The sequence below is a fragment of the Streptomyces sp. NPDC057900 genome (assembly GCF_042887885.1).
GTDB lineage: Bacteria > Actinomycetota > Actinomycetes > Streptomycetales > Streptomycetaceae > Streptomyces.
Genome location: NZ_JBHVOI010000004.1, coordinates 55,195 through 280,989, shown reverse-complemented (window position 1 = coordinate 280,989; position 225,795 = coordinate 55,195). Strand labels below are relative to the sequence as shown.

206 protein-coding genes, 3 tRNA genes and 2 pseudogenes (2 of these 211 cut by a window edge) are annotated in these 225,795 nt (G+C 71.4%); 93 read left to right on the top strand and 118 right to left on the bottom strand.

Going from position 1 to position 225,795, the window contains the following annotated elements; all coding sequences use genetic code 11:
- The 10 genes from ACFVQ0_RS18810 to ACFVQ0_RS18765 all read right to left on the bottom strand — a co-directional run.
- Positions 1-1,102, bottom strand: partial view of an amino acid adenylation domain-containing protein gene (locus tag ACFVQ0_RS18810; protein WP_390089337.1) — the start only. Its footprint begins 2,186 nt before the window's first position; 1,102 of the gene's 3,288 nt are visible here — the first part of the coding sequence; the start codon lies at positions 1,100-1,102; the stop codon falls past the left edge of the window.
- 111 nt (positions 1,103-1,213) lie between these two features.
- The gene (locus tag ACFVQ0_RS18805; protein WP_390089335.1) at positions 1,214-5,929 is read right to left on the bottom strand and encodes an amino acid adenylation domain-containing protein; all 4,716 of its coding nucleotides are present in this window, start codon (positions 5,927-5,929) and stop codon (positions 1,214-1,216) included.
- On the bottom strand, positions 5,926-9,831 hold the full coding sequence (locus ACFVQ0_RS18800; RefSeq protein ID WP_390089334.1) for an amino acid adenylation domain-containing protein: 3,906 nt from the start codon (positions 9,829-9,831) through the stop codon (positions 5,926-5,928). Before ACFVQ0_RS18800 ends, ACFVQ0_RS18805 begins: the two co-directional genes overlap by 4 nt.
- Positions 9,824-15,445: a condensation domain-containing protein gene (locus tag ACFVQ0_RS18795; protein WP_390089332.1), complete on the bottom strand. Its 5,622-nt coding sequence runs from the start codon at positions 15,443-15,445 to the stop codon at positions 9,824-9,826. The genes ACFVQ0_RS18800 and ACFVQ0_RS18795 overlap by 8 nt, the downstream gene beginning before the upstream one ends.
- A 22-nt stretch (positions 15,446-15,467) precedes the next feature.
- Positions 15,468-17,357 (bottom strand): amino acid adenylation domain-containing protein, encoded by a 1,890-nt coding sequence (locus tag ACFVQ0_RS18790; RefSeq protein WP_390089330.1) that lies wholly within the window; start codon positions 17,355-17,357, stop codon positions 15,468-15,470.
- Positions 17,358-17,392: 35 nt separating this feature from the next.
- Positions 17,393-18,442: an HAD-IIIC family phosphatase gene (locus tag ACFVQ0_RS18785; RefSeq protein ID WP_390089328.1), complete on the bottom strand. Its 1,050-nt coding sequence runs from the start codon at positions 18,440-18,442 to the stop codon at positions 17,393-17,395.
- A complete protein-coding gene (locus ACFVQ0_RS18780; RefSeq protein WP_390089326.1) occupies positions 18,439-19,620 on the bottom strand; it encodes an acyl-CoA dehydrogenase family protein in 1,182 nt (393 codons plus the stop codon). Before ACFVQ0_RS18780 ends, ACFVQ0_RS18785 begins: the two co-directional genes overlap by 4 nt.
- Positions 19,604-19,876, bottom strand: coding sequence for an acyl carrier protein (locus ACFVQ0_RS18775; RefSeq protein WP_390089324.1), 273 nt, complete (start codon positions 19,874-19,876; stop codon positions 19,604-19,606). Before ACFVQ0_RS18775 ends, ACFVQ0_RS18780 begins: the two co-directional genes overlap by 17 nt.
- Positions 19,873-20,883, bottom strand: a complete 1,011-nt coding sequence (locus ACFVQ0_RS18770; RefSeq protein ID WP_390089323.1) for a 3-oxoacyl-ACP synthase — start codon at positions 20,881-20,883, stop codon at positions 19,873-19,875. Before ACFVQ0_RS18770 ends, ACFVQ0_RS18775 begins: the two co-directional genes overlap by 4 nt.
- A gap of 70 nt (positions 20,884-20,953) precedes the next feature.
- A complete protein-coding gene (locus ACFVQ0_RS18765; RefSeq protein WP_390089321.1) occupies positions 20,954-22,366 on the bottom strand; it encodes a class II 3-deoxy-7-phosphoheptulonate synthase in 1,413 nt (470 codons plus the stop codon).
- Between the two features lie 263 nt (positions 22,367-22,629).
- Between ACFVQ0_RS18765 and ACFVQ0_RS18760 the strand changes: the two genes are divergently transcribed.
- Both ACFVQ0_RS18760 and ACFVQ0_RS18755 read left to right on the top strand, forming a co-directional pair.
- Positions 22,630-24,120: an anthranilate synthase component I family protein gene (locus ACFVQ0_RS18760; protein WP_390089319.1), complete on the top strand. Its 1,491-nt coding sequence runs from the start codon at positions 22,630-22,632 to the stop codon at positions 24,118-24,120.
- 29 nt (positions 24,121-24,149) lie between these two features.
- Positions 24,150-24,746: an anthranilate synthase component II gene (locus ACFVQ0_RS18755; protein ID WP_390089804.1), complete on the top strand. Its 597-nt coding sequence runs from the start codon at positions 24,150-24,152 to the stop codon at positions 24,744-24,746.
- Here ACFVQ0_RS18755 and ACFVQ0_RS18750 read toward each other — a convergent pair.
- Complete coding sequence (locus ACFVQ0_RS18750; RefSeq protein WP_390089317.1) at positions 24,720-26,123, bottom strand: PLP-dependent aminotransferase family protein; 1,404 nt, start codon at positions 26,121-26,123, stop codon at positions 24,720-24,722. The genes ACFVQ0_RS18755 and ACFVQ0_RS18750 overlap by 27 nt on opposite strands.
- Positions 26,124-26,242: 119 nt before the next feature.
- On the opposite strand from ACFVQ0_RS18750, the gene trpD reads away from it, so the two are divergent.
- Complete coding sequence (trpD, locus tag ACFVQ0_RS18745; protein ID WP_390089315.1) at positions 26,243-27,301, top strand: anthranilate phosphoribosyltransferase; 1,059 nt, start codon at positions 26,243-26,245, stop codon at positions 27,299-27,301.
- 24 nt (positions 27,302-27,325) lie between these two features.
- Here the strand turns inward: trpD and ACFVQ0_RS18740 are convergent, their stop codons facing one another.
- From ACFVQ0_RS18740 to ACFVQ0_RS18725, 4 genes are read right to left on the bottom strand one after another with little or no spacing between them, the layout of a single operon-like run.
- Positions 27,326-27,619, bottom strand: coding sequence for an acyl carrier protein (locus ACFVQ0_RS18740; protein ID WP_390089314.1), 294 nt, complete (start codon positions 27,617-27,619; stop codon positions 27,326-27,328).
- 35 nt (positions 27,620-27,654) lie between these two features.
- Complete coding sequence (locus ACFVQ0_RS18735; protein ID WP_390089312.1) at positions 27,655-29,430, bottom strand: fatty acyl-AMP ligase; 1,776 nt, start codon at positions 29,428-29,430, stop codon at positions 27,655-27,657.
- Positions 29,431-29,443: 13 nt separating this feature from the next.
- Positions 29,444-29,986, bottom strand: coding sequence for a hypothetical protein (locus ACFVQ0_RS18730; protein ID WP_390089310.1), 543 nt, complete (start codon positions 29,984-29,986; stop codon positions 29,444-29,446).
- Positions 29,983-30,831 carry a hypothetical protein gene (locus tag ACFVQ0_RS18725; RefSeq protein ID WP_390089308.1) on the bottom strand — a complete coding sequence of 283 codons (849 nt, stop codon included), beginning with the start codon at positions 30,829-30,831 and terminating at the stop codon, positions 29,983-29,985. The genes ACFVQ0_RS18730 and ACFVQ0_RS18725 overlap by 4 nt, the downstream gene beginning before the upstream one ends.
- 324 nt (positions 30,832-31,155) lie before the next feature.
- Here ACFVQ0_RS18725 and ACFVQ0_RS18720 point away from each other — a divergent pair, with 324 nt between their 5' ends.
- The 4 genes from ACFVQ0_RS18720 (at position 31,156) to ACFVQ0_RS18705 (ending at position 33,942) form a co-directional block, all read left to right on the top strand.
- Positions 31,156-31,821, top strand: a complete 666-nt coding sequence (locus ACFVQ0_RS18720; protein WP_390089307.1) for a hypothetical protein — start codon at positions 31,156-31,158, stop codon at positions 31,819-31,821.
- Positions 31,822-32,120: 299 nt separating this feature from the next.
- A complete protein-coding gene (locus ACFVQ0_RS18715; protein WP_390089305.1) occupies positions 32,121-32,894 on the top strand; it encodes a hypothetical protein in 774 nt (257 codons plus the stop codon).
- Entirely contained in the window at positions 32,891-33,547 is a 657-nt protein-coding gene (locus ACFVQ0_RS18710; protein ID WP_390089303.1) for a Fic family protein, read from the top strand. Before ACFVQ0_RS18715 ends, ACFVQ0_RS18710 begins: the two co-directional genes overlap by 4 nt.
- Positions 33,544-33,942, top strand: coding sequence for a DUF5958 family protein (locus ACFVQ0_RS18705; protein WP_390089302.1), 399 nt, complete (start codon positions 33,544-33,546; stop codon positions 33,940-33,942). The genes ACFVQ0_RS18710 and ACFVQ0_RS18705 overlap by 4 nt, the downstream gene beginning before the upstream one ends.
- Before the next feature lie 58 nt (positions 33,943-34,000).
- Here ACFVQ0_RS18705 and ACFVQ0_RS18700 read toward each other — a convergent pair whose 3' ends face one another.
- Both ACFVQ0_RS18700 and ACFVQ0_RS18695 read right to left on the bottom strand, forming a co-directional pair.
- Complete coding sequence (locus tag ACFVQ0_RS18700; protein WP_390089301.1) at positions 34,001-34,564, bottom strand: DUF4253 domain-containing protein; 564 nt, start codon at positions 34,562-34,564, stop codon at positions 34,001-34,003.
- Between the two features lie 554 nt (positions 34,565-35,118).
- Positions 35,119-35,298: pseudogene (locus ACFVQ0_RS18695) on the bottom strand (DUF4259 domain-containing protein); the annotation flags it as partial.
- A 294-nt stretch (positions 35,299-35,592) separates the two neighbouring features.
- Between ACFVQ0_RS18695 and ACFVQ0_RS18690 the strand changes: the two are divergent.
- From ACFVQ0_RS18690 to ACFVQ0_RS18675, 4 genes are all read left to right on the top strand, one after another.
- Positions 35,593-35,985, top strand: coding sequence for a DUF4265 domain-containing protein (locus ACFVQ0_RS18690; protein ID WP_390089299.1), 393 nt, complete (start codon positions 35,593-35,595; stop codon positions 35,983-35,985).
- Between the two features lie 225 nt (positions 35,986-36,210).
- Complete coding sequence (locus tag ACFVQ0_RS18685; RefSeq protein ID WP_390089297.1) at positions 36,211-36,918, top strand: YwqG family protein; 708 nt, start codon at positions 36,211-36,213, stop codon at positions 36,916-36,918.
- Positions 36,918-38,153 carry a hypothetical protein gene (locus ACFVQ0_RS18680; RefSeq protein WP_390089296.1) on the top strand — a complete coding sequence of 412 codons (1,236 nt, stop codon included), beginning with the start codon at positions 36,918-36,920 and terminating at the stop codon, positions 38,151-38,153. The genes ACFVQ0_RS18685 and ACFVQ0_RS18680 overlap by 1 nt, the downstream gene beginning before the upstream one ends.
- 558 nt (positions 38,154-38,711) lie before the next feature.
- A complete protein-coding gene (locus ACFVQ0_RS18675; protein WP_390089294.1) occupies positions 38,712-39,107 on the top strand; it encodes a hypothetical protein in 396 nt (131 codons plus the stop codon).
- 19 nt (positions 39,108-39,126) lie between these two features.
- Here ACFVQ0_RS18675 and ACFVQ0_RS18670 read toward each other — a convergent pair.
- From ACFVQ0_RS18670 to galU, 7 genes are all read right to left on the bottom strand, one after another.
- Positions 39,127-39,200 (bottom strand) — tRNA-Ala (locus ACFVQ0_RS18670).
- A gap of 96 nt (positions 39,201-39,296) precedes the next feature.
- Positions 39,297-40,460, bottom strand: a complete 1,164-nt coding sequence (gene glpR / locus ACFVQ0_RS18665) for a gephyrin-like molybdotransferase receptor GlpR (RefSeq protein ID WP_390089292.1) — start codon at positions 40,458-40,460, stop codon at positions 39,297-39,299.
- Positions 40,461-40,623: 163 nt separating this feature from the next.
- Entirely contained in the window at positions 40,624-41,238 is a 615-nt protein-coding gene (locus ACFVQ0_RS18660; protein WP_390089290.1) for a GNAT family N-acetyltransferase, read from the bottom strand.
- A gap of 17 nt (positions 41,239-41,255) precedes the next feature.
- Positions 41,256-41,774, bottom strand: a complete 519-nt coding sequence (locus ACFVQ0_RS18655; RefSeq protein ID WP_390089288.1) for a molybdenum cofactor biosynthesis protein B — start codon at positions 41,772-41,774, stop codon at positions 41,256-41,258.
- A complete protein-coding gene (gene moaC / locus ACFVQ0_RS18650; RefSeq protein ID WP_390089286.1) occupies positions 41,771-42,271 on the bottom strand; it encodes a cyclic pyranopterin monophosphate synthase MoaC in 501 nt (166 codons plus the stop codon). Before moaC ends, ACFVQ0_RS18655 begins: the two co-directional genes overlap by 4 nt.
- A gap of 122 nt (positions 42,272-42,393) precedes the next feature.
- On the bottom strand, positions 42,394-43,704 hold the full coding sequence (gene glp / locus ACFVQ0_RS18645) for a gephyrin-like molybdotransferase Glp (protein ID WP_390089284.1): 1,311 nt from the start codon (positions 43,702-43,704) through the stop codon (positions 42,394-42,396).
- Between the two features lie 4 nt (positions 43,705-43,708).
- Positions 43,709-44,611, bottom strand: coding sequence for a UTP--glucose-1-phosphate uridylyltransferase GalU (gene galU, locus ACFVQ0_RS18640; protein WP_390089282.1), 903 nt, complete (start codon positions 44,609-44,611; stop codon positions 43,709-43,711).
- A 107-nt stretch (positions 44,612-44,718) separates the two neighbouring features.
- Between galU and ACFVQ0_RS18635 the strand changes: the two genes are divergently transcribed.
- Positions 44,719-45,303, top strand: a complete 585-nt coding sequence (locus ACFVQ0_RS18635; RefSeq protein WP_390089280.1) for a 5-formyltetrahydrofolate cyclo-ligase — start codon at positions 44,719-44,721, stop codon at positions 45,301-45,303.
- A 22-nt stretch (positions 45,304-45,325) separates the two neighbouring features.
- Here the strand turns inward: ACFVQ0_RS18635 and ACFVQ0_RS18630 are convergent, their stop codons facing one another.
- Positions 45,326-48,079: a penicillin acylase family protein gene (locus tag ACFVQ0_RS18630; RefSeq protein WP_390089278.1), complete on the bottom strand. Its 2,754-nt coding sequence runs from the start codon at positions 48,077-48,079 to the stop codon at positions 45,326-45,328.
- A gap of 276 nt (positions 48,080-48,355) precedes the next feature.
- Here ACFVQ0_RS18630 and ACFVQ0_RS18625 point away from each other — a divergent pair, with 276 nt between their 5' ends.
- The 5 genes from ACFVQ0_RS18625 (at position 48,356) to ACFVQ0_RS18605 (ending at position 53,830) form a co-directional block, all read left to right on the top strand.
- The gene (locus ACFVQ0_RS18625) at positions 48,356-50,041 is read left to right on the top strand and encodes a potassium/proton antiporter (RefSeq protein WP_390089276.1); all 1,686 of its coding nucleotides are present in this window, start codon (positions 48,356-48,358) and stop codon (positions 50,039-50,041) included.
- A 381-nt stretch (positions 50,042-50,422) separates the two neighbouring features.
- Entirely contained in the window at positions 50,423-51,712 is a 1,290-nt protein-coding gene (locus ACFVQ0_RS18620) for an MFS transporter (protein WP_390089274.1), read from the top strand.
- A gap of 66 nt (positions 51,713-51,778) precedes the next feature.
- The gene (locus ACFVQ0_RS18615; protein WP_390089272.1) at positions 51,779-52,153 is read left to right on the top strand and encodes an FmdB family zinc ribbon protein; all 375 of its coding nucleotides are present in this window, start codon (positions 51,779-51,781) and stop codon (positions 52,151-52,153) included.
- 87 nt (positions 52,154-52,240) lie between these two features.
- Positions 52,241-53,074: an S-methyl-5'-thioadenosine phosphorylase gene (locus ACFVQ0_RS18610; RefSeq protein WP_390089270.1), complete on the top strand. Its 834-nt coding sequence runs from the start codon at positions 52,241-52,243 to the stop codon at positions 53,072-53,074.
- Between the two features lie 165 nt (positions 53,075-53,239).
- Entirely contained in the window at positions 53,240-53,830 is a 591-nt protein-coding gene (locus ACFVQ0_RS18605) for a hypothetical protein (RefSeq protein WP_390089269.1), read from the top strand.
- Between the two features lie 57 nt (positions 53,831-53,887).
- Here ACFVQ0_RS18605 and ACFVQ0_RS18600 read toward each other — a convergent pair whose 3' ends face one another.
- From ACFVQ0_RS18600 to ACFVQ0_RS18575, 6 genes are all read right to left on the bottom strand, one after another.
- Positions 53,888-54,091 (bottom strand): hypothetical protein, encoded by a 204-nt coding sequence (locus tag ACFVQ0_RS18600; RefSeq protein ID WP_390089267.1) that lies wholly within the window; start codon positions 54,089-54,091, stop codon positions 53,888-53,890.
- 91 nt (positions 54,092-54,182) lie between these two features.
- The gene (locus tag ACFVQ0_RS18595; protein ID WP_390089266.1) at positions 54,183-54,563 is read right to left on the bottom strand and encodes a hypothetical protein; all 381 of its coding nucleotides are present in this window, start codon (positions 54,561-54,563) and stop codon (positions 54,183-54,185) included.
- The gene (locus tag ACFVQ0_RS18590; RefSeq protein ID WP_390089264.1) at positions 54,560-55,285 is read right to left on the bottom strand and encodes a ubiquinol-cytochrome c reductase iron-sulfur subunit; all 726 of its coding nucleotides are present in this window, start codon (positions 55,283-55,285) and stop codon (positions 54,560-54,562) included. Before ACFVQ0_RS18590 ends, ACFVQ0_RS18595 begins: the two co-directional genes overlap by 4 nt.
- Complete coding sequence (locus ACFVQ0_RS18585) at positions 55,282-55,884, bottom strand: 4Fe-4S dicluster domain-containing protein (RefSeq protein WP_390089262.1); 603 nt, start codon at positions 55,882-55,884, stop codon at positions 55,282-55,284. Before ACFVQ0_RS18585 ends, ACFVQ0_RS18590 begins: the two co-directional genes overlap by 4 nt.
- 7 nt (positions 55,885-55,891) lie before the next feature.
- On the bottom strand, positions 55,892-58,231 hold the full coding sequence (locus ACFVQ0_RS18580) for a molybdopterin oxidoreductase family protein (RefSeq protein WP_390089261.1): 2,340 nt from the start codon (positions 58,229-58,231) through the stop codon (positions 55,892-55,894).
- On the bottom strand, positions 58,228-59,310 hold the full coding sequence (locus ACFVQ0_RS18575; protein ID WP_390089259.1) for an MFS transporter: 1,083 nt from the start codon (positions 59,308-59,310) through the stop codon (positions 58,228-58,230). Before ACFVQ0_RS18575 ends, ACFVQ0_RS18580 begins: the two co-directional genes overlap by 4 nt.
- Before the next feature lie 221 nt (positions 59,311-59,531).
- Here ACFVQ0_RS18575 and ACFVQ0_RS18570 point away from each other — a divergent pair, with 221 nt between their 5' ends.
- Positions 59,532-60,569: a P1 family peptidase gene (locus tag ACFVQ0_RS18570; RefSeq protein WP_390089257.1), complete on the top strand. Its 1,038-nt coding sequence runs from the start codon at positions 59,532-59,534 to the stop codon at positions 60,567-60,569.
- A gap of 214 nt (positions 60,570-60,783) precedes the next feature.
- Positions 60,784-61,554, top strand: coding sequence for a DUF6227 family protein (locus tag ACFVQ0_RS18565; RefSeq protein WP_390089255.1), 771 nt, complete (start codon positions 60,784-60,786; stop codon positions 61,552-61,554).
- A 70-nt stretch (positions 61,555-61,624) separates the two neighbouring features.
- Here ACFVQ0_RS18565 and ACFVQ0_RS18560 read toward each other — a convergent pair whose 3' ends face one another.
- Positions 61,625-63,181, bottom strand: a complete 1,557-nt coding sequence (locus tag ACFVQ0_RS18560) for an MFS transporter (protein WP_390089253.1) — start codon at positions 63,179-63,181, stop codon at positions 61,625-61,627.
- Positions 63,182-63,243: 62 nt separating this feature from the next.
- On the opposite strand from ACFVQ0_RS18560, the gene ACFVQ0_RS18555 reads away from it, so the two are divergent.
- A complete protein-coding gene (locus tag ACFVQ0_RS18555; protein ID WP_390089251.1) occupies positions 63,244-64,218 on the top strand; it encodes a helix-turn-helix transcriptional regulator in 975 nt (324 codons plus the stop codon).
- A 124-nt stretch (positions 64,219-64,342) separates the two neighbouring features.
- On the opposite strand, the gene ACFVQ0_RS18550 is transcribed toward ACFVQ0_RS18555, so the two are convergent.
- A complete protein-coding gene (locus ACFVQ0_RS18550) occupies positions 64,343-65,341 on the bottom strand; it encodes an RNA polymerase sigma factor RpoD/SigA (protein ID WP_073737264.1) in 999 nt (332 codons plus the stop codon).
- Between the two features lie 147 nt (positions 65,342-65,488).
- Between ACFVQ0_RS18550 and ACFVQ0_RS18545 the strand changes: the two genes are divergently transcribed.
- Together ACFVQ0_RS18545 and ACFVQ0_RS18540 are read left to right on the top strand one after the other, a co-directional pair.
- Positions 65,489-66,049, top strand: a complete 561-nt coding sequence (locus ACFVQ0_RS18545) for a GNAT family N-acetyltransferase (RefSeq protein ID WP_390089249.1) — start codon at positions 65,489-65,491, stop codon at positions 66,047-66,049.
- Between the two features lie 119 nt (positions 66,050-66,168).
- Positions 66,169-67,269, top strand: a complete 1,101-nt coding sequence (locus ACFVQ0_RS18540; RefSeq protein ID WP_390089247.1) for a questin oxidase family protein — start codon at positions 66,169-66,171, stop codon at positions 67,267-67,269.
- Positions 67,270-67,338: 69 nt separating this feature from the next.
- Here the strand turns inward: ACFVQ0_RS18540 and ACFVQ0_RS18535 are convergent, their stop codons facing one another.
- Complete coding sequence (locus tag ACFVQ0_RS18535; protein ID WP_390089246.1) at positions 67,339-68,121, bottom strand: dioxygenase; 783 nt, start codon at positions 68,119-68,121, stop codon at positions 67,339-67,341.
- A 135-nt stretch (positions 68,122-68,256) separates the two neighbouring features.
- On the opposite strand from ACFVQ0_RS18535, the gene ACFVQ0_RS18530 reads away from it, so the two are divergent.
- On the top strand, positions 68,257-68,772 hold the full coding sequence (locus ACFVQ0_RS18530) for a MarR family winged helix-turn-helix transcriptional regulator (RefSeq protein ID WP_390089244.1): 516 nt from the start codon (positions 68,257-68,259) through the stop codon (positions 68,770-68,772).
- A 126-nt stretch (positions 68,773-68,898) separates the two neighbouring features.
- Here the strand turns inward: ACFVQ0_RS18530 and ACFVQ0_RS18525 are convergent, their stop codons facing one another.
- Both ACFVQ0_RS18525 and ACFVQ0_RS18520 read right to left on the bottom strand, forming a co-directional pair.
- Positions 68,899-70,443 (bottom strand): MFS transporter, encoded by a 1,545-nt coding sequence (locus ACFVQ0_RS18525; protein WP_390089242.1) that lies wholly within the window; start codon positions 70,441-70,443, stop codon positions 68,899-68,901.
- Between the two features lie 200 nt (positions 70,444-70,643).
- Positions 70,644-71,306: a TetR/AcrR family transcriptional regulator gene (locus ACFVQ0_RS18520; protein ID WP_390089241.1), complete on the bottom strand. Its 663-nt coding sequence runs from the start codon at positions 71,304-71,306 to the stop codon at positions 70,644-70,646.
- Positions 71,307-71,640: 334 nt separating this feature from the next.
- Between ACFVQ0_RS18520 and ACFVQ0_RS18515 the strand changes: the two genes are divergently transcribed.
- Complete coding sequence (locus ACFVQ0_RS18515) at positions 71,641-72,918, top strand: M6 family metalloprotease domain-containing protein (protein ID WP_390089239.1); 1,278 nt, start codon at positions 71,641-71,643, stop codon at positions 72,916-72,918.
- Here ACFVQ0_RS18515 and ACFVQ0_RS18510 read toward each other — a convergent pair.
- Complete coding sequence (locus tag ACFVQ0_RS18510) at positions 72,905-74,692, bottom strand: class I adenylate-forming enzyme family protein (protein ID WP_390089237.1); 1,788 nt, start codon at positions 74,690-74,692, stop codon at positions 72,905-72,907. The genes ACFVQ0_RS18515 and ACFVQ0_RS18510 overlap by 14 nt on opposite strands.
- 407 nt (positions 74,693-75,099) lie before the next feature.
- Between ACFVQ0_RS18510 and ACFVQ0_RS18505 the strand changes: the two genes are divergently transcribed.
- Positions 75,100-75,172: transfer RNA gene (locus ACFVQ0_RS18505), tRNA-Arg, on the top strand.
- Positions 75,173-75,260: 88 nt separating this feature from the next.
- Here ACFVQ0_RS18505 and ACFVQ0_RS18500 read toward each other — a convergent pair.
- The 6 genes from ACFVQ0_RS18500 to ACFVQ0_RS18475 form a co-directional block, all read right to left on the bottom strand.
- Positions 75,261-75,956 carry a response regulator gene (locus ACFVQ0_RS18500; RefSeq protein WP_390089235.1) on the bottom strand — a complete coding sequence of 232 codons (696 nt, stop codon included), beginning with the start codon at positions 75,954-75,956 and terminating at the stop codon, positions 75,261-75,263.
- Positions 75,957-75,958: 2 nt separating this feature from the next.
- Positions 75,959-77,113: a sensor histidine kinase gene (locus ACFVQ0_RS18495; protein ID WP_390089234.1), complete on the bottom strand. Its 1,155-nt coding sequence runs from the start codon at positions 77,111-77,113 to the stop codon at positions 75,959-75,961.
- 27 nt (positions 77,114-77,140) lie between these two features.
- The gene (locus ACFVQ0_RS18490) at positions 77,141-77,929 is read right to left on the bottom strand and encodes a hypothetical protein (protein WP_390089232.1); all 789 of its coding nucleotides are present in this window, start codon (positions 77,927-77,929) and stop codon (positions 77,141-77,143) included.
- A gap of 157 nt (positions 77,930-78,086) precedes the next feature.
- Positions 78,087-79,421 carry an NAD-dependent succinate-semialdehyde dehydrogenase gene (locus tag ACFVQ0_RS18485; RefSeq protein ID WP_390089230.1) on the bottom strand — a complete coding sequence of 445 codons (1,335 nt, stop codon included), beginning with the start codon at positions 79,419-79,421 and terminating at the stop codon, positions 78,087-78,089.
- A 261-nt stretch (positions 79,422-79,682) separates the two neighbouring features.
- On the bottom strand, positions 79,683-80,813 hold the full coding sequence (locus ACFVQ0_RS18480; protein WP_390089228.1) for an alcohol dehydrogenase catalytic domain-containing protein: 1,131 nt from the start codon (positions 80,811-80,813) through the stop codon (positions 79,683-79,685).
- On the bottom strand, positions 80,813-82,294 hold the full coding sequence (locus ACFVQ0_RS18475) for an APC family permease (protein WP_390089226.1): 1,482 nt from the start codon (positions 82,292-82,294) through the stop codon (positions 80,813-80,815). Before ACFVQ0_RS18475 ends, ACFVQ0_RS18480 begins: the two co-directional genes overlap by 1 nt.
- A 179-nt stretch (positions 82,295-82,473) precedes the next feature.
- Here ACFVQ0_RS18475 and ACFVQ0_RS18470 point away from each other — a divergent pair, with 179 nt between their 5' ends.
- A complete protein-coding gene (locus ACFVQ0_RS18470) occupies positions 82,474-83,115 on the top strand; it encodes a TetR/AcrR family transcriptional regulator (RefSeq protein WP_390089224.1) in 642 nt (213 codons plus the stop codon).
- A 154-nt stretch (positions 83,116-83,269) separates the two neighbouring features.
- On the opposite strand, the gene ACFVQ0_RS18465 is transcribed toward ACFVQ0_RS18470, so the two are convergent.
- A tRNA-Trp gene (locus tag ACFVQ0_RS18465) sits at positions 83,270-83,344 on the bottom strand.
- 275 nt (positions 83,345-83,619) lie between these two features.
- Between ACFVQ0_RS18465 and ACFVQ0_RS18460 the strand changes: the two genes are divergently transcribed.
- Positions 83,620-83,748, top strand: a complete 129-nt coding sequence (locus ACFVQ0_RS18460; protein ID WP_390089223.1) for a hypothetical protein — start codon at positions 83,620-83,622, stop codon at positions 83,746-83,748.
- A gap of 181 nt (positions 83,749-83,929) precedes the next feature.
- Positions 83,930-86,647, top strand: coding sequence for an FG-GAP-like repeat-containing protein (locus ACFVQ0_RS18455; RefSeq protein WP_390089221.1), 2,718 nt, complete (start codon positions 83,930-83,932; stop codon positions 86,645-86,647).
- Positions 86,648-86,809: 162 nt separating this feature from the next.
- Here the strand turns inward: ACFVQ0_RS18455 and ACFVQ0_RS18450 are convergent, their stop codons facing one another.
- The 4 genes from ACFVQ0_RS18450 to ACFVQ0_RS18435 form a co-directional block, all read right to left on the bottom strand.
- Complete coding sequence (locus tag ACFVQ0_RS18450) at positions 86,810-87,208, bottom strand: winged helix-turn-helix domain-containing protein (protein WP_390089219.1); 399 nt, start codon at positions 87,206-87,208, stop codon at positions 86,810-86,812.
- Entirely contained in the window at positions 87,205-87,723 is a 519-nt protein-coding gene (locus ACFVQ0_RS18445) for a hypothetical protein (protein WP_390089218.1), read from the bottom strand. The genes ACFVQ0_RS18450 and ACFVQ0_RS18445 overlap by 4 nt, the downstream gene beginning before the upstream one ends.
- 148 nt (positions 87,724-87,871) lie before the next feature.
- Positions 87,872-89,680: an MFS transporter gene (locus tag ACFVQ0_RS18440; protein WP_390089216.1), complete on the bottom strand. Its 1,809-nt coding sequence runs from the start codon at positions 89,678-89,680 to the stop codon at positions 87,872-87,874.
- 247 nt (positions 89,681-89,927) lie between these two features.
- Positions 89,928-92,414, bottom strand: a complete 2,487-nt coding sequence (locus ACFVQ0_RS18435) for a D-alanyl-D-alanine carboxypeptidase (RefSeq protein ID WP_390089802.1) — start codon at positions 92,412-92,414, stop codon at positions 89,928-89,930.
- Between the two features lie 194 nt (positions 92,415-92,608).
- On the opposite strand from ACFVQ0_RS18435, the gene ACFVQ0_RS18430 reads away from it, so the two are divergent.
- From ACFVQ0_RS18430 to ACFVQ0_RS18420, 3 genes are all read left to right on the top strand, one after another.
- Positions 92,609-93,331, top strand: a complete 723-nt coding sequence (locus ACFVQ0_RS18430) for a GPP34 family phosphoprotein (protein ID WP_390089215.1) — start codon at positions 92,609-92,611, stop codon at positions 93,329-93,331.
- A 249-nt stretch (positions 93,332-93,580) separates the two neighbouring features.
- Positions 93,581-94,450, top strand: a complete 870-nt coding sequence (locus tag ACFVQ0_RS18425) for a helix-turn-helix domain-containing protein (RefSeq protein WP_390089213.1) — start codon at positions 93,581-93,583, stop codon at positions 94,448-94,450.
- A gap of 206 nt (positions 94,451-94,656) precedes the next feature.
- Entirely contained in the window at positions 94,657-94,863 is a 207-nt protein-coding gene (locus ACFVQ0_RS18420; RefSeq protein ID WP_024491268.1) for a DUF397 domain-containing protein, read from the top strand.
- 143 nt (positions 94,864-95,006) lie between these two features.
- Here the strand turns inward: ACFVQ0_RS18420 and ACFVQ0_RS18415 are convergent, their stop codons facing one another.
- A complete protein-coding gene (locus ACFVQ0_RS18415) occupies positions 95,007-95,888 on the bottom strand; it encodes a hypothetical protein (protein ID WP_390089211.1) in 882 nt (293 codons plus the stop codon).
- A gap of 79 nt (positions 95,889-95,967) precedes the next feature.
- Here ACFVQ0_RS18415 and ACFVQ0_RS18410 point away from each other — a divergent pair, with 79 nt between their 5' ends.
- Entirely contained in the window at positions 95,968-96,750 is a 783-nt protein-coding gene (locus ACFVQ0_RS18410; RefSeq protein WP_390089209.1) for an SDR family oxidoreductase, read from the top strand.
- A gap of 355 nt (positions 96,751-97,105) precedes the next feature.
- On the top strand, positions 97,106-98,713 hold the full coding sequence (locus ACFVQ0_RS18405; RefSeq protein ID WP_390089207.1) for a sodium:solute symporter family protein: 1,608 nt from the start codon (positions 97,106-97,108) through the stop codon (positions 98,711-98,713).
- Between the two features lie 95 nt (positions 98,714-98,808).
- Here the strand turns inward: ACFVQ0_RS18405 and ACFVQ0_RS18400 are convergent, their stop codons facing one another.
- Positions 98,809-99,924 (bottom strand): ADP-ribosylglycohydrolase family protein, encoded by a 1,116-nt coding sequence (locus ACFVQ0_RS18400; protein WP_390089205.1) that lies wholly within the window; start codon positions 99,922-99,924, stop codon positions 98,809-98,811.
- A gap of 116 nt (positions 99,925-100,040) precedes the next feature.
- Entirely contained in the window at positions 100,041-100,349 is a 309-nt protein-coding gene (locus ACFVQ0_RS18395) for a hypothetical protein (protein ID WP_390089204.1), read from the bottom strand.
- A gap of 136 nt (positions 100,350-100,485) precedes the next feature.
- On the opposite strand from ACFVQ0_RS18395, the gene ACFVQ0_RS18390 reads away from it, so the two are divergent.
- From ACFVQ0_RS18390 to ACFVQ0_RS18380, 3 genes are read left to right on the top strand one after another with little or no spacing between them, the layout of a single operon-like run.
- Entirely contained in the window at positions 100,486-101,310 is an 825-nt protein-coding gene (locus ACFVQ0_RS18390) for a helix-turn-helix domain-containing protein (protein ID WP_390089202.1), read from the top strand.
- Positions 101,307-101,516 (top strand): DUF397 domain-containing protein, encoded by a 210-nt coding sequence (locus tag ACFVQ0_RS18385; protein WP_390089201.1) that lies wholly within the window; start codon positions 101,307-101,309, stop codon positions 101,514-101,516. Before ACFVQ0_RS18390 ends, ACFVQ0_RS18385 begins: the two co-directional genes overlap by 4 nt.
- A gap of 60 nt (positions 101,517-101,576) precedes the next feature.
- Positions 101,577-102,485: an aminoglycoside phosphotransferase family protein gene (locus ACFVQ0_RS18380; protein ID WP_390089199.1), complete on the top strand. Its 909-nt coding sequence runs from the start codon at positions 101,577-101,579 to the stop codon at positions 102,483-102,485.
- A gap of 20 nt (positions 102,486-102,505) precedes the next feature.
- Here the strand turns inward: ACFVQ0_RS18380 and ACFVQ0_RS18375 are convergent, their stop codons facing one another.
- Together ACFVQ0_RS18375 and ACFVQ0_RS18370 are read right to left on the bottom strand one after the other, a co-directional pair.
- Positions 102,506-103,534 (bottom strand): aldo/keto reductase, encoded by a 1,029-nt coding sequence (locus ACFVQ0_RS18375; RefSeq protein WP_390089197.1) that lies wholly within the window; start codon positions 103,532-103,534, stop codon positions 102,506-102,508.
- An 81-nt stretch (positions 103,535-103,615) separates the two neighbouring features.
- Positions 103,616-104,911 carry an MFS transporter gene (locus tag ACFVQ0_RS18370; protein ID WP_390089195.1) on the bottom strand — a complete coding sequence of 432 codons (1,296 nt, stop codon included), beginning with the start codon at positions 104,909-104,911 and terminating at the stop codon, positions 103,616-103,618.
- Positions 104,912-104,988: 77 nt separating this feature from the next.
- On the opposite strand from ACFVQ0_RS18370, the gene ACFVQ0_RS18365 reads away from it, so the two are divergent.
- Positions 104,989-105,438, top strand: coding sequence for a MerR family transcriptional regulator (locus ACFVQ0_RS18365; protein WP_390089193.1), 450 nt, complete (start codon positions 104,989-104,991; stop codon positions 105,436-105,438).
- Positions 105,439-105,481: 43 nt separating this feature from the next.
- On the opposite strand, the gene eccD is transcribed toward ACFVQ0_RS18365, so the two are convergent.
- Positions 105,482-106,951, bottom strand: a complete 1,470-nt coding sequence (gene eccD / locus ACFVQ0_RS18360; RefSeq protein WP_390089192.1) for a type VII secretion integral membrane protein EccD — start codon at positions 106,949-106,951, stop codon at positions 105,482-105,484.
- A gap of 170 nt (positions 106,952-107,121) precedes the next feature.
- On the opposite strand from eccD, the gene eccCa reads away from it, so the two are divergent.
- Positions 107,122-111,087: a type VII secretion protein EccCa gene (gene eccCa / locus ACFVQ0_RS18355; RefSeq protein WP_390089190.1), complete on the top strand. Its 3,966-nt coding sequence runs from the start codon at positions 107,122-107,124 to the stop codon at positions 111,085-111,087.
- 114 nt (positions 111,088-111,201) lie between these two features.
- The gene (locus ACFVQ0_RS18350) at positions 111,202-111,810 is read left to right on the top strand and encodes a TetR/AcrR family transcriptional regulator (protein WP_390089189.1); all 609 of its coding nucleotides are present in this window, start codon (positions 111,202-111,204) and stop codon (positions 111,808-111,810) included.
- Between the two features lie 37 nt (positions 111,811-111,847).
- Here ACFVQ0_RS18350 and ACFVQ0_RS18345 read toward each other — a convergent pair whose 3' ends face one another.
- The 13 genes from ACFVQ0_RS18345 to eccB form a co-directional block, all read right to left on the bottom strand.
- Positions 111,848-112,609, bottom strand: a complete 762-nt coding sequence (locus ACFVQ0_RS18345) for an SDR family NAD(P)-dependent oxidoreductase (protein WP_390089187.1) — start codon at positions 112,607-112,609, stop codon at positions 111,848-111,850.
- A 170-nt stretch (positions 112,610-112,779) separates the two neighbouring features.
- On the bottom strand, positions 112,780-113,340 hold the full coding sequence (locus ACFVQ0_RS18340; RefSeq protein ID WP_390089185.1) for a PH domain-containing protein: 561 nt from the start codon (positions 113,338-113,340) through the stop codon (positions 112,780-112,782).
- A 47-nt stretch (positions 113,341-113,387) separates the two neighbouring features.
- Positions 113,388-113,723, bottom strand: coding sequence for a hypothetical protein (locus ACFVQ0_RS18335; RefSeq protein WP_390089184.1), 336 nt, complete (start codon positions 113,721-113,723; stop codon positions 113,388-113,390).
- 96 nt (positions 113,724-113,819) lie between these two features.
- Positions 113,820-114,557, bottom strand: coding sequence for a hypothetical protein (locus tag ACFVQ0_RS18330; RefSeq protein WP_390089183.1), 738 nt, complete (start codon positions 114,555-114,557; stop codon positions 113,820-113,822).
- 15 nt (positions 114,558-114,572) lie between these two features.
- A complete protein-coding gene (locus tag ACFVQ0_RS18325) occupies positions 114,573-114,872 on the bottom strand; it encodes a hypothetical protein (RefSeq protein WP_390089181.1) in 300 nt (99 codons plus the stop codon).
- Between the two features lie 20 nt (positions 114,873-114,892).
- A complete protein-coding gene (locus tag ACFVQ0_RS18320; RefSeq protein WP_390089179.1) occupies positions 114,893-115,639 on the bottom strand; it encodes a hypothetical protein in 747 nt (248 codons plus the stop codon).
- 79 nt (positions 115,640-115,718) lie between these two features.
- Positions 115,719-116,933 carry a S8 family serine peptidase gene (locus ACFVQ0_RS18315; RefSeq protein WP_390089177.1) on the bottom strand — a complete coding sequence of 405 codons (1,215 nt, stop codon included), beginning with the start codon at positions 116,931-116,933 and terminating at the stop codon, positions 115,719-115,721.
- Between the two features lie 98 nt (positions 116,934-117,031).
- The gene (locus ACFVQ0_RS18310; protein WP_390089175.1) at positions 117,032-118,630 is read right to left on the bottom strand and encodes a WXG100 family type VII secretion target; all 1,599 of its coding nucleotides are present in this window, start codon (positions 118,628-118,630) and stop codon (positions 117,032-117,034) included.
- Between the two features lie 32 nt (positions 118,631-118,662).
- Positions 118,663-119,130: a hypothetical protein gene (locus tag ACFVQ0_RS18305; RefSeq protein WP_390089173.1), complete on the bottom strand. Its 468-nt coding sequence runs from the start codon at positions 119,128-119,130 to the stop codon at positions 118,663-118,665.
- 111 nt (positions 119,131-119,241) lie between these two features.
- Positions 119,242-119,523 carry a WXG100 family type VII secretion target gene (locus ACFVQ0_RS18300; RefSeq protein ID WP_389211518.1) on the bottom strand — a complete coding sequence of 94 codons (282 nt, stop codon included), beginning with the start codon at positions 119,521-119,523 and terminating at the stop codon, positions 119,242-119,244.
- 56 nt (positions 119,524-119,579) lie between these two features.
- The gene (locus tag ACFVQ0_RS18295; protein WP_390089171.1) at positions 119,580-119,930 is read right to left on the bottom strand and encodes a WXG100 family type VII secretion target; all 351 of its coding nucleotides are present in this window, start codon (positions 119,928-119,930) and stop codon (positions 119,580-119,582) included.
- A 146-nt stretch (positions 119,931-120,076) separates the two neighbouring features.
- Positions 120,077-121,219 (bottom strand): type VII secretion-associated serine protease mycosin, encoded by a 1,143-nt coding sequence (mycP, locus tag ACFVQ0_RS18290; RefSeq protein WP_390089800.1) that lies wholly within the window; start codon positions 121,217-121,219, stop codon positions 120,077-120,079.
- A 206-nt stretch (positions 121,220-121,425) separates the two neighbouring features.
- Complete coding sequence (eccB, locus tag ACFVQ0_RS18285) at positions 121,426-122,976, bottom strand: type VII secretion protein EccB (RefSeq protein WP_390089169.1); 1,551 nt, start codon at positions 122,974-122,976, stop codon at positions 121,426-121,428.
- A 256-nt stretch (positions 122,977-123,232) separates the two neighbouring features.
- Between eccB and eccE the strand changes: the two genes are divergently transcribed.
- The 3 genes from eccE (at position 123,233) to ACFVQ0_RS18270 (ending at position 126,657) form a co-directional block, all read left to right on the top strand.
- Positions 123,233-124,471 carry a type VII secretion protein EccE gene (gene eccE / locus ACFVQ0_RS18280; protein WP_390089167.1) on the top strand — a complete coding sequence of 413 codons (1,239 nt, stop codon included), beginning with the start codon at positions 123,233-123,235 and terminating at the stop codon, positions 124,469-124,471.
- Positions 124,468-125,238: a hypothetical protein gene (locus ACFVQ0_RS18275; protein WP_390089165.1), complete on the top strand. Its 771-nt coding sequence runs from the start codon at positions 124,468-124,470 to the stop codon at positions 125,236-125,238. Before eccE ends, ACFVQ0_RS18275 begins: the two co-directional genes overlap by 4 nt.
- A 135-nt stretch (positions 125,239-125,373) precedes the next feature.
- Complete coding sequence (locus ACFVQ0_RS18270; RefSeq protein ID WP_390089163.1) at positions 125,374-126,657, top strand: choice-of-anchor A family protein; 1,284 nt, start codon at positions 125,374-125,376, stop codon at positions 126,655-126,657.
- Between the two features lie 71 nt (positions 126,658-126,728).
- Here the strand turns inward: ACFVQ0_RS18270 and ACFVQ0_RS18265 are convergent, their stop codons facing one another.
- Entirely contained in the window at positions 126,729-129,311 is a 2,583-nt protein-coding gene (locus ACFVQ0_RS18265) for a bifunctional FO biosynthesis protein CofGH (RefSeq protein WP_390089161.1), read from the bottom strand.
- Between the two features lie 116 nt (positions 129,312-129,427).
- Here ACFVQ0_RS18265 and ACFVQ0_RS18260 point away from each other — a divergent pair, with 116 nt between their 5' ends.
- Complete coding sequence (locus ACFVQ0_RS18260) at positions 129,428-130,105, top strand: HAD family hydrolase (RefSeq protein ID WP_390089798.1); 678 nt, start codon at positions 129,428-129,430, stop codon at positions 130,103-130,105.
- 269 nt (positions 130,106-130,374) lie between these two features.
- Positions 130,375-131,910 (top strand): right-handed parallel beta-helix repeat-containing protein, encoded by a 1,536-nt coding sequence (locus tag ACFVQ0_RS18255; protein WP_390089159.1) that lies wholly within the window; start codon positions 130,375-130,377, stop codon positions 131,908-131,910.
- Here the strand turns inward: ACFVQ0_RS18255 and ACFVQ0_RS18250 are convergent.
- Together ACFVQ0_RS18250 and ACFVQ0_RS18245 are read right to left on the bottom strand one after the other, a co-directional pair.
- Complete coding sequence (locus tag ACFVQ0_RS18250; RefSeq protein WP_390089157.1) at positions 131,898-132,527, bottom strand: RraA family protein; 630 nt, start codon at positions 132,525-132,527, stop codon at positions 131,898-131,900. The genes ACFVQ0_RS18255 and ACFVQ0_RS18250 overlap by 13 nt on opposite strands.
- Before the next feature lie 88 nt (positions 132,528-132,615).
- The gene (locus ACFVQ0_RS18245) at positions 132,616-133,179 is read right to left on the bottom strand and encodes an NAD(P)H-dependent oxidoreductase (RefSeq protein WP_390089155.1); all 564 of its coding nucleotides are present in this window, start codon (positions 133,177-133,179) and stop codon (positions 132,616-132,618) included.
- A gap of 150 nt (positions 133,180-133,329) precedes the next feature.
- On the opposite strand from ACFVQ0_RS18245, the gene ACFVQ0_RS18240 reads away from it, so the two are divergent.
- A complete protein-coding gene (locus ACFVQ0_RS18240; protein WP_390089153.1) occupies positions 133,330-134,007 on the top strand; it encodes a TetR/AcrR family transcriptional regulator in 678 nt (225 codons plus the stop codon).
- A gap of 55 nt (positions 134,008-134,062) precedes the next feature.
- Here the strand turns inward: ACFVQ0_RS18240 and ACFVQ0_RS18235 are convergent, their stop codons facing one another.
- From ACFVQ0_RS18235 to ACFVQ0_RS18225, 3 genes are all read right to left on the bottom strand, one after another.
- On the bottom strand, positions 134,063-134,719 hold the full coding sequence (locus ACFVQ0_RS18235; RefSeq protein WP_390089151.1) for a maleylpyruvate isomerase N-terminal domain-containing protein: 657 nt from the start codon (positions 134,717-134,719) through the stop codon (positions 134,063-134,065).
- A gap of 106 nt (positions 134,720-134,825) precedes the next feature.
- Positions 134,826-135,419 carry a DUF4333 domain-containing protein gene (locus ACFVQ0_RS18230; protein ID WP_390089149.1) on the bottom strand — a complete coding sequence of 198 codons (594 nt, stop codon included), beginning with the start codon at positions 135,417-135,419 and terminating at the stop codon, positions 134,826-134,828.
- A gap of 184 nt (positions 135,420-135,603) precedes the next feature.
- Positions 135,604-136,659 (bottom strand): NlpC/P60 family protein, encoded by a 1,056-nt coding sequence (locus ACFVQ0_RS18225; protein WP_390089147.1) that lies wholly within the window; start codon positions 136,657-136,659, stop codon positions 135,604-135,606.
- 399 nt (positions 136,660-137,058) lie between these two features.
- Between ACFVQ0_RS18225 and ACFVQ0_RS18220 the strand changes: the two genes are divergently transcribed.
- A complete protein-coding gene (locus ACFVQ0_RS18220; RefSeq protein ID WP_390089145.1) occupies positions 137,059-137,706 on the top strand; it encodes a class I SAM-dependent DNA methyltransferase in 648 nt (215 codons plus the stop codon).
- A 144-nt stretch (positions 137,707-137,850) separates the two neighbouring features.
- On the top strand, positions 137,851-138,537 hold the full coding sequence (locus tag ACFVQ0_RS18215) for a DUF4232 domain-containing protein (protein ID WP_390089143.1): 687 nt from the start codon (positions 137,851-137,853) through the stop codon (positions 138,535-138,537).
- Between the two features lie 6 nt (positions 138,538-138,543).
- Here ACFVQ0_RS18215 and ACFVQ0_RS18210 read toward each other — a convergent pair whose 3' ends face one another.
- Together ACFVQ0_RS18210 and ACFVQ0_RS18205 are read right to left on the bottom strand one after the other, a co-directional pair.
- Positions 138,544-139,389: an LLM class F420-dependent oxidoreductase gene (locus ACFVQ0_RS18210; protein ID WP_390089141.1), complete on the bottom strand. Its 846-nt coding sequence runs from the start codon at positions 139,387-139,389 to the stop codon at positions 138,544-138,546.
- A gap of 95 nt (positions 139,390-139,484) precedes the next feature.
- Positions 139,485-140,126, bottom strand: a complete 642-nt coding sequence (locus ACFVQ0_RS18205) for a DinB family protein (protein WP_390089139.1) — start codon at positions 140,124-140,126, stop codon at positions 139,485-139,487.
- 242 nt (positions 140,127-140,368) lie between these two features.
- On the opposite strand from ACFVQ0_RS18205, the gene ACFVQ0_RS18200 reads away from it, so the two are divergent.
- Complete coding sequence (locus ACFVQ0_RS18200) at positions 140,369-141,880, top strand: CehA/McbA family metallohydrolase (RefSeq protein ID WP_390089797.1); 1,512 nt, start codon at positions 140,369-140,371, stop codon at positions 141,878-141,880.
- A gap of 18 nt (positions 141,881-141,898) precedes the next feature.
- On the opposite strand, the gene ACFVQ0_RS18195 is transcribed toward ACFVQ0_RS18200, so the two are convergent.
- Together ACFVQ0_RS18195 and ACFVQ0_RS18190 are read right to left on the bottom strand one after the other, a co-directional pair.
- Entirely contained in the window at positions 141,899-143,224 is a 1,326-nt protein-coding gene (locus ACFVQ0_RS18195) for a DUF4157 domain-containing protein (RefSeq protein WP_390089137.1), read from the bottom strand.
- Between the two features lie 127 nt (positions 143,225-143,351).
- Positions 143,352-144,716 (bottom strand): MFS transporter, encoded by a 1,365-nt coding sequence (locus ACFVQ0_RS18190; protein ID WP_390089135.1) that lies wholly within the window; start codon positions 144,714-144,716, stop codon positions 143,352-143,354.
- 228 nt (positions 144,717-144,944) lie between these two features.
- On the opposite strand from ACFVQ0_RS18190, the gene ACFVQ0_RS18185 reads away from it, so the two are divergent.
- The 3 genes from ACFVQ0_RS18185 to ACFVQ0_RS18175 are packed head-to-tail and all read left to right on the top strand — an operon-like array spanning position 144,945 to position 146,420.
- On the top strand, positions 144,945-145,430 hold the full coding sequence (locus tag ACFVQ0_RS18185; RefSeq protein WP_390089133.1) for a DUF3995 domain-containing protein: 486 nt from the start codon (positions 144,945-144,947) through the stop codon (positions 145,428-145,430).
- Entirely contained in the window at positions 145,420-145,932 is a 513-nt protein-coding gene (locus ACFVQ0_RS18180) for an RNA polymerase sigma factor (protein WP_390089131.1), read from the top strand. Before ACFVQ0_RS18185 ends, ACFVQ0_RS18180 begins: the two co-directional genes overlap by 11 nt.
- Positions 145,929-146,420: a hypothetical protein gene (locus ACFVQ0_RS18175; RefSeq protein WP_390089129.1), complete on the top strand. Its 492-nt coding sequence runs from the start codon at positions 145,929-145,931 to the stop codon at positions 146,418-146,420. Before ACFVQ0_RS18180 ends, ACFVQ0_RS18175 begins: the two co-directional genes overlap by 4 nt.
- 31 nt (positions 146,421-146,451) lie before the next feature.
- On the opposite strand, the gene ACFVQ0_RS18170 is transcribed toward ACFVQ0_RS18175, so the two are convergent.
- From ACFVQ0_RS18170 to ACFVQ0_RS18135, 8 genes are all read right to left on the bottom strand, one after another.
- Positions 146,452-147,915, bottom strand: a complete 1,464-nt coding sequence (locus ACFVQ0_RS18170) for an aldehyde dehydrogenase family protein (protein ID WP_390089127.1) — start codon at positions 147,913-147,915, stop codon at positions 146,452-146,454.
- Complete coding sequence (locus ACFVQ0_RS18165) at positions 147,912-149,651, bottom strand: amidohydrolase family protein (RefSeq protein WP_390089125.1); 1,740 nt, start codon at positions 149,649-149,651, stop codon at positions 147,912-147,914. The genes ACFVQ0_RS18170 and ACFVQ0_RS18165 overlap by 4 nt, the downstream gene beginning before the upstream one ends.
- Positions 149,652-149,800: 149 nt before the next feature.
- Positions 149,801-150,922 carry an LLM class flavin-dependent oxidoreductase gene (locus tag ACFVQ0_RS18160; RefSeq protein WP_390089123.1) on the bottom strand — a complete coding sequence of 374 codons (1,122 nt, stop codon included), beginning with the start codon at positions 150,920-150,922 and terminating at the stop codon, positions 149,801-149,803.
- A gap of 120 nt (positions 150,923-151,042) precedes the next feature.
- Positions 151,043-151,828 carry an SDR family NAD(P)-dependent oxidoreductase gene (locus tag ACFVQ0_RS18155; RefSeq protein WP_390089120.1) on the bottom strand — a complete coding sequence of 262 codons (786 nt, stop codon included), beginning with the start codon at positions 151,826-151,828 and terminating at the stop codon, positions 151,043-151,045.
- A gap of 10 nt (positions 151,829-151,838) precedes the next feature.
- Positions 151,839-152,783 carry an LLM class F420-dependent oxidoreductase gene (locus ACFVQ0_RS18150; RefSeq protein ID WP_390089119.1) on the bottom strand — a complete coding sequence of 315 codons (945 nt, stop codon included), beginning with the start codon at positions 152,781-152,783 and terminating at the stop codon, positions 151,839-151,841.
- 39 nt (positions 152,784-152,822) lie between these two features.
- The gene (locus ACFVQ0_RS18145) at positions 152,823-153,884 is read right to left on the bottom strand and encodes a hypothetical protein (RefSeq protein ID WP_390089118.1); all 1,062 of its coding nucleotides are present in this window, start codon (positions 153,882-153,884) and stop codon (positions 152,823-152,825) included.
- 292 nt (positions 153,885-154,176) lie between these two features.
- On the bottom strand, positions 154,177-156,099 hold the full coding sequence (locus ACFVQ0_RS18140; protein ID WP_390089116.1) for an AMP-dependent synthetase/ligase: 1,923 nt from the start codon (positions 156,097-156,099) through the stop codon (positions 154,177-154,179).
- Between the two features lie 111 nt (positions 156,100-156,210).
- Positions 156,211-157,488 (bottom strand): acetyl-CoA C-acetyltransferase, encoded by a 1,278-nt coding sequence (locus tag ACFVQ0_RS18135; RefSeq protein WP_390089114.1) that lies wholly within the window; start codon positions 157,486-157,488, stop codon positions 156,211-156,213.
- Between the two features lie 76 nt (positions 157,489-157,564).
- On the opposite strand from ACFVQ0_RS18135, the gene ACFVQ0_RS18130 reads away from it, so the two are divergent.
- Together ACFVQ0_RS18130 and ACFVQ0_RS18125 are read left to right on the top strand one after the other, a co-directional pair.
- Complete coding sequence (locus ACFVQ0_RS18130) at positions 157,565-158,884, top strand: 3-oxoacyl-ACP reductase (protein ID WP_390089112.1); 1,320 nt, start codon at positions 157,565-157,567, stop codon at positions 158,882-158,884.
- Positions 158,885-158,888: 4 nt separating this feature from the next.
- Positions 158,889-159,707: a MaoC family dehydratase gene (locus ACFVQ0_RS18125; protein ID WP_390089110.1), complete on the top strand. Its 819-nt coding sequence runs from the start codon at positions 158,889-158,891 to the stop codon at positions 159,705-159,707.
- A 30-nt stretch (positions 159,708-159,737) separates the two neighbouring features.
- Here ACFVQ0_RS18125 and ACFVQ0_RS18120 read toward each other — a convergent pair whose 3' ends face one another.
- From ACFVQ0_RS18120 to ACFVQ0_RS18105, 4 genes are all read right to left on the bottom strand, one after another.
- On the bottom strand, positions 159,738-160,322 hold the full coding sequence (locus tag ACFVQ0_RS18120; protein ID WP_390089108.1) for a hypothetical protein: 585 nt from the start codon (positions 160,320-160,322) through the stop codon (positions 159,738-159,740).
- A complete protein-coding gene (locus tag ACFVQ0_RS18115) occupies positions 160,319-161,317 on the bottom strand; it encodes a DUF6286 domain-containing protein (RefSeq protein WP_390089106.1) in 999 nt (332 codons plus the stop codon). The genes ACFVQ0_RS18120 and ACFVQ0_RS18115 overlap by 4 nt, the downstream gene beginning before the upstream one ends.
- A complete protein-coding gene (locus ACFVQ0_RS18110) occupies positions 161,314-161,499 on the bottom strand; it encodes a hypothetical protein (protein WP_390089104.1) in 186 nt (61 codons plus the stop codon). Before ACFVQ0_RS18110 ends, ACFVQ0_RS18115 begins: the two co-directional genes overlap by 4 nt.
- 125 nt (positions 161,500-161,624) lie before the next feature.
- Positions 161,625-162,125: an Asp23/Gls24 family envelope stress response protein gene (locus ACFVQ0_RS18105; protein WP_389211458.1), complete on the bottom strand. Its 501-nt coding sequence runs from the start codon at positions 162,123-162,125 to the stop codon at positions 161,625-161,627.
- A gap of 256 nt (positions 162,126-162,381) precedes the next feature.
- On the opposite strand from ACFVQ0_RS18105, the gene ACFVQ0_RS18100 reads away from it, so the two are divergent.
- From ACFVQ0_RS18100 to ACFVQ0_RS18090, 3 genes are read left to right on the top strand one after another with little or no spacing between them, the layout of a single operon-like run.
- On the top strand, positions 162,382-162,972 hold the full coding sequence (locus ACFVQ0_RS18100) for an RNA polymerase sigma factor (RefSeq protein WP_390089102.1): 591 nt from the start codon (positions 162,382-162,384) through the stop codon (positions 162,970-162,972).
- Entirely contained in the window at positions 162,969-163,601 is a 633-nt protein-coding gene (locus ACFVQ0_RS18095) for an Asp23/Gls24 family envelope stress response protein (RefSeq protein WP_390089101.1), read from the top strand. The genes ACFVQ0_RS18100 and ACFVQ0_RS18095 overlap by 4 nt, the downstream gene beginning before the upstream one ends.
- Positions 163,598-163,954, top strand: a complete 357-nt coding sequence (locus ACFVQ0_RS18090; protein WP_390089099.1) for a hypothetical protein — start codon at positions 163,598-163,600, stop codon at positions 163,952-163,954. The genes ACFVQ0_RS18095 and ACFVQ0_RS18090 overlap by 4 nt, the downstream gene beginning before the upstream one ends.
- Before the next feature lie 67 nt (positions 163,955-164,021).
- On the opposite strand, the gene ACFVQ0_RS18085 is transcribed toward ACFVQ0_RS18090, so the two are convergent.
- From ACFVQ0_RS18085 to ACFVQ0_RS18060, 6 genes are all read right to left on the bottom strand, one after another.
- Positions 164,022-164,684, bottom strand: coding sequence for a TetR/AcrR family transcriptional regulator (locus ACFVQ0_RS18085; RefSeq protein ID WP_390089097.1), 663 nt, complete (start codon positions 164,682-164,684; stop codon positions 164,022-164,024).
- A gap of 124 nt (positions 164,685-164,808) precedes the next feature.
- Positions 164,809-166,155, bottom strand: a complete 1,347-nt coding sequence (locus ACFVQ0_RS18080) for a dicarboxylate/amino acid:cation symporter (RefSeq protein ID WP_390089095.1) — start codon at positions 166,153-166,155, stop codon at positions 164,809-164,811.
- A gap of 439 nt (positions 166,156-166,594) precedes the next feature.
- Positions 166,595-166,849: a DUF4229 domain-containing protein gene (locus tag ACFVQ0_RS18075; RefSeq protein ID WP_390089093.1), complete on the bottom strand. Its 255-nt coding sequence runs from the start codon at positions 166,847-166,849 to the stop codon at positions 166,595-166,597.
- A 155-nt stretch (positions 166,850-167,004) separates the two neighbouring features.
- The gene (locus ACFVQ0_RS18070; RefSeq protein WP_390089091.1) at positions 167,005-167,529 is read right to left on the bottom strand and encodes a GNAT family N-acetyltransferase; all 525 of its coding nucleotides are present in this window, start codon (positions 167,527-167,529) and stop codon (positions 167,005-167,007) included.
- A gap of 143 nt (positions 167,530-167,672) precedes the next feature.
- Positions 167,673-168,836: an aminofutalosine synthase MqnE gene (gene mqnE / locus ACFVQ0_RS18065; protein WP_073737183.1), complete on the bottom strand. Its 1,164-nt coding sequence runs from the start codon at positions 168,834-168,836 to the stop codon at positions 167,673-167,675.
- Between the two features lie 90 nt (positions 168,837-168,926).
- The gene (locus ACFVQ0_RS18060; protein ID WP_390089795.1) at positions 168,927-169,382 is read right to left on the bottom strand and encodes an Lrp/AsnC family transcriptional regulator; all 456 of its coding nucleotides are present in this window, start codon (positions 169,380-169,382) and stop codon (positions 168,927-168,929) included.
- A gap of 132 nt (positions 169,383-169,514) precedes the next feature.
- On the opposite strand from ACFVQ0_RS18060, the gene ACFVQ0_RS18055 reads away from it, so the two are divergent.
- Complete coding sequence (locus ACFVQ0_RS18055; RefSeq protein ID WP_260255715.1) at positions 169,515-169,649, top strand: hypothetical protein; 135 nt, start codon at positions 169,515-169,517, stop codon at positions 169,647-169,649.
- A gap of 11 nt (positions 169,650-169,660) precedes the next feature.
- Here the strand turns inward: ACFVQ0_RS18055 and ACFVQ0_RS18050 are convergent, their stop codons facing one another.
- A complete protein-coding gene (locus ACFVQ0_RS18050; RefSeq protein WP_073737181.1) occupies positions 169,661-170,326 on the bottom strand; it encodes a UbiX family flavin prenyltransferase in 666 nt (221 codons plus the stop codon).
- A 117-nt stretch (positions 170,327-170,443) separates the two neighbouring features.
- Here ACFVQ0_RS18050 and ACFVQ0_RS18045 point away from each other — a divergent pair, with 117 nt between their 5' ends.
- On the top strand, positions 170,444-171,085 hold the full coding sequence (locus ACFVQ0_RS18045; RefSeq protein WP_390089088.1) for a rhomboid family intramembrane serine protease: 642 nt from the start codon (positions 170,444-170,446) through the stop codon (positions 171,083-171,085).
- On the opposite strand, the gene mqnP is transcribed toward ACFVQ0_RS18045, so the two are convergent.
- The 4 genes from mqnP to ACFVQ0_RS18025 form a co-directional block, all read right to left on the bottom strand.
- Positions 171,021-171,860, bottom strand: a complete 840-nt coding sequence (gene mqnP, locus ACFVQ0_RS18040) for a menaquinone biosynthesis prenyltransferase MqnP (RefSeq protein ID WP_242436796.1) — start codon at positions 171,858-171,860, stop codon at positions 171,021-171,023. The two genes, ACFVQ0_RS18045 and mqnP, sit on opposite strands and share 65 nt — an antisense overlap.
- A 62-nt stretch (positions 171,861-171,922) precedes the next feature.
- Positions 171,923-173,380 carry a menaquinone biosynthesis decarboxylase gene (locus ACFVQ0_RS18035; RefSeq protein WP_390089087.1) on the bottom strand — a complete coding sequence of 486 codons (1,458 nt, stop codon included), beginning with the start codon at positions 173,378-173,380 and terminating at the stop codon, positions 171,923-171,925.
- A gap of 51 nt (positions 173,381-173,431) precedes the next feature.
- On the bottom strand, positions 173,432-174,679 hold the full coding sequence (locus ACFVQ0_RS18030) for an RNA-guided endonuclease InsQ/TnpB family protein (RefSeq protein ID WP_390089085.1): 1,248 nt from the start codon (positions 174,677-174,679) through the stop codon (positions 173,432-173,434).
- A gap of 365 nt (positions 174,680-175,044) precedes the next feature.
- Positions 175,045-175,779, bottom strand: a complete 735-nt coding sequence (locus ACFVQ0_RS18025) for a GntR family transcriptional regulator (RefSeq protein ID WP_390089083.1) — start codon at positions 175,777-175,779, stop codon at positions 175,045-175,047.
- A gap of 89 nt (positions 175,780-175,868) precedes the next feature.
- Here ACFVQ0_RS18025 and ACFVQ0_RS18020 point away from each other — a divergent pair, with 89 nt between their 5' ends.
- Positions 175,869-176,678, top strand: coding sequence for a class I SAM-dependent methyltransferase (locus tag ACFVQ0_RS18020; protein ID WP_390089081.1), 810 nt, complete (start codon positions 175,869-175,871; stop codon positions 176,676-176,678).
- A 73-nt stretch (positions 176,679-176,751) separates the two neighbouring features.
- Positions 176,752-177,156 carry a PLD nuclease N-terminal domain-containing protein gene (locus ACFVQ0_RS18015; protein WP_311304998.1) on the top strand — a complete coding sequence of 135 codons (405 nt, stop codon included), beginning with the start codon at positions 176,752-176,754 and terminating at the stop codon, positions 177,154-177,156.
- Positions 177,157-177,168: 12 nt separating this feature from the next.
- On the opposite strand, the gene ACFVQ0_RS18010 is transcribed toward ACFVQ0_RS18015, so the two are convergent.
- Complete coding sequence (locus tag ACFVQ0_RS18010; RefSeq protein ID WP_390089079.1) at positions 177,169-177,636, bottom strand: MarR family winged helix-turn-helix transcriptional regulator; 468 nt, start codon at positions 177,634-177,636, stop codon at positions 177,169-177,171.
- 136 nt (positions 177,637-177,772) lie between these two features.
- On the opposite strand from ACFVQ0_RS18010, the pseudogene ACFVQ0_RS18005 reads away from it, so the two are divergent.
- Together ACFVQ0_RS18005 and ACFVQ0_RS18000 are read left to right on the top strand one after the other, a co-directional pair.
- Positions 177,773-178,465 (top strand): annotated as a pseudogene (locus ACFVQ0_RS18005) (type 1 glutamine amidotransferase domain-containing protein); the annotation flags it as partial.
- Positions 178,454-179,776 carry an aldehyde dehydrogenase family protein gene (locus ACFVQ0_RS18000; RefSeq protein ID WP_390089793.1) on the top strand — a complete coding sequence of 441 codons (1,323 nt, stop codon included), beginning with the start codon at positions 178,454-178,456 and terminating at the stop codon, positions 179,774-179,776. The pseudogene ACFVQ0_RS18005 and the gene ACFVQ0_RS18000, both read left to right, overlap by 12 nt.
- 67 nt (positions 179,777-179,843) lie before the next feature.
- On the opposite strand, the gene ccsB is transcribed toward ACFVQ0_RS18000, so the two are convergent.
- From ccsB to hemL, 7 genes are all read right to left on the bottom strand, one after another.
- Complete coding sequence (gene ccsB, locus ACFVQ0_RS17995; protein WP_390089077.1) at positions 179,844-180,926, bottom strand: c-type cytochrome biogenesis protein CcsB; 1,083 nt, start codon at positions 180,924-180,926, stop codon at positions 179,844-179,846.
- Positions 180,923-182,704 (bottom strand): cytochrome c biogenesis protein ResB, encoded by a 1,782-nt coding sequence (locus ACFVQ0_RS17990; protein WP_390089075.1) that lies wholly within the window; start codon positions 182,702-182,704, stop codon positions 180,923-180,925. The genes ccsB and ACFVQ0_RS17990 overlap by 4 nt, the downstream gene beginning before the upstream one ends.
- 7 nt (positions 182,705-182,711) lie before the next feature.
- The gene (locus ACFVQ0_RS17985) at positions 182,712-183,473 is read right to left on the bottom strand and encodes a cytochrome c biogenesis CcdA family protein (RefSeq protein WP_390089073.1); all 762 of its coding nucleotides are present in this window, start codon (positions 183,471-183,473) and stop codon (positions 182,712-182,714) included.
- Between the two features lie 4 nt (positions 183,474-183,477).
- Complete coding sequence (locus ACFVQ0_RS17980) at positions 183,478-184,086, bottom strand: TlpA family protein disulfide reductase (RefSeq protein WP_390089071.1); 609 nt, start codon at positions 184,084-184,086, stop codon at positions 183,478-183,480.
- Positions 184,087-184,153: 67 nt separating this feature from the next.
- Positions 184,154-185,407, bottom strand: a complete 1,254-nt coding sequence (locus ACFVQ0_RS17975) for a hypothetical protein (RefSeq protein WP_390089069.1) — start codon at positions 185,405-185,407, stop codon at positions 184,154-184,156.
- Positions 185,408-185,686: 279 nt separating this feature from the next.
- Positions 185,687-186,400 (bottom strand): histidine phosphatase family protein, encoded by a 714-nt coding sequence (locus ACFVQ0_RS17970; protein ID WP_390089067.1) that lies wholly within the window; start codon positions 186,398-186,400, stop codon positions 185,687-185,689.
- The gene (gene hemL, locus ACFVQ0_RS17965) at positions 186,397-187,713 is read right to left on the bottom strand and encodes a glutamate-1-semialdehyde 2,1-aminomutase (protein WP_390089065.1); all 1,317 of its coding nucleotides are present in this window, start codon (positions 187,711-187,713) and stop codon (positions 186,397-186,399) included. The genes ACFVQ0_RS17970 and hemL overlap by 4 nt, the downstream gene beginning before the upstream one ends.
- 130 nt (positions 187,714-187,843) lie before the next feature.
- On the opposite strand from hemL, the gene ACFVQ0_RS17960 reads away from it, so the two are divergent.
- The 4 genes from ACFVQ0_RS17960 to ACFVQ0_RS17945 all read left to right on the top strand — a co-directional run bounded on the left by ACFVQ0_RS17960 (position 187,844) and on the right by ACFVQ0_RS17945 (position 189,979).
- Positions 187,844-188,437 (top strand): hypothetical protein, encoded by a 594-nt coding sequence (locus ACFVQ0_RS17960; RefSeq protein WP_390089063.1) that lies wholly within the window; start codon positions 187,844-187,846, stop codon positions 188,435-188,437.
- A 158-nt stretch (positions 188,438-188,595) separates the two neighbouring features.
- The gene (locus tag ACFVQ0_RS17955) at positions 188,596-189,204 is read left to right on the top strand and encodes a hypothetical protein (RefSeq protein ID WP_390089061.1); all 609 of its coding nucleotides are present in this window, start codon (positions 188,596-188,598) and stop codon (positions 189,202-189,204) included.
- Positions 189,205-189,354: 150 nt separating this feature from the next.
- A complete protein-coding gene (locus tag ACFVQ0_RS17950) occupies positions 189,355-189,600 on the top strand; it encodes a hypothetical protein (protein ID WP_390089059.1) in 246 nt (81 codons plus the stop codon).
- Positions 189,601-189,661: 61 nt separating this feature from the next.
- Positions 189,662-189,979, top strand: coding sequence for a hypothetical protein (locus tag ACFVQ0_RS17945; protein WP_390089057.1), 318 nt, complete (start codon positions 189,662-189,664; stop codon positions 189,977-189,979).
- Here ACFVQ0_RS17945 and ACFVQ0_RS17940 read toward each other — a convergent pair.
- Positions 189,912-190,484, bottom strand: a complete 573-nt coding sequence (locus tag ACFVQ0_RS17940) for a TIGR03086 family metal-binding protein (RefSeq protein ID WP_390089056.1) — start codon at positions 190,482-190,484, stop codon at positions 189,912-189,914. The genes ACFVQ0_RS17945 and ACFVQ0_RS17940 overlap by 68 nt on opposite strands.
- 104 nt (positions 190,485-190,588) lie before the next feature.
- Here ACFVQ0_RS17940 and ACFVQ0_RS17935 point away from each other — a divergent pair, with 104 nt between their 5' ends.
- From ACFVQ0_RS17935 to ACFVQ0_RS17920, 4 genes are all read left to right on the top strand, one after another.
- The gene (locus ACFVQ0_RS17935; RefSeq protein WP_390089054.1) at positions 190,589-191,410 is read left to right on the top strand and encodes a DUF6597 domain-containing transcriptional factor; all 822 of its coding nucleotides are present in this window, start codon (positions 190,589-190,591) and stop codon (positions 191,408-191,410) included.
- A gap of 29 nt (positions 191,411-191,439) precedes the next feature.
- On the top strand, positions 191,440-191,970 hold the full coding sequence (locus ACFVQ0_RS17930) for a GNAT family N-acetyltransferase (protein ID WP_390089052.1): 531 nt from the start codon (positions 191,440-191,442) through the stop codon (positions 191,968-191,970).
- Between the two features lie 139 nt (positions 191,971-192,109).
- Positions 192,110-192,949, top strand: a complete 840-nt coding sequence (locus ACFVQ0_RS17925; protein WP_390089050.1) for an SDR family oxidoreductase — start codon at positions 192,110-192,112, stop codon at positions 192,947-192,949.
- Positions 192,950-193,027: 78 nt separating this feature from the next.
- A complete protein-coding gene (locus ACFVQ0_RS17920) occupies positions 193,028-193,786 on the top strand; it encodes a Mut7-C RNAse domain-containing protein (RefSeq protein ID WP_390089048.1) in 759 nt (252 codons plus the stop codon).
- Positions 193,787-193,820: 34 nt separating this feature from the next.
- Here ACFVQ0_RS17920 and ACFVQ0_RS17915 read toward each other — a convergent pair whose 3' ends face one another.
- The gene (locus tag ACFVQ0_RS17915) at positions 193,821-194,312 is read right to left on the bottom strand and encodes a MarR family winged helix-turn-helix transcriptional regulator (protein ID WP_390089046.1); all 492 of its coding nucleotides are present in this window, start codon (positions 194,310-194,312) and stop codon (positions 193,821-193,823) included.
- A gap of 63 nt (positions 194,313-194,375) precedes the next feature.
- Positions 194,376-194,885, bottom strand: coding sequence for a hypothetical protein (locus ACFVQ0_RS17910; RefSeq protein ID WP_390089044.1), 510 nt, complete (start codon positions 194,883-194,885; stop codon positions 194,376-194,378).
- 113 nt (positions 194,886-194,998) lie between these two features.
- On the opposite strand from ACFVQ0_RS17910, the gene ACFVQ0_RS17905 reads away from it, so the two are divergent.
- Complete coding sequence (locus ACFVQ0_RS17905; protein WP_073737160.1) at positions 194,999-195,334, top strand: YnfA family protein; 336 nt, start codon at positions 194,999-195,001, stop codon at positions 195,332-195,334.
- A 56-nt stretch (positions 195,335-195,390) separates the two neighbouring features.
- A complete protein-coding gene (locus ACFVQ0_RS17900) occupies positions 195,391-196,149 on the top strand; it encodes an SDR family NAD(P)-dependent oxidoreductase (protein WP_390089042.1) in 759 nt (252 codons plus the stop codon).
- Between the two features lie 42 nt (positions 196,150-196,191).
- Here the strand turns inward: ACFVQ0_RS17900 and ACFVQ0_RS17895 are convergent, their stop codons facing one another.
- Complete coding sequence (locus tag ACFVQ0_RS17895; RefSeq protein WP_390089040.1) at positions 196,192-197,385, bottom strand: RtcB family protein; 1,194 nt, start codon at positions 197,383-197,385, stop codon at positions 196,192-196,194.
- Positions 197,386-197,555: 170 nt separating this feature from the next.
- On the opposite strand from ACFVQ0_RS17895, the gene ACFVQ0_RS17890 reads away from it, so the two are divergent.
- The 13 genes from ACFVQ0_RS17890 (at position 197,556) to ACFVQ0_RS17830 (ending at position 211,568) form a co-directional block, all read left to right on the top strand.
- A complete protein-coding gene (locus ACFVQ0_RS17890) occupies positions 197,556-198,428 on the top strand; it encodes a DUF3558 domain-containing protein (RefSeq protein WP_390089791.1) in 873 nt (290 codons plus the stop codon).
- 169 nt (positions 198,429-198,597) lie between these two features.
- Entirely contained in the window at positions 198,598-199,404 is an 807-nt protein-coding gene (locus ACFVQ0_RS17885; RefSeq protein ID WP_390089038.1) for a DUF3558 family protein, read from the top strand.
- Between the two features lie 220 nt (positions 199,405-199,624).
- A complete protein-coding gene (locus ACFVQ0_RS17880) occupies positions 199,625-201,097 on the top strand; it encodes a DUF2637 domain-containing protein (protein ID WP_390089036.1) in 1,473 nt (490 codons plus the stop codon).
- 436 nt (positions 201,098-201,533) lie between these two features.
- Positions 201,534-202,628, top strand: coding sequence for an SMP-30/gluconolactonase/LRE family protein (locus ACFVQ0_RS17875; RefSeq protein ID WP_390089034.1), 1,095 nt, complete (start codon positions 201,534-201,536; stop codon positions 202,626-202,628).
- The gene (locus ACFVQ0_RS17870) at positions 202,625-204,079 is read left to right on the top strand and encodes an MFS transporter (protein WP_390089032.1); all 1,455 of its coding nucleotides are present in this window, start codon (positions 202,625-202,627) and stop codon (positions 204,077-204,079) included. Before ACFVQ0_RS17875 ends, ACFVQ0_RS17870 begins: the two co-directional genes overlap by 4 nt.
- Before the next feature lie 98 nt (positions 204,080-204,177).
- The gene (locus ACFVQ0_RS17865) at positions 204,178-205,215 is read left to right on the top strand and encodes an AfsA-related hotdog domain-containing protein (RefSeq protein WP_390089030.1); all 1,038 of its coding nucleotides are present in this window, start codon (positions 204,178-204,180) and stop codon (positions 205,213-205,215) included.
- Positions 205,216-205,224: 9 nt separating this feature from the next.
- Complete coding sequence (locus ACFVQ0_RS17860; protein WP_390089028.1) at positions 205,225-205,893, top strand: HAD family hydrolase; 669 nt, start codon at positions 205,225-205,227, stop codon at positions 205,891-205,893.
- Positions 205,890-206,594, top strand: a complete 705-nt coding sequence (fabG, locus tag ACFVQ0_RS17855; protein WP_390089026.1) for a 3-oxoacyl-ACP reductase FabG — start codon at positions 205,890-205,892, stop codon at positions 206,592-206,594. Before ACFVQ0_RS17860 ends, fabG begins: the two co-directional genes overlap by 4 nt.
- Positions 206,595-206,657: 63 nt before the next feature.
- Complete coding sequence (locus ACFVQ0_RS17850) at positions 206,658-207,092, top strand: ester cyclase (protein ID WP_390089024.1); 435 nt, start codon at positions 206,658-206,660, stop codon at positions 207,090-207,092.
- A 147-nt stretch (positions 207,093-207,239) separates the two neighbouring features.
- Entirely contained in the window at positions 207,240-207,506 is a 267-nt protein-coding gene (locus ACFVQ0_RS17845) for an acyl carrier protein (RefSeq protein ID WP_311304967.1), read from the top strand.
- Positions 207,499-208,722 carry a beta-ketoacyl-[acyl-carrier-protein] synthase family protein gene (locus tag ACFVQ0_RS17840; RefSeq protein ID WP_390089022.1) on the top strand — a complete coding sequence of 408 codons (1,224 nt, stop codon included), beginning with the start codon at positions 207,499-207,501 and terminating at the stop codon, positions 208,720-208,722. The genes ACFVQ0_RS17845 and ACFVQ0_RS17840 overlap by 8 nt, the downstream gene beginning before the upstream one ends.
- Complete coding sequence (locus ACFVQ0_RS17835; protein WP_390089020.1) at positions 208,719-209,858, top strand: beta-ketoacyl synthase N-terminal-like domain-containing protein; 1,140 nt, start codon at positions 208,719-208,721, stop codon at positions 209,856-209,858. The genes ACFVQ0_RS17840 and ACFVQ0_RS17835 overlap by 4 nt, the downstream gene beginning before the upstream one ends.
- Before the next feature lie 33 nt (positions 209,859-209,891).
- A complete protein-coding gene (locus ACFVQ0_RS17830; RefSeq protein ID WP_390089017.1) occupies positions 209,892-211,568 on the top strand; it encodes a phytoene desaturase family protein in 1,677 nt (558 codons plus the stop codon).
- 74 nt (positions 211,569-211,642) lie between these two features.
- On the opposite strand, the gene ACFVQ0_RS17825 is transcribed toward ACFVQ0_RS17830, so the two are convergent.
- Complete coding sequence (locus ACFVQ0_RS17825; protein WP_390089015.1) at positions 211,643-212,413, bottom strand: 3-oxoacyl-ACP reductase family protein; 771 nt, start codon at positions 212,411-212,413, stop codon at positions 211,643-211,645.
- A 314-nt stretch (positions 212,414-212,727) separates the two neighbouring features.
- Between ACFVQ0_RS17825 and ACFVQ0_RS17820 the strand changes: the two genes are divergently transcribed.
- From ACFVQ0_RS17820 to ACFVQ0_RS17785, 8 genes are all read left to right on the top strand, one after another.
- Positions 212,728-213,744, top strand: a complete 1,017-nt coding sequence (locus tag ACFVQ0_RS17820; protein ID WP_390089013.1) for a Gfo/Idh/MocA family protein — start codon at positions 212,728-212,730, stop codon at positions 213,742-213,744.
- Complete coding sequence (locus tag ACFVQ0_RS17815; RefSeq protein ID WP_390089011.1) at positions 213,741-214,952, top strand: ATP-grasp domain-containing protein; 1,212 nt, start codon at positions 213,741-213,743, stop codon at positions 214,950-214,952. Before ACFVQ0_RS17820 ends, ACFVQ0_RS17815 begins: the two co-directional genes overlap by 4 nt.
- 37 nt (positions 214,953-214,989) lie before the next feature.
- A complete protein-coding gene (locus ACFVQ0_RS17810; RefSeq protein ID WP_390089009.1) occupies positions 214,990-216,267 on the top strand; it encodes an acetyl-CoA carboxylase biotin carboxylase subunit family protein in 1,278 nt (425 codons plus the stop codon).
- Positions 216,254-217,528, top strand: a complete 1,275-nt coding sequence (locus ACFVQ0_RS17805) for an MFS transporter (RefSeq protein WP_390089007.1) — start codon at positions 216,254-216,256, stop codon at positions 217,526-217,528. Before ACFVQ0_RS17810 ends, ACFVQ0_RS17805 begins: the two co-directional genes overlap by 14 nt.
- A gap of 67 nt (positions 217,529-217,595) precedes the next feature.
- A complete protein-coding gene (locus tag ACFVQ0_RS17800) occupies positions 217,596-218,195 on the top strand; it encodes a phosphoribosylanthranilate isomerase (RefSeq protein WP_390089005.1) in 600 nt (199 codons plus the stop codon).
- 190 nt (positions 218,196-218,385) lie between these two features.
- On the top strand, positions 218,386-219,798 hold the full coding sequence (locus ACFVQ0_RS17795) for a phenylacetate--CoA ligase family protein (RefSeq protein WP_390089003.1): 1,413 nt from the start codon (positions 218,386-218,388) through the stop codon (positions 219,796-219,798).
- Positions 219,795-220,517: a hypothetical protein gene (locus ACFVQ0_RS17790; protein ID WP_389211360.1), complete on the top strand. Its 723-nt coding sequence runs from the start codon at positions 219,795-219,797 to the stop codon at positions 220,515-220,517. Before ACFVQ0_RS17795 ends, ACFVQ0_RS17790 begins: the two co-directional genes overlap by 4 nt.
- Before the next feature lie 2 nt (positions 220,518-220,519).
- Positions 220,520-221,791 carry an amidohydrolase family protein gene (locus ACFVQ0_RS17785; RefSeq protein WP_390089001.1) on the top strand — a complete coding sequence of 424 codons (1,272 nt, stop codon included), beginning with the start codon at positions 220,520-220,522 and terminating at the stop codon, positions 221,789-221,791.
- A gap of 22 nt (positions 221,792-221,813) precedes the next feature.
- Here the strand turns inward: ACFVQ0_RS17785 and ACFVQ0_RS17780 are convergent, their stop codons facing one another.
- From ACFVQ0_RS17780 to ACFVQ0_RS17760, 5 genes are all read right to left on the bottom strand, one after another.
- The gene (locus tag ACFVQ0_RS17780) at positions 221,814-222,479 is read right to left on the bottom strand and encodes a flavodoxin family protein (RefSeq protein ID WP_390088999.1); all 666 of its coding nucleotides are present in this window, start codon (positions 222,477-222,479) and stop codon (positions 221,814-221,816) included.
- The gene (locus tag ACFVQ0_RS17775) at positions 222,476-223,048 is read right to left on the bottom strand and encodes an anthranilate synthase component II (protein ID WP_390088998.1); all 573 of its coding nucleotides are present in this window, start codon (positions 223,046-223,048) and stop codon (positions 222,476-222,478) included. The genes ACFVQ0_RS17780 and ACFVQ0_RS17775 overlap by 4 nt, the downstream gene beginning before the upstream one ends.
- Positions 223,045-224,547, bottom strand: a complete 1,503-nt coding sequence (locus ACFVQ0_RS17770) for an anthranilate synthase component I family protein (RefSeq protein ID WP_390088996.1) — start codon at positions 224,545-224,547, stop codon at positions 223,045-223,047. The genes ACFVQ0_RS17775 and ACFVQ0_RS17770 overlap by 4 nt, the downstream gene beginning before the upstream one ends.
- 121 nt (positions 224,548-224,668) lie before the next feature.
- The gene (locus ACFVQ0_RS17765; protein WP_390088994.1) at positions 224,669-225,349 is read right to left on the bottom strand and encodes a phenylalanine--tRNA ligase beta subunit-related protein; all 681 of its coding nucleotides are present in this window, start codon (positions 225,347-225,349) and stop codon (positions 224,669-224,671) included.
- Positions 225,346-225,795, bottom strand: the 3' portion of a protein-coding gene (locus tag ACFVQ0_RS17760) for a Gfo/Idh/MocA family protein (RefSeq protein ID WP_390088991.1). It continues 864 nt past the right edge of the window; only the last 450 of its 1,314 coding nucleotides appear in the window; its start codon lies off the right edge, out of view — the gene reads right to left on this strand; the stop codon is at positions 225,346-225,348. The genes ACFVQ0_RS17765 and ACFVQ0_RS17760 overlap by 4 nt, the downstream gene beginning before the upstream one ends.

Sequence of the window (225,795 nt, the reverse complement as noted above, 5' to 3'; positions counted from 1 at the left end):
CCCCGTCGCACAGGGCCGCGGCGTCCAGCGTGCGGCGCGCGCTCCCGCCGGGGGCGGCGGCGTCCGGATGCTCACCGGTACCCAGCACGAACCGGCAGTCGGCCGTGTCGAGTTGGGCGGCGATCCGGGCCGCCGGGAAGTCCGGCTGCACGGGCAGGTAGCAGCCGCCCGCCTTGAGCACGCCGAGGGTGGCCGCCGCCCACTCCAGGCCGCGCTCCATGACGACGGCCACCACGTCCTCCGCGTCGAGTCCGTCCGACAGCAGCGCGTGGGCGATCCGGTTGGCGCACGCGTTGAGCGTGCCGTAGGTCCACGACCGGCCCCGGTGCGAGGCGGCGACCGCGTCCGGGTGCTGCCGTACCCGTGCCTCGAACCGCTCGACGAACAGCCGTCCGTCCCAGGGCTCGTCCGCACCCGCCACCGCTTCCAGCTGGTAGCGCCGCTCGTCCTCGGAGAGCAGCTCCCCTTCGCTCACCGGGGCGTCCGGATCCGCGGCCAGCAGTTCCAGGGCCCGGACGTGGTAGCCGGTGATCCTGGTCAGGTGTTCGCCGGTCATCACGTCGGAACGGGACCCGGCCCGGATCGTGACGCGGCCCGCGCGGACGCCGATGCCCACCCACAGCGCCGAGGTCTCCCGGTACGGTGCCGAGTCGGCAGAGGACAGGTCCAGCACGCACTCGTACGGGGGTCCGGCCGCGCCGCCCGGACCTTCGGTCCACTGGTTCGGCCGCTCGATCCGGGCCATAAGTTCGCGCCAGCTGCCGTCGAGCACCCCGTTCGCGGTCACGGTGTGCGGGGCGGTCGTGGCGCCGTCGGAGGGCACGAACGCGGTGCGCAGCCCCTGCTGGGACGTGAGCGCGGAGACCACTATCAGGTGGGCCGCCAGGAACACGCTGTCCAACGAGGCGGTATCGCCCCCGGCGGCCGCGCGGAGGCCGTCCGTCAGCCCCGGCGGCAGGACGGTCTCCGCCGTCACCGGCGTCACCGCCGTACCGGGCTCCGCCCATCTCGGAACGGGGACGGTCGTACCCGCACCGTCGTCGCCAGAGGTCTGCTCGCCTGCCAATTCGGCCATGACCGTGCGGCCCGGAATCTTCGACACGTGATCGCCAACCTACGGAGGGAAAGTACTGTCCGGTATCCAGCGTGACCATGCTGTCGGGAAGCGCTGACAGGCCGCTGACGTACCGTTTTCGGGCCGCCGACGGGCCGGTCAGCGGGCATTCGGCCCCGGCAGTCCGATCGCGTGGACCGGGATGTCGGGAGCGGCGGCGACCGTGCGCAGCAGCAGCGTGAGGCGGGCGCCGAGGGCCTCGGCGGTGGACCGGTCGAACAGGTCCGTCCGGTACTCGATGCGCCCGTCGAGTCCCCGGCAGGTGCCGTCGGCGTCCCGCCGCTCGAACAGCCCGAAGGTCAGCTCGAACCCGGCGGCTCCCCCGCCGACCAGGTCCACCGCGGCGGACCCGTCCGGCAGTTCCAGCCGCTCGGGGAGGGACGGGGTGAGCACCAGCATCACCTGGAACGGGGACCGGCCGAACACCGCCTGCCCGCTCGCCGCCCGCCGTGGCCCCTGCGCCTCCATGACGAGGTCGAAGGGCACGTCCTGATGGGCGAAGGCGGCCAGATCGGCCTGTCCGACCCGGCCGAGCAGCTCCCGGAAGGTCGGCTCCCCCGAGGTGTCGGTGCGCAGGAGGAGCGTGTTCACGAAGAAGCCGACGAGGCCGTCGAGCTCCGCGTCCGCGCGGTCGGAGACCGCCGTGCCGATCGGGATGTCCGTACCCGCGCCGAGGCGGGTGAGCAGCGCGGCCAGTGCGGCGTGCGCCACGAGGAAGAGGCTGGACTGCTCGGCCGAGGCCAGCTCCAGGAGCCGCCGGTGCAGCTCGGCGGGGACGGTGAAGGCGACCGTGTCGCCGGTGGGGTGCGCCGTCCGCCCGGACGGCGTCGGCTCCGGTCGGTCTGCGGGCAGCGGGATGCGTTCCGGCAGGCCCGCCAAGGTCTTGTTCCAGTAGGCGAGTTGACCGGAGCGCAGGGCGCTGGGCTCGCTGTCGGTGCCGAGCAGTTCACGCTGCCACCCGGTGTAGTCGGCGTACTGGGTGGGCAACGGTGACCAGCCGGGGGCGCCGCCGGCTGCACGTGCCCGGTACGCGGTGGCGAGGTCGTCCAGCAGCCTCGGCAGCGAGCCCCGGTCGCAGGCGATGTGGTGGAGCAGCAGGAGCAGTGTCTGCCCGCGTGCGCCGTCGTCGGTGAACAGGACCGTGCGCAGGGGGAGTTCGCTCTCCAGCCGGAAGGGCCGGCCGGCCGCGGCGCGGAGCGCGTCCGCCGACCGCTCGTGGCCGACGGCTTCGACCGTGAGCGCCGGGGTCGCGGCCTCGGCGGGCAGGATGTGCTGGACCGCCTGACCGTCCCGCTGCCGGATGAGGGTGCGCAGGGTTTCGTGCCGGGCCGTGAGGTCGCCCAGGGCGGCGCGGAGCACCTCCGGGTCCAGTTCGCCCTCGCAGCGCAGCACCAGGGGGACGTTGTAGGTGCTGTCGGGCCCCGCGAGCTTGTACAGGAACCAGAAGCGGCGCTGGCCGTAGGAGAGCGGGACCGGCTCGGGTCCTCTGTCGCGGGCCCGCGGCAGCCGGGGGACGGGCCTCGGCCCGGTTGATCCGGAGGCGCTGCCCGGTTGGTCCGGACGGCTCAGGTGGGCGGCGAGCTCGGCGACGGTCGGGTGGGCGAAGACGTCCCTGACGTCCAGCTCCGCCCGTGCGCCGAGACCGGCCCGGCGCACCATGCCGGTCAGCCGCGTCGCCAGCAGGCTGTCGCCCCCGAGGTGGAAGAAGTCGTCGTCCGCGCCGACCCGTTCCACGGCGAGCAGATCGGCGTACAGCTGGGCCAGTTCGGCTTCCAGCGGCAGGTCGGGGGCGCGTGACGGCGTGGGGGCGTGGGCGTGCGGGGCGGGCAGCGCCGCCCGGTCCAGCTTTCCGTTCGGGGTGAGCGGCAGTCTGTCGAGCGGGACGAACAGGGACGGCACCAGATGCGCCGGGAGCCGTTCGCGCAGCCATTCCCGCAGCCGGGCGAGAGCGGGCCCCGGATCGTCGCCCGCCGCCTCGGGGGTGAGGACGACATGGGCCACCAACCGTGCGGCCCCCTCCGCTCCCGGACCGCTGTCCGCCCCGGCATCGGCCGGGCCGGGCGGCGGTCCTGAGCTCGCCAGCACGGCGCCGCCCGCCACACCCGGTGCGGCGAGCAACGCCGCCTCGACCTCGGCCGGTTCGATGCGGTAGCCGCGGATCTTGACCTGGTCGTCGGCCCTGCCCAGATACTCCAGCGAACCGTCCCGGCGGGCCCGCACGAGGTCGCCCGAGCGGTACAGCCTGGATCCGGCGGGCCCGAAGGGGTCGGCCACGAAGCGTCGCGCCGTCAGCGCGGGGCGGTGCAGATAGCCCAGGGCCACCCCGGCACCCGCGATGTACAGCTCACCGACCACCCCCGGCGGGACCGGGCGCAGTCCGTTGTCCAGTGCGTACAGCCGGGTACCGGCGACGGCCTCGCCGATCGGGACGACCCGCGCCGCGTCATGGTCCTGCTCCTGGGCGTGGTCCAGGACGAGCCGGGTCGACTGGACCGAGGTCTCGGTGATGCCGTACATGTTGACCAGCGCGGGCACGGGGCCCCGGTGCCGCCCGTACCAGGAGCGCACGACGCCGTAGGACAGCGCCTCACCGCCGAAGATGATCCAGCGCAGGGCCAGCTCCCGTCCTCGTTCCGGTTCCTCCGCGTCCACCCGGTCCAGCGACCGGAACGCGGACGGCGTCTGGTTGAGGACCGTCACGCGCTCCCGCACCAGCAGGTCGAGAAACGCCCCGGGGGACCGGCTCACCTCGCGCGGGACGATCACCAGCCGGCCGCCGTGCGCGAGGGCGCCCCACATCTCCCAGACGGAGAAGTCGAAGGCGCAGGAGTGGAACATCGTCCAGGTGTCCTCCGGTCCGAAGCCGAACTCGGCGGCTCCGTCGCGCAGCAGTGCCACCGGACCGCGATGCGGGACCACCACGCCCTTGGGGCGGCCGGTGGTTCCGGAGGTGTAGATGACGTACGCCGCCCGGTCGGGCACCATCGGCCCCCCGCGCTCCACGTCGGTCAGGTCCGCGTCGCTGTCCGCCGGTTCCGCGTCGCCCGCAGCCCACGCGGTCGTGGCGGCTCCCGTCGGGTCCGTTCCGGAGAGCACGCAGACCGGTCGGGCGTCGGCGAGAATCCCCTCCCTGTGCTCGGACGGCCATTCCGGGTCGAGCGGGAGGTAGGCCGCGCCGGTCTTCGACACCGCCAGGATCGCGGTGATCAGCTCCGCGGAGCGGGGCAGCACGACGGCGACCCTGGCTCCGGGTCCCGCGCCGCGCCGGATCAGGGACCTGGCCAGCCGGTTGGCGCGGGCGTTGAGCTCCCCGTAGGTGAGCCGGCGGTCACCGTCACAGAGCGCCGGGGCCTGTGGCGTCAGCGCGGCCCAGTGTTCGAACAGCTCGGGGAGCGTACGGGAAGGGGCGGGCGTGCCGATCCCCGGCACGAGCAGCCCGCGCTCCCGCGGGGTCAGCAGGTCCAGCTCTCCGACGGGGCGCCGGGGTTCGTCGATCAGCTGGTCGAGCAGGCGTACGCAGCGGTGGGCCTCGGCCTCGACCTCCTCGGGTTCGTACCTGCCGGCCTCCGCGTGCACTTCCACCATCAGGCCGGACCTGCCGTGGGCCGGCCTGATCATGACGGAGAGGTCCTCCACCACGCCGGTGCTGAGCTGGCGGAGGGTCATCGGCCGGCCGGCGAACGCGCGCCCGAAGCTGAAGGGGACGATGTTCGCCGTCAGTTGGTAGGGCGCGTGCGCGGACCCGGTGAAGCCGAGATCGCGGCGGAGGTCCTCGTACCGGTAGCGCTGGTGGCCGAGGGCGAGCGCGGTCTCCTCGCCGACGGTCCGGATCAGCTCGGCGGTCGACCGGCGCGGGTCGACCGGTACCCGCAGCGGGACCACGTTCGACGCCGCACCGGCCACGGCGCCCATCGTCCTGGACGTGCGGCCGCCGACCGGGAACCCCACGACGACCTCGTCGCCCCCGCCGGTACGGGCATGGTCCAGCAGGACGGCGGAGGCGGTCGCCACCGCCGTCCAGGGGACGTCGAGCGCGGACGCGCGGGCGCGGAGGGCGGCCACCCGGTCCTCGGGCAGCCGGGCGGCGACGCGCACCGGTGCCCCGCCCGTCCGGCCGGTGCCGGTCCGGCCGGGTACGGCGGGCCGGGACGTACCCGGTCCGCCGGCCGGCTGCCAGCCCGCCATCTTCGCCGTCCAGAACTCGCGGTCGGCCTCGAACCCGGGTGAGCCGCGATAGGCCCGTTCGGCGTCCAGCAACGTGTCCAACGGCACCTGATGGCCCGGCTCAGGGGCCTCGCCGCGCTCCAGCGCCCCGTAGATCTCGCCGAGCCGCCGGGCGAACAGCGCCAGGCCGAAGCCGTCCACCACCAGGTGGTGGACGAGCAGGTACCAGCAGACCCGGTCCTCGGAGACCCGCAGGAACGCGGTCCGGAACGCCGGGCCGTTCGCCAGGTCGAGCGGGCGCGGGATGTCCTCCCGCATCCAGTCCAGGGCGGCGGCCATCGGCGCGGGATCCCGGCTGAAGTCGACGACCGGAATGTGCCAGTCGGGCAAGGGCCCGGCGCACTGCCTCGGCTCCCCGGAGGCCGTGACAGCGAACCGGGAGCTGAACGGCTCGGTCTCCGCCACGGCGAACCGGAAGGCCGCCTCGTACAGCTCCGGATCGAGGTCGCCAGCAACGTCGAACGCGCTCGCCAGCTGGTACCGGGCCGCGGGCGCCAGCTGCTGCGCCATCCAGATGCCGTGCTGCGTCGTGGTGAGCGGCATCGACGCGTGATCCGCCGTGTGCCCGTGCTGCTCCGGCTCGTTCCTCACGGAGTGTTCACCGACCCCTTCTGTGCTGCCTCTGAGTCCCACCGTCCGACGAGTACGCGGCCGATGTCGCCGAGCACCGCGGGGCTGCCCATTTCGCTGTGCGCGCAGTCGACCGGCAGGGCTTCGAGCGCCCCCTCGACCAGCGGGCGCCACAGGCAGAGCGCGGTCCCCGGCGCGTGCTCCCGCGCGGTGAACAGCACCGCGTCGCCGCCGAACGGGCGCGGCTCGTGCAGACCGGCGATCCGCGTGCTGTTGGTGAAGGTCCGGGCCAGCGCGGCGACCCGCTCCTCGTCGAAGGAGGACAGCAGCCCGCCCTGCGCACGGGCGATCTCCACGAACCTTGGATACGTCAGCGACTCGCCCGCCCACCCGGTGGGGTCATGGCCGAAGAGCTCCAGGAGCATCCCGAGGATGTCCTGCCCGGCGACCGAACCCGGCGCGGCCTCCGCGGAGGCCGCGGCGTCGACGGTGCCCCCGTCCAGGGGGTAGGCGTCCAGGATCGCCAGCGTCTCCACCGACTCGCCGCTCTCCTCCAGCTGCACCGCCATCTCGTGGGCGATCACCCCGCCGAAGGACCAGCCGAGAAGGTGGTACGGGCCCGTGGGCCGGACGGACCTGATCTGGTCCAGGTAGTCCGCCGCCATCTCCCGCAGGGACGCCGGCAGGGCGTCGGGGCCGTCCAGTCCACGGGCCTGGAGGCCGTACACCGGACGATCGGCGCCGAGCGGCGAGGTGAGTCCGGCGTAGCACCAGGGGAAGCCGGCCGCCGGGTGCACGCAGAACAGGGGGGCCAGATCGCCCGACTCCCGCAGCGGCAGCAGGACGGTGGTGCCGGATTCCGCCGGCCTCTCCCGGATGCCCCGCTGTCCGCCGTCGGCGGGACCGGCGGTCGCGGCCGGTGCCTCCGTACGGTCCGTCCCGCGCGCCGTCCGGGCCAGCGCCGCGACCGACTGGTGCTCGAAGATGTCCTGCGGTGTCAGGACAAGGCCCGCCCGCCGCAGCCCGTGCAGCAGCCGGACCGACATGATGCTGTCGCCGCCGAGGTCGAAGAAGCTGACGTCCGTGGGGACTTCCGGGACCCCGAGCACCTCGCGGAACACCCGCGCCACGCGCTCCTCCCCCGGCCCGTCGGCGGTCGGCGGACCGCCCTCCCGGTGCCGTACCTCCGTCGGCGTCCGCCCCCGGTCCAGCTTGCCGCCGCCCGTACGCGGCAGCGCGGCGGCCTCCTTCAGCTCGGCCGGTACCAGATGGGCCGGCAGGCGCTCGGCCGCCCAGTCCCGCAGCGCGTGGCCGCCGGGGAGGCGGGCCCCCTCCGAGGGCACCAGATGGGCCACGAGCCGCGCGCCGTGATTCGTTCCCTCCCCGGTCACGAGACGGACCATGGCTTCGCCGACGTCGGGGTGCCGGGCGAGGACCGCCTCCACCTCTCCGGGTTCCACCCGGAAGCCGTTGACCTTGACCTGGGCGTCGGCACGGCCGAGGAATTCGAGCTGCCCGTCGGGGCGCAGCGCGGCCAGGTCACCGGTCCGGTACATCCGCTCGCCGGGCGGCCCGAAGGGGTCGGCGACGAAACGTTCCGCGCTGGGCCCCGGACGGCGCAGATAGCCCCGGGCGAGGCCGCTCCCCGCCAGGTACAACTCGCCCTGACCGCCCGCCTCCACCCGCTGGAGCGAGCTGTCGAGCACATAGGCCCGCATATGGCCCAACGGCCGTCCGATGGGCGGTGGCCCCTCCGGCACCCGGACGGTGGCCGAGGTGGCATAGACGGTCGCTTCGGTGGGGCCGTACATGTTGAGCAGCCGCGTACCGGGCATGACCTCCCGGATGCGCGCGGCGAGGGCGGCGGGAAGCGGTTCGCCGCACATCGCGACCGTGGTGGCCGACACCTGGAGACCGCCGCTCTCCATCAGTTTGGAGAGCACGGAGGGTACGGCGCACAGCAGCCCGCCCGACCAGCGCGGCGGGTCCTCGTCGAGCAGCGACAGGAGGCTGCCGACCACCTCCACGCAGCCGCCGGCCGCCAGCGCCGGGAAGATCTCGGCCACCGACATGTCGAAGCCGAAGGAGGTCGCCGCCAGCGAGTGCGCCAACGAATCGGCCCCGAACTCGGCGGTCGCAGAGCCCACCAGCTCCACCGCGCCGAGGTGCGGCACCACGACCCCCTTGGGCGTTCCGGTGGAGCCCGAGGTGTGGATGACGTACGCGGGATGCGCGGGCCGCAGCGGCTCGGGGCGGTCGGCGTCGGACGGTGCGGTGGGCGAGAGGCGTTCCAGCTCCCTGACGACCGAGGGGTCGTCGAGCCGGACGAACGTGTCCGGCAGGCTCGCGCCGTTCGTGCCGTGGGCGGTGTACGGGGCGGTGGCGGTGTCGGTCAGCACGCACCGGGGTTCCGCGTCCTCGATCATGAGGCGGAGCCGCTCGGCCGGGTAGCCGGGGTCGAGCGGCAGGTACGCGGCACCGGCCTTGAGCACCGCGAGCATCGCCACGAGTGTCCCGGCGGACCTGGGGAGCAGCAGCCCCACCACCGATTCGGGTCCGGCTCCCCGGTCGAGCAGCAGCCGGGCCAGCCGGTTGGCCCGCTCGTGGAGTTCCCGGTAGCTGAGCCTGCCGTCGGCGCCGATGACGGCGACCGCGTCGGGGTGGCTGCGGGCGGCGCTCTCCAGCAGCTCGGTGAGCGTGTGCGCGGGCGCTCGGGAGGGCTGGTCCGGGGCGGCCACGGACCGTGCGAGGAGGCGGCCGAAACGCTGTGCGTGCTCGTCGAGTTCGGCCGGGGTGTAGCGGTCCGCCGCGCCGCTGAAGACGATCCGCAGGGGGCCCGCGGGACCGTCCTCAAGCACGACGCGTACGTCGTGGACCGGCTCGGGCACCAGCTCGTGGACCACCGAGGACAGCTCACCGAACCGCACGGGAGCCCCGGCGGCGCGGAAGTCGGCGACCGGACCGTACGACGGGGACCGGTCGTCCGGAGCCCCGGCCGCACGGCACAGCTCCCGGTGGCCCAGCCGCTGGTGGCTGATCGCCTCGCGCGACTCGCGGGCGACGTCCCGGACGAGTCCGGCGAAGGTGTCGGCGGGCCGTACCGTCAGCCGGAGCGGCACGGTGTACTCGCTCGTGCCGGGAACGCGTCGGCCCACCCGGCTCGGCCTGCCGTCCACCGGCAGGCCGATCACCAGGTCCGTGACGCCGCTCAGCCGGTGGGCGTAGGCCGCGACGGCGGCGGACAGCACGGCCCGTGCCGGTACGCCCGCGTCGCGGGCGGTGGCACGCAGGCGTTCCGTGACGGTGGCGGAGAGCTCCACCGGGCGGGAGTCCACCGCCGCGCGCGGCCCGTCGGCGTCCCGGACCGGGGCACGCGCGAAGGTCACCGGCTCGGGAAGGCCGGTCAACCGCCCCCGCCAGTGGGCGCGATCGGCCTCCTGCGCGGGAGATCCGGCGTATCCGGCTGTGGCCGCGGCCAGTTGGGCCCGGGTGGCCAGGGCGCCGTGGGCGGGCGGGCGGCCCTGGGTGAGCGCCGTGTACACCTCGGAGACCCGGCGGGTGATCAGCGCGCAGCCGAAGCGGTCGACGACGGCCCGGTCGTGCCGGTGGAACCAGTGGTGACGGTCCGGGCCGAGCCGCAGCAACGCCTGGTCCGGCCCGGATCCCTCACCGTTCCGCCCAAGTGCGGCGCGCACCCAGGCGTCGGCCGCGCCCGGCGGGTCCGGCTCGGTGCTCAGGTCCACCACCGGCAGCGGCGGGTCCTCGGGGCCCTCGCCAGTGCGGCGTGACCTCGGTGCGGCGGCCTCGGCCGCGACCTGTGCGGCCGCCTCAAGCAGCACGGCGCGGTCCAGGTCGCCGTGGATCTCCACGAGCTGGGCGATGTGACTGTCGGGGGCGCCGTGCGCGCCCTGGCGGTCAGCCACGGTCGGCTCCTCCCCGCGCGGTCGCGTGCTGTGGCCCGTACGCGTAGAAGCCACTGCCCGACTTGCGTCCCACCTTGCCCTCCGCGACGAGACGGGCCAGCAGGGGGCAGGGCCGGAAGCGTTCCTCGCCGGTGTGCCGGCGGAGCACCTCCAGCGAGTCGGCGATGGTGTCGAGGCCGATCAGGTCGGCCGTGCGCAGCGGCCCCATGGGGTGGCCGAAGCAGTCCTGGAAGATGCGGTCCACGGTCTCGGCGTCGGCGGTTCCCTCGCCCAGCACCGCGGCGGCCTCGTTGAGCGTCAGCATCAGCACCCGGTTCGTCACGAAGCCGGGGGCGTCGCGCACCACGAGGGCGTGCTTTCCGGTGCGGGCGAGAAAGCCTTCCGTGCGCTCCAGGGTGAGATCGCTGGTCTCCGGGGCGCGGATGACCTCGACCCCGGCCTTGAGCGGCGCCGGGTTCATGAAGTGGGTGCCGATGACCCGGTCGGGGCGGCCGGTGAAGGACCCGAGGCGGGCGACCGGAATGCAGGAGGTGTTGGACGCGAAGATCGCCTCGGGCCCGCAGATCCGGTCGAGCTCGCGCAGGATCCCCTCCTTGACGCCCTCGTCCTCACGGGCGCACTCCACCACCAGGAGGGCGTCGGCCAGGTCCGCGAGCTCCGCGGACCAGCGCACGAGGGACTCGGTCCGGGGTGCGGGCGCGCCCGCCTGTTCCGGCGCCCCGGCCCGTCGGCCCAGCAGCCTGGCGGTTCTGATCCCGGCGCGGAGCCGGGCCGGCGCGGAGGCCAGCGCGGCGGGGTCGTTGTCGACGACGACCACGGGGTGGCCGGCCGCCGCGAAGCACTGCGCCACGCCGACCCCCATCGTGCCCGCGCCGACGACGCCCACGAGTGCCCCGGCCAAAACGGTCCGGTCGGCCGGGGCGCCGGCCGGCTTCGCAGGTATGTCCCCCTCGCCGCTCGTGCGCAGAGGCCACAGGCTGGACAGCGGGACGTCCGGGGAGCCGGTGGCCGCACGCAGCAACAGGACCAGCTCGTCGACGAACGCCTGGGCGGTCGACGCGTCGAAGAGCTCGGTGCGGTACTCCAGCGAGAGGGACAGCTCCCCGGGCTCCGGTCCTTCGACGACGGACCAGGAGAGGTCCGGCTCACCGCGGCCCGGTGGCTGCGGGAGCGGCCCCGTCTCCGTGCCGGGCGCCGTCGTCAGCGCCCGGTGGCTGTACGCGACATCGAAGAGCGGTGCTCTGCCGGGCTCGTCGGGCAGTCCGGCCGCGCGCACGAGGTCGGCGAACGACACGGACCGGTGCTGTTGCGCGCCGCTGACGGTGCGCCGCACCCGCTCCGCGAGCTCCTCGAAGGACGGGTCACCGGTCAGGTCCAGACGGAGCGGCAGGCTGTCCGTGGCGGCCTCCGCCCCGGCGCGCGGAGCCGGGAGGCCGGTCAGCCCGATGAGGGCTTCGTCCGTCTCCGCTTGACGGGCGAGCAGGGCGGCGAGGGCCGCCAGCACGGTCTCCCCGGCGCCGGAACGGCCCACCGCGCGGGCCAGTTCGTCGGGGATCCGGGACCCGAGGGTGGCGGTGGCGTGGGTGCCGGCGGCGGGCCTGGCCCGGTCCGGCGGCGGGGCGCTCTCGGCCAGCCCCGTCAGTGTCCGCGCCCAGTAGGCGAGCGGGTCCTCGGGGGCCCCGTCCTGGGCGGGAGCGGGGTCCGGCCGGTCCACGACGGGAACGGCCCGGTCGTCCGCCACGGCGTGCAGCAGCTCCACGAACGCCTCGGACATGGCGGAGATCGTGGAGGCGTCGAAGAGCTGCGTCGCGTACTCCATCATGACCACCAGCCCGTCTTCGTCCGCCTGCTCGCCGACGACCATCGAGAGGTCGTACTTGGCGGTGCCGGGGGGCAGTCCGGGGAAGTGCCTGCCGCTCTCCGGGTCGTACGCGGGTGTCACGGCGATCTCGCCGAAGCCGGTAGCCGGTGGCAGCGTCTGGTGCACGTACATCACGTCGAAGAGGGGGCTGCGGCCCGGATCACGCTCTGCCGCGACCTCGCGCACGACCTTGGCGAACGGGACCTCCTGGTGGTCGAGCGCGCCGAGCACCACCCCGCGCACCTGGCGCAGCAGCTCGCGGAAGCCCGGTTCGCCCGACAGGTCGCAGCGCAGTGCGACGGTGTTGTTGAAGTAGCCGAGCAGGTTCCAGAGTTCGGGGCGGCCGCGGCCGAGGGTCGGGGTGCCGACGACGATGTCCCGCTGGCCCGACAAGCGGGCGAGCAGCACGTTGAGCGCGGTGAGCAGCACCATGAACAGCGTGGCCGTCTCCCGGCCGCCGACCTCGCGCAGCCGCTGCACCAGCGGTCCCGGGACGGCGAACCAGTGGGTCGCCCCCGCGAAGTCCCGCCGGTCCGGGCGCGGCCGGTCCGTGGGCAGCTCCAGGGCGGGCGGGCCGCTCAGCCGCTCGCGCCAGTAGCTGAGTTCACCGTCGAGGCGGGAGTCCGCCATCAGCTCGCGCTGCCAGCGCGCGTAGTCCGCGTACCGCACCGGCAGCGGCTCGACGACGGGTTCACGGTTCTCCAGCCGGGCCGTGTAGAACTCCAGCAGCTCCCGCGTCTGGATCTGCGGCGCCCAGCCGTCGTTCACCGCGTGGTGCGTGCACGTGCAGACGATGTGGTCGTCCTCCCCGATCCGCACCACGGTCACCCGTACGAGCGGTTCGTCGGCGATGTCGAAGATCCAGCGCTTGGCGGCGGTGATGACCGGGCCCGCCGCGGCCTCAGGGGCGTCCTCGTCCGAGAGGTCCAGATAGGTGAAGAAGTCACCGAGTTCGGGCCTGATCACCAGCCCCGGCCTGCCGTCGTCCTCGACGAGATTGGACCGCAGCACCTCGTGGCGCCGCGCCAGGTCCTCCCAGGCGAGCCGGTACGTGTCGACGTCCAGGGGGCCTCGGTACCGGGCGGCGCCGGGGAGGTTGTAGAGCGTGGTCTTCGGGTCGAGCTGGTGGTGGAACCACATGCCCTCCTGCCCGTACGACAGCACCGGCTCGCGGCCCGGGACGATCGGCGGCAACTCGGTCCCGTGCGTTTCGGGGGCGGCCGGGGCGGACGGTGTCCCGGCGGCGTCCGGCGATTGCGGCGCGGGCACGTCGGGCGCCCGGTCCTGGATGGCACGCGCGAGCGAGCTGACGACGGGGTGGTCGTAGATGTCCGCCATCTTGAGCCGGACCCCGTACCCCACCCTCACCCGCTCCAGGAGCTGGAGAGCGATGACGGAGTTGCCGCCGATGGAGAAGTAGTCCGCGTCGGCCGGGACCTCGTCCGCGTGCAGCAGCTCGACGAGGGTGCCGCGCAGCCAGTCCAGTACGGTCCGGGGTTCCTCGGCGGCAGCCACCGGAACCGGAGCGGGGACGGGAACCGGAGCGGGAGCGGCGGCCGGGGGCCGGTGGGACGGTTCGTCCGGGGGCGCCGTCTCGCTCGCCGGCCCCGCCCAGCAGCGGACACCGGTGAACGGATGTCCCGGCAGCGGGACCCGGACCGCCGACGGGTCGTCCCGCAGCGCCTGCCAGTCGAGGCCGACGCCTTCCTCGTACAGCCGGCCCAGCAGCTCCAGTACGGCGGTGGCGTTGTCGGCCGCGCCGGCCTCCAGCCGGAGCACGCGGGCGTCGGCGCGGTCGTGGAGGTGAGCCGTCAGGCGGTCGCCGATCTCGCCGCGGGCGGCCAGCTCCACGAACACCACCGGGCCTTCGGCGAGTTGTTCCTCCGCCGCCGCGTAGAGCTGCTCCACCCGCAGCGGGTCACCCGCCACCGCCGGGTCCTGCCCGCTGTCCGCCCGCCGCAGCGCGGCGGTGTCCTCTGCGCTCAGATCGCCCCGCAGGTACCGGGCGGTGTAGCGGGAGATCCCCGAGCTCATCAGCCCGTCCGGTGAGACGCCCGCCCGGACCAGCCCCTGATACGTCGCGAGCTGACCGGCGGCCGTCGCGGCGCGGTCGGCCGGTACGGGCAACGCGTCCGGCAGCTCGTCGCCCGGCTCCACGGGGGTGGCGTCCGGGGAGAGCAGGAAGACCACCCGGGGCGCGGCCGGGCAGCCGCCGTCGGCCGCGCCGTTCTCCTCGCCCCGGCGCCAGATGACCTCGGCGGCCAGCCGCGCCGCGAGCTCGGAGGTGTCCCGGGCGACCACGGACGCCCGGTGGGGGCCGTGGTCCCGGCCCTCGTTCAGCGTCCGCGCGATATCGGCCAACGGGTGCGCGGCACGGCGCAGTTCGAGCGACAGCCGTTCGCACTGGGCGAGCAGGTCTGCCCGGCTGCGGGCGGACACCGCGACCAGTCGCGGACGTCCGGCGGCGGGGCGCACCGGGGCGGTCACCGGGGGCTGCTCCACCACGCAGTGCGCGTTGACGCCGCCGAGGCTGAACGAGCTCACGCCCGCCCGGCGCGGCTCGTCGCCCCACTCTTCGAGCGAGGTGACGACCTCCAGGCGGGCGCCTTCGAGGTCGACCTCGTCGGCGGGCTCCTCGAAGTGCAGCGAGGGGTAGAGCTCGCCGTGGCGCACGCTGAGGACCGTCTTGATCAGCCCGGCGATCCCCGCGGCGTGGTCCAGGTGCCCGATGTTGGTCTTGACCGAGCCCACCTTCACCGTGCGGTCGCCGTCCGGGCGGGCGAGGGCCAGCCCCTCGGCCTCGACCGCGTCGCCGAGCCGGGTGCCAGAACCGTGCGTCTCGATGTATCCGGCGGCCGCCGGGTCCAGCGAGGCGGTGCGCCACGCCTTGGTGATGACCCCGGCCTGCGAGCGGGCGCTCGGGGTGCTGATGGTCGCGGAGTGCCGTCCGTTGTGCGCCACGGCACTGCCCCGGATCACGGCGTGGATGAACGCGCCCTCCGCCAACGCCCGCTCCAGCGTGGTGAGGAGCACCACCCCGCCGCCCTCGCCGGCGCCCGCGCCGTCCGCCCGACGGTCGAACGCGCGGGAGCGGGCGGTGGGCGAGGCGATGCCGGGGAAGTCGGCCACCGCGGCGACGGGCGGCACGACGTGGCGGAGCTGCACCCCGCCCACGACGGCGTAGTCCGCCTCGTCGTCCGCGAGTTCACGGCAGGCCTGGTGAACGGCGACGAGCGAGCCGTTGCAGCCGGTGTCCACGCCGTAGCAGGGTCCGGTGAATCCGAAGAGGTGGGAGATCCTGGAGGGCAGGGCGCAGGGGATGTTCCCGGTCATACCGAGAGTGCCGTGCTCGCGCACCAGGGGTGCGTAACCGCTGCTCGGCGAGCTGAAGATCACCGCTGTCCGGCTGTCCCGGAGTCCGGAGGGGGCGTATCCGGCGTTCTCCAGCGCCTCCTGGGTGAGCTGGAGCGCGAGCCGGTGCTGCGGGTCCGTCACCTCCGCCTCGCGCCGGGAGAGACCGAAGAACTTGTGGTCGAAGAGGTCGATCCGCTCCAGGTAGCCCATCTCCGGGTAGTCGTGCCGGGGATCGAGCCCGGTGCCGCGCGCCCGTTCCTCCGGGATCGGGCGCACCGAGTCCCGACCCGCCCGCAGATTCGCGTGGAAGGCGGTGAGGGAATCCGCCTGCGGGAATCTCGTGGCGATGCCGATCACCGCGACGGCCGGCCTGCCGTGTGTCACACCCGTACCGCTCATATCGCCTCTCCGTTCATGCGTGTCAGAGCTCGTAGCTGGCCGGTGCGGCGGGTTTCCCGTCCTGGGTGCGCCCGCCCAGGCGCTCCGCGATCAGCTGCGCCTGGGCGGCGATGGTGATGTAGTCGAACAGCTCGCCCACCCGCAGCGCCCCCGGCCAGAGCCCGTCCAGCCGGTCGTACAGGTCGATGACCTTGATCGAACTCCCGCCGACGGCGAAGAAGTTGTCGTCCGGGGTGGCGCGGGAGTGCCCGAGGACCTCCGCCCAGATCCGGCCGACGGCGGGGCGGTGGCCGCTCCACTCCCCGTCCGCGCCACCCTCCGAGCCCTGCCGGTCCGTCGGGATCAGCGTGCGGAGCGCGGCCCGGTCCGCCTTGGTGCTGCGGTCCAGCGGGATGTGGTCGACCCGTACGAACAGGGTCGGTGTGGCCTGCTCGACCAGCCGGTCCCGGCAGTGTCCGCGCAGCTCAGCGGCGTCCGGCGGGGTGCCGCCCGGTGCCGGCAGCACGAAGGCGATCACCTGCGGCTCGCCCTGCCCTGCGGGCTCGCAGAGCACCACGGCCTGCTCCACGCCCGCGTGGCGTTCCAGCACGCTCTCGATCTCGCCGAGTTCGATCCGCATGCCGCGGATCTTTGTTTGGCTGTCCGTTCTGCCGTGGTAGTGCAGCGCGCCCCGTTCGTCGACGCTGGCGATGTCCCCGGTGCGGTAGAGGCGTCCGCCCGGCCGCCGCCCGTACGGGTCGGCGACGAACCGCTCGGCCGTGCGGGCCGGCTGGTTCGCGTAGCCGATCGCCACCAGGGAGCCGCCGACGTAGAGCTCGCCCCGCTCCCCGGCGGGAACCTCGCGCAGCCGCTCGTCCAGCACCAGGGTCCGCACTCCCGGCCAGGGCCGCCCGATGGGGACACGGTCCCCGGCCGGGTCGGGATCGGTCTCCACCGTGCAGGCGATGGTCGTCTCTGTGGGCCCGTACTCGTTGACGATCGGGACCTGCGGCAGCCGCTCGTGATGGGCGGCCACCAGCTGGGGTGTGCACGCCTCACCCCCCACGACCACGCGGCGCAGGGTGTCGGGCAGACCGCCCGGGTCCTGGAGGACGGCCCGGTAGTAGGAGGGAATGTTGAACAGGTGGGTCACCCGGTGTTCCCTGGCCAGCCGGACGAACTCCGCGACCCGCACGAGCTGCCGGGAGTCGGGGAGCACCAGCGTGTGACCGCCGGTGAGCGACCAGAACATTCCGCCGAGGATCCCGTCGAAGGACAGCCGCAGCGCGATCAGGAAGACGGAGCGCTCCGTGCCGTACACCGGCCCCCGGCAGCCGATGGACGCCGCGAGCTGGTCCCGGCCGACCAGCACGCCCTTCGGCTCGCCGGTGGACCCCGAGGTGTAGGCGACGTAGGCGGGGCTCGTCTCCGGGACCTGCGGGTACGGCTCCGGGGACAGCGCCCGGCCCTCCTCGACGAGCCGCGCCGGCCGGAGGTCCGCCGCGTCCACGACCACCGGCGGGTCGGCCATCGCCGCGAGCGCGGAGGCCGGGACCGCGTCCTCGCCCCCGCTCAGTACCACCGCGCAGTCGACGTCCCGGCAGAGCGCCTCGAACCTCCCCACGGGGAGGTCGGGTTCCAGGACCGCCCAGGTGGCTCCGGTGCGCAGTGCGGCGAGCATGGCCACCACGGACAGGGCGCTCTGCTCCGTCCGGACGCAGACGACCCGTCCCGGCCGCAGCCCGTGCCGCCACAGCAGCCGCGCCAGAGCGGCCGTGGCGTGGTCGAGCTCGCGGTACGTCAGGGAGTCCCCGCCGATCACGAGCGCGGTCGCCTCCGGTACGGCGGCCACCTGGTCCCGGAAGGCGTCCCAGACGGGCCGAACCTCCGCAGGGGCCTCCGTTCGCGCGAACTCGCCGGGGTGCCGGGTCATCGCGGCCTCGCTTCCTGTGTCGTTCCCCGTGCCGGTCATGGCGCGCCGTCGATCACGCGGGTGTGGCCCGGGGCCTTGCCCGGCGGGCGCTGCGGGTCGACGGCAAGCACCAGGCGGTCCGGTTCCTCCGCCGTCGTCGCGTAGCCGGCGAAGCGCATGGTGACCAGCAGATTCCGGTTGGCCTCCGTCGGGGTGAAGTGCGCGACCGGGCGCCGGCCGTCCGCCAGGGCCCGCTGGATCAGGTGGTGCAGCAGCACGCTCCCCGCACCGCGCGAGGCGACCCGGCAGGACATCAGCATCAGCCGCAGGACCGAGTCCCGCCCGACGAGTTCGGTGACAGCCAGGCCGATGATCCCGTAGTCGCCGAAGCGGTCCCGGAGCCCGGCCAGCCGCACCTGGTGGTCCGGGGACGCGCTCAGCCGCCGCAGTTCGTCGATGCCGTAGGTCAGCCCCGTGCTGTTGAGCTGATGGGTGCGGACGGTCAGCTCGCTCGCCCGGGACAGGTCCTCCTCCGTGGCCGGACGCACCTCCATGACCAGCCCGAGCGAGTCGAGGAACGCCTGGCGCCCTTCGGTGAACTCCTCCTCCGCCTCATGGCGTTGCCACTCCGTCTGGTACAGCCGGCGCCGCCCGGCGGCCTCCGCCGTGATGTGCTCGGGCCGGAACTCCGGTAACTCCGGGAGCTGTCCGGCCTCCGACGCCGGGTAGCAGCGGACCATGGGGAGTTCGGCGGCGACCTCGGCCCGCTCCACCGGGTCGTTGTCGACGAACGCGATGGTGTCCAGGCCGATGTTGAGGGCCTTCGCGATCCGGCGCACCGAGGCGGACTTGGCGCCCCAGCCCACCCGTACCGCGCAGAACCACTCGGCCAGCCCGCGTTCCGTCAGATGCCGGTGGGTGACGCTCCGTTCGCCGCGACTGGCGGCGGCGTGCAGGATGCCGCGACGGTCCAGCTCGGCCAGGGTCTCCAGCGCGGCGGGGAACGGCTCGGGGTCATCGCCCTCCAGCACCACGCCGTTCCACAGCGTGTCGTCCAGGTCCCACACGAGGCACTTGACGGTCGGCGCGCCGTCCACCCCCGTCACGACGCGGCCCCGAAACGACGTAACAACCGCTCGGCTATCTGTAGTTCGGCCACCTGTGGTGCTCCTTCGATGATCTCCATGACCTTGGCGTCCCGGAAGTGACGGCCCGCCCTGCTGTCGGGTGCGCAGCCGGCGGAGCCGAGCACCTGGACGGCGTCGCGGCTCGCCGTCGCCGCCGCGGCGGCCGCGGCGTACTTGGCCATGAGCGTCTCGGGCACCCCGTGTCCGGGGCCCGGGGCCCGTGCCTCCGCGGCCCTGCGGGCGAGCTCGCGGGCCCCGGCGGCGTCCACCGCGGCCCTGGCCAGCATCGACCGGACCAGCTGGTGATCGCCCAGGAGGGCGCCGCCCTGGCGGCGGGAAGCCGCGTGGGTGGCGGCTTCCTCGACGCACGCCTCCGCCATCCCCACGCATCCCCAGCCGACCGTGAAGCGGCCGTGGTCGAGCGCGGTGCCGACGACGTGGGAGAGCCCCAGGCCGGGAGGGGCGATCAGCCGGGTCCGGGGCACCCGCACACCGTCGAAGGACAGATGGGCGATCCGGGCGGCCCGCATGCCGAGCTGGCCGCGCACCGGCTCCCGCTCGACACCGGCCCGGTCCGCGTCCACGAGCACGGCCGCGGGCTTTCCCCCGTACCGGCCGAGCACCAGGAACACGTCGGCGACCTCGCCGAAGGTGATCCACCGCTTGCGGCCGCTCACCACCACTTCCTGGGAGCCGGACCCGCCCGGTGCCTCGATACGGGTCTCCACGGCGCCCAGCGCGCTGCCGGCGGACTGCTCGGTCACCGCGAAGCCGGCGGTCAGTTCGCCACCCGCCAGCCGGGGCAGCCAGTCGTCCCGCTGCTCCGCCGTTCCCCAGCGCAGCAGCGCCGCCGCGACCATGCCCTGGACGGTCAGCAGCCCGCGCAGGGCGCTGCACTCGCCGCCGATCCGTGCGGTGATCTCCCCGAGCGCGAGCGGACCGAGGCCCGCGCCCCCGTACCGCACGGGCAGGTCCGCGGCGAGCAGTCCCGACGCGGCGAACTCCCGGCGCACCGTATCGGGCAGCCCGCCGTCCTGGTCCCAGCGAGAGGCGCGGGCGCGTGCTTCGGCCGCCACGTCCTCCGCCGCCCGGAACAGGTCCGGGGACGGCGAATCCACCGTCGCGGCGCCGGGACCACCTTCAGGACCCCTCGGCATGCGCCACTCCCCGTCCGGGGGCACCGGCCTTGCGCCTCACGACCTCCGTGATGCGGTTGGCGGTCCTGAAGTTGTCGAGATCCAGGTCCTCGACCTCGATGGTGAGGCCGAAGCGGTTCTCCACGAACGTCACCAGCTCCAGCGCGAACAGGGAGTCGGCGAAACCCTGGTCGAAGTAGTCGTCGTCCGGCTCGATCCTCCGCCGGAGCGCCGCGCTCAGGAACTCGGTGATCTGCTCCGTGATGTCGTCGTTCATGCCACGCCCTCCTGTGGATCTGTCTCGACCAGCAGCAGGCTCCAGGCGGCCACCGGGCTGACGTTGATCAGGACCGTGAGGCCGCCGGGGGCCATCTCCCCCCGGTCCAGTGCGGTGCGGAGATTGAGGAACACGTCGATGGGGCCGAGGTGTCCGTACCTCCGCAGGTTCTGCCGGCACGCCGGCAGCAGTTCGATGCCCAGGGAGTCCTCAAGGAAGGTGAAGCCCCCGGCGGACAGGTTCTGGCTGACGAAGCCGCCGATGTCCTCGCGGCCGACTTCGTTGCGCCGCAGCAGGTCGTCCAGCATCCCGGAGAGGCGGTTGCGCGTCTCCATGGCCAGGCGGAAGGAGTAGGTGCTCGGTTCCGTGCACTGCTCGCGCCACTGAGTGGTGGGGCGGTCCCGGTAGTCGACGTGGAAGAGATCCCAGTAACGCCCGTTGCTCAGCTGCGCGATGTCACGTATCCGTATGCTCCCGCCGCGGGAGAGCAGCAGCGCCTGCCCGGCGTCGCCGTTCACCGTGACGGGGTGGCGGTAGCGCAGGGCGGCGGCCGGCTTGCTGCCGTGCACGACCAGGACATGGTCCAGCTCCGGGTCTGCGGCCAGCAGTCCGCGGGCCGTCAGCAGGGCGGGGGTGATCGAGACGCAGCCGAGCCCGCCCACCGTGAAGGTGAGGGCGTTGCCGGCGCCGAGCCGCTCCTGGAGCTGGGTCGCCTCCGAGCTGAGGAACGTCTCCTGGACCCGCGACTCCACCATCACCAGGGCGCCGACGTCCCCGGCGTCGAGCCCCGCCTGTTCGAGGGCCCGGCGCGCGGCGCGTTCCGCGAGGGCGACCGAGCTCAGCCGGTCGTCAGCCCGGACGGTGTCGATGCCCAGCGCGTCGCGGGTGGCCCGCTCGGTCTCGTCGAGCGTCCGCACCCCGGCGATCGGCAGGGTGTGCTCGGGGAGATACCAGGCCGCACTGCGGATGGCGACGGGTGCTGCCTGCTGAAGGGCCTGCTGGGACACGCTCGTTCCCTCTCGTCCGAGAGCCGAATGGCCTCAGCCTGCCCCTGCGGTCCCTGGAGCCACCAGGTCTTTAAGCGGACGGCAAATGCGCCGGGCGGGCGTCGCTCCCTGCCGACCGGCCGGGGAGTTCGCGGTACATCTCGGCGAGCAGGAACGCCAGGTCCAGGGACTGCGTGTGGTTCAGGCGCGGGTCGCAGGCCGTTTCGTAGCGCTGGTGCAGGTGCTCGGGCAGAACCGTGTTGCCGCCGCCGATGCACTCGGTGACGTCGTCCCCGGTCAACTCCACGTGGATGCCGCCGGGGTGGCTCCCCAGCTCGCGGTGGACCTCGACGAAGCCACGCACCTCGTCCAGGATCGTGTCGAACCTGCGGGTCTTGTGGCCGCTCGCCGCGGTGATGGTGTTGCCGTGCATCGGGTCGCTGACCCAGCAGACCAGCGCGCCCTCCGCCTCGACCTTCTGCACCAGGGTGGGCAGCACATCGCGGATCCGCTCCGCGCCGGCCCTGACCACGAAGGTCAGCCGGCCGGGCTCGCGGTCCGGGTCGAGCCGGTCGAGCAGGGCCATGACGGAGTCGGGGCTCGCCGTGGGGCCGATCTTCACCGCGATGGGGTTGGCCACCCGGGAGAAGTACTCGACGTGCGCCCCGTCCAGGTCACGGGTCCGCTCCCCCATCCAGAGCAGATGGCCGCTGGTGGCGTACGACCGGCCCGTACCGGGATCGGCGCGGGTGAGGGCCGCCTCGTACTCCAGCAGCAGGCCCTCGTGGCTGACGAAGAACTCGGTGGTGCCGAGCTCCCGGGTGTCGACCCCGCAGGCCTGCATGAAGGCCAGGCTGCGGTCGATCGCGTCGGCCAGCCGCTCGTAGCGCTCACCGGCCCGCGAATCCGCCACGAACCCCTGGTTCCAGGCGTGCACCTGGCGCAGGTCGGCGAATCCGCCGGTGGTCAGGGCCCGGACGAGATTGAGCGTGATGGCCGACGACTCGTACATCCGGCGCAGTCGGTCCGGGTCGGGCCGCCTGGCCTCCGCGGTGAACTCCGCGCCGTTCACCGCGTCGCCCCGGTAGGAGGGCAGCTCGATCCCGCCGCGCCGCTCCACGGCACTGGAGCGCGGCTTCGCGTACTGACCGGCCAGCCGGCCGACCTTGACGACGGGCAGGGCGGTGGCATGGGTGAGCACCACGGCCATCTGCAACAGGGTCTTGAGCTTTCCGTGGATGGACTCGGCCGTCGTCCTGGCGAAGGTCTCCGCGCAGTCGCCGCCCTGGAGGAGAACGGCCTCCCCGCGCGCCACCGCGGCCATCCTGCGACGCAGCAGGTCGCATTCGGCGGCGAAGACCAGGGGCGGGGCGAGCTCCAGCTGCTCCGTCGCCACCCGCAGTTCGGCCCGGTCGGGCCAGTCCGGCTGCTGGGCCGCGGGGAGCCCGCGCCAGGAGTCGCGGGCGTCCTTCATCGTTTCGGGTTCCCTCTTGCTGACTCTCATTGCAGCCTTCCGTGCGGACGGCGGACAGGGAGGAAGTACTCAATGGGGCACGGTGGGGACGACTGGGAATTCCTGTCCCCGATTCAGACGTGCACCAGCTCAATCCACCGAGCCGGTCCGGGTCAAGCAAATCAGGAATGGACCGCATCCGGGGGTGCGGATTGGTCTGGCTCCACCGGCACACCACTGTTTTGCTGACCGCGGCCGAGTAGAAGTGGACCGGCCGATACTGCCATCGGCACCGAATTCACAAGGAGTTCACCATGCCGAAAACGAGCAAGATCGGTATCGAGGTCACCGATACCGATGTGCCGCACCATGATCCTCTCGATCTGTACGTACACCTACTGGAGCTCCTCCCCGTTCAGGACGTATTCCTCTTCGAGAGCGTCGACGGTGCCGACCGGGACCGCCGCTCGGCCGTCGTCGGCTTCGGCCGGCTGGCCGAGATCCGGGTGTTCGACGGCTACGTCGAGATCGACGGGGCCGCTCCCCTCGCCCTGGCCCTGGCCCGGGAGGCGGAGTCGCTGGGGATGACCGCCGCGCACCCGGCCGGCGCCGAGGTGTACAGCTACCGCTTCACCGGCCCCGACCGGATGTGGGGCCTGCTCTCGCGCGCGCAGGGCCTCTTCGACGTGGACACCCGCATCCCGGCGACGTCGTACGCCTTCGGCTTCCTGACCACGCTCGCGTACGAGTCCGCCTGGCACATGGAGGAGCTCCCGGACCGCACCAAGGTTCCGCGCGGACCGGACATCACCCTCACGCTCTTCCGGGACACCGTCTGGTACGACCTGCCGTCGGGCCGGGTCCGGCGGCTGAGCGCCCGGAGCGACGCCTTCGGCGACGCGCGGGTCGTGGTGGACGTCGCCGCCCTGGCGCACCGAGCCGCCCCCGCCGTTCCCGAGGCGCCCGCGCCCCTGTCGGTGCGCGACAGCGTGAGCCGGGAGACCTTCCTGGACTGGGCCGACCGGTGCCTGGCGCACATCGGGGTCGGGGACATCTACCAGATCCAGATAGGCCACCGCATCGATGTGCGTTCCGCGTTGACCCCCGTCGATGTCTACCGACGGCTGCGGGAGCGCAACCCGTCGCCCTACATGTATCTGATGCCCCGCGCGGACAGCGTGCTGATCGGCGCCAGCCCCGAACTGTTCTTCCGGGTCGAGGGTGACACGGTCGAGATGCGCCCCATCGCGGGCACCGCGCGGCGCGGCACGGACGAGGAGGAGAACCAGCGGCGCATCAAGGAGATGCGGGAGAGCACCAAGGAGCAGGCGGAGCACATCATGCTGGTCGACCTGTGCCGCAACGACATCGGCCGGGTGGCACGCCCCAGCACCCAGCCGGTGGAGCGGCTGATGGCGGTGGAGAGCTTCTCGCACGTCTTCCATCTCGTCTCCACCGTCACCGGCCGGCTCCAGGAAGGCCTGGACACCTGGCAGGTGGTGCGCGCGACCTTCCCCGCCGGGACGATGACCGGCGCGCCCAAGGTCCGCGCCATGGAGATCATCGACGGGCTCGAAGAGCAGCGGCGCGGGAGCTACGCGGGCGCAGTGGGCCTGGTCGACGTGCGCGGCTGGAGCGAACTGGCGCTGTGCATCCGCACCATCGAGTACGACGGGAGCACGTACTCGACCCAGAGCTCGGCGGGCATCGTGGCGCAGTCGGAACCCGCGGCCGAGTGGCGGGAGACCCTGGCCAAGATGGGGGCCGCCTACTGGGCGCTCACCGGTGAGGAGCTGCTGTCGTGAACACCCCAGACCCCAAGGGCGTACCGGACATGAAGGTCCTGCTGATCGACGCGTACGACAGCTTCGTGCACATCATCGACCAGTACCTGCGCACCCTGGGCGCGCGTACCGAGGTCGTACGGTCCCTGACCCGCTCCCCCGACGAGCTGGCCGCCTCCCGCCCGGACGCGGTGGTGCTCGGCCCCGGCCCCGGGCACCCCGCCGAGTCCGGTCACGTCGAGCTGGTGCACCGGTTCGCCGGGACGGTGCCGCTGCTCGGCGTCTGCCTCGGGCACCAGGCCATCGCCCTGGCTCACGGCGGCACGATCGAGGTGGCGGACCAGGTGATGCACGGGCGGACGAGCATGGTGCGGCACGACGGGGAAGGCCTGTTCCAGGGGCTCGGCAACACCCTCGAAGTGACCCGCTACCACTCGCTGATCGTCTCCGAACCCCTCCCCGAGCAGCTGGTCACCACCGCCGTCGCCATCGACCACGGCTATGTGATGGGACTGCGGCACCGCACGCTGCCCATCGAGTCGGTGCAGTTCCACCCGGAGAGCATCACCACGACCGGCGGGCTCGCCATGATGCGTAACTTCCTCACCGACGCCGCCGGTTCACGGGAGCAGAGCGTCGGCGTCTGACCGCACACCCATCGCCCGGATGGCCTCGGCCACCCCGGAACAGGGCAGATGCGCATGGCCCACCACCAGGGCCGGGGCGTCCCGGCGCGGCCAGGCGTGGAACGCGGCGGCCCCGCGCACCAGGACGGAACGGCGCAGCGCCCCGGCCACCAACGCCCCCTCGTCGGTGTGCCGGGGCAGTCGCACGTAGGCGTGCAGCCCCGCACCCCGGCCCAGCACCACGGCACCGGGCAGATACCTGAAGACCGCTTCGTCCAGGGCGTCCCGGCGCCTGCGGCCCAGGGCGTTCAGACGGCGCAGATGACGGTCGAACAGTCCGGTACGCAGGAGCTCGGCGAAAGCCAGCTGGGTGAGGGTCTCGGTGCCCAGGTCGTGCCGGGCACGCGCCCGCAGCAGCTCGTCGAGCATCGGCCGGGGCGCGGCGAGCCAGCCCAGGCGGAGCCCCGGGGACAGCGTCTTGCTGGCGGTGCCCGCGTAGACGACCCGGCCCGGCATCATGCGCTGCAACGCCAGCGGCCGGGGGGATCGTTCGTACCACAGACCCCCGTCGTAATCGTCCTCGATCACCCAGCCGTCGACGTCCCGGGCCCAGCGCGCCAAGGCCTCACGGCGCTCCGGGGACAGGGTGACGCCGGTGGGGAACTGGTGGGCGGGCGCGACCAGGACGGCGCGCGCCCCGGACGCGGCCAGCGCCTCGACGTCGATGCCCTGGCCGTCGACCCGAACCGGCACCGCCCGCACTCCGCTCTCCCGGACGAACTGCCGCTGTCCCGGGTGGCCCGGGTCCTCGATCGCGAGCTCGTCGATGCCCAGGCGCGGCAGGACCTCGCAGACCAGGCTGAGCGTCTGGGCGAATCCGGCGACCACCATGAGGTGGTCGGGCGAGGTGCGCAGCCCCCGCAGACGGCCCAGGTAGCAGGCGAGTTCGTAGCGCAGCGCGGGGTCACCGGCCGGTGGCGGGTAGCCGTGATGCACCGAGTCGGTCTCCTGGAGGACCCGCTGGTAGCAGCGCAGCCACTCGCGCCTCGGAAAGGCCGGAGTGTTGCCGCCTCCGGGGCGCAGGTCCCAGCGGACCCGCGGCACCTGTCCCTCGTCCAGCAGGGCGGGCGCGGCGGGCTCGGCCTCAAGATGGCCCACCACCCTGGTACCGGCGCCCTGGGCCGCCTCCAGATATCCCTCGGCGACGAGCTGCCCGTACGCCTCCACGACGACGCTGCGCGATACGTCCAGATCACCGGCGAGCCGGCGGCTGGACGGCAGCCGGGTGCCCGGCTGGAGAATTCCCTCGGATATCTCCCTCTTGATGAATTCCTGGATCTGCGTGGTCAGAGAATTCCTGGAATCCCTGACCACCTCTACCGCTATGTGCAAGGCCACGGTCCTGTCCCTCCTGAAGTGGTCCGTACCGGTCGCCCGACAGTGGTCTGGAAATAAGCCGCCGCCATTCGCAGACTGAACAGCGACACGTCCGCTTGCGCCGTTCAAGGAGAATTCCCGTGACTGCCGAGCCACAGGGTCGTACCTGGCCGCACCTGCTCAATACGCTGCTGGATCGCAGAGATCTGACCGCCGACGACACGGCCTGGGCGATGGACCAGGTGATGTCGGGCAGCGCCGGGGCGGCCGGCGTGGCCGGTCTCCTGGTGGCGCTGCGCGCCAAGGGGGAGACCGTCGACGAGATCGAGGGCATGGTGCGCGCCATGTACCGGCACGCCGTGCCCCTTCACATACCGGGCCCCGCGCTGGACATCGTCGGGACCGGTGGCGACGGCTCCAACAGCGTCAACGTGTCCACGATGTCGGCGGTCGTGGCCGCCGCGGCGGGCGCCCGCGTGGTCAAGCACGGTAACCGCTCGGCCTCCTCCGCCTGCGGCTCTGCCGATGTGCTGGAGGAGCTGGGGGTGGCGTTGACCCTGGCTCCGCGGGAGGTCGCGGCGGTCGCAGAGGAGACCGGCATCACCTTCTGCTTCGCCCCTGCGTTCCATCCGGCGATGCGGCACGCGGCCGGGCCGCGCCGGGAGCTCGGCATCCGTACCGTCTTCAACGTGCTGGGCCCGCTGGCCAATCCGGCATCGCCCACCGCGCAGGCGGTGGGTGTCGCGGACCGGCGCCTCGCGCCACTGCTCGCGGGGGTGCTGGCCCGCCGCGGGGTCTCCGCGCTGGTCTTCCGCGGGGACGACGGAATGGACGAACTGACGGTCACCACTACCTCCACGGTCTGGTCGGTCCTCGGGGGCGAGGTACGCACCGAGTCCTTCGACCCCAGGGACATCGGGATCGAGTACGCGCCGGCCGCCGCACTGCGCGGCGGGGACCGCGCTCACAACGCACGGGTGGCCCACGAGGTGTTCGCCGGGGCCCGGGGGCCGGTCCGGGACGCGGTACTGCTGTCGGCCGCGGCAGGCCTCGCGGCCCTGGAGCCCAGCGGACGCCCCGTCACCGAGCGGCTCGCGGCCGGGGTGGAACTGGCCGCGGAGGCCGTCGACTCGGGTGGCGCGGCGGACGTCCTCGAACACTGGGCGGCGGTCACGGTCAAGTACGCCCAGGCCGGCTGATCCGGGAGGGCGGGCGGGCCCTGATCAGGCCCGGTCGCGCTCGGGCTGCCCGCGCAGCACCGCCATCACGTCCTCGGAGAGCTCGGCCACACTCGGCCGGCCGAGCAGCAGTTCCCGCTCCAGCGGGATGCCGCACCAGCTCGACAGCTCACCCGCGAGCCAGGTGCTGGTCGCCGAGTCGACTCCGTACGCGCTGAGGGGCACGTCGGGGTCGATGGCCTCGGGCGCCAGTTCCAGCAGCTCGGCGAGCAACTGGACGACGTGGTCGGCCACTTCGCGCTCGGATATGTTCCGGGGACCGGTTCGTCGGCTGTCCATCTTCACGTCTCCTCCTCGACTTCATCTGCTGGAGCTCATCGGCTGGACCACTGGGCGAGCGGCCGCAGCTGTCCGGCCGCCACCTGCTCGGCACAGGCCCGACGGCGGATCTTGCCGCTGGTGGTACGGGGCACCTTGTTCCTGGCCACCGCGAAGACGCTCACCGGGGTGGGCAGCGCCCTGGCAACCGCGATACCGGCCGCCCGTACGGCCCCGGCCAGCACCTCCTGGTCGCGCTCGGCCGTCTCGATCACGACGGCGACCCCGTTCCGCTCCTCGTCCAGCGGCCAGGCAGCGGCGCGCTGGTACGCGAAGGCGGCGTGGGCTTCGCCGGCCACCGCCTCGACGTCCTGCGGGAAGTAGTTCTCGCCGCCGATGATCAGTACGTCCTTGAGGCGGCCGGTGATGAACAGCTCGCCCCCCTCAAGGAACCCCAGATCCCCCGTGCGTACGTACTGTCCCTCCGCGATTCCTTCCGCCCCGGGGACGGCGCCCTCGGTCCGCACGCCGAAGACCTCGGCCGAGGCGGTCCCGTTGCCCCAGTACCCCGCGCAGTTTCCGGGGGCGCTCACCCAGATCTCGCCCACCACCCGCTCGGCCAGGGGGTGGCGGGTCTCCGGGTCGACGACGCACACGGCGGTATCGGTGACCGCGCTGCCGCAGCCGACCAGCTCTACGGTGTCCGCGGACGGCGTGGCCGGTACGGCCTTGCCCTCCGCGAGAGCGACCCGGTCGTAGTGGCGCACCGGGGTCGGGAAGAGCGGCCTCCCCATGGTGACGATGAGCGTGGACTCGGCGAGGCCGTACCCCGGCGAGAAGACCTCCTCGCGGAAGAAGCTGGGCCGGAACGCCTCGGCGAAGTGGCGCAGCGTCGAGGCCTTCACCGGCTCCGAACCGTTGGCCGCCACCCGCCAGGTGGACAGGTCGATCCCGGCCCTCTCGGCCTCCGGAATCCGCCGCACGCACAGGTCGTACGCGAAGTCCGGCGCGGCCGCGAACACGTCCTCCTCCGCTTCGATGGCGCGCAGCCAGACGCGCGGGTCGCGCACGAAGGCGGCGGGCTCCATCGTGACGGCGGCCGCGCCGGAGACCAGGGGCAGGACGAGCCCGGTACAGAGCCCCATGTCGTGGAAGAGCGGCAGCCAGCTGACCACCGTGGTTTCGGGGTCGATCTCGCAACGGTCCCGCATCGCGCGCTGGTTGGCGACCAGGTTGCCGTGGCTGACGATCACCCCGCGGGGGTCGCCCGTAGAGCCCGAGGTGTACTGGAGCAGCGCGACGGCGGCGGGGTCCGACGCCGCGGGGTCGGGGGCCCGCGTTCCCGGGTCCGCCGGCTGCCGCACGGATATCCAGACCGGTGCGGCCCCGGAACCCGTACCGGCCTCCTCGGCGTCCTCGGCGTCCTTGGCGTCCTCCGGCGTGGACACGAGCACCGCGACGGGCGCACAGTCACGGTGGATCGTCCAGAGCCGGTCGTTGCGGACGGTCGCGCGGTGCCGCGCACCGGTCCGCAGGGGCGGTACCGGCACGGCGATCATCCCCGCGTACAGGCAGCCGAGGAAGCCCACGTGGAAGTCGAGCCCCGGCAGGGCGGGCACGATGACGCGGTCCCCGGCCGCGCCGACCGTCCGCAGGGCGGCGGCCACGGCACGGACCCGGCCGAGCAGCGCGGCAGCGCCCACCCGGTCCGTCCGGTCACCGGCGGAGTCCAGCGCGGTGAAGAGCGGCAGGTCGGCGGTCACACCGTGGGCGCGCTCCATGAGCAGGTCGATGAGGGTTCCGGCAAGGGGCTGCGCGGTCGGACTGTCCACGGCTTCACTCTCCTCAGGTGACATGGCGTGGTGCTGCTTCGCGATCGAGCCACTGGGCGAAGGCGGGCAGGTCCGGCAGGATCACCGTCGAGCAGGCGAGCACGGCGAGGTTCTGCCGCATGGCGGTGACCGTGACGACGGTGCGCCCGGCCCGGAAGGCGGAGAGCATCTCGGCGGCCGTGCCCATGCTGGGCTCGTGCCCCGGGAGCCAGGCCACGCAGACGTCGCTGCGCGCGGCCAGCAGCGTGAGCTCGTGGAACATGTCGGTGAGGTCGACGAGTTCGGGCGCGAGCTCACTGCGGTGGATGGGGCGCGTTCCGGTCAGCCCGGCGTGGGCGGCGCGGATGTCGGCCGGATGCGCCACTTCCCACTCGGCCATCAGCAGACCGGGGTCGTGGATGATGGCGCCGGGGCAGCGGGCGCGGATGCTCGCGGTCAGTGCCGCCCGGTAGGACTGGTCGACGAGGCTCGAACCGCTCCTGGCCCCTTGCATGGTTCCGGCCAGGAAGAACGACTGTGTCCGGTTCACCGCGGGTGGCCGGGGCTCGGCCGTCATTCGTCCTCCAGCGAGTATTCGGCGAGCGCGAGGCCGTCCGGGGCCGCGGCGCGGTGCAGCTCCGCGGCCTTGAACAGGACTTCTTCGATCTCCCGACCCGGCACACCGACGGCGTCCGCGACCACCTCCCGGTCCCGGTCGAACTCCCGGCTGCCCTGCCGGGCGACGGCACCCTGGTTGTCCTTGCTGATCAGCGACCGGGAGTCGCCCCGCAACGGCCGCCCGGCCAGTGGCATTACGAGCTCAGCCAGTTGGCGCGTGCCGGGGTGCAGCACGCGCACCGAGACGCTGTGCTGCTCGGGATGCAGCAGCTGCGGCCGTACCCAGCCGGCGTCCGGCGGGACCTCGGCCAGCACCCGGTCCGGCCGCATCAGGAACGAGCGCGAGATCACCCGGTGGCCCCGGCGAGGACTGAAGCGCAGGTAGTTCAGCCGCACCGAGTCGTCGCCGAGCCGCCAGCGCACCCGCACGCTGCTCGGCGCGGCCGAACCGTCGCCGCGCACCCTGAACGGGTAGGCCTCGACCGTCAGCGACACATCACCGTCCACCGCGTCGGCCCGCTCCAGCCGCAGCGGAAGGCAGTGCATCAGATAGGGATCAAGAATCGTGATCCCGTCCGCGTCACGGTAGACGGCGGCCACGTGCCGTCCGTCGACCCGGTACTCGGCCTCCACACCCACCCGTTCGGCGACGCCCCGCCCGGCCTCGAACGACTGCCAGGCACAGGAACCTCCGTACGCCGACGGCAAGGGACCGTCGCCGAAGTATTCGTGCAGCTGGGACGCGCTGTTGTACGGGTAGGAGGTGAGGAGTTCAACGAGTACGGCCTCCTGAGCCGCACGCAAGGACGAGCCGACGACACCCTTGGAACGAGAAGGAACAGAACCAGCCAACCCGGCCGCCCTGCCTGTACCGATCACACTCATGCTCGGACTCCAAACCCAGCCGTCGGACCGCGGCAGCGGATCGGCTGCCGCCCAGCGACCCTGCGAAGAGTCTGCCGACCCGCCCTGACACAGCACTGACGCCCGAGCGACATCCGTACCGACCCCGGCCCCGCAAACGACGAAATCCGGCCCGATCAAGGTGATCGGACGGCCCCGACGATCTGCTCTGCGTACGCGGCCCCGAGACGCGAACGGCATACGTCGAAGGACAGAATCCACCGCATGACGGCCACCACTTCCCTATCGCCCATCCCGGTCGCGCCTGCCGGCCTGACCGACCGGGCCAGAAGGTTCGTCGAGGTGAACGGCGTTCGTGTTCCTCAACAGGGCCTCGGCCAGCGCCGGGAGAAGTGGATCGAGCACGGGGTCCCGGCCGTAGAAATCGACCGTGCCGCAGCTTTCCAGAACCGTTGGGGCGGCCTTGCGCTGCCGCCTGCCCCGTTCTACGAGGGCGGTCCGCGCATCCTGGGCACCGACTGTCCCGAGGGCCCGGCCGCCGAGGGCTGGCTGTTTCCGGCAGGAAGCTGTCGGGTGTCCATGGCCTACGGATTCATGATCGGCTCCGACGGCGCCTTCGGGATCGACGCCTACCGCTGGACACCGCTGCATGCCGGCACCGACGGATGGGTGGAGTCGCTGGCGCTCGCCGCCCATGCCGGTCGCTGGGCCAGGACCGTGACGAGGATCAAGGGGAAGGCCGTCGAGTCACTGGACCTCGTCGGGTTCGAGCCGGTGCCTGAAGTACAGGGCGTGACGGACACCTGGTGGCGGGGCAAGGACTCACTCATCGCCCTCTACCGGGGCGAGGCTGTCGGCATGGACGCGCCACGATGCCTCGAAGCCCACGTGTACGGCGGCCTCGACAAGTGGGGGCTCCACGGCGGCTGACCGCCGACCCCGCGCTCGGCCACATCGGGTGACTGCTCCAACAACCGTGCCAAAGAATTCCATTGCTTCTGCGAGTACTTCACGGATCACAGTTGGCGGCAGCAGGCTTGACCACCCACCGAGGAACTCAAGCCGGGCGGTGGCAGCTCGAACCGTACGGCGCCCACCGAACCACCCCCACGTACTCACCGGGACCTCCTGACGGGCCCAGTAACGACGAAATCCCGTCCGATCGAAATGATCGGACGGGATTTCGTGAACCGTTCACGAGTGTCTCTGACCAAGCGGGACGGAAGCGGTTGAAGATCGCTTCCCAGTTGGCCAAAGATCGTTTCCCGGTGATGGGGCAGCCACTCGATATGGAGTGGAGTCAGGGCGGCCACGCAGGGCAGAGTGGGACGGTGAGTGAACTGTGGGCACATACCCTGACGTGGGCAGATGTGGATCCGGCTCGGCATCCGTTCGAGATGGACGACGATGCGGCGGAGGAATTGGCGAGCCTTGTAGCGCCCTTGCTGCCCAGCGCTGACGTCGCTCGCAAGGATCGCTGGCGTTCGCTGGATCTCGTCACCGAGTTCCTGGCGGGCCGGTACGGCCGATGGGCCTGCGGATGGAACTGGTCGGTCGGTGAGGGTGACGTCGACGGAGGTGTCGTCGGGGTCTGGTGCTGTTCATCCCACTCCATGACGACCCCGGATGCGACTGCCCCGCTGGTTGTTGAGGCTCTCCGGGAATGGCGTGACTGGCTGGAGGACCTGGCGGAACGGTTCGCGGCCCTGGCCCCGCCGGAGAACACCGCGGTGTCTTCAGCGGACCTCTGGTACTGGGAGCGGGCGTGCACGCGCCTGGTCACCGTGGTGGCTGACCGCACCCAGGCCGAGAGCGGCTGGTACGGACACTGCATGCAAGTCCTCCGATGGTTCCTCGCCTACAACGGCATCAACGAGGGCCAGGCCGAGGAGATCGTCAAGAACGCGGTCGGCGGCCGGTTCGGCAGCTGGATCGCACCTGACGTTCCGGTGGTCGACGCGGTGAGTTCGCGGTTCGCCAGAGGCGTGGGTGGCATCAGATGACTTCCGGGCCCGGCCAAGCGAAAGACAGCCTGGCCGACTGGCTGCTCATCCGGCCGGAGATCTCCTGGCCGTCCTGGCGCGGCGCACGCCTCATCTCGGAGGCGCCGGCCCGCGACGGCTTCCGGAATTTCTACGTGGCATCGCGAGGCGGGCAGGACAGCGAGGGAACCACGCGGGTACTGACCGCCCTCGACTTGGCCTTCGCCGACGCGGAGCAGGCCAGATCGCTGACCTTCGCCCTCATGGCGAAGTGGCAGCGGACCGTGCTGGGCCACGACCTCGTCGGTTTCCGCACAATGCCGGCCTTCGCGAAGGGCGGACGGGAACGCTACGGCCTTGCACCCGATACGCAGGCCCGATTCGAGCGATGCCTGTCCGAGAGCGCTCAACCGGATCTGGCCGTCCCGTCACGCGCTGCCCGGACCTACCTCGACATCCTCTTCTTCCATCCGTTCCAGGACGGCAACGCGCGCGCTGCCATGCTGGCGTTGGCCTTCGTCCTGGCGCGGGAAGGCATCCCACTCGACCAGGTTCACCCACTCCAGACCACGCGCTGGGCCGATGACGCCGAAGGCGCGGCCGATCTGGCGGTGCTGCTCGGAGTCCTGATCGCCGCTGCGGAACGGCGTCTGACCCGCGGGAGGCAGTCATGAACGAACGCGACGTCCTGCTCAACGAGCTCGCGCAGGGGCTGCGCCCCATGTCAGAAGGCATCGAATGGTTCGACAGCCTCGGCCAGGAAGAGCAGTCCGAGGCGCTGCTGTTCCTGTGCCACCACTGCGTCCAGGCGCGCGCAGTCACCGAGGACGCACCAGAGAGCATCCGCCGTTCCGGGCTGCGCCCGACGCATACGCCCGCAGTGCTGATCTCACGAGGCCGGATCGACGAGCAACTGGGAAAGATCGCCGGTCTCATGCCTCTCGACGAACGCCGTAAAGCGTTCAGGCTGTTGATCGCGGTGCTCTCGATCGCCGACGCGCGGCGCCGCGAGCGCTTCTGCTTTGGCGGCTGCAGTCACTGGTGGCACAGACTGCCGTCCGTCGCCTGACAGCCCAGCGCCGCACTCTGAAGGCCACTTCCCGGTCGAACGTCCTCTGGGTAGCGGATCAGTCCCACCAGAAGTCCCAGTGGCGGGCCCTGGTGATCCGCTCGGCGTATGCGGCCAGTGTGTACGGCCTGCTGCCCTGCCAGATGTTGTCCGGGCAGAAGGCGAAGTGCTCGGCCGCGACTAGGAGAGCCTCGTGCTCGTCCATTGGAGGCGAGGCGATGCTGAGGTGCAGCGTGGAGAAGCCGACCGCGACGACACGAGCACCGAACCGGTGCTCCCAATCCCGGACGACCGCAGAGAACTTCGCGGTGTCGTTGTCGTAGTTGCAGGGCCCGGACCAGCCCGCGACAGTCAGCGCCTCGGCACCGGACTCTGCGATGACCAGCCCGAGACGTGTCTGGGGGTGGTCGGCAAGGAACGCCTGCGCGTACTCGGCGGCCAAATGGTCGGGACGCGTTACGATCTCCCGCCGGGACGCGAGGCCGGGCCATGTCTGCCCGAAGGGGGCCGTAACGGCAAGGCGCCTGTCGGTATCGAGCATGTCGTCTTCGTGGACGGCCGTATAGGTCGTCCACCACTGTGCGAGGAGGCCGACAGGGTCGTGGCCTGTCGGCGAGGACATCTGCTCAGGGAAGACCTCCCCGGATCCCCATGGGCGGAATTCGCTGTCGCTCGGATCCAGCGAGTCGAGCAACAATGGCCACAGGCCGGAGCGTGTGTGCTGGGCATGTATCCGCATCCACAGCTCGGCCGTTGTCGGCCCGTCGCTGAGCCACAGGGGCTGTACATCTCCGTCGCCCTCATCGGACGTGACCATCCGACCGAGCGGAAGCATGCCCTCCAGACCCATTCTGGTTCCAGGGTGCATGGGGCGGATGCTGGCGCTTTGACCAGGAAGTATCACTGGGAGGGTCCCACGAGGTGACGTCGTCCGGCAGACGAAGGAGGATCACGTCCCAGCTCATGGTGGCCTTCCGGGTTCGAGTAGCGGTTGTGGTGGGTCAGAACAGGCTGAGCTGGTCTCCGGGCGGCTCGGGCAGGAGCACGTTCTGCGGCCGGGCGAACGTTCGCCCGCCGGAGTCCGCCGTCCGATTGCGCCCATAGGTCCATCAGCTCGGACGGCTCGGTCATGAACCGCTCAAGGGCGTGCAGGGCGAGGTCGCGGAGAGGGTGAGATCAGGAAGGGGCTCTTCCGGCCCATAGACCCGGATCGGCCGGATCGCCCCCAGGGCATTGCGCGGCAACGAGGACAGCCCCAGCCACGGCTCGCTCAGACCCGGGTGCTTCCAGATAGCCCGCGGTATCGATCACACGGGTCAAGGTGCTGCGAATCAGGCGCGGGCGCTCGCCTGCGGCCGCCTCATCAAGTTCGCCGCAGAAGTCTGCTGCGGTGTCGTTGTCGAAGGGGCCGACGTCTCAAGTACCCATGCTCTCTTCCGATCACGATGTTGACCGGGGCATCCTGACAGAGGCCACTGACAGCACCTGCGCAGCCCGAGGGATGCCGATGAGCTGACTGGCATCGCCGTCACCCTGGCGCTGCTCCAGGACACGACGTTCACCTCCTCCATCGTCCGGATTCGGTGACCTCTTCCGTCCGCACTCCCACGTCCGATCACGTGGATGTGGCGGGGATGATGCCTGTGGGCCATGGACCTCGGCGACGGCACTGTGCGGCTGGACAACACCCCGTGGTTCGTCCGTGGCGTCGCCAACGACGACATCATCCGGGTTGAGATCGACGATGAGGGCATCCGCTGGGCTGGAGAGACGGTCCGAGCTTCAGAGAACTGCACGATCCGGCTGATCGTGCTCAAGGACGGCGGATCAGCCGCAGCCCGGCGGAGCGTTCTGGACATCTTCCACAAGCTCGGCACGACAGGCGAAGGTATCGAGAGATTCCGGATGGCTGCACTGGATGTCCCGCCAGGGGCGGACCTGCCACGGATCCGAAAGCTCCTTGAACACGGTGCGACAGAAGGCTGGTGGCACTGGGAAGAAGGGTGCGTTACCGCTGCTTGGAGGTCCACGGCCACGAACTGAGCGGCTGCGCGTGCTGCTGGCGGTCCGCCGAGGTCTCTGTCAGTGGCGCCGTGCATGATCGGGCGCATGACACATGGTTCCCGGGATGCCCTTCGCTCTCTCGCCTTGCAGCATCTGTCGCCTGAGGTTGCCGAGAAGTGGCTCGGTCTGCTTCGCCCTGGTGCGCGCCTGGAGGTAGCGGCCGGCTCTGACGATGGCGTCGGTCGGCTCGGCGGCCTCCCGTCCTTGCCAGTCGATGCGGAGTGGCCGGTGTGGGACGGGCACGGCCCGCTCTCCCTCGTCGCCTCGATCGACTGCGCGCGCCTGCCGGCGGCTGCGCTGGACATCGACCTGCCCGCGGCGGGGACACTGCTGTTCTTCTACTTCGATGGGCAGTTGGACGACGGCGAGGCCCTCGTACTGGCCGAGGACCGGGAGAGCTGGGCGGGCGCCCGCGTGCTCTATGTGGCGGCTGACGAGGAGGTGGCGGAGCATGAAGCGCCTGCAGGGCTCAAGCAGTATCCGGCGGTGCCGCTGACCGGTCGAGTGGAGGTGACGGCGACCGAGCCCTGGCATCCGTCCGTCCGGGCCGCCTTCGCCCCGGACGCCCCACTGGGGAACCGGTACGACCACCCCGTCTGCTCGCAGGAGTTCCTCGACGCGCTGTGGGAGTTCGATGATCAGGTAGGGCATCAGATCGGCGGCTACCCTCACTCAGTGCAGAACCCGGTCGAGATCGAGATCGCAGAGGCGGTCCTGGACGGCGAGGTGTCCTGGGACGACCCGCGGCTGTCCGAGGAGGCGGGCAACTGGGTGCTGCTGGCCCAGTTCGACAGCGAGGACAGCGCGGACATGATGTGGGGCGATGCCGGAGCCCTGTACTGGCTGATCCGCCCCGAGGATCTGGTCGAGCAGCGCTTCGAGCGGGCGATGTTCACCTGGCAGTGCAACTGATGACGGCGACACCTCCCGCCTGGGGAATCCAGTACACGCTGTGCCTGCCGAGTGAGGACGCTGCCCGCGCCGCCGCGGCCGAGCTTTCCGGGATGGGCCACCGTCTGACGGCAGTGCGCGTCCACGATCACTACCGGTTCGTTCCTTCGAGCTTCTGGTACGGAAAGCCGTCATGGGACCCGGAGCTGGAGGGGTGGTGGCAGGTCTTCTCGCTGGCCGTCCACAGCGGGTACGAGCGTATGGCTCTTGAGCCGTTCTTCCGGAGTGAACGGATTCGGGTGGCCGACGTGGCCCGTGCCCACGCCGGTTTTCAGCAGGGGTTCAGCGAGGGCCATGCTGCGACTCTCGAAGAAGTCTTCCAACGGGACGGCCTGGTCCATGAGCAGGCCGGCGCCGACGTCGCCCTTCCGAGCCCGCTGCCCGAGGATCCCGCGCGACCTCCGGCCGGTCCGCCGTGGAAGTGCGTTGAGATCGGTGAGCCCGCAGTGCTGGTCCGGGCCGTGGTGGCGGTCGCAGAGCGCATGTACGGCAGCTCGGAGGATGCTCCGGATGCCGTGGAGTGGCTACTTGATGAGGAGTTCGCGTTCGGCGAGCCCTACGGGTCAACGGGCGATTTGCTCGGCGATCTCGCGGATGCCGTGGCCCACCAAGGCACCTGCACCGACACCACCGTCGAGGCTGTCCCATTCCTCATGGAGCTGGTCTGCGACGACAGCGTCGCGCCCGGCAGCCGGCTGGTTCTGCTCTGCGACCTGTTGCGGCTTGCTGCTTCGGGGCCGGCCGCAGAGGTCTCCCTGGCCGATCGCATCACCGCGCTCGGGTGTGTCTGGGAGGAGTCTGCAGCCGAATACCTGACCCGGCGGGCCATCGGCAGCGAGCTGCCGAGGCTACTGTCCCGCTGGGAAGACGAGAGCGACGCTGCCCGATTCGCTCTCGCCTCCCTCACGGCGCTCTGTGGCACTCGTGACCAGCGCGCACTCTCAGGGCTGGCCGCGCTCCCGGCTCCAGCAGGCAGCTCCCGCGCCGATGTCGTGTCGCTCGTGGCAGCCCTGCTCAGTGACGACCGAGAATGCTTGGTACCTGCCCTGAACCGGCTGAGCTCCTGGCAGCCCCGCGTTGCAGAGGAGGCAGTCAGCCCGAGCGTGGATCCTCAGACTCTGGGACTGGCCATCCTTCCGAACCTCGTCCTCGAAGACGTGACGTCAGGAATCGCAGCAGAGCGTGATCTGCCATAACTGTTAAGGACGTTAAGAATTACGACTGGCATCGCAGACACGCAGGCCAGGGGTGCCAGCCGTCAGGCGCATGCTCCGCGGTACCGCAACTGCCGGACTTTGTTGGTCATTTGGCTGCCATGCACGACCGCAGCATCCAGGGCAGTTGGCAAGGAACAGTACTCATCGACGGCTCCCTCGCCTGCCCACACACCCCCAACGCCCTGGCACAGGCCACTCACGGCATGGACGACAAGACCTTCCGCCGACGGCTCGACGACCTGAAGCCACTGGTCGCCAACGGACTGCCCTACTTCCTCAAGCTCAAGCAGAACGCCGACGCCTGTGGAACCGTGCGCCTGCAACGCCCGGCGGCCGGACCGTCCCCCTCGGTGAACTGTCCACGCCGAGAACGCCTCCGCCCTGCACCACCGGCCGCCTCGGGCCCGCCTCAGACCGTGATCAAACTGGCGGATCGCCGCTCCCGCGCCAGCCACGCCTCGGCTCGCCCGACCATCCTGCTCCCGGACAGAGAGTGGACGGACCCTCCCGGCAAGGAAGCGCTGCCCGCCGTCTGCGGTGCCTCCGCGCTCAGCGTCCCCGCAGACGGCGGGCGGAGACCTGAAGATCGCCAAGTTCCGACAGGACAGCCACTACCTCAGCCCCGCCCGGGACCGGATCCACCAGCCGATCCGCTCCCACAACGAGGGCCTCAACGGCCACCTCAAGGGCGCCTACATGGACATCGGCAACCCCCTGCACCGCCGAGCACCCGGCCAGGTGGCCCAGACGATCCTCATCGCGATCATGGTGGCCATCGGAATCCTCGACATCCTGGACACCTGGCTCTACGAGCCGCCACACCCAATACGCCGCCACCCATCACCCCGAGCAGGCATCGAACGACCTTCAAAACGACGAAGATCCCGCCCGATCTTCCGATCGGACGGGATCTCGTCACCATTCCTGAGCTAACTCAAGAACAGCTGTGCGGTGGACCTGTGGGGATTTGAACCCCAGACCCCCTCGATGCGAACGAGGTGCGCTACCAGACTGCGCCACAGGCCCTTGCAACGAGTGAAACTTTAGCACCCTCCAGGGGGTGCTCGGAAATCCGGCAGGCGCTGGTCAGCCGAGTCGGCGTCGCGGCGCGCGGCCGGGGCCTCACTCGTTGGCCGCGCGTGGGCGGTCGTCCTCGTCGTACTGGTCGAAGAGAGGCGTCCGGCCCCGGTCGCGGGAGCGGCGGGACTGGCCGGTGCGCTGGCGCGGTGCGGGGTCCACGGAGGGTGCCGAGGGGCGCGGGGTGGCCGGCTGGGCGGGTTCCGCGGTGCTGGAGCGGGCCGCGCTCCAGGTCTCCGGGTTGCCGACCTCGACGCCGCCCGTGGCGCGCGGGGCGACCGGGGCGGTGACGTACGTCGGCAGCGGGACCGGGACCGGCTCCCAGCTGTCGCCCTGGACCCGGCCGCGTTCGCGCTGCTGGTCCACCCACTCCGCGTGGTCCGTCTGCTCGACCAGGGCTCGGCGGCCGGCCTCCTGCGGGGAGACCGTGGGGGTGGGCTCGGGTGCGGGGTGGCGCGCTTCGGGGTCCTCGTCGGACTCCGGGGTGGCCGTCGTGGCGGGCTGGTGCCTGCGCGGGCGGTTCTCGCGCAGGTGCTGCGCCGCCACCTCGGCCCGTCGCCGGTCCATGGTGAAGGCGAACCTGCGCCGCTCCTGGGCACGCAGATGCACGATGTACGTGCTCAGCAGCACCGCGGGAACCGCGGGGGCCCAGAGGAAGCCGAGGCCGCCGACCGCCGCGACGACCGCGCCGAGCGTGAAGCCGATGAAGAGGACGACGGTGGTACGCCGACGGCGTGCGAGTACCTGGGTGCGCTGCGCGCGCCGGGCTCGTTCGGCATCGATGCCACCGGGGCGCGGGCGAACGCGCCGGGCGGGTGCGGATACGGGGTCGGGGCCGGCCGGGGCTGCCGGGCGGTCCCGGCCCTGCCGCTCCTTCGGCGCGCGCTCCGGCGTACGGGCCGGGTCATGGACCCGGGCCTCGGTGTGCGCCGGGGGCGCGGAAAAGTTCCGGACGTCGACGGAATCCATTCGGTCCGTGTCCGCGTCCGGGTCGGCGTCGGGCGCCGCCTCACCGTCGGTGCGCTCCTGCAACCCCTTGGCATACCGGCGCTCCATCGCCGCCCGTCCGGACAGCAGCCGGATGGCGGTGCTGAAGCGTTCCGTCGGACGGGCTTCGTTGAGCTCGTCCTGCCTGCGGAGCCACATCGGTACCAAGTAGGCGGCCCAGGCCCCGACGATGACTGCGTAGATGAGGCCGCTGCTGCTCACATCTCACACCGTAGAGGGGTTTGCATGGAGGCATCCGCCAATTGGCGCGGTGTGTCGCACGATCCTGCTGATATCAAGGACTTTTTTTGTGATTGTTCGGATCAACAGTCGGTGTTTGCCCGCCCGGTAGCGGTCAAACAGCGATCAATTTCGAACACATATTTCATTTAGTGCGATGTTCAGGCTGCTCCGGTCTGGCCCGCTGCCACCTCCGGAGCAGGCCGTCCGGCACCTCCTCCGCGGTGAGCGCGTAGATCAGATGGTCCCGCCACGCGCCGTCGATGTGCAGATAGCGGGGCCGGATCCCCTCCTCGCGGAATCCCAGTTTCGCCACCACCCGCCGGCTGGGCGCGTTCTCCGGGCGAATGCACACCTCGATCCGGTGCAGTCCGACCGTGCGGAAACAGTGGTCGACGGCGAGGGCGACCGCGGTCGGCATCACCCCGCGCCCAGCCACCTCCTGGTCGACCCAGTAGCCGACATGGCCCGAGCACATCGAGCCCCAGGTGATCCCGGCGACGGTCAGCTGGCCGACCAGCCGGCCCCGGTACTCGATGGCGAACGGCAGCATCCGCCCGGCGTGGGCCTCGGACCGCAGATGGCGGATCATCTGCCGGTACGTGGGGCGCTGGGCCACCGGGCCGCCGGGGGCGGGCGGCGGCACGGTCGCCTCCCAGGGGCGCAGCCAGTCCCGGTTGCGCCGGTTGACCTCGCGCCACATGGTCTGGTCGCGCAGCTTTATCGGTCGGAGGGTGACGTCGCCGTCCACCAGGGTCACCGGCCAGGTCGGGACGTTCAGCTCGGGCTCCCGGGTCGGGGGTGATCGCCGCCGCGGAGCTGATCGACGGCGTGCACCAGGAGTCGGCCCAGGACGGCGAGCCCGTCGCGCACCCCGCCGGTGGAGCCGGGCAGATTGACGACGAGCGTGCGGCCCGCCACGCCCGCCAGCCCGCGCGAGAGCGCTGCCGTGGGGACCTTGTCCCGGCCCTCGGCACGGATCGCCTCCGGGATACCGGGGATCTCGTGGTCCAGGACGGCGCGGGTGACCTCGGGGGTGCGGTCGGTGGGCGAGATACCGGTGCCGCCGGTGGTGACGACGACGTCGTACGCGGCGGCCACCCCGTCACGCAGCGCCCGCTCGACCGGGTCGCCGTCCGGGACGACCCGCGGACCGTCGACGGTGAAGCCGAGCCCGGTCAGCGCCTCGGCGATCAGCGGGCCGCCCCTGTCCTCGTAGACCCCGGCGGCGGCGCGGTTGGACGCGGTCACCACGAGGGCGCGGTAGGGGCCCGTGGGCGTCCCGGGCGCGCTCACGCGTCCGCCCCGGCCCGCGCGGCGCGGCGGTAGTCGCCGGACTTGCCGCCCGACTTCGCCTCGACCCGGATGTCGGTGATGACCGCGGCCTTGTCGACCGCCTTGATCATGTCGACGACGGTGAGCGCGGCGACAGAGACCGCGGTCAGGGCCTCCATCTCCACGCCCGTGCGGTCCGTGGTCTTCACGGTCGCGAGGATCTCCACCGCGTCGTCGGCCACGCTCAGGTCGACCGTGACGCCGGAGACGGCCAGCGGGTGACAGAGGGGGATCAGCTCCGGGGTGCGCTTGGCCCCCATGATCCCGGCGATGCGCGCGGTGGCGAGGGCGTCGCCCTTGGGGACCCCTTCGCCCCGGAGCAGTTCGATGACACGCGACGAGACGAGGACCCGGCCGCTGGCACGGGCGACGCGCGCGGTGACGTCCTTCTCGGAGACGTCGACCATGCGGGCCGCGCCCGCCTCGTCGATGTGCGTCAGCCTGTTCTGCGTACTCAACTAACTCCGCCTAGCGGTAGGGCGCCGGTCACCCCGGGCCCGCACCGGGGTGCGGGCCCGGGGTCCGGGGGATGTCCCCCGGAAGGCACAGCGGCAGATACCGTACCGCCACCCGGCGCCGGTCAGCGGATCAGGATCACCTCGGTGTCGGTGCCGGGCTCGGCGGAGGTGACGTCCTCGGGCAGCACGATCAGCGCGTCCGCCTGGGCGAGAGCGGCGATCAGATGCGATCCGGAACCGCCCACGGGCGTGACGGTCCCCGCCTCCGCGTCGTACGTGCCGCGCAGGAACTGCCGCCTGCCGTCGGGCGAGGACAGCGCCTTGTCACAGACCAGGGTGGCCCTGGCGGTGGGGCGGTGGACGTCCGGCAGGCCCATCAGCGTCCGGATCGCGGGCCGTACGAAGAGCTCGAACGAGACGTAACTGGAGACCGGGTTGCCCGGCAGCGCCAGCAGCGGGGTGTGCTCAGGGCCGATGGAGCCGAAGCCCTGCGGCTTGCCGGGCTGCATGGCCAGCTTGCGGAAGTCGATGCCGCTGCCCGGCTCGTCCTCGTCGCCCACGGAGGACAGCGCCTCCTTGACCACGTCGTACGCGCCGACGCTGACGCCCCCCGTGGTGACGACGATGTCGGCGCGGATCAGCTGGTCCTCGATCGTGGCGCGCAGCGTCTCCGCGTCGTCGGTGACGGCGCCGACCCGGTAGGCGATCGCCCCGGCGTCGCGCGCGGCGGCCGTCAGCGCGAAGCTGTTCGAGTCGTAGATCTGGCCGCCGGTCAGTTCCTCGCCGGGCTGGACCAGTTCGCTGCCGGTCGAGATGACGACGACGCGCGGCCGGGGCCGCACCTTCACCGTCGAGCGGCCGATCGCCGCGAGCAGGCCGATCTGCGGGGGCCCGACCACCGAGCCGGCGCGCAGGGCCAGATCGCCCGGCCGGACATCGCTGCCCCGGTCCCTGACGTGGGCACGGGCCTCGACCGGGCGGTGCACCCTGACCTCACCGCGCGCACCCTCCGGGGCGTCGCTGTGGGAGCGCATCGACGTGGCGGGGCCCTCGCCCGTGCCGCCGTCGGTCCACTCGACCGGGATCACGGCCTCCGCGCCGGCCGGCAGCGGGGCGCCGGTCATGACGCGGGCGGCCTCCCCCGGGCCCACCCGCTGGTCGCCGAGGAGCCCGGCGTCGCCCGCCGCGACGTCACCGATGACGGTGAGCACCGCGGGGAACTCCTCCGTGGCGCCCTCCACGTCGGCGACGCGGACCGCGTAGCCGTCCATCGAGCTGTTGTCGAAGGGCGGCAGGGCGATCTCCACCACGACGTCCTCGACCAGGACGCAGCCCTGCGCGTCGGGCAGTTGCAGCTCGATGGGTTCGAGCGGCTTCACGGCGGCGAGGATGTCTTCCAGGTGCTCGTCCACCGACCAGATCGTGCTGCTCAAGGTCTTACATCTCCTCGGTGACGTAACTGCGGAGCCAGGTCCGGAACTCCGGGCCCAGGTCTTCACGTTCGCACGCGAGTCTGACAATGGCACGGAGGTAGTCGCTCCGGTCGCCGGTGTCATAGCGGCGGCCCTTGAAGACGACGCCGTGCACCGGGCCGCCGGTCTTCTCGTCCTCCGCCAGCAGTTGCAGGGCGTCGGTCAGCTGGATCTCGTCGCCGCGGCCCGGCTCGGTCCGGCGCAGTATCCCGAAGACGGCGGGGTCCAGGACATAGCGGCCGATGATGGCGAGGTTGCTGGGCGCGTCGGCCGGTTCCGGCTTCTCGACCAGGCCGGTGATCCGCATCACATCGCCCTCGGCGGTGGGCTCGACGGCCGCGCAGCCGTACTGGTGGATCAGCTCGGGCGGGACCTCCATGAGCGCGACGACGCTGCCGCCCTCGCGCTCCTGGATCTCCACCATGCGGGCCAGCAGCGGATCGCGCGGGTCGATCAGGTCGTCGCCGAGGAGCACCGCGAAGGGCTGGTCACCGACGTGCGGCGCCGCGCACAGCACCGCGTGGCCGAGGCCGCGCGGGTCGCCCTGGCGGACGTAGTGCATGGTGGCGAGGTCGCTCGACTCCTGGACCCTGCGCAGCCGTTCGGCGTCACCCTTGCGGGTGAGCGCGGACTCAAGTTCGTAGTTGCGGTCGAAGTGGTCCTCCAGGGGACGCTTGTTGCGACCGGTGATCATCAGTACGTCGGAGAGGCCCGCGGCCACCGCCTCCTCGACGACGTACTGGATGGCAGGCTTGTCGACGACAGGCAGCATCTCTTTGGGAGTGGCTTTGGTGGCCGGCAGGAAGCGGGTGCCGAGGCCCGCCGCCGGAATGACAGCCTTGCTGATCCTGGGGTTCGACTGAGTCATGCGCTGAACCTTAACGGGCGCACATGGGCGGAAGATGATCCTCCGGTTAACTTTGTACTCATATACGCCAGTACGAGAGGTCTCTGGGTGCCCCGTTGAACACCGACATGTCCGCAAAGGCACTGTTGCGGCGCGAACTGCTCGCCGCACGACGCCTCCTGACCGATGAGGACGTCGAACGGGCCGCCGCGGTTCTGGCCCGTCGCGCGCTCGCGCTCCCCGAGCTCTCCGGGGCCCGCACCGTCGCCGCGTACGTCTCCGTGGGCCGCGAACCGGGCACCCGCGCCCTGCTGGACACGCTGCGCGCGCGGGGCGTCCTGGTCCTGCTGCCGGTGCTCCTGCCGGACAACGACCTGGACTGGGCACCGTACGAGGGCGCCGGGTCCCTCGCGAAGGCCGGCCGCGGGCTGCTGGAGCCGGGCGGCGAGCGGCTCGGCCCCGACGCCGTACTGGACGCGGACGCGGTGCTGCTGCCGGGCCTCGCGGTGGACGGGCGCGGGATGCGGCTCGGCCGGGGCGGCGGCAGCTACGACCGGGTGCTGGCCCGGCTCTCCGCGGCCGGCGCGCACCCGGCGCTGATCGTCCTGCTGTACGACGACGAGGTGGCCGCGCGGGTCCCGGAGGAACCGCACGACCACCCCGTGGACGCGGTGGTGACACCGGCGGGATCGCGGCGCTTCAGCGGCGGCTGAGGCGCGGCGGACCCGCCCGCCCCTATGGCTTCAGGGTCAGCGTGTCCGTCGTCGAGCCGGCCACCGCGTTCGTCCCGTAGGACCAGTCGAGCAGCTCGCCGTTGACCCACTTGTCGGTCTGGTCTGTGTAGTGCGCGCTGAACGCGTGCCCGGAGGCGCCGGTGAGGTTGATCCAGCGGGACTTGTCCCAGTCCCCCACGTTGACGACCATCCGCATCGACGGAACCCAGACGACCTCGTAGCCGCCGGCCGCGTTCCAGCCGGTGGCGTCCACCGCGGCCTCGCCGCCGCCGAGGTTCCAGGGGCCCCGGTTGAGCACCCGCTGGAGCAGTCCGGGGCCCTCCGTACCGAGGGTCTGGTTCTTCAGGGTCAGCTGGTGCAGCCGGCCCCAGTTCCAGGTGGTGATGTCCTTGCCGAGCTTGGCCGTCAGCTCCCAGCGCGCGTCCTTCATGGCGCGGGCGAAGAGCTCCTCGCGGTTGCCGGTCGCCTTGTCCTTGCGGTTCGCCGGCGTCTTCCACCAGTCGCTGTCCGGCTTGTCCATGAGGTTCTCGACGACCTGGTACCAGCGGTCACCGCCGTCCGGCTGGGCCGAATCAGGGGCGCGCTGGCCGCATTCGCGTACCAGCCTGTCCTGCTCGTCGACCGGGCCCGAGCTCTTGGCCGGCGGCACGTTCAGGCACTCGCCCTCGACCCGCAGCTCCTTGGGCAGCTTGTCGCCGAAGGCCAGCTTGAGGATGTTGCGCCAGACCGCGTTGAAGTACGCGGCCGCCGCCGAGTCGGACTCCTGGGTGTAGTCCCAGCCCTCCAGCAGCTTCTGCGCCTCCCGGACGTCCTTGTCCGAGATGTTGATCTTCATCAGCTCGGGCACCAGCAGCGTGGCGATCTCGCTGGTGTTGTCCATCTGCATCTTCTGCATGTCGTCGGTCGAGATCTTCCCGCCGCCCTTGATCTTCGACTCGATGAGGTCGTTGATCCGCTGGCTGCGGGTGCCGTAGCCCCAGTCCTTGGTGAGCATGTACGGGTACTTGGCCTCGTCGACGACCGCCTGGTTGGCGGTGACGATGTACCCGCGCTTCGGGTCGTACTCGTACGGCAGCTCGTCGAACGGGATCGGGTCCTTCTTCCAGCCGTAGGCGGAGGACCAGCCGGGGCTGGGCATCGTGCCGTCGCCGGACTTGCGGACCGGGATCTTGCCGGGGGCCTGGTAGCCGATGTGGCCCTTGGTGTCGGCGTAGATGAGGTTCTGCGAGGGGACCTCGAAGTGCTCGGCCGCCGCGCGGAACGAGGTGAAGTCCTTGGCACGGTTCAGCTCGAAGACCGCGTCCATGGACTTGCCGGGCTCCAGCGCGGTCCACCTCAGCGCCACCCCGTAGCCGTCCGCACGGTCCGGGGCCGCGTTGGTCACGGGCGCTTTCTGGCCGACCTTCTCCAGCTCGCCGCTGCGGTCGGAGACCAGCGGGCCGTTGTTGGTCTCACGGACGGTGATGTGCCGGTCCTTGCCGCCGGCGACCTTGATGGTCTCCTCGCGGGTGACGAAGGGCTTCACCTTGCCGTCGTACAGGTAGCCGTCCGCCGAGACCTTCTCAAGGAAGAGGTCGGTGACGTCCGCGCCCAGGTTGGTGAAGCCCCAGGCGACGTCCTGGTTGTGGCCGATGATCACGCCCGGCATGCCGGAGAACGTGTAGCCGGCGGTGTCGTACTTGCAGGTGGCGGAGACGCTGCGGCAGTGCAGCCCCATCTGGTACCAGAGCGAGGGCAGCTGCGGCGCCAGGTGCGGGTCGTTGGCGAGCAGCGGCTTGTTCGTCGTCGTGTACTTGCCCGAGACCACCCAGGAGTTCGAGCCGATACCGGTGCCGTTCGGGCCCAGCAGCGAGGGGATCTCGTCGAGGGTGTCGGAGAGCGCGCCGAGCTGGGTGGTGAGACCCTGCGTGGCACCCTGCGCGGTCGAGGAGCCGAGCCCGTCGGACGACGGCATCGCCTGCGGGTCGTACTTCCCGGAGAGCGTGGAGATCCCGCCCTCGGAGACGATCGGCTTGTGCTTGTCGTACGGGTAGGGCGGGTACAGGTCCTCGATCTGCTTCGCGTCGAGCCTGCTGGTCATCAGTGAACGGTCGATCTCGTCCTGCATGTTGCCGCGCAGGTCCCAGGCCATGGCCTTCAGCCAGGCGACGGAGTCGACCGGGGTCCACTTCACCGGCTTGTAGTCGTTGGTGAGGCCCAGCGCCGCGTACTCGACGGAGATGTCCTTGCCGTCGCGGCCCTTGAGGTAGGCGTTCACGCCGTCCGCGTACGACTGGAGGTTCTTCTTGGTCTCCGCGGACAGGACGTGGTCGTACTCCTCCTGGGCGACCTTGCGCCAGCCCAGGGTGCGCAGGAAGGAGTCCGTCTCGACCTGGCCGGACCCGAACATCTCGGAGAGCCGGCCGGCCGTCATGTGACGGCGGACGTCCATCTCCCAGAAGCGGTCCTGCGCCTGGACGAATCCCTGGGCGCGGAACAGGTCGGAGTCGGAGTCCGCGTAGATCTGCGGAATCCCGTAGCTGTCGCGCTTGACCTCGACGTTGCTGTCGAGTCCGGCGAGCTGGGCGGTCCCGTTCGTCTGCGGGTACGAGGCCCGCACGGTCGATACGGACCAGTACGTGCCGTATCCGATACCCGCGACAAGCGCCAGCACCAGGACGATCACGATCAGGCGGGCGCGTCGCCCCTTCTTCTTGCGCGACCCGCCACCGGCGGAACCGGTGGAGCCGGAAGAGGCGGTTGTGTTGGCGGGCATCGCTGTCCTTCGAGGGGCAGGGTGGTCCTGGGAGTGCAGGAGCAACCATAGGCGCAGCGCCGGAGCCCCTCTGACGCGGTATCGGGATGGTTCGAATTGCGTAGCGATCGCACGAGTACTCGAACGCATCAAGAAAACGTTAAAGATTAGGTAAGGTAACGAAGTACCGGCCGCCGGAACACGATCCGGCAGGCGCTCGCAGGGAAGGACCGGCCACTGACTGTCCACACGCTCAACGAGCTCCTGCTCGTCTGCTCACTTGTCCTGCTCGTCGCGGTGGCGGCGGTCCGGATCTCGTCGCGCAGCGGGCTCCCGAGCCTGCTCCTGTACCTCGGCATCGGGGTCGTCATGGGGCAGGACGGGCTCTTCGACGTCAAGTTCGACAACGCGGAACTGACGCAGGTCATCGGGTACGCGGCCCTGGTCGTGATCCTCGCCGAGGGCGGCCTCGGCACGAAGTGGAAAGAGGTCAGGCCGGCGTTGCCCGCGGCCGCGATGCTCTCCACCGTCGGCGTCGCGGTGAGCGTGGGCGTGACCGCCGCCGGGGCGCACTACCTGGTCGGCCTGGAGTGGCGGCAGGCGCTGATCATCGGCGCGGTCGTCTCCTCCACGGACGCCGCCGCGGTCTTCTCGGTCCTGCGCAAGGTGCCGCTGCCCTCCCGGATCACCGGCGTCCTGGAGGCCGAATCCGGCTTCAACGACGCCCCCGTGGTGATCCTGGTGGTGGCCTTCTCGGCCGTCGGTCCGGTGGACCACTGGTACGTACTGGTCGGCGAGATAGCGCTGGAGCTGGCGATCGGCGCGGCGATCGGCATCGCGGTCGGCTGGCTGGGCTCGTTCGGGTTGCGGCACGTGGCGCTGCCGGCCTCCGGCCTCTACCCGATCGCCGTGATGGCGATCGCGGTGACCGCGTACGCGGCGGGCGCCATGGCCCACGGCAGTGGCTTCCTCGCCGTCTACCTCGCGGCGATGATCCTCGGCAACGCCAAGCTGCCGCACTGGCCCGCCACCCGCGGTTTCGCGGACGGGCTCGGCTGGCTGGCCCAGATCGGCATGTTCGTCCTGCTCGGCCTGCTGGTCACCCCGCACGATCTGCTCGACGACTTCTGGCCCGCCGTCGTCGTGGGCCTGGTGCTCACCGTGGTGGCCCGGCCGCTGGAGGTCTTCCTCTCGCTGGCCCCGTTCCGATTGCCGTGGCAGGAGAAGGCCCTGATGTCCTGGGCCGGGCTGCGCGGCGCCGTGCCCATCATCCTGGCGACCATTCCGATGGTGTCCGGAATCGAGGGCTCCACCCGGGTCTTCAACATCGTCTTCGTACTCGTCATCGTCTACACCCTCATCCAGGGTCCGACGCTGCCCTGGCTCGCGAAGGCCCTCAAGATCGCGGAGGACCCGTCGGAGACCGCCGACCTGGGCATCGAGTCGGCGCCCCTGGAGCGGCTGCGCGGGCATCTGCTGTCGGTGGCCATCCCCGCCAAGTCGAAGATGCACGGCGTCGAGGTCGGCGAACTGCGACTGCCCTCGGGGGCCGCGGTCACCCTCGTCGTACGGGACGAGAAGAGCTTCGTACCGACCCCGCCGACGGTCCTGCGCCGCGGCGACGAGCTGCTGGTGGTCACGACCGACCCGGTGCGCGACGCGACAGAGGCGCGGCTGCGCGCGGTCGGCGAGGGCGGCAAGCTGGCCGGCTGGCTGGGTACCGAGGGGAGCCCCGGCACGGAGCAGCCCTTCACCGGGCCGCATGTCTCGAACGCGCTCAAGGCGGTGAAGAAGCTGGGCCGGACGCCGGACGAGACGAGGGCGCACGAGACACCGCCCCGGGAGATGAAGACCCGCGAGACGAAGGCACGTGAAGCGAAGGCACGTGAAGCGAAGACGCGGGAGGTGAAGGCGCGGGAGGTGGAGGGCCCGGACACCAAGGGGCATGACACCAAGGGCCATGACGCGAAGGCCCACCAGTGAGAGGTATCCGCGTTCGCAGGTCACGGAGGGTGATTGGCGCACATTCGCAGGTGCACAGGGAAACCTGCCTGTACGATGAAGGGAATCTGCCCGTCGGCCGTACGCGTACGGCCATGACGCGCGATCGAAGAACGACCGGTATCCGAACGATCGATACCCATACCCATCTCCAACGACCTTGATCGACCAACTCTGCCTGACGCAGAGCTGGCGCGACCGTATGGCGGTCGTGGCGTCCTCCGCCTTTGCTGCGAGCGCCCGGCATCTACCGCAGTTCCGCGCGAAGAGGACAGCTCTCGGCAGCCCCTGACCGGGCCCGCACCCAGGTGCGGGACCGGAACCGCAGGAGCACGGCCACCAGGCGGCAGAAAGGCATGGACCGTGGTGTCCACGGTCTCCGACCGCCCCGGATACGGGCAGTTGCTGCGCACTCCGGGTGCGTGGACCTTCCTCCTGCCGGGCTTCGCCGCGCGGCAGCCCTTCGCCATGCTGACCATCGGCATCGTCCTGCTGGTCCAGCACACCACCGGCTCCTACGGCAGCGCGGGCGCCGTCGCCGCCGTGAGCGGCGTCTCCATGGCGCTGTTCGCGCCGCAGACCGGCAAGCTCGCGGACCGCTTCGGACAGCGGGCCGTACTGCTGCCCGGCGTCCTGGTGCACGGAGCTTCCGTGGGCGCGCTGACGGCGCTCGCGCTGGCGGACGCGCCGATCTGGGCGCTGTTCCTGGCGGCTGTGCCGACGGGTGCCTCGATTCCGCAGATCGGCCCCATGGTGCGCGCCCGCTGGGCGGCCGTGCTCGGGGCGGCGCCCGGCCGTGAGGCCTCGCCGCTGATGTCCACCGCCGCCGCCTTCGAGTCGGTGACGGACGAGTTCACCTTCGTCATCGGCCCCGTCATCGCCACCGCGCTGTGCACCGGGGTGCATCCGGCGGCGGGACTCATCGCCGAAGCCGCGCTGACGCTGATCGGCGGACTGTTCTTCGCCGCGCAGCGCGCCACCCAGCCGTCCGTGCGCGAGGCCGGGCCGGCCGGTTCCGGCTCCCCGCGGCACGCCTCCGCCCTCTCCGTGCCCGGCGTGCGCGTGCTCGCGATCGCCTTCCTCGGAATCGGCGCGGTCTTCGGCGGCATGCAGGTCTCGCTGACCGCCTTCGCGGAGGAGATCGGCAGGCCCGGCTCGAACGGGGTGCTGTACGGAATCTTCGCGGCCGGCAACATGCTGGCCGGGATCGCCTGCGGTGCCATCGCCTGGAAGAGCGGGCCGAGGCGCCGGCTGATCGCCGGGTACGCGGCGCTGACCCTGACCGCGTCAGGCCTGTGGGCGGTGCACTCCGTGCCCCTGCTGGCCGCGCTCGGGCTGCTGGTCGGTCTCTGCATCGCCCCGGCCCTGATCAGCGGCTACACACTGGTCGAGGCGCTGGTGCCCGCTTCCGCCCGGACCGAGGCGTTCACCTGGCTGACGGGTGCGGTCGCGCTCGGGCAGGCGGCGGCCGTGACGGTCGCCGGGCAGCTCGCGGACGCCCATGGCGCGAGCACCGGATTCCTGGTGCCGCTGGTGGGCACGGTACTGGCGCTGGTGACGCTGCTGACGCTGCGTTCCAGGCTCGTACCGAGCCCTTCGGAGCGGACCGTGGCACGTGGTATCGGTCACCGCGGGCCGGTCACAGTGGACTGATCCAGCGGAATACGTCACTATGAAGCGTCGTTAGCACTCATCGAGTCAGAGTGCCAGGAGGAACAAGTGCCGACCTATCAGTACCAGTGCACCGAGTGTGGCGAGGGCCTCGAAGCGGTGCAGAAGTTCACCGATGACGCCCTCACGGTGTGCCCGAGCTGCGAAGGACGCCTGAAGAAGGTGTTCTCGGCGGTCGGCATTGTCTTCAAGGGTTCCGGCTTCTACCGGAACGACAGCCGCGGCTCCTCTTCGAGCAGCACGCCCGCACCGGCCGCCGCGAAGACCTCCGGTTCCGGATCGTCGTCCTCGACGGGGTCGGACAGCAAGTCCTCGGCCTCCTCGTCCTCGTCGACGTCCTCCGCTTCGAGCTCTTCGTCGTCCTCGTCGTCGAGTTCTTCGAGCTCTTCCTCGGGCTCTTCGAGCGGTTCGTCGGCCACCTGAGCCGGCGCCCCACCTGTTTCACCCGTGACCCCGCTGATCCAATTCGGCGGGGTCATTGGCGTTTACGGCCCCCGATAGTGTGACGGCATGGCAAACGCAGAGATCGGTGTGATCGGCGGCTCGGGCCTGTACTCCTTCCTGGAGGACGTCACCGAGGTCCACGTGGACACCCCTTACGGACAGCCGAGCGACTCGGTCTTCCTCGGCGAGATCGGCGGCCGCCGGGTCGCCTTCCTCCCCCGGCACGGCCGCGGCCATCATGTGCCGCCGCACCGCATCAACTACCGCGCCAATCTGTGGGCGCTGCGCTCGGTCGGAGTGCGCCAGGTGCTCGGCCCCTGCGCGGTCGGCGGGCTCCGGCCGGATTACGGGCCGGGGACGCTGCTCGTGCCGGACCAGTTGGTGGACCGTACGAAGACCCGCGTCCAGACCTTCTACGACGGGGAGACCCGGGCGGACGGCGTGGTGCCGAACGTGGTGCACCTGGGCTTCGCCGACCCCTACTGCCCCAAGGGGCGCAAGGCGGCGCTGGCGGCGGCACGGGGCAGGGACTGGGAGGCGGTGGACGGCGGCACGCTGGTGGTCGTCGAGGGACCGCGCTTCTCGACCCGGGCGGAATCGCGCTGGCACGCGGCGATGGGCTGGTCGGTGGTCGGCATGACCGGACACCCGGAGGCCGTGCTCGCCCGTGAGCTGGGGCTCTGCTACACGACGATGACGCTGGTGACCGACCTGGACGCGGGCGCGGAGACCGGCGAGGGCGTCTCCCACGCCGAAGTGCTCAGGGTCTTCGCGTCCAACGTCGACCGGCTGCGCTCGGTCCTCTTCGACGCGGTGGCCGAGCTGCCCTCGGAGGCGGACCGCGACTGCCCGTGCGCGCACGCGCTGGAGGGCATCGACACGGGGATCGAGCTGCCGTAGGGCGGCAGACCGGGTGCGTTTCTCGGGTGGGTGGGGGAGTTATCCACATTCGCTGAGCTGTCCACAGGGCTCAGCGGGAATCTCGTGAGTGCCGGATCGTGAGGTCTGTTCATCGGGGCCGCCCGGCTCCGGATCCGCGACTCCCTCACCCAGGCGGTGTTCGTCATGCGTTCGCGTTCGCCCAGCTCAGTCGACTCACTCGGCCCATCCGTATCGCCTCGGCCCGTCCCCGCCCCGGCGCCCTGCGGGGTGCCCGCGTTCCCACCGCTGCGGGTGCGCGGTGGCGGCGGGCACCGGATGTGGCGGGCCGCGTGGCGCCGGCGGCGGGCGATGGCCGCAGGGCTGGCGCTGACCGCTGCCGTGCTGGCCGTCTCGGGGTTCGGCGGGGGCGGGAGCCGGGGCGGCGACGGCGGTACGGGGGCCGAGGCGGCCGGTGCCGCGGCGAGCACGGCAGGGGCGGCGCGGGAGCGGGCATCGCCGCCGGTCCGGCTGGTCTCAGCGCCGGTACGGATCGCGGACGCGGAGACCGTACGGCTGCTGCGGCCCGGAGACCGCGTCGATGTGATCGCTTCCGCGGGGTCCGGGACCGATGCCCGGGTGCTGGCGAGGAGCGCGCGGGTGGCCCAGGTGCCGCAGACGTCTGCCGGGAGCCCGACGGAGAGCGGGGCACTGGTCGTGCTGTCCGTACCGCGAGCGACGGCCGCGACACTGGCGGGCGCGGGAGCCTCAGCCGGACTGGCGGTGATTCTGTGTTGACTCGACCTGGCGGATCAACACGTCACCTGGCACCAGGGAGCAACCGGCTCAGATGTGTCAGATGTGATGGGGCGGCTTGTCGTCGAGGAAGCGGGCCAGGTCCGCGGCGCTGTCGCCCGACGGGGACCGCTCACCCCAGCCCCGGTCCGTGTCGTCCGAGGACTGCTGGTCAAGCGGATCGTCGAAAACCAGCTTCGGCTTCGGCCGGTCCGGCGGGCCCGGCTTCGAATCGCGCGGTCCGGGGGCGGGGGCGGTACTCATGCCTCCAGGGTACGGCCGCCCTCCGGGGTACGGCCGCCCTCCGGGGTACGGCCGACGTCCGGAATCGCCGCCCTCCGGAGCGTGCCCTCGCTCAGCGGTCCTTCGGGTCCAGCGCCCAGAGGCCGAGCACCACCAGGAACGACAGGCACAGGAATCCGGCTCCCCACCAGGCGGTGCCGGAGTTGCCCTCCATCCATTCGTCGACGATCACGGTCAGCCCCCAGAGCTGCCCGATGACCACGGTCATGGCGAGGGTCAGCCGGGCCGTGAGCTTCGAGGAGCGTTCCGGCTCCTGGTCGGTGCCGGCCCCCGGTCCCGGTCCGGTACGGCGGACGCGGGGGTCGCCGTAGCCGCTGGTGGGCCGGATCTGGGGATAGCGCTCGTGGACGGGCCGGTTGAGTTCGGGCCGGGCGCTGCCCGGGTGGTACTCGGGGTAGTGCGGGCCGGGCTCCGGCTGCTGGGCGTCGCTCATGTCCGCCTGCCGGAGGTCTCGGAGTCAGCGGCCCCGGTGGCATCGGCGGACGCGGTGGCCCCGGTGGCGTCGGCGCCCGCGTCCGGAGCCTCCGCGCCCCGCTTGGCTCCGGGGCAGCCGATCCGGGAGGCGAGGTCCGGGCGGTCCTCGCCCAGCTGGCGGCAGAGCCCGTGCTCGGCGCTCTCACCGGAGTACGCGGTACCCACCGCCCAGACGCTGCCGTCGGCCTGCTCGGTGAGCACCACCTTGGGCAGACCGCGAGGCGGCGGTCCTGCGGTGACCTCGCCGGTACGGGCGTCGAAGACACCTTCGTGGCAGGGGCAGTACAGCTCGCCCTCGGAGCCCCGGTCCTTCCTCCAGAGCACGGCGCAGGCGAGGTGGGTGCAGATCGCGGAGTAGCCGACGAGCGTCCCGTCATTGAGCCGGACGGCCACCGCGCGGTCCTCCTCGTCCGGGTAGTGGAAGACGACGGACTCCCCGGGCAGCAGTTGGGCACTGACCTTCTTCGGCTGGGGAGCCTTGGCGTCGTCGGGGTCGCCGTGGCGCGGGAGGATGCCGGCGGCGACACCGAGGCCGCCGACGGCGAGTCCACCGGAGACGGTGGCGACGATCCGCAGGTAGTCGCGCCTGGTGGTGAGGGAGTCCGCGGCGATCCGGTCGTGCAGGGCCTCGCGCGGGTCCCCGGCGGGCGGCGGGGAGGGCGGCTGGTCGGTGACGCTCATCGGCGGACGTCCTTCCCGTTGATCTCCACGACGGGCAGGCCGCCGGGCACCGGCCACTGGACCCGGTCGGCGGGGACGACCATGGCCACGCCGGTCCGGACCTCGCTCTCACCGAAGACGAAGGTGTCGGCGACCTTGACGCCGGGGCGCTCGGCCTGGAGCTCCTCGACGGTTCCGTAGAAGAGCGCGCCCGTCGGGCAGACGGTGGCGCACATGGGGGCGAGACCGTAGGCGGTGCGGTCGTAGCAGAGGTTGCACTTCATCTGCAGCTTCGCCTGGAGGTCGATCTTCGGGACACCGAAGGGGCAGGCGTTGACGCAGTTGGCGCAGCCGATGCAGCGGGTGGTGTCGGCCTGCTGCACCACCCCGTCGGCCGTCACCAGGATCGCGTCGGCGGGACACACCTCGGCGCAGGGCGCGACGGGGTCCTCACAGTGCATACAGACCGTGGGAAGGGAGGCGACGGACTGGCCCTCGTCGGTGTAGTCCAGGTGGATCATCGACTTGCCCCGGTGCGAGTCGCACTCGCGGCAGGCGGAGACACAGGCCTGGCAGCCGATGCAGCGCCCCGGGTCGATAAAGATCGTTCTGCCCATCATGCGGGCATCAGCTCCTCTCCGAGGTGCCGCGGCCCTGCGGCGCGGTGGGCGGCAGCGGGTCGGTGCGGGAGACCTGGGTCTCCGGGTAGGCGACATGGCCCGGCGCGACCGGGGGCGCGGGGACCACGTCGATGGCTTCCGCGTGCTCGATGCGGCAGGCGCAGACCTTGTACTCCGGGATCTTGGAGCGGGGGTCGAGGGCGTCGATGGTCAGCGCGTTGGCGGCGGTGGGGACGGGCCAGTGGTACGGGATGAAGACGGTGTCGGGGCGGATCGCCTCGGTGACCAGGGCGGGGAAGACCTCGCTGCCGCGCCGGGTGACGACGCGGACCGGTTCGCCGTTGCGGAAGCCGTGGGAGGGGTGGATCTCCGCCCAGGGGCGCGGGGTCTGTTCGACGAGGGCGCCCAGCCGACGGGTCTGGTTGCCGGAGAGGAAGTGCGCGACGGTGCGTCCGGTGGTGAGGGACATCGGGTGCTCGTCGTCGTACGGGTCCATCGGCGGGTGCCACTCGACGACCTGCATGTGGATCTTGCCGTCGGGGTGGTAGGTCCTGCCGTCCTCGAAGAGGCGGGGGGTGCCGGGGTGGTCGGTGGAGGGGCAGGGCCAGGCGATGCCGCCCGTCTCCTCCAGCCGTTCGTAGGTGATGCCGTAGTAGTCGTTGACGGTGCCGGCGGAGGCGATCCGCAGTTCGTCGAAGACCTCGCGGGAGTCGGTGAAGGCGAATTTGTCACCCGCGCCGAGGCGTTTGGCCAGTTCGCACATCACCCAGGTGTCGGTCCGTACGCCGGGGGGCGGGTCCTGGGCCTTGTTGTGCTTGACCACCCGGGCCTCGGCGTTGGCCATCACCCCTTCGTCCTCGGCCCAGGTAGTGACGGGGAAGACGACATGCGCGTTGGCAGCGGTCTCGGAAAGGAAGAAGTCGAATTGAGCGTGGAACTCTGTCGCGTCGTACCCCTCCTTGACCACCTTGTAGTTGGGGAGGGAGACGAAAGGGTTGTTGCAGATGCCGATCAGCCCGCGGATCTCGCGGCGCTGCATCTGCCAGACCATTTCCATCATCGAGGTTCCGGCGGGCGGGAGTTCGGACTCCTCGATGCCCCAGATCTCGCAGATCTGCCGGCGGTGCTCCTCGTTCGTGATGGAGCGGCCGCCCGGCAGCAGGTCGGACTTCTGGCCGTGTTCGCGGCCCCCTTGCCCGTTGCCCTGGCCGGTGATGGTGCCGTAGCCGGCGCCGGGTCTGCCGATGTGCCCGGTGGCGGCGCAGAGGTTGATCACGGTGAGGCAGTTCTCGACGCCCTGCGAGTGGTGCTCGATACCGCGCGCGTGCCAGGCCATGGCCTTGGGCGCGCGGGCGAAGGTGCGGGCGACCTGGACGATCTGTTCTGCGGGGACCCCGCAGATCGCGGCGGACCTGGCCGGCGGGTACTCGGCGGCCTTGGCCTTCACCTCCTCCCAGCCGGTGGCGTGTGCGGCGAGATAGTTCTCGTCGGTGAGCCCTTCCTCGATGACCACGTTCAGCACGGCGTTGAAGAACGCCGAGTCGGTGCCGGGTTTGAGGGCGACGTGGATGTCGGCGGTCCGGGCGATGGCCGTCTCGCGCGGGTCGATGACGATCAGGCTGGCCCCTCGGTCCCGGGCGCCCCAGACGTACTGGGTCATCACGGGGAAGCACTCACCGACGTTGGAGCCCGCGATCAGCAGGCAGTCGGTGAGCAGGATGTCGGAGAAGGGGTTGCCCGCCCGGTCGATGCCGAAGGCGAGCTTGTTGGCGCCGGCGGCGCTGACCATGCAGAGCCGGCCGTTGTAGTCGACGTGCCGGGACTTGAGGGCGACCCGAGCGAATTTGCCGACCAGATAGGTCTTCTCGGAGAACAGGCTGGCCCCGCCGAGCAGCCCGAAGGCGTCGTTCCCGTGGGTCTGCTGGATGCGCTTGATCTCGGCGACGGTGAAGTCGAGGGCCTCGTCCCAGGAGACCTCGCGGAAGTCCTCGTCGCGGGAGCGGCGCATGAGCGGGGCGGTGAGCCGGTCGGGGTGGTTGACCTGCTGGTAGGCGTTGATGCCCTTGGGGCACAGCCGCATCCGGTTGATGTCGTGGTTGCGGGGCTCGACGCCGAAGACCTTGCCGGCCCGGTCGACGCGCAGATACATCCCGCACTGGACACCGCAGAAGCAGCAGTGGGTGGGGACGAGCGTCTCGCCGTTCTGGTCGGCGTGCCACTGGTCGGCGGGGATGCCGCCCGCGTCCCGGAAGGCGCGGGTGCCAGGCGGCGCGAGGGAGGGGTCGAGGGGCACGATGGCCAGAGGGTCGGCCGGTCGGGGGTCGACCGGTCGGGGGTCCGCGGTCATTTGAAGCCCTTCTTCACCTGGGAGAGATAGGCACTGCCGCGCAGCACCCGCTTGCAGCGCGGGCAGTACTCGGCCCACGCGTCGAAGTCGAGGCTGAGGTCGCGCATGGTGCCGCGGAGGTTCTCGACGTACGGGGCGGTGTCGATGGGCTCCTCGCAGCGGCGGCAGCTGAAGACCTGCTGGTCCTGCCGGCCGGTGTACTTGAAGAGCTGCATGCCGACGGCGGCGGGCCGCTGGACGATGTGGAAGAACTTCCCGAACGGGATGTAGATGAGGGTGAAGACCACCGAAACCATGTGGAGGATCGCCAGGAACTCGTATCCGCCGCCGTGCAGGAAGATCGAGGAGAAGGTGAGCAGCAGCCCGGTGACGGCGATGACGATGAGCGCGATCAGCGGCACCAGGTCGTAGGCGAACCGCTGGCCCGTGATGGCGCCCCGGTCCTTCATCCGGCGCCACAGGAAGTAGGAGGCGCCCGGAATGACGAGGACGGCGGCGATGTCCAGGCCGTGGAACATCAGCCAGCCGAGGATGTTCAGGGAGTCGAACCCGATGATCTTGAATCCCCAGATACGCATCTCGTAGCCGGGCCCGGAGCCGCTGCCGGAGGTGAAGGTGAACCAGCCCCAGGTCAGCGGGAAGGTGATCAGGGAGGCGAGGACGCAGCCCCAGAAGATCAGCTGGTGGGCGGCCCAGCGGGCGTGGGAGCGGGCGCCGAGGAACTTCTGGAAGCCGAGGTAGGTGGCGATCATCTTCGGCAGGGCGGTGGGGGCCTTGCGGAAGTTGGCCACCGAGAAGAGACTCCCCCAGCCCTTCTTGAACAGCCGCCGGGCCCCGGGCGCGGAGACCCAGACCGTGTAGCGGTAGGCCACGCCGAAGGCGAGGAAGACGGTGGCCACGGCGTAGGGCAGGAGGGCCGAGTCGAAGTTCTCCAGCAGCCTGCTGCCCAGCACGATCGCGATGACGAGCAGGAGGGAGACGATGACGCCGGCCGCGGTAGCGCGGGAGGTGGCGGACCGGGTGCCCGTGGGCGCGAGGCGGGCGGGCCTGTCGGCAGAGGGCTCTGGTGGCTCGGTCACCCCGCCACCGTAGGGACATAAGGGGGCGTTAGTCCTGTTTTGCGGCGCTACGGGGTGAGCGCGTCGCCGTGGGACGACGCCCGGATGCCTGGGCGCCCTCCGCTCTCCCGCCCTCGCGGGTAGGTTCACCCCGTACCGCACGCCGACCCGCACCGCTCACCACGATGACGTCCCCGCCACGATGACGGCCCCGCCACGATCACGACCCAGAGGAGCACCGGATGGACGCGCTGACCGACGTTGCCGGGATCCGGGTGGGGCACGCCTCGCTCGCGGGCCGGGGGGCGCTCAGCGGCACCACCGTGGTCCTCGCCCCCGAGGGCGGTGCGGTCGCCGCCGTCGATGTGCGCGGCGGCGGCCCCGGTACCCGGGAGACGGACGCGCTCGACCCGCGCAACCTGGTGCAGCGCATCGACGCCGTGGTGCTGACCGGGGGCAGCGCGTACGGGCTCGACGCGGCGTCCGGGGTGATGGCCTGGCTGGAGGAGCAGGGGCGCGGCGTGCGGGTCGGGGCCGATCCGGCGCAGGTCGTTCCGGTGGTCCCGGCGGCGTGCGTCTTCGACCTGGGCCGGGGCGGTGACTGGCGGGCCCGCCCGGACGCGTCGACCGGCCGGGCCGCCGTGGAGGACGCCGCGCGCACGGAGCCGGGGGCGGCGGTGGCCGAGGGGTGCGTCGGCGCGGGCACGGGCGCGGTCGCCGGGCAGCTGAAGGGCGGGGTGGGGACGGCGAGCGTCCTGCTGCCGTCCGGCATCACGGTGGGCGCGCTGGTCGTGGTGAACGCGGCGGGGTCTGTCCTCGATCCCCGTACCGGGGTGCTGTACGGGGAGTACGGGGCCGCAGAACCGGCTGTCGCCCCCGCGCCGGACGTCCACCGCACGGCGCAACAGCGCCTGGCACAGGCGCGCGACGAGAACGCGCGCCCCCCGCTCAACACCACGCTCGCCGTCGTCGCGACGGACGCCGATCTCAGCCGGGCGCAGGCACAGAAGCTCGCGGGCACCGCGCACGACGGGCTGGCGCGCGCGATCCGGCCCGTGCATCTGCTGACCGACGGGGACACCGTCTTCGCGCTGGCCACCGGCGGGCGGACGCTGGACCCGGCGAACCCGATCGCGCTGAACGACCTGCTCGCGGCGGGTGCGGAGACCGTGACCCGCGCCATCGTGAAGGCGGTGCGGGCGGCCACGGGCGTCAACGGCCGCGAGGGCGGCAGCACATATCCCTCGTACAGCGATCTCTACGGCGGGCGACCGCAGTAGCAGTCGGAACAACGGCGACAACCGCGGCCGCGACGCCCGGCGGACGGCAGCGGCCCCGCAGCCGACTCACCCTCCGCTCAAGGAAGTTAGGGCAAAACGCCGGGAACCTTCTGCGTGCGTCGTACGTTTTGCTGAACCCCGGTCACGATGTCAGACCCAGGGACTACGTTAAGCACGCATCGGGTAACACGCGGCGACGGCCTGGAGAAGCACCTTGAGCGATCCGTACGAGACAACCGAGCAGCACCTCGAACGACTCCTGCGTCGGGCTCTCAACTCGTTCGACCTGCCCGACATTACGGTCGAGCGGCTCGGCTCGGCCCTCGCCCACAGCAGTTCCCTGCACTCCTCGCACCACAGCTCGACGCTGCACCGCGAGACGTACCGGCATACGTATCTGCTGTCCGACGGCAGCCCGTTAACGCTCTGGGAGCTGGTGCACTGCGGTCAGCGGGACCCGGAGGGCCCCCGCTGCGGCTCGCAGCCAGGCGACCGGCAGCACGAGCTGTACGACGACGAGGCCGATGCGCACATCGCCGCGGCCCGCCTCGCCGGCGGCTTCCGCGACGCCCCGGTCTTCGGGGACGAGGGGCCGCAGGGCGACCTGGAGATCCTCACGGCCCTGATGGCGGCGCCCCCGGCCCCGCTCCCCCGGATGTACGCCCCGGACAACTCCGCGGACCACGCCCGCCGCGTGCTGCGCCGCGCGGAGAACAGGGACGTCCCCGGCGAGGAGACCGCCCAGCTGCTGCGGGCCGCCTTCGCCCACCACATCACGCAGATCTTCGGCCGCCAGTGCCAGGTGGACGGGCGGGACGCGGGCTTCACCCTGTACGAGCACGCCTTCCTGCTCCTGGACGGCAGCGAGACGAGCCTCTGGGAGGTCGAGCACACGGCGACGCCGGACGGCCGCCACATGTGCGAGGTGTACGCCGACGAGGAGACGGCGCGCGGCGCGATGGAGAGCCGTACGCGCATCTGCTGAGCCCTCCCGGAACGCGAGCGGTGCCCGCACCCTCGGGGGGTACGGGCACCGCTCACGTCCTGCGTCCGGCTCAGTGCGTGAGCACGGGCTCGTCGGCAGGTTCGGAAGGTCCGGCGGGGAAGGCGGCCCCGGCCGCCTCTTCGCCGCCCTCCACGTGCTGCTTCGGCCGGGCCGGCAGCGCGAACATCAGCAGGAAGATGGCCGCGAGCACACCGGCCACCCACCACAGCGAGTGCTCGAAGGCGTCAGCGAACGCCGGGCCCAGCTGCGCGGGCGTGAGCCGGTCGCCGATGGCCCCGAAGAAGATCACCGAGACGAGCGCGAGCCCCAGCGCGTTGCCCATCTGCTGCACGGTGTTGAAGAGCCCGGAGGCGGAGCCGGAGTGCTCCTTGGGCACCTCGGACAGCACCGCGTCGGCCAGCGGGGCGACGATCAGGCCCATCCCGAGCCCCATCACCACCAGCGGCAACGCCATCTGCCAGGACGTGATCCCCATGCCGTAGCGGTCGGACTCCCAGATGTAGAGCAGCAGACCCGCCACCATCAGCAGCGCACCCGCCTGGAGGACCTTGCGCCCGAAGCGCGGCACAAGCTTCTGTACGGAGATCCCGGCGGCGACCGAGACGGCGACCGAGAACGGGATACCGGTCGTACCGGCCCGCAGCGCGCTCCAGCCGAGCCCCTCCTGCATGTAGAGCGTCCAGACCAGGAAGAAGATGCCGAGACCGACACCGAAGGTCAGCTGCACGGCGATACCGGCGGCGAAGCTCTTGACCCGGAACAGCGACAGCTCGACCAGCGGCGAACCGTCCCGGCGCGCCTTCCGCCGCTCGAAGAGCACGAGCACCAGGAAGACCACGAGGCTGCCGGCCATCGACAGGTAGCCCCAGAGCGGCCAGTCCAGCTCCTCGCCACGGGTCAGCGGGTAGATCAGCATGAGCATCCCCACCGTCACCAGGACCACGCCGATCAGGTCCAGGCGCAGCGCCTTGGGGGCCTTGGACTCGGTGATGAACCTGCGGCCCAGGATCAGCCCCGCGATGCCGACCGGCAGGTTGATCAGGAAGATCGGGCGCCATTCGAGACCGGCGATGTTCCACTCGGTGAGCAGCGCGCCCAGCAGCGGCCCGGACACGGCGCCGAGGCCGACGATCGCGCCGAAGAGGCCGAAGACCTTGCCGCGCTCGTGCGCCGGGAAGGTGGCGTGCACGATCGACAGCACCTGCGGGACCATCAGCGCGGCCGTGCCGCCCTGGAGGATGCGGGAGGCGACCAGCATCTCCGGGTTGGCGGCGAAGCCGCACAGCGCGGAGGCCACGGTGAAGCCGCCGATCCCGATGAGGAACAGCCGCTTGCGGCCGTAGATGTCACCGAGCCGGCCGCCGGTGATCAGCCCGGCGGCGAACGCCAGGGCGTATCCGGCGGTGATCCACTGGATCGAACCGAACGAGGCGCCGGTGTCCCGCTGGATGCTCGGGATGGCGATGTTGACGATCGTGACGTCGACCAGGTCCATGAAGGCCGCGGTCATCACGATGGCCAGCGCGAACCACCGGCGGCGGTCCGAGGCGTCCGGGGACATCGCGGCGGCGGCCGTCCCGGACGGCTGGGGTGCGGAAGAAGTCATATGAAGAAGTTAAAGGCCCATTAGGTCAGCTCGTGACCCAATGGGTGGGCATCCTGGGTGACATGACCGACACCCCGGCACGACTGCTGAATCTGCTGTCACTGCTCCAGACGCCGCGCGAGTGGCCGGGCAGTGAACTCGCGGACCGTCTCGACGTCAGCCCGCGCACCATCCGGCGGGACATCGACCGCCTCCGTGATCTGGGCTATCCGGTGGAGGCCTCGCGCGGTGCGATCGGCGGCTACCGGCTGGTGGCGGGCACGGCCATGCCGCCGCTGCTGCTGGACGACGAGGAGGCGGTGGCCATCGCGGTGGGGCTGCGGGCCGGGGCCGGTCACGCCATCGAGGGCGTCGACGAGGCCTCCGTCCGGGCGCTGGCCAAGCTGGAGCAGGTGCTGCCCTCGCGGCTGCGCCACCGGGTCTCCGTCCTCCAGAACGCGACGGTGCCGCTGACCCGCGGGGACGGGGCGACGATCGACCCGCAGACGCTGACCGTGATGGCCTCCGCCGTCACCGGGCGGGAGCGGCTGCGGTTCGCCTACCGGGCGGGGGACGGCGCCGAGACGCGGCGGCAGGTTGAGCCGTACCGCCTGGTGAGCACCGGGTGGCGCTGGTATCTGGTCGCGTACGACCTGGAGCGGGAGGCCTGGCGCACCTTCCGGGTCGACCGGGTGAGCGATCCGTATCCGACGGGGTCCCGCTTCACGCCCCGGGAGCTGCCGGCGGGCGACGCGGCGGAGTTCCTGAGCAGCTCCATGGCGCGCATCAAGCCGGAGCTGGCGATCGATGTGGGGTTCGCGGCCCCGGCGGAGTTCGTCGCCTCGCGGCTGCCCGCCTCGATCGGCCCGCCGGAGGCGACCGGTGAGCACAGCTGCCGGCTGCGCGCGACGCTGTCGGACTCGCTGGAGTGGGTCGCGGTGCGGCTGGCGCTGGTCGACTGCGAATTCACCGTGCACGGGCCACCGCAGCTGCTGGCGTATCTGAACGACCTGGGCGGCAGACTCACCCGCGCGGCAGGACAGTCGGCCGGACAGTAGGCCGTGCAGGCAGGATGAGCCCGGAAAAGGGATGAGCCCCGGCGCCAGGGGGGGGTGGGCGCCGGGACTCAGCTCAGGGGGGCCGTTATGAAGTGGCCCAATTCGGAGGTTACTGGACTTGGGCTCACGCCGCAGCGTCAAAGCCCGTGTCGTGAGCCATTCGCTTCAGTTCGAGCAGCGCGTGCTTCTCGATCTGGCGGATTCGCTCCCGGGTCAGCCCGTGCTGCTTGCCCACTTCGGTCAGCGTCCGCTCACGGCCGTCCTCGATCCCGTACCGCATCCGGATGATGGAGGCGGTGCGGTTGTCGAGCCTGCCGATCAGCTCCTCCAGCTCCTCGCTGCGCAGCAGGGTCATCACCGACTGCTCGGGGGACACCGCCGAGGTGTCCTCCAGGAGGTCTCCGAACTGCGTGTCGCCGTCGTCGTCCACGGACATGTTCAGGCTGACCGGGTCACGGGCCCAGTCGAGCACGTCACCTACGCGGGATGTCGTGGAATCCAGCTCGGCGGCGATCTCCGCGTGCTCCGGATCGCGCCCGTGCTCGCGGTTGAACTCGCGCTGCACCCGGCGGATCCGACCGAGCTCCTCCACCAGGTGTACGGGGAGCCGGATGGTGCGTGACTGGTCGGCTATCGAGCGGGTGATGGCCTGCCTGATCCACCACGTGGCGTACGTGGAGAACTTGAAACCCTTGGCGTAGTCGAACTTCTCGACCGCGCGCACCAGGCCCGCGTTGCCCTCCTGGATCAGGTCGAGCAGCGGAAGCCCGGCCCGCGGATAGCGGCGGGCCACGGCGACCACGAGTCGGAGGTTGGACCGGATGAATACGTCCTTGGCGCGCTCGCCGTCGGCGACCAGCGCCTCCAGCTCCTCGCGCGAGGCCCCGCCGGCATCGCTCTCCACCACGCCGTCCAGGATCCGCTGCGCGAAGACGCCCGCCTCGACGGTCTGCGACAGCTCGACCTCCTTGGCGGCATCGAGCAGCGGCGTGCGCGCTATCTCGTCCAGATACATGCCGACCAGGTCGCGATCGGCGATCTCCCCGCCCACGGCGCGAACACTGCTTGCCCGGTTGGTCCCGCCGGTGGAGGACGAACGTCGGGCGACGGCACGGGTTGCCATGCGTGCTCCTTGCTGAGTAGGTCGCGACACCCTTTCGGGTGCCCAGCTTCCGATGGAAACAACGACTGGAATCCGGACAGAATTCCCATGCCTGGCATTCATTTTCGCGATCATGCAGTACCCTGTCGCGCCACCAAGGGAGGGCACATGACACAGATAGGCACGGAGGCGCAGGTCAGGCCTGGTATCGAGGACGATCTGGAGGCCCTCACCGAGATCTACAACCATTACGTCCGTGAGACCGCCCTCACATTCGACACGGCTCCCTTCACTCCGGACCGGCGTCTGCCCTGGTTGCGCTCCCACCCTGTAGACGGCCCGCACCGGCTCCTGGTTGCTCAGGATGTCCGTATTGTCGACGCGCCGGGTGCCGATGGCCCGGCTCCCCGGATCCTGGGGTACGCCACCAGCAGCGCGTTCCGCCCCAAGGCGGCGTACTCCACCTCCGTAGAGGTGAGCGTGTACTGCGCGCCCGGCGCCGCCGGGCGCGGCATCGGCACCCTCCTCTACACGGCGCTCTTCGAGGCGCTGGCAGGCGAGGACCTGCACCGGGCGTACGCCGGTATCACCCAGCCGAACGAGGCCTCGGTCCGGCTGCACGACCGCTTCGGCTTCCGGCACCTCGGCACGTACGCGGAGGTCGGCCGGAAGTTCGGCCGGTACTGGGACGTCGCCTGGTACGAGAAACACCTGGGCCCCGCGTCCTAGTCCCGCCCGAGTACCTCCCTAGGACCGGAGCGGGGGGCCGCCCTAGGACCGGCGCCGGGGGTCTCCCTAGGTCCGCAGCCCGTTACGGAGAGCGGTCGCCGTGCCTAGCGTGATGCGGCATGGACGACACGACGCGCAACTCACCCGACACCTCCGGCACGCTCGACGAGGCGCTGGAACGGCTTCACTCCTTCGGCCCCGAGCGGAACGGCTGGCTGAGCAACCACGCTCCGATGGCGGTCGAGGCGCTGGTGCACCACGGCCAGGCGCCCGGCGTGCACCGCTGGCTGGACCACTACCGGGCGAAGCTGGAGGAGATGCCGGACCGGTTCACCGAGGTGACCCCGGACAACTGGCGCGAGGCCCTGGGCGACCCCCGCCGCATCGCCGACTGGACGGCGTACTTCGAGCGGGAGACCGCGGACCGGCCCTGGCGCGAGGTCCTCGCCGAGTGGTGGCCCCGGCTGCTCCCCGGCATCGCGGCCGGCGCCACGCACCCGGTGATCCGGGTCGGCCACTGCGTACGCACCCTGCTGGCCTCCGGCGAGAACGCGCCCCGCATCGCGGAGCTCGCCCACGGCCTCGGCTACTGGGCGGCCCGCCACCAGCCGCTGCCGCCGCTGACCCCGCGCTCCCCCGCGACCGGCGCGGCGGCCGCACTGGACGCCGTGGAGCGGGTGCCGGACCAGAGCGGCGGCATCCGGGAACGGCTGGGACAGCTCACCGGATTCCCGGTATGGCCACCCCGGCCGGTGACCGGCGCCGAGCACGCGCTGACCGTGACCGACGCCGACTCCGCCCGCCCCCGGCCCGCGACGGACCCGGATCTCGCCCGTGCCCGGCTGGAGGAGCTGGTGCGGGCCGCGACCCACCGGTACGCGGCCTACGCGCACGGCTCGCCGGTCATGCTGGTGCACGCCGCGACGGCGCCCAACGCCGTACTGCGGACGCTGCCCGCGCTCCCCCGGGAGCTGTGGGCGCCGAGCCTGGACGCGGCGTGGGCGGCCAGCGCGGCGGTCACCGCCGCGTACGCCCCGGCGCGGGCCGCCGACTACCCGGCCGCGCCCGAGGGGCTGAGCCCCGAGGAGGTCTTCGCACGGGCCGCCGCACACGGCGACGACCACACCATCAAGTTCACCGACACCGCGCTGGACGTCGGCGGCCCGGCCGCGCTGGCGGCCGCGCTCCGCTCGATCGAGCTGAACCCTCCGGTGCTCTGAGCCCGGCCGGCGGTCCAGCCGGCGGTCCGGCCGGCGGTCCAGCCGACGGTCCAGCCGACGGGACAAGCCCTATCCGTACTGGAGCGAGCGCTTGGCCAGCCCCATCCAGAACCCGTCGATCACGCTGCGCCCCTGGTCCAGCTCCTGCTCGGCGGCGCCCAGCGTCACGAAGAGCGGGGCGAAGTGCTCGGTGCGCGGGTGAGCGAGCCGGCCCGCCGGGGACTTGTTCTCGAAGTCCAGCAGCGCGTCGATGTCCTGCGCCTGGAGCGCGCGGCTCCCCCAGTCGTCGAACTCCGCCGACCAGCCGGGAGTGCCGCCGCCCTGATGCCGCAGGGCGGCCAGGTTGTGGGTGAAGAAGCCGCTGCCGACGATCAGGACGCCCTCGTCGCGCAGCGGCGCGAGCTTGCGGCCGATGTCCATCAGCTTCTGCGGGTCCAGCGTCGGCATGGAGATCTGCAGCACCGGGATGTCGGCCGCCGGGAACATCTCCACCAGCGGGACGTACGCCCCGTGGTCGAGGCCCCGGTCCGGGATGTCCTGGACCGGGGTACCGGCGCCGCGCAGCAGCTTGCGCACGCTCTCGGCGAGCTGCGGGGCGCCGGGCGCGGCGTACCGCACCTGGTAGTAGTGCTCGGGGAAGCCCCAGAAGTCGTAGACGAGCGGGATCGTCTCGGTGGCGCCGAGGGCGAGCGGGGCCTCCTCCCAGTGCGCCGAGACCATCAGGACGGCGGTGGGCCGGGGCAGCCCGGCGGACCAGGCGGCCAGTTCGCCGGGCCAGACCGGGTCGTCGGCCAGCGGCGGGGCGCCGTGGGAGAGGTAGAGGGCGGGCATGCGCTCCGCGGTGACTGTCATGACACTCCCCATCCACTGCTGCTCAAGGTAAGTCTTCTAGTGGGGCTTTCAGAAGGAAAACTTCTTTAACCTTCAAGTTCCCACCTTCGGAGACCTTAGCTCTATCTAGTTCAACTTTCAAGAAAAGGTCGTACAGTGGAGTACATGACCACGGCATCCACCGGTGAGCAGACGCGCTGGCTCACCGACGAAGAACAGAGCGTCTGGCGGGCGTACCTCCACGCCGCCACGCTCCTGGAGGATCACCTCGACCGCCAGTTGCAGCGCGATGCCGGTATGCCGCACATCTACTACGGGCTGCTCGTCCAGCTCTCCCAGGCACCCCGCCGCCAGAAGCGGATGACCGAGCTGGCCAAGGACGCCAAGATCACCCGCTCCCGGCTCTCGCACGCCGTCGCCCGGCTGGAGAAGAGCGGCTGGGTGCGCCGCGAGGACTGCCCGTCCGACAAGCGCGGCCAGAACGCGGTCCTCACCGACGAGGGCCACGAGATGCTCCGCCGCTCGGCGCCGGGCCACGTCAGCGCCGTACGGCAGGCCATGTTCGACCGCCTCACCCCGGAGCAGGTGAGCTCGCTCGGAGAGATCATGCGGGTCGTCGCGGCGGGGCTCCAGCCGGAGGACACGGACGCCGACCTGCCCTGGCTCCGCTGACCCGGCCCACCCACCGCACGCACCTCTGCCCCGGTTCCGTCGGACGGAACCGGGGCAGAGGCCTGTACGGGTGACTCAGCGCCCTGAGCGGTGACTCAGCGAGCAGCGACTCGCTGAGTCGGTGGCTCAGTGGGCGACGACCGGAATCCGGACCTCGTCCTCGACACCGTCGGCCGAACCGGTACCGGAACCCGTGCCGGTACCGCCGGACGTCGTGGTCGCCGAGGGGCGCCCTGCGTTGACGAAGGTCGCCGCGATCGCGGAGGCCAGCACCAGGATGCCGACGGCCCACCAGATGGCGCCGGTGAAGCCGTGCACCATCGACTGGAGCTTCAGCTGCTCCGGGTCGGTGGCGCCGAGCGCGGCGTGCGAGGTGGCGTACGCCGTGGCGGCGGAGGCGGCGATGGTGTTGAGCAGCGCCGTGCCGATCGCACCGCCGACCTGCTGCGAGGTGTTGATCATCGCGGAGGCGACACCCGCGTCACGCGGCTCGATGCCGTGCGTGGCCAGCGACATGGCGGGCATGAACGCCGTACCCATGCCGAGACCCATCAGGAGCTGCCCCGGCAGGATGACCGCGGCGTAGGACGAGTCGACCTGGAGCTGGGTGAGCAGCAGCATGCCGACGGCGGCGGTCAGGAAGCCGGGACCCATCAGCATCCGGGCCGGAACCCGGGTCATCAGCCGGGCACCGATCTGCGTCGAACCGGTGATCATGCCCGCGATCATCGGGAGGAAGGCGAAGCCGGTCTTGATCGGCGAGAAGCCCTGGACGACCTGCAGGTAGTACGTGAGGAAGAGGAACAGGCCGAACATCGCGATGACGCCGAGGCCCAGCGAGAGGTAGACGCCGCCGCGGTTGCGGTCCATCAGGACGCGCAGCGGGAGCAGCGGGGACTTGACCCTGGACTCGGTCAGGACGAAGGCCAGCAGCAGCACGCCGGAGGCGACGAACGTACCGATGGTCAGCGCGTCCGACCAGCCGCTGGACTCGGCACGGGTGAATCCGTACACCAGCGAGACCAGACCCAGCGCGGACAGGACGACGCCCGGGATGTCGAGCGAGGACCGGTTACGGCCGCCGGCCGGCTCACGGATCACGAAGTAGGCGCCCAGGGCCGCGACGACCGCGAAGGGGATGTTGACGAAGAACGTCCAGCGCCAGTTCAGCGTCTGGGTGAGGAACCCGCCGAGGATGAGGCCGACGGCGCCACCGCCACCGGCGATCGCACCGTAGATGCCGAACGCCTTGGCGCGCTCCTTGGCGTCGGTGAACATCACCGCGAGCAGCGAGAGGGCCGCGGGGGCGAGCAGGGCGCCGAAGACACCCTGGAGTGCGCGCGAGCCGAAGAGCATGCCCTGGTTCTGGGCCGCTCCACCGAGCGCGGAGGCCAGCGCGAAGCCGATCAGACCGACGACGAAGGTGCGCTTACGGCCCCAGAGGTCGGCGATCCGGCCTCCGAAGAGCAGCAGTCCGCCGAAGGCGAGGGCGTAGGCCGTGATGACCCACTGCTTGTTGGCATCCGTGATGCCCAGGTCCGTCTGGGCGTGCGGCAGCGCGATGTTCACGATCGTGGCATCGAGCACGACCATCAACTGGGCGAGCGCGATGAACGCCAGCGCTTTCCAGCGACTCGGATCAGGGAGTCGGATATCAGCTGTTTTTGACATGGGAGTAGCCACCTAAGGGCGCGTTCGGGCGCGTTCGGGCGCGCGAAGTCATGAACCGTGAACCGGGCCGTGGACCGTGGATGCGGTGGGCCCGTAAGGGTGAGGGTCGGGTGGGGCGAGGGTCGGGAAGAAAGGGGCGGGGTGATCGGGGCGGGGCGGACGCGCGGCCGGGCAGCCGTCTCAGGAGCCCGGCACGCCGGTCAGGTCCGGCGCCGCAGGTCCTCCATGGTCGCCGCCGTGCCGGGCAGGACGGACCGGGCCGGGGCCTCCAGTCCGTCCAGGAACAGCTGGAGGTGGCGGTGGGTGAACCGGTCGATGCTCATACAGGCGATGCCTGGCAGCGGCCGGGTGAGCTGGGAGAGGGCGACCAGTACGTCACCGACGGCGATGTCGGTACGCAGGCGCCCCGCGGACATGGCACGCCCGACGAGTCCTTCGACGGCCTCTTCGAGGCGCCGCCGCTCGGCGAGCAGTTCGGGGTGGTCCTTGTCGAAGCCGCCGGACAGCATCGGGCACAGTGCCCCGATCCGTTCGTCGGCGGCCGCGTGCACGAAGCGGCTGAGCGCGACGAAGGGGTCTCCCTCTTCGTTCGCGGCCTCCTCCGCACGTTCGGTGGTGCGGGAGGTGACCGCGAGGACGACCTCATGGGTCAGCGCGGCCCGGTCGGGAAAGTTCCGGTAGAGCGTGGCGTTGCCGACGCCCGCGCGGCGGGCGACCTCGTCGAGCGGCACATCAGGGCCGAACTCGACGAACATCTCGCGCGCGGCCGTCACGATCCGCTCCCGGTTGCGCAGCGCGTCGGCCCGCGGGCGGGGCGTACGCGGCTGCGCGGTTCCGGTGACCGCGGGGGTGACGGTGTCCACGACGGCGCTCCTTCTCTTCCGGTAGCTGTTGGTACGTACGTTTGGTGCGTGCGCAGGTACCTACGTCCGGTACGTACGTTTGGTGCGTGCGTTACTTCGGCGACCTCTCCGCGTAACCGGGGACCGCCTCCCCGTTTCGCGGGGACACGGGTGCAAACGGGGAAACCGTCCCCGGTTATTTCCCGGCCCAATGTGACCTGAGTCACGCCATGCGGAATCGGGGGAATCCCACCCCTTCGGCGCACCCAACGCGCGCCCCCGCAGCACCCGGCAGAGGCTGATCGACAGAGCGCAGCCGGGGTCGGCCGGCTGCCGCGGCCCCGAAGGCGCCTTCATGCAGCAGCCCCGCCACCGGATACGCAACCACCGCCACCCGGTCGTCCTTGGCGCGGCAACAGCCCTGGTCATCGCGGCACTGGCCTCGGCCAGCAGCACGCTCCCCCTCCCCAGCCGGGCCTCCGCCGGTTCGGTGTCCAGCACCGGCACGGCCGGGGTCGGCCCGTGCCGGATATCGGCGTCCATGGGCGTACAGATGTCGGAGGGCATGCCGACCCAGCCGGGCTACGCCCGCTCCACCGGCCAGATCCACGCCCTCAACCTGATGGTCGACTTCCCGGACGCACCGGGCACGGAGCCGGCCATGGACCGGCTCGCGGAGTTCTTCCCGCAGACCACCGACTGGTTCCGCACCAGCTCGTACGGACGGCTCACCTACGTGCCGGAAGCCCCGGTGAAATCCTGGCTGCGGATGCCACTGCCGTTCTCGGGCTACGGGATCGAGCGCGGATCACCGTACGAACCTGGCTACCGCCACCTCGTCCAGGACATCGTCGCCGCCGCCGACCCGAAGGTGGACTTCAGCGCGTACGACCTGGTCAACATCCTCGTCAGCCCGAACGCCGGGCCCTCCGCCCTGGACACCGTGCTCTCCGTGACCTTCTCGGGCAACGACGACGCCCCGTACGCGGACGGCGTGCCGCTCGCCAACACGTCCTTCGTCTACAGCCGCCAGGACGACGGCTCGGGGTCTTACGCCCAGACCGGATACCGGGTCCTGCCGCACGAGAACGGCCACGTCTTCGGCCTCCCGGACCTCTACACGATGGAGGGCGGCGGCTCGGTCGGGCACTGGGACATCATGTCCGAGGACTGGGGCGCCAACAACGACCTGCTCGGCTGGCACAAGTGGAAGCTCGGCTGGCTGGACAACAACCAGATCAGCTGCGCCTCGCGGACCGGCACCAGCGACCACGTACTGGAGCCGCTGTCCACCAGGGGCGGCACCAAGCTGGCGTTCGTGCCGCTGAGCGCGGAGTCCGGCTACGCGGTGGAGGTACGGACCCAGGCGGGCAACGACCAGGCCGTCTGCCGTCCCGGCGTACTGATCTACAAGGTGAGCTCGGACGTCGACACCGGCCAGGGCCCCATCTCCGTCGCGGACAGCACCAAGGACAGCAGCGGCTGCACCCGGCTGCCCAATGTGCACGCCGAGCTCTCCGACGCCCCGTTCCAACCCGGCCAGACCTTCACCGACCGGGCCACGGGGATACGCATATCGGTGGTCGACAAGGACTCCAGGGGCGACTACCGGGTCCGCGTCACCCGCCCCTGACTCCTGGCCCTCCGGCCCCCGTCCCCCGGATCTCCTCCTCGGCGGGTCCGCGCAGCTCGCGCTTGAGGATCTTCCCGGTGGCGTTGCGGGGCAGCGGCTCCCCCGAGAACAGCACATGGGCGGGGACCTTGAACGCCGCCAGGCTCCGCGCCACGTGCGCCCGCAGCTCCTCGGCCGTGGCCACGGCACCGGACCGGAGCCGGACGACCGCCGCGACCTCCTCACCCAGCACCGGATGAGGGACACCCAGGACCGCCGCGTCCTCGACGTCCGGGTGGCCGTGCAGCGCACCCTCGACCTCGACGCAGTACACGTTCTCGCCGCCCCGGATCACCATGTCCTTGATCCGGTCGACGACATCGACCCGGCCCTCGTGGACCACCGCCAGATCCCCGGTACGGAACCAGCCGCCGCTGAACGCCCGCGCCGTCGCCTCCGCGTCCTGCCAGTAGCCCCGCACCAGCGCCTGTCCGCGCAGCCACAGCTCGCCGACCTCGCCCTCGGGCAGCTCCTCGCCCGCCGGACCGGCGATCCGCACCTCCGTGGTGGGGGTCGGGCGGCCGACGCTGCCGGGATGCGCCCGGTACTCGGCACCGAAGTTCGCCAGGACGCCGCCGCTGGTCTCGGTCAGCCCGTACCCGTTGCGCGGCTCGATCCGCTCCCCGTAACGGGCGGTCAGCCGGGCCACCAGATCCGGCGGGGCGGCGGCCCCGCCCGTGTTGAGCATCTGGAGGCTCTCCAGCCCGTCCCGCTCCCGGGCGGCCGCGGCGAGCAGTTGCAGCGCGGTGGCCGGCACCCCGGCGTAGTGCGTCACCCCGTGCTCGCGGATCAGTCGCAGCGCTTCCTCCGCGTCCCACTTGCGCATCAGCACGAGGGCGCCGCCCGCCGACATCGCGGCGTAGAAGCTGGTGAACGCGGCGACGTGGAAGAACGGGAACGTCAGCAGCGTGACGGGCGCCGGCCCCTGCCCGGGGATGACGCCCCGGGCGAGCGCGGAGGCCGCCGCGTGGAACCGGGGGTTGCGCGCGGCGCCCGCCTGGGCGAGGTGCGTGGCGACGGCACCCTTGGGCCTGCCGGTGGTGCCGGAGGTGTAGATGATCGTCGCGTCGTCCTCCGGCCGGATGCCGACCTCGGGCGGTGCGGCGTACGGATCGGGATCGGGCAGGTCCGCGTACCACTCGACCCCGTCCGCCGGCTCCGCGCCACGGGCCCCGCGCTCCTCGTCCCGGAAGACGATGACGCGCGCCCCGGCGTCACGGGCCCACTCCGCGACCTGCGGCAACCGCTCCCCGTCGACCAGGAGGACCCGAGGCCCGCAGTTGTCGAGCGCGTACCTGAACTCGTCCCCGGTCCACCAGGCGTTCAGCGGTACGGCGACCAGCCCGGCCAACTGGGCGGCCCAGAAGGCGATCTGCCACTCCGGATGATTCCGCATCGCCACCACGGCCCGGTCCCCCGGCCGGAGCCCGTACCCCTCGCTCAGCCGGCACGCCAGCGCGGAGGCCGCGGCGAAGAACTCCCCGTACGTATAGCCGCGTTCCTCCGAGATCAGGAACGGCTGGTCCCCGAACGCCCAGGTGGTCTCCACGAACTCGCGGAGCGTCCCCGGCCCGTCCGCGTACACGAGCGCCCCCGCCTGCGGCCCGTCCTCGGCACGCACGACGGCGAACGGCCCCCCGGGCCCGGTCAGCGCGGCCACCACCCGCTCGGCTCTGGCCGCGGCCTGGCCGGGCTCGGCGGCGGGGGTGGCTGGAGTCGGGTCGGGGTGCGGCACGAACGACCTCTCTAAGCGCTTGCTCAGGGCTTTCGTGACGCTATGCCCACGCCCGCACCCCGTCAAGGGACCCGAGACCCGCACCACGCCACACCATCAACTCACCGTGCGCCGCCCGCGATGAAGCCCGCCGGCGACAAGACCGCGCCCGAACCCTTCCGGAGAACCCCCGCCCCACAGAAACCGCAGGTCAGAAACCGGACACCCGGCACCCAATGCCACCGACCCCATGGGGAAGCCCTTCACGGGGACGGATCCGCTACGCTGTCCCTGGTCGTTCATCGGTATGCCCCGCCGCCTGCACCGGCAAGATCGCAGAAGGCGCCACACCGCGTCCGGCCAGTGGGCTCGCAGCCCTTGCCAACGCCCCGTCCACCGGGCCGCCGGCAAGGCCACTCCAAGCCCGCGCCTCCGTAGCTCAGGGGATAGAGCACCGCTCTCCTAAAGCGGGTGTCGCAGGTTCGAATCCTGCCGGGGGCACAGCGGAACAGCAGGTCGAAGGCCCTGTCGCCCAGCGGGCGGCAGGGCCTTCGGCCTGGTGGGCTGGGGCGCGTCCGTCCGGTGGATCTCACACCCCGCGTCGGCGGTCGCCCACCAGGCCGGTCTCGTAGGCGACGATCACGAGCTGGGCGCGGTCGCGCGAGCGCAGCTTGGCGAGCAGGCGTCCGATGTGGGTCTTGACCGTGGCGAGGCCGAGATGGAGGTGTTCCGCGATCTCCGTGTTGGACAGCCCCCGTGCGATCAGGCCGAGCACCTCCAACTCCCGGTCCGTGATGCCGTCCAGGGAGCGGCTGGGCGGGCGCGCGGGTTCGGGGCGGCGGGCGAACTCCGCGATCAGGCGACGGGTCACCGAGGGGGCGAGCAGTGCCTCGCCCGCGGCGACGACTCCGATGGCGGTGAGGACCTCGGTCGGCGGGGTGTCCTTGAGCAGGAAGCCCGCGGCGCCGGCGCGCAGGGCGGCGTAGACGTACTCGTCCAGGTCGAAGGTGGTGAGGATGAGGACGCGGACGCCGGACAGGGCCGGGTCCGAGCAGATCTGCCGGGTCGCCCCGATGCCGTCGAGGTCCGGCATGCGGACGTCCATCAGCACGACGTCCGGCCGTTCGCGGCGGGCGAGTTCGACGGCCTCCGCTCCGTTCGCTGCCTCGCCCACGGCCGTCATGCCGGGCGTGTGGTCGACGAGGACGCGGAAGCTGCCGCGCACCATCGCCTGGTCGTCGACGATCAGTACCCGGACCGGGGGGACCGGGGTCGCGTCGGTCATGGTCATCGGTTCCCTTCGACCGGCAGGCGGACGGACACCGCGAAGCCGCCTTCCGGCCGGGGCCCCGCCTCGCAGCTTCCGCCGTACATCATCGCCCGTTCCCGCATCCCCAGGAGGCCGTGCCCGCGCGGGAGTTCGCGGTCGGCCTGGCCGCGTGCGGACGGCGGTCCCTCGTCCGCTATGTCGATGCGGATCTCTCGCGCGTCCGCCTCGACCGTGACCCGGCAGCGGGTCGGGGCGGCGTGCCGGACCGCGTTGGTGAGGGCCTCCTGGACGATCCGGTAGATGGTCAGCCGCGTGCCCTCGGCGAGGTCCTCCGTGGCGTGCACCGTCAGGTCGACGTCCACCCCGGCCTGGTGTGCCTGCGCGGCGAGCGAGCCGAGGCCGTCGAGATCCGGTACGGGTCCCAGCGGCGCGCCCTCGGTCCGCAGCACGCCGAGCGTGCGCCGCATCTCGGCCAGTGCGCGGCGGCTCGTCTCCTCGATGACCTTGAGGGCGGCCCGCGCCTCCTGCGGGTCGGCCTCCGCCACATGTCCGGCGACACCCGCCTTGACGGCGATCAGGCTCAGGTTGTGCGAGACGATGTCGTGCAGCTCACGGGCGATCCGCAGCCGCTCCGCGTCCAGTGCGTGCTCCGACCTGCGCCGCTGTTCCCGGGCGGCCCCGGACCGGCGGCCGCGCACGGTGAACCCCGCGCCCCAGGCCCCGCCGATCACCAGGAGCACCAGCCCGGCCACCCCGGCGGCGCCCCGCCAGTCCTCTGCGGGAGTCACCACCGCCTCGCCGAGGAAGACGGCGCCGCACGCCACCGGCAGCGCCACCGCGAGTGCGGGCACGGACCTGCGGGCGGGCTCGGCCAGTCCGACCAGGTAGGCCGCGAACCCGGCGGCGGCGTAGGGCTCACGCGGGATGTCGAGGAGCGATGCCGCGGCCAGGGCGGCCAGCACGGCCGCCAGGACCGCGAGCGGCCGGCGGCGGCGTACGGCGATCGGCAGGCCGACCGCGGCGGCTATCAGACAGCCGAGCCAGACCGGTCCGGTGTAGGCGGGCTGCCCGTCGTCGCCGGTCAGCCGGACGAAGCCGAGGTACACGGCGGTCAGGGCCAGTGCCGCGCCGAGGTCGAGGACGTAGAGATGGCGCCGCCCCTTGGGCTTCATGACCCGACCGTACCTGTACCCGTCCACTCAACCGGCCTGTCCCAGCAGCACCATCAGGCCGAGCGTCACCAGGGTCAGCGGCACCCAGCGCAGCACCGCCGCCCGGCTGGGACGCGGCGCTTCACGCAGCAGCGCCACGCCCAGCGGCACCAGCGCCGCGCACAGTCCGGTCAGGGCCACCAGCGACATGGGCGTGGTCCCCTTGAGCACCCCGAGGGGCAGCGCCGAGGTGAGGGCCAGTGCGGCGGCACGGGCCGGGCCGAGCACCCGGGTGCGCCAGGCGCCCAGGGCAAGGACCGTCCACCCGGCGAGGATGGCGAGGTTCAGCGTGGCGAAGACATGAAAGGCGCCGTAACCGGCGGAGACCGCTTCGGTGGCGGGCCCGACTCCCTGGGAACGCGCCAGCTGAAAGGCCAGATGGTCCACCCCCGCGTGGAAGGCGCGGGCGAACAGCCCGAACATGACCAGCACCCCGCCCCACAGGCCCCATCCGGCACCGCGGGCCCCGATCCGTGCGGCCAGCACGGCCACGGCGGGCCAGAGCAGCAGACTGCCCGCGGCGAAGAGGCCGTATGCGGTGGCCATCAGGGTGGGGTGCCGCTCGTACGCCGCGAGTTGATCGGGATAGAAGAAGTGGAAGCGGGCCCGCAACAACGCGCCGACCAGCATCAGGAGCGGGCCGAGCACCATGGCGGTGCCACCCGCCCACCGGCCGGGGAAGCCGGTCCCCTCCGGCCACTCCACAGGCAGTGCGGCGCGCAGTCGGGCGCCGATCGTGGTGACCGGGGCGGCCATGGGTGTCGTCGGGTTCGTCATGCCGACGACGATGCCCGCGCCGTCCCCGCGGGGCGTCGGACCAGGAGCTGAACCGTGGGGTCAGACCTGGGTATGACCCGCTGTTCAGCTCCTGATCGTGCGGCGGGCCTGGGCCGTCTGGTCACGGCCCGGCCCGCCCCCGTGCTACGCCACCGCCCTACGCCACCGTGCGGATGAGCTTCTTGTTGACGAACTCCTCGATCCCCGGGCGGCCGAGCTCGCGGCCGAAGCCGGAGCGCTTGATGCCGCCGAACGGCAGCTCTGCACCCTCCGCGCCGACGCCGTTGATGAACACCATGCCCGCCTCGATGCCGTCGGCGACGCGGGCGGCCTGTGCGGGGTCCGTGGTGAAGACGTACGAGCCCAGGCCGTACGGGGTGTCGTTGGCGATCCGCAGCGCGTCCTCCTCGTCGGCCGCCCGGAAGACCATGGCGACCGGGCCGAAGAGCTCCTGGCGTGCGGCGGTGTGCTCGGTGGTGAGGCCGGTGAGGACCCCGGCCGGGAAGTGGGCGCCGCTGCGTGCGCCCTCGGTGTGCAGCGTCGCGCCCTCCGCGACGGCGGCGGCCACCTGGCGCTCCAGGGTGTCGGCCGCGGTGACCGAGGACAGGGGCGCTCCGGACTGGCGGGCGAGGAGTGCGGCGGTGAACTTCTCGACGAACGCGTCGTAGAGACCGGAGGTGACAATGAACCGCTTGGCCGCGTTGCAGGCCTGGCCGGTGTTGTCGAGGCGGGCGGACACGGCGGCGTCCACGACGGAATCGAGGTCGTCGGCGGACAGCACGATGAACGGGTCGGAGCCGCCGAGTTCGAGGACGACCTTCTTCAGGTGCCGCCCGGCGATCTCCGCGACGGCGGCGCCGGCCCGCTCCGAGCCGGTCAGGGACACGCCGTGGACGCGCGGGTCCGCGATCACCTCCGCGATCTGCTCGTTGGTGGCGTACACGTTGACGTACGCGCCGACGGGGAACCCGGCCTCGGTCACCAGCCGCTCAAGCAGTGCCGCGGTGGCAGGGCACTGCGGGGCGTGCTTGAGGACGATGGTGTTGCCCAGGGCGAGGTTCGGGGCGGCGAACCTGGCTACCTGGTAGGCGGGGAAGTTCCACGGCATGATCCCGAGCAGGACACCCACCGGGCTGCGCCGGACGACGGCGCGACCGGGGCCGGAGGTGACGGAGAGCTCCTCGTCGGCGAGGAACTCCTCGGCGTGGTCGGCGTAGTAGTGGTAGATGTCGACGCAGAAGTCGATCTCGCCCTCCGCCTCTTCGAGCGGCTTGCCCATCTCGCGCACGATGCCCGCCGCCAGTTCGGCCCGGTGCTCCGCGTGCAGATCCCCGAGCCGGCGCAGGAGCGCGGCACGCTCGGCCACGGAGGTGCCGCGTCCCCAGGCGGTGGCCGCGTGGGCGGCGTCGACGGCCGCGGTCATCTCGGCGTCGGTGGCGGTCGGGTAGGTCTGCGCGGTCGTGCCGGTGGACGGGTCGGTGACGGCGTACATCAGGTCTCCAGGAAGTGTGGGGGAAAGGGGCGGGGGTGCGGCGCCGGTCTCGCTCGCTGGTGTGCCGCGAGGCCGACGTCGCGGATCCTAGGGCCTGTCGTCAAACTGCCGTCGTTGCCCGGAGGGCGGCCGGACGGCGTCAGGCGCGTGCTATCGGCGTGCCGGCCCCAGTCCCCTGTACTGGACGTACCGGGGTCTGGGGCCGGTGCGGCGAGAGTGCGTGCATGGCGTCGCCCGGCAGACGGCAGTTTGACGACAGGCCTAGGGTTCCAGAATGGTGCGGGCGCCCACGGCGGACTTGAGGTCCTCGAAGGCGGCGGCCGCTTCGTGGAGGGGGCGCACCCTGCCGATCAGCTCGTCCAGCGGCAGCCGGCCGGCCAGATAGAGGCGGGCCAGCTTCGGAATGTCGATCGCGCCGACGCTGGAGCCGTAGTTGCAGCCGAGGATGCGCTTCCCCTGGTCGGCGAGGTCGAAGAGGTTGAACGCGCCCGTCGCGCCGTCGGCCGCCATGCCGACCAGGACGGCCGCCCCGCCGGAGGTGAGCATGTCCGGAAGGGTCTCGATCACCCTGGGGCTGCCGATGGCCTCGAAGGCGTAGTCGACCCCGCCGAGCTCCTCCTGGCACCAGGCGGCCACGTCGGTCGTGGCGGCGTCGAGCGTGTGGGTCGCCCCGAACCGTTCGGCGGCGGCCAGCCGCTCGGGCGAGAGGTCTACGGCGATGATGGGATCGGCCCCCACCAGGCGCAGGCCCATCACCACGGACAGGCCCACCCCTCCGGCGCCGACGACGACCGCGGACTCGCCGGCCCGCACGCCCGCGGTGTTCAGGACCGCGCCGATACCGGTGGAGATGGAGCAGCCCAGGAGGGCCCCGATGCCGAACGGCAGCTCGTCGGGGACCTTGACCACGGCCGATTCGGGCACGACGACCCGGCTCGTGAACGCGCCGAGCCCGAGGAAGGGCCAGACCTCCTCCCCCTGGGCGTCGGTGATGGGGGTCGTGCCGTCGGGCAGGGTGTTCGCCACGGCCTGGGTGCCGGTGCACAGCCAGGCCATGCCGGCCAGGCACTTGCGGCAGCGGCGGCAGGGCGCGAACCAGGAGAGGACGACGTGGTCGCCCGCCTTCACCGCGCCGACGCCGTCACCCGTGTCCGTGACCACGCCGGCGGCCTCGTGGCCCATGACGAGGGGGCGGTCGCTGGGCCAGTCCCCCGTCAGGATGTGCAGATCGGAGTGGCACACCCCGGCAGCCCGGATGTCGATCTCGACCTCGCCCGGTCCGGCGGGCCGGTGGGCGATCTCTCGCGTGTGCAGTCCCGCGACGGGTTCGTAGACAAGAGCAGGGGCAGGGTCAGGGGCGGTGGAGGTGGAGGGGGAGAGCTGCGCGGACATCAGAGAGCCTTGACTTCCTCGGTCGACGGGTTGGGGGAGAGCCGGGTGTGCGGTTTGGCGACGGCTACGTAGACCAGGCCGACGACCAGCAGCGCGGAGAAGACCAGGACCACGGCCCACACCTGGATCCAGCTGCCCGACGGCGGGGCGAGTTCGGCGCGCGGCCAGGCGATGTTGACCGCCTCGAACAGCAGCCACACCACGGCGGCCACGTTGATCACCAGACCGGCCCGGCCCAGGCGGAACTGGCCCTCCGCCGGATTCCAGCGGCCTCGCAGGCGCGCGAAGAGCGCCACGAGCGCGACCGCCAGGAAGATGAAGTAGAAGCCACCGGAACCGAAGGAGATCAGCGTGGCCGCCGCGTTTCCGTTGAGCCCGAGCAGGAGGCCGAGCCCGGCGAGGACGGCCGTCACGGTGAGCGAGACCCAGGGGATCTGGCGCTCCCCGACCGTGGCGAGCTGGGCGGAGCAGGGCAGCTGCCGGTCCCGCGCGAAGGCGAAGACGGCCCGCCCGATATAGGTCTGGATCGAGATGGCGCAGGCGAAGAACGCGACCAGGACGACGACGATGAACGGCTTCCCGCTCCAGCTGCCCAGGCCCTGCGTCACCGCGTCGAAGACGGGGTCCACGGTCTTCCCGGAGACGGCGTCCTCCGGGCGGCGCAGCGCGAACGTCACCGCGATCGAGGTCAGCAGCACCGTGAACGCCACGAACACGTAGGAGCGCAGCAGGGCCCGGGGCACGCTGCGCCGCGGCTGCTCGGTCTCCTCCGCGACCTGGGTGGTCGCGTCGAACCCGAGGAAGGCCCAGCCGGCCACGGCCAGACACGTCACGAACCCGGCCGCTACGGACCCGCCGGAGGCGGACTCCGCGCCCAGGGTGTCGAAGAGGATGCTGAAGCCGTGGTGGCGGGCGAAGAGCAGCAGGAACACGCTGACGGCGATGGAGACGACGCCTTCGGCGACGATGCCCGCGTTGAGGAAGTGCTTGACGGGGTTGACGCCGAGCAGATTGATGCCCAGGGCCACCGCGATGAAGACCACTCCGAGCAGCACATGGGTCACCGGTGACAGCGCCGAGTCGCTGAAGAGCATGTGCAGCCAGCTGGAACCGAGGTACGCCACGGTGGTCAGGGACGCGATGGCCGAGGCGAGATAGATCCACCCCACCAGCCACCCCAGCCGGGGTCCGCCCAGCCGCCGGACCCACTGGTAGACCCCGCCGGTGATCGGGAACTGCGAGGAGAGCTCGGCGTAGACCGTGGCGACCAGCAGCTGCCCCAGGAAGGCGACGACGACCGCCCAGATCCAGGTGGGACCGGCGAAGACGAACCCCAGCTGGGCGACGGCGTAGATGCCGACCACCGGGGAGATCGTCGCGAAACCGAGAGCGAACACGGCCCACCCGGACAGGGTGCGCTTCAGCTCCTGTTCGTAGCCGTATTCAGCCAGATCACCGGCATCGGCACGGTTGTGGTCCACGTTCGTCTCCTGGCATTGCTGGGCGCGCGTCCGGCGGCGCTCACACGGTGGAGGCCGTCTTCGGCGTGCCGTTCTCATCCCGCTACGGGCTGGTACCACGGCAGCCGTTCGAGCGGCGATCCATTTATTGGCTGTAGGGCCAATTGTTATTTGGCTGCACAGCCAATAACATCCTTGCCATGACGTCAAGGGGTCCTGAGAGGCAAGTCCGCAAAGCGGCGGCCGAACGCCGACGCGAGATCGTGGCGGCGGCCGCGCGGGTCGGCCTTGAGGACGGCCTGGAGTGCGTCACCCGGCAGCGGATCGCCGACGGCCTCGGAGTCCAGTCCGGACTCATCCACCACTACTTCCCCGTGGTCGAGGAACTCGTGGCCGAGGCGTTCACCAGCGCCACCACGGCGGAGCTGGACGGCCTGCTGCCCGAGGCAGCTGCCGCCGAGCCCGGAAGCGGCGGCCCCCTGAGCACCTTCCAGCGCTTCTTCACCCTGATCTCGGACACCGAGTTCGACAACGTGAGCAAGCTCTGGCTCAACGCGCGACACCTGTCCCGCTACCGCCCCGTACTGCACGACCAGGTGGTCGGCCAGGAGCTGCGCTGGTGCCACCGCATCGAGCAGATCATCACGCAGGGCGTGCGGGAGCAGTCGTTCCGCTGCGCGGATCCGTGGGCATCCGCCGTACGCATCCTCGCCGTCGTGGACGGAGCCAGCGCGTACATCAACACCAGCGCCGACCGGCGCACGGCCCCCCTCACCAACCTTGCCCGCACCCTCGCGGAAGCCGAACTGGGCCTCCCGGCCGGTGGCCTGCGCATGCCCTGACGGGCCAGGCCGGGGGGCCACGGAGCCAGACCCGAACTCAGGGACGGGTACCACGAACACAGTGAGGGCGGCGTCACCCTCGAAGAGGGACCCGTCAGCCTGATCCTGGCCCGGGACGAAACGCTCAGAAGCCACGCCGGACAAGGCGAGAAGGCAGAACCGGCCGGATTCGAACCGGCGTCCTCGCGGTTTTGGAGACCGCGCGCGACGACCTCTGCGCTACGGCTCCGCCCCGACCGCAATCTACTGGACCGCGCGCTTCGACGAGGCCGAACCTGCCGGGGTGCCCGGCGGCCGCCTTCTCCAGACGGCAGCCCTCGTCCGGAAGGGGAAGGGCTGCCCACCCCCGGCGCCAGGACGGCAGCAATCACCGCGCGCGCCGAGGCGATGGCGAAAACCCCAGCCCGATGTCAGAGCCGTCCGATAGAAAGGCCTTCCAGCCGCGGCCTCCACGTCACACCTGGTGGGATCGCGGCGCGCATCTCGGCATCCCTGGGGGGACTGATGTTCAGATCACGGGCGGCCTGGGCCGTCATCGGCACCACCGCGATCCCTTTGGCCGGCGTCCCGGCGGCGCACGCCGCGGCGACCGGGTCGTTCCGGGCGGCTACGTCGGACACCGTCAAGGCGTAGCCGCTGAGAACCGGGGCCGAGCAGCGGCTGACGCCGCTTCTCGCGGGCCGCCGCGCCCAATAGCCGGGCCGGACTTGCCTCTTGGTGTGACGCTCCACGCTTCACAGACGCTGAACTCCAAGACTCACAAGAAGACTTGCAGTACTCACGTGACCACGAACCAGACCAATGGGGTGGGGAATTGAGCACGAGTAAGAAGCACACGCACAGACCGCGGGGCCTGAGGAGACGGGCACTCCTGACCGTCGGCATCGTCGTCCTCAGCGGGGCGGGGTCAGCGGCCTACGCCGTCGGAGGTCCGGCCGGGAACGGAACGGCGGGGATCGGAGCGGCTGGTGAGCACAAGGCGCGGGCCGCGGCCGTGCGTACGGTGGGGCTCGCCGGACAGGGTGCCGGGCGCAAGGGGCTGCCGAAGCAGGACACCAAGGAGTACAGCGCCGCCCTGCTGACCTGGTCGGACCCGGAGGCCGAGCTCAAGGGGACGGCCCAGATACGTTCGAAGGGGGTCGGGACCGGTAAGTGGTCGGGCTGGCAGGCGCTGCCGGACGATCCCTTCTCCGCCGACGGCAAGGAGGCCGAGGACGCGGCGACCCGCGGCGGCACCTCCGCGGTGTGGACCGGGCCGTCGGACGGCATCGAGGTGCGGGTGGTCGCCGCCGACGGCTCCGCCTCCGCGCTCCCGTCCGGCATGGACGTGAAGCTCCTCGATCCCGGCACCGACCCGACGGGCCGCGCCCCGAAGCCGGCCGCGTCTGCGCGGGACGTCACGCCGGCGCCGTCGGACACGGGCACCGATACGCCCGTACCCACGGACACCACCCCTCCGCCCACCGAACCCGCGAACCCGACGGCACCGCCCACCGAACCCGCGAACCCGACGGTCCCCGCCACGCCCAGCGCGACGGCGACGGCCTCCGGGGCGCCGGCCGCTCCGGCTCCCCTGCCCTCGACCGTCGTCAAGCCGCCGATCATCACCCAGGCCCAGTGGGGTGCCTCCACGGACTACGACGGCACGCCCGAATACGGTCAGGAGATCAAGGCCGCCGTCGTCCATCACACCGGCGTCGACCAGGACAACGGCGTCCCGTGCAGCCAGTCGAAGGCCCGGATGCGGACCATCCAGCAGGAGCACTTCGCCCGGGGGTACTACGACATCGGCTACAACTTCGTGGTCGACCGCTGCGGCCAGATCTTCGAGGGCCGCAGCGGCGGCATGGACCTCCCGGTGATCGGCGCCCACGACGTCGGCTTCAACACCAACACGGTCGGCATCTCGTACATCGGCAACACGATGACGCTGAAGCCGACCCGGGCCGGCCTGGAGGCCATCTCCCGGGTGGTCGCCTGGAAGTTCGGCATGTACGGCATCAGCCCGAGCTCCAACGTGACCCTGGTGTCCGGTTCACCGCTCGGCCAGGACGGCAACAAGGTCCCGCAGGGCGACTCGATCACGCTGCCCCGGGTCTTCGGCCACCGCGACACCAACGCGACGCTGTGCCCCGGCGACGCCCTGTACGGCAAGCTGCCGCTGGTCCGTACCCTCGCCGCCTCGCCGGGCGTCTCACATGCCCTCACCCGCTCGGACTTCGACGGTGACGGCGTGACCGACCTGGTCGCGGGCACTCCGCAGACGGGCAGCAGCGCGGGTTCGCTCACGGTCGTGCCGGGCGGTGACGACGGCCCGGTCGCCTCCGCAGGGCGGATCATCGACCAGAACAGCCCCGGCGTCCCCGGCAGCAGCGAGTCCGGCGACCTCTTCGGCGCGTCCAACGCGTACGGCGATGTCAACGGTGATGGATACGGCGACCTGGTCATCGGCTCGCCCGGCGAGGACGACACCAGTGGCCACGCCGACTCGGGCCTGATCTCCGTGATGTACGGCCCCGCGCTCAACACCGGCACGTCGTACGGAACCGCGACCGCGACCCGCGCCGCCGGTGAGAAGCTCGGCACCTCCGTCGCCACCGGCGACTTCAACGCGGACGGCAAGTCCGACATCTTCTCCGTCGCGCCCGGCAAGCCCGGCCGCTGGTGGTCGTACGACTCCGGCACCGGCGCGGCCACGTCCGGGTACCTGAACACCACCGCCTACACCGAGGCCGTCTCCTACGCGGCCGTCGCCACCGGCGACTTCAACCGGGACGGTTACGCGGACGCCGCCGTCAACTTCCGTGACCCGAGCGGCATTTCCCGCATCCTGTGGCTCAAGGGCTCGTCCGGCGGGCTGCAGCGCGTCGGGATCCTCTCCGCGAAGGGCGGCCGCTCCCTGGCCGCCGGCGACGTCACCGGTGACGGCATCGACGACCTGGTCGTCGGCCAGCCGGGCACGACCGAGTCCGGTACGACCGACAAGGGCGGCTCGGTCACCCTGCTCAAGGGCACGACGACCGGCCTCACCGCGACCGGCGCGATCACTCTCGGACAGGATTCCCCCAATGTGCCGGGCGGCGGCGAGGCGGGCGACGAACTCGGCGCCTCCGTCGCCGTCGGCGACTACGACCTCGACGGGTACGCGGACGTCATGGCCGGATCCCCGAACGAGGACATCACCCGGGCCGGTGTGAGCCGGGTGGACGCAGGCGCGGTGATCCTCTTCAAGGGCACCTCCACCGGCATCTCCGGTACCGGCTCTGTCAGTTACAGCCAGGACACGGCCGACGTCTCCGGTGACACGGAGACCGGTGACCGGATGGGGTCCTCCGTCCTCCTCCAGGACCTGTCCGGCTACGGCCGCGCTGACCTGGCGATCGGTGCGGACGGGGAGAACGCCGGCGACGGCGTCTTCCTTCAGATGGACAGCGGCAGCGCGGGGATCTCCCCCAAGAGCACCGTCTACTACGGCCGCTCCAACCTCGGCACCCCGGCGGCGGCCCACCTCGGCCAGACGCTGGCGCCCTGATGCCGGGGCCGTCACGCTGAGGCCCTGACAACACGGACGATGGACGGAAGGGCCGGTGCCCGGCGGACAACCGCCGGGCACCGGCCCGCGTTGGTTGGCGGTGACCCGCGCGACGTCAGCCCTCGCGAACGGACTGTCGCGCCTCCCGGTGTCAGCGGCCGTTCACTCGGGGGACGGCACAGGTCGCGCCGTCGGCTCCTCCGCTCCCCCGGCGGTCGTGGCCGCTCCCCGGGCGGTCGTGGCCGCTCCCCGGGCCGTGGTCACGATGTTCTGGAGGGCCGCGACGTGGCCGGCCAGGGCCTGTTGGCCGGCAGGGGTGAGGGACAGCCAGGTCCGGGGGCGCTTGCCGACGTGCCCCTTGCGGACGTGCAGGTAGCCGGCGGCCTCCAGCGCCGACGCGGTCTTGCTGAGGACCGAGTCGGACACCTGGCAGCCGTCGCGGACGGCGGCGAAGTCGGCCTCGTCGCACGCGGAGAGAAAGGCGACCACGGCCAGCCGGGTCGGGTGGTGGATGGTCTCGTCAAGGGCGGCCCGCTCCCGTCCCGGCGGATCGTCCCTCACGCGAGCTCTCTCAGCGCGCGACCGATCGCCGCGTTACGGACGAGGCATACGCCCCACACCCCGAGCCCCGCCACGGCGAACGCCGTGATCCGGGCCGTAGCCGCCCCGGCCCCCGACGTCCAGCAGCAGCCGCCCGCCACCAGACCCGCCGCCAGGACGGCCGGAAGCGCGATCCGGCTCCGGCTCAGGCGCGAAGAGAGGGAACGCGTCACCCGTACTCCCACCGCCCGCCTCGCCGCCCGGACGAGCGCGAACACGGCCGCGAGCCCGAGGAGCGACACCAGAAGCGCCACCGCCGTCGCCCAGCCGCCCCTGTCGCTGCTCCAGGCCTGCACCACGCTCGGCAGCACCAGAGTCACCGCCGCGGCCGGTCCGTACCACGCGGGAGCCAGCCCGGCCTTGAGGCGAGCCCGCTCCCTGGCGCTCTCCACACCTCTCAGCGCGTCCTCGGCGCACACCGTCGTCCCGCCACCGCCCTCCGGGAGCGCGGACTTGTTCTCCAGCGACGACGACATGGGCACACCGAATCCTTCCCGAGGACGCACGACACGAACGGCCTGACGCTTGCCATGATGGCATGAACTTTCCGAGGTGGAAAGTGAATGCCCCTCCGACATCCGCCGCTCCGGTCAGCCGCCGCTCCCGGTCAGCCCACCGCTCCCGTCAGCGCAGCTCTTCCGGGCACGGTGTCCCCGGCGACAGCTGGTACGGCGCGCCCAGCCGGTACACGCCGGCGCGCGGTGCCAGCAGTTCCGTCCACTCGTCGCCGTACTGGTCCTCCTCCAGCTTGATCAGGCAGCCGTTCGTGTTGACGAAGTCCCTGGGGATGTCCTTGTCCGCGCGGCGTTTGGACTCCTCCGTCTCCTGGGGGCGCTCCACGCTGCGGCCCTCCTCGTCGAGCACGGCGAGCCAACGCGAGTACGGGATGCGGATCAGCACCCGGCCCGCCTTCTTCACGTGGATGGTCAGCTCCCCCGCACCGGCCTCGTCCACCGTCGCCGGCGGGTCGGCCAGCGGGACCGGGCTGTCCACCGAGTAGAGCCGCCAGTTGGAGTTGGACCAGATCGGCTTCAGGTACGGCAGCCCCTTGCTGACCAGCTCCGCCTCCTGCACCGCGCCACTGGAGTCGGGCGAGCCCTGCGGCAGCACCACGTAGTGCACGGCCCAGCGGTCGAGCCACTGCCGGTAGTTCACGGAGTTCAGGGTGTCGTCGTAGAAGAGCGGGTTGCGCTCCATGTCGGCCTGCCGGTTCCAGCCGCGGGCCAGGTTCACCACGGGGGCCAGCGCGGACGCCTCCCGGTGGCTGCTCGGCGGGACCACCTCGACCCGGCCGCGTTCGGCACCGACCGTCTGGAGCTGGTTGACCAGCGGAGCCAGCGACCGCGCCCAGGACGCGTCCGGCGCGGTGCGGACTATGTCGTCCACGCCCTTGAACCCGATCCAGAAGTTCAGCCCGGCGAACGCGAGGACCAGCGCGTACCACCGCCGGGAACGGGGCTCCACGTACGGCAGCGCGGCCAGCAGCACTACCCCGGCGAACAGCATCGCCATCCGCGACACGTTCGAGCCGATCTGCGAGTCCACGACGTACGTCAGCAGCGTCCCGATGCCGTAGACCGCGGCCGCCGTCCGCACCGTCTTCCAGTCGCGCGGCACGAGGAAGAAGACCAGGACCGCGAAGACGAACGGCAGCGACAGCGTCGCGATCGACATCGGCTGCGTACCCGAGAACGGGAACAGCCACGCGGAGAGCGCCACCACCACGACCGGCGCCACCCCCAGCGCGTACGCACCGGGCCGGCGCTTGTTCAGGAACAGGGCCGCCGCGACCACACCGAGGAAGAGCCCGGCCACCGGGCTGCCGGCGGTCGCGAGTCCGGCGAGCGGCGCGGCGACAGCCGCCTTCGCCCACCGCTTGTACCGCCAGCGGTACGGCCAGCAGAACACCGCCGCCACCGCACCGACCGCGAACATCATGCCGAGCCCGAACGTCACCCGGCCCGACAGCGCGTTGCACAGGTACGCGAAGACACCGGCCATCGAGCAGGCGATCGGATTACGGACCGCCCGCACCCTGACCAGGATCAGCGCGGTCAGCGCCGAAGAGACCGTACCGACGATCATCATCGTCGTACGGACACCGAGCAGCGACATCAGATACGGCGAAACGACGCTGTACGAGACGGGGTGCATCCCCCCGTACCAGGCCAGGTTGTACGCCGTCCCGGGGTGTCGGCCGACGAACTCGGCCCAGGCGTCCTGGGCCGCGATGTCGCCGCCGCTGTTCGCGAAGAAGAAGAACCAGAGGATGTGCACGACCGCGGCCACCGCGGTCGTCAGGAGGACCGGATGGCGTACGCAGCGCCGCTTGAAACCCTCGAACCGACCGGCGCCCTCCGGTACGGTCTGCCCGCCCGGACCGCGCGCCCGGCCTGCGCCGTTCTTCGCACGTGTCGGCTCAGCAGTGGTCACTGCGACTCTCCCCGTCCTTCCCCGGACGCGGTGGAACCGCCGACCTGCTGGCAGCGCGGGCGTCAGTGCCGGAAAACGCGTTCCGGGATACACGCGTTGCCCCTGGGACGCTAGCACGCAGCCTCTGACGCCGGTCGGAAAGGCTCCGGACCCCCCGCGCCCACGTGAACCGCGTCACGTGAACACAGGGGGCCGCGCCTTCAGGGGCCCGGCCGCACCGGCCGCCCTGTCCGCTCCGTCCGCCGCATCAGCTGATGCGGGTCAGCTTCTGTCCGAAGCCCGGTTCCGTCAGATCCTGCTGGAGGGCGACGGGTGCGCTGACCCGGCCGCTGCCCGTTCCCACCGTCACCATGCCGACCTTCGTGCCCGCCTTCATGGTGCGCGAGATCTCCTTGCCGTTGCCCGTCACGGAGAGTTCCACCTTGAGTCCCTGCCAGCCCATCGCCTTCAGGTCCGCGGTCGCGACCAGCGGGGTGTGGCCGCCGAACCCGTCGTCCACATATCCGACGACGTCGCCCTTGTGGACCGCCTTGGCGGAGATCACGGCCTCCTGCGCGCCCTTGATCAGCTTGAGGCTGTTGGACAGCGACATCACCAGGCTGTCGTACGGCTGGCCGGTTCCCGCCTGCTGCCCCATGACGGCGCCGTAGATCCACAGCTTCTTGCCGTCCACGACGGTGTTGGCCGACCAGATCAGATTGCCGCCCGCCGGGGTGGAGGAACCGGTCTTGATGCCGCTGACGCCCGGCTCCAGCAGGATGGTGTTGTTGTTGTAGATCGTCGTGTCGATGCCGTCGATCTTGATCTGCGGGGTGTCGACGATCCCCTGGAACACCTCGTTCTTCATGACGGCGGCGGCCAGCTTGAGCTGGTCGTCGGCGGTGGAGACGGTGGTCTTCTTCAGGCCGCTCGGGTCCGTGTACGTGCTGTGGCTCATGCCGAGCTTCTTGGCCGCGTCGTTCATCTTGGTGACGAAGGCGGCCTCCGACGAGGCGTCCCAGCGGGCGAGGAGCCGCGCCACGTTGTTGCCCGAGGGGATCATCAGGAGCTGGAGCATCTGCTTCTCCGTGAACTGCTGCCCCTTGCTGATCGGCACCTTGGACTCGTCCTCCGCCTTGGACTCGTCCTCCGCCTGCTGATCGACAGTGATCTTCTCGCCCTCGTCCTTGCCGGCGAGGGGGTGGCCCTGGAGTATCACGTACGCCGTCATGATCTTGGCGACGCTGGCGATCGGCGCCGGCTTCTGCGCTCCCGCGGAGCCGAGCGAACCGACCCCGTCCACGCTGACCGCCGACTGCCCCTGCGCGGGCCATTCGAGCTTCAGGTCCGCGCCCTTGAACGTGTACGTGGACTCCGCCGACATCACGAGCGCCGGCTCCGGCAGCGGACGCACCATCTGCACGATTGCAAACGCGATCAGCAGCAGGAGCACCAGCGGTGTCCAGATCTTGACCCTCCGCACGGCCGTACGGACCGGGGTCTCCGGCGGCGGCGGGGTGTTCGTCAGCTCGGCCAGCAGGTCGAGCGGCGGCCTGGGCGGCATCGGCTGCTGCCTGGTCCGCTCGGCACCCCCGAGCGACGCGTCACTCGGCAGCTGGGCACCCCACGCGGGGGTGGCCCCCGGCCGGTCCTGACCGGCCTCAGGGGCGGGCGCCGGCCGCACGTCGTCGGCCCGCAGCGGTACGAACTTGCTGGTCCGCTCCGCGGGGGACTCGGGCTCGGGCTCGGACTTCGGCTTCTGCTTCGACTTCCCGGCTGACGTCGGGCTGATCTTCAGCGAGGTCGTCGGCTGGTCGACGCGGGGCAGCTTGGGCGCCTTGAAGACGGCGGTCGCCTGGTCGATACCGGGCTCCGCGTCGGGCTTCGGCTCTTCGTCGGGCTTCGGCTCTTCGTCGGGCTTCGGCTCTTCGGCAGCCTTTTCGTCGGGCGCCGGGGTGGATTCCGCGTCTGACTTGGACTCTGTGGCGGAGTCTTCGTCGGGGTCGGACTCCGTTTCGGACTTCTCGTCGGACTTCACGTCCGGCTTCGTGTCCGGCTTCGTGTCCGGCTTCACGTCCGGCTTCGTGTCCGGCTTCACGTCCGACTTCGCGTCGGGCTCCCGCTCGGATTCCCCGTCACCGTCGCCGGACTCGTCGTCCTCGCCGTCTTCGTCGGGCTCCGAGCTGGGGTCCTCGGCCTTCGCCACAGGCTCCTCGTCGGACGGGCCGCCGTCAGCCGGGCCCTCGCCAGGCTCGTCGTCCCGCGCCTCGCCGTCCGTCGACACCCAGGCGGCAACCGCCGCACGCAGCCGAGCATCGCCCTCCTCGGGCTCGGGCTCGGCTTCAGCATCGGCCTCGGCCTCCGCCGCATCGCTCTCCGCCCCAGCGGGCTCGTCGCCCTCCCCGGGCTCTGCGGGCTCTGCGGGCGCCTCGGGCTCACCGGGCTCCTCCGGGGCGCCCGACGCGGCCTCAGGGGCCTCCACCGGGCTCCCAGGGCCCTCGGGGGCCTCGGGGGCCTCCGCCGCGGCCGCGGAAGACTCGTCCGAGGGCTCAGCCGCGGGCTCAGCCGAGGACTCGCCGTCGGCCGGCGACTCGGACCGCTGCGTACCGAAGACGGCCGTCGCCGTGTCCGTCCTGCCGCCGGACTCCGCCGGTGCGGCGGGTTCGCGGAACACCGAGAGCCGCGGATCGTGCTCGCTCCGAGCCGTTCCCGACGACTTCCGCTGCTCCGACTTGTCGGGGGACTCGCCCGCCACCGATGCCTCCTCCATGCGGCACGGGGACATCCCCGCGCTGTCCGAACCATCTACCAGTGTCCCGTGTGAACCCTCGGCTGAGCTGCTAGACGAGAACGACATACCTACTGGTTCCAGTACAAAGCACCCAGGCACCCTCGACAGACAGATGTGAGAGGGGTCACCCTGTCACTCATCCACGCGGGGAGGCATGGATGGGCAGGAGCCGCAGAACAATTCCGGAGGAGCTTCTGTTGCTCGCTCTGGACCCGACCACGGGTACCACAGCGCAGCCGCAGTCGCTCGACCTCGGCCTCGCCGGAGCCCAGCTAGTAGAGCTGGCCCTGGCAGGACGGATAGCCCCTGACGGGGATCGTATCGCCGTGGTGATGCCACGGCCGACAGGAGATCCGACTCTGGACTCCGCACTGGAACTGCTGCGCAGACGCGGCAGCCCGGTCCGGGCCGTCCACTGGATCGGCGGACCCCGACTGGGGCTTCGCCAGATTTACCTCGCTCATCTGGAGCGGTGCGGCATGGTGCATGCCGTGGCGGGCCAGATGTGCGGAGTGCTGCCGACAACTCGCTACCAGGCGACGGACACGGCAATCAGCCGGGACATCAAGGCCCGGCTGGACAGCGCGATCCGCACCGGCGTACCGCCGGACCCGCGGACCGCGGCGCTCGCCGCACTGGCCCACGCGGTCGGACTCGGCAAGCACCTGTACCCCGGGAACGAGGGGCGCTCCTCGCGCTCCCGGCTCCGGGATCTGATCAGACACGACCCGATGGGCGGTCTCGTGGCGCACGCCGTCATGGACGTCCAGAACGGGGCGGTCGCACAGCCGCGCCGCAATCAGGCGGCAGGCGTTCCGTTGCAACCGCAAGCACAGTCGCAGTCACGTCGCGACAGCATGGCGCAGACCGCGGCCCACTAGGGCGGCACGAGCGCCGACGCAGCACCCGCACAGCAGCACCGCACCACAGCACCATCGCAACAACCGAATACCGCCGCACCGACGTCCCCCAAAGACCCGGTCCGGGAGCCGCACCAAGCGCGGGGCAGCCGGTACCACCGGCTGCCCCGCGCCGCTGCGTGTGTGCGTTTTCCAGCGCGGCCGGGGCCGAGGGTGGCAATCTGCTGAGCAGTAGATACGCACAGCTACATAGCCGGAGGTGCCGTTTCCGTGCCGTCCAACGTCAATCCCACCGTCAGACGACGCCGGTTGGGTCAGGAATTGCGCCGCCTGCGCGAGATCAAGGGCATGACCGCAGAAGAGGTGGCGGAGCGACTGCTGGTCTCGCAGTCGAAGATCAGCCGCCTGGAGAACGGCCGCCGTTCCATCAGCCAGCGCGATGTCCGCGACCTCTGCGGGGTGTACGAGGTAGAGGACGTCCGGGTCGTCGACTCGCTCATGCAGATGGCCAAGGACTCCCGCCAGCAGGGCTGGTGGCATGCCTTCGGAGACATCCCGTACAGCGTCTACATCGGTCTGGAGACCGATGCCGAATCGCTGCGGGTGTACGAACCCCAGGTGATCCCGGGCCTGCTGCAGACCCGGCAGTACGCCGAGGCGCTGATCAGGGGTGCGTTGCCGGAGGCGCCGCAGAGCGATATCGACAAGCGCGTGAGTGTCCGCCTGCGCCGCCAGGACCGGATCAGCTCTCCCGAGCATCCGCTGCGGCTGTGGGCGGTGATCGACGAGTCCGCGCTGCGCCGGCTGGTCGGCGACAAGCAGGTGATGATCGAGCAGCTGGAACACCTGGTCGAGCTGTCGCACCTGCCGCACGTGACCGTCCAGGTGCTGCCCTTCGACATGGGCGCCCACCCCGGAATCAACGGGCAGTACGCCATCCTCGAATTCCCGGACGCCGCGGATTCCAGCGTCGTCTACATCGAGGGAGTCACCAGCGATCTCTATCTGGAGAAGGCGAATGACGTCCAGCTGTACAGCGTCATGTACGAGCATTTGCGGGCGCAGGCCCTGAATGTGGAGCAGACCCGGATCTTCATCGACGAGATCGCGAAGAGCTACACCCGGCTGGACCCGTCCTGAACCCCGGAACGAGAGAAGAGAAGTGATGTGACGAGTGGGGCGGCGGCACGGTACACCGCCGCCACCTCGTAATGGAAGACCCGCATGGTATATGCCATCCGGTCGAGTGAATGGCCCCTTCACACAGAGAGCTTGGCGAGTAGCGTCGATCACGCCAGCTGAACATCGTTGGCGCCACTCACACAACTCTCTGAACCGGAGTGAACATGGCCATTCGTCAGGGTGCTACGGATAAGTGGACGAAGTCGTCGTATTCCGGGGGCAACGGCGCCTGCGTCGAAGTCAGGTCCCCTCTCGTGCGCGCTATCGCCGTACGTGACTCGAAGGTTCCCGAGGGCCCTTCGATCGGTTTCGTCCCCGGCGCGTGGAACGCGTTCGTGCGCGATGTCGCCAAGGGCGCGCTCGACGCCTGACCGACTCGACGCCCGACCGATGAGTTCCCACGCTGTGTCGCCGCACCGGTCCCGGTGCTGCGGGTAGCCCTCTCGCCCGGTTCGCCGTCCTGGCCGAGGGGGCTCACCGCGAGGCCGCGGGGAGCGCCATCGAGGGGATGTCGTCAGCGCAGCTGATCGACGTAGCGGTCCGTGCCCGGCACGGTCGGGATGAACGGCGCCACCAGCTCCACCCGCCCCAGGCCCGATTCCGCGACCGCCGCGTCGAGCCCCGTGAAGTGTTCGTCCCAGCACCGCCCGGGCTCCTCCTGGAGGAACCAGAGCAGGGTCAGCCGGGTGTCGACGCCCTCGACCTGCTTCACGTACGTCATTCGGTCGCCCGGCAACGGTGTGGGCCGGAACACCGTCACCATCGCCGCGGGTGACCCGCTCAGCCGCTTCGGCAGATGCCGCGAGCGCAGCCACTCCAGCAACTCGGCCCGCTGCTCGGGCCCTTCGGCGTCGATCACTTCCAGGACCAGTCCGCGGTAGGGGTGGTCGAGGGCGTGGAAGTCGCGGGGGCCCGCGGCGCCGTCCCGGTAGACCGTCGCCTCGTGGTCCTGGAACGCCGTGAAGACATGGGTGCGGTCCTGGTAGACCCGGCCGTCCCGGTTGAGCCGCTTGTTGATCCCGACGGTCCACTTCATGTGGTCGTCGTAGCGCCCCTCCGTCACCCAGTACGTGGACAGGTAGCAGCCGGCGCCGACCGGTGTCGCGATCGCGGACTTCTCCGGGTACCGCAGCTCCTGGAGTTCCCGGGTGGCCACCCAGCGCCGCCCGGCGGCCATCCAGGGCATGGCCATCGCGCCCGCGTAGTAGTGGTCGTCCTCGTACCAGCGGTTGTACGCGTACTCATGGCCCGGGTGCGGTTCCACCATGGTGATCAGCGCGTGGCCGGGACGGACCCCGTACGGTCCCAGCGCGGCCAGTTCGGCGTAGGTGTCGCTCCGCGTCCCGCTGTCCCGCGACGTCCCGCCCGCCGCCTCGTCCCGTGTTTCCTCGCTCATGCCGTTCCCCTTCCGTACTCCGCCGGAGCCACCTACTCTGACGCCCCGTCAGAAATACTGCCAGGGCCGGGAGGCGCCGATGTTGCTCGCGGGGAAGACCGTCATCGTTTCCGGGGTGGGCGCGGGACTCGGCCACCAGGTCGCGGCCACGGTCGTGCGGGACGGCGGCAACGCCGTGCTCGGGGCGCGCACCGCCGCCAATCTCGCCAAGTCGGCCGCCGAGATCGATCCCGAGGGGCTCCACACCGCGCACCTGCCCACCGACATCACCGACGAGGCGCAGTGCGACGCGCTCGCGGCACTGGCCGTCGAGCGGTTCGGGCGGATCGACGCGGTCGTCCATGTCGCCGCCTGGGACAGCTACTTCGGCGGTGTCGAGGACGCGGACCTGGACACCTGGAAGTCGGTCATCGACGTCAACCTGCTCGGTACCCTGCGGATGACGCGCGCCTGCCTGCCCGCCCTGAAGGAGCGCGGCGGCTCGGTCGTCGTCATCGGCACGCAGTCCGCGGTGGCCGCGCCGTCCCAGGTGTGGCAGGCGGCGTACGCGGCCTCCAAGGGCGCGCTGACCTCCGCGATGTACTCCATGGCCCGGGAGTTCGGGCCGCACCGGATCCGGGTGAACACGGTGCTGCCGGGCTGGATGTGGGGGCCGCCGGTGCAGGCCTACGTACAGTTCACCGCCCACACCGAGGGCGTACCGGAGGCCGAGGTGCTGGGGAGGCTCTCCGAGCGCATGGCGCTTCCGGAGCTGGCCACGGACGGCGATGTGGCGGAGGCGGCGGTGTTCCTGGCCTCCGACCGGGCGCGGGCGATCACCGGGCAGTCCCTGCTGGTCAACGCGGGCGAGCTGATGCGCTGAGACTCTCGTACAGAGCTCTCCTCCTTCTCGGCCGCACGGGACCCGCATCCCGTGCGGTCTCTCTGCGTTCTTCGGCGTTCCTGGACGTGTCCTCGTTCTCTGCACAGCCTGACGAAGCGCCTGCTCATGGTGTGGCCGCCGTCACGTTCGCGACAACGCCCCCGCGAGTCAAGAACACGTAAAATCGTTCGTCTTACTGATCCGCGTTCACATCCCTGACCGCGAGAGACCTTGACCGGGGGACCGGACAGGCGGTTCAATCCCCGATGTCCCCGCTCCCGCACGGGGGCCCCGCTGAGCGGCCGTACTGACGAAGTGCGTACCCGTTCACAAGGCGGACCCCAGGAGGGGGCACATGAACAGTCTCGACTGGGTCGTGCTCATCGGCTACTTCGGCGTGATGATCGCGATCGGACTCTGGTCCCACAAGCGTGTCGACAACGTCAGCGACTTCTTCACGGCCGGCGGCAAGATGCCGTGGTGGCTGTCCGGCATCTCGCACCACATGTCCGGCTACAGCGCGGTGATGTTCACCGGCTACGCCGGAATCGCGTACCAGTACGGCGTCACGTCCTTCGTGACGTGGTCGCTGCCGATCGCCATCGGGATCGGCATCGGCGCCAAGCTCTTCGCGCCCCGGCTCAACCGGCTGCGCTCACGGCTGCACGTCGCCTCGCCGCTCGAATACCTCAAGAACCGCTACAACATCCAGACCCAGCAGGCGCTCGCCTGGTCCGGTCTGCTGCTGAAGATCGTGGACGTCGGCGCCAAGTGGGCCGCCATCGCCACCCTGCTCTCCGTCTTCACCGGCATCACGCTGACCCAGGGCATCTTCATCACCGGCATCATCACGGCCATCTACTGCACGGTCGGCGGTCTGTGGGCCGACGCGCTCACCGAGCTGGGGCAGTTCGTCATCCAGCTGTTCGCCGGTGTCGCGATGCTCGTCACCGCGATGAGCAAGCTGGACGGCTTCAGCACGCTGTGGACGGTCTGGGACAAGCTCCCCGAGGGCCACACGGACCCGACGGCCGGCCCGTACACCGTGACCTTCCTGCTGGCCTACCTGTTCATCAAGACCTTCGAGTACAACGGCGGCATGTGGAACCAGGCCCAGCGCTACATGGCCACGGACTCCGCCGCCTCCGCGACCCGTTCGGCCCGGCTGTCCGCCATCCTGTGGCTGGTCTGGCCGACCGTCCTGTTCTTCCCGATGTGGTGCGCCCCGCTGCTGGTCCACGCGGAGAAGCCGGACGCCTCCGACAGCTACGCGCTGATGACCGAGCAGCTGCTGCCGCACGGGCTGCTGGGCCTGGTCGTCGTCGGCTTCTTCTCGCACACGATGGCCATGTGCTCCTCCGACGCCAACGCCATCGCGGCCGTCTTCACGCGTGACATCGCCCCGGTCTTCTCCAAGGCCGCCCGCAACTGGAGCGCCCGCGCCGGGCTGCTGGCCGCGCGCCTGTCCACGCTCGGCTTCCTGGGTCTGTCGATGGCGCTGGCGACCCAGATCAACTCGCCGACGTTCAAGGACATCATCTCCGTCGTCATCAAGTGGGTCGCCGGTCTGATGGGTCCGATCGCGATCCCGTTCATGCTGGGCCTGCTGCGCCGATTCCGTAAGTCGGGGCCGACGGCGGCGCTCGTCAGCTGGGCGGCCGGTCTGCTGGCGTTCTACTTCACCAACTACAACTTCGACGGTTCGACGAAGACGAACGTGGCGTTGCAGTACCAGGTGGCGCTGCCGCTGGCGATCTCACTGGTGCTCTTCATCGTCATCGGCTTCATCAAGCCGGAGGACACCCCGGAGCGCGACGCGATCATCGAGCGGATCAACACGGACGGCGACGGCCCCGGCATCGGCGCGACCGTACCGGCACAGGCCGGCCCCCAGGGCGTGGCGCTCGCCGAGGAGACGGAGAACGTGCGGGGCGGCCCCGGCGCGAACGGCGCGAAGGACTGACCCGCGCGGTTCCACGGAACGGGGGTGCGGGGTGGGTCACGGGATGCGGCGGCGTCCCGTAACCCGCCCCGCACCCCTCCTTCGGCCTCCGGTCCTCAGCCGCGCGGGTAGCGCGCCAGCCAGCCCGCCGCGACGGCGGCCGGGCTGTGCAGGGCGGGGCCCTGGGTCATCTCCATGGCGAAGTCGTCCGCGAGTTCGAGCAGCGTCGCCCGGCCCTCCAGTTCGGCCAGCCAGGCCGGCGGCAGCGCGGTCTCGCCGTGCAGCGCGCCGAGCAGCGCCCCGCACAGGGCCCCGGTCGCCGCCGACGGTCCGCCGTGGTTCACGGCCAGCCGCAGTCCGTGCCGGACGTCCTCGCCCACCAGCGCGCAGTACACCGCCACGGCGAGCACCTCCTCCGCGGAGTCCGTGGCACCCAGGGACTCGATGAGAGCGGGCCCGGGTATGCCCTGCCGCACGGTCCCGAGGGCCTGCTGGACCGCCTCCGTGACGGGCTCGTGCCCCGGCCGCTCCGCGAGCAGGGCGAGGGCCTGCTGCACGGAACCGTCCAGCGTCTCGCCGCGCGCCAGCCCGTGCACCATCACGGCGAGGGCGCCGGAGGAGAGCAGCGCGGTGGGGTGGCCGTGGGTCTGGGCGGCGCACTCGACGGCCAGTTGGAGCACGAGCTGCGGCTCCCAGCCGACCAGCAGCCCGAACGGCGCGGACCGGGTGAGCGCCGCCGCATCGTGCGCGGCGGGGTTCTTGGGCCGGTCGAGGGTGCCCATGACGGTGTCGCCGAGGCCGTTGAGGCATTCCCGGGTGGGGGCGCGGCGCGCGTAGAGCCACTCCTGCCCGGCGAGCCAGCCGTTGTCCTCGCGGCGTTCGTCGGGCCCCCAGTCGTGCTGGGTGGCGGCCCACCGCAGGTACGCCCGGTGCAGATCCGTGGGCGGGTGCCAGGCGCCGATGTCGCGGCGGACCTGGGCGCGGATCAGCCCGTCCACGGTGAACAGGTTGAGCTGGGTGACGGCGGTGACGAGGCCGCGTCCGCCGTGCGCGGGGACGAGATCGGTGACCGCGTCGGTGCCGTGCGCCTCGCGGATCTCCTCCAGCGAGAGCCCGCTGACGCCCGCGCCGAGCGCGTCCCCGATGGCGCCGCCGAGCAGCGCGCCACGTACCCGGCTGCGGAAGTCCTGCTGTTCGGCACGGCCCCAGACAGCCGTGGTCCCTGTGCTCACCGTGCCCCTCCCCGTAGGACCGCCCAGGTGTGACCGCGCGGTAACTGCGCAGCACTGTAATCGAACGACCATGTGGTCAAGGGGGCGGAACAGTATGTACGAAGTGGCGGTTCGGTTCAGTTTTGCGCGGCATTCTCCGGGGATTCCCACTGCGTCCGGAGCCCCCTGCTGTGCGCGATGCGCAGTACGTCGGCCAGCGACTCCGTGGCCCGGCTGAGCGCGAACCGCACCGCCCGCTCCCCCGCCGCCCGGTCCGCCAGCACGGCACGCGCCCCGGCGCAGACCTGCTCGCCGCACTCCATCTGCTCGTCCTCCACGTCATCGGCGAGCCGCGACATCCGGCTGTCGGGATCGTCGGTGCTCAGCCAGCACGGCTTGCCCTCCGGCGAGAGCCAGGGAAGGAGGCGGGGAGGGAGGTGGGCCATGACTGCTCCTGACGCGGTGGGGGTGCGTCCCACCATCGGGTGGCGATGACGGATCGTGACTCGATGATTACGCCTGCGCCGTACGCTCGGACAGGGGCACGCGATTGCCCGCGCACGGGACAACGGAGGGCCGTTGATGACTGAACCGACCACCACCGACGACGAGTCCGGCCGCGCCGCGCTCGGGCGGGCGCTGCGGTACCTGCGCGAGAAGTCGGGCCGGTCCCTGGGCCAGCTCGCCGAGGAGACCCGCTACGACAAGAGCTACCTGTACCGCCTGGAGGTCAGCCAACGCCTGTCCAAGCTCGCGGTGATGGAGGACCTGGACCGGTTCTACGACTCCGGGGGGCTGCTGGTGCAGCTCTGGAAGGTGGCGCGCAAGGAGGTCTTCAAGGACCGGTACAAGGAGTTCATGCGGCTGGAGAACACGGCTCGCATCATGCACAAGTTCGCCCTCGGCATCCCTGGTCTGCTCCAGACCGAGAAGGTGGCGCGCGCCCTACTGTCTGGCGCCCAGGAGACCGACGCGGAAGCCGAGTTGGTGGAGGAGCAGGTGATAGCGCGCATGGGCCGCCAGCAGCTGCTGCACCGTACACCGCCTCCGTCCGTACGAATCATCATGGACGAGTACGCGCTCCGGCGGCCGGTCGCGGACTCCAAGGCGTGGGACGAACAGCTGGCCCATCTCGTCGACATGAGCGAGATGGCCTTCGTCGCCCTCCAGGTCCTCCCCTTCACCGTCGGGGCACACCACCTGATGGACGGCTCCCTGACACTGCTGTGGCAGGACGACGCGAGTGCCGTTGCCTACACAGAGGGCAACGGATGCGCCGAGTTGATCGAGGACGCGGCTGCCGTGACGCGCTACCGGCTGTCCTACGATCGGCTCCGGGATCTGACGCTGCCCCCGTCGGAATCCGCCATGTTCATCAGGGGTGTCCTGAAGGAGCACAGATCATGAGCCCTGCCCCCGACCTCTCCACCGCCACCTGGCGCAAGTCCAGCTACAGCGACGGCGGTGACAACAACTGCGTCGAGGTGTCCGACGCCATCCCCAACCTCGTCCCCGTCCGCGACAGCAAGAACCCCACCGCACCCGCGCTCACCTTCGGGCCCAGCGCCTGGACCGTGTTCATCGAGGGCATCCGGGAGGAGCACTCGGCGTGAACCGCGCCCTCGGGCCAAATCCGGTTGCTTCGGCCGATCGTGCGGCGTGATGATCGCCGGATGGCATCCCCCCACCCCGACGGCCGCGCCGGAATCGACGCCGCGCTCGTGCAACGCCTGATCGACGCCCAGTTCCCGCATTGGAGCGGTCTTCCGGTGACGCCCGTGGCGGTGGACGGCTGGGACAACCGGACGTACCGCCTGGGCGACGCGATGACGGTGCGGCTGCCCACGGCGGCCGGTTACGTGCCCGCCGTGGAGAAGGAGCACCACTGGCTGCCGCGCCTCGCCCCGTCGCTGCCGGTCGCCGTTCCCCCGGTGCTGGCCCTGGGCGCTCCGGGGGAGGGCTATCCGTATCCGTGGTCGGTCCGCCGCTGGCTGCGCGGTGAGACGGCGGCCCTCGACCGTATCGACGACGTTCCCCGGTTCGCGCGCTCCGTGGCCGAATTCGTCCTCGCTCTCCAGCGGTGCGACGCGACGGACGGGCCGGCCGCCGGGGAGCACAGCTGGTACCGGGGCGCCTCGCCCGCCCACTACGACGCGGAGACCCGGCGCTGCCTGGCCGCGTTGGAGGGCCGCGTGGACACCGGGCGGGCCCGCGCGGTCTGGGAGGCCGCGCTCGCCGCGCCCTGGCAGGGGGAACCGGTCTGGTTCCACGGCGACATCGCCCACGGCAACCTGCTCGTGGACGGCGGTGAGCTGACGGCCGTCATCGACTTCGGCACGTCGGGGGTCGGTGACCCCGCCTGCGACCTGGTGATCGCTTGGGGGCTGTTCTCCGGCGAGAGCCGGGAGGCGTTCCGGCAGGCCGTCGGCCAGGACGCCGGTACCTGGGCGCGGGCCCGCGGGTGGTCGCTGTGGAAGGCGCTGCTGAACCTGACCGGGGACATCGGCACGGACCCCGTCGGCGCCGCGCATGAGCTCCGGGTGATCGACGCGGTGCTGGAGGACCACGAGCGGTTCGGCTGAGGCTCTCCCGCCGACGGCTGTCAGCGGCCGTTCATATACATGACGGCTTCCGGGTAGCGGGTTCCCGCCACCGTTTCCGGAGGCAGCGCCTCGTCCAGCCGCTGGTGGTCCTCGGCGTCGAGCGCCACGTCCACGGCCGCGAGGTTCTCCTCCAGCGTGACCCTGCGCTTGGTGCCGGGAATGGGCACGATGTCCTCGCCCCGGTGGAGCAGCCACGCGAGGGCGATCTGGGCCGGCGTCGCCCCGTGCTTCGTGGCCACTTCGCGTACCACCGATGCCGCCGCCGAGTTGGCGGTGAAGTTGTCCCCCTGGAACCGGGGGTCGTAGCGGCGGTAGTCCGACTCCGGATACTCCTCGGCCGGCAGCGCCGTGCCGGTGAGGAACCCGCGCCCCAGGGGCGAGTAGGCCACGAGACCGATTCCCCGCTCCCGTACCGCCGGCAGGATCTCCCGCTCGATGTGGCGCTCCCAGAGCGAGTACTCCGTCTGCAGCAGGGCCACGGGACAGACCTCGTGGGCACGGGCGATCGTTCCCGCACCGGCCTCCGACAGGCCGAAGTGGAGCACCTTTCCCTCTTGGATGAGCTCACCGACCGTGCCGGCCACCTCTTCGATCGGGACTTCCAGGTCCACGCGGTGCTGATAGAGGACGTCGATCCGGTCGGTTTCCAGCCGCCCCAGGCATTCGTCGACCACTTTGCGAATGTGCTCGGGCTTGCTGTTCAGCTCTCCGCGTCGTGTTCCTTCGTACTCCCACCCGAACTTCGTCGCGATGACCGCCTCGTCCCGGCGGCCGCGGAGCGCGCGGCCGAGAAGTTCTTCATTGACGAAGGGGCCGTACGCCTCCGCGGTGTCGAAGAAGAAGCAGCCTCGTTCGAGTGCCCGGTGGATCGTCGCGATCGACTCCCTGTCGTCCGGAACTCCGTAGGTCTGGCTCATTCCCATGCAGCCGAGCCCCAACGCGGAGACTTCGGGGCCGACGCTTCCCGGCCGACGCCGCGGAATCAGTGACGAGTTCAAATCCAGAGCCCTTCCCGCAGACCCGGACATTCGATCCGGGCCGAACCTGTGGAGTCAACTTCCCAGTTTTCAAACAGAGTTATCACAGACTGGGCCATCGTCCCCCGCCGGTCACCGCTTGTCGTGTCCCGCGCGCAGGCTCGCCACCAGGCTCAGCGCGAGGGCGCCCGTCAGGGCCAGCAGCGGCACGGTCCACGACCCGGTCGCGGTGTGCAGCACGGATGCGGCGACCGGTCCGGTGGCGGCGAGGAGGTAGCCCCCGGTCTGCGCCACCGCGGAGAGGGCCGCCACGTGTTCGTGGTCCCGTCCGCGCTTCACGTACAGGACACCGGCCACCGCCTGACCGCCGCCGAGCCCGGCTCCGAGGACGAGCGCCCAGAGGGCGGGGACGGCTCCCGGCGCGGCCAGCAGACCGGCGTAGCCGAGCGCGCAGACCAGGACGACCGCGACGAGGTGCGGGCGCTGATCGGTGCGGGCGGCGGCCAGCACGGGCAGCAGGAAGCCTCCGAGGGCGACGCCGAGGATGAACAGGGACTGCATGCCGCCCGCGACCGCCCTGGCCACACCCGCGTCCACCAGGATCGCGGGCAGCCAGGCGAGCGTGGTGTAGAAGAGCAGGGTCTGGAACCCGAAGAACGCCATCAGGCTCCACACGAGACCCCGCCCGCCCGGGCTCCACACGAGCCCCCGCCCGCCGGGACCCGCCGCGACCTGGGCCCGTTTCCCACTGCCCCCGCCCGTCCCCGTACCCGTCCCCGTCCCCGTACCGGGTCCCGCCGGACGTCGGCCGTGCGCATGGCCCAGCTGCGGCGCGATCCCGGCCGCCGCCAGGGCCGCCGGGACCACCGCGAGGCCGATGGCCAGCTCCCAGGAGTGCCCGCCCGCCTGCCACACCGGCACCGTCAACGCCGCGACGAGCGCGGAGCCGGCGCCCATCGACAGCGCGTAGACGCCCATCATCACGCCGACCCTGCGGTGCTCGAACCTGCTGCGCACGAAGACCGGCACCAGTACGTTCACGACAGCTGTCGCGATGCTGACGAGCACGGTGCCGGCGAACAGACCGGGCAGACCCAGCATGCGTACGACCGCCCCGGCGAGCAGCAGCACGCTCGCCCAGAACAGTCCGCGCTCCTCGCCGAACCGTCGTCGTACCACCGAGGCGAGCGGGGCGAAGAGGCCCATGCAGAGCGGCGGTATCAGGCCCAGGAGCGTCACGGCCCCGGTGGAGAAACCCGCGACCGGCGCGAGCGGGCCGAGCTGGCCGAACGCCACCCGGGTATTGAGGCTGAGCAGCACGAATCCGGTGACGAGCACCGCGGCGGAGAGCGTCGTGCGGGAGGGCGCACCCGTGGTGCGCGGCGCGGGCGGATCGGCGGGGCGGACTGCCGGGGTGGGAGCGGACACGGGAACCTTCCGGTGGCGGGGCGATCCCACCAGGGTTCACGCTCAAGTAAGCTTGAGCGCAACCGGAGGTGCGCGAAATGTCCGAGGAGAGGCTGTACTCGATCACCGAGGTCGCGGAGGCGTTCGGCCTCACGGTCGCGACCCTGCGGTTCTACGAGGACAGAGGGCTGATCCGGCACAGCGAACGCCGTGGCCGGGTACGCCAGTACAGCCGCGAGGACCTGGCCCGGCTCGCCTACGCGCAGCTCTGGCACGAGGACGGCATGCTCACGCTGACGGAGACGAGCGCGATCGTCGACAGCGAGCGGCTCGTCGACCGGCTGGAGCTGATCGCGGCCCAGCGGGACGCGATGCTGGAGAAGATCCAGAAGATGCGGGGCGCGGTCGCGGTGCTCGACCACATGCTCGGCTGCCGTACCGACAGGGCACTGGACTGCCCGATGACCGGCGACTACATCCGGGGCCGGGTCGACGCCACGCTCGACGGGACCCCGCACACAACGGACTTCTGGCCGGAATCCGGCTGAGGCGGGAGACAGTGGACCCGGCCGCCGGCCGGGTCCGTACCAGCTAGCTCGTCATCCCCCGCGCCGAGGAGTACACGTCCAGTACGGCCAGGCACAGCGGGACCAGCGCGAGCAGAAGGACCACTTCGGCCAGGTCGGAGAGGCGGCCCCAGAAGGGGGAGAGACCCTTCTTCGGGATGATCAGCGCGATTCCGACCATCAGCGCGGCACCGGCCGTGACGGCGGCGGCGAGCCACAGGGTGCGGATGTCGAGCGGGCCCCGGTCGTGTTCCATCAGGAGCTTGATGACGGCGTCGGCCGGCGGGTTGAGCGACAGGCCGAGGACCAGCAGGCCCAGGGCGGCGAGGCCCGCGCCGAGGACGGCGACGACCTGCGCGGTGTAGCGGAAGAGCCGGGCCCGCAGCAGCATGGCCAGACCGGCGACCAGCGCGAGGGTCTGGCCCCAGACGTTGCTGGAGAAGCCCAGGACGGCGGCGGACGCGACGACCACGACGCAGCAGCCACCGACGAGACCCAGCAGGAGTTCGTGCCCGCGCCGGGCCTGCGTGGCGATGCGTTCGGCGTCCACGGGGTCGGGGTCCGCGACGACGCCCGTCTCGTTGTCGAGGTCGGCGTCCGTCATGGGTCGCGGGGCGGCGTAGCCGATCGGCAGGTGGGCCACGCGCGCGGAGAGGCCGGGCAGGAAGGCGATGGCGCCGATCGCGACGACCGCGCAGACACTGGCGGTCTCGCTGGGGCTGGAATCGGTGAGGATCGCGCAGAACGTCGCGAGGGTGCCGACCGCGGAGGCGAAGACGATGGCGACGAAGGGTGCGTCGCCGGTCGGCATCGCGGCGACGAGCCCGGCGGAGACGAGGAGCACCGCGGCGCAGCCCAGCAGGAACTGGAGGCGCCCGATGCCGGTGCCCGGGTCGAGCGCGAGCAGCCCGGACCCGGCGATCATCAGATGCGGCAGGGCGGCGAGGCCGAGCGCGACGGCGGAGGCCCGGTCCCCGTAACTCCGTGCCCTGATACCGGCGAGCGTGACGAGCAGTACGCCGACGGCGGCGGCGACGATGCCCGGCAGGCCGTGCATGTCGTGTTTGACCGGGTCCGCGAACCAGAGCACGAAGCCCATGAGTACGAGGAGGAGCGCGCCGCCGAAGAGACCGGAGACGCCGAACAGCTGATCGCTCCAGAGCGCGCGGTCGCGGCGGACGGCGGACGCGACGGCGTCGGACACGTCGTCGAAGACGGCCGGGGGGAGCGATTCGGCGAAGGGCCTCAGCCGCAGGACGTCACCGTCCAGGACCCGCTGGACGGACAGCGGATGGGTGACGTCGAGGAGGGTGCCGTCGCGGCGGGCCAGGTGGTAGCCGGGGGGCGCCCCCGGCGGTGTGGCCTGGCCGGTCAGCCGCAGGATCTCCGGAAGGAGGTCCGCGACGGCGACGTCGTCCGGCAGGGCGACATCGATACGGCTGTCCGGCGCCACCACCGTTACACGGCAGAAACCGGTTGTCAGGGTCGAACTCACCTGATCCATCCCCCTCGTTCGCTGTACACCACGCTCCAGGCCAAGGGCGCCACCCTATCGGGGTCCCTCCCATGGTCTACACGTAGGATTGTCGGCGCGCGGAGGTAGGTCGCTGCCACGGGGGTGCCGGCCCGCAACTCTCCGGGCCGCACTGAGGGATTGATTCGCCGGTGACCCAGATTGTCGTCAAACGCCAGCCGCGAGCCATGCCACCTGAGACGTCCACGGCTGAGCTGCGGCTCGAATCGCCTCCTGAGCTCCCGCGCGGGCAGCAGGAGGGCATGGCGATGCAGCTGCTGCCGATGCTCGGCATGGGCTCCTCCGTGGTGTTCTTCTTCATGCCGGGCTCGCAGCCCTTCATGAAGATCATGGGCGTCATGATGCTGCTGTCGACCGTGGCGATGGCGATCGCTCAGGTGATGCGGGCCCGCAAGGGCAGTCAGGGCGAGGCGTCCGAGGGCCGCCGGGACTACCTGAAGTACCTCGCGCAGACCCGGCGCAAGGTGCGCCGTACCGCGCGGGCACAGCGGGACGCGCAGTTCTATCTGCACCCTGATCCGGACCAGCTCTGGTCGCTCGTCGCCGAGGGCAGCCGGCTGTGGGAGCGGCGGATCGGTGACAAGGACTTCGGCCAGGTCCGCATCGGTCTGGGGCCGCAGCAGCTGTGGACTCCGCTGGTGGCGCCGAGCACCGCGCCGCTCGACGAGCTGGAGCCGCTCTCTGCCGGTGCCATGCACCAGTTCCTGGCCGCGCACGGTTCGCTCGACCGGCTTCCCATGGCGGTGTCCCTGCGCGCCTTCTACCACGTCGTGGTGTCGGGCGAGCCCGGTTCGGTACGCGATTCCGCCCGCGCGATGGTGGCCGGGCTGGTCGCGCTGCACTCCCCCGACGACCTCCTGGTCGCGGTCGCGGCTTCCCGGGACGTGACGGACCAGTGGGACTGGACGAAGTGGCTTCCGCACACCCAGGTTCCGGGGTCCTCCGACGGGGCCGGTACGAAGCGGCTGTTCGGTGACAACCTGATGGAGGTCGAGGCGCTGCTCGAAGACCGTCTGTCGGGCCGGTCGAGGTTCAACCGCGAGGGGGCGCCGCTCCTGGACCAGCCGCACATCGTCGTCGTACTGGACGGCACCTTCGTACCGGCGGAGTCGCTGCTCGCCTCTCCGGAGGGGCTCCAGGGCGTGACCGTCGTGGAGATCGTCCCGGAGGAGCTGGACGAGCCCCGCGGCGGGCTGAACATAGCGGTACGGCCGGGCCGGCTGCGACTGGAGTCGGCGGCGGCCACCTACCACGGCACACCCGACCTGCTGCCCGTCGAGACCGCCGAGGCGCTCGGCCGCCAGCTCGCCCCGCTGCGGATGGGGATCGGCGCGGAGGACGACGAGCCGCTGCTCGCCAACCTGGACTTCACGGATCTGCTGGGCATCGGTGACCCGGCCGCCGTCGACACCGCGACCGTCTGGCGGCCGCGTTCCACGGCCGACCGGCTCCGGGTGCCGATCGGGATCGGTGAGGACGGCTCGCCCGTCATGCTCGACCTCAAGGAGGCCGCGCAGGAGGGCATGGGGCCGCACGGGCTGTGTGTCGGAGCGACCGGTTCCGGCAAGTCCGAACTGCTGCGGACCCTGGTGCTGGGTCTGGCCGTCACCCACTCCTCCGAGACCCTCAACTTCGTCCTGGCCGACTTCAAGGGCGGTGCGACGTTCGCCGGGATGTCCGAGCTCCCGCACGTCGCCGCGGTCATCACCAACCTCTCGGACGACCTCACCCTGGTCGACCGCATGCGGGACTCCATCACGGGTGAACTCCAGCGCCGCCAGGAGCTCCTGCGTTCCTCCGGCAACTACGCGAACCTCACCGACTACGAGAAGGCGCGCGCCGCGGGCGCCCCGCTGGAGCCGCTGGCCTCGCTGGTCCTGGTGATCGACGAGTTCTCAGAGCTCCTCACCGCGAAGCCCGACTTCATCGACATGTTCATCCAGATCGGCCGCATCGGCCGGTCCCTGGGCGTGCACCTGCTGCTGGCCTCGCAGCGCCTGGAGGAGGGCCGCCTGCGCGGCCTGGACACCTACCTGTCGTACCGGATCGGTCTGCGTACGTTCTCGGCCGCCGAATCCCGTACCGCCCTGGGTGTGCCCGACGCGTACCACCTGCCCTCGGTCCCCGGTTCCGGGTTCCTGAAGTTCGGCACGGAGGGGATGACCCGGTTCAAGGCCGCGTATGTGTCGGGGACCTACCGGCCGGGTGTCGCCCCGACCACCGGTTCCGGGGAGCTCCCCATCGACCGGCGCCCCGTGCTGTTCACCGCGACCCCGGTGGCGGTCCACTACCCGGAGCCCGATCCGGACGTCTCCCTGGCGCCCGGACAGCGGACCTCCGACGCGCTGGCGGACACCGTGCTCGACGTCATCGCCCGCCGCCTTGAGGGCCAGGGGCCGCTCGCCCACCAGGTGTGGCTGCCGCCGCTCACCGAGGCGCCGTCCCTCGACCAGATGGTGCCGCCGCTGGCGGTGACGCCGGAGCGCGGACTCCACGCCCCGCAGTACGGGCAGAACGGCTCCCTGGTCGTTCCGTTCGGCCTGGTCGACAAGCCCTTCGAGCAGCGGCGCGACCCGCTGGTGCGGGACTTCTCGGGCGCGGCCGGTCACATGCTGATCGTCGGCGGCCCCCGCTCCGGCAAGTCCACCCTGCTCCGCGCCCTCATTGGCTCCTTCGCCCTCACGCACACCCCGCACGAGGTCCAGTTCTACGGAATGGACTTCGGCGGCGGCGGCATGATCGCCGTCGAGGGCCTGCCCCACGTCGGCGGGGTGGCTTCCCGGCTCGACCCGGAGAAGATCCGCCGTACGGTCGCGGAGGTCTCCGGGATCCTCAACCGCCGCGAGGAGTTCTTCCGGGACAACAACATCGACTCGATCACCACCTACCGCCAGCTCCGCGCGGCCGGCCGGCTGCCGGGCGAGCCGTGGGGCGACGTCTTCCTGGTCATCGACGGCTGGCAGTCCTTCAAGACGGACTACGAGTTCCTGGAGCCGGTCGTCGCGGACATCGCCGCACGGGGCCTCGGCCTGGGCATCCACCTGGTCGCCACCGTCGCCCGGTACATGGAGATGCGGGCGGCGCTCAAGGACCAGCTGCTCAACCGGCTGGAGCTGCGCCTCGGTGACCCGACCGACTCCGAACTGGACCGCAAGATCGCGGTGAACGTCCCCGTGGGCGCACCCGGCCGTGGTCTGACCGCGGAGAAGCTGCACTTCATGGGCGCGCTGCCGCGCATCGACGACACCGCGGGGGCCGGCGACGACCTGTCGGAGGGCACCGCCGCCTTCGTCCGCGCCTCGGTCGACAACTGGCCGGGCCCGCACGCCCCGCAGGTCCGCATGCTGCCCCGGAAGCTGTCCGCGCGCGAGCTGCCGAGCGGCCCGGAGCGGTCGAGCGGCGGCATCGCGATCGGCATCGACGAGATGAACCTCGCCCCGGTCCTGGTCGACTTCGACACCGACCCGCTGTTCGCGGTCTTCGGTGAGTCGGAGTCCGGGAAGACCGCGCTGCTGCGGCTGCTGATCAAGCAGATCACCGAGCGGTACACCCCGGAGGAGGCGTTGATCTGCGTCGGTGACTACCGGCGCAGCCTGCTGGAGTGCGTGCCCGAGCCGTACCTGGTCGGCTACGCGACGACGCACAACGCGTTCGAGTCGTACCTCAACGACATGAACACCCTCATCACCAGCCGCATCCCCGGCACGGACGTGACCCCGCAGCAGCTGCGCAACCGCAGCTGGTGGCGGGGGCCGAGGGCGTTCATCATCGTCGACGACTACGACCTGGTCGCCACGTCCTCCAACAACCCGATGGCGATGCTGGTCGACAACCTCCCGTACGCCCGCGACGCCGGGGTGAACTTCATCATCGCCCGCAACAGCGCGGGCGCCGGCCGCTCCTCGTACGAGCAGTTCATCCAGCGCTTCAAGGAGCTGGGCGCCCAGGGCGTCGTACTGTCCGGCCACCCCGGCGAGGGCGAACTCCTCGGCGACGTGAAGGCCCGCCCCCTGCCCCCGGGCCGAGGCCTGTTCGTCTCCCGCCGCAGCGCACCCTCCCTGATCCAGACGGGCTGGCTGCCGACGGACCTGGACTGAGCGGGGCGCTGTCGAGTACGGAGGAGGGGGTCGGCCCGACCGAGGGCCGGCCCCCTCCTCCGCGTCCACCCCTACAATGGACTAACTGGTCCATTACGGTCGTGGAGGTGGCTCGTGCCCGGGAAGCTGACGGCGAAGGGGAAGGCGACGCGGAGCCGGATCGTCGAGGGGGCCGCGGCGGTGCTGCGGGAGAGGGGCGTCGCCTGGGCGACCCTGGAAGACATCATGGCGCGGACCGGCACCAGCAAGAGCCAGCTCTTCCACTACTTCCCGGCGGGCAAGGACGAACTGCTCGTCGCCGTCGCCCAGTTCGAGGCGGACCAGGTCCTGGAGGACCAGCAGCCCTATCTGGGCCGCCTCGACTCGTGGGAGTCCTGGGAACTGTGGCGGGACGCGGTGATCAAGCGCTACGAGGCGCAGGGCGACCAGTGCCCGCTCGGCTCGCTGTTCCTCCAGATCGGGCGCTCGACCCCCGGGGCGCGGGCCATCGTGGTCGAGCTGCTGCGCCGCTGGCAGGAGAGCCTCGCGGCGGGCGTCCGGGCGCTGCGGGACTCCGGGGCGCTGCCCGCCGATGTCGATGCCGACGTGCGGGCCGCGGCGCTGCTGGCCGGGATCCAGGGAGGCGTGTCGATCCTGCTGTCGACGGGCCGGTCCACGCACCTGCGCGCCGCGCTCGACCAGGGGATCGCGGACCTGCGCCGCGCGGGCGGCCCTGCGGCGTGACCCGGGCGGCTGCCCTCCCGGGCCGGTGCCGCGCGTCTCAGGCCGCGATGACGGCGACTGTGGTGCGGCCGCCGTCGACGTCGAGGACGATGCCGTGCACGAACGAGGACTCGTCACTGGCGAGGTAGACGGCGGCGTTCGCGATGTCGCCGGGGACGCCCATCCCTCCGGCCGGGGTGCCCTTCATCATGATCTCGCCGGGATGGGTCTCACCGGGCGCGGGCGTCTGGACGACGCCCGGAGAGATCGCGTTGACCCTGACGCCCTGCGGCCCGAACTCGGCCGCCCAGGCCCGGGTCAGGGTCTCCACCGCCCCCTTGGTGGAGCTGTAGAGGGCGCCGGGAATGCCCAGCCGCGCGATCCAGGAACCCAGGTTGACGATGACCCCGCCACCGGCCTCCACCATGGCGGGCGCGACGGCGGCGGTCAGGAAGAACGGGGCCTTCACGTTGACCCCGTAGACCTGGTCGAACGTCTCCTCGTCGACGGTCGGCGTGGTGTTGCGGGGGTAGATCCCGGCATTGTTGACGAGGACGTCGATACGTCCGCCGAGGGCCCGCGCGGCGTCCTGCGCGAGCGCCCGCGAGGCCGCGGCGCTGCCGTCCAGGTCGGCCCGCACGAACTCCGCGCGGCCACCACGTGCACGGATGCCGTCGACGACCTCCGCGCCGCGCTCGGCACTGCGGCCCGAGACGGCTACGTACGCCCCCTCGGCGGCGAAGGCCTCGGCGATCGCACGCCCGAGGTTGCTGGTCGCTCCGGTGACAAGGGCGGTCTTGCCCGCAAGCCGCACAGACATGGTTCTCTCCATTGTTCGGTCGCCGCTGCGAACCCGCACGGCCGGACCGCCGGCAGCGTTCGACCGGACGGGGCGCCCCCATGGCTGTCGGGGCGCTCTGCCACTGTGCGACGACAAAAATGGACCTGCAAGTCCAAAACTGGGAGACAGGCTCCCTGCCCAGGCATAACCTAGGCGCCCGCACCTTTGACGCGACCCCTACCCGGGTTCCAGGGGTCGGTGAACTTTCCGGGGGCGAACCGCTCGACCGCCTCAATGATCAAGTTCGGGTGTGTCGGCCTCCGGCGGCTCCAGAGGGCGTGTCCGAGCGAGTGGATCAGAATCGCCCGCTCCCCGACAGCGCCGTTCGGCGCCGCCGGGTACCCGCCCGGCTTCAGCACCAGCAGCAAGTAGCTCCGCCTGCTGTTGAACTGGACCCTGTCGATAGCGGCCCACGGTACGGTCCGGGTGCGGTCACTCCACACTTTGCTGACACCTGCCGCATCGATGCGCAGCGCCGAGCGCCGGCTCACCAGGACGGTCAGCCACGACACGGTCACCACTGCCGCGAACACCGGTAGGGCCGCATACCCGAGGACTCCCGGCGAGCCCACCACGTCCATGACGTCATCCATCATCAGCAAGGCGGTCACGACTGCCGTCAGTACTTCCAGGAGAATCAGACAGAGCATCCCGGCAAGGACCAAGCCGGCATAGAACCAGCCACGCCGTGCCCGCTCGGCGGGGATCAATAGCCCTTCGCCGGCCTGCCCCGACCGCGGGGCAGGGCCGGGAGCGGTCACAGCGACTGAACCAGCTTCAGGGCTTCGGGCAAGGGGCACCGAGGAAATTGGCGCCTGAACCTGCGGGCAGCCACCAGCAACCCCTTTTCGTCGCGGATCCGGCGAAGTTCCGCCTCGTCCGTCACGATCGACCGCAATGCGTCGGTGGACCCGAACTGTTCGTACCAGTCCTTCTGGCGCTGCCGCTGCGCGTACCCCTCGGCAAGGCTCGGGAGGATAACGAACAGGGCCCAAAGAAGAATCAGCAGCGGCAGGCTATGCGGCCGAACGGCGAACAGCACATAAAAGCAGGCCAGGGAGGCACACCAAAGCGGTACTCGAATCCAGGACATGCGAAACCATCACCCGTCATTCAGAAGATCCTGCCCTCCCGGCGTCGTCACGCACTGCCGAGCCGGCAGAATCAATTCGGCAGCGCCGCACCTGCATCAAACAGTCGCGGACGGCCACTTGCCGCCCGGGAAGGCGCTGCCGTCGTTTGCTTCACCCTTGATAACGGCCATTTGAGTAGCCTGCGCTGTGAGCACGCCCACAAGCGTTACCACAAGTCCAGTGATGATGCCGGCATCCGACAGCGCTTCGCCTACGGCAGCTGCGAAGCCCACCGGCGCCCCTACGCCGGTGGCCGCGGCAGCGGCTGCGGCGACCATAACAAGGATGGCCTTGATCAGAACGGCCAGCAGCGCCAGATAGAATGCCGCTCCGGCCACTGCGCAAACCGTCAACGCCGTGGCAAGCTTGTCGGAGGTCGTCTCAATCTGAGTGGCCGCGGTGGGCTGCCCCTTCACGGCCCCGGTGTACGCTGTGGCGCCTTCGCCCGTCCAGGTGAGGGGCGCCTTGAGCGCTTCCCCCGCAACGTTCCCGGCAACACCCGAGGCCTTCCCCCGGATCGACGCCCCTTGCCAGTCCTGCGCGTCCAAGAAGAACATCACTGGCGCGGCAACGCCCTTGAGGCATTCGACGACCTTGTTCAGGATCCAGGATCCGAGCTCGATCAGCTTGTTCGCAGCCCAGATCACCGGCTTGGCGATGGCATCCGGAATGTACCAGTGGTTCATCGCCTTTTCGACGGCCGGGCCGATGAGATCCAACTTGGCCGACATCGTCGTAACGCCGGTGTTCAACTTCTCTGTCGTCGCCTGCGTTTGAGCCACATTGAACGCCATTACGAACTCCTCTTATCAGTAGGCGTCTTCGACGGATTTGGTGGTTTCCGCCTCGTGATTGTCGTAGGCGTTCGCGTTCTTGATCAATGCATCCGCGACCTCCGCCATGCGACTTTGCCCCTCGGAGCATCGGGCCGAGATGTGATCGATGGCCTCGTTGTAGTTGCTGACAACGAGTTGGAACAGGCCGGCTTCAAGGCGTGTGAGCCTCATCCCGTCAGCCGCGCGGGACACCTCCCCCATGGAAGCGCTCTGTTTGTCCCACATACCCGCTTCGGTCCGCAGCGCATCGGTGATGTGCTTCAGATCTGCCATTTCGACCTACCCTTCGAAACTCAGTCAATGAAACGTTGCGGATTTTGGAGTATGGCCAGCGCCTCATCGAGCAAGCTGTCCACATGCAGGCCTGCAAAGGCGTCCTCGCCGGCAGCCTCAGCGCTGTTCAGCTTGCCCCTGGCATCACCGAGAGCCTCTTCAAAAGCCTGGTTCAGTCCAATGTGCGACTGTCCGGCCGCCCATTGCCCATCCACCTCGCAGGAGCGCAGAGCGCCCTTGGTCACCACGAGGGTCACATGGCGGCCGGCGGACGTCCCCTCGACCTCGGCCGGCTCGGACGCCGTCTCGTCCATCCGGTCCACCGCGTCGAAGGCCGAAAGGACATCCTCGGCCAGTTCGTCGAGGGGGCGGGAGATGACGTAGCGCAGGTCCCGTTCGGGGATGTCGGGCTGCCCCGTGGAAGGGGCCGGTTGACCCGCCTGGCTGTCCAGTTGGTCCGCCTTGGCCTGCCAGTTGGCGTCCTCCAACGCCTGGGCCCACGTCGTCATCTGCTGGCTCATGGCCGCCCCGTAGGCCTCGCTGACAGCAGCGCCGACAGCCTCGGGCTCCTGTCGGTGGTGCCAGCCCGGTGCGGCCCGGATGAACTCCGGAAGCCCGTCCGCCGCCATCCGGACGGTCACGGCGCCCTGTGCGTCAGTTCCTTCGACACCCTGGGGCATCCGCTGCTGCATGTCCGTCATCATGCTCTGCAGGTTCATTGCTTGCTGCTGGAACTGCCGCAGGCCTTCTATGAATTCGTCGTTCACAATGCCTCCTCCTGGCCTGTGCGCGTACAGGTGCGTTGGATGATGGGGTGGTGGTGCACGATGACACGGTCAGCGCCGGTCAGCGCCGGGCACCGGCGGTTCTCCGGCGCAGCAGGAGCACCGCGCCGACAACGACCACCACACCGACTCCGACGATGATCCAGACGATCGCGCCCACGCCCTTGCCGTCATCCGACTTCTCGGAGGCCGCGGACGACCCGGGCTGCTTCGAAGCGTTGGAGGAGCCGGAACCGCCGGCCTTCGACTCGGACGCCGAGGGCGTCGGGGACTTCTTCGGGGTCCGGGCGGCTACCAGAGGGTTCACATCGGCGGGGCCCGGGTCTCCGGGATCCCCGAGGACGGCCAGCCGGGGGCGGACCGTGCCGTAGCCGATGTAGCGACTGGGGATCTTGCCCTTGGTCGGCTTGCCCGCGGTGTTCATCAGGACGCGGAGGACCTGGTTGCCGGTCCAGGACGGGTGCTTGGACCAGATCAGGGCGGCGGAGGCGGAGGCGATGGCGGTTGCCTGGCTGGTGCCGCCGCTGTTGCAGTAGCCTGCCTGACCGCCTCCACAGAGGATCGGAATTTCCTCGCCCGGGGCGGCGAGCGCCACTTGAGGGCCTGACACCGAGTACTTCGTGACCGAGGACGTCTTGTCGACGGCCCCGATGCCGGCGACGCCAAGGTTCGCCGACGGGTACGACACGCCATTGTCCTTGTCGCCCCTGTTGCCGGTCGCTGCCAGAAGCAGCTTCCCACGCCCCACGGCGTAATCGACTGCCTCTTGGATCTGACCCTTCTCACCCCCCTCAAGTGCGAAGTCCTCGAACCCCAGGGACATGTTGATGATCTTGGCTTCGCTGTCGGCGGCATATCGGATAGCGGCGATGACAGCCGGAACGCTATTGGTGACCGATTCCTTAGTGGAGCCGAAAACGGTCAGAGGGAGAATGCGCGCATCCGGCGCGAGGCCCTTCACACCCTGACCATTCACACCGTTCCCGGCAATGAGCATCGCCATGGCGGTGCCATGCCCTTCCACGTCGATGTGCGCACCCAGTTTCGGATCGACGAAGTTCTTCCCCGGGAGGACCTTTCCTCCTGTCAGTTCGGAAACAGAAGGAATCACACCGGTATCAAGAACAGCGACAGTGATCCCTTTACCGGTGCTGACCTTCCACATCTCGGCGGCCTGCATCCGGTCCAGGTACCACTCGCGGTCGCGCATGGTGTCCGCGGACGCGGCCGGGGCGATGGCGCCACCGAGCAAGAGCAGAGAACCCAGCGCGGACACCACCGCCGACGCTCGCCTGCGGTGACGCCTGACCGTTGACCTCATGCCACCCACTCGTTCTCTGTGCGCCGTCCGGCGTCGCTGCTTCGGAACCGGCTCTAGTCGATCACGGGGGGAACGACGCCGTCGTCCCCCGTGCCCCAGGTCTCTTCGTCCTCGGCAAGATAGTCCGGGATCTCGCCGTCACGCCGCTGAGGACGTCGCCGTTTGCCCTGGGACCCGCCCAGCGCACCACCCATCGAGCCCATCGCTCCGCCTTGTCGCGGCGATTCGCGGACGAGCCCGGTGCCGCCCGGGGTGAATTCTCCGCCGGCCCCCGACTGCGTTCCGCGTGGTGCCCGCACGGTGCCGCCCGGCTCGTTGACCAGGCGCTGCGCGTTGCCACCAGCGCCCCTGGCTCCCGATCGCCCGCCGGCGATCCCCGGCGCGCCACCGGCGTGACCCTGCATCATTCCGCGGCCGGTCGAGGTCGACGGCTTCTCCCCACCGATGACCGTCCCGCGCCCGGTGCCCCGGGCCGGGCCGACTCCGCCCCGGCCGCCCTGAGCCGGCGTACCGCCGTGGATGCCGGTGTCGGTCCGGGTGTTCATGGGAGGCCGTACGCCTTCGACGCCACCCCTGCCGGGCGTGCCCATGGGAGGCCGGGCACCGTCGACGCCACCCCTGCCCGGGGTGCCCGTCGGAGACACGGTGCTCCTTTCGGGGTTGGTCGTCGGAGGCCGCACGCGTCCGACGTCACCCTTGCCACCCGGCCCCGTGGGCAGAGTGCGTCCCGGGCCGCCTACGGGACCGAACGGTCCCGTACGCGGGGGGATCACCGGCGGAAGAGGCGACTGGTGCCCGCCGCCACCCGGGCCCTGCGGCAGGGGCCCGGTGGGCGGGCCCGTGGTGGGCGTGGGGGTCTGCGGCATCGTCACCGTGTCGATGTTCGTGCCCGTGTTGTCCGGGGCCCCGGGTACCGCGCTGACGTGCTGCGGCGTGTGGACGACAGGGGTGCCGTCCGGGGAGGACGGGCTGACGGCATCGGGACGCACGGTGCTGTACTGGTGATCGACCTTCGACGTGCTACCGCCCGGAGTACCTGCGACCGAGTCCTTGGTTCCGGAGTTGCCTCCCGGAGAGTCGTAGCCGTTCTTCCAGCTGTCGTACGGACTCTTCGGCACCGCTGCGTCCGGCAGCGGCTTGAAGTTCGGCTCCTCCTGCGAGGAGATCGACTGCTCCGCCATCAGGTAGTACGAGGCGAGCTTGTTCATCTGCGGAATGGCTTCGTTCCGCGCCGTCTCGACGGCCTTGAGCCGGGCCTTTTCCTTCGCTTCGTCCGCGTAGCACATCGACACGGCGTCAGGGTGGCCCTGGACCACCTTGGCAACCTCGCTGAGGGCCTGGCCGGCCGTCTGCAGCGAGGTGCCCGCGGTGCCGGCGTAGTCGGCCAGCTTCAGGGTCTCCTTGGCGAATCCGTCGCCCCACTCGCGGAAGGCATCACCGCCCGCGCCCTTCCAGGTGGTACGGCCGACGTGCTCCTTGAGCTCGGTCCCGATCTTCTCGATCTCGGTCTGCGCATCAACGAGAGCCGTGCCGCGAGCCATGATCGCCGCGGCGTCGACGCCGCGGACCATGTTGAGCATCTCCTGGTACGACGCATGCTCGAAGTTGGTGGTGTTGTAACAGGCGTTGAGTGGTGGCAGCTTCTCGCCCATGGTTATCCCTGTCCCCCGTTCACTTCTACGTGTTACAAGCCGTCTGAACCGCTGGACGAACCGTCGCCGGTGCTGCTCTTGTCGCCGCCGTGCGCGCCGGGATCCTTGCCGGTGTCCGGCTTCTTGTAGTAGATCTCGGTGCGCTGCTGGATGGCGTGCAGGCGCTCGGAGTGCTCCTGGTCGACGTTCTCGTAGCCGCGGTCGGCCAGGTCGACGGTGATGCCCATCGCTTCAAGCTGATCGCTGAGCGTCTTGGACAGCAGCGTCAAGCGCTCGTGCACCTTCGTGTAGGCCATGTCCAGCCCCATCGCCTCCGGGAAGTCGGCGCTTCCGTAGGCGGTCCTGTCGACCTTCTGTTCGGTGATGCGGCTGTGCGCGGCCGGTGAGCCGTCGAGCTTCGTCAGCAGCTTGTCCACGCGAATCTTGAACTTCTGCAGAGACTCGCTGGGCGTGTCCAGATCGGACGCGGGTGATCCGTCGCCCGGAAGTTCAGGTCTCATGCAAGCACCTCCCCTAAAGTGCCGCGGAACCGCAGGCGTGGATGTGGGATGCGTCGGCCGCATCCCACATCCACATCGTGCCGGTTCCGTCGTGATTCATCTGAGCTTGGGTCAGCCCTGGAAGCGCCGGGACTGGGCGAGGTCGTTCGCCCGGTAGCCCTCGGTGGCTTCCATCAGCCGCGTCGAGATCGTCAGCAGCGTCTCGTGCATGTGGTTGACCTTGATGTCCCAGCCCTTGTGGCGGTCGTAGAACGCGCGCTGCGTCTCGCCGTCCCAGGTGGCGACGACGGCCTTGACCTTGCCGTTGAGGTCGTCGAGCTGACCCTTGATGGTGTTGGCGGTCGACTTGACCTGGTTCGAGGCTTCTACGACCCCTGAGTACGTAATCTCCATGGAACGGTCTCCTGATGCGAGGCGAAGTGAGGACGGACGACTGTGAGGGCGGGTCGCTAGGAGACCTGGAACCGGTCCAGGACTCCGTTGCTGCCCGTGTTGCCGACGCCGTCGATGCCCTTGAACTTGTTGAGCTGCTCGACCTCCTCCGCGTCGAAACCGTCCTTGCTCATCCGGACGGCTTCCTGGGTGAAGTCGAGGAGATCCTTCAGGTCCCGCACGTCGAGGTTGACCTGCGTCTGGAGGCCGTTGTACGCGTTGGCCGCGACGCCCTTCCAGTGACCTTCAACGGCGTCGATGACTCCGTTGAGGTGCGTGATCCTGCCCTGGAGTGTGTCGTGCATGTGGCCGAGCTCGCGGATCAGACTGTCAATCTGATCAGCTGAGTGCTTGAGCTTGTCTGTCATAACGCACCTTCCCCCATGAATCGGATGTCGCGGGCTGCTTGAGTGTCGCTACCACGCGTACATCGGACCAAAGTTGTCAATTATCAGTTTAGCTGCGGCCGCCACTCAATCCAACAGCCTTAGTCTTGGCTTGACTTGTTGGATATTCACCTAATTACGCGGCTGCGACGGTCCCGCAACACGATCGCGGCGCCCGCGATCACTGCCACGAGAAGGCCTGTGGTAGCCAGCACGTAGATCGAGATCCGGGCGATGCGTTCCTTCCTTGTTTCACCCATCTGGAGCGCGATTGGTTCCGGTCCGGCGGGACCATTCGAAACCGCGCGGTCAGGGGTGGGGGCGTTCACCGGATGCTCGTCGTCGTTGAGGGCGCGCACCGGGTCGACGACCCCCCACCCGACGAACTTGTCCCGCCCGTTGACCGCGCGTTCGGCGGTCTGCTCGATCTGGGCCACCACCTGGTACTGCTTCCAGCCCGGGTGCTTCGCGCGCAGGAGCGCGGCGACCCCGGCGACGTAGGGGGCGGAGAAGCTGGTGCCGTTGTCGACGCACTGGCCGCCCTTGGGGACGGTGGACACCATGTCGACGCCCGGCGCCGCGACCCCCACGAAGTCACCGGTCTGGGAGAACGGCGCCCGCTCGTCGTTCCGGTCGGAGGCGGCCACCGCCAGGACGCCCTTGTAGGCGGCCGGGTACGTCACCTTGACCGCGCCGGCGAGTCCGTCGTTACCGGCGGACGCGACCACGACGATGTCCTTGTTCAGCGCCTCGGTCACCGCGAGTGCCAGGTCGGAGTCGGCTCGCAGGGGCTTGGCGGTGTCCTGGGAGATGTTGATGACCCGGGCGTGCTGCGCGATGGCGTGGCGGATGGCCGCGGCCATCGTCGTGGCGGTGCCGGTGCCCTTGTCGTCGTTCTGCCGGATGGGGATGATCGTCGCTTCCGGGGCGAGACCGACGAACCCCGTGCCCGAGCGCGGGCGGGCCGCGATGATGCCGGCGACCTTGGTGCCGTGGCCGACGGGGTCGACGGTGCCGTCACCGCCGCTCGGTTTGCCCTTGCCCTTGCCTTTGCCCTTCGAGGCGTCCGGGTCCTGGGAGCCGTCCTTCGGCACCGGCAGCAGATCGGTCCCGGCCGCCCGGTCGACGGCGGACTTCAGCTGCGGGTTCGTGTCGTCGACGCCCGTGTCGATCACCGCGACCCGGACGCCCTTGCCCTTGGTGTCCTGCCAGAGCTGGTCGAAGACCAGCCGCTGGAGCGCCCAGGGGCGGCCCTGGATCTGCTTCTTCATGGGGAAGGTGCACTCACCGCTGGCCTCCGAGCCCGATTGCGGGGCGTCGTCGTCCGCGGCCGCCGGGGCCGCCGCGAGTCCCGGCAGGGCGGCGCCCGCCGCGACCGTCAGGAGCAGCACGATGGCCGAGGAACGCAATCCGTGGCGAGTGGTGCGATGCGTGCGAGTTTTGCGAGGGGTCATCACGTGCTTCCTCCTCTCCGTCCTCAGGAGCTCTGCGGCTGTTTGGCGCTGTTTGTGTCGAGCCGGGGGCCCTTGGGCAGCAGGTTGGACCAGTTGTCCGGTACCGGCAGCGGCTTGACGTCCTTGTAGCCGAGCCTGGTCTGGGCCTGGTTGACCTCGGCGGCCTGCTCCTCCGGGGTCGTGGGCTTCTCGGTGGCCCCGATCTTCGAGGGGTCAGAGCTGCTGTCGTTGTTCGTCTGTACGGCGTAGCGCAGTCCGGTGTCCGTCACCAGGAAGAGTGAGCCGGTGGTGGGGGACGCTCCGTTGAACTGCCGGTACAGCACACCGCTGCCCGGTGTGACGTACGCGCTGGTGGCACCGTCCAGGAAACGGACGGGGTATCCGGAACCGGCCCAAGTGGTGAGTTTCGGGACACCCTTGCCGGTGACGCCGTGCAGCACGTTGCAGACGGTCCCGGTCGGGGACGCGGTGTCGTTGGCCTGGGTCGGTACGTTCCCCGGCCAGCCGTACTTCGCGTAGAACTCGTCCGGGGAAGAGGTGAAGGACTGCGGTCCGACCTCGGTGGCCTGCGCCTTCTGGCCCAGCACCGCCGCCTCCGGACTGGTCAGGAGCAGCCTGGCCACCAGGTCGGACACGGGCGCGACGGAGCCCGGCAGGACGACGTACTGCTGCATACCCGTACCGGCCACGGCTTTCAGCACCGTGCCCACCTTGTTCAGGCGGGCGTCCAGGCCGTCGACGCCGGCCGGGGTACCGGCCTTGGCGGGCAGCTTCGGGAAGTCGATGGGTGCGCCGGTGTGCAGGGTGCCGAGCCAGTCCTTGGTGACCTTCTGGGGCTGTGCGCCCTCGCTGAACAGGGAGCGGCGCAGTACCTCGTCGCGGGCGGAGGGCTTGTCGCCGCCGCTGGTCCCGATGGCGTGCTGCGTGCCGTCCGCGTCCACCAGGTACCTGGTGCCGTTGCCGCCGTCCGCCTCGACGTAGAGGGCCTGGCCGCCGCGCAGCCGCTTCTTGCCGCCGACCTTGTCCGCGTCCCGGTCCGCGAGCAGGAAGACCGCCTTCTGCACGGCGCCCCCGGCCCCGGCGCCGGGCTGTTCGCAGACCACCCAGAGCTTGTTCCGGCCGGCGTCGTCCGCGCTGGGCAGCCGGTCGGGCGCGTACGGTATGCCGAGCATCGGACCGCGCTGGAGCTTCCCGCTGTCCAGCTCGGACTCCTTGACCTGGAGCACGGAGGAGTTGCTCGGGTCCAGGAGGAGTTTCGCGGAGGAGAAGTTCAGCACCGGGTGCAGGCGCTTGACGCCCTTGGTCTCCAGGACGACGTAGCGGGTCGTCGAATCACTGCCGACGATGACGTGGGCACCGGGGTCGTCCCAGCCGTCCGGCACCTTCGGCTTGAAGATCCCCCAGGCTCCGAAGCCCGCCAGCAGCAGGGCGCCCACCACCACTCCCGGCACCATGGCGCGCAGCGGGCGCGGCGCCGCCTCGTCCGTACCGGCTGCGGACGGCTGCAGAAAGGCGGCGACCAGCCGCTTCTTCGCGAAGGTGTAGGCGTTGAGTTCGTCCCGCCGTGATGCCATCTGCCCGACTTCTCCCCGTGGTTGTAGATGCCTCGCGAACCGCCACCACTATGCCCGCAGAGGCTCGTCCGCCGCTGTGCGGGTACATGATTCAGGGAGTCTGCCAAACGCTCCTGTCCGGCCGTGCGCCCCGAGCCCCCATTCGAACGCCCCGGTGCCGGTCGTGGGACAGTTGGCGGTCGCGGGCCGGTGTGCGAAGCGCGTCGGTCCACGCACACACGCCGTAGTGCCGTGACACGGAGGGACATACCGGGGGATGAGCAGCGCGACGACCGCAGTGATGAGTGTGCACCCGAAGCCAGGACGCATCGGCGGGGTTCGGCTGCACCAGGTGGTGTTGATAGAGGTCGCCGGCGCGCTGATGCTGATCGCGTGGGTGACGAACAGGGTCATGCTGGTGCCGCTGGGCCTGGTCGCGGCGGTGCTGGTGCTGCTGGCCGTCGCGCGGCGGCGGGGACGTCCGGTGGTGGAGTGGCTGAACGCGGTCATCGCGCTGCGCGGGCGGCTGCGGGCCGCCCGGCAGCCGTGGTCCGCGGACGGGATCGATCCCGGACTGGCGCCGGTCATCGAGTGCGACGCGGCCCTGCGGACGTACACCTACACCGACCGGCAGCGTGAGCGCTCCATCGGGATGGTGGGTGACGGGACGTTCCTGACGGCTCTGCTGCTCGTGCAGCCGCGCGACGAACCGCTGCGGACGGCCAGGGACGCCCGGCCGCTGGAGCTCGGCCTGCTGCACGACGCCCTTGAGGTGGACGACATCCGGCTGGAGTCCGTCCAGGTCGTCCAGCACACGCAGCCCGCGCCCGGTCCGCATCTGCCGGAACAGGCGGCGGCGGCCCGGTCCTACGCCCCGCTCCAGGCCCAGGCGGGCACCCCCGCGATCCGGCTGACGTGGATCGCGCTGAAGCTCGCCCCCGAGCTGTGCCCGGAGGCGGTGCGGGCCCGCGGCGGCGGGATCGGCGGGGCGCAGCGCGCGCTGCTGCGGGCCACGGACCAGCTGGCGAGCCGGCTGACGGGGGCGGGGTTCGACGCCTCGGTCATGACAGAGGCGCAGGTGACGTCCGCCCTGGCGACCTCGGCCGGGGTCAGCCCGCAGGCCAGCGCGCTGGCGGTACGGGCGGACGCCCCGCTGCGGCGCACCACGGAGTCCACCCGTGCCTGGCGCTGCGACGACCGCTGGCACACGACCTACTGGGTCGGCCGCTGGCCGCACCTGGGCGCTGGGGCCGCGCCCACCGCGCAACTGGTGGCGCTGCTCACCTCGATGCCGGCGCTGGCCAGCACGTTCAGCCTGGCGGTGTCGCGCGGGACCGGCGGCGCACCGGCCGTCAGCGGACACGTCCGCCTCACCGCGCGCGGCAGCAACGAACTGGTCTCGGTACGGCGGCAGCTGGAGCGCGCGGCACGCGGGGTGAAGGTCAGCCTCGTCCGGCTGGACCGCGAGCAGCTGCCCGGTGTGCTGGCCACCCTGCCCCTCGGAGGTACCCGTTGAGCACGCACCGTACGACGCCCGCCGGGACCAACGGTCCGGCTCCCGCCGTCGCTCGGGCGGTCGGAAGGAGCAGGCCCGGGTTCGGGCTGCTCGGCCCGCGCCGCGACCGGCACGTACTGCCCGTGGAGCAGCTCGCGGCGCTGCGGCTGCCGCTCGGTGACGACGGGGTCGTGGCGGGTGTCGACGCCAAGGGGCAGCCCGCGGTGCTCGGCCTGTTCCGCCCCACCCAGCTCGACGTCGTGGTGATCGGCAGCGTGTGGACGGCGCAGGTGCTGGCGCTGCGCACGGCCGGTACCGGTGCGCGCGTCGCCGTCGAGACGGCCAGGCCGCAGGCGTGGACGGGGCTCGCGCAGGCGGCGGGCGGCGGTCAGCAGTGCATGACGGTGCACGACGTCAAGCAGGTGGGCCCGCAGGGCGCTTCGGTCACCAGCCCCGTGCTGGTCGTACGGGACTGCGGAATGCGCCCGCCTCGCAGCCGGCTGGCGACGGGGCCGTGGCAGTCCGTGCTGACGCTGATGCCGTTCCTGGGTCCGACGGCGCCGAAGCTGATCGAGAACGCGGGGCTGGTCGGGATTCAGCGGGTCTCCCCGGAGGAGGCCGCGGTCCTCGGCCGGATCCTGCGGCTGCCGCAGGTGCAGGCGGAGGCGCTGCCCTCGCTCGGTGACGACATGGTGCTGTGGTGCACGACCCAGCACCGCAAGCTCGTCAAGCTCCAGCCGACCGACATCGAGGCCGGACTCCTCGGCGTGCCGCGCCGGCTGGACTGATCCGGCCGGTTCCCCGCGGGACCCCCCTCGCGCATTGGTCTTGACCAATGCGCGAGGATGCGGAGATCATGTGCGACGCCTTCACCAGGCCTTCGCATTCACTCTTCGCATCGACCCGCAGGAGAACCACGCACCATGCGCATATCCGCAGTCACCGCGGCCACCGTGCTCGGCGGGAGCCTCGCCCTGGGCCTCATATCCGTCCCTGCTGCCCAGGCCACGCCTGCCGGCCCGTCGGAATGCGCCACCGACGCGTTCGGAGTCGCCGGTAAGTACGGCGAGTTCGTCCTCGGTGACGACGTCCACTCCCCCGACGCGGAAGGGGCGGTGGCCGTGGGCGGCAACGCCGACTTCCGCGGCGGGTTCAGCGTCGCCAACGAGCTGACGGCGGCGGAGGTCGCCGCCCTGCCCGGACAGGCGTCACTCGTCGTGCGCGGCGACCTCCTCAACGGCGGTTCGGTCACCGCCGTGATGAAGGGCAACGCGGTCGTCGGCGGCAAGGTCGCCGACCGTGCCGTCGAACTGCACTCCGGGTCCTTCCGCAAGGACGCCGGGCTGATCGACTTCGACGGCGAGTTCACCAAGCTCCGCGGCTACTCCGCCGCGCTGGCCGGGGAAGCGGCGACCGACGGCACCCAGGTGAAGGCGGACGGCAACCGGCTCACCCTCACGGGCTCCAACGCCACCCGCAACGTCTTCCGGGTGACGGCGGGGCAGCTGGAGCAGGCCAAGGAGGTGTTCCTCAAGGTCCCGGCCGGTGCCACCTCACTCGTCAACGTCAGCGGCGACAGCTACGACATGGCCACGGCCGGCACCACCGGGTTCTTCCTCTCCGGCGGTCAGGACTTCGTGCTGGACGACAAGCTCCAGAGCGCCTCCGACGGCAAGGTCCGCGCCCGCCTGCTGTGGAACTTCCCCGACGCCCGCACCATCACCAAGAACAGCCAGGCGGCCTGGCCCGGCAGCGTGCTGGCGCCTCGGGCCCACCTCGAACTGGGCACCGCCGCGCCGGTCAACGGCTCGGTGTGGGTGGCCTCCCTGCACGGCTCGGGCGGTGCGGAGACGCATCACTTCCCGTTCAGCGGCTGCCTGCCCGAGACCGGGGAGACCCCGTCGCCGAGCGAGACCCCGGGCACCACCCCGCCGGTCGTCAGCACCCCGTCCGGTTCCGCGACGCCCTCGCCGGGCGACACCCCGGCGGGCTCCGCCTCCCCGTCCGGCACCCCCTCCGCCTCCGCCTCGCAGCCCGCGGGAGCGGGCACGCCGACCCCGTCGCAGAGCAGCACGGCCCCCGCGGAGGGCGACCTCGCCTCGACCGGCAGCAGCGGCACCATCCCGCTGATCGCCGGCACCGCGGTGGTGCTCGCCGCGGGCGCCGGACTGGTGGTGGCGTCCCGCCGCCGCTCGAAGCGCGCCTGATCAGCGAGTAGATCCGCTGAGCCGCCGGCCCGGGTTACGGGCCGGCGGCTCAGCGGCCGCCCCCGCCCCACCTACGCGGGCAGCACCGGCAGCAGCTGCGGCAGGTGGCCGTCCGACGCCTCGGCCGCCGCCACCCGCTCCTCGGGCACTTCGCCGTACAGCGTCGTACGCGGCTTCGCCGGCCGGCCGGCGGCCTCGGCCACCGCGACCAGGTCCTGCACGGACTTGTACGAGCCGTAACTCGACCCGGCCATGCGGGAGATGGTCTCCTCCATCAGCGTGCCGCCCAGGTCGTTCGCGCCCGAGCGGAGCATCTCGGCCGCGCCCTCCGTGCCCAGCTTCACCCAGCTGGTCTGGATGTTGGTGATGTGCGGATGCAGGAGGAGGCGGGCCATCGCCGTCACCGCGCGGTTGTCGCGGTCGGTCGGGCCGGGGCGGGCGATGCCGGCCAGGTAGACGGGCGCGTTGGTGTGGATGAACGGCAGCGTCACGAACTCGGTGAACCCGCCGGTCTCCTGCTGGAGGTTGGCGAGGGTGCGCAGGTGGCCGAGCCAGTGGCGGGGCTGGTCGACATGGCCGTACATCATGGTCGAGGACGAGCGCAGGCCCACCTCGTGGGCGGTCCTGATGACCTCCAGCCAGGTCGCCGTGGGCAGCTTGCCCTTGGTGAGGACCCAGCGGACCTCGTCGTCCAGGATCTCGGCCGCCGTGCCGGGGATCGAGTCGAGTCCGGCCTCCTTGGCGGCGGTCAGCCAGTCCCGGATGGACATCCCCGTACGGGTCGCGCCGTTCACGACCTCCATCGGTGAGAACGCGTGGACGTGCATGCCGGGGACGCGCTCCTTCACCGCCCGCGCGATGTCGAAGTACGCGGTGCCGGGCAGGTCCGGGTGGATGCCGCCCTGCATGCAGACCTCGACCGCGCCGACGTCCCAGGCCTGCGCGGCCCGGTCCGCGACCTGGTCCAGGGAGAGGGTGTACGCGTCGGCGTCGGTGCGCCGCTGCGCGAAGGCGCAGAAGCGGCAGCCGGTGTAGCAGACGTTGGTGAAGTTGATGTTGCGCGTGACGATGTACGTGACGTCGTCGCCGACCACGTCCCGGCGCAGGGCGTCCGCGATCCGGCACAGCTCGTCCAGCGCGGGCCCGTCCGCGTGCAGCAGGGCGAGCGCCTGCTCGTCGGTGAGCTTCGTCGGGTCGTCGGCGGCCTGGCTCAGCGCGGTCTTCACGTCTCCGTCGATGCGAGACGGGACCATCCCGGGCGCGGCGGCCTCGCGGAGCGCCTCCCAGTCCCCGTACACCTCGTCGAAGTCGTCGCGGCGGTCGGCGGTGCGGCCCTCGGTGTCGATGGTGCGGTGCAGATCGGTACGGCCGGAGGCGTTGAAGCCCTCGTCGGGCTCCTGCCAGGGCAGCCCGGCGGGGATCGCCCCCTCCTTCGCGAGCCCGGTCTCCGGGTCCGCCAGCGCGCGGACGTGCGGGAGCAGGCGCGGGTCCAGCCAGGGTTCGCCGCGCTGGATGAACTCCGGGTAGATGGTGAGCCGTTCGCGGAGCCGGAAGCCGGATTCCGCGGTCTTCGCGGCCAGTTCGTCGATGTGCGGCCAGGGGCGCTCGGGGTTCACATGGTCGGGCGTGAGCGGCGAGACCCCGCCCCAGTCGTCGATCCCGGCGCCGATGAGCAGCGCGTACTCGGCGTCCACCAGATTCGGCGGGGCCTGGATGCGGGCCGACGGGCCGAGGATGTGCCGGGCGACGGCCACGGCCGCGGCCAGCTCCTCCAGTTCCGCGTCCGGCATGCCGCGCATCGCTGTGTCCGGCTTGGCGCGGAAGTTCTGGACGATGACCTCCTGGATGCCGTGGTAGGCGCGGGCGGTCTTGCGCAGCTCGAAGAGGGAGTCGGCGCGCTCCTCGTACGACTCCCCGATGCCGATCAGGATGCCGGTGGTGAACGGGACGTTGGAGCGGCCCGCGTCCTCCAGGACGCGCAGCCGGACGGCCGGTTCCTTGTCCGGTGAGCCGTGGTGCGGGCCGCCCGGCTCCGACCACAGGCGGGTCGCGGTGGTCTCCAGCATCATGCCCATGGACGGGGCGACGGGCTTGAGCCGCTGGAGGTCCGTCCAGGTCATGACGCCCGGGTTGAGGTGGGGCAGCAGCCCGGTCTCCTCAAGGACCCGGATCGCCATGGCGCGTACGTACGCGAGGGTGTCGTCGTACCCCTCGGCCTCCAGCCACTCGCGCGCCTCCGGCCAGCGGTCCTCCGGCCGGTCGCCGAGGGTGAACAGCGCTTCCTTGCAGCCCAGCTCCGCGCCCTCGCGGGCGATGCCGAGGACCTCGTCCGGGGACAGGAACATGCCGTGGCCCTCGCGGCGCAGCTTGCCGGGGACGGTGACGAAGGTGCAGTAGTGGCACTTGTCACGGCAGAGCCGGGTGAGCGGGATGAACACCTTGCGGGAGTAGGTGATGACACCGGGCCGGCCCGCGGCCTCCAGTCCGGCGTCCCGGACCCGGGCGGCGGAGGCGGCGAGATCCGTCAGATCCTCGCCGCGCGCCTGGAGGAGGACGGCGGCCTCCGCCACGTCGAGGGCGACACCGTCGCGGGCCCGCCTGAGGGCACGGCGCATGGAATTGGTGGTGGGGCGTCCGCTCTGAGGATCGGTCATGAAACGAGGATACGAGCGGGTAGCCGGCCGTTGACCGGCTGGATCTCCCGCAGGCCACACCCGCCCCTGGCGCCTCGGCCGCGCAGCGGTCCGCGCCCCGTAGGGTCGGCACGGTGATGGAAACGATCGTCTTCGACATCGGTGAGACACTCATCCGCGACGACCGCTACTGGGCCTCTTGGGCCAACTGGCTCGGCGTCCCGCCGCACACGCTGAGTGCGCTGGTCGGTGCCGCGGTCGCCCAGGGGCGGGACAGCGCCGACGCGCTGAGCCTCCTGCGCCCCGACATAGACATCAACGAGGCCTCGCTCGCCCGGACCGCCGCGGGGCGCGGCGAGCACCTGGCGGAGCCGGACCTGTACCCGGACGTACGGCCGGTGCTGGCGGAGCTGCGCACGCTGGGCGTACGGGTGGTGATCGCGGGCAACGGGACGGTGCTGGCGGGGGAGCTCCTGCGGGCGCTGGACCTGCCCGCGGACCTCGTCGTCACCTCGGACGAGTGGGGCGTGGCCAAGCCGGACCCGGAGTTCTTCGCCCGGGTGCTTGAGGTGTCGGGCGCGGAGCCGGGGGCGACGCTGTACGTGGGTGACCACCCGGCCTCCGATCTGTTCCCGGCCAAGTCGTGCGGGCTGCTCGCCGCGCACCTGCGGCGGGGAGCGTGCGGGTACTGGTGGGCGGACCATCCCGATGTCGTCGCCGCCGCGGACTTCCGGATCGACGCGCTGACGGACCTTCCGGCGCTCCTGGAGAGGGTGCCGGACCCGCCCCGGCCGAGGGCCCTGCGGGCGCTGTAGAACACCGGGATTCATCGGATCCCTGCGCGCGAGCGCGCCCGCTCTCCCAGGAACGACGCGCCGATTGAGCACAGTTCGCCCCACCCTGACCCCGAAGAGCCGACAGAAACAAACAGAAACCTCCGACGGCACACTTCCGGACCTCCCGCTCCTCGCCGCATAGTGCTGTGCGAAAGCACCCGCGCCGAGTACCGAGAGAACGGAAGCCCATGCATCCCCCGCTACCGCGCACGAGGCCGCTACCGCGCACGAGGCCGACCGCGGCTTCCGTGACCGCCGTGATCGTGGCCACGGCCGCCCTCTCGCTGCCGGCCGTCTCCGCCCCGGCGTCGGCCGCCGCCCCGCACGCGAGCAGCCGTGCGGTCCAGTACGTCGACTGCTCCGCCACCGGGAGCCGGCAGAACGGTTCCGTCGCCGCGCCCTGGCAGAGCCTGGACCGGGTCAACCGGCTGAAGCTCGGGACCGGCAGCCAGATCCGGCTCAGGCGCTCCACCCGCTGCACCGGCACCCTGGCACCCGACGGCTCGGGGGCGCCGGGCCGTCCGATGGTGATCGGCGCCTACGGAAGCGGCGCCAAGCCCGTGATCGACGGCGGCGGCAACCCCGAGACGCTGCTGCTGAAGAACACCCAGTGGGTCGAGGCGAGCGGCCTCTCGATCACCAACTCGGGCAACCCGGGCTCCAACAAGCGCGGCGTGCGCGTCCAGCTGGAGGACTACGGCACCGGGACCCACTACCGGCTGACCGGTCTGGACATCCACGACATCCGGGGCGACGACACCAAGGGCACCACCGGCTCCGCGGGCATCCTGTTCTCCGTCACGGGCTCGGCCACACCCACCAGGTTCGACGACGTCGAGGTCTCCGGGAACACCGTCACCGGCGTGGACCGCGAGGGCATCTACTTCGGCTCGACCTGGAACAACCGCCCGGTGCACGGCGATTACGACCCGGACGGGCCCGCCTACCTGCCGTCCACCCGGATCGTCGTCCGTAACAACACACTGAAGGACCTCGCGGGCGACGGCATCGTCATGACGGCCACCGACGGCGCCCTCGTCGAGCACAACCGCCTCGACGGCTTCCAGCGCCGCTCGGCCGGCTACAACGCGGGCATGTGGCCCTGGAACGCCGACAACACGCTCTTCCAGTACAACGAGGTGTCCGGCGGCGAGACGACCCGCGACGGAATGGCGTACGACGTCGACGAGGGCACGTTCGGCACCGTCTTCCAGTACAACGTCAGCCATGACAACGCGGGCGGCTTCTTCCTGGTCTGCACGGCGACGGGGACGCTCTCCGACGCCGTCATCCGGTACAACGTCAGCCGCGACGACCACTACCGGGGCATCGAGACCTGTTCCGGCTCCTTCGACGACGTACGGGCGCACAACAACACCGTCTACATCGGCGAGGGCGTCAGCCAGACGGTCGTCAACGAGAACACGGACAGCCGCCACGGTCTGACGCTGACCAACAACATCGTGGTAAAGGAGGGTACGGGCACTGCGACGTTCGCCCTCAGGGACGGCACCGGCGTCTCGCTCTCCCACAACACCCTGGTGAACGTCACCGGCGCTCCCGCGAACCCCGGCGGCTCCACCGCGGACCCCCTGCTGACCGACCGCACCGGCGCACTTCCCGACGGACTGCGGCTGCGCCGGGGCTCGCCCGCGATCGGCGCCGGTACCCCGGTACCCGGCGTGGCGCGGGACCTGTACGGCAACGCCGTGACGGACCCGCCGAACGTCGGCGCCTACGCGGGCCGGGGCGTGGCCGGTGCGGCGGTCCGTCAGCCCCGGTAGCCGTCGGCGGCGAGGATCTTGTCGATCCGGGCGCGGTGGGCGGCCTCCCACGCGTCGAGGTCCTCCGCCGCCTCCCCGGCCGCCTTCGCCCGCGCGTCGAGCAGCACCTGCTCCTGCCGGGCCCCCGGCGTGACGACGACGCCCTCCTCGTCCGCGACGACGATGTCCCCCGCGTGCACGGTCACCCCGCCGCACCGCACGGGTTCGTTGAGGGGCGTCACGGCCTTCTTGGTACCCGGAATGGGTATGACGCCCCGGGCGAAGACGGGGAAGCCCATCTCCCGGACCTCCGCGAGGTCCCTGATCACCCCGTCCGTCACGAACGCCGCGATCCCCCTGCGCCGCGCCACCGCGCACACGTTCCCGCCGGCCAGCGCGTAGTCCACGTCCCCCGACTCGACGACGATGACGGAACCGGGCTCGGCGCGGTGGATGGCGGCGTGCAGCATGAGGTTGTCGCCCGCAGGACACCGCACGGTGAACGCCGGACCGGCGACCCGCGGCTGCGACGGCCACAGCGGACGGATACCCGCGTCCATGACCTGCCCGCGCCCCAGGAGGTCGGCGAGCGTGGTCGGGGAAATGTCCTTGAAGCCGCTTACGTCGTACACGCGCATCGTCCTCCGCTCGGTCCCGCCCCCGGAACCGGGGCGGACAGGCCCCCATCATCGCGTCCCGGTTCGTTCACCCGGCGGGCCGACCCCGTCAGACCGCGGCGCTCTCCTTCGAGGCGTGGTGCAGGCGGGCGACGATGTCGGTGAGCTGTGCCGCGACTTCGGTGTCGTCGACGGGGTGGGTCGTGGCGAAGCGGGTCAGCGAACCGGGGATGGAGAGCTCGGCGTTCTCGATCACGGTGCCACCGGCGATGCCCACGGACTTGCGGACCTCGTCGTGTGCCCACACGCCGCCGAACCGGCCCAGGGAGGTACCGGCGACGGCGACCGGCTTGCCGCTGATGGCACTGGCGCCGTAGGGGCGGGACAGCCAGTCGATGGCGTTCTTCAGGACGGCCGGGATCGTGCCGTTGTACTCGGGCGAGAAGAGCAGCAGGGCGTCGGCGCCCAGGGCCGCCTCGCGCAGTGCGCCGGCGGCGGCCGGGAGGCTGCGCTCGATGTCGATGTCCTCGTTGTAGAAGGGGACATCGGCCAGGCCCTCGAACAGCTCGACCTCGACGCCTTCGGGGGCGAGCCGTACGGCCGCTTCGGCGAGCTGGCGGTTGTGCGAACCGGCGCGGAGGCTGCCGACGAGCGCCAGTATGCGGACAGACATGGGGGCTCCAAGGGGGATGGGGCGTCACGGATTCTGCGGAGCTCGGGCGGGCGGTGCACCGTTGCGACCATACGGACCCGGGTCCGTTTACTGTGTACCAGAAGAACCGGACCGCGGTCCATTTCCCCCGGAGTGCCTTACGCTGAGTACATGGCCAGCACCCCGCCCCCTTGTCCGCCGCCGGAAGGGCGCCCGGTAGAACCCGCAGAAGACCCGGCCCCGAGCAGGGCACGACAGCCCGGCGCCGACCCCACGACGGGCGAGCCGTGCCTGCGCGCCGACGCGGTCCGTAACCGTGCGCGACTGCTGGAGGCCGCCGGACGCCTGGTGGCGGAGCGCGGTGCGGCCGGCGTCACGATGGAGGCGGTGGCCGCGGCGGCGTCCGTGGGCAAGGGAACCGTCTTCCGGCGCTTCGGCGACCGGGCGGGCCTGCTCCTCGCCCTCCTCGACCGCTCCGCCCAGCGGCTCCAGGCCGGCTGGCTGAGCGGCCCGCCGCCGCTCGGTCCGGGCGCGCCGGGTGTCGAGCGGCTGCGGGCGTTCGGTGTGGCGGTGATCCGCTGGTCGGCCGAGCAGCTGGAGCTGATCCTGGCCTCCCAGTCGGACCCGGCCCGCCGTCTCGCCCACCCCATCCGCCAGGCGTTCCTCGCGCACGTCACCTCGCTGCTGGAGGAGGTCGCCCCGGACGCGGACTACGAGCTCCAGGCCCAGGCGCTCCTGGCCTACCTCGACCCCTCCCTGATCCACCATCTGACCGAGCAGCGCGGAATGCCCCTGGAGCGGGTGGAGGCAGGCTGGACCGAACTGGTCGACCGGGTGACCCGGAGCTGACGCCGGACCGGTCGGGCAGGGTGGACCGGCCGGAAAGCTACTCGCTACTCGCTACTCAGCCGAGGATCAGGGGCAACTTCGATGCGAGGGAACCCAGTTCGGCCCGCTCCGACTCCGTCGGGGAACGCCGTCCGGTGCCGATGAGCAGGGCGTCCCTGTCGGAGAGCGACGACGGGAACGGCGTACCGGCGATCGCGGTCAGCAGCTCGCGCGACCGGGCCAGGCCCTCGGGGGGCGGCGCCGGGGCGTCCGGGAGGTGGGCGATCAGGTCGAGGTGGTGCAGCGTGCTCTCCAGGACGTACACCGAGAGGTAGTCGGCCAGGGTGAACACCTCGTCGCGGGTGCTCACCCTGAGGTCCGGGGCGGCGAGGCCGGCGGCACGGCCCGCCGCGGAGCCGACGTCGTCGAGGTGGAACTTGAGCAGCCACGGCTCCTCGTACGCGCCGGCCAGCCGGACGGTCAGCGCGTCGAGCGGGTCCTCGCCGGTCGGCGGCGTACCGGCGACGTCCCAGTACGTCACCGCGTTCCGGGTGGGTTCGGTGGCGGCGGGGGTGGCGAGGGTGATCAGGATGTCCTGGGCGTCGATGACCAGGTGGCACACCAGATCCCGCACGAGCCACCCCGTGCAGCCGGACGGCCGCGCGAAGTCCGCGTCATCGAGTCCGGCCACGGCCGCGAGCAGTGCTGTCCAGGAGCGTGAGAAGTCGTCCACGACCGCAAGCTAACAGCGCCCGGCCCCCGGCGCGGCCGATTTCGCGCCCCGCCCGGATCCGGGTTCCCGAGGCCGCTGCCCCGGTTCCCCGGACCCGCTGACGGGGTCAGCCGCTCGGGGCGTCGTCGACCTTGAAGTCCATCTTGACCCGGCCGTCGACGACCGATGTCGCGGTGGCCGTCACGCCGTACTGCTTCCCGTCCGCCCCCAGTTGGCAGCGGACCACGGCGTTCACCCGGGCCGGGAGGTCCTCCGGGCAGGTGAAGGTGTCGGGCTCCTGGCCCACCTGCGCCGTGAGGGCGGCCTTGCCCTGGCGGGCGACCTCCGCCTTGTCCACGGCCTTCGCCCCGCCGCCGCTGCCGCCACCGCCGTCGGGGGCGTCGTCCACCTTGAACGCCATGTGCACGTTGTCGCCGTCGACGGACTTCGCGGTGACCGTCATGCCCTGCTTCTTGCCGTCCGCGGTCAGCGTGCAGCGGACGGTCTCGCCCACCTTCGCCTTGAGGTCGTGCTCGCAGGTGACGTCGTCGGGCTCCCGGCCGACCTCCTTGGCGAGGCCCGCCTTGGCCTGCTTCGCGACCTCCTTCTTGCTCACCGCCTTTGTGCTTCCCACGCTCGCCGAACAGCCCGCGGCGCACAGCACCGCCAGCGCCCCAGCCGCTATTCGCACCGCTGTCCGGCTCCGTCCCGACTGCCGCATGCGTCCCCCCGTATCAAATGTGCACGTCAAAATATCGGCGCGCCAAGCTACCACCGAGGCTGTCCCGCACCGGGCCGCGGCCGTGATCGCGCCCATGAACGCGCGCTGCCCGCCGGCGACCTGTGGTCACCGACGGGCAGGGAAAGACCTTGCCGGGCGCGGAAGTCCGCCCGTCAACGCGTGATCAGATGCGCACCGCGCCGTAGATGGAGCCGATCGTGCCCATCGACTCGTAGCGGACGAAGGCGCCCGGGTACGGAGCGTGGAGCACGCTGCCGCCGCCCGCGTAGAGCCCCACGTGCGAGTTGCCGTTGAAGAAGACCAGGTCGCCCGGCTTCAGCTGGCTCGTCGAGATGCGGGTGCCCTGGTTGATCTGGCTGTATGTGGTGCGGGTGATCTCGGCACCGGCCTGGTGGTAGGCCCACTGGGTCAGGCCCGAGCAGTCGAACGAGCCGGGGCCGGTGGCGCGCGCCTGGTACGGCATCCCGATCCGCGACGCGGCTGCCTGGAGGGCGGCGGCGCCGAGGCCGGACGCGGGGGCCTCGTTGCCGAGTTCGACCCGGTCTCCGGCGCCACGGCTCGCGCGCACCTTGTCGGCGGCGGCGTTGCTGGCGCGTGCGTCGTCCTCGCGCATCTTCGCGCGCTCGGCGGCGGTCAGGGTGTTGAGCACCTTCTGGGCCTGGGCGAGCTTGCCCTGCTGCTGCTTCTTCTTCGCGCCGAGCGTCTTGCGGACGTCGGCCAGGTCGCTGAGCTTGTCCTGGGCCTCCTTGCGCTCCTGCGCGAGGGTCCGCTGCTTGCCCTGGATCTTCGTCAGCGCCTCGGTCTGCTTGGCCGTCAACTGGTCCAGTGCGGAGGCCTGGTCGAGGAAGCTGTCCGGGTCGGAGGCGAGGAAGAGCTGCACCGAGGGGTCGATGCCGCCGGAGCGGTACTGCGCGGCGGCGAGCGAACCGAGTCCGGCCCGCATCGTGTTGAGCTCCTGCTGACCGCGGGCGACCTTGTCCTGGAGCGCGCCGACCTGCTTCTCCAGCTTCTCCTGCTTCTCCTTGGCCGCGTTGTAGTGCTCGTTGGCGACCTCGGCCTCGTGGTAGAGCTTGTCGACCTCCGCCTTGACCTCGCCCTTGGTCGGCTTCGGGTCGGCGTGAGCGGCCTGGGAGGTCAGGGCCACGGCCGCGGCGGCGGTCGCGGTGAGCACGGTCACTCGGGCGCGGCTCGGGTTCTTGGGACGACGGTGGGACGCCACGAAGGCGAGCTCCTTCTTCCTGGAGCCGCCTACCGGGCTATGGGGGGACGCGAAGCCCCGGCTCCGCACACGTCACGGAATCGGCGGTTCCTTCGCTGCCACCCCGGATGGGTGACCAACCGTGCGAAGGTTCGAGGGCCAACCATAGTGACCATCTCGTAATCAGTTCAATCGACGCCGGTGGATTCTCTCCACAAGGGGTACTTATTTTGGTCACACCGCACAACGCGTAGCCGCGAACTGACGGCGCGTACCGTAACTTCGGGCAAGTCACCACAAGGGTCACCAGGCATCCGGAATGCCGCATTCCCTTCGCCGGCCCCTTCTTCCACTTCTCCTTCCGCTTCTTCTTCCACTTCCGGCGGCGGGGCGGTCGGGAACGCTCTAGGGTCGCCCCCCATGAGTGAACCCTCCTCCTACCTCCGGGCGACGGCGGACGCCTACGACGCCATGGCCGTCGTCTACGCCGACTTCGCCCGTGACAGCCTCTCCGCCCTCCCGCTGGACCGCGCGATGCTCGCCGCCTTCGCCGACCTCGTACGGGCACGGGCCACCGGACCCGTCGCAGAGCTGGGCTGCGGACCCGGCTACCTCACGGCGCATCTGCGGGACCTGGGACTGGACGCGTTCGGGGTCGACCTGTCGCCGGTGATGGTCGGCCTGGCCCGCGAGGCGTACCCGGACCTGCGGTTCGCGGTCGGCTCGATGGACGCCCTGGACCTGGCCGACGGCGAGCTGGGCGGAATCGTGTCCTGGTACTCGGTCATCCACACCCCGCCGAAGGAACTCCCCCCGTGCTTCCACGAGTTCCGCCGGGTACTGCCCCCGGACGGCGTCCTCCTGTTCGCCTTCTTCGAGGCCGGGGACGGGCCGGTGGAGGCGTTCGACCACAAGGTGACGACGGCCTACCGGTGGCCCATCGACGAACTCGCCGGGCTGGCCCGCGAGGCCGGGTTCGTCGAGATCGGCCGCATGCTGCGCGAGCCCCTCGAAGGCGAGCGATTCCGCCGGGGACACCTGCTGATGCGCGCGGACCGGACGAGGTAGGGAGGAGGAAAAGGGAAGTAAGGAGCACGCGGAGGGCCCTCGGCGCTGTGACAGAACGAAGACGCCGTCGCAGACCGCCTGTAACTCGGTGCGCGATACAAATATTTACGACCACACGCACCGCGCAATTTCTGGGGGAACACCGTGAAGTACACCCGCATCGCAGCTATCGCCGCCGTCGGGCTCGCCGCCACCCTCTCGCTCACCGCCTGTGGCAATGACGGCTCCGGAAAGACCTCGGCCGCCAAGGGCTCCTCCGCTGCCTCCTCGAATTCCTCCTCGGACTCCTCGGACTCCTCGTCCTCTTCGGACAACAGCTCGGAGTCGAAGGGCGGCTCGCAGGAAAGCAACGCGAAGCCGGACTCCGGCGGCGGCGTCGAGACCCACTCCGACAGCGCGAGCGGCGCCTCGGGGACCAGTGGCAAGACCCCGTTCTGCAAGACGGAGGACCTGGCCATCGATGCCGTGAACGCCGCGCCCGACGACGTCTCCGGCAGGATCAACGTCACCATGATCAACCGGGCTTCGACCACCTGCTCGGCGACGGGCTTCCCGGGCGTCGACATCAAGGACACCGACCACACGTCGAGCCCCGTCGAGCGCGGCCACGCCGAGCCGCGCATCACCATCCTGAAGCCCGGCGACGCCGCTGTCTTCGACATCGCCTACGACATCGACAACAGCGACGACAGCCTCACCAACCCGACCGACATCCTGGTGACGCCCCCGAACGAGACCCACACCATCGACCTGAAGTGGCCCGAGGGCGCGGGCAAGGTCAAGGGCTCCTACGTCGGCGTGCAGGTCTTCCCGACGCACACGACCAAGTAGCCGGCCCTAGAGGTACTCGGCGTACGCGTCCAGCGTCCGCAGCACCTCCGCCTCGCCCGCCGGGGGCAGTTGGAGCACGACCTCCTCGATGCCCAGGTCCGCGTAGTGCGCCAGCTTGCCCGCGTCCGGCTGGACCGCGTACGGGACCACCCGCAAGTCCTTCGGGTCGCGGCCCGCCGACTCCCAGGCGGTACGGAGCCGGGGCATCGACTCCGTCAGGCCCCCGCCGCCGATCGGCATCCAGCCGTCCGCGTACTCCGCGATGCTCGCGAACAGCTTCGGTCCGGCCGCACCGCCGAGCAGGGTGCGCGGGCCGACGACCGGGCCCCGAGGCTGCTGGAACGGTTTCGGGTACGCGTAACTGGCCTGGACGGAGCCGAACTCGCCCTCGTACGACGTCGGTTCCGCCGACCAGAGCGCGCGCATCAGCGCCATGCGGTCGCGGCCCAGGTCGCGGCGGGTGCGCCAGTCCACGCCGTGATCCGCGGCCTCCTCGACGTTCCAGCCGAAGCCGAGCCCCAGGGTGAAGCGGCCGGCGGAGAGGTGGTCGAGGGTGGCGATCTGCTTGGCCAGGTCGATCGGGTCGTGCTGGGCGATCAGGGTGATGCCGGTGCCGAGCGTCAGCCGTTCGGTGACGGCCGCGGCCTGCCCGAGCGCCACGAAGGGGTCAAGGGTACGGCCGTACTCGGGCGGCAGCTCGCCGCCCTGCGGGTACGGGGTCTTCCTGCTCACCGGAATGTGGGTGTGCTCCGGGAGGTACAGCCCGGCGAAGCCACGCTGTTCGAGCTGGCGCGCGAGCCGTACCGGTGTGATCGTCTCGTCGGTGAGGAAGATCGTTGTGCCGATCCGCATGCGAGGACACCTCCGTCGTCGTCGAGTGACGGCCCAAAGGTATGCCGTCCGGTCCGCGAAACCGAGCCTTCGGCACATACGGAGAACGCCTGCCCCTACCCGGTGCGCTGCGGCCGGTACCGGTAGAGATCGCGGAGCAGGGCGATCTCGGCCCCGTGGTGCAGAACCTCCTGGTTCACCCACCAGATGACGTCGATGAACGGCTCCTCCGGGTCGCTGCCGTGCGGGTACGTGCAGTGGCCGACCCGGTCGAGCACGGCGTCGTCGGCGGCGAGCAGTGCCTCGCGCCAGGCCCCGGCGGCGGCCGAGAAGCCCGTGATCGCCCCGGCGGCGTCGGGGCTCGCCCGGTAGTCGTCCTTGGTGAGGGTGTGGGCGCCGCCGGTGTGGTCGGCGCGGACGGCCAGCATCTCCGCGAGGTGGGTCAGCCGCCAGGCGATCGTGGTGAAGGGCGGCGGCACGGGGTGCGGCTGGTCCGCCGAGTCCCGGCCCCAGTCGCCCGCCCCGACCAGCTGGGTGGCGCGGGCGCCGGGCCCGTCCGCCCGGCGGCGGACCGACCAGCAGCCGGGGACCGGCTCCCATAGGTACTCCGCGTCGGTCATCGGGGCGGCCGCCACAGCCACCCCGTTGCCGCTGTCCACCACCGGTCCGCCGATGCGGCCGAGCAGGCGCTCGCAGCCGAAGTCGAACTGGTCCAGGAGCGGCACCAGACGGACGGGGACGGGGAGCCGCCTGCTCATCGTTCTTCTCCTTCGTCCCCGCGGGGCCTACGGGTACCGGCGCGGTCGGCAGCCACCGTACCGAGCGGCCGGGGATGCCGGGCGCGGCGGGCCCGTCCGGCCCGACCCCGGTCCGTCCCCTCCCCGAACTCACCTCGTTCATACGGCATTCACCGCCCTCCACCACGGTGGACGGGTACGCGGATCTCGTCCCGTCCACCACCTCCCGGGGAGCGCCCATGCCAGAACCGACTCCGGTACCGATGACCGCACCACGTCCCGTGGACCGCCCGATCGCCAGGCGTGGCCTTCTCGTCGGGACGGCCGCCACCGCCCTAACGTTGGGGACCGTGAGCTTCGCCGCCGCCGACGAGGGCGGCACCCGGTCCAGCACCGTGCGCGGCGTCCTGCCGCCCGGGTCCCCCGACTATGTGTACCTGCCGGTCGACGTCCCGCGCGGGGTCGCGGAGATCGCCGTCTCGTACACGTACGAGAAGACGCCCGTACCGGCCGGGACGCAGGGCAACGCCCTGGACATCGGCATCTTCGACGAGCGCGGTACGGAGCTGGGCGGGCCCGGGTTCCGGGGGTGGTCCGGCGGGGCGCGCTCCGGCTTCTTCATCCGGGGCGACGAGGCGACCCCCGGCTATCTCGCGGGGCCCGTGCGGGCCGGGACCTGGCACATCGCCCTCGGCCCGTACACCGTCGCCCCCGAGGGGCTGCCGTACGAGGTGACGGTCACCCTGCGGTCCGGGCCCACGGCGCCCACGCCGCGCCCCGGGTATCCGCCGGAGCGCGCGAAGGGGCGTGGGCGGGCCTGGTACCGGGGGGACTGCCACCTGCACTCCGTGCACTCGGACGGCGGGCGGGCCCCGGCCGAGATCGCCGCCGGGGCCCGCGCCGCCGGGCTCGACTTCATCAACAGCAGTGACCACAACACCACGTCCGCGCACGGCGCCTGGGGCGGGCTGTGGGGTGACGACCTGCTCGTCCTCACGGGCGAGGAGATCACCACCCGCAACGGCCATGTGCTCGCGATCGCCACGGAGCCGGGCACGTTCGTCGACTGGCGCTACCGGGCCAGGGACAACCGCTTCGGGCGCTACGCGAAGGCGGTCCGGCGGGCCGGCGGCCTGGTCGTGCCCGCCCACCCGCACGCCACCTGCATCGGCTGCCACTGGAAGTTCGGCCTCGGCGAGGCGGACGCGGTGGAGGTCTGGAACGGGGCCTACACCCCGGAGGACGAGATCGCCCTGGCCGAGTGGGACAACTCCCTGGTGGCTGCCGCCCGTTCGTCGAAGCCGTGGATTCCGGCGATGGGCAACAGCGACGCGCACCGGGAGCCGGACCGGATCGGGCTCCCGCAGACCGTCGTCCTGGCCGAGGAGCTGTCCCGCGAGGCGATCGTGGCGGGCATCCGGGCCGGGCGCTCCTACCTCGCGGAGTCGTCCGCCGTGAGCCTCTCCTTCGGCGCCTCGGACGGGCGCGGGCACCACGCCGGGATCGGTGAGCGGCTGCGCGCCCCGGGGGACGACACCCCGGTCACCGTACGGCTGGAGGTCACGGGCGCCCCGGACTGCACCGCGCACTTCGTCACCGACCAGGGCACGCTGTTCACCGCGACGCTCCCGAAGTCGGGGACGGGGACGGCGCAGTGGCGTACGACGCCCGCGAACGCCGCCTACGTGCGGGCCGAGGTCCGGCATCCGGCGACGGTACCGGGGCTGCCCGGAGCGTTGGCGGCGCTGACCAACCCGGTGTTCCTGGAGGGCTGAGGCCGCGCCGCCCCCGGATCAGGTGGTGCTCTCCTGCACCTTGGACCACGCCGCCTTCGGGGTGTACACGGTGTTCCTCGGCTTGGCCGCCGCGGCGGGTGTCCTCAGGTCCGAGCTGTCCCAGGTGGACCGGGCGGTGTACCGGACCGGCCCGGCCGCCGGGGTCAGGCCGAGGGCGGTCAGGTCCGACTGCGGATCGGTGGTGCGGCTGTACAGGCCGCCCGCCGAGACCGCCCCGCCGCGCTGGAACCCCAGGGCCGCCGGAGCCTGGTTCGTGGCGAAGAAGTACGCCTCGCCGCCGATCGTGAAGGCTCCCCGGGTGGTGTTGTGGATCTGTCCCGCGTCCTGGATCAGCGACGTCATGCCGAAGGTGTCGTCACCCTGGTCGCTGATCGTGCCGTCCGCGTTGACCACCCACAGCTCCCAGTACTGGAGCTCGCTCCCGTTGGCCGTCCCGCCGGCGGCCGACACATAGGCGTCCAGTCCGGGGCCGTCGATCGGTGCCCAGCCCTGGCCGGTGTGCCGCTCCACGGCGAACTGCCTGGTCACCTGCTGGATGATCACGCCTTGCTGCGGGTTGGCGAGCTGCCATTCCCGTACCCGGGAGAAGTTGCCGCAGACCCCTTCCTCGTTGTAGGCGCCCTGGACCGGGGCGGCGAGGACCGGGGCGGGCCCGCCGGTGGCCGGGGCGCGCTGCACGGCGTGGTCGTGCGCGGCGGTCGCGGTGCTGCGCTGCACCCCGGTCTCGGCGTCGTCGTGCGCGTGCGGTGCGGCCATGACGCGGTGCGCGTTGGCCTCCGCCGCCCGCTCGAAGCGGTCGGAGGGGTCCGAGACCTTCAGCCCGGTCCCGTTGTCCGTGCCCGCCACCGGGCCCGAGCGCTGCTGGACCACATGGGTCAGTTCGTGGGCGAGGGTGTGCGCGTCGGTCGTCGCGCCGCCCAGCACGATGTGACTGCCGGACGTGTACGCGCGGGCGCCGATCTCGGCGGCGGAGCGCTGGGCGGTGGCGTCCGTGTGCAGCCGGACGTCGGAGAAGTCCGTGCCGAACCTGGCCTCCATGTCCTCGCGCACCGGCCGGTCGAGCGGGCGGCCCGTCGTGCCCAGCACATCGTGCACCGCGGAGCGCTGCACGGGCTGCTCCGGGCCCCGGCCCGCGTCCGCTTCGCGGTCCCGCTCCCGGTCCGCGAGCATCCGGGCGACGGCCGCGTTGCCCACCGTCCGCTGGAGCACCGACAGCTCCGCCGGGCCCCCCGGCGCCGCGACCGGCCCCGGCGGACGGTCGGACTCCTGGTCCCGCCCCCGCGGGCGCCCGGCGCGGGTGGTGCGGCGTTCCTGCTCGTGCACGGTGCCTCCAGCCATCGGTCCCTGCCATTGATACCGCGTCCCGCCCGCCCGGCCAAGGGTCCCCGGGGGTGGTCACGGGGCACCGCCACTGCACTCCTCGGACACCGGCCGCCCGGCCGCCCGCCCGCTATTCAGGCACGGCAGGCATGGCCGGTGCGGCGGTCCGCGCGCGGTCCGGGGCGGGTGGTGCGAGGGTGCGGAACCGCTGGGCGCAGGAACGCCGTTGGGCCACCGCCAGTCCGGCGATCACCGTGCCGAGCACCAGCCACCCCGCCGGTCCGGCGGCCATCACCACGCCGGTCAGCAGCGGGGGCCCGGCGGACTTCTGGATGGACTGCGACATGCCCGCCACCCCGAGGTAGGCGGCCCGCGACTCCGGGGGCGCCAGCAGGACGGCCAGCTCCCACGAGCTCACGGAGCGCATCAGCTCCGCCAGCGTCACCAGCACCGCCGCGCCGAGCAGGACCGCCGCGGCCGTCCACGTCCCGCACCGGACGGCCCCGGCCAGGAGCGCGCAGCACGCGAACATCAGGCCGCCGTACAGCAGCAGCGTCCGGACCGTCCGGTGCGGGCCCTCGGCCCTTCTGGACACGGTCAGTTGGAGCACGACGACCAGCACGGTGTTGATGACCAGGAAGGCCGGTACGAGCGCGTGCGGCGCGGAGGTGCGGTTGACCAGCCACAGCGGCAGTCCGACGCCGAGGACGGAGTCGTCGAGGTTCATCGGGATGTCGAGCAGGACGAATCTGAGGTAACCACGGTCCCGCCAGGGGCTCTTCGGCCGGTCGGGGGTACGCCCTGCGGCGGACGTAGACACGGCCTCGGGCCCCGCCGCCGACCGCGCCACCTCGACCGACGCCTCCCGCAGCTCGCCGGTGCGCCACACCAGCACCGCCGCCACGACGAACGACAGCGCGTTGCCGAGGATCAGGGCGCGATAGGCGCCCGTGGTGCCCACGGCCAGCCCGACGGCCGCGATCCCGGCACCGACCCCGTACCCCGCGTTGGCCGCGCTGCGCGACAACGCCTGGTACGCGGAGCGCTGTTCGCCCGCCGCGCGGGTGGCGAACAGCATCTCCAGCGTCTTGGCCGCCCTGTCCCCCAGGTAGGTCGCGGCGACGACGGGCAGCAGCGCCTCGAACCCCGGACACAGCAGCACCAGGGTCAGGGTCACCAGCCGCAGCAGATGGCAGCCGATCAGCAGCGGACGCAGCGGGAAGCGTCCGGCCAGCCGCCCGGCCAGCGGTGAACCGGCGATGCCCGCCACCCCGGCCACGCCCAGCAGCACCCCGATCTGCTGGGCGCTGAGATGCGTCACGAAGGTGAGGTACAGGACCGAGGACGCGGCCCACAGCCCCGATCCGGTGCGGTCGACCGACAGGGCGAGCAGCATGATCCGGGCGTTACGGCCGCCCGGCGGGTTACGCAGCTGCGCCAGCAGCCCCGGCCCACGCCTCTCGTCTTCGCCCTTGGCCTTCGTGGCGCGTCGCACCGCCCCACCCCCGAATCTCTCCACGGCTCAGCAGACCGGGGAAGCCTGTCGCGAATTAATCTCGATGTCAAGATACTTGATGACGAGAGACTCTGGCCGGCCCTCCTCGCGGTCCGTGGAAACGATGCCCGTGGAAACGACGTCCGTGGGAACGAATCGGCTGTCCGGCTCCTCTGTGGGGTGACGCGAAACCCGTCACCGCCGCCCACCGCCCTCCGGAGGAGCCCCGTGATCCCCGACCGCCTGCTGCCCACCCGCCGCACCGCCGCCCTCGCCGTCGCCGGTGTGCTCACCGCCGACGGACTGCTGCACGTGTTCTGGTCCACCGGCCGCACCTGGCCCGCCCGGGACCCCGCCGCCCTCTCGTACGCGGTGCTCGGCATCGACGCCCCGTTCACCCCGCCGGTCGTACTGCCGCTGGCCGCCGTCCTGTTCGGCGGAGCGGCGCTGGTCACCGCCCGCGCCCGGCTGGGCCGCGCGCACCGGCTCGGGCGGCTGCTCCAGGCCGGGACGCTCGCGGTCGCCGGCGGTATGGCGCTGCGCGCGCTGGCCGGGCTCGGCTGGGCGGCGGGGCTGCGCACCGGGCTGGACGCCGGGGCGGGCGACACCTTCCGTCTGCTCAACTGGTCCCTGTACACGCCCCTTTGCCTGGTGCTCGCGGCAGCCGCGCTCCGGGTCGCGGCCAGGGAGGAAGCGTCGATCCGTGCCCGATGACGACGTCCGCGACCGCGCGGTGCGACTCGTGGTGGCCGCCCGGCGCGGCGACACGATCGCCATGAACGAGCTCCTGGACCTCCTCACCCCGTACGTGGGCCGCATCTGCGCCCCGATCGCGCTCACCGACGGGCCGGACGCCGTTCAGGAGACCCTGGTCGCCGTCTTCCGGGGGCTGCGCTCGCTCAAGGAGCCGGCCGCGCTGTACGGCTGGGTGCGGTCCATCGCCTGCCGGGAGGCGGTCCGGGTCGCCCGGCGCACCACCAGGTCCGTGCCCGCGGACCTCGGCACGCTTCCCCAGCGCGGCGATCCGCAGCTCGCCGCCGACATCGGTGACGTGCTCACCCGGCTCTCGCCCGAGCACCGGGCCGTGCTCGTGCTGCGCGATGTCGAGGGGCTCGACGAGCAGTCCGCGGCGGCCCTGCTCGGTCTGCGCGTGGGCACCGTCAAGTCCCGTCTGTCCCGGGCCCGGGACTCCTTCCGGAAGGCATGGACGTCATGACCGACAGCCCGCTCCCCCAGTGGCCCGACGCCGCCCCCCTGGACCCGGTCCGCCGGCTGCACGCCCTCGCGGCCGGGGTGCGCGGCGCCCGGGTCAGCACCCGAGAGATCCCCGCCCCCCGCACCGCCGTCGAGCCCCTCATCGCCGACATCGGCGGCGAACTGGCCCTCCTCGTACCGGACATGAGGCGGCTGCGGCTCACCCGTGCCGAGGGCGACCGGGTCGAGGCGGTGGCCCGCAGCCGGTTCGGGATGCACGCCCGCTTCCACGGGGTGCGGCGGCCCGGCTGGCTCTGGTTGCAGAGCCGCTTCGTCCTGATCGGCATCGCGGCCACCCCGTCCGCGACCACCCCCGGCCACACCCTGGTCGCCTTCACGGGCGGGGTGCGCGTCCCGGGCCGGGCGGCGCTGGTCCCGGTCGGCGTGGGGCGGGCGGGCCGGCGGGTGCTGGAACGGCTGGACGCCCGCCTCGCCCCGGAGAGGGGCTGAGACGGGCGGGCGTACCAAACGCCAGCCGGTCTCAGCCCGGCCAGACGATCGCCTGGAGTTCGCTGTAGGCGTGCAGGGCGTACGAGCCGACGTCGCGTCCCACCCCGCTGCGCTTGAACCCGCCGAACGGGGCCTCCATGTTCCGGCCGATGGTGTTCACGCCGACCCCGCCCGCGCGCAGTCCGCGGGCGACGCGGAAGGCGCGGGCCACATCGCCGGACCAGACGTAGTCGATCAGTCCGTAGTCGCTGTCGTTGGCCAGCGCGATGCCCTCCTCCTCATCGTCGAAGGGGACGACCACCACGACCGGGCCGAAGATCTCCTCCCGCACCACCCGCATGTCGTTGGTGCAGTCGGCCAGCAGCGTCGGCGCCACGTAGAAGCCGCGGCCGGTCGGGTCCGGGCGGTCGCCGCCCGTGACGATCCGGGCGCCCTCCTTGCGGCCCAGCTCGACGTACGACTCGACGCGGTCCCGGTGGGCGGCGGAGATGACCGGTCCGACGACCGTGCCCTTCGCCGTCGGGTCCCCGACCGTCAGATACCCGGCGTACGCCGTGAGCTTCTCGACCAGGGCGTCGTGCGCCGCCCGCTGGACCAGGACGCGGGTCGGAGCCGTACAGATCTGACCGCTGTAGAACGAGAACGTGGTGCCGATGCCCGCCACCGCCGAGTCGAGGTCGGCGTCGTCGAGGACCACGGCGGCGCCCTTGCCGCCCAGCTCCATCAGCTGCCGTTTCATGGACCGGCCGCAGACCTCCGCGATGCGCTGCCCGACCGAGGTGGAGCCGGTGAAGCTGACCATGTCGACATCGGGCGAGTCCACGGCGGCCTCGCCCACCTCCGCCCCCGAGCCGCTGATCACGTTGACGACGCCCGGCGGAACACCGGCCTCCGCGAGCGCCTCGGCCATCCGGTAGACGGAGAGCGGGTCCTGCGGCGCGGGTTTCACGACGACCGTGTTGCCCATCGCGAGCGCCGGGGCGATCTTGCCCGCCGGGTTGGCCCAGGGGTTGTTGTACGAGGTGACGCAGGTGACGACGCCCACCGGCTGGCGGATCGCGAGCGCCCCGAAGATCCCGGCCCGGCCCATCGGGCCGGCCTCGTTGATCTGCGGCGGGACCGCCTCCTCCGCCGGTTCCAGGGCGCCCTTCGCGTACCGCCGGAACCGGGCGGCGCCCACCGCCACCTGCATTCCGCGCGCGGTGCCGGTGGTGGCGCCGCTCTCCGCCTGGGCGAGCGCGGCGTTGGCGGTGAAGTCGCGCTGCATCAGGTCGGCGGCGCGGTCGAGGATCACCGAGCGGTCCTCCGGGCGGGTGCGGGACCAGGCGGCGAACGCCTCGCGGGCCGCCGCGGCGGCCTCGTACACCTGCGCACGGCTCGCCTCCGGGGCGAGGCCGACGACGTCCTCCGTGGCCGGGTTGATCACCTCGTAGTGGCCGTTCGCGGGCTCGGTCCACTCGCCGCCGATGAAGAGGCGCTGGGGTGTCGTGGTCACTGCGTGCTCACCGTCCGGGTGTCGCGTCCGGAGCGCAGCACCGTGCCGGGGACCGCGCCGGTCACCTTGTCGTCGCGCAGCGTCTCCACCCCGTTGACCCGGACCGACACGATGCCGAGGGCCTTGGAGTCGAGCCGGGGGCTGTCGCCGGGCAGGTCGTGGACGAGGGTGGCCGGGCCCGCGTCGATGCGTTCGGGGTCGAAGAGCACCAGGTCGGCGTGGTAGCCCTCGGCGATCCGGCCCCGGTCGCGCAGGCCGAAGAGGCGCGCGGGGTCGTCGGTGAGCATCTTGACGGCCCGCTCCAGGGGTACGAGCTTGCGGCCGCGCAGGCAGTCACCGATGAACCGGGTGGTGTACGGGGCTCCGCACATCCGGTCCAGGTGGGCGCCCGCGTCGGAGCCGCCGAGCATGACGTCCTCGTGCTCCCAGGTCCGCTGCCGCAGCGCCCAGGAGTCGGGGTCGTTGTCGGTGGGCATCGGCCACAGGACCGTACGCAGCTGGTCGGCCGCGCAGATCTCGACGAGGCATGCGAAGGGGTCCTGGCCGCGTTCGGCGGCGATGTCGTTGACGACCCGGCCGCTGAGGCCCTCGTTGGCGGCGCTGTAGGTGTCCCCGATGACGTACCGGCCGAAGTTCGCGAGGCGGCGGAAGACGCCGGCCTCCTTGCTGTTGGCGCGGCGCAGCATCTCGGCGCGGGTGTCCGCGTCGCGGAGCCGCTCGATGCGTTCGGGGACGGGCAGGGCGAGGATGTCGCCCCAGCCGGGGATCAGGTTGAGGGCGCAGAACGTGCCGAGCGACATGTTCATCGGGGTCAGGATCGGCATCGTGAGCGCGACGATCCGGCCGCCCGCGCGGCGGGCGCGTTCGCTGGGGACCAGCTGGCGCGGTACGCGTTCGGGGACGGCGGCGTCGATGGTCAGGACGTTCCAGTTGAGCGGGCGTCCGGCGGCCGCCGTCATGTCGACGAACAGCTCGATCTCGTCGTCGGAGAACTGGTCGAGGCAGCCCGCCACGATCGCCTCGATCTGGGTGCCCTCGTGCTCACCGACCGCGCGGGACAGCGCGAGGAGTTCCTCGGGCAGCGCGTGCCGGGAGGCGACCGGCTGCCCGTCGCCGTCGGCGTGGGTGGAGGACTGGGTGGTGGACAGGCCCCACGCCCCGGCGTCCATCGCGTCGTGGAACAGGGCCAGCATGGCGTCGAGTTGGGCGGGGGTCGGCTGTCCGCCGACCGCGTCCGCGCCCATGACGTGCCGGCGCAGCGCGCAGTGCCCGACCATGAACCCGGCGTTGACGGCGATCCGCCCGTCGAGCGCGTCGAGGTACTCGCGGAAGCTGGACCAGGTCCAGTCCACGCCCTCCTCCAGCGCCTTGAGCGCCATGCCCTCGACCCGCGACATCATGCGCCGGGTGTAGTCGGCGTCCTCCGGGCGGTCCGGGTGGAGCGGGGCGAGGGTGAACCCGCAGTTGCCCCCGGCGACGGTGGTCACGCCGTGGTTCATCGACGGGGTGGCGTACGGGTCCCAGAAGAGCTGGGCGTCGTAGTGGGTGTGCGGGTCGACGAACCCGGGCGCGAGGACGAGCCCGGTGGCGTCCTCGGTGGTCGCGGCGGGGCCGGGTGCCGTGCCGGGCTCCGCGATGACGGCGATCCGGCCGTCCCGGATGCCGATGTCCGCGAGGTAGGAGGGCCCGCCGGTGCCGTCCACGACGGTCGCTCCGCGGATGAGGTGGTCGAGCATGACGGGGTCCCTTCCGTGGTGTCCAAACGTGGGTGTGCGCCGGGGTGCGCACGGCCGCGGTACGCACCCCGGCTCGCGGAGCGGCGGTCCGGGAAGACGCCGCCCGCAGATCAAGCCCCTTGGGGTACGGGGGCAGCGCCCCCGCGATGTCACGCCGCGTCGCGGAACCGCGTCGTCCGGTGGACCGGGTCCGTGTCGATCTTCGGGATCACGTGCTCACCGATCAGCTTGATCGAGTTCAGCGTGTCCTCGCGGCTGATCCCGATCGGCAGCCCGAAGCTCAGCTGGTCCGCCCCCGCCCGCTCCCACCGGCGGCACTGCGCCAGCACCTCGTCCGGATCGCCGCAGATCATCAGCTCCTCCGCGATGAGGAGTTCGATGATCTCCTCCGAGTACTCCGGCAGCAGCTCGGGCCACTCCGGGATGCCCTCCGGGCGCGGGAAGGTGTCGTGGTAGCGGAACAGCAGCGACTGGAGGTAGTTCAGCCCGCCGCCCACCGCGATCTCGACGGCCTTCTTGTGGGTCTCGGCGCAGATCGCCGTCGAGGTGACCATCACGTTGTCGTTGACGAAGTCACCGATCGGCTCTGCGTCCTTGACGGCCGTCTTGTAGGACTCGACGACCCACTCCATGTCGGAGACCTTCTGCACGCTGAAGCCCAGCACGCCGAGCCCCTTGCTGCCCGCCATGGCGTACGAGGACGGCGAGCCGGCCGCGTACCACATCGCCGGGTGCGACTTCCCGTACGGCTTGGGCAGGATCTTGCGCGGCGGCAGCGACCAGCTCTTGCCCTGGAAGCCGACGTACTCGTCCTGGAGCCACATCTTGGGGAACTCCCCGATGGTCTCCTCCCACAGCTCCTTGGTGTGGTTCATGTCGGTGATGCCCGGCATGAACCCCAGGATCTCGTGGCTGCCCGCCCCGCGCCCGGAGCCGAATTCGAAGCGCCCCTCGGAGAGGTGGTCCATCATGGCGACCTTCTCGGCCACCTTCACCGGGTGGTTGACCGGGGCGAGCGGGTTGAAGATGCCGGATCCGAGGTGGATGCGGTCCGTGGCGTGGGCGAGGTAGCCCAGGTACACGTCGTTGGCCGAGATGTGCGAGTACTCCTCCAGGAAGTGGTGCTCGGAGGCCCAGGCGTACTTGAAGCCGGACTTGTCCGCCTGGATGACGTACTCGGTCTCCTCGATCAGCGCCTTGTGCTCTGCCCCGGGGTCCGCCTCGGCCCGCGCGGCGGGCACGTACCCCTGTACAAAGAGCCCGAATTCCAAGGGGGTTCACCGTCCTCAATCGTTTCTGACGCATCGTCAGATTCTGATGTGTCCGACTGTTCCACCGACACCACGAGCCGTCAATAGCTGACGCTTCGTCAGCCAGGCTCCGTGGGCGGGTCAGAAGAGACTGACCCCGGCCAGCCACCCGCCGTCGATGACGAACGGCTGCCCGGTGATGTACGAGGACTCGTCCGAGGTCAGGAACAGCGCCAGGGCGGCCACCTCCTCCGGCCGGCCGATCCGGCCGAGCGGGACGAGCTTGCGGTAGAGCGCCTCCACGGCCTCCTTCGACTCCTCCTGGTCGGCGTCCGGGTCCAGCACCGACGGATTGGACATCGCGGTGTCCACGGCTCCGGGGCAGACGGCGTTGACCCTGACCCCCTTCGCCGCCAGCTCCACCGCCGCCACCTTGGTCAGGCCCAGCACGGCGTGCTTGGTCGCGGCGTACGCGCCGACGAACGCCATGCCGGTGAGCCCGGTGTACGAGGAGGTGTTGACGATGGTCCCGCCGCCGGCCGCCACGATCTCGGGCGCGACGGTCCTGATCCCCAGGAAGGCCCCCACCTGATTGACCTGCACCACCTGCTGGAACTCCTCCAGCGGCGTGGACACCAGCTCGTTGAACCGCAGGATGCCCGCGTTGTTGACCAGCCCGTCGATCCGCCCGAAGGCGCCCTTCGCCGCGGCGACCGCCGCCTGCCAGTCCTCCTCCCGGCTCACGTCGAGGTGGACGAAGAGCGCGGTCCCCTCCCCCAGCTCCTTCGCGAGCGCCTCGCCCTGCTCGTCGAGCACATCGGCGATCACCACCCGGGCACCCTCCGCCGCGAAGAGCCGCGCCTCCTGCTCGCCCTGCCCGCGTGCCGCGCCGCTGATCAGCACGGTCCGCCCGTCCAGCTTGCCCATGGCCTGACTCCTACCTGTCGAGGTGAGGTGCGACATCGGCGGCGAACGCCGCCATCTGATCGGTCAGTTCGGCCCTGCTGCGGCTGCGGAAGCGCACCTGGATCTGGTGCACGCCCATCGCCGCGTACTCCCGCAGCGACTCGGCGAGCGCCTCCGGCTTCCCGCTGAGGGTGCGCCGCCCCACGGACCAGTCCGGCTCGCCCACGTACAGCGGCTCCGTGATGGCCCCGACGACGATCGGCTCCGACACCCCAGCGGCCTCCCGCAGCGCGTGCAGCCGGGCGATCTGTTCCGGCAGCTTGCCGCGCGGATCACCCTGCGGCAGCCAGCCGTCCCCCCGCACCGCCGCCCTGCGCACCGCGGCGGGCGAGGAGCCGCCCACCCAGATCGGCACCCGCTCCTGGGCGGGCCTGGGCAGCTGGCCGAGCCCGCTGAAGGAGAACCGCTCCCCCGCGAACTCCGGGTACTCCTCCGGTCCGAGCGCGGCCTTCAGCGCGTCCACGGTCTCGTCGAGCACACCGCCCCGCCCGTCGAAGTCCGCCCCGAGCGCCTCGAACTCCTCGCGCACGTGCCCGGCCCCGACCCCGAGGATCAGCCGGCCGCCGCTCAGGTGGTCGAGGGTCGCGTACTGCTTGGCGGTGGCCAGCGGATGACGGAGTCCGACGACCGCGACATGGCTCATCAGCAGCACGCGCTCGGTGACCCCGGCGAGGAAGCCGAGGGTCGCCACCGGGTCGTACCAGACCGTGCTCATCCCCTCCGCGAGCCGGCGCGGGATGGCGACGTGGTCACAGCTCGCGAGGTACGCGAACCCGGTACGGTCGGCGGTGCGGGCGATCTCGGCGAGGTCCGCCGGGGTGGCCCCGGCCTCCCACGGCTCCGCGTAAATGGCGCTCTGAGACTGGATCGGGAGCTGCATCCCGTACGACAGCGGCCCGGCGGGCAGTATCGGCACCGTCCGGCCTCCTTCCCCTGGACCAGATCTGACGCACCGTCACTTAACGACGCGCGGGGCCATCGTCGTACCTGACGCTGCATCAGACAAGGGGCGGGGCGAACCCGTCCGCCGGCGCCCGCCCGCTCGCACCGCCGCCGCCAGCAGCACCAGCGCACCCGTCGCGAACACCGCGTTGCCGATGAGACCGGTCGTGCGGGACACATCGAGGTACCGCACCTGCTCGAACCCCACCCAGGCGTAGGTGAGCAGCGCGCCCCCGGCGAGCCCGAGCCGGTGCGCCCCGGTCCACCCCGGCCCGCGCGCCCACCGCACGCCCGGCACCAGGACCGCCGCCACCAGCAGCGCCCAGCCGAGCACGGGCACCGCCGCGGGCACCCCGTCCGGCAGGTACTCCCGCCCCCAGTACGCGCTCGTGGCGGCGAAGGACAGCGCGCCGACCACCCAGGGCGCGGGCGGCGTGCGCCCGGCGGTGTGACGCGCTCCCGGCGCCCGGCACCGGAAGGCGGCGGCGATCAGCAGCGCGATGAGCACGCCCGCCGAGGCGAACTGCGCGGGCGTGGCCACGAAGTCCTCGGACTCCACCTGGGCCAGGGCCAGGAAGCCGGAGCCGGCGGTGAACACGAGGACGGTCACGGAGAGGCCGGGGAGCCCGAGCCAGGGGCGGGTGCGGTCACCGTCACGGGCGAAGGCCTCGACGAGGGCGATGGGCACACAGATGCTCCACACGGTGTGCAGCGTCAGCACGTCCTGGAGCAGCTGGACGCCGGTGTCCAGCAGCGGCACCCTGGCTCCCGCGTACGCGGCCCCCAGGTCGAAGCCGCCGTAGTGCGGGTTCCACAGCATCTGGTCGACCGGGCCCTCCTCGATCAGCGCGTACGCCGCGCCGAGCAGGATCATGGTGGGCCAGCCGCGCCCGGCACGGCGGGCCGTCTCCCGGACCAGCAGCGCGCCGCCCCCGTACAGCGGCGCGAGCAGGAACACCGAGGGCAGCGCCGTGATCGGCTGGTTGCCCAGCAGGAACTCCCCGATCAGCGGCGCCAGCAGGAAGAGGCCGAGCGCGGAGCGGATGCGGTGGTGGTGTGCGCGTGCGGAGGCCATGGATCCGATGCTGGGCCGGACACCCGGCGGCGGGCATCGGCCGATGGGCCAGGACCGCCGGACGAAAGTATCCGGACGGGGGGACGAAGGTCGCGGCGGGCCCCGCCCCGCGCGACGGCCGGGTTCGGGGGCGTGCAGGGGAGTCCCCGCGGGACGACGAACACAGACCCGGGTACGCGACGCGGCCCCGCCGCACGTTCGTCGTCCGAGGAGTCTCCCCGGAGGGCCCCCGAACCCCCACCCACCGGGCCAGGCGCACCCGCACAGGCGGGGCCCCCGCGCCAAGCCCGTCTCACTTGCGGTACAGCTCCTCGATCTCCGCCGCGAAGTCCCGGCTGATCGCGTCCCGCTTCAGCTTCAGCGACGGGGTCAGATGGCCGCGCTCCTCGGTGAAGTCCACCGGGAGCACGGTGAACTTCCGGATCGACTCGGCGCGGGAGACGAGCCGGTTGGCCTCGTCGACCGCGCGTTGCAGCGCGGTGTGCAGTTCCTCGTCGTGGATCAGTTCGCGCACCGGGACGCCCTCCTTCTTCCGCATCCGGCGCCAGTGGGCGAGCCCGTCCGGCTCCAGGGTGATCAGGGCGGTGACGAAGGAGCGGTTGTCGCCGACCACCATGCACTGGCTGACCAGCGGATGGGCGCGCAGCCAGTCCTCCAGCGGGGCCGGGGTGACGTTCTTGCCGCCGGAGGTGATGATGATGTCCTTCTTGCGGCCGGTGATCGTGAGGTAGCCGTCCGCGTCGAGCGCGCCCAGGTCCCCGGTGGCGAACCAGCCGCCGTCGAGCGCGGGCACGGCCTCGCCGCGCTCCGCGTCCCAGTAGCCCTGGAACACCTGGCCGCCGCTGAGCAGCACCTCGCCGTCCGGTGCGATGCGGACGGCGGTGCCCGGCAGCGGCCAGCCGACCGTGCCCAGCCTCGGCCGCAGCGGCGGGGTCACGGTGGCGGCCGCGGTGGTCTCCGTCAGTCCGTAGCCCTCGAAGATCTCGATGCCCGCGCCCGCGTAGAAGGCGGCGAGCCGGCTGCCGAGCGGGGAGCCGCCGCAGATCGCGTACCGGACCTGGCCGCCGAGCGCGGCCCGGATACGGCGGTAGACCAACGGGTCGTAGAGCGCGCGGGCCGCCCGCAGGCCGATTCCGGGGCCCGGTCCGGTGCCGTGTTCCGCGGCCTCGACGGCCTGGCCGTAGCGCTGGGCGATCCGGGCGGCCCGGTCGAAGGACGAGGCGCGGCCCATCTTCTCGGCGGTGGCCCGGCCGATGTTGTAGACCTTCTCCAGGACGTACGGGATCGCCAGCAGGAACGACGGTCTGAAACCGGCCAGGTCCGCGAGCAGGTCCTCGGTCCGGATGGACGGGGCGTGGCCGAGCCGGACCCTCGCGCGCAGGCAGCCGATCGCGACCATCCGGCCGAAGACGTGCGACAGCGGCAGGAACAGCAGGGTGGACGCGGGGTACTTGCTGACCGATTTGAACACCGGGTGCAGCAGCTCGATGGCGTTGTCGACCTCGGCGTAGAAGTTGCCGTGGGTCAGCACACAGCCCTTGGGGCGGCCGGTGGTGCCGGAGGTGTAGATGAGGGTGGCGGGGGTCTCGGGTTCCAGGGTGGCGCGGCGGGCCGCCACGGCGTCGTCGGGGACGTCCCGGCCGGCCGTCTTCAGCCGCCCCAGCACGCCCGTGTCGAACTGCCAGAGGTGGGCGAGGCCGCCGAGCTGCTTGCGTTCCTGGCTGATGAGGCGGCCCTGCTCCGCCGTCTCGACCGCGCAGGCGGCGGCGCCCGAGTCCTGGAGTATCCAGCGGGCCTGGAAGGCGGAGGAGGTCGGGTAGATGGGGACGGTGACCAGCCCCGCGGCCCACGCCGCGAAGTCGAGCAGCGTCCACTCGTAGGTCGTACGGGCCATGATCGCGATGCGGTCGCCGCCCCGCAGCCCCTCCGCGATCAGGCCTTTGGCGACGGCGAGCACCTCGGCCGCGAACTCCGCCGCCGTCACGTCCTGCCAGCCGCCGTCCGGCTGCTTGCGGCTGAGGACGGCGTCGGCCGGGGCCTCGCGGGCGTTGTCGAAGGGGATCTCCGCGAGCGAGCCGCGCCGGACGGACGGGGCGAACGCCGGTACGGAGACCTGCTGGACGGTGCCGTCGGCGGCCCTGACCTTGGTCGGCTCGACCAGGACGGGCGCGGTGGTGGTGACGGGTGGCGTGGACACGTGCGGCTCCTCGGACATCGGGGTCGGGCGGGCTCTGAACGGGTCGGGACGTGCCTACGTGTGCGGGGGGCGGGTACGCGCCTCCGGTACGGGATTACGCGCACGGGACTACGCGTACGGGGTTACGGGTCAGGCGCGTTCGAGGATCGCCGTGACGCCCTGGCCGCCGGCCGCGCAGATCGAGATCAGCCCCCGTCCCGGGGCGTCCCGTTCCGCGAGGAGCCCCGCGAGGGTGGCGACGATCCGGGCGCCGGTCGCGGCGAACGGGTGGCCGGTGGCGAGCGAGGAGCCGGCCACGTTGAGCTTCTCCCGGTCGACGGGCGCCAGGCCCGCCTTCTCCCAGGCGGCCAGCGTGGCGAGCACCTGGGAGGCGAAGGCCTCATGGACCTCGAAGAGATCGAAGTCCTCGATGCCGAGCCCGGCCCGCTCCAGCAGCCTCGGCACGGCGTACGCGGGCGCCATCAGCAGCCCGTCCCCGCCGCCCACGTAGTCGACGGCGGCCGTCTCGTACAGGGACAGATACGCCTGCGGCTCAAGCCCGTGCCGCTCGGCCCACTCCTCGCTCGCCAGCAGCACCGTCGCGGCGCCGTCCGTGAGCGGGGTGGAGTTGCCCGCGGTCATCGTCGCGTCCGGGTGGTCCGTGCCGAACACCGGTTTCAGGGTGGCGAGTTTCTCCACCGTGGAGCCGGGGCGCAGGTTCTGGTCCCGGTCCAGGCCGAGGTACGGGACGACCAGGTCGTCCAGGAACCCCCGCTCGTAGGCGGCGGCGAGGCGCTGGTGGCTGGTGGCGGCGAGCAGGTCCTGGTCCGCGCGGGCGATGTCCCACTGCCGGGCGGTGACCGCCGCGTGGTCGCCCATCGAGAGACCGGTGCGGGGTTCCGCGTTGCGCGGGATGTCCGGGACGAGATGGCGGGGACGTACGCCCGCGAGGGCCTTCGCCCGGCCGCCCGCCGACTTCGCGCGCCGCGCGGACAGCAGCAGCCTGCGCAGCTCGTCGTTGACGCCGAGGGGCGCGTCGCTGGTGGTGTCCGCGCCGCCCGCGACCGCCGAGTCGACCGCCCCGAGCATGATCTTGTTGGCGGCGGCGATGACGGCCTGGAGGCCGGTGCCGCAGGCCTGCTGGATGTCGTACGCGGGGGTGCGCGGGTCGAGCCGGGAGCCGAGCACGGTCTCCCGGGCCAGGTTGAAGTCCCGGCTGTGCTTGAGGACCGCGCCGGCCGCGAACTCCCCGACGCGCTGCCCCTGGAGGCCGAACCGCTCGACCAGTCCGTCCAGCGCGGCGGTGAGCATCTGCTGGTTGGAGGCCTGCGCGTAGGGCCCGTCGGAGCGGGCGAAGGGGATACGGCTGCCGCCGATGACCGCGACCCTGCGGGGCTGCGGGAGTGCGAGGGGGATCAACTCGACCAACTCATCTCGACCAACTCCTGACTCTTGAGTAACCTTACTCTGGAGTAAATCTAAGACCGAGCAGGGAGTCTGGACAATGGCCGACCGCTATCTGCACTTCACCGGCACAGCGACCGGCCGGTTCCTGACCCGGCGGACCGGCCTCCCGCAGCCCGCGCCGCTGCGCCGCTGGTCCCTGGAGACCCCGTCGCTCACCGGCCCCGTCCTCCACCTCACCGCCGGGGACTCCACCGTGACCCACGAGCTCGGCGCGGTCCTCGCCACGACCGGCCTGGAGGTCGCCGCACGCGCCGAACGGCCCGCCGCACTCGTGCTGGACGCCACGGCCGTCGGAACCGCCGCCGCGCTCGGGGCCGTACACGGCGCGCTGCACCCCGTCGTCCGCTCCCTCGCACCGGGCGGCCGCGTCGTCGTCCTCGGCGTGCGGCCGTCCCCGGACGACCACCACCAGGCCGCCGCCCAGCAGGCGTTGGAAGGCTTCGTGCGCTCCCTCGGCAAGGAGCTCGGGAAGGGCTCGACCGCGCAGCTGGTCCGCGTCGTGCCCGGCGCGCTCTCCGGGGCCGAATCCACCCTGCGCTTCCTGCTGTCGCCCCGGTCCGCGTACATCAGCGGCCAGGTCATCGAGGTGACCTCCGCCGCCCCGGACCCGGTCGACGACTGGGCCGCCCCGCTCGCCGGACGCACCGCGCTGGTCACCGGAGCCGCGCGCGGCATCGGCGCCTCGGTCGCCTCGGTGCTCGCCCGGGACGGCGCCCACGTCATCTGCCTGGACGTCCCGCAGGCCCAGGACGACCTGGAGCGCACCGCCGCCCGGCTCGGCGCGACCGCGCTGCCGCTGGACATCACCGCGGCCGACGCGGCCGCCCGGATCACCGCCGCCGCCCCGGACGGCCTCGACGTCCTCGTCCACAACGCGGGCATCACCCGCGACCGGCGGCTCGCCAACATGCCCGCCGACCGCTGGGCCCCGGTCATCGACGTCAACCTGGACAGCGTCCTGCGCACCACGGACGCGCTGCTGAAGACCGGCACCGTCAACCGGGGCGGCCGGATCGTCGCCACCGCCTCCATCGCGGGCATCGCCGGCAACAACGGCCAGACCAACTACGCGGCGAGCAAGGCGGGCGTCATCGGCCTGGTCCGCTCGCTCGCCCCGCGCGCGGAAGCCGAGCACGGCGTCACCGTCAACGCGGTCGCCCCCGGCTTCATCGAGACGAAGATGACCGCCGCGGTGCCGCTCCTCATCCGCGAGGCGGGCCGCCGGATGAACTCCCTCTCGCAGGGCGGCCTACCGGTCGATGTCGCCGAGACGACCGCCTGGTTCGCCCAGCCCGCCTCCAGTGCCGTCAACGGCCAGGTCGTCCGGGTCTGCGGCCAGAGCCTGCTGGGGGCGTGACCCGGTGCCGAGCCTGATCCTCTCGCTGGCGCGCGGCGCCGCCATGTCCCCGTTCAAACGGCCCGGCCGCCCGGACGCCGTACTGCCGCCCGACCGCGCGACCGCACCGCCCGCACGCCCCGCGGCCGGCCCGCTGGCCGCGTACCGCGCGATCTGCGGTTTCACGGAGCCGGACGCCCTGCCGGTCACCTACCCCCACGTCCTGGCCTTCCCGCTCGCGATGCGGCTGATGACCCGGCGCCGCTTCCCGCTGCCGGTCACCGGACTCGTCCACACCTGGATCGAGATCACCGCCCACCGGTCCCCGCGCCCCACGGACGCGCTCGAACTGACGGTGTACGCATCTGAGTTGAGGCCGCACCGGCGCGGCACAGAGGTCACCGTGGTCACCGAGGCCCGGCTCTCGGGCGAGCTCGTATGGGAGTCCCGCAGCGGCTACCTGTCCCGGCACGCGACACCTACGGACACGCCCCCGGCCCCTACCACCCCCGGACCGGCGCTCCCCGCCGTCGCCGAGTGGCGGCTCCCCGCAGACCTCGGCCGGCGCTATGGCGCTGCGTCGGGCGACCGCAACCCCATCCACCTGTACCCGCTGACGGCACGGCTGTTCGGCTTCCCGCGCGCCATCGCGCACGGCATGTGGACCGTGGCCCGCTGCCTCGCCGAGGCCCCCCGGCCCGACCTGATCCACACGGTACGGGCCGACTTCAGGGCTCCCGTCCTGCTGCCCGGCACCGTCACCTACGCATCCGACGGGACCCGCTTCCAGCTCCGCGGCGGCGACCGCGTCCACCTCACCGGGACGGCCACGCACCGGAGTTGACCGGGACGCCCCGCCCCCGGCCCGGCCGGTTCAGCGGACGTGGGGCGCCGGGCGGGCCCGGCTCCTGATCCGGACGCTGCCGACGATCCGGTACGGCGCCGCCGACTCCTCCGCCTCGTCGCGCAGGGCGGCGAGCGGACCGAGAACGGCCGCCGGGGGCATGTCCGGATCGAGCCAGAGGTGCGTACGGACGTGCAGCCGGGTCCGCCGGGCCGTGATGTCCACACGGCAGCGGGAGACCCCGGCGAGCGAGGCCGTCCGCTGGGCTAGCGCCTCGGCCAGCGCGCCCGCGCGCACCGCGCCGCCCGCGGAGGGCAGGTCCAGCGACGTGCTGGCGCCGCCGCGGAAGCGGCTCGCGCACCGCCACAGGAGCAGCAGGGCCGGCACGGCCGGACCGGCGACGGCGACGGACGTCCACCAGCCGTGCGTACGCAGACCGGCCAGCCCTTCCCGGTCCAGCAGGACGCTGCCGGGGCGGGCCGCCGGCCACCAGCCGGGCAGCCGGGAGCCGAGCCCCGGCCAGGTAGCGGCCAGCCAGACACCGCCCAGCAGGAGGGCGAGTCCGGCCACGGCCAGAACGGCCCGGTTCGCGCCGGGGCGGGGCCGCGCGCTCACGCGTCACCACCCGCCCGCACGAACCGCGTCGCCTCGGCGGTTTCCGGACTCCCTGGCGTCCCGGCCGCGCGCGGCTTCGGGAGGTCCGGCTCGGGCGGGCGCCACGTCGGCTCGGGCCGGACCCGCACCCGGGGCCGCAACGGGCGGCGCAGCACGCAGTCGGCCAGCACCCGGCGGGTGGCGGCGGTGACGTCGTCGCGCACGGCGTCCACCGCGCCGAAGGCGAGCGCGGCCCGGACCATGACGCTCCGGCGCCGCACCCGTACCCGTACCGCACCGACCCCGGCGACACCGCTCGCCGCGGCGTGGAGCAGCGCGGCCAGCGCCGGGCGGTCGATGGCGGTGTCCGGGTACGCGTCCGGGGTGGCGACGGTCAGCAGGTTCCGCCGGCCCGGCAGGGCGGCCAGCGCGAGCAGCCACAGCCCGGCGAGCGCCGCGACGGAGCCGCCCACCACCACGGACAGGTCCCCCGGTCCGTGCCCCGACAGCCAGTCCACCGCCGCCGTGCGCCAGACGGCGGGCGGTTGGCCGGTGCGCACCCGGACCACGTCGACGGCCACGGCGCCGCAGCCGAGAGCGGCGGCCAGCAGGAGCGCGGCCACGGGCCCACGCCGCGAGGCGCGGAGCCGGCCCGAGGAGCGCCGCGAGGGGCGCCGCGCGGGCTCGTCCACCTCCGCGTTGACGGTCGGGAGCGGGGCCGCGCGGACCGTCAGGGTGTCCACCGTGACGGCGGCCCTGCGCACGTCGAGCCCCGCGAGGTGCCGGGCGCGCTCGGTGACGTGGTCCTGGACCCGGCGCACGGTGTCGGCGAGCGGCGCCGGATAGCCCAGGCCGACGGTGAGCCGCACCTGTGCCCGGGGCCCGTGCACCGCGACCGAACCGCGCGCGGCCCGACCGGTGCGGCCGGGCGTGGCCTCGTCGGCGGCGCGCTCGACGATCCTGCGCACCGCCCGGTCCGAGACGGTGGTCGTGCCCAGCTGCCCCGGCGTGGTCATCGGCGGCTCCGCTCGAACAGCGCCCGCAGATCCTCCGGCAGGCCCTCGCCGTCGAGCCGGCGGCCCGCCAGCCAGCCGACCGCGCCGAGGGCGGCCACGAGCAGAAACGCCCCGAAGCCGCCGAACCAGCCGGCGAACGCCAGTGCCATACCCGCGATCATTCCGACGGCCGCACTGCTCATCCTGCTTCACCCCTCACGCGATGGCCCGATGATGTCCAACTCCCGCGCGCCGCCCGGCTGCCGCGACGCGCGACTGCCGCGGTGCCCGGCCGGCGCGATCCCCGGCCGGCTCCGAGGCCGCGGGATCACTCCACCCGGGAGTCGGCCGGGGCGCTCTCGCCGTCGTCGGGGAGGTGCACGTCGTTGACGGTGACGTTGACCTCGATGACCTCAAGGCCGGTGATCCGCTCGACGGCCGCGATGACGTTCTCCCGCACGTCGCGGGCCACGTCGGTGATGGCCACGCCGTAGTCGACGACCAGGTCGACATCGATCGCGGTCTGCCGCTCGCCCACCTCGACCTTGACCCCGCGGCCGACATTGGGGCGCCCGCCGGGCACCCGGTCGCGGACCGCGCCGAGCGTGCGCGACAGCCCGCCGCCCATGTCGAAGACCCCGGGGATCTCCCGCGCCGCCATGCCCGCGATCTTCACGACGACCACATCGGCGATGGAGGTACGGCCGCGCGTCGCGGCCGGCTCGTCCGCACCGGTGGCCCCGCCGGAGAGTGCGGTCGTGCCCTGGGGGGCCTTCACCGCCTGGGGAGCGGAGGCGTTCTTGGATACTGGTGCCGTCTGCGTGGTCATCAGGAGGTCCTCTCTGCGGGATCTGTGAACTGCTCTCACACCGTTCGACCCCGGCGGGCGCCGTCCGTGACGCGGAATCCCGGATTTTCTTTCCGCTCTCCCTCCCGCACTTCCTTCCGCACTTCCTTCCGCACTTCCTTCCGCCCGGTCCGCGCGTCACAGAACCGGAGTTGATGTGTCCCACCCACAGACGCACAGCACAACGCCCCACCGCCCCGACGACCGCCCGACGACCGAACAACAGAGGAGCCGCCCTGTGCCGGGGGCCCGCAGACAGATCGCATCAGCGGCCGGCGAGGACCGGGCCGACACCGATGACGGCCTGCTCGCCGTACGCGCCGCGGAGGGCGACGAGGAGGCCTTCGCCACCCTCGTACGCCGCCACGCGCCGCCGCTGATCCGCCTGGCCACCCGGCTCCTGGGCAGCGTGCCCGAGGCGGAGGACGCGGTGCAGGACGCGCTGATCAGCGCCTGGCGCAAACTGCCCGGATTCCAGCACCAGTCGTCGTTCGGGACCTGGATGTACCGCATCGTCACCAACCGCTGCCTGAACGTCCTGCGCCGCCGCAGACCACTCGCGCCACTGGAGGCCGCGGGCGAGGTGGCGGCGCCCGAGCACGCCGTCTCCCCGACCAGGCTCGCGGAGTCGCGGGCCGCCGCCGGGGACCTCCAGGCGGCCCTGTCCTCGCTCTCTCCCGAGCAGCGCACCTGCTGGGTGCTGAGAGAATTGGACGGCCAGTCCTACGAATTCATCGCGGCCGCGGTCGGCATCAGCCAGGAGGCTGTCCGGGCGCGCGTCTTCCGCGCACGACGCTGTCTGACACAGGAACTGGGGGCCTGGCGATGACCACCCACACCGACCCGCCCCACCCCGAGTCCGCCGATGACGCGGACGACGAGCGACTGCCCTGCGGCCGTCTGCTCTCCCACGTCTGGGATCTCTGGGAGCAGGGCACGGCCGATCCGCACCTGGACGAGTGCCCGCACTGCCGACGCGCCGTCGACGAGCTGGCGGGCCTGGAGTCCGCGGTACGTGGTCTGCGGGAGGAGACCGACACGACGGAGACGTACGACGCCACGCCGCTGACCCAGCGCGTGATGGACGTCGTACGGCTCGAACTGCGCCCGGGGCGTCCGCTGCCGCTGGGCGACCCCGCCGAGGACCTGTGGGTCATGGAGGCGGTGGCCGCGCGCACCGTCCGCACCGCCGCAGAGACGGTGCCCGGCGTACGCGCCGGTTCCTGCCGGATCGTCCCCCGCGCCCCGCACTCCCGGGGCCCGGCCGGGATCGACGTACGCCTCGAACTGCACGTCCCCCTCAGCGACGACCTGACGGAACTCGCCGACCGGGTACGGCGGCGGGTGCGCGAGGCGGTGGACGAGGGCCTGGGCCTCGGCGTCACGGAACTCGACATCCGCATCACCGACCTGCTCGACCCCGAAGAGGACACCCCCGAGGAAAGGGCCGCCCGATGAACCACGACACCGAGCGGACCCGAAGGGCCACGCTCACGGAGGAGGTCGCCAGGGCCGTGGAGGGCGTGGAGGGCGTGGCGTTCCTCAAACCGGGCGTCGCCCAACTCCTGCGCTCGGCCCTGCCCTCCACGCCCCGGACCACGGCCGGCACCCGTCACGCCGGGGTGCGGATGAGCCGGGGCAGCGCATCCTCGCCCCCGAGGCTGGACATCCAGATCGTCGCCCGCCGCGACGCCCGCGCGCTGGAGGTCGCACGGGCCACCCGCAGAGCGGTCGACACCTGCCTGGCCACCCTGCTCCCGGGCAAGGAGGACGCGGTACGGGTGGTCGTGACCATCACGGGCCAGGCCTGACACCCGCCGCCCCGGCGGGAAGCCCGGAAAGACCCGGAAGCCCGGGAAGCCCGGAAGGAGGAACGGATCACGCCGGACGCGCGCGCCCCGGCCCCCTCGGCTGCCAGGAGCGCCCGTTCATGAGGTTCTCCAGGCCCGCCCAGGAGAAGTTCATCAGGGTGGACGCCGCCTCCTTCGCCGAGACGCCCGGGGTCTCGTTCGCCCAGCCGGCGAGCGACTCCGCGGCGCCCACCAGCGCCTGCGCGAGCCCCGCCACGTCGCGGTCGGGGAGCGCCGGGTCGTGATGGGCCTCGCGGGCCGCCGCCCCGATCAGACCCGTCACGAACGCAACGATCTCGTCGCGCATCACGCTCACCTCGGTGGCGAACGGCTCCCCGTGCGTACGCGCCTGCCGGTACAGCACCGCCCAGCCGTCCGGGTTCTGCGCGGTGTGCGTGAAGAACGCCCGCAGCCCCGACCACAGTTGCCGGTCGGCGGGCAGTCCCGGTTCCGCCCCCGCCTGGACGGCCGCGAGGAGCTCGCGCGCCTCGCGCCGGATGCACGCGGTGAACAGCTCGTCCTTTGAATTCAGGTACAGGTACACCAGCGGCTTGGACACCCCGGCCAGCTCGGCGATCTCGTCCATCGAGGCGGCCCGGTAGCCGCGCCGCCCGAACGTCCGCACCGCGGCGTCCATCATCTGCTGCTCGCGCACGGCGCGCGGCATCCGCTTGCCCTTCACAGCACCCATGCCGGACTCCTCCCGCCCCCGCTGCACCACTCCCCGGTAAGAGTACGGCGCGTTCGCAAAACGGCTGTGCCCCGTACCCAGGTGCGTGTGAGGGTACGGGGCACAGCCGTTGGGGCCGGGTCGATCAGGCGGGGACGGGCACCTTCGCCGGCTCGCTGTCCTGGACCTCGGCGTCCTCCACCGGGGAGGCGGAGGCCGAGTTGTACAGGTCGTGGTCGAGGATCTTCTCGCGCGCCGAGACGAGCACCGGGACCAGCGCCTGGCCGGCGACGTTCGTGGCGGTCCGCATCATGTCCAGGATCGGGTCGATGGCCATCAGCAGGCCGACACCCTCCAGCGGGAGGCCCAGCGTCGACAGCGTCAGGGTCAGCATGACCGTGGCGCCGGTGAGACCGGCGGTGGCGGCGGAGCCGATCACCGAGACGAACGCGATCAGGATGTAGTCACCGACACCCAGCTGGACGTCGAAGATCTGCGCGATGAAGATCGCGGCCAGCGCCGGGTAGATCGCGGCGCAGCCGTCCATCTTGGTCGTCGCGCCGAACGGGACCGAGAAGGAGGCGTACTCCTTCGGGACGCCGAGGCGCTCGGTGACCTGCTGGGTGACCGGCATGGTGCCGACCGAGGAGCGCGAGACGAACGCGAGCTGGATCGCGGGCCAGGCGCCCTTGAAGAACTGGAGCGGGCTGACCTTGGCGACGGTGGCCAGCAGCAGCGGGTAGACGCCGAACATCACCAGGGCGCAGCCGATGTAGACGTCGGCGGTGAACGTGGCGTACTTGCCGATCAGGTCCCAGCCGTAGTCGGCGATCGCGTAGCCGATGAGGCCGATGGTGCCGATCGGGGCGAGCCGGATGACCCACCACAGGGCCTTCTGGAGGAGCTCCAGGACGGCTTCGCTGAGGGTGAGGATGGGCTGCGCCTTCTCACCGAGCTGCAGGGCGGCGATGCCGGCGACGGCGGCCATGAAGACGATCTGGAGGACGTTCAGGTCGGTGAACGGCGTGATCACGTTCTCCGGGATGATGCCCGTCAGGAAGTCGAGCCAGGAGCCGGCGTGCTCGGGGGCCTTGCCGTCCTTCGGCGTGAGACCGGTACCGGAGCCCGGGTTGGTGATCAGGCCGATCGCGAGGCCGATGGCGACCGCGATCAGCGAGGTGATCATGAACCAGAGGACGGTGCGGCCCGCCAGCCTGGCGGCGTTGTTGACCTTGCGCAGGTTGGTGATCGACACCAGGATCGCGAAGAAGACGAGGGGCGCGACGGCCAGCTTGAGCAGCTGGACGAAGATGTGGCCGACCTTGTCGAGCGTGGTGTAGAGCCAGCCGATGTCCTGGCTGCGGGCGAGCCAGCCCAGCAGTACACCGAGGACGAGACCGGCGACGATCTGGGCCCAGAACGGGACCTTGGGTATGCGGAAACCGGAGCCGGAAGGCTCATCGGTGGTGGCGGACGCGGGGTTCGCGGACACGGACACACTCCAGATGTGACACATCGGGACGCACGGGGACGGTGTGCGGAGGGGACGGGGGTGCGGCGCCCGCGTCAGAGGCGGCGCCGCTGCATGATGCCGTTCAGACGTTGCGGCAACAGACCGCGGACATACAGCGGCAGAGATCGACATGCAGGCGCGCCACGAGCGGGATGCTCGCGGCAGGTCGGAGGCGCACAGCTGTCTTCATGGCGAACACGTTAACACTTGAACTTTGAGAACCTCAAAGGTCTTCTTTGGGCCCGGACCGGCCCGCACCGGCCCGCACCCGGCGCCCGGCAGTGGGCGGGCACCCCCAACTGACCCTGGACACACGGAAACCCCAGTACAGGAGCGTGTGCTCCGGCGCTGGGGTTTCAGGAAGAATTGGTACGGGTGTGAGGGAGCTTACATTTCCCTTACCGTCCCTGGCCGTCCCTTACTGGGCGACGCTGTCCTCGCGGGTGCGGTTCGCCTCAAGGCGGGCCTTGGTCCGGTCGACCTTGGAGATGATCTGCTCGGACATCTCGTCGCGCTGCTTGCGCAGCAGCACGTAGCTGAGCGGCGCGGAGAGCACCAGGGCGAGCAGGATGACCCAGATGATGTTCGAGCCCCCCGCTCCGGACGGCAGCAGCCCGTAGTTGACGGCCACGGCGGCGATCGCGAAGCAGCCGACGAAGATACTGAGACGCATCGCGGTGTACCGGATCATTGCGCTCGGCTTTGCAGCGGACACAGCTCGCCTTCTCTCTACGTGACAGTCCTGCCCGTCCAGTGAAGCATGCCCCGTAATCGAGCGGTTCGGAGGGCTCCGAAAAGGGGGCCGCCCGGCGGCCCGGACCAGCGCTCTCAGCCGAGGGGCAGCAGCATGATGATGTCGTCGCGGTCGTCCCCCTCTGCCACCCGGATCGCCCCCGGCACCCGGCCGACCTCCTTGTAGCCGCAGGCGGCGTAGAACCGGTCGGCGCCCGTGCCGCCCCGGCAGGTGAGCCGGATGGCCTCGATGCCCTCGATGGAGCGCGCGGCATCGGCGGCCGCCGCCATCAGGTCGCGCCCGAAGCCCCGGCCCTGGTGGCGGGGGTGGACCATCACCGTGTAGAGCCAGACCCAGTGCGACATCAGCCGGTGCGTGTTGCGGGTCAGGAAGGCGGTGGCGGCGACGGCACCCTCCTCGTCGTAGCCGACCAGGAGCCGGGTGCGCTCCTCCGTGATGGCGGTGAGGTGCTTGACCAGTTCGGGCCGGACGTCCTCGGCCGTGACGGGCGGCACGAAGCCCACCGCGCCGCCCGCGTTGGACACATCGGCCCAGAGCGAGGTGATGCCGTCCCGCAGGGGCCTGTCGAAGGGAGGGTCCAACTCAAAAGTAAGTGTCATAGATGCAGATTAACCATTACGGGCGCTGCGCTCAATCCCGTCGGAGAACCCGTCACGAACACGAGAAAGCTCCGGCCGGGGACGTCGGCCGGAGCTTTCGTGGAGCAGTGGAGCGATACGCGCCCCCGGAGGGGCGCGCCGCGTCAGACCCGCATCGGCTGCGGCGACTCGCGCCGGTCCGCGTCCGGGCCCGGGTACTCGCGGAGGATCTCGTACCGGGTGTTGCGCTCGACGGGCCGGAAGCCGGCGTCGCGGATCAGGTCGAGCAGGTCCTCGCGGCCGAGCTTGTTGGGCGTGCCGTAGTTGTCCGCGTCGTGCGTGATCTTGTACTCGACGACCGAGCCGTCCATGTCGTCCGCGCCGTGCTGGAGCGCGAGCTGGGCGGTCTGCACGCCGTGCATCACCCAGAAGACCTTGACGTGCGGGACGTTGTCGAAGAGCAGCCGGGAGACCGCGAAGGTCTTGAGCGCCTCGGCGCCGGTCGCCATCGTCGTCCGCGCCTGGAGCTTGTTGCGGACCTTGCCGTCCTTCATGTCCACGAAGTCGTGCTGGTAGCGCAGCGGGATGAAGACCTGGAAGCCGCCGGTCTCGTCCTGGAGCTCACGCAGCCGCAGCACGTGGTCGACGCGGTGACGGGGCTCCTCGATGTGCCCGTACAGCATCGTCGCCGGGGTCTTGAGACCCTTCTCGTGCGCGAGCCGGTGGATCCGCGACCAGTCCTCCCAGTGGGTGGCGTGGTCCACGATGTGCTGGCGGACCTCCCAGTCGAAGATCTCCGCGCCGCCGCCGGTCAGCGACTCCAGACCGGCGTCGATCAGCTCGTCGAGGATCTCGGAGGCGGAGAGCCCGGAGATGGTCTCGAAGTGGTGGATCTCGGTGGCGGTGAACGCCTTGAGGGAGACCTCCGGCAGCGCTTCCTTCAGCGCGCTCAGCGAGCGCGGGTAGTAGCGCCACGGCAGGGTGGGGTGCAGCCCGTTGACGATGTGCAGTTCGGTGAGGTTCTCGCCCTGCATCGCCTTCGCGAGGCGGACGGCCTCCTCGATGCGCATCGTGTACGCGTCCTTCTCGCCCGGCTTGCGCTGGAACGAGCAGTACGCGCACGACGCGGTGCACACGTTCGTCATGTTGAGGTGGCGGTTGACGTTGAAGTGGACGACGTCGCCGTTCTTGCGCGTGCGCACCTCATGGGCCAGACCGCCGAGCCAGGCGAGGTCGTCGGACTCGTAGAGCGCGATCCCGTCCTCGCGGGTCAGCCGCTCGCCGGCCCGGACCTTCTGCTCCAGCTCGCGCTTGAGTCCCGCGTCCACTAGGGCGCCTCCCATTTCTCTACGTAACAGACTTCGCTCACGGTACTCCCCCGCCGGGCGCACCCCGCGGACCCCCCGTCGGCCCTCCCGTCAGTCCTCTTCCGGCAGCTCGCCGACCCGGTTCTCCCACTTGGTGGACAGCACGATCGTGGTGCGGGTGCGCGAGACGCCCCGGGTGCCGCTGAGGCGGCGGATGGTCTTCTCCAGGCCGTCCACGTCACCGACGCGCACCTTGAGCATGTAGGAGTCGTCGCCCGCGATGAACCAGGCGTCCTCGATCTCGGCGAGGTCCTTCAGCCGGTGCGCGACGTCCTCGTGGTCGGCGGCGTCGGAGAGCGAGATGCCGATCAGGGCCGTGACGCCGAGCCCGAGCGAGGCCGCGTCGACGGTGGCGCGGTAGCCGGTGATGACTCCGGCGGACTCCAGCCGGTTGATGCGGTCGGTGACGCTGGGCCCGGAGAGCCCGACGAGCCTGCCCAGCTCGGCGTACGAGGCCCTGCCGTTCTCCCTGAGGGCCTGGATGAGCTGCCTGTCCACCGCGTCCATGTGAATGGAACCTTCCATTAATCAGCAGTATCGCGAGTCTATGTGTAGAATCTAAGGCATGCAGGCCCCGGAGCCTGCAAATCTTCCCGAACATCCAAAAAGCGCTTTCGAATCTTCAGGAGTGAAAACACCGTGTACACGATCGAGATGGCCTACGCCCGGATGCGCGAGCTGCAGGACCTGGCCAACCGCTCGCGTGCCCACCAGCCCGCCGCCGCCCACCGGGTCGACCGGACCCGCACCCCGCGCGCGCCCAAGAAGCGCTGACCCCGCCCGGATCAGCCACGGGAGCCGCCACCGAGCTCTCCCTCCCAGCGGCGGTACAGCTGGTGCGGCACCCCTGCCGCGTCCAGCACCCGCCCCGCGACGAAATCCACCAGATCCTGGATGTGCGTCGCACCCGCGTAGAACGCCGGAGAGGCGGGCAGCACGACCGCGCCCGCCTCGTCCAGGGCCACCAGAGCCTTGAGCGTCTGGCCGCTCAGCGGGGTCTCGCGCACCGCGACGACCAGCTTCCGCCGCTCCTTGAGCGTCACGCTCGCGGCCCGCTGCAACAGGTCCTTCGAGAGCCCGAGCGCCACTCCGGCCACACAGGCCGTCGAGGCCGGGACGATCAGCATCCCCTTCGCCGGGTAGGACCCGGAGGACGGCCCGGCCGCCAGGTCACCGGCCGGCCAGTGCCGTACGCCGGACACGTCCACGTCGAAGGTGTGCGGCTTGCCGTCCGCGCCCCGCGCCAGCCAGCCGCGCAGGTCCTCCTGCCAGTGCGCGTCACGGAACGCGATCCCGGTCTCGTCCAGCAGGGTGAGGCGCGACGCCCGGCTCACCACCAGATCGACGCTCTCCCCCGCGGCCAGCAGACCACGCAGCACCGCGGCGGCGAATGGTGTGCCCGAAGCGCCCGAAACCCCGACAATCCAAGGCTGTCGCTGCTGCTGACTCATTGAAATCCCGGAATCCACAGAACCGAGCCTATCCGGCACGCACCACCCGGAACCGAGTCAGGGGCTCCGTGCGTTGCGAGGTGTGAATACGTCGCGACGTATGAAGGGGGGCGTCCCATGAGCAACATGCGCATGACGGCCGGATCCCGTGCCCTCGCGGCGGGCGCGGTCATGCTGGGCTGGGTCGGGCTGCTCTGGGTGCTGGAGGGCATCGACCTCACGACCGGCCACAGCCTGGACGGTCACGGGATCAGCCCGCGCGAGCCGGGCGAGCTGCTCGACATCGTGCCCGCCGCCTTCCTGCACAGCGGCTGGGCGCACGTCGCGTCGAACAGCGTCCCCCTGCTGGTCCTCGGCTTCATCGCCGCGCTGGGCGGTCTGCGCCGCTTCGCGGGCGTGGTGCTCACCGTGATCCTGGTCGGCGGCCTCGGCGTCTGGCTCACCGCCCCGGCGCACACGGTCACGCTCGGCGCCTCTGGCGTGGTCTTCGGCCTCTTCGGCTACCTGCTGGTCCGCGGCTTCGTGGACCGCCGCCCGCTGGACGTGATCATCGGCGTGATCGTCGCCGCGGTGTACGGCTCGCTGCTCCAGGGCGTCCTGCCGACCGACTCGGGTGTCAGCTGGCAGGGCCACCTCTTCGGCCTGCTCGGCGGCGCGCTCGCCGCGTTCGTCCTGCGCCGGGACGCCCGGCCGCTCAGACCGTCAGGCCCCGCACCAGCAGGTCCAGCAGCGCACACGCGAACAGGGCGATTCCGATGAACCCGTTCACCGAGAAGAACGCCCGGTTCAGCCGCGACAGATCGTGCGGCCGCACCACCCGGTGCTCGTACACGAAGGCGACGGCGACGATCACCATGCCGATCCAGTAGAAGAGCCCCGCCTCCGTGGCCAGTCCGAACCAGACGAGCAGCCCGGTCGTCACCACGTGGCAGACCCGCGCGCCCCACAGCGCGGCCGGCACGCCGAACCTGGCCGGGACGGAGAACACCCCGTGGGCCCGGTCCGCCTGCACGTCCTGACAGGCGAAGATCAGGTCGAAGCCGCCGATCCAGATGCCGACGGCGAGCCCCAGGATCACCGCGTCCCACGACCAGCTCCCGGTCACCGCCAGCCAGGCGCCGACCGGCCCCATGGCCTGGGCGATGCCCAGGATCGCGTGCGGGTAGTTCGTGAACCGCTTCCCGTACGGGTAGACGACCATCGGGATCACCGCGAGCGGCGCCAGCGCCAGGCAGAGCGGGTTGAGCAGCGCCGCCGCGCCGAGGAAGACGACGACGGCGATGAGCGCCCCCGTCCACGCGGAGCGCACGGAGACCGCGCCGGTCACCAGCTCACGGCCTGCGGTGCGCGGGTTACGGGCGTCGATCTCCCGGTCGATGATCCGGTTCGCGGCCATCGCGAAGGTGCGCAGCCCGACCATGGCGACGGTGACGAGCAGCAGGGTGACCCAGTGGATCGACTCGTCGTCGTGGAACATCGCGGTGAGGGCGGCGATGTAGGCGAAGGGCAGCGCGAAGACGGAGTGCTCGATCATGACGAGCCGCAGGAACGCGCGGGGCTTACTGCGGGGCTGCGGCACGGCAGCGGCGGAGGCGCTCACAGTCCGTACTCCTTCCACCGGCGGTCGACCTTCGCCGCCGTCTCCGGGTCGGACTCGACCATGTCCGGCCAGCCCCCGTCCCGGGTGTAGCCCTCCTCGGGCCACTTCTTCGTCGCGTCGATCCCCGCCTTGCCGCCCCAGAACTGCTGGTAGGAGGCGTGGTCGAGATGGTCGACGGGACCTTCGGCCACGGTCAGGTCCCGCGCGTAGTCGGTGTTCCCGAGCGCCCGCCAGGACACCTCGTGCAGATCGTGGACGTCGCAGTCGGAGTCCACCACGACGATCAGTTTGGTCAGCGACATCATGTGCGCCCCCCAGATGGCGCTCATCACCTTCTGGGCGTGCTTCGGGTACTTCTTGTCGATCGAGACGATCGCACAGTTGTGGAACCCGCCGGACTCGGGCAGGTGGTAGTCCACGATGTCCGGCACGATGATCTTGAGCAGCGGCAGGAAGAACCGCTCGGTGGCCCGGGCCAGCGGCCCGTCCTCGGTCGGCGGCCGGCCGACCACGATCGACTGGAGCAGCGGACGCTTCCGCATGGTCACGCAGTCGATGGTCAGCGCGGGGAACGGTTCCTGCGGCGTGTAGAAGCCGGTGTGGTCGCCGAACGGCCCCTCCGGCAGCGTCTCGCCGGGCTCCAGCCAGCCCTCGATGATGACCTCGGCGTTGGCCGGGACCTGGAGCGGAACGGTCTTGCAGTCGACCATCTCGATCCGCTTGCCCTGGATGAACCCGGCGAACAGGTACTCGTCGATGTCCCCGGGCAGCGGCGCGGTGGAGGCGTACGTCACCGCGGGCGGCGCCCCGAACGCGATGGCGACCGGCAGCCGCTCCCCGCGCCTGGCGGCGACCTGGTAGTGGTTGCGGCTGTCCTTGTGGATCTGCCAGTGCATCCCGATGGTGCGGCGGTCGTGGCGCTGGAGCCGGTAGAGCCCCAGGTTCCGCACGCCGGTCTCGGGGTGCTTGGTGTGGGTGAGCCCGAGGTTGAAGAACGAGCCGCCGTCCTTGGGCCAGGTGAAGAGCGCGGGCAGCCGGTCCAGGTCCACGTCGTCGCCGGTGAGGACGACCTCCTGCACCGGGGCGTTCTCCGCCTTCACCTTCTTCGGCGGTACGTGGACCATCGTCCCGAGCTTGCCGAAGGCCTCCCGGACGCCGACGAAGCCGTGCGGCAGCTCCGGCTTGAGCAGCCCGCCGATCTTGTCGCTGATCTCGGAGTAGGACTTCAGCCCGAGCGCCTTGAGGAGCCGCTTGTCGGTGCCGAACACGTTCATGGCCAGGGGCATCGAGGAGCCCTTGACGTTCTCGAAGAGCAGCGCGGGCCCGCCGGCCTTGTTCACCCGGTCGACGATCTCACCGACCTCCAGGTAGGGGTCGACCTCGGCCTTGATGCGCTTGAGCTCGCCCTCGCGCTCCAGAGCCCGGAGGAGGGATCGAAGATCGTCGTAAGCCATGCCGTCCAGTTTGACATCCTCCCTGGCATCAGCTGCCAGGGCTCCCCCACCTCAGCCATCGGCTGGTGCGGTTGCACACCGGGAATCCGGCGGCCCGGTTGACGTTTCACGGCCCCGGCCAATGCCTGGAGGGCTCCACGTCCTGTAACCGCCATGCCCGGCGGCCAATGTGTTCTTCGCTCCGACGACATCCGCGTGCTCAGCATGGGTACAAGAAGTGCATACGAACTCTGCTTGATTCTTGCGAGAGGCCGCGTCCACACGCCTGCACGCCGGGCACGTCTGGGACGTATAGGCGGGGTTGATCTTCCTGATGCGGGTGCCGGTCGTCCGCGCCGCACTGCGGAGCGCCGTTTCCAGTCCGCACCAGCCCTTGTCGAGAATGGCCCTGTTCAGGCCGCTCTTCTGCGCGACCATCCTTCCCGGCCGGTCCGGGCTCCCCTTGGCCGAGGCTGTCATGCCACGCGTATTCAGGTCCTCGATCACAACCAGGGCGTTACCGCGCACCAGAACTCGCGCTGTCTGCGCCTGGAAGTCCCGACGTCGGCGGCTCACCCGTCCCATGATCACAGCCATGGCCGCCTTGATCCGCGAGCGCCTCCCAGACCCCTTGCGGGCCCGTGCGAGTCGCCGCTGAAGTCGCACATAACGTTCCGCCTCACCGGGCGTGATGAATGCCCGGTCGAAGAAACCCCGACCCGACACCTGATCCGCATCCGAGGTAACAACGGCTGAGACCACGCCGCGATCCACCCCGATGCGGCCACGCTCCAGCGAGACCGTTCGCTCCCTCTCCGGTGTGTCGACCAGGATCGACACGTACCAGTGACAGCCCTCACGCCGCAGCGTCACCGAACGGACGACTCCGCCCAACGCCCGCGACAGACGGAAGCGGACCCACCCCAACTTGGGTAGCTTCACACGCGCCCACTTCCGTGAGAGCTGTTCCACCCGCAAGCTCTGCCCATCGGGGAACCGCATCGACGGTTGCCAGCTCGCCTTCGACTTCCATCGCACGGCCCACGTCCCGTGCGTACGGCACGCCTTGTCCAGGTCCATCAGCACTTGCTGAAGCACGTGCCCCGGCGGCTGTCGCAGCCATTCGAACCGCGCGTCCCGCTTGGCTTGAACCAGTTGCCCGGCTTGTTCCCGGTAGGAGATCCACGCGCCTCGCCGCCGGTAGTGACGGCGCTGTTCCAGGCCCGTATTCCAGACCGCCCGGCAGACTCCGGCGTAGCCTTCAGCAGCGGCACGCTGCTCATCCGTCAGCTCCGCCCGGTACTTACGGCCGGCGAACACAGCCGGGCTCCGCACCTCGTCCATTGGTGCCGTCGCACTGAAGGCGTCCGCCTCGGCTCTCCGCGATCCGTAGTGCATCGGTCAGGCACTCGGCCAACCGGACTGCCGTAAAGCGAAGTTCCATCACTGTCGCACCAGCAGCGGCAACGATCGGCCGGGCACAGTCGAGGACCTCCACCCCCATGGCGAGCTGCACGGTATCCATCTGGTCCACCACGCGCGATACGTATCCATGGCCGTCGGTACGCAGATAGCAAGGTCCACCATCGGGGCGGGTCCAGGGCAGTAACCGGGCGTGGAGGGCGTCGTGTTGCTCCGAGGGGCTCATGAAACCGAGATTGGACCGGTGGACCGGTCCAGTCAAGCTATTCGCGACTTCTTCCACCCATCGGGTAGCTGTCCACCTGCTCCCAGAGGTGCGCCGGGGTCACTCCCTCCTCGCACACCAGAACCTCACCGGCGCTGTCGCTCGCCGCGTGGAGGACGACCACGACCGCGGCCGGCATTCCGAGGCCCAGGCATTCGGCCTCACCGGCGGACGCGAGGCGTACTGAGGTCACGTCCGTTCCGTGGGCCGGGGACCTGCCGAGCGTCCGCGCGACGTAGTGGGTCGTTCCTTCCGGAATCGGCCCCTTCTGGGAGAGCTTCGGGCAGGCGTCCGCGACCTCTTCCGGAAACCATGCCGTGACCAGCGACAGCGGAGACCCGTCGTCGAGCAGCATCAGCCGGTCGCGGCGGAGAGCGACCGTTCCGGCGCCGACCCCCATCGCATCGGCCACACGACTGGACGGCACCTCCTTCCCGGGCACTCCCAGCCGCCGGAACGGACCTCCGCCGGAGACGCGAGGCGACCCGGCGGACCGCCGCCCGGCCGTTCGAGCCACGGGAACCTCCACGACGGTGAATCCCGACCCCTGCCGGGCGACGACAAGCCCGTCCCCGCGCAGCACATCCATCGCCTTGATGACGGTGGCACGCGACACCGACCACTGCTCGCACAGATCCCGCCCGGAGGGAAGCAGGTCTCCCGGCCCGAAGTCGCCGTCCGAGATCCTGACGCGCAGGGACTCGGCGATCTGCTCGTACTTCAACTGCGGCACAGCGGCCTCCTGGTGACTGGACAGGTCAACCGGCTAGGTTAGTCGAGGGATGCACGCGCCACGTTGTTCTGCCGGAACAGGACGGTCTCATGACGGCTCACCAAGTCCCGCCGGGAATAATCGAGTTCTACACCTCCACCATCAACGAGGCCGACCGGCTCTCCGTCCCGGCCGACGGCGTACTGGAAATGGTCCGGACCCAGGAACTCCTGCGCCGCCATCTCCCACCCGCCCCGGCATCCGTACTCGACGTCGGCGGAGGCCCCGGGACCCATGCACGATGGCTCTCGGAGGACGGCTACCGCGTGCACCTCGTGGACCCCGTTCAGCGCCACGTCACCGAGGCCCGGGACTCCGGTTGCAGCGTCGAACTGGGTGACGCCCGCGATCTGAGCGCGGCCGACGACTCGTACGACGTCGTCCTTCTCCTCGGGCCCCTGTACCACCTCGTCGAGGCCGCCGACCGGAGGACCGCCCTCACCGAAGCCCGCCGCGTGGTCCGGCCCGGGGGGCTCGTCGCCGCGGCCGGCATCAACCGCTACGCCTCACTCTTCGAGCACACCGCCCTCGCCCACCTCGACAGCGCCTCGCTCCAGGAGGGCATCGCCAAGATCCTGGCGACCGGCTCGCACGACGGGAAGAAGGGCTTCACGGAGGCGCACTTCCACACAGGTGCCGAGCTGGACGCCGAGATGCGCGAAGCCGGTTTCACCGGGACGCAGGTCTACGGCATCGAAGGTCCCACCTGGGCGCTGCTGAAAGCGACCGAGCGGCACACCCGGGAATCCCTCACCGGATCGCGCATGTTCGCCTCCGCGCTGGCGGCCGCCCGCATGGCCGAACCGTACCCGGATCTGCTCGCAGCCAGTTCCCACCTGCTCGCCGTGGGGCATAACTGACACCGGCTACCCTGGGCCCGTCACCGGGGCGGGGCTTTGCCCCGCCAACTCTCCTCGGGGGGAAACTTCCACCATGCTCCGGGCCCTGATCTATCTCCTGCCGCTGGCGCTGACGATCTTCGCGTTCATCGACTGCCTGAACACCCCGGAGGACGAGGCCAAGCACCTGCCGAAGATCGCCTGGGTCTTCATCATCCTGCTGTTCTGGATCGTCGGGCCGATCGTGTGGCTGGCCGCGGGCAAGGTGCGCGAGGTGCCGGCCGACGGCCGTACGCCCTCCGAGTGGCACCGCAACGGGCGTTCCCGGTGGGTGGCGCCGGATGACAATCCCGACTTCCTGAAGTCGCTGCGGGAAGAGAACAAGCAGGACGAGGCGGTCCTCAAGGACTGGGAGGCGGACCTGCGCCGCCGCGAGGACGAGCTCAAGCGGCGGGAGAGCGGGGCGGGTCCGGAGGAGTCGGCGCCGCCCGCTCCGTAACGCGCTCCGCGATCATCGGGCGTACAGCAGCTGCCCAAGCCGGTTGAGCAGGGGCAGCAGCGCTGTGCGCTCCTGCGGTGTGAGCGCTTCGAGCGCGCCGTGTACGGCGCGCATCTCGGCGCGGATGGTGTGGGCGAGCCGGGTGCCCTCCGGGGTGCGGCTCGCGACCTTGGAGCGCCGGTCGCCGGGGGCGGGGGCGCGGACGACCAGGCCACGGGTCTCCATGCGGCCGATGAGGCCGGTGGCGTTGGACGCGTCGCAGACGAGATGAGCCGCCAGGGCGCTCATCGGCATGGGCTCGTTGAGCGCGATCAGGGCGCGGGCCTGCGAGGTGGACAGTCCGTGGCGGGCGGCGACGGCGGTGAGGTCGTCGTGGTGGCCGCGCACGACGAGGGCCAGCGGCTCCAGGAGGTCTTCCGGGGTGGGGGCGGCCCGATCGTCCGGAGCAGTGTCGGCGCGGGGTGTCGGTTCGGTGGTCATGGTCGGCCATTCTTCGATCGGCATCCGCCGACATTTATTTGACATGCTCAATATTTGGCAGTTACATGAAACGGATTGCTTGAGCATATCAAGTTCTGAGCCAGACCCGCTCGCCAGCTTTGCAGGGAGTACCCCCATGCCCTCCGTACTGTTCGTTCTCACCGGCGCCGACCACTGGACCCTCAACGACGGCACCACCCACCCCACCGGGTTCTGGGCCGAGGAGCTGGCCGCACCGCACCGGGTCTTCACCGAGGCCGGTTACGCCGTCACCCTCGCCACCCCCGGCGGCGTCACCCCCACCGTCGACGCGGGCAGCCTGACCGCCGCCGCCAACGGCGGGGAGCAGCAGGCCGACGCCGTCGCCGCGTACCTCGACTCGATCGGCCCCGAGCTGCGTGCCCCGGCCCGGCTGGAGGACATCCGCCCCGACCGGTACGACGCCGTCTTCTACCCCGGCGGCCACGGGCCCATGGAGGACCTGGCCGTCAGCGAGCTCTCCGGGCGGCTGCTCACCACCGCGCTCGACGCCGGTACCCACCTCGGCGTGCTCTGCCACGCACCGGCCGCACTCCTCGCCGCCCGCCGCGAGGACGGCTCCTGGCCCTTCGCCGGCTACCGCATGACCGGGTTCAGCAACGCCGAGGAGTCCATCGGAGGGCTCGCAGACAAGGCGCCCTGGCTGCTGGAGGACCGGCTCGTCCAGTTGGGCGCCGACTACACCGCCGCCGCCGCCTTCGCCCCGCACACCGTCACCGACCGCACTCTGCACACCGGCCAGAACCCGGCCTCCTCCGAGCGGCTCGCCCGCGAGATCGTGGCCGCGCTCGCCCCCGCCGAGACCCCGGCCGAGACCGTCGACCGCCTCCGCTGCACCTTCCACACCGGGCGCACCAGGAGCCTCGACTGGCGTACCGGCCAGCTCCGGCAGCTGCGCGCGCTGCTCACCGAACGCGGTGACGAACTGGCCGACGCGCTCCACGCCGACCTCGGCAAGAGCCGCAAGGAGGCCTACCGGACCGAGATCGACTTCACGGTCCGCGAGATCGACCACACCCTGGAGCACCTGGCCGAGTGGCTGCGGCCCGAGCCCGCCCCCGTACCGGCCCGGCTGGGCGGGGCCACCGCCCGCACCGTGCAGGATCCGCTCGGCGTCGTACTGGTCATCGCGCCCTGGAACTACCCGGTGCAGCTGCTGCTCGCCCCGGTCGTCGGCGCGCTGGCCGCCGGAAACACCGTGGTGGCCAAGCCGAGCGAACTGGCGCCCGCGACCTCCGCCGCCGTGGCCCGGCTGCTGCCGCGCTATCTGGACGAGGACGCGGTCGCCGTCGTCGAGGGCGCCGTCCCCGAGACCACCGCGCTGCTCGCCGAGCGCTTCGACCACATCTTCTACACCGGCAACGGCACGGTGGGCCGGATCGTGATGGCGGCGGCGGCGAAGAACCTCACCCCGGTGACCCTCGAACTGGGCGGCAAGTCGCCGGTCTTCGTCGACCGGGACACGGACCCGAAGGCGGTCGCGGGACGGCTGGCGGCCGGGAAGTTCCTGAACGCGGGCCAGACCTGCGTCGCCCCCGACTACGTACTGACAGACCCGGAGACCGCCCCCGCCCTCGCGGAGGCGCTCGCCGCCGCCGTCCAGGAGCTCTACGGGGCGGACGCCTCCACGCACCCCGAGTACGGCCGGATCGTGAACCGGCGCCACTTCGACCGGCTGACCGGACTCCTCGGCTCGGGCCGCACCGTCACCGGCGGCACCTACGACCGGGACGCCAAGTACATCGCCCCGACCGTGCTGGCCGATGTGGCACCGGACGCGCCCGTGATGCGGGAGGAGATCTTCGGGCCGGTACTGCCGATCGTCACGGTGGACGGCCTCGACGAGGCCATCGCGTTCATCAACGACCGGGACAAGCCGCTCGCGCTGTACGCGTTCACCGAATCGGACACCGTACGCGAACGGCTGGTCGCGGAGACCTCCTCCGGCGCCGTCGGCATCGGGCTGCCGCTGGCCCATCTGACCGTCTCCGACCTGCCGTTCGGCGGGGTCGGCGAGAGCGGCATGGGCAGCTACCACGGCCGCTACTCGCTGGAGACGTTCAGCCACCGCAAGGCGGTCCTGGACACTCCGATGCCCTGAGGAGCGAAACGGCGACGGCCCGCACCCCGAGTGGAAGGGGTGCGGGCCGTCGCGGTGTTCCCGGCGGTCAGACTCCGGCGTAGGAGTGCTTGCCGGTCACGAAGATGTTCACGCCGTAGTAGTTGAAGATCCAGCAGGCGAAGGCGATCAGCGCCAGGTAGGCGGCCTTGCGGCCCTTCCACCCGGCGGTGGCGCGGGCGTGCAGGTAGCAGGCGTACGCGACCCAGGTGATGAAGGACCAGACCTCCTTGGGGTCCCAGCCCCAGTAGCGGCCCCAGGCATCGCCCGCCCAGATCGCGCCCGCGATGATCGTGAACGTCCACAGCGGGAAGACGGCCGCGTTGATCCGGTACGAGAACTTGTCGAGGCTCGACGCGGCGGGCAGCCGCGAGAGCACGGACTCCGCGAACGCGCCCGGCTTGCCGCCGTTGGCGAGCTTGGACTCGTAGCTGTCGCGGAAGAGGTACATCAGGGTGCCGGCGCCGCCGATGAAGAACACCGCACCGCAGATGATCGCGGTGGAGACGTGGATCCACAGCCAGTACGAGTGCAGCGCGGGCACCAGCTGGTCGCTGGAGGTGTACAGCAGGGTGGTCGCGATGCCGAGGTCCAGCAGCACGGCCGTGACCAGCAGCAGCCCCATCCAGCGGACGTTCTTCTTCAGCGCGAGCAGCACCAGGTACGCGGCCACCACCACCACGGAGAACGTGATGGAGAACTCGTACATGTTGCCCCAGGGGGCACGCTGCACGGACATCGCGCGGGCGATGACCCCGCCCGCCTGGACGAGGAACGCCAGCACGGTCAGGGAGACCGCGATCCGCCCGTACAGGTCGCCCTTGAACGTGCCGCCGGCCGCGCCGGGCCCGTCCGGGACGTCGCGGGAGCCGGCCGCGGAACGGGTGACGATCTTCGGCCGTTCCAGTACGGCGGTACCGCCGGACTTCTGCGCGACCTCGACCTTCACCGTCGCGGCGGCGGCCTCCTGCGCGGTCAGCGCGGCGGCGGTACGGCCCACCTTGCTGCGGCTGCCGAACACCCACTCCGCGATGTGCGCGAAGAAGGCCAGCGTGTAGACGGCCATCGACGAATAGATCAGCACATTGCTGGTGTGTGCCAGATTCTCGTTGGTTGCGGCGGCGAGATTCACTTCTCAGCCCCTTCGGAAGGTTCTGCGGAGGACGCGGCGACGACGTCGGGGTCCGGATCGGTGTCGGGGTCGTTGTCGGGGCCGGGCGCCATCGGCGCCGCGGCGTTGAGCGTGACCGCGAGATCGGCCAGCTCCTCTGGAAGCTTCGCGGACTCGCTGCGGCCGAGTCCCGCCATCTCGACGACGGTCACGCCGTCGGCGCCGCGCACGGCACGGATCCAGACCCGGCGGCGCTGGATGAACAGCGAGCCCGCCAGACCGGCGATCGCGCCGATGGCCCCGACGAGCGCCCAGCCGCTGGCGGGCTGCTCCGAGATCTGGAAGCTGGCCCACTCCTGGATGCCCTCGAACTTGATGGAGCCCGCGCCGTCGGGCAGCTTCATCGTCTCGCCCACCAGGAGGCGCTGCTTGAGCTGCTTGCCCTTGGAGTCCTTGAACTCCTTCATCTTGGACTTGTCGAGCTGGTACACGTTCTGCGCCAGGCCCGAGTCGACGCCGAGGGAGCCGTGGTAGCCGTTGAGCGCGAGAACCGGCATGTCGGCGGCCGGGAACTGCGAGAACATCGTGCCCTTGCCGTTGCCCGCGAAGGTCGGCACGAAGAAGGCCTGGAAGCCCAGCTGGTCCTTCTTGCCGCTCTTGTCGCGGTAGCCGTCCATCACCTTGATCGCGCCGGACGAGGTGACGTTGTTGTCGAGGGGCAGCAGCGGCACGGCGGCCTTGTAGACCTCCTTGCCCCTGCCGTCCCTGACGGAGACGACGGGCGCGTAGCCGTGGGCGTTGAGGTAGACCTTCGTACCGTCGACGACGAGCGGTTCGTTCACCTTGATCACGGTCTTCTTCGGCTTGCCGTAGGCGCCGTCGGCGTACGTCACGTGCGCCTCGTACGTCCGGGGGGTGCCGATCTGCGGGCCGCTGCGCTCGTACGTGCCGATGAACTTGTCGAGGGTGAAGCTGAAGGGGGCCAGCGAGTCCTCGTCGAAGAGGGAGCCGGACTTGAAGTTGTCGTACTGGGTGATCGTGTTGGAGAACCCGTCGCCCTCGACGATCAGTTTGGCGCCCTCGGACTTGAAGAGCTGCCCCCAGGCGAAGGCCACCAGCATCACGATGAGCGCGATGTGGAACATCAGGTTCCCGGCCTCGCGCAGATAGCCCTTCTCTGCGGCGACCGCGTCCCCGTCGACATGGGCCCGGTAGCGGCGCTTGCGCATCATCACGCGCGCGGCCTCCCGGACGTCCTCGGGTGCGGCCTCGGTGCGCCAGGTGGTGTACGCGGGCAGCCGGGTCAGCCGCTTGGGCGCGCCGGGCGCGTGGCTGCGCAGCTGGCCGATGAAGGTCCCGGTGCGCGGCACGATGCAGCCGATGAGCGAGACGAACAGCAGGATGTAGATCGCGGAGAACCACACCGAGCTGTAGACGTCGAAGAACTGGAGCTTCTCGTAGATCGGCGTGACGGTGGTGTGCAGGCCCTTGAAGGTCTGCACCTTGAGTTCGTCGACGCTGTTCTGCGGGATCAGCGAGCCGGGAATGGCGCCGAGCGACAGCAGGAAGAGCAGGATCAGGGCGACCCGCATGGAGGTCAGCTGCCGCCAGAACCAGCGGATCCAGCCGATGATGCCCATGGCGGGGAGATTCGCCAGGGCCTCCTCGCGGGGGGCGGTGGAGAGCTGGGAGCCTGCGGCGCCGAGCTCACGGGCGGTCTCCCGGTCCTGCTCCGCGCGCACCTCGCGCTCGTCGGGGCGCTCGCGCTCCTGGGACGGGTTGGACTTGGTGTTGCTCATTCGGTACTCAGATCCCCACCTGGAAGCCGGCGGACCAGCCCTGCAGTTCCTGCATCATGCTGCCCCACGCTCCGGTCAGCAGGAGCAGCCCGGTCACGATCATCATTCCGCCGCCGATGCGCATCACCCAGACGTAGTGGCGCTTGACCCAGCCGAACGCGCCGAGTGCCTTGCGGAAGGCGACGGCGGCGAGCACGAACGGGATGCCGAGGCCGAGGCAGTAGGCGACGGTCAGTATCGCCCCGCGCCCGGCGGTGCCCTGGTCCATCGCGAGGATGCTCACCGAGCTCAGTGTCGGGCCGAGGCAGGGCGTCCAGCCGATCCCGAAGAGCGCGCCGAGCAGCGGGGCACCCACCAGGCCGGTCACCGGCTTCTTGTGGATGCGGAACTCGCGCTGGGTCATCCACGGCATCAGGCCCATGAAGAAGACCCCCATGAGGATCATCAGGACGCCGAGGATCTTGGTGAGCGGGCCGCTGTTCGCCTGGAGCGTGTCGCCGAAGTAGCCGAAGAGGGCGCCGCCGGAGACGAACACGGCGGTGAAGCCCGCGACGAAGAGCGAGGCGCCCGCGACCATCCGCCCCCGTCTGGCATCGGCCAGATCGGCGCCGCTGACCCCGGTGACGTAACTGAGGTATCCGGGGACGAGCGGCAGGACGCACGGGGAGAAGAAGGAGACGAGCCCGCCGAGCAGGGCGATGGGCAGAGCGACCAGAAGCGCTCCGCTCATGACCGTCTCGTTCTGTGTGGCGGCGGCGAGGGCGATCACCTGATCACTTCTCCGCGATCAGCGGGTCGAGCATCTTGCGCAGGTTGGTGTCGTCGAGCGGGCCCACGTACCGGGCCGCCAGCTTGCCGTCCCGGTCGATGACGACGGTCGACGGAATGGACTGGAGCTTGAACGTGCCCTTGGGGAAGCGCAGCAGGAGCTTGCCGGTCGGGTCGTAGAAGCTCGGGTAGGTGACGCCGAAGTCCTTCTCGAAGCTGACCGCCTGGGCGCGTTCCGGGTCGCGGGTGTTGACCCCGACGAACTGGACGCCCTGGTCCTTGGTGGCCTTGGCCACCTTGGTGAAGTACTTCGCTTCGAGCCGGCAGGGGGCGCACCACGAACCCCAGGCGTTGAGGACGACGATCTTGCCCTTGTAGTCCGCGAGGTCGAGCTGCTTGCCGTCCAGGCTCTCGCCGTCGAGCTTCGGGGCCTCGGCGCGCTCACCCTTGGCCGCGGTGGAGATTCCGCTGTTGCCCGTGACGAAGTTCGTGTCGCCACCGCCACTGGTCTTGTTGCCGGAATCGCACGCGCTCAGCGTCAGTGCGAGCGCGGCGGCCACCGCGGGTGCGGCGAGCGGGGTGAAGCGGCGTCGGGATGCGCGGCCATGGCTCATGTGAAAAGTTTCGCATGGCGGTTTCGGGGATCTTGGGCACCCCCCTCGGTGCCCGTAAAGCCCGTTGTCAGGCTTGTTTAAAGAAGGTGTTCCAGCCGCCCTCCGGTGCCTGTCCGACCTCAAGCGTGCGGAGCTTCGCGAGCACCGCCGGGTCCTGGACATCGAGCCAGTCGACGAACTGCCGGAATGAGACGAGGCGCACATCCGGCTTCCCCGCGATGTGCTTGAGGGTCTCCTCCACGGCGTCCATGTAGATGCCGCCGTTCCACTCCTCGAAGTGGTTTCCGATGTAGAACGGGGCGCGGTTCGTCTCGTACGCGCGCTTGAAACCGCTGAGATACGACTGGGTGGCCTGTTCGCGCCAGCCCGGATACCGGGACGGCATTCCCTTGGTCGAATTCTGCGACTGGTTGGCCAGGATGTTGTAGTCCATCGAGAGGACCTCGAAGGTGTGGCCGGGGAACGGCATGCCCTGGAGCGGCAGGTCCCAGACGTCCATGCGCTTCTTGGGCCAGACCTGGGTGCCGCCGGGCGAACTGGCGTCGTAGCGCCAGCCGAGCTTCTTCGCCGTCGGAAGCAGATTCTCCTGTCCGAGCAGACAGGGGGCGCGGCCGCCGATGAGTTCCTTGCGGTAGTCGAAGGGGAGCGGATCCTCGTCCGTCCAGCCGGTGTTGGTGCGCCATTCGGTGACGAAGGAGATCGCCTGGTCGATTTCGCTCTGCCACTGGGAGGCGGACCAGTTCTCGACGGATCCGGAGCCGCTGCAGAAATGCCCGTTGAAATGGGTGCCGATCTCGTGGCCGTCGAACCAGGCCTGGCGGACGTTCGTCAGCGTCGCCTTGAGGTGTTCGTCGGTGAGATATCCGATGTCGGAGGCGCCGACGGGGTTGTTGGGCGGGCGGTAGAGCGATTTCTTCGATTCGGGCAGCAGATACAGCCCGGAGAGGAAGAAGGTCATCGCCGCGTCGTGTTCCTTGGCGAGTTTCAGAAAGCGCGGGAAGAGCCCGTTGCCGACCTCTCCGGCACCGTCCCAGGAGAAGATCACGAACTGCGGCGGCTTCTGGCCCGGCTCCAGCGGGACCGGTGCGGCCGGCTGGTGCGGCTGCTTCCCGGTGTCGGCGGTGGAACCGTCCCCGATGGACCTCACGTCCTTCTTCGCGGGCCCGGTCCCCTTGGCGGTCCCGTCGGCACCCTTCTCGCCCTTGCCCGGACCCGCTCGGCCGGAGTCGGAGGAGTCGGACGAACTGCAGCCCGCCACCCCGATGGCGGCCGCGGCCCCAAGCCCGGCTCCGAGCAAACCCCTTCGGCTGATGTCACGCATGCGGTTCCCATCTGCGGTCGTTTTGCCTTAAGTCCATACAAACTGCCGAAGGCTTAGATGGGCGAAGCAACACGAGGGTTCCCCGAAATAGCACACAATTCTTTACGGATCCAGACCCCGACCATGACCGAACATAAGATCGACTATGGAATCACGCCAAAAAGGGCATACCGAAACCCCGGGTGCGAGAACTCCACCCGGTTGGCTTCGAACAACCCGAGATCCGGCGAACCGCGGGCCGGAGAACCCCGGCCCGAAGAACCCCGGGCCGGGGGCCGGTTACGCGCCGAACCCCTTGGACGCCCCCTTCACCGGCTTGGCGCCCGCGAGGAGGTGCGCCGGGACGAGGTCCCGGGCCGGCTCCGAGTACCCGACCGACACGATCTTGTCGCCCCGGTAGGTGAAGCTGGTCAGCGAGGCGAGCGTGCACTGCCGCTTGCGCGGGTCGTGCCAGAGCCGCCGCCGCTCCACGAAGCTCCGGACGATCCAGATCGGCAGCTGGTGGCTGACGCACACCGCCTCGTGCCCGCGGGCCGCGTCACGCGCCGCGTCCAGGGCACCCATCATCCGGACGACCTGCTCGATGTACGGCTCACCCCACGACGGCCGGAACGGGTTCGTCAGGTGCTTCCAGTTGTCCGGCTTGCGCAGCGCCCCGTCACCGACGCCGAAGGTCTTGCCCTCGAAGACGTTGGCGGCCTCGATGAGCCGCCCGTCGGTGGCGAGGTCCAGCCCGTGCGCCTTGGCGACCGGCGTGGCCGTCTCCTGGGCGCGCTCCAGCGGAGAGGCGACGACATGGGTGATGTCGCGCTTCTCCAGGTGCTCGGCGACCCGGTCGGCCATCTGCCGGCCGAGCTCGGAGAGGTGGTAGCCGGGGCGGCGTCCGTACAGCACGCCGTCCGGGTTGTGCACCTCTCCGTGGCGCATCAGGTGGACGACGGTGATGTCCTCGCGCCCGGTGTCGCTGCTCTTCTCGCTGCTGTTCTCGCTCATGCGGTGGCCTCCGATGCGGCGCGGGCTGCGGCGGGCAGCGCGGCGGCGATCCGCTCGACGGCCCGGGTGTCGTGGGCGGTGGAGACGAACCACGACTCGAACGCCGACGGCGGCAGATAGACGCCCTGCGCCAGCATCGAGTGGAAGAACGGGGTGAAGCGGAACGCTTCCTGCCGCTTGGCGTCCTCGTAGTCACGGACCGGCCGGTCCGTGAAGAAGACGGAGAACATGTTGCCCGCCACCTGCACGGTGTGCGCGACGCCCTCCTTGGCGAGTGCCTCGCTCACCAGCCCCCGGATCTCCGCGGAGACCGCGTCGACCTTCGCGTAGGCGGCGTCGTCCAGCAGTCGCAGCTGGGCGAGACCGGCGGCCGTCGCGACCGGGTTACCGGAGAGGGTGCCCGCCTGGTAGACCGGGCCGGCCGGGGCCAGGTGCGCCATCACGTCGGCGCGCCCGCCGAAGGCCGCGGCCGGGAAGCCGCCGCCCATCACCTTGCCGAAGGTCATCAGGTCGGGCCGCACCCCGTCGATGCCGAACCAGCCGGCCTTCGACGTACGGAATCCGGTCATGACCTCGTCGGAGATGTACAGCGCGCCGTCGTCCGCGCAGATCTGCTTGAGCCCGGCGTTGAAACCGTCCAGCGGCGGCACGACGCCCATGTTGCCCGGCGACGCCTCGGTGATCACACAGGCGATCTCGCCGGGGTGCGCGGCGAACACGGCCCGCACGGCCTCCAGGTCGTTGTACGGCACCACGATCGTGTCGCCGGCCTGGGCGCCGGTGACCCCCGGCGTGTCCGGCAGCCCGAAGGTCGCGACCCCGGACCCGGCGGCGGCGAGCAGCGCGTCGACGTGACCGTGGTAGCAGCCGGCGAACTTCACGATCTTGGCCCGGCCGGTGAAACCGCGGGCGAGGCGGATCGCGGACATGGTCGCCTCCGTGCCGGACGACACGAGCCGCACCTGCTCCACCGGGTCGACCCGGGCGACGATCTCCTCGGCGAGCGCGACCTCGCCCTCACCGGGCGTACCGAACGAGGTGCCGCGGGCGACAGCCTCCTGGACTGCGGCGATGACCTCCGGGTGGGAATGGCCGAGAATCATCGGCCCCCACGAGCACACGAGGTCGACGTACTCACGGCCGTCGGCATCGGTGAGGTACGGGCCGGTGCCGGACACCATGAAGCGGGGTGTACCGCCCACGGCCCGGAAAGCACGTACCGGAGAGTTCACGCCGCCGGGCGTCACGAGGGACGCGCGGTCGAAAAGCGTCTGCGAAACTGGGGCGTCATAGGGAAAGCTCACACATGCCATGGTGTCAGAGCCACGGACGGTATTTGCGGACAGGTGTTTCACCGCACGCCCGTGGGGGAGGTCACTGACACGATGATCGGGTTGCGCGGCGGGGGCTGTGTCTCCTAGTTAGTAGTCGGGTGGATGAGATATGCATCGCGGTGGCGGAGTGGGCGAAGGGACCGACGACCTGGGGCCCGAGCCTGCCCGGCGGGGTCGGCACCGGCGCGAGGCTGAGCGCGGACAGGGCATACAGGCCGGTGGTGCGCAGGTGGGCGACGGAGCCGGAAGCAGGAGTAGTGGCCGGGTGGGGGTGACCTACAAGTACTTCGGGGCTCCCGATGGCGCCACTGCCGCACGCGTGCCGATTTCCATGCGCCCGGAGGAGCTCGGCGGCGATGAGCTGGGCATGGGCGGCATGTTCAGCAAGATCAAGCCGGAGACGGTGGCCGCGATGGTCCTGACCGGCATACAGGGCATACCCCTGCACAAGGTCCCGCCGCTGGAGCTGGTCGTCCTGCACCCCGACTACGCGGTGGTCAGGCTCCCGATGACGGTCGTGGACCCGCTGCGCGGAGTCGGCGAGGAGTCGGTGGGTGCCGCTGCCTTCATCTGGTCCACGGTCCCGGACCGCGGCGGCCCGCGTGACGCGTACAACGTCTACCAACTGCTGCACGAGTGGCAGGACTTCTCCCACCGTCTGCACGACGCGGGACATCAGGCGTACTGCCTCGTGTGGCCCTGACCGGGGTCTGAGGGGGGCTGAGGGGACGGGCGGGAGTCCGGGCGGGCGGCACCTTCGGGACCGTCGCTTCACTCTGCGGAGTGGAGTCGGCCGCCCGCGAGGGGGACTTCGGCCTCGCCGTGCTCCGCTCCCGTCGCGGGCCGCCCAACGATGGGCGCATGTCACTGATTACCCTGCGTTCGCTGGCCGGACGCGTCGTTCCCGCGCTGCTGGTCGCCCAAGCCGTTTTCCTCCCGCTCCAGCCCGCCTCCGCCGCCGGACACGGGGCGCACCCGTGCCGCTCGTCCGCCGGCTGCGGTTCGGTCGTCGTCGCCCCGGTCTCCCAGGCCGCACCCGACGACGGTGAGTGCGCCAGCCCGGAGCCGGTCGTCTGCCTGATCCGGCGGGAGACCCCGCAGCAGCGCGAGGTCGCCCGTGACCAGCGGATGCGGTACCACCAGCTCCTTGAGGACATGGAGCGCGAGGAGTGCGCCATGCGCGCAGAGGGGCGCTCGGAGGAGGACATCGCCCGCACGCTGGTCCGGATGCGCAACGACGCCAAGGACATCGTCCGCGCCGGGATGACCCCGGAGCAGGTCGCGGAGCTGGAGGCGCGCAACGAGAAGAAGTACGGCAACCCGCTCGGCCCGACGGCGGACCAGCTCTACCTGAAGTACGGCTCCTGGGAGCAGGTCACCGAAGCCGCCACCCGTTCGAGCGCGGCCGTGGACCACGAGCTCGGCCTGGAATTCCGCCACTGCTCCTGCGAGGTCCTCCTGGCGGCGTGAACCGCCCGCCACCCGCCCGCGGCGCCCCGCCGGACCAATCCGGCGGGGCGTCCGTGCCGAACAATTCACGTGGGCCGACGCACTCCCGCGACGGCACATCACCACGACGGTCACTCCCGGCGGGCACGGCCCGCACAGCAGGTGAGCACCATGACACCGACCCGGCAGCTGCTCGGCCGAGATCTTCCCCCGCTCTTCGCGACCCCGGATCTGCCGGGCGCGCGCACCCCGGTCATCCAGGGGCACTGGTGCCGGGGGGCCGCCGAGACCACGGAGACCACGGGAACGAGGCGTGCGGGTGCCACCGCTGAACACCTGCCCGCCGAACGCGCGCCCACCTGCACGGAGGGCGCCCGTCGGCCAGCCGTATCCGGCCATTCATTGGCCGAAGAATGATCTTCAGCTGACCTGCCGAACCTGCCGATGCAGGAGGCACAGAAACTGAGGGAGGCCTGCCATGGGCGACATTCTGCTGACCCTGTCCATCCCCGTGCTGGTCTTCGCCTCCGGCGTCTACGCCGCAGCTGAGAGCTGGTGGCGGCGTCGGCATCCGGCGCCGCCGTCCCCGTACACCCACCAGGCGGCCCGGCTGGCCGAGCGGGCGATGCTGGTGGACGCCGAGAGGATCGTGGACAGCGCGTACGGATGCGTCGGGGCGCTCTACGACGGGCCGAGTGCGCCGGGCGCACCTGTTTCGGCCACGGGTGTCACCCCCGGGCAGGCCGCCAGTCCGGGTCACGGCCGGTCAGCGCCAGCACCCGCGCGAAGGGGCTAGCCCCCTCCGGTACGGGGAACGGCTCACCGAACACCTTCGCCTCCCTGGCCTTCGGCGCCATCGCGGCCATCGCCGGGGCCAGCTCGTCCACCACGTCCGCGTCCGGCACGAATTCCTGGCCGGTCGCGCGGGCCAGGTCCCACGCGTGGACGGTCAGATCACCGAGCACCATGTGACCGACGGTCCGGGCCGGGAACCCCATCGCGCCCGTCGTCCCGTCCTCCGCGCCGGGCCGCGCCCACGCGTCGACCAGCGCGGCCGTCCGCTCCCCGAAGCGGTCGCGCCAGTCCCCGGTGACCGCGTCCGGCGTCTCGCCGAACTCCGCCTCCTCCCGCGCCGCCAGGGCCGTGAAGTTGACGACCACCTGGCTGAGATGGCTGATCAGGGCGCGGACGTCGTACTCCGCGCAGGGGGTGGGAGCGGCCAGCCGGCTGTCGTCGATCCCCCGGACCACGGGCACCGCGCCGGCCGCCGCCGCTTCCAGCAATTCGCTGATCTTCTTCATGCTTCGACCCTGCACGCGGCAGCCGCGGAGGTCTTGAAGAAACACGACAGCCGGAACACCGCGACCGGGACACAGGCACCGTCCCGGCCATAGGATCGGCCGTCATGGCTGGCCACACAGGTCCCCGGCGCGACACCCGGGGCATCGTCGACGCCCCCGAACTGTTCACGCACGTGACGTTCCGGCGTCGCGAACCCGCGCCCGAGCTGCGCCCGTACCTGGAGCACTACTGGCTGATCGACTGGGACCTGCCGGAGCCCTACCTCTCCCACCTGGTCCCGCACCCCAGCGTCAACCTGGTCTTCGAGCGGTACCCGGGCCGCGGTGACGACGAGGCCGGGTTCGCGGAGGTCTCCGGCATCGGCCTGGAGCTGTTCACGCAGAAGCTGGAGGGGCGGGGGCGGGTCTGCGGGGTGCAGTTCCGGCCCGGCGGCTTCCACCCGTTCGCACCGGACCGGCCGGTGTCCGAGTGGACGGGGCGGCGGGTCCCGGCGCCCGAGTTGTTCACGCCGCCCGCCGCACCGGCCTCGGTCCTGGACCCCGCCGGGGAGGACGAGCGGATCGCGGCGCTCGACGCGTACCTGCTGGCGCTCGGTCCCGCACCGGATCCGCAGGCCGACCGGGCGATGGCCCTGGTCGAGCTGGTGCGCACCGACCGCACGGTCCGCCGGGTCGGCGGACTCGCCCGCGCGGAGGGGGTGTCGGTCCGCTCGCTCCAGCGGCTGTTCGCCACGTACGTCGGCGTCGGCCCGAAGTGGGTGATCCTCCGCTACCGCATCCACGAGGCGCTGGAACGCGCCGAATCGGAGCCGGAGGTGGACTGGGCGGCGCTCGCGGCGGATCTCGGCTACAGCGACCAGGCGCACCTGGTCAGGGACTTCACCGCGACGGTGGGCGTGCCGCCGACCGCGCTGAGCACCCGCTGACTGTCAGTGCCGCGTCCTACAGTTTCGGCATGGAGCGCACCGAAACATCATCCGTACGGATCGAGCCCTGGTCGGACAGCGATCTGGAGCTGCTCCGCCGCGCCAACGCCCCGGAGCTGATGGACCATCTGGGCGGCCCCGAGTCCGAGGAGCAGCTCGTCGGCCGCCACGCCCGCTACGTGGCACTGAGCGCGGACCGCACCGGCCGGGGCCGGATGTTCCGCATCACGCTGAGCGGCGAGGACGAGGCCGTGGGCACCATCGGCTTCTGGGAGCGCGGCTGGCGGGGCCAGGAGGTGTACGAGACGGGGTGGGCCGTTCTCGCGGGGTTCCAGGGGCGGGGCATCGCCTCTGCCGCGACGGCGGCGGTGGCCGCGCAGGCGCGCGCCGAGCACAAGCACCGCTATCTGCACGCCTATCCGTCCGTGGCCAACGGCGCGTCGAACGCGGTGTGCCGCAAGGCGGGGTTCACCCTGCTCGGTGAGTGCGAGATCGAGTACCCGCCCGGCCATCCGCTGCTGACGAACGACTGGCGGCTCGATCTGCATCCGGAGCGCTGACAGGGCCCAGGGCCGGGTTCCGCGGAACTCGTTTGACCATCGGGGCGGCCTCCTGGATATTTATCTGCGTTGCGCAGCTTATGCGTGACGCATTCAATGACCCCGGACAGCCCGGACGCCCCGAGGAGACCCACCCGCCATGCTCACTCTCGTCACCGGCAGCCGAGGCCGCGTCGGCTCCACGCTCGCCGCCCTCCTGCACGACCGCGGCCACCCCGTCCGCGCCGCCTCCCGCAATCCCGCCGAACTCGCGCTGCCGGCCGGCGTCCCGGCCGCGGCCTGCGACCTCGGCGACCCCGGCACCTTCCCGGCCGCGCTGGACGGCGTCGACTCCGTGTTCCTGTACGCGGAGCCGTCCCACATCGACGACTTCCTGACCGCCGCACGGGCCGCCGGGGTCGGTCACATCGTGCTGCTCTCGTCCAGTTCGGTGCTGGCCCCCGACCCCGCCGCCAACCCCGTCGCTGCCTCCCACCACGCGGTCGAGGAGGCCCTGACCGCCTCGCCCCTCCGCTCGACGTTCCTGCGCCCCGGCGACTTCGCGAGCAACGCCTACCAGTGGGCGGGCGCCTTCCGCGGCGGGCGCCCCGTCGACCTGCCCTACCCCCTCAGCCAGACCAGTCCGATCGACGAGACCTCCATCGCGGAGGCGGCCCTCGCCGTGCTCACCGAGACCCGGCTGCAGGGCACCTCGTACCACCTGACCGGCCCCGAATCCCTCACCGCGACCGAACAGGTCGAGCTGCTGGCCGCGGCCTCCGGCAGCGCCACGACCGTCAACGCCGTGAGCCGGGAGGCCTGGAAGGAGTCCGTCTCCCCCTTCCTGCCCGCGGAGTTCGCCGAGGGGCTGCTCAGCCACTGGGCCGCCACCGACGGTTCACCGGCCGAGGTCACCCGCGACACGGAGAGGCTCATCGGGCGCCCGGCGCGCACGTTCGCCTCCTGGGCCGCCGAACACGCCGCCGCCTTCCGCCCGTAAGCCCGCGCCGACCCCGCACGCCCCCGCACCGCCCGAATTCCCTGGCAGGCGCACCCGGACCGGTGACATCCTGACCGGGTGAACGGACCGGAGATCCACCTCGAAGTCGCCCCCGAACTCAGGCTCTTCGTGGCGCACCACCGCCGCGGGGCACGGACGGCCGTGACCACCGACGGCTCGTCCACCCTCGGCCATGTCGTCGAATCGCTCGGGGTCCCGCTCACCGAGGCCGGACAACTCCTGGTGGACGGCCGCCCCGTCCCGTTCTCGCACATCCCCGCCGCGGGCGAGGTGGTCGACGTCCTCGCCGTGGAGCGCCCGCAGCAGGTGCCGGGCGCGCCCCTGCGCTTCCTCCTCGACGTCCACCTCGGCACCCTCGCGCGGCGGCTGCGGCTGCTCGGCGTCGACGCCGCCTACGAGTACGAGGACATCGGCGACCCCGCGCTGGCCACCCGCTCGGCGCGGGAGCGGCGCGTCCTGCTCTCCCGGGACCGGGGGCTGCTCCACCGGCGGGAGATCTGGGCGGGGGCGTACGTCTACAGCGACCGGCCGGAGGAGCAGCTGCGGGACGTGCTGGGCCGGTTCGCGCCCGCGCTCGATCCGTGGAGCCGGTGCACCGCGTGCAACGGACGGCTGGCGGCGGCCGACAAGGACAGCGTGGGCACTCGGCTGGAGAGCGGCACGCAACGCTCGTACGACGTCTTCGCGCAGTGCACGGAGTGCGAGCGGGTGTACTGGCGCGGCGCCCACCACGCCCGGCTGGAGGCGATCGTCACCGAGGCGGTCCGCGATTTCGGCGGCTCCCCCGCCGTATGGCCGAACCGCTCTGGCGGCTGAGCGCGGCCGGGCGCCACCGGTCCCGGCCCCCGCCTCACCGCTCCTCGCCGCCCTCCCGCAACTCCGCGACCTGCGCCGCGCTCAGCTCCACCGTCCGCCGCATATGGGCGATGAGCAGCGCGACCTCGTCGTCGCCGTAACGCTCGAACATGGCCGCCCAGCCGCCGTTCAGCCGCTCCCAGACCGCCCCGAACTCCGCCATCCGTTCCGGCACGGTCGCGACGAGGACCCGCCGCCGGTCCACCGTGTCCCGTGCGCGGGTGACGTAACCGGCCCGCTCCAGCCGGTCGACCAGCCGGGTCGCGGAGCCCGTGGTGAGCCCGGTCAGCTCCGCGATCCGCCCCGTGGTGACGGGAGCCGCCTCCAGGCTGAGCAGGTTGAGGCACTGGAGGTCGGTCGGGTGGAGCCGCAGCCGGTCCGCGACGGCCTGGTTGAACAGGGCGTAGGCGGCCATGTAGCGGCGCGACACGACGGACAGCTCACCGAGCATCGCGGCACGGCGGGGCGGGACGGACTTCTGCGGCATACAGAGAGTGTACGAAGCAGAGGGTGCACCAAGCAGAGGGTGCGTCCAGCGCGGACATCGGCCTCAGAAGACGTACTCGTCACCGGTCGCCGGGGCCAGCACCTCGTGCTCGCTGTTCTTCGCGTTCCGGTCCGTCGCCCCGCCGTTCCAGGCGGTGTCGATCCGGACGACCACCTCCGCAGGCCGCCCCTGGAGCTGGAGTTCGAGGGCGAGCTGCCGCTGCCGCGAGCCGTCCGCGGGCAGCGGGCCCGTGCGGCACAGCACGGTCTGCGCGTCGGCCTGGAGGCACTGCGCGGGCAGCACCTGGCGGCCGGAGAGCGGCACGGACACCCGTAGCCGGACGGTGGCACCCGTGAGGTCGGCGGGTCCGCTGTTCCGGCTGGTCAGCCAGACGCCGAGCCCGGTGCCCCACAGCGAGACGTGCCCGTGGTGCGACACATCCGCCTCGGGCGCGATGCTCGGCGCGGCGGTCGGCGGGACGGCGTCGGCCGTCCCGCCCGCACCCAGCGCCAGAGTCGATGCCACGGCCGCCGCGGCGGACACCCTCAGGAGGGCCTTGCACGTCACTGCCATGTCCTGAAGATACAGATCTGCACGAATTATCCATATGTTCCGACCGGTTCGGCGCGTCTCCGCACTCCGTCCCCTCCCCCATCCCGCCGCCCCGCTCATGACACGCTGATCACATGTCTGTGGTCCGCTCCATCGCCCTGTTCGTCGTCGCCGCGCTCTTCGAGATCGGCGGCGCCTGGCTGGTCTGGCAGGGCGTCCGGGAACACCGCGGCTGGGCCTGGATCGGTGCGGGGATCGTCGCGCTGGCCACATACGGCTTCGTCGCCACGCTCCAGCCGGACGGCGAGTTCGGGCGCGTGCTCGCGGCGTACGGCGGGGTCTTCGTCGCGGGCTCGATCGTCTGGGGCATGGTCGCGGACGGCTACCGGCCCGACCGCTGGGACGTCACCGGCGCACTGGTCTGCCTGGCCGGCATGGCCGTGATCATGTACGCCCCCCGCAATCACTGAGCGCGCCCCTGCCTATCCTGGGCCCGTACCGATCAGCTGTCCGAGGAGAGCCCGCCATGGCCGCATCCCCCATCGCCGTCATCACCGGAGCGAGCAGCGGCATCGGTGCCGCGACCGCACGGCAGCTGGCGGCCGCCGGCTACCGCGTCGTGGTCACCGCCCGCCGCAAGGACCGCATCGAGGCGCTCGCCGCCGAGATCACCGGGGCGGGCCACGAGGCCACGGCCTACGCCCTGGACGTCACGGACCGGGCCGCGGTCGACGAGTTCGCCACCGCGTTCCGCTCCCTCGCGGTCCTGGTGAACAACGCGGGCGGTGCGCTCGGGGCCGACCCCGTCGCCACCGGCGACCCGGCCGACTGGCGCCAGATGTACGAGACCAACGTCATCGGCACCCTCAACGTGACCCAGGCCCTGCTCCCCGCGCTCACCGCGAGCGGCGACGGCACGGTGGTCATCCTCTCCTCGACCGCGGGCCTCTCCTCCTACGAGGGCGGCGGCGGCTACGTGGCCGCCAAGCACGGCGAACACGTCCTGGCCGAGACCCTGCGGCTGGAGATCGTCGGCACCCCGGTCCGCGTCATCGAGGTCGCCCCCGGCATGGTCAAGACCGAGGAGTTCGCGACCACCCGCTTCCGCGGCGACACCGAGAAGGCGGCCAAGGTCTACGCGGGCGTCGACGCCCCCCTCAGCGCGGACGACGTGGCCGACACCATCACCTGGGCCGTCACCCGCCCCAGCCACGTCAACATCGACCTCCTGGTCGTCCGCCCCCGCGCCCAGGCCTCCAACTCCAAGGTCCACCGCACGAGCTGACCCCGCGCCCCCCGACGCGGGGTCTCCGGCAGCGGCCCCGCGTCAGCCCTTCACGCAGATGACCTGCTTCAGCTTCGCGACGACCTCCACCAGATCCCGCTGCTGGTCGATGACCTTCTCGATCGGCTTGTACGCACCGGGGATCTCGTCCACGACACCGGAGTCCTTGCGGCACTCCACGCCCCGCGTCTGCTCCTCCAGGTCCTTCGTCGAGAAGCGCTTCCTGGCGGCGTTCCGGCTCATCTTCCGGCCCGCCCCGTGCGAGGCCGAGTTGAAGGACTTCTCGTTGCCGAGGCCCTTCACGATGTAAGAGCCGGTGCCCATCGAGCCCGGGATGATCCCGAAGTCACCGGAGCCGGCCCGGATGGCGCCCTTTCGGGTGACCAGCAGGTCCATGCCGTCGTACCGCTCCTCCGCCACGTAGTTGTGGTGACAGGAAATGACGGGTTCGAAGGTCACCTTGGCCTTCTTGAACTCCTTGCGGACCACGTCCTGGAAGAGCGCCATCATGATCGCGCGGTTGTGCTTCGCGTACTCCTGCGCCCAGAACAGGTCGTTGCGGTAGGCCTCCATGGGCGGCGTGTCCGCGATGAAGACCGCGAGGTCGCGGTCGATCAGATCCTGGTTGTGCGGCAGCTTCTGCGCCTCGCCGATATGGAAGGCGGCCAGTTCGTTGCCGACGTTCCGGGAACCGGAGTGCAGCATCAACCAGACCGAACCCGACTCATCGAGACAGAACTCGACGAAGTGATTCCCCGCTCCGAGCGTTCCCATCTGCTTCGTGGCACGTTCCCGACGGAATTTGACCGCTTCGGCCACTCCGTCGAACCGCCCCCAGAAGTCGTCCCAGTCGGTCGCCGCCAGCCCGTGCAGCCTGCCCGGGTCCACCGGATCGTCGTGCATCCCCCGGCCGACCGGAATGGCCTGCTCGATCTTGGACCGGAGCCTGGTCAGGTCCCCGGGCAGGTCGTTGGCGGTCAGCGAGGTCTTGACCGCGGACATGCCACAGCCGATGTCCACGCCCACCGCCGCCGGGCAGACCGCGCCGTGCATCGCGATGACCGAGCCGACCGTGGCGCCCTTGCCGAAGTGGACGTCCGGCATGACGGCCAGGCCCTTGATCCACGGCAGGGTGGCGACGTTGCGCAGCTGCTGCATCGCGACGTCCTCGACCTTGGCCGGGTCGGTCCACATGCGGATGGGTACCTTCGCACCCGGCACCTCTACGTACGACATAGCTCCTCGATTCCCCCGAAAAGTCTGAAAGCGCAAAACCGGTACCAAGGTCGGCAAAAGTATCGGCCGACCGGCGACCACGGCAGCGCGTGCGATACACATTGTGTCCACCGGCCGCCGACGAGCGGCAACCGTTTTTCGCACGAAGGGAGCCCAGGAACGTGCGACGAATGGCGTACGCGCCCGGCGCCGTGCTCATTGCAGCGCTCGCGGTCGGCTGCAGCAGCGGCACCGGATCCGGCGATTCCGCCACCGACAGCAAACCCGGTGCCGTGGCTTCCTCCACCGCGCCCCCGGGCAAGTACCGCACGCTTCCCGAGGCCTGCCGCTCGGTCTCGCCCGCCACCCTGAAGGACCTGCTGCCCGGCTCCGCCGAGCTGCCGGAAGCCCAGCAGGAGAAGGTCTTCGACGGTTCGCCCGCCGTCACGTACGACACCGACCGCCGGGTCGGCTGCCGCTGGAAGACCGAGGCGCCCGACGGCGCGCACAGCCTCTTCGTCGACTTCGAGCGGGTCGTCTCGTACGACCCATCCGTGAGCGACGACGACCGCGCCCGCGAGGTGTACGCGAAGAAGGAGGCCGCTGCCGACCTGCCCTCCGCGCAGCCCGGCAGCAGCACGGACAGCGGCACTCCGGACGCCTCCGACTCCCCGTCCGCGACCGCGAGCGGAAAGCCGGGCAAGGGGGACAAGGGAGACAAGGGGAGCAAGGGTGGCGGCAAGGGCGCGGGCAAGAGCTCGGATCCGGACGCGGGGGAGAGCGCCGACCCGGGTGGTTCCGGGGACGGCGGCGCCGCCGAGAACCTCCAGCCCCGGGTCCTCGATTCGCTCGGCGACAGCGCATTTCTGGACGATCTGCTCACCCGGGCAGGTTCTACCGCACAGCACCGCACCGTGAGCGTGGTATTCCGCACATCGAATGTCATCGTGACCATCCAGTACACCGCGCAGCCGGCCCTCTCCACGGAGATCCCCGACAGCAAGGAACTGCAGGAGAAGGCCCAGGCGCTGGGCCGGAAGCTGGTCGACGGCTTCAGCGAGTGACCCCGTCCCCGGCCGGTCCGGTCCGGCCCGCGGCGGGTCCGTGAGCCGACCGGCCGAGGCGGCATCCGGCCGCCGTCCGTCGTACCGTGGCCCTCCGGAACCACCGTCCGCGTCCCTGTCCACCGACCGTCCGGCCGCCCGAACGCCGCGCCACCCGAGTGAAGGAACCATGCACCGATCAGCCCCGCGACTCACCCGCATACTCGCCTGCGCCGCCGTTCCGGTGATGCTCGTCGTCGCCGGCTGCTCGTCGGACTCCGACAGCGGGAAGGACAAGGCCTCTGCCTCGTCCGCCGCACCGGAGGCCACGAAGACGGAACCCGAGGTGGCGGCCGCGAAGTTCGCCGCGCTGCCCGACCCGTGCAAGTCGATCACCGCGAAGACGGTCAAGTCCCTGGTCCCCGCGGTCAAGGACAAGCAGGGCACGCAGGGCAGGTCCAGCGACACCGCCGCCCGCGGCAGCTGCTCCTGGAACGGCCTGGACGACAACGGCGTCAAGGGCTCCCAGTACCGCTGGCTCGACACCGGCTTCACCCGCTTCGCCTCCGACCAGGCCCTGGGCAGCGGCGCGGACCGGGCCGGCGAGGACCTGACGAAGCAGGTCGCCAAGGTCAAGGCGACCGAGGGCGCCAAGAAGCTCGTCGCGGCTCCCGTCAGCGGGATCGGCGAGCAGGCCACCCTGATCACCTACGACCTCGAAAAGACGAGCGAGGACTTCCGCTACGCGACGATCGTCGCCCGTACCGGGAACGTCGTCGTGACCCTCACCTACAACGGCGCGGGTTACGCGGGGTCGAAGACCCCCTCGGCCGAGAAGATCACCACGGGCGCCAAGATGGGCGCGCGCGACGCCGTCGCCTCGGTCGCCACCGCCAACGAGAGCCCGAAGACGAGCGCGTCGCCCGACGCGCCCAAGTCGTCCGGCAAGCCCACGGACAAGGCGTCGGACAAGGCGTCGGACAAGGCTGCCGAGTAGCGTCCTCACCGGCACCCTCCCCGGGCCCCCGGGAGCCCCAACTCCCCAGCCCAGAAGCTGATTTGCGAAGCCCGGCCCTCCTCGGGGAGCCGGGCTTCGCCCCTCCCCGCGCAACACGGCTCCCACGCATGTGCCAGGCTGTGCCCGCCAGAACTCACATCGTTCCTCCGGACCGGGTGCCGGAGACGAAGAAGCGGGAAGGGGATCGCGGGTGGCCGCGATGCAGCTCACACGCACGCACCGCATACTCATCGGGCTCGTGGTGGCCGGTGCGGTGCTCATCGCGGCGATCGGCTTCGCGGGCTCGTACGCCGCGGTACGCGAACTCGCCCTGGAGAAGGGCTTCGGGAACTTCTCGCTGGTCTTCCCGATCGGCATCGACGCGGGCATCTGCGTCCTGCTCTCGCTGGACCTGCTGCTGACCTGGCTGCGCATCCCGTTCCCGCTGCTGCGCCAGACGGCCTGGATGCTGACCGCCGCGACGATCGCGTTCAACGGCGCGGCCGCGTGGCCGGACCCGCTGGGCGTCGGCATGCACGCCGTGATCCCGGTGCTGTTCGTGGTCGCCGTCGAGGCCGCCCGGCACGCCGTGGGCCGGATCGCCGACATCACGGCCGACAAGCACATGGAGGGGGTCCGCCTCACCCGGTGGCTGCTCTCCCCCGTGCCGACGTTCCGGCTGTGGCGGCGGATGAAGCTGTGGGAGCTGCGCAGTTACGAGCAGGTCATCAAGCTCGAACAGGACCGGCTGATCTATCAGGCCCGCCTCCAGGCCCGGTTCGGCCGCGGCTGGCGCCGCAAGGCCCCCGTCGAGTCCCTGATGCCGCTGCGCCTCGCCAAGTTCGGCGTTCCGCTGGCCGAGACCGGCCCGGCCGGGCTCGCCGCCGCGGGCATCGAGCCGGCGCTGCTGCCGCCGGCGCCCGTCGCCGGGGCTGTCGCCGCCGTCGACGCCGCCTCCCAGCAGCAGCCCGAACTCGTCGGCGCCCCGGACCAGGAGCAGCACGCCGGGCCGCAGCACCAGCAGCAGGACCACCAGCAGAACCAACAGAACCAGCAGCCACAGAGTGCCTTCCAGCCTCAGGCGCAGGCCCAGGCCCAGGCGCAGCACCGGAGTGCGTTCCAGCCGCACGCCCCGGTCCTCCAGCCCGCCCCCGACTCGCACGAGAGCCCGTGGTTCGCGGCGCAGTCGCCGGACGGCGCGTACGAGGGCTCGTACAACCCGACGTACCTCGACGTCCAGGAGCCCGGCCCGGTCATGATCCCGACGGGACCCGGCCGCACCCGCCCGCTGGGCAACGTCGGCACCATCGGCGGCGTCCCCGGCCCCCGTACCGAGCAGCAGCAGCCGCAGCAGCAGGCTTTCCACGAGGCCGCCGAGACGGCCGAGGCTCTCGGTGCGCCTGTTGCCGACGACGTCCGGGTGGCGGAGGAGCAGAAGCCCGTCGCCGAGGCGGCCGAGGAATGGGCCGAGGAGTGGGCGCAGGAGGACGCGGAGTTCAGCGAGATCGCCTACGAGGTGTTCGCCGCCTTCGTGACGCAGCACAGCACGTACCCGAGCATCGAGGTCCTCGACATACACCTGTCGGACGGCCACAACGTGCGGCACCCGCGCAGCGCGGCGTTGCTCCGTCAGCTGATCCAGGGCTTCAAGAACCGCTACCACGCGGAGCTGGAGGCCGACCACATCGCGTGAGCCAGTGAGCACTGAGTCTCTGAGCCGCTGAGTCTCTGAGCCGCTGAGCCGCTGAGCTCCTGAGGGCCGTCACCCCGTATCACCGGGTGGCGGCCCTCAGCGCTGTGCGCGCCCCGCGCACTCGCGCGCCCGCGTGCCTCCGGATGTCTCGAAGGAGACAGTCCCGGTACGTCCTAGGTCGTCTACATATCACGCGGTCACAGGCCTAGATTCATTCGTGTACCGCAAGTACATCGCATCAGTGAATACCCAGACGCCCGTTGAACCATTCGTCGAACCGACCATTCGCATGACCCACCGCGAAGCCGGAATCCGTAGTTCTCCGTGCCCGTATTTCCGGTATTCCCCGTACTCCCCTCACCGCACGCGTACTCCGGATTTCCAGCCGACCCACCATGAGAGGAACACCGTGTCCCGCGCAATTCCGCTAAGAGCCGTGCTCGCCTCCGCGGCCGTTCTCACGGCGATCGCGCCGATAGCCCTCCCGGCCCCCGCCATGGCGAATTCGTCCTCCCACACCGCGGCTGCCGCCGGCCGTCACACCGGGCCGGACGTGATCAACACCCGGGCGGCCGACGTCTACCCCGAGGGCGTCGCCTGGGACCCCACCCGCCGCGCCTTCCTGGTCGGCTCCGCCCTGAAGGGCACCCTCTCGGTGGTCCGGCTGGACGGCACCGTCACCGAGCTGGCACCCAGCATCGGCATGGTGTCCACACTCGGGGTCCGGGTCGACACCGCGCGCAACCGCATCCTGGTCGCCTACAGCGACTTCTGGATCCGCCAGCGCCTGGACGTCGGTGACCAGCCGCCCACCTCGGGCGTGGCCATCTTCGCCCTGGACACCGGCAAGCTGCAGCGCCGTATCGACGTCGCCAAGGGGCTCTCGCGCACCTTCGCCAACGACCTGACCTTCGACCCGCGGGGCAACATCTACGTCACGGACTCCGTGTCGGCGACGCTCCAGCGGATCGACCTGGCCGGCCACGTACATCCGGTGGTGACCGACCCCCGCTTCGCCGCGGACATCGTCGGCCTGAACGGGATCACCTGGCACCCGGACGGCTATCTGCTGGCCCTCCGTTACGACAACGGCGCCATGTTCCGGATCAGCCCGAACGCGCCGGCCCACCGCAAGGTGGCCGAAGTGAAGCTCGACCGGCCGCTCGTGGGCACGGACGGCCTCGCGCTGCGCCCGGACGGCTCCCTGGTCGTGGTGACCAACTCCATCGGTGAGGCCGTCGGCGCGCCGGGCGGAGTGGACGCCGTCACGGTCGTGGGCTCGAAGGACGGCTGGCGCAGCGCCACCGTCCGCTCGCGTGAGGAGCCGTGGCCGGTCTCCGGTCCCACGACGGTGGCCGTCACGCCGTACGGCGACTACGTGCTCAGCGGTGAGGTCGGTGTGGTGCTGGCCGGGGAGACCTCGGACCGGATCACGCTGCGCCGTGTCGCCCGCGCCGGCACGAAGCACCACGCCACCGGCTCCCACTCCGTGAGCCGTCACTCCACGAGCAACAGGGGGAACCACCGATGACCGAATCCAAACGCAACGGCGTTCTCTGGGCGCTGATCGCCACGTCGCTGCCCATGTTCATGGTCTCGCTGGACAACCTCGTCGTCACCAACGCGCTGGCGGAGATCGGCAAGGACTTCGAGGTCAAGCAGTCCGAACTGCAGTGGGTGATGAACGGCTACGTGCTGGCCTTCGCGGGTCTGCTGCTGGCCGGTGCGGCGCTGGGTGACCGGTTCGGCCGCCGGCGGGTGTTCCTCGGCGGGATCGCCCTGTTCACCGTGTCGTCCGTGGCCTGTGCGATGGCCGGTTCGGTCGTCACGCTGGTCATCGCCCGGGTGTTCCAGGGCGCGGGCGCGGCCGCCATCCTTCCGGTCTCGCTCACGCTGGCCGTCGGCGCCGTCTCCCGGGCGCAGCGGAACCTGGCGGTCGGGGTCTGGGGCGGGGTCAACGGCCTCGGTATCGCGGCCGGTCCGCTCGCGGGCGGTCTGGTCACCGAGAAGATCTCGTGGAGCTGGATCTTCTGGATCAACGTGCCCGTCGGTCTCATCGCCCTGCCGCTGGCCCTCTGGGCGGTCAAGGAGAGCCGGGGCAGGGAGCGCAGCCTGAACGTCCCGAGCATGGTCCTGGTGACCGGTTCCGTCGTGTCCGCCGTGTGGGGCATCGTCTCCGCCGCCGACCATGGCTGGACCAGCACCAGCACGATCATCGGGCTGTCCCTCACGGTGGTCCTTGCCGTGGCGTTCATCGTGTCCGAGCGCTCCAGCAGCCAGCCGCTGATTCCCTCGCACCTGTACCGGGCGCGGGCGTTCGTGCTGAGCAACGTGGTGTCGATCACGATGTACTTCGGTGTCTTCGGGTCGATCTTCTACCTCACCCAGTTCCTCCAGGGCCCGATGGGCTACACCCCCTTCGAGGCGGGTCTGCGCACCATCCCGTGGACCCTGGCGCCGATGTTCGTGGTGCCCGTCGCCAGCCAGTTCGTGGACCGGATCGGCGGCGGTGTGCTGCAGGCCGCGGGCTGCGCCCTCCAGGGCATCGGCCTCGGCTGGATCGCCCTGGTCATCACACCGGACGTCGGTTACGGCGCGATGGTGCCCGCGCTGGCCCTGGCCGGTATCGGCATGGGGCTGGTCTTCGCGGGCAACCCCGCCACGGTGATCTCGGCGGTGCCGGAGAACGAGCAGAACAAGGCGTCCGGTGCCAACAACACCAGCCGTGAGTTCGGTGGCGCGCTCGGTGTGGCCGCGCTCACCACCGTGTTCTCCCGCCAGTTCGCCGACAACACCTCGGGCGACCCGGCCTCGGCGTTCACGGACGGTCTGGAGGCCGCGCTGTGGGTCGGCGTGATCGTGGTGGCGCTCGGCGCGGTGAGCGGTCTGCTCATCCGGCGGAGCTCGGAGCTGGCCGGCGACAAGGCGGCGCACGACACCGCGGCCGCCGAGGACAGCTCGGCGGCGGTCACGGTCGCCTGACCGGAGCCGCCCCCGGGTGGGGCGGGGCCGGCCGACCGGCCCCGCCCCGCCCCACCGCCCCGCAGATCCACCCCGAGAACAGGTCTGGAGGAAACCCGATGACCACCCAGGCGCTGGAAGACGCCACGCAGAGCGTGCGGCCCGTCCTCGAATACGGGCGCACCATCGAGCGCTCCCTCGCGCACCGGTCCGCGATATCCGAGGTCTTCGTCACGGACGTCCAGAACGTACGTCCGATGGCGGTGACCGCGGGCATCCACCTGCCGCTGACCCACCTCTACTACAGCGACCACCGGCCGAGGCCGAAGCTGCACGACTCCCTGCTGCTGCTGGAGGCCGGGCGGCAGGCCTCGATCGCGGGTGGTCACACCAACGCCGGGGTGCCGGCCGGAACCGTCGCCATCGTGCACGCCTTCCAGTTCTCGCTGCGGAACCTGTCCGCGCTGCGGGTGGGCGGCGAGCCGGGGCCGCCCCGGATCGACACCGACTTCTTCGGCAAGACCGCCCGGCACAGCGGCCGGTTCCGCAAGGGCCGTCTTGAGCAGCGGATCTACATGGGTGACGTGCACGTGGGCGACCACTCCATGGACGTGCTCTTCCTCAAGGGGGACGAGAACGAGATCCTGCGCCACGCCCAGCGCGGCACGCCCGCGCCGCTCAGTACGGAGTTCACCGAGTGGCCGGGCGTCGTCCGGCGGGTGGCCCCGGAGCTGGTGGGCCGCGACAACCCGCTGAACGTGGTGCTGACGGAACCGGAGTTCACCGAGGGGTCCGTCTCCGCGCAGGTCGTACCGCGCTTCGACAACCCGGCGCTGTTCGACCACTCCTACGACCACCTGCCGGCCATGGCCCTGGTCGAGGCGGCCCGCCAGCTGGCGCTGCTGACGGCGGCCGCCGCACCGGGCTCCGGCTCCGCGTCCGGCTCGGGTTCCGGTTCCGGGGGCCTCTACGCCGCCGGTTACGAGGGCGGGTTCCAGCGGTTCGCGGAACTGGACGTCCCCCTGACCGCGACCGCGGAGCGGACTCCCGCGAGCGACGGCCGGCACACGGTACGGGTCGCATTCCGCCAGGACGACCAGGAGATCGCGGAACTCACCGTCACCGTCGTCGACGTCTCCCACCTCCACGGATTCTGAGGACCCGGCATGTCTGACACCTCATCGCCCCCACTGGCCGTCTGGTCGGACTTCGGCGGGGTCCTCACCCCTCCGCTCGGCCACACCATGAAGACGTTCTGCGCCTCGATGGGCCTCGACCAGGTGGTCCTGGGCCGGGCGCTGGCCACGGTCACCGCCCGGTACGGCACCACCGACATCATGCTGCCGATCGACACCCCGCTGGTGACCGAGGAGGAGTGGCTCCAGGAGATCGGTGACGTGCTGGAGGCCGAGCACGGCGTCCACCTCCGGCTCACCACGATGGCGGACGCCTGGTTCGACGGGCGGGAGACCAACCACGCCTGGCTGGCCCAGCTGCGCAAGATGCGGGAGCGGGGCGCGTTCGTCGGGATGCTCTCCAACATGGTTCCGGCCTGGGACCCGTACTGGCGCCGCATGATCGAGCCCGACGGGCTCTGGGACGACGTGCTCCTCTCCTTCGAGGTGGGTCACCGCAAGCCGTCCCCCGGCATGTTCGAACTCGCCGCGCGGCGGGCGGGCGTACCCCCGGAGCGCTGTGTGCTCGTGGACGACCTCCCGCAGAACTGTGCCGGTGCCGAGGCGTTCGGCTGGCAGGCGGTGCTCTTCACCGACGCCGAGAGCGCCGGCGACCAGCTCGCGTCCCTGTGGGACGAGACCAGGAGGAAGTCCGTATGAGCCGCTCCGTACTCGTCACCGGCGGAAACCGGGGCATCGGCCTCGCCACCGCCCGCGCCCTCGCGGCCGAGGGCCACAAGGTGGCCATCACCTACCGCAACGGTGAGCCCCCGCCCGGCTTCTTCGCCGTACGGTGCGACGTGACCGACCCGGCGCAGATCAAGGCCGCGGTCGAGGAAGTGTCCATCCAGCAGGGCGACATCGAGATCCTGGTCTCCAACGCGGGCATCACCCGCGACCAGTTGCTGATCGGCATGCCGGAGGACGACTTCCGCGCCGTGATGGAGACCAACTTCCAGGGAGCCGTCAGCGTCACCCGGGCGGTCGTCCCCGCGATGATCAAGGCCCGCTGGGGCCGGCTGATCTACATGTCGTCCATCAACAGCATGTCCGGCGCTCCGGGGCAGACCAACTACGCGTCCTCCAAAGCGGCGTTGATCGGATTCGCCAGGTCGCTCGCGATCGAGCTGGGCCGGCGCAACATCACCGTCAACGTGGTGGCTCCCGGAATGATCGAGACCGACATGGTCGAGGACGTCACCGACGCGCGCCGGAAGGCCGCGCTCGCCAGGACGGCGCTGGCCCGTACCGGGACCCCGGAGGAAGTCGCCGCCGCCGCGCGCTTCCTCGCCGGCGAGGACGCCTCGTACGTGACCGCCGGAGTCATCCCGGTCACCGGCGGCCTGGGCGCCGGTCACTGAGCCCACCCACAGATCTCCGGGGGTGAATCCCCGGGCCTTTCCCCACCATTGAGGAGCAAGCAGATGAGCAGCGAAGCACTCGAACTCTCCATCAACATGGGCCTGATCTTCAACGACCTGAGCGAGGAGGCGGCGCTCAAGTACGTCGCCGACTCCTTCGTCGACCACGAGGCGCAGCCCGGCGTCCCGGGCGGCCCGTACGGCTACCTCGGTACCGCCCGCTGGGTCCACAGCGCCTTCGAGGGCGCCAAGTGGGAGGAGCTGGACAGCTTCACCGAGGGCGACCGCGCGGTTCTGCGGCTGCGCTTCACCGGCAAGCACACCGGTGACTTCCTCGGCTTCGAGCCGTCCGGCGCGGATGTGGACGTCGAGCAGACCCACATCTACCGGATCGAGGACGGCAAGGTCGTCGAGCACTGGGGCTTCCGCCAGGACCTCCTGCTGCTGACCCAGATCGGCGCGATCACCCTCAAGCCGCCGACCCCGGCCGCCGCCTGACCCGTCCCACCCCACTCCCCCACTTCCCCCCCTCACCCCCACTCCCCCCTCAGCCCCACGCCCCCACAACAGCCGCGCCCCCACCCGCACCCCCCACCACCAGTGGACGCGAACCACTCACGTTTTCTCTTCACGAAAGGACCCATCATGACCGTGCAGACCGTGGAACTGGATGCCGAGCTGCGGATCCGTGTCATCGACATCGTCAACGAGGAACTGGAGCTGGACGACGACGAGCTCACCGAGGACGGCCACTTCATCGAGGACTACGACAGTGACTCGCTCACGTTGATAACCGTCGTCTCCCGGATAGAGAAGGAGCTCGGCTTCGTCCTTCCCAAGGCGGACCTGGAGTCGCTGACCACGCTCAGGGCGCTGCTGCTCGCCGTCGAGGGATGCGCACGGAATGCCTGAGCCGACCTTGCGCCGAGTCGTCATCACGGGACTCGGAGCGGTCAGCCCGGTGGGAATCGGCGTCGAGCTCTTCGCTGATTCCCTCCGGGCGGGCCGGGTCGGCATCGGGCCGGCCCGCAGCTTCGACGCCACCCCGTTCCCCAGCCGAAAGGCCGCAGAGGTCGAGGACTTCGAACCGGCCGCCCTCCTGAACCACCTCGACCCCGAGCGGTGGGGCCGCAGCGCCCTCCTCGCGGCCGCCGCCTCCCGGCTGGCGGTCGAGGACTCCGGCATCGACCCGGAGCTGCTCTCCGCCGCCCGGTCCGGCTCGATCATGGGCACCACCAGCGGCGAGTCCGCGGTCGCCCAGAGCCTGGGCGGCCAGTGGGTGACCCAGGGCCTCAAGGGCCTGGAGCCCCGGCTGGTCGGCCAGTTGCCGGCCGGTCAGATCGCCGGCGCCGTCAACGCCGAACTCGGCCTGAGCGGCGATGCCCAGACCATCCCGACCGCCTGCTCGGCCAGCAACTACGCGCTGGGGTACGCCTTCGACATGGTGCGCCTGGGCGAGGCCGACTTCATGCTGGCCGGCGGCGCCGACTCGGTGAACCGGCTGACCCATGCCGGGTTCTACGCGCTGGGCGCCATGGCGGAGGACCTGCCGCAGCCGTTCGACGCCAACCGCTCGGGCATCATCACCGGCGAGGGCGGGGCGGCGCTGCTGCTCGAACCGCTCGACCACGCGCTGGCGCGCGGCGCCCGGATCTACGCGGAGGTGCTCGGGTACGCCGCCAACTGCGACGCGTCCCACATGGTGCACCCGGACGCCACCAGCATCGCGGACTGCATCAGGGCCGCACACCTCAACGCCGGTGTCGTACCGGAGCAGATCGACTACATCTGCGCCCACGGCACCGGCACACCGACCAACGACGCGACCGAGGTCCGGGCGGTCCGCCAGGTCTTCGGGGACCGGCTGCCGCCGATCAGCTCGATCAAGTCGATGCTCGGCCACACCATGGGCGCGGCCAGCGGGTTCGGCGCGATCGCCTGCTGCGCCGCCCTGGAGCAGGGGTTCCTGCCGCCCACCGCGAACCTGGTCGAGACCGACCCGGAGCTCGGCCCCGGCGTGGACTGCGTGCCGGGTGTGGGCCGGGACGCCCGGGTGGAGATCGTCCAGAACCACGGTTTCGCCTTCGGCGGGAACAACGTCATCACCATCCTCGGGAGGTACCTGTGACCACGGCCGCGCCCGTGCAGCCCCTGCCGGTCGTCGGCGCCGGAGTGGTCTCCAGCGCGGGCTACGGACTGGCGTCCCTGGCCGGAGCGCTGGACCGGGGCTCCGTGCCGCAGGAGGCCGGGGAACCGGACGCGGCCGGGCGGGACGCGGCCTACCCGCCGCGTCCGGTCCGGTCCGTGTCCGGCTTCCGGGCCGCAGACCACCTGGGGCGCAAGGGCACCAAGATCCTCGACCGGCTGGCCGGTCTCAGCCTGGTCGCCTGCAAGCAGGCGCTCGAAGAGGCGGGCCCGGCCTCCTCCGGTACCGAACCGGCCAGGACCGGCGTGGTGCTGGCCACCAACACCGGCAGCATCGCGGGCTACTCCGACCTGCTGTACGACACCCTCACCCTGGAGAAGCCCTACCTGATCAACCCGGGCAAGTTCGCGGGCAGCGTCATGAACTGCAGTGCCGGGCAGATGGCGATCCGGCACGGCCTCAAGGGCCTGAACGCCACCGTGGCCGGCGGCCGCAGCGCCAGCCTCTACGCCTTCCGGCACGCCCGGCTGGCCATGGCCGCGGGGCGCGCCGGGGAACTGCTCGTCGGCGGTGCGGAGGAGCTCAGCGCCCCGGTCGCCTGGGCCTGGCACCACGCCGGGACGCTGCGGGAGACCGCACCGGTCGGCGAGGGCAGCGCCGTGTTCGTCGTCCGGTCCGAGGAGACCCCCGGCGAACCGGTCCTCGCGGAGCTGCTGGCCTGCGAGGTCGGCTTCCACGGGTGGGCCGGGGTCAGCGGCCGGGCCGGCCTCCGCCGCGGCCTGACGAACGGGCTGGCCGACGCCATCACCCGGGCCCTGGAGCGCAGCCAGGTGGCGGCGGAGGACGTCGCCGCCGTCTCCCTGGGCGCGGGTGACCACATCGGGCTGGACCGGCTGGAGGAGCGCGCGGTGCGGCTCGCCCTGGGCCGGCTGCCGGAGCCGGTGCGGGTGACCGAGGTGCTGGGCGAGACGTACAGCGCGGGCGGCGCCCTGCAGCTCGCGGCGCTGCTCGCCCGCTGGAAGAGCGCGCCGGGCGGCAACGGCCCCCGCGTCGGCCTGATCACCTCGGTCGGCCACGACGGCAACGCCGGTGCGCTGGTCGTACGCGAGCGGGTCTGAGTCCCGCCTACAAGAACAGGACGGTTGAGCCCCATGGTGAAGCGGGATGAGTGGGACGCGATAGTCGTCGGCAGCGGCATGGGCGGCCTGGTGTGCGCGTCGTACCTGGCCGTGAGCGGGCGCCGCGTCCTCGTACTGGAGCAGCACGACGTGGCGGGGGGAAACAGTCATGTCTTCCGCCGCCGCCGGGCCTACGAGTTCGATGTGGGCGTCCACTACCTGGGCGACTGCGGGCCGGACGGAGTGCTGCCGGCGATCTTCTCCGGGCTGGGGCTCGACGGCCGGGTCTCCTACCGGGAGATGGACCGGAACGGCTTCGACCGGATCGAGGTCCCGGGTCTCACGGTGGACGTGCCGGTCGGCTGGGAGGCCTACACGAAGCGGCTGACGGCGGCGCTGCCGGACCAGAGCGCGGGCATCGTGCGGTTCACCGGGATCTGCCGGTCCGTGGCCGGGGAGACCCGTTCGATGATGTTGTCGGACGGCGGGTCCTCGCTGGCGGACCTGCTGGCGCGCACGCCGGTCACCGCCGAGTGGGGCCGCCGGACGCTCACCGAGCTGTTCGACCACTGCGGGCTGTCGCCCCGGGCCCGCACCGTGCTGGCCGCCCAGTCGCCCAACTACGGGATGGGGCCGCGCCAGGCCACCGTCTCCACCCACGCGGCGGTCACCGACCACTACCTGCGGGGCGCCTACTACCCGGAGGGCGGCGGCCAGGTGCTCGCGGCCGCACTGGTCGAGGGGCTTGAGGCGCACGGCGGGGAGCTTCGGACCAAGAGCCGGGTGGAGCGCATCCTCGTCGAGGACGGCCGGGTCACCGGGGTGGGGATGAAGGACGGCGACGTCCTCCGCGCCCCGCTGGTGGTGTCGAACGCGGACTACTCGCGGACGGTGCTGGACCTGGTGGGCGAGGAGCACTTCGGCCGCCGGGTGGTCTCCCGTACCCGGCAGGCGAAGATGGCGCTGCCGCTGGCCACCCTCTACGTCGCGCTCGACAAGGAGCTGCCGGCCCGCCCGAACGCCAATCTGTGGTGGTACCGGGACGCCGACATCGAGGGCTACTACGAGCAGCTGGAGAAGGAGAGCATCAGCCCGGTGCCGTTCCTGTTCGCGTCGTTCGCGTCGCTGAAGGACCCGGACACGCCGGCCGTCTGCCCGCCGGGGCACAGCAACTTCCAGGTGATGACGCTGTGTCCGCCCGGATACGAGTACTGGGGGGTGAACGAGGGGCCCGCGGCCGGTGAGCGCTACCGGCGCAACGGGGGCTACCAGGAGCGCAAGGCCGAGCTGACCGCGTCGATGCTGAGTACGGCGGAGGAGGTGCTCGGCCCGTTCCGCGACCACATCGTGCACCTGGAGACGGCGACCCCGATCACCCACGAGCGCTACACGCTGGCCACCGGCGGGACGCCCTACGGGCTGGCCGAGTGGGGCGGTACGGGCAGCCGCCCCGACACCCGCACCACCATCGAGGGGCTGCACATGGTGGGCACCAACACCCGGCACGGCACCGGGATCACCGGCTCCGCGGTCGGCGGCATGGTGCTGGCGGGGCAGATCCTGGGCCGCGCCCTGATGGCCGAGGTGCACGGGGGCGCGCTCCTGGGCGACCCCGATCTGCTCCCGGAGCGCGCGGACGGCTGGGACCCGCTGGCCGTCTCGCGCGGCTCGCAGCGCCGTAACGCCCGCGGCCTGGCCCGGATTGGCTGAATGCCGCGGACCGGCACCAGGAAGGCCCCGTAACCGCTCATCGGTTACGGGGCCTGCCGCGTGGGGCGGAGGCGCTACTTGGCGCGTCCCAGACCGAGCTGGCCCGCCCAGCCGCCGTCCACGCGCAGCAGTTCGCCGGTGATGTACGAGGAGTCCTCGCCAGCCAGGAAGGACACCGCGCCGGCCACCTGCTCGGGCGTCGCGAACTCGCGCAGCGGCAGCTGGCGCTTGATGCTCCGGCCGCCGTCCTTCTCCAGCAGTCCGCCGATCAGCTCCGTCTCGGTGAACCCGGCGAGGACCGCGTTGACCCGGACCTCGAAGCGGGCCAGTTCGACGGCGGCGACCCGGGTGAAGGAGTTGACGGCCCCCTTGGAGGCGGAGTAGTTGGACTGGCCTATCCAGCCGCCCTCGCCCATGACGGAGGAGATGTTGATGATGTTGCCGTCGCGCTGGGACATGAAGTGCCCGGCGGCCGCCCGGGTGCAGTGGTAGACGCCGCCGATGTTGACCCGGAGCACCTCCCACCAGTCCTCGGGCGACTGGTCGAAGATGAGCCCGTCGCGGGCCACTCCGGCGTTGTTCACCAGGATGTGCAGCCCGCCGAGGCCGGCCGTCGTCTCGTCCACCAGCCGCTGGGCGGCCTCGGGGTCCGCCACGTCGGCCTGGAGGGCGATGGCCCGCCCGCCGAGTGCGGTGATCTCCTCGACGGTGCGTTCGGCCTCGTCCTTGCGGGAGCGGTAGTTCACGGCGACCGCGGCCCCGTCGGCGGCGAGACGGAGCGCGATGGCCCGCCCGATGCCGCGGGAACCACCGGTGACCAGAGCTGCCCGGCCTTCGAGGGTCATCGACTGTCTCCTTCTCCAGATGAATTGAGCGGACGCGGTAATTCCGTGAGCGGAATATGACGCTCAGTGAATTACGTGCAGGGGAAAAGCAAATACCGAATACCGAATATCCGAACAAGCGTATCCAGCGACCCCGGGGTGGAGGCCGTCCTTCCGATGCCACCTCGGCGTCCCGCCGTGTTCCTTTCGGTGCACCGGCATGCGGGGCGAACCATTCCCAAGTGGTCCGGCGCGGGTTGCGGGAATTGGCCTGGCTGCATCTGCCGGACCACTGCGACGCTCTTTTCACTACGACAGCGAAGGGCGGTAAACAGATGAGGAAGAAAGGCAATTCACCTTCCGTCATCGTCGGATACGGGCACGCGGGCCGCGATCTCCACCATCGGGCGCTGCGGGACATCACCGGCGGCCGGTCCTTGGTGATCGCCGTCGACCCGCGTCCCGCGGAGGTGATCGGAGGGGAGTGGGTACCGGACATCCGCGGCGCGGTGGCCGAGCTGTGGGCGGCCGGGTACCGGGTGGCCGACGCCGTCTTCCACGTGGCCGTGCCGCCGAACGCGCACCGGGACTGCATGGAGCAGCTCCTGCGCGTCGGGGCCCAGCGCTTCATCCTGGAGAAGCCGATCGCCAACACCATCGAGGACGCCGCCCACTTGGTGGACCTGGCGGAGGCGACCGGCACCGTGGTGCTGCCGATGAGCGTCTGGCCGTCCAGCCGGGTCACGGAGGCCGCGGAGGAGCTGGTGGCCTCCGGGGCGATCGGCGAGCCGGTCTCCTACCACATGGAGCAGAGCAAGCCGCGCTTCCGCCGTTCGCTGCAGACCCAGGGCCACGGCAGCGCCTTCGAGGTGGAGCTGCCGCACCAGCTGCTGCTCGCCCTGCACCTCGCGGGGTCCGTCGCGGAGGTAACGGAGTCGCGCGGCTGGGACCTGCCGCTGCCGTTCGGCCGGCTCGACCGGATGGGCGGCGCCGAGGTCGAGCTGCTGCACACCTCCGGTGTCCGGACCACGCTGTACACCGATCTCGCCTCGCCCGTACGCCGCCGCCGGCTGCACATCCACGGCTCAGAGGGCACCCTCGTGGCCGACTACCCCGTCTCCGGGGACGACGACTTCGGCCAGGTCCGCATCGCCGGACGGCCGGTCCGCACGGTCGTCCAGGACGCCCCGCTGACCCGGTTCATCGAGCACGCCTACGAGCACTTCCGCGGCGAGCGCCCGGCACCGCGCAGCGATCTCGCCCTGCACCTGGAGTCCATGGAGCTCCTGGACACCGCCCGCACCGCGGCGTTCGCGGCCTCCGGTGCCACCGTCCCGCAGGAAGCGGCATGAGCACCGTCGTGATCATCGAGCCCCGCTCCTCGGGGCTGGAGCTGGTGACCCGGGCGCACGAACTCGGGCACACCGTCATCGTCCTGAGCTCGGCCACCGGGCCCGGCCAGGACCCGGGGAAGGCCGACCGGGTGATCCACGCGGACACCCACGACCGGGCCGCCGTGCTCGGCCTGCTCCGCGACCTGCACGCCGAGACCCCGGTCGACGCGGTCCTGCCCGGCTTCGAGCGCTTCGTCTCGCTCGCCGCCCACGCCGCCGCCGCGCTCGGCCTGCCCGGCATCCCGCCGGACGGCGTGGCGCCGCTGCGTCACAAGCACCGGATGCGCCGGGCCGTGGACGCGGCGGGCCTCGACCAGCCCCGCTACCGGGCCGTCTCCTGCTCGCGCTCCGCCGCCGCCGCGTACGCGGAGCTCGGCCCGGTCTGCGTGGTCAAACCGGTCGACCAGTCGGGGAGCCTCGGCGTGCGCCGGGTGGGCTCGGAGCGGGAGGCCGTCGACGCGTTCCGCCGGGCGCTGCGCACCGGCCGGTCCGCCGGCTCGGACGGACCGGGACTGGTGCTGGTCGAGGAGTACGTCCAGGGGCCCGAGTACAGCGTCGAGGGGTACGTCGAGGACGGCCGGGTGCACGTGCTCGCCATCACGGAGAAGATCCTCGGGCAGGAACCGCACTTCGTCGAGGTCGGGCACATCGTGCCGGCCCGGCTGGCGGCGCGGACGGCCGACCGGATCAGCTCGTACGTCGTCCGGGTCCTGGAGGCCGTCGCCCTGGGCATCGGCCCGTTCCACGCCGAGCTGCGGATGTCCGCGCGCGGCCCGCTGCTGATGGAGGTCGCGGCCCGGCTGCCCGGCGACCGCATCCCGGAGCTGCTGCGCCTGGCCCGGGGCCACGACCTGTACGAGATCATGCTGCGCTGCTATCTGGGGCTGCCCAACCCCGCACCGGCCACGGCCCGTTCCGGTACCCGGGCCGGTATCCGCTACTTCCTGCGGCCGGGGCTCGACACCTACCGCGAGTTCCGCGTCGACCCGGTGATCGAGTCCGATCCCCGGGTGCGGGAGATAGCCGTCCTGCTGCCGCCGGGCAGCGCGCTCTCCGAGCCCGGCAGCTCGTCCGGCCGGCTCGGCTACGTGCTCGCCGCCGGCGCCTCGTACCGGGAGACCGCGGGGGTACTGCGGCGTGCCGAGCGCGCCGTGACCTTCACCTGAACGACCCGCACGCCTGTACCGACCATCCGGAGAACCGATGAACCGCCATGTCCTGATCCTCAACCGCTGGGCCAACTCCTTCGCTGAGTACCACCGTTACCTCGACCACGCCACCGACCGCATCGCCTACCTCACCACCGCCGCCGGGCGGCAGCCGATCGACGAGGAACTGGCCGAGTCCGTCCGGGTGGTCTCCGATCTCACCGACACCGCGGAGGTCCTGGCCCAGACAGCCAGGCTCATCGGCCTCTACGGCCCGTTCACCCACGTACTGGCGCTCTCCGAGTTCGATCTGGAGGCGGCGGGCGAGATCCGCCGGCACTTCTCCATCCCCGGGCGCGGCCCGGCGGAGGTCGCCGCCGTGCGGGACAAGGTCGTGATGAAGGGGCTGGTCGCGGCGGCCGGGCTGCGGGTGCCCGCGTTCGCGGGGACGCCGGACGCCGGTGCGGTACGGGAGTTCGCCGCCCGGCACGGCTACCCGTTCGTCCTCAAGCCGCGTGCGGGCGCCGACAGCCAGGGCGTGCACGTGGTCCGCTCGCAGGACGGGCTGGAGGCCCTGCTGGACGGCGCGGAGCTGTCCGACGCCCAGTGCGAGGAGTTCGTCGACGGGGTGCTCTACCAGATCGACGGAGTGGTGAGGGGCGGCGAACTGCTCACCTCGCGCGCCTGGCGCTGCGGCGCCAGCTGCCTGGACTTCGCCACCGGTACGGCCTTCAGCTCGGTCGCCAACGACGACCCCGAGTTCGAACGGCGGGTGACCGCCTTCGCGGAGCGGGTCTGCGCCGCCCTCGCGCTCACCGACGACGTCTTCCACCTGGAGGTGTTCCGCACCCCGGAGGCCGACGGTGACGACCTGGTGTTCCTGGAGATCGGGGCGCGGGCCGGCGGCGGCCAGGTCCGCTACGTCTGGGAGGAGGTGTACGGGGTCGACCTGGTCGCCGCCTCCGCGCTGGTGCAGCTCGGCGAGGAGCTCGGCATCGAGCCGATGGACCTGGCAGGACCGGTCGCCGGGTACCTGATGATGCCCGAACCGCCCGTCCGCCCGGCCGTGGTGGAATCGGTGACCTCCCTGGTGGACCGGGTGCCCGAGCTGTACGCGGAGACGCTGCCGCCCCCCGGCACCGTGCTCAGCGGCAACGGCGGCGCCGTGCACACCGCGGGGACGTTCCGCTACCGGGCGGCCACCTCGGAGCAGGTCGAAGCGGCGATCCGGCGGACGATGGCCGCCTACCGGCTCGACTGGCACCCGCTCGACGCGCACTCCACCGACACCAGGGGTCCGGCAGTCCGGGAGGCGGCCCATGTCGTCCTCTGAGCTCCTGGACCGGTCCGGACAGCAGGCCCCCGAGCCACCGCGCGGACTCTGGCACCACCGGGACTTCCGCAGGCTGTGGGCCGGCCAGACGGTCTCGCTGCTCGGCTCCCGGGTCACCGAACTGGCCCTGCCGGTCACCGCGATCGTGCTGCTCGACGCGGGCCCGGCGCAGCTGGGGCTGCTGAACAGCGCCCAGTACCTGCCGGTGCTCTGCGTCACCCTGTTCGCCGGCGTACTGGCCGACCGGGTGCGCCGCCGCCCGCTGCTGATCGCCGCCAACCTCGGCCGGGCCTCCATCCTCACCGCGGTACCGCTGCTCGCCTGGCTGGGCGGGCTCGGCGTCTGGGCCCTGTGCGCGGTGGCGTTCGCCACCGGGGTGCTCACCGCCCTGTTCGACGTGGCGTACCAGGCGTACGTGCCCTCGCTGGTGGCCAAGGAGCGGCTGGTCGAGGGCAACAGCAAGCTCCAGGCGAGCCGTTCGGTCGCGGAGACCGCCGGACAGGGGCTCGGCGGCACACTGATCCAGGTGCTCACCGCGCCCGTGGCCATCCTGGTCGACTGCGCGGGCTACCTCTTCTCGGCCGTGATGCTGCTGCGCATCCGTACACCGGAGACGCCGCCGGCCCGCCCGGACGGTGTCCGCCCCTCCATCCGCAAGGAGATCGCCGCCGGGCTGCGCATGACGCTGCACAGCAGGCTGCTGCGGGTGATCATGCTGCACGCGTCCTGGTACAACCTGCTCTGGGACATCGTCCTGGTCGTCTTCCCGCTCTACGGCATCCGGGAACTGCACCTCGGCCCGGCCGGTCTCGGCGTGATCATCGCGGTCGGCAGCCTCGGCGCGTTCGGCGGCGCCCTGTCCGCGGGCCCGCTCGGGGCGCGGCTCGGGGTGGGCCGCACGATGGTCCTCGGCATGCTGGTGGCCTCCGCCGCGACCCTGCTGCTGCCGCTGGCGCCCGGTTCCGGCAGCACCTCCGGCCATCTGCTGCTCGGGGTCGGCTACGTCCTCAACGGCTTCGGCATCTCGGTCTTCAACATCCACTCGATCACGCTGCGCCAGGCGACCGTGCCCGCCGAACTCATCGGCCGGGTCAGCGCCACCTTCCGGTTCCTGACCTGGGCGGTGATCCCGCTGGGCGGGCTGCTCGGCGGACTCCTCGCGGCGGCGGTCGGCCCGCGCGCCGCGCTGGCCGTGACGGCGGGCGGGCTGACCGCGGGCGCGCTGGTGTTCCTGTGCTCCCGCACGGCCGTACGTTCATGAGCCGCCGTACGTTCATGACCGCCGTACGGTGATCAACCGTTTCCCGTTCCGCTTCCAGGAGGCAGATGTGTACGTCAAGGTATGCGGCCTGAGCCGCCCGCAGGATGTGGCGGCCGCCGTCCGGGCCGGGGCCGACGCGATCGGCTTCGTCCTCACGCCGAGCCCCCGCCAGGTCACCCCGGCCGCCGTCCGCGCGCTGGTCGCGGAGGTACCGGAGGGCACCGCCACGGTCGCCGTGTTCCGGGGCGAACCGCTCGAAGAGGTGCGCGGGGCCGCCGCGGAGGCGGGCGTCGACACCGTGCAGCTGCACGGCTCGGAGCCGCCCGAGGCGTTCGCCGCGCTGCGCGCCGACGGGTTCCGGCTGATCCGGGCCGCGTCACCGGGGAGCGGGGCGCCGCTGGAGAGCGGTGCGTACGGGGAGGACCTGCTGATCATCGACTCGCCCAGCCCCGGTTCCGGCGAGCGCTGGGACCCGGCCGCGCTCGGCGGCTCCCCCGCCGGTCCGTGGCTGCTGGCCGGCGGGCTGGACCCGGACAACGTCGCCGGGGCGGTGGCGGGACTGCGGCCCTGGGGGGTCGATGTCTCCAGCGGCGTCGAGAGCTCCCGGGGGGTGAAGGACCCGGCGCTCATCGAGCGGTTCGTGGCGGAGGCCAAGGCGCTCGCGTAAGCACTCCGCCACACCCCGCCACCGCACTGCCTCCAAGTGCGAACGGACTGCCTCCTAAGGCGGATTGAGGACGGGCCGACGCGGCCCGCACTATCGGATGGCCGCTTCCCGGACCCGTATGGGAGCACCCGGGCACCCACCTGGTGACGGCACTTCGTCCACCTCAACCGCCGATCCACCTGGGGGATCCATGTGGCTGCCCGCTTCCGGGAAGCACCACGACTTCGTCGAGCGCTATCTCGCTCTGCACGACCGGTACACCTCGGGTGAACTCGGTGAGGACGAGTGGCGTGCGTGGGCGCGGCGGCAGTTGCGCGAGGTCGTCGCGCTCGCCCGGAGCGGGTCGCCCTTCTACGCCCGGCACCTGGCCGGTGTGTCCACGCAGGAGCTGACCCTCGACGGGCTGAGCGCGCTGCCCTTCACCACGAAGGACGATCTGCGCACGGCCATGTCCGACATCCTCAGCCGGGATCTCGACGAGGCGTGCTTCTACTACGAGACGACCGGCACCACCGGACCGGCCACCCCCTGTCCGCGCGACCCGCGCGAGGTGATCGCCTCCAACGCCCATGTGACGGAGAGCTGGCGCAACATCTTCGCGGACGTCTTCGGCGACCGGGCCCCGCGCGTCGGCGTGATGGGCCCCACCGAGGTGCACTCGCTCGGTGACACCCTCGGGGACGTGGCCCGCAACGTGGGCTCCGCCGTCGCCAAGATCTGGCCGTACTCCCCCGTCATCGGCTTCCCCAAGGCGCTCCAGCTGATCCGGGACCTGGCCCTCGACGTGGTGTTCTGCACCCCGAACGTGGCGCTCTCGCTGGCGAAGGCCGCCCGCGCCCAGGGGCTCGATCCGCGCCGGGACTTCGGCGTGAAGGTCTTCCTGGTGACCGGGGAGATGTGCACGCCCGACCTGGCCCGGCAGATCGACCAGGCCTGGGGCGCCCGTACGTACAACGCGCTCTACGGCTCGCAGGAGACCCTGGTCGTCGCCTCCGCCTGCGCCCGCGGCCGGCTGCACCTGGCCCGGCCCAACTACATCGCGGAGCTGGTCGATCCGGACACCGGAGCCGTGCTCGGTGACCGGGGCACCGGCGAACTCGTCGTCACCATGCTGATCGACGGCATCAAGCCGCTGATCCGCTACCGCACCGGCGACCTCGTCGAACTCGCCGCCAACGACTGCGGCTGCGGCATCCGGGGTCCGGTGATCCGGGTCGTCGGCCGCACCCGCGACCGGATCGTGCTCGGCGGCCGGAGCTTCCAGGCCTGGCAGGTCGAGCGGGCCGTGCTCCAGCGGATCGACCACAGCTACGGCTACCAGGTCGTCATCGACCGGGACGCGGACGGCGAAGACCTGATCACCGTACGGCTCGACCTGCCGGACGGACCCGAACCCGGCCTTGCGGCCGCGCACGCGGCGCGGGTCGCGGACTCCCTCGGGGTGCGCTGCCGGGTGGAGCTGCCCGAGGAGCTGGACCCGGTCACCACGACCGGCGCCTTCGTCAGCTGGAAGGCCGCACGCATCCACGACCGGCGGACCGCCGTCGATCACGAGACGGCCGCCGCCCGCCGGCTGGCCGGGGCACGGGGGCACCGCGCATGACAGAGCCGATGCTGCATCCTCACGGCTACACCCTGGACACCGGGGACCGGTCCGATCCGACGCCGTTCCCCATCCTGTGGGAACCCGCCCGAATACCGCACTCGCCGCTGCTGCGCTCCGGCACCCTGCGGATCGGCACCCTCGGCCCGGACGGCACCACCTCGATGGTCGCCCTCGGCCGCCTCGGCTACCGGCTCGCCCACCTCGGCGGACCCGAGGTGGAGGCGGTGCCGTACGACTCCTTCGAGGAGCTCCTCGCGGCCGTCGGCAGCCGGGGCGGCCCCGCCTACGCCCTGGTGCCGGGGGCCGCCGAGTGCGCCACCCGGTTCTTCTGGTCGCCCCGGCTGCGGCTGGACGCCACGTTCTCCACCCCGACCCCCGAGTACGGCATCGCCTCCTACGGGACCGGGCTGCGCGAGGGCGTCCTGCGGCTGGCGACCCTGCACGAGACCCGGCGCCTGGTGGAGCTCCTGGACGGGGTGGAGGGCGGGCGGGGCGGCTACGAGATCGCCTGGGTGCCCGCCGAGTCCACCATCCACGCCGCCCAGCTGGTCTCGGAGGGACGCGCGGACGCCGCCGTCACCAACGAGCCCGGCCGGGCCGCGCACCGGCTGCGGTTCCAGGTCTCGCGGCCGGGCGTCCCGATGGTTTGGATGGTGTTCGGACCCGCCGTACTCGCCCGGCCCGAGTCCACCCTCCGACACACCCTGGGGAGTTGATCATGACCACTGACCGCCGACTGCTGCTGCACGACGTCACCGTCCAGGAGGGTCTGGGCCGCGCCTCGCTGCCCGCCCGCTCGGTACTGCTGGACGGCGAGCGGATCGAGGCCGTCCTGCCGGCCGGACAGGCGCCCGCGGAGGGCGACTTCGTCCGCTGGGACCTGGCCGGCGCCACCGTGCTGCCCGGCATGACGCTGGGCCACACCCATATCGCGTACGTCAATGTCACCAACGGCCGCGAGACCCTGTTCAAGTACCGGGTGCCCGAGGTCGCCATGCATGCCGCCCGGCACGCGGCGGACCTGCTGACCTGCGGATACACCGCGTTCGTCGGGGCCGGATCGGTCGCCGGGATCGACATGGCGCTGAAGAACGCCATCGCGGCCGGCGCCATCCGGGGACCGCGCATCACCCCGTGCAGCCGCGACCTGATGGTGTCCGGCCCGCCGGGGCGGCGCTCGCCCGAGCTCAAGGAGCGGATGCCCCGGGAGCTGATGCCGGTGGTGGACGTCCTCGGGGACCTGGTGAAGTACACCGAGGAGGAGGTCGACGAGGGCGCCGAGATCATCAAGGTGTTCTCGTCCGGCGACGACACCTTCCCCAACGCCCGCTCCGAGGAACTGCTCTTCACCCGCGAGGAGTTGACCACGGTCGTGGAGACCGCGCACCGGCGCGGCGCCCGGGTGCGGGCCCACTCCCGAGGGCTGGCCGGCATCCGCAACGCGCTGGCCGCCGGGGTCGACGTCATCGACCACGCCACCTACGCGGACGACCGGGCGCTCGACGAGATCGCGGAGCGCGGGGTGTTCGTCGTGCCGAGCCTGTTCCAGCCCGACCGGCTGCTGGCCCTGGGCGAACGGTTCGGCAAGGCCCCTGACTACCTGGAGTCCCTGGACTTCAAGGACGAGATCGAGAACACCCTGCGCTTCCTGCCCCGGGCGGAGGGCCTCGGCCTGAAGATCGTGCCGGGTGACGACTTCGGCTTCGCCTGGACCCCGCACGGCACGTACGCGGACGAGCTGGTGATGTACACCGAGCGGGCCGGCATCGCACCGGAGACGGTCATCAAGTGGGCCTGCGCCCACGGCGCGGAGCTGGCCGGGCGCGGTGCGGACGCGGGAGTGGTGGCGCCCGGCCGCCTCGCGGACCTGGTGGTCCGGGACCGTGACCCCGCGGCCGACCTGACCGTGCTCCAGGACAAGGAGTCGCTGCGGTCCGTGCTGATCGGCGGGGAACACGTGGCGGGCCCGGTGGCGCCTCCCGCGTCCTGATTCTCCGTTGAGGCCGGGCTGTTCACCCCGTGGGGCTGAGCAGCCCGGTCCGCTCGTTGCGGGGCAGCGACAGCAGCCGGGCGGTGTCGCCCCGTCCGGCGTGCGGGAGCAGCAGGATGCGCAGCAGGTCGATCATGCGGTCCATCAGCCCGCGCGCCGCCGCCAGGCCCTCCACGTCCTCGCCCGGTGCGAACTGGTCCTGGACGAAGGCGGGGAAGCCGCTGCCCGGCACGATCATCCGGTTGAGCAGGACGTTGTCGATGAGCTGTCCGTAGACCCGGTCGTGGCTGTAGCGGCGTCCGGTGACCACGACCCCGGCCACCTTGTTGGCGAGCGGGCGGTCGAAGCGCAGGTGTCCGACCCCGGCGCGCTCGATGAAGTTCTGCATCACGCCGGCCAGTCCGAACCCGTGGACGGGCGCCGCGTACAGCACTCCGTCGGCCCGGATCATCCGGTCCACCAGGGCCGGGACGTCGTCGTCCTGGGCGCAGGGCAGCGGCCGTATGTTGCAGTCGCCGCAGGGCCCGCAGGGCGTGATGTCGTACTCGGCGAGCGGGATCACATCGAGGTGCACGCCGTGCTCCGCGGCCTGTGCGGCCAGCATCCGCAGGACCCGTCCGGTGAGCCCGTCGGGCCGCTCGGAGCCGTTCAGGGCGGCTATCGACGCCCACGGACCGTGGTCTGTCATGGCTGTATCCCTTCGAGGAAGTTGGTGATGAACGCCTGTCCGGTCCGTGTGGTGATGCTCTCGGGGTGGAACTGCACTCCCTGGACGGGCAGTTCGTGGTGGCGCAGTCCCATCACGCAGCCGTCCTCCCGCGCCCGCGCGGTCACGGTGAGCGCGGCGGGCGCCGGGTCCGCGACGGCCAGTGAGTGGTAGCGGGTGACCTCTGTGCCGTCCGCGAGTCCGGCGAAGACCCCGGAGCCGTCGTGGTCGAGGCGGCTGGTCTTGCCGTGCACGGTGCGCGCGGCCCGCTCGATCCGGCCGCCGAAGGCGAGCCCGATGGCCTGGTGGCCCAGGCAGATCCCGAGCAGCGGGACCTTCTCCGCGAAGTGGCGGACCAGCTCCGGGTGGCCGGAGTCTGCGGGGTGTCCGGGGCCGGGTCCGAGGACCACCGCGTCCGGGCGGCGGGCGGCGAGCTCGGCAGGGGTGTGCGCGTGGGCGGTGACGAGGTCGGTGCGGACGCCGTGCTGCCGCAGGTAGTGGTCGATGATGTGGACGAAGCTGTCGCGTGCGTCGACGAGCAGGATTCTCATGCGGTGAGCACCTCGCCGGTCAGGGCGGCGTACACGGCGCTCATCTTGATCAGCGTCTCGCGCCATTCGCCGTCGGCCGTGGAGTCCGCGACCACCCCGGCGGACGCCTGGAGCGCGTAGCTGCCGGTGTCGGGGTCGTGGACGGCGGTACGGATGCACAGGGCGAGCGTCGCCGCCTGTCCGCGCACGTCGATCAGGCCCAGCGCGCCCGCGTAGGCGCCGCGTGGCCGGCCCTCGATCTCCTGGATCAGCTCCATGGCCCGGACCTTGGGCGCGCCGGTCATGGTGCCGGCCGGGAAGGTGGCGCGCAGCGCGGAGAACACGTCGGCGCCGTCGGCCAGTCGGCCGCTCACCGTGGAGACGAGGTGGTGCACCTGGGCGAAGTGCTCGACCACCATCATCCGTTCGACGGCGAGGGTGCCCGGTACGGAGACCCTGGCGACGTCGTTGCGGCACAGGTCGACGAGCATGATGTGCTCGGCGCGCTCCTTCTCGTCGGCGTGCAGCGCGGCCACCCGGCGGGCGTCCTCGGCCGGGTCCGCGGCCCGCGCGGTGGTACCGGCGATGGGCCGCATGGCCAGGGTCCGGCCCTCGATCCGCAGCAGCAGCTCCGGGCTGGCCCCGACCAGGGTGCGGCCCGCCCACGGCACCAGGTACATGTACGGCGAGGGGTTGCTCCGGCGCAGCCGCCGGTAGGCGTCGAGGGGCGCCAGGGGCGTCGTCACCTCGACGCGGTGGCCGATCTGGATCTGGTAGACGTCGCCCGCCCTGATGTGTTCCAGGCAGCGCTCCACCCGCCGCTCGAACTCCTCGCGGTGGACGGTGCGGCGGACCGCGTACGGCCTGGGCGCGGCCGGCAGCGGGTCGTCCGTGCCGTCCTCGTCGTCGGGCAGGGCCCGTACCAGCTCCGCGAGGCCGTCGCGCAGGATTCCCGGGCCGCCGAACTCGGACGCGAACGCCTGGAGTTGGTCGCTCTCGCCGGTGTCCAGGCGGTAGGTGACGACGTGCCGGAAGAGGGTGAGGGTGATCTCCGGGTCCTTGCCGGGAGCGCGCGGCGGCAGCTGCTCCAGGTGCCAGGCGGCCTCGTAGCCGAGTACGGCGAGGAAGCCGAAGGCGTAGCTGTCGAGCGGTACGCCGGTCTCCACGGCGAAGGCCCCGTGCAGGGTCTCCAGCAGCCGCTGGACGTTCCCGGCGGCGCGGTCCACCAGGGGGCGCAGCCGGTCCACCAGCTCCGGGGCCCCGTCCAGCACGGCCTGTCCGTCCCGCACGGTGATCCGGGCGAGGGTCTCGGCGCCGACGGCGGCGAAGCGGCAGTCCTCGTCGGGCCCGGCCAGGCTCTCGAAGAGGAAGACCTGATCATCACCGAGCAGCCTGCGCAGCTCGGTGGCCAGGGCGAGCGGGGCGTGCGGCGGCAGCGGGGTCCGCGCCACGCGCACCCGCACGGGTGCGGGGTGCGCCCCGGTCGGTGCTGCGGCGGGCTCGACTGCGGTGATGGTCATCGTGGGCGGTCTCTTTCCGGTACGCGAGGGGGGCGGTGGCTTGGCACCAGCCAACCAACTGCGCGTACCGGTGGAGCAGTCCACTGGTCCGGGGTGGCGGCGGACCACTCGCCGCCGGTCCTCAGCCCACCGTTCCGCGCAGCAGCGCGGCGGCCTCCAGCAGCGCGTCCCGGCAGGTGTCCTCGCTGACGCCGGGGACCGCGCAGGCCAGCAGCAGCACCCGGCGGGTGGAACCGGTCACCGCCTGGTGCACGCCGTCGCGGTGCGCGAACTGCGACAGCACGCGCTCGTCGTCGGCGAGGACCAGCCCGCCCGCCTCCAGGGTCACCGGACCGTCCGCGCCGAGGGCGGTGAACTCCTCGGTGCCGTCGGTCAGCCGCAGCCCCACCTCGCCCACCAGCGCGTCCCGGTCGAACAGGCCGAGCGCGACCAGGGTGCGGACCGCCACCGCGTTGACCGCGTCGACGGCGGGGTTGATCCGGGGCCAGGCGCCGAGCGGCTTGGCCCGCAGTCCCCGGTCGATCAGGGCCTGGACGGAGGGCGGGCGCTTGTCGGGGTGGGTGCCGAGCAGCCGGCTCAGCTCCCGGTAGGCGGCGACGTTGGGGGCCGCGCGCACCTCGGCCCGGCTCTTGCCGTTCCACCGGTCGTGGGCCTCGGTCCACACCGCCTCGGCCGCTGCCGGGCCGGTGGCGCCGATGTCCGCCTCCAGGGTCAGTACGTGCACCCCGGGCACCCGCTCGCGGGCCTCCGGCGTCACGTCGACCCTGCGGAAGGTGGGGGTGCCCTGTGCGGTGGCGGTCATCGGGTTCCTCCGGAGAAGGTGAGGGTGTCCAGCGTATGCAGGTTCAAGTCCTCTGCCGTGAGGACGCGTTCGGTGTCGATGAGAATGTTGTAGTGGTTCGGCGCGTGGCACTCGTCAAATCCGGCCACCCGCCCGATCGGCCCGTGCGGGCCCGTCACCACGTCGCCCCGCTCGATCACCGTGCCCGCCCCGAACTCCGCGAAGCCCAGGAACCCCACGTGGTCGACCCGGTCCCCGGTGACGGCGGGCAGGTCGGTGGTGGTGACGAGTTCGTGCACGTCACCGGCGCGCACGCAGCGCGACTGCCAGGGCGACAGCCGCATGCCCCGGTCGGTGCGCCGGTGGAAGAGCAGCTTCACCAGCTGGGCCGGGACCGGCTCCTTGGCGGGCATCCGCAGCCGCTCCTCCCGGGTCCGGCCGATGGCGTACGCCTCCTCGACCAGGTC

Bases quoted from the DNA above. Each gene is read 5' to 3' on its own strand.
- ACFVQ0_RS18500 (WP_390089235.1), bottom strand. From the start codon at position 75,956: ATGACCGACGCGACCCCGGTCCCCCCGGTCCGGGTACTGATCGTCGAC.
- ACFVQ0_RS18560 (WP_390089253.1), bottom strand. From the start codon at position 63,181: ATGACTTCTTCCGCACCCCAGCCGTCCGGGACGGCCGCCGCCGCGATG.
- ACFVQ0_RS18070 (WP_390089091.1), bottom strand. From the start codon at position 167,529: ATGACACTTACTTTTGAGTTGGACCCTCCCTTCGACAGGCCCCTGCGG.
- ACFVQ0_RS18295 (WP_390089171.1), bottom strand. From the start codon at position 119,930: ATGACAGACAAGCTCAAGCACTCAGCTGATCAGATTGACAGTCTGATC.
- ACFVQ0_RS18145 (WP_390089118.1), bottom strand. From the start codon at position 153,884: ATGGCCTCCGCACGCGCACACCACCACCGCATCCGCTCCGCGCTCGGC.
- ACFVQ0_RS18230 (WP_390089149.1), bottom strand. From the start codon at position 135,419: ATGCGGCAGTCGGGACGGAGCCGGACAGCGGTGCGAATAGCGGCTGGG.
- ACFVQ0_RS18430 (WP_390089215.1), top strand. From the start codon at position 92,609: ATGGGCAGGAGCCGCAGAACAATTCCGGAGGAGCTTCTGTTGCTCGCT.
- ACFVQ0_RS18330 (WP_390089183.1), bottom strand. From the start codon at position 114,557: ATGGCGTTCAATGTGGCTCAAACGCAGGCGACGACAGAGAAGTTGAAC.
- ACFVQ0_RS17790 (WP_389211360.1), top strand. From the start codon at position 219,795: ATGACAGAGCCGATGCTGCATCCTCACGGCTACACCCTGGACACCGGG.
- ACFVQ0_RS18310 (WP_390089175.1), bottom strand. From the start codon at position 118,630: ATGGGCGAGAAGCTGCCACCACTCAACGCCTGTTACAACACCACCAAC.
- ACFVQ0_RS18175 (WP_390089129.1), top strand. From the start codon at position 145,929: ATGACCGACAGCCCGCTCCCCCAGTGGCCCGACGCCGCCCCCCTGGAC.
- ACFVQ0_RS18790 (WP_390089330.1), bottom strand. From the start codon at position 17,357: ATGACCCGGCACCCCGGCGAGTTCGCGCGAACGGAGGCCCCTGCGGAG.
- ACFVQ0_RS17990 (WP_390089075.1), bottom strand. From the start codon at position 182,704: ATGAGCAACACCAAGTCCAACCCGTCCCAGGAGCGCGAGCGCCCCGAC.
- ACFVQ0_RS17860 (WP_390089028.1), top strand. From the start codon at position 205,225: ATGTCTGACACCTCATCGCCCCCACTGGCCGTCTGGTCGGACTTCGGC.
- ACFVQ0_RS17935 (WP_390089054.1), top strand. From the start codon at position 190,589: ATGGCTGGCCACACAGGTCCCCGGCGCGACACCCGGGGCATCGTCGAC.
- ACFVQ0_RS18705 (WP_390089302.1), top strand. From the start codon at position 33,544: ATGAACGAACGCGACGTCCTGCTCAACGAGCTCGCGCAGGGGCTGCGC.
- ACFVQ0_RS18580 (WP_390089261.1), bottom strand. From the start codon at position 58,231: ATGACCGCGGACCCCCGACCGGTCGACCCCCGACCGGCCGACCCTCTG.
- ACFVQ0_RS18130 (WP_390089112.1), top strand. From the start codon at position 157,565: ATGGCCGACCGCTATCTGCACTTCACCGGCACAGCGACCGGCCGGTTC.
- ACFVQ0_RS18600 (WP_390089267.1), bottom strand. From the start codon at position 54,091: ATGAGTACCGCCCCCGCCCCCGGACCGCGCGATTCGAAGCCGGGCCCG.
- ACFVQ0_RS18075 (WP_390089093.1), bottom strand. From the start codon at position 166,849: ATGCGTCTCAGTATCTTCGTCGGCTGCTTCGCGATCGCCGCCGTGGCC.
- ACFVQ0_RS18405 (WP_390089207.1), top strand. From the start codon at position 97,106: ATGAACAGTCTCGACTGGGTCGTGCTCATCGGCTACTTCGGCGTGATG.
- ACFVQ0_RS18720 (WP_390089307.1), top strand. From the start codon at position 31,156: ATGACGGCCACCACTTCCCTATCGCCCATCCCGGTCGCGCCTGCCGGC.
- ACFVQ0_RS18260 (WP_390089798.1), top strand. From the start codon at position 129,428: ATGGAAACGATCGTCTTCGACATCGGTGAGACACTCATCCGCGACGAC.
- ACFVQ0_RS18630 (WP_390089278.1), bottom strand. From the start codon at position 48,079: ATGCCCGCCAACACAACCGCCTCTTCCGGCTCCACCGGTTCCGCCGGT.
- ACFVQ0_RS18015 (WP_311304998.1), top strand. From the start codon at position 176,752: ATGCTCCGGGCCCTGATCTATCTCCTGCCGCTGGCGCTGACGATCTTC.
- ACFVQ0_RS17775 (WP_390088998.1), bottom strand. From the start codon at position 223,048: ATGAGAATCCTGCTCGTCGACGCACGCGACAGCTTCGTCCACATCATC.
- ACFVQ0_RS18010 (WP_390089079.1), bottom strand. From the start codon at position 177,636: ATGACCACCGAACCGACACCCCGCGCCGACACTGCTCCGGACGATCGG.
- ACFVQ0_RS17795 (WP_390089003.1), top strand. From the start codon at position 218,386: ATGTGGCTGCCCGCTTCCGGGAAGCACCACGACTTCGTCGAGCGCTAT.
- ACFVQ0_RS17930 (WP_390089052.1), top strand. From the start codon at position 191,440: ATGGAGCGCACCGAAACATCATCCGTACGGATCGAGCCCTGGTCGGAC.
- ACFVQ0_RS18485 (WP_390089230.1), bottom strand. From the start codon at position 79,421: ATGTACGCCGTCACCGACCCGTCCACCGGCACGACCGCGCAGACCTAC.
- ACFVQ0_RS18155 (WP_390089120.1), bottom strand. From the start codon at position 151,828: ATGGGCAAGCTGGACGGGCGGACCGTGCTGATCAGCGGCGCGGCACGC.
- ACFVQ0_RS18545 (WP_390089249.1), top strand. From the start codon at position 65,489: ATGACACAGATAGGCACGGAGGCGCAGGTCAGGCCTGGTATCGAGGAC.
- ACFVQ0_RS18605 (WP_390089269.1), top strand. From the start codon at position 53,240: ATGCGTTCGCGTTCGCCCAGCTCAGTCGACTCACTCGGCCCATCCGTA.
- ACFVQ0_RS18380 (WP_390089199.1), top strand. From the start codon at position 101,577: ATGGCATCCCCCCACCCCGACGGCCGCGCCGGAATCGACGCCGCGCTC.
- ACFVQ0_RS18765 (WP_390089321.1), bottom strand. From the start codon at position 22,366: ATGAGAGTCAGCAAGAGGGAACCCGAAACGATGAAGGACGCCCGCGAC.
- ACFVQ0_RS17865 (WP_390089030.1), top strand. From the start codon at position 204,178: ATGACCACCCAGGCGCTGGAAGACGCCACGCAGAGCGTGCGGCCCGTC.
- ACFVQ0_RS18585 (WP_390089262.1), bottom strand. From the start codon at position 55,884: ATGATGGGCAGAACGATCTTTATCGACCCGGGGCGCTGCATCGGCTGC.
- ACFVQ0_RS17975 (WP_390089069.1), bottom strand. From the start codon at position 185,407: ATGCGTGACATCAGCCGAAGGGGTTTGCTCGGAGCCGGGCTTGGGGCC.
- fabG (WP_390089026.1), top strand. From the start codon at position 205,890: ATGAGCCGCTCCGTACTCGTCACCGGCGGAAACCGGGGCATCGGCCTC.
- ACFVQ0_RS18165 (WP_390089125.1), bottom strand. From the start codon at position 149,651: ATGCTCGACCACCTCATCCGCGGAGCGACCGTCGTGGACGGCACCGGC.
- ACFVQ0_RS18460 (WP_390089223.1), top strand. From the start codon at position 83,620: ATGTTCAGATCACGGGCGGCCTGGGCCGTCATCGGCACCACCGCGATC.
- hemL (WP_390089065.1), bottom strand. From the start codon at position 187,713: ATGGCATGTGTGAGCTTTCCCTATGACGCCCCAGTTTCGCAGACGCTT.
- ACFVQ0_RS17950 (WP_390089059.1), top strand. From the start codon at position 189,355: ATGACACCGACCCGGCAGCTGCTCGGCCGAGATCTTCCCCCGCTCTTC.
- ACFVQ0_RS18020 (WP_390089081.1), top strand. From the start codon at position 175,869: ATGACGGCTCACCAAGTCCCGCCGGGAATAATCGAGTTCTACACCTCC.
- ACFVQ0_RS17870 (WP_390089032.1), top strand. From the start codon at position 202,625: ATGACCGAATCCAAACGCAACGGCGTTCTCTGGGCGCTGATCGCCACG.
- ACFVQ0_RS17980 (WP_390089071.1), bottom strand. From the start codon at position 184,086: ATGAGCCATGGCCGCGCATCCCGACGCCGCTTCACCCCGCTCGCCGCA.
- ACFVQ0_RS18115 (WP_390089106.1), bottom strand. From the start codon at position 161,317: ATGACCACGCCGGGGCAGCTGGGCACGACCACCGTCTCGGACCGGGCG.
- ACFVQ0_RS18220 (WP_390089145.1), top strand. From the start codon at position 137,059: ATGAGTGAACCCTCCTCCTACCTCCGGGCGACGGCGGACGCCTACGAC.
- ACFVQ0_RS17945 (WP_390089057.1), top strand. From the start codon at position 189,662: ATGGGCGACATTCTGCTGACCCTGTCCATCCCCGTGCTGGTCTTCGCC.
- ACFVQ0_RS17765 (WP_390088994.1), bottom strand. From the start codon at position 225,349: ATGACCGCCACCGCACAGGGCACCCCCACCTTCCGCAGGGTCGACGTG.
- ACFVQ0_RS17960 (WP_390089063.1), top strand. From the start codon at position 187,844: ATGCATCGCGGTGGCGGAGTGGGCGAAGGGACCGACGACCTGGGGCCC.
- ACFVQ0_RS18265 (WP_390089161.1), bottom strand. From the start codon at position 129,311: ATGACCGATCCTCAGAGCGGACGCCCCACCACCAATTCCATGCGCCGT.
- ACFVQ0_RS18710 (WP_390089303.1), top strand. From the start codon at position 32,891: ATGACTTCCGGGCCCGGCCAAGCGAAAGACAGCCTGGCCGACTGGCTG.
- ACFVQ0_RS17770 (WP_390088996.1), bottom strand. From the start codon at position 224,547: ATGACCATCACCGCAGTCGAGCCCGCCGCAGCACCGACCGGGGCGCAC.
- ACFVQ0_RS18490 (WP_390089232.1), bottom strand. From the start codon at position 77,929: ATGACGAACCCGACGACACCCATGGCCGCCCCGGTCACCACGATCGGC.
- mqnP (WP_242436796.1), bottom strand. From the start codon at position 171,860: ATGATCGAGCACTCCGTCTTCGCGCTGCCCTTCGCCTACATCGCCGCC.
- ACFVQ0_RS18110 (WP_390089104.1), bottom strand. From the start codon at position 161,499: ATGAGCAGTGCGGCCGTCGGAATGATCGCGGGTATGGCACTGGCGTTC.
- ACFVQ0_RS18245 (WP_390089155.1), bottom strand. From the start codon at position 133,179: ATGTCTGTCCGCATACTGGCGCTCGTCGGCAGCCTCCGCGCCGGTTCG.
- ACFVQ0_RS18700 (WP_390089301.1), bottom strand. From the start codon at position 34,564: ATGTCCTCGCCGACAGGCCACGACCCTGTCGGCCTCCTCGCACAGTGG.
- ACFVQ0_RS18780 (WP_390089326.1), bottom strand. From the start codon at position 19,620: ATGCCGAGGGGTCCTGAAGGTGGTCCCGGCGCCGCGACGGTGGATTCG.
- ACFVQ0_RS18095 (WP_390089101.1), top strand. From the start codon at position 162,969: ATGACCACCCACACCGACCCGCCCCACCCCGAGTCCGCCGATGACGCG.
- ACFVQ0_RS17805 (WP_390089007.1), top strand. From the start codon at position 216,254: ATGTCGTCCTCTGAGCTCCTGGACCGGTCCGGACAGCAGGCCCCCGAG.
- ACFVQ0_RS18240 (WP_390089153.1), top strand. From the start codon at position 133,330: ATGGCCAGCACCCCGCCCCCTTGTCCGCCGCCGGAAGGGCGCCCGGTA.
- ACFVQ0_RS18590 (WP_390089264.1), bottom strand. From the start codon at position 55,285: ATGAGCGTCACCGACCAGCCGCCCTCCCCGCCGCCCGCCGGGGACCCG.
- ACFVQ0_RS18420 (WP_024491268.1), top strand. From the start codon at position 94,657: ATGGCCATTCGTCAGGGTGCTACGGATAAGTGGACGAAGTCGTCGTAT.
- ACFVQ0_RS18775 (WP_390089324.1), bottom strand. From the start codon at position 19,876: ATGAACGACGACATCACGGAGCAGATCACCGAGTTCCTGAGCGCGGCG.
- ACFVQ0_RS18060 (WP_390089795.1), bottom strand. From the start codon at position 169,382: ATGGACGCGGTGGACAGGCAGCTCATCCAGGCCCTCAGGGAGAACGGC.
- ACFVQ0_RS17885 (WP_390089038.1), top strand. From the start codon at position 198,598: ATGCACCGATCAGCCCCGCGACTCACCCGCATACTCGCCTGCGCCGCC.
- ACFVQ0_RS17925 (WP_390089050.1), top strand. From the start codon at position 192,110: ATGCTCACTCTCGTCACCGGCAGCCGAGGCCGCGTCGGCTCCACGCTC.
- ACFVQ0_RS18755 (WP_390089804.1), top strand. From the start codon at position 24,150: ATGAAGGTCCTGCTGATCGACGCGTACGACAGCTTCGTGCACATCATC.
- ACFVQ0_RS17910 (WP_390089044.1), bottom strand. From the start codon at position 194,885: ATGGCAGTGACGTGCAAGGCCCTCCTGAGGGTGTCCGCCGCGGCGGCC.
- ACFVQ0_RS17895 (WP_390089040.1), bottom strand. From the start codon at position 197,385: ATGTCGTACGTAGAGGTGCCGGGTGCGAAGGTACCCATCCGCATGTGG.
- ACFVQ0_RS18085 (WP_390089097.1), bottom strand. From the start codon at position 164,684: ATGGGTGCTGTGAAGGGCAAGCGGATGCCGCGCGCCGTGCGCGAGCAG.
- ACFVQ0_RS18375 (WP_390089197.1), bottom strand. From the start codon at position 103,534: ATGTCCGGGTCTGCGGGAAGGGCTCTGGATTTGAACTCGTCACTGATT.
- ACFVQ0_RS17905 (WP_073737160.1), top strand. From the start codon at position 194,999: ATGTCTGTGGTCCGCTCCATCGCCCTGTTCGTCGTCGCCGCGCTCTTC.
- ACFVQ0_RS18610 (WP_390089270.1), top strand. From the start codon at position 52,241: ATGGCAAACGCAGAGATCGGTGTGATCGGCGGCTCGGGCCTGTACTCC.
- ACFVQ0_RS17880 (WP_390089036.1), top strand. From the start codon at position 199,625: ATGCAGCTCACACGCACGCACCGCATACTCATCGGGCTCGTGGTGGCC.
- ACFVQ0_RS18205 (WP_390089139.1), bottom strand. From the start codon at position 140,126: ATGAGCAGGCGGCTCCCCGTCCCCGTCCGTCTGGTGCCGCTCCTGGAC.
- ACFVQ0_RS18415 (WP_390089211.1), bottom strand. From the start codon at position 95,888: ATGAGCGAGGAAACACGGGACGAGGCGGCGGGCGGGACGTCGCGGGAC.
- ACFVQ0_RS18480 (WP_390089228.1), bottom strand. From the start codon at position 80,813: ATGTCCGCGCAGCTCTCCCCCTCCACCTCCACCGCCCCTGACCCTGCC.
- ACFVQ0_RS17940 (WP_390089056.1), bottom strand. From the start codon at position 190,484: ATGAAGAAGATCAGCGAATTGCTGGAAGCGGCGGCGGCCGGCGCGGTG.
- ACFVQ0_RS18595 (WP_390089266.1), bottom strand. From the start codon at position 54,563: ATGAGCGACGCCCAGCAGCCGGAGCCCGGCCCGCACTACCCCGAGTAC.
- galU (WP_390089282.1), bottom strand. From the start codon at position 44,611: ATGACTCAGTCGAACCCCAGGATCAGCAAGGCTGTCATTCCGGCGGCG.
- ACFVQ0_RS18270 (WP_390089163.1), top strand. From the start codon at position 125,374: ATGCGCATATCCGCAGTCACCGCGGCCACCGTGCTCGGCGGGAGCCTC.
- ACFVQ0_RS18550 (WP_073737264.1), bottom strand. From the start codon at position 65,341: ATGGCAACCCGTGCCGTCGCCCGACGTTCGTCCTCCACCGGCGGGACC.
- eccE (WP_390089167.1), top strand. From the start codon at position 123,233: ATGAGCAGCGCGACGACCGCAGTGATGAGTGTGCACCCGAAGCCAGGA.
- ACFVQ0_RS18535 (WP_390089246.1), bottom strand. From the start codon at position 68,121: ATGACAGTCACCGCGGAGCGCATGCCCGCCCTCTACCTCTCCCACGGC.
- ACFVQ0_RS17890 (WP_390089791.1), top strand. From the start codon at position 197,556: ATGGCGTACGCGCCCGGCGCCGTGCTCATTGCAGCGCTCGCGGTCGGC.
- mycP (WP_390089800.1), bottom strand. From the start codon at position 121,219: ATGAAGAAGCAGATCCAGGGCCGCCCCTGGGCGCTCCAGCGGCTGGTC.
- ACFVQ0_RS18345 (WP_390089187.1), bottom strand. From the start codon at position 112,609: ATGTCTGTGCGGCTTGCGGGCAAGACCGCCCTTGTCACCGGAGCGACC.
- ACFVQ0_RS17900 (WP_390089042.1), top strand. From the start codon at position 195,391: ATGGCCGCATCCCCCATCGCCGTCATCACCGGAGCGAGCAGCGGCATC.
- ACFVQ0_RS17955 (WP_390089061.1), top strand. From the start codon at position 188,596: ATGTCACTGATTACCCTGCGTTCGCTGGCCGGACGCGTCGTTCCCGCG.
- ACFVQ0_RS18200 (WP_390089797.1), top strand. From the start codon at position 140,369: ATGACCGCACCACGTCCCGTGGACCGCCCGATCGCCAGGCGTGGCCTT.
- ACFVQ0_RS18495 (WP_390089234.1), bottom strand. From the start codon at position 77,113: ATGAAGCCCAAGGGGCGGCGCCATCTCTACGTCCTCGACCTCGGCGCG.
- ACFVQ0_RS17820 (WP_390089013.1), top strand. From the start codon at position 212,728: ATGAGGAAGAAAGGCAATTCACCTTCCGTCATCGTCGGATACGGGCAC.
- ACFVQ0_RS17915 (WP_390089046.1), bottom strand. From the start codon at position 194,312: ATGCCGCAGAAGTCCGTCCCGCCCCGCCGTGCCGCGATGCTCGGTGAG.
- ACFVQ0_RS18335 (WP_390089184.1), bottom strand. From the start codon at position 113,723: ATGTCCTGGATTCGAGTACCGCTTTGGTGTGCCTCCCTGGCCTGCTTT.
- ACFVQ0_RS17825 (WP_390089015.1), bottom strand. From the start codon at position 212,413: ATGACCCTCGAAGGCCGGGCAGCTCTGGTCACCGGTGGTTCCCGCGGC.
- ACFVQ0_RS18305 (WP_390089173.1), bottom strand. From the start codon at position 119,130: ATGAGACCTGAACTTCCGGGCGACGGATCACCCGCGTCCGATCTGGAC.
- ACFVQ0_RS18250 (WP_390089157.1), bottom strand. From the start codon at position 132,527: ATGCGCGTGTACGACGTAAGCGGCTTCAAGGACATTTCCCCGACCACG.
- ACFVQ0_RS17830 (WP_390089017.1), top strand. From the start codon at position 209,892: ATGGTGAAGCGGGATGAGTGGGACGCGATAGTCGTCGGCAGCGGCATG.
- ACFVQ0_RS18540 (WP_390089247.1), top strand. From the start codon at position 66,169: ATGGACGACACGACGCGCAACTCACCCGACACCTCCGGCACGCTCGAC.
- ACFVQ0_RS18740 (WP_390089314.1), bottom strand. From the start codon at position 27,619: ATGGACAGCCGACGAACCGGTCCCCGGAACATATCCGAGCGCGAAGTG.
- ACFVQ0_RS18515 (WP_390089239.1), top strand. From the start codon at position 71,641: ATGCAGCAGCCCCGCCACCGGATACGCAACCACCGCCACCCGGTCGTC.
- ACFVQ0_RS18090 (WP_390089099.1), top strand. From the start codon at position 163,598: ATGAACCACGACACCGAGCGGACCCGAAGGGCCACGCTCACGGAGGAG.
- ACFVQ0_RS18035 (WP_390089087.1), bottom strand. From the start codon at position 173,380: ATGGCTTACGACGATCTTCGATCCCTCCTCCGGGCTCTGGAGCGCGAG.
- eccB (WP_390089169.1), bottom strand. From the start codon at position 122,976: ATGGCATCACGGCGGGACGAACTCAACGCCTACACCTTCGCGAAGAAG.
- ACFVQ0_RS18795 (WP_390089332.1), bottom strand. From the start codon at position 15,445: ATGAGCGGTACGGGTGTGACACACGGCAGGCCGGCCGTCGCGGTGATC.
- ACFVQ0_RS18210 (WP_390089141.1), bottom strand. From the start codon at position 139,389: ATGCGGATCGGCACAACGATCTTCCTCACCGACGAGACGATCACACCG.
- ACFVQ0_RS18555 (WP_390089251.1), top strand. From the start codon at position 63,244: ATGACCGACACCCCGGCACGACTGCTGAATCTGCTGTCACTGCTCCAG.
- ACFVQ0_RS18525 (WP_390089242.1), bottom strand. From the start codon at position 70,443: ATGTCAAAAACAGCTGATATCCGACTCCCTGATCCGAGTCGCTGGAAA.
- ACFVQ0_RS18395 (WP_390089204.1), bottom strand. From the start codon at position 100,349: ATGGCCCACCTCCCTCCCCGCCTCCTTCCCTGGCTCTCGCCGGAGGGC.
- ACFVQ0_RS18445 (WP_390089218.1), bottom strand. From the start codon at position 87,723: ATGTCGTCGTCGCTGGAGAACAAGTCCGCGCTCCCGGAGGGCGGTGGC.
- ACFVQ0_RS18680 (WP_390089296.1), top strand. From the start codon at position 36,918: ATGACGGCGACACCTCCCGCCTGGGGAATCCAGTACACGCTGTGCCTG.
- ACFVQ0_RS18045 (WP_390089088.1), top strand. From the start codon at position 170,444: ATGAGCAACATGCGCATGACGGCCGGATCCCGTGCCCTCGCGGCGGGC.
- ACFVQ0_RS18390 (WP_390089202.1), top strand. From the start codon at position 100,486: ATGACTGAACCGACCACCACCGACGACGAGTCCGGCCGCGCCGCGCTC.
- ACFVQ0_RS18385 (WP_390089201.1), top strand. From the start codon at position 101,307: ATGAGCCCTGCCCCCGACCTCTCCACCGCCACCTGGCGCAAGTCCAGC.
- ACFVQ0_RS17850 (WP_390089024.1), top strand. From the start codon at position 206,658: ATGAGCAGCGAAGCACTCGAACTCTCCATCAACATGGGCCTGATCTTC.
- ACFVQ0_RS17780 (WP_390088999.1), bottom strand. From the start codon at position 222,479: ATGACAGACCACGGTCCGTGGGCGTCGATAGCCGCCCTGAACGGCTCC.
- ACFVQ0_RS18050 (WP_073737181.1), bottom strand. From the start codon at position 170,326: ATGAGTCAGCAGCAGCGACAGCCTTGGATTGTCGGGGTTTCGGGCGCT.
- ACFVQ0_RS17845 (WP_311304967.1), top strand. From the start codon at position 207,240: ATGACCGTGCAGACCGTGGAACTGGATGCCGAGCTGCGGATCCGTGTC.
- ACFVQ0_RS18690 (WP_390089299.1), top strand. From the start codon at position 35,593: ATGGACCTCGGCGACGGCACTGTGCGGCTGGACAACACCCCGTGGTTC.
- ACFVQ0_RS18410 (WP_390089209.1), top strand. From the start codon at position 95,968: ATGTTGCTCGCGGGGAAGACCGTCATCGTTTCCGGGGTGGGCGCGGGA.
- ACFVQ0_RS18365 (WP_390089193.1), top strand. From the start codon at position 104,989: ATGTCCGAGGAGAGGCTGTACTCGATCACCGAGGTCGCGGAGGCGTTC.
- ACFVQ0_RS18760 (WP_390089319.1), top strand. From the start codon at position 22,630: ATGCCGAAAACGAGCAAGATCGGTATCGAGGTCACCGATACCGATGTG.
- ACFVQ0_RS17970 (WP_390089067.1), bottom strand. From the start codon at position 186,400: ATGAGCGAGAACAGCAGCGAGAAGAGCAGCGACACCGGGCGCGAGGAC.
- ACFVQ0_RS18105 (WP_389211458.1), bottom strand. From the start codon at position 162,125: ATGACCACGCAGACGGCACCAGTATCCAAGAACGCCTCCGCTCCCCAG.
- ACFVQ0_RS17810 (WP_390089009.1), top strand. From the start codon at position 214,990: ATGAACCGCCATGTCCTGATCCTCAACCGCTGGGCCAACTCCTTCGCT.
- ACFVQ0_RS18635 (WP_390089280.1), top strand. From the start codon at position 44,719: ATGTCCGCAAAGGCACTGTTGCGGCGCGAACTGCTCGCCGCACGACGC.
- ACFVQ0_RS18730 (WP_390089310.1), bottom strand. From the start codon at position 29,986: ATGACGGCCGAGCCCCGGCCACCCGCGGTGAACCGGACACAGTCGTTC.
- ACFVQ0_RS18570 (WP_390089257.1), top strand. From the start codon at position 59,532: ATGGACGCGCTGACCGACGTTGCCGGGATCCGGGTGGGGCACGCCTCG.
- ACFVQ0_RS18140 (WP_390089116.1), bottom strand. From the start codon at position 156,099: ATGTCCGAGGAGCCGCACGTGTCCACGCCACCCGTCACCACCACCGCG.
- ACFVQ0_RS18470 (WP_390089224.1), top strand. From the start codon at position 82,474: ATGACGTCAAGGGGTCCTGAGAGGCAAGTCCGCAAAGCGGCGGCCGAA.
- ACFVQ0_RS17815 (WP_390089011.1), top strand. From the start codon at position 213,741: ATGAGCACCGTCGTGATCATCGAGCCCCGCTCCTCGGGGCTGGAGCTG.
- ACFVQ0_RS18300 (WP_389211518.1), bottom strand. From the start codon at position 119,523: ATGGAGATTACGTACTCAGGGGTCGTAGAAGCCTCGAACCAGGTCAAG.
- ACFVQ0_RS17840 (WP_390089022.1), top strand. From the start codon at position 207,499: ATGCCTGAGCCGACCTTGCGCCGAGTCGTCATCACGGGACTCGGAGCG.
- ACFVQ0_RS17785 (WP_390089001.1), top strand. From the start codon at position 220,520: ATGACCACTGACCGCCGACTGCTGCTGCACGACGTCACCGTCCAGGAG.
- ACFVQ0_RS18325 (WP_390089181.1), bottom strand. From the start codon at position 114,872: ATGGCAGATCTGAAGCACATCACCGATGCGCTGCGGACCGAAGCGGGT.